Origin of the sequence: Mannheimia bovis (assembly GCF_014541205.1) — a bacterium.
Classification (GTDB): Bacteria; Pseudomonadota; Gammaproteobacteria; order Enterobacterales; family Pasteurellaceae; genus Mannheimia; species Mannheimia bovis.
The window spans coordinates 515,967-745,097 of record NZ_CP061280.1 but is presented as its reverse complement, the minus strand read 5'-3'; the positions used below and the strand labels follow the sequence as shown (position 1 = coordinate 745,097).

Genomic DNA, 229,131 nt, shown 5'->3' with positions numbered 1-229,131 from the left:
TTCAGTTGGTTATCCAACACATATTCTACGCACGGATTACCTCGGCTCATCGCATTGCCGATCACCACTAAATCAGGTGCCGGTTGCAGTTGAGCAACATCGTAATTCGGGATAATTTGAATGCCGTGAGTTTCTAAAAAAGTACTCATTGGCGGGTAAACATTGGTGTCTGAACCTGTAACTTTGTAACCAAGTTCACGAGCAATCATCGCAACACCACCCATAAAAGTGCCGCAAATACCTAAAATGTGGATATGTTTTTTCATTTTCTTCGCATATTTAAAAGCAAACAAGCGGTCGCTTTTTACAAATTTTTTGCAAAAAAGAACCGCTTGTATAGTTAATCAATATTTTTCAATTCTTCTTCAGACAGTTGCTCTTGTTGATTTTGCTCAACATTGCCATCTTTTACTTTAAATTCTAAGTTTTGGAAGTAGGCTTCACGGAAGGTTACATACGGATCTTGTGCTTGCTCTAACAACGCATCTTGATCTAACAATTTAGAGCGAGTATCAATGCCTTGCACCACATATTTTGCCACCGACCAAGGCGTGCCAACATAAGTAAGTATGGAATAGCCGGTTTCTACCGCACTACCGATGCCTTGACGTGGTGTAGTTGCACCATAAGCAGGCAGCATCACATAAGAACCGGAAGGCACGCCGTGTGCCCCTAAACTTTCACCTAAACCACGTTGTCCGTTATTTAAACGTAAGCCGTCATCAAGGCTTGCCCAGTCAATTAAGCCACCTAAGCCAAAGATACTGTTGACCCAAAAACGAGTGAAATGTACCGCTGCTTTTTTACCTTCACCTTCCACCAAGCGGTTAATAAAACTCACCGGTTCGTCAAGGTTATTTGCTACATTGACTAAACCTGTTTTCACCGGGCTTGGTACATAATCTTTCCAACCTTTTGCGACAGGTTTCAGCACATAAGGGTCTAAATAATCGTAGTTTACCTTCCACATTACACGGTTGAAGCCCTCTAATGGGTCATCTCGCACGCCGGTTTCAGGGTTAATACTTGAAGAACAAGCGGTTAAAACCGCAACGCTGAGTACAACAAAAAGTTGTTTTAATGATGATAATTTCATAAATTTGCCTTTTGGGAAAAAATTTCACTAATTTTAACGGAGTTAATTCAAAATACAAAATAAAAAGCGGTTTTTCATTATAGAAATCCAGACGTCTAGATTGTTATATGCTTCGCTTTTGATTACAATACGAACAAATTATAAGGAGTATTAAATGGCAGACTGGAACGGCGAATATATCAGCCCCTATGCAGAACACGGCAAAAAAAGTGAACAAGTAAAGAAAGTAACGGTGTCAATTCCAATTAAAGTATTGGAAATTTTAACCAATGAACGTACACGCCGCCAAATCAAAAATCTTCGCCACGCAACTAATAGCGAATTATTATGCGAAGCATTTTTACACGCCTTTACAGGGCAACCTTTGCCGAATGATGAAGATTTAATGAAAGACAGAGCAGATGAGATCCCTGAAGCAGCGAAGCAGAAAATGCGTGAATTAGGGATTGATCCTGATGAATGGCAATATTAAAACCACCTCGCACATTAGCGAGGTTCTTTTTATGGAATTTGAGGAGAAATTATGTATCAACAATTAGCCAGAGAAGCTCGCTGGGCAATGTTGCTCACGCTGCTTTATATTTTAGGGTGGATTGGTTTTGCTTATTTTTCGCCACAAGGAAGGGGTATTTTCGGCTTTCCGATTTGGTTTGAACTTTCTTGTATTTTTTTACCTGTTATCTTCACACTAATCGCTGTGATTGTAGTTAAAAAAGTCTATAAAAATATCGATCTTGAGGTAAATAATGAATAATGAAATGATTTTACCGCTCATCGCCTATCTGCTTTTTGTATTTGGCGTGGCTTTTTATGCGTATCGTCAGCGTCGAGGTGGCAGTTTTATCTCCGAATATTATATCGGTGGTCGTTCAATGTCAGGCTTTGTGTTGGCAATGACAACTGCTGCAACTTACGTTGGGGCAAGCTCATTTATTGGTGGACCGGGTGCTGCTTATAAATACGGCTTAGGCTGGGTATTACTGGCGATGATTCAAGTACCGGCAGTATTATTTTCTTTAGGGGTATTAGGAAAAAAGTTTGCCTTGCTTGCCCGCAAACACAATAGTGTAACCATTAATGATATGTTGCTTGCCCGTTATCAAAATAAATTTGTGGTATGGATTGCAGGCTTCGCCTTGCTACTCTCCTTTTTTGCAATGATGGCTGTGCAATTTATTGGTGCAGGGCGTTTACTTGAAACAACACTCGGTATTCCTTATCAAACTGCGGTGATTATCTTTGCTATTACCGTTGGGCTTTATACCTTTATCGGCGGTTTTAGAGCGGTTGTTTTAACCGATACCATTCAAGGTTTAGTAATGATGGTAGGAACAACTATTCTACTCGGTGGGGTAATTTACGCTGCAGGGGGCGTAGAAAATGCGGTAAATACGCTTGAAGCAATTAATCCGCAACTGATCTCTCCTTACGGCATTGATGAACGCCCACTTGATCTCACTTTTATGGCTTCATTTTGGGTGTTGGTTTGCTTTGGCTTAGTCGGTTTACCACATATTGCAGTGAGAAGTATGGCATATAAAGATAGCCAAGCTCTGCATAAAGCGATGATTATTGGCACTATCGTCATTGCGATTTTGATGTTTGGTATGCACCTTTCTGGTGTGTTAGGTAGATCGGTTGTGCCTGATCTAAAAGTGCCGGATCAAGTGATCCCAACCTTAATGGTGCAAGTGCTTCCCCCAATGGTTGCAGGTATTTTCTTAGCTGCACCAATGGCAGCTATTATGTCATCAATTGATTCAATGCTGATCCAATCTTCATCAACCTTGATCAAAGATCTCTATTTAGCTATCAAACCAAATGCAATTAATAACGAGAAAAAAATTAAATTATTCTCCACCATTACTACTCTCACATTCACGGTGTTTTTAGTATTTGCCGCACTTAATCCACCTGATATGTTGATTTGGCTCAACTTACTCTCTTTAGGCGGTTTAGAAGCCACTTTCCTTTGGGTTATCGTATTAGGCCTCTATTGGGAAAAAGCAAATGCCACAGGGGCAATTTGCTCAATGTTGGCAGGGTTAAGTAGTTATATTGTGATGACAACATTTAAGATCTCTATCTTCAACTTCCACGCTATTGTGCCTTCTCTCATCATTGGGCTGATTGCATTTCTAGCCGGAAATCAACTCCATAAAAGAGACTAAATAAAATGGCATAGTAGACAAAAGTGTTGGTAAAAAGTGGGTTAAAACCTTATAGTACAAGGCTTTAACCCACTTTTTTGAATTATGAACAAAAAATTGTCCTTTCTGCCAAAAATCGACTATACATAAACATGGTAAGAAAAATAACACTCAACGTTACAAATGCACTTCTTGTAATAAAACTTTCAGCTTTAATAAAAAATTAGATCCAATATCCATTTGGATTGATTACACATCAGGAAAACAAACCTACAAACAACTTGCCGATAAATATCATTGTTCAGTCAGAACAATTCAAAGATATATTGAAAAATCCCCTAAAAATAAATTAAACCTTCCCCAAAATAAAAAATTAAATAGTGTGATGGATACGACATTCTTTCATCGTGATTTTGGTATTTTAGTTTTGATGGATAGTAATATTAAAAAAGTCATTGCACATTACACCGTTAAAACCGAGAAAGATATTTACTACAAAACTGCTTTAAATCGACTACGAGAGAAAGGCTATATAATTCAATCGGTTACTTGTGATGGTCGGCGTAGACTGTTAAAAGATGTTTTTGATACACCAACTCAAATGTGTCAATTTCATATGATTGCGATTGTGATGAGAAAGCTCAGAATAAAACATAAATCGGTTGCAGGAAAAGAATTAAAAATAATCGTAAAAACGCTAACAAAAAGCACGAAAAATACATTTTATAAAACATTACACTTATGGTATTTAAAACATCAGGATTTTTTAAATGAACGATCAGAATATCCGAATGAAAAAGGTTATTATCCTTATAAACATAGAGAAGTAAGGGGAGCTTATGCGAGCTTGAAACGCTATCAAGATTATTTATTTTCGTTTGAGAAACATCCACATCTCAATATAGACAAGACAACCAATAGAATAGAAAGTCTATTTAAGGAACTTAAACAGAAATTAAGTAATCATAATGGATTAACAAAAAAACATAAGATTATGTTTATAAAGGATTTTTTAAATAAAAAGAGTTGGTAATGATGAATAAAAATAATCAAAACCAACTCTTTTGTCTACTTGGCATAGAAAATGCAAAAAATCCCACACTTTTGTCTACTATGCCAATAAAATAGGCATAGTATTAAACTATGCCTATTTTTTGCAAAACTTTCTGTAAATTTAACCGCTTACTCTTTTACAGTATGTAATGGCTCTTCAATTACATTGTTAGCTGTGGCGATTTTCAATAAAATATAACCTAAAATCGCAGAAATTGCTGAACCAAGTAAAATCCCTAAACGAGCAAGAGATGTTACAGTTTCTCCTGCTGCACTTACATCAAATGCAAGGCTTGCAATAAACATTGACATTGTAAAACCAATACCACATAGCACCGCAATAGCGAAAATTTGTTTGAAATTCACACCCTGCGGCAAACTTGCTAAACGGAATAATACCGCTAAGTAACTAAAGCCGAACACGCCAACGGTTTTACCGATAATCAAACCTAACGCAATACCTAATGGTAATGGTGAAGTGAGTTGTTCCATACCCATTCCGGCTAATGAAACGCCTGCATTCGCAAAGGCGAAGAAAGGTAAAATCATAAATGAGCACCAAGGCATTAGAATATGTTCTAACTCCTCTGCCGGGCGTTCGCCATTTTTACCTTTTAGCGGTACGCAGAAACCGATAATTACCCCGGCTAACGTAGCGTGAACCCCTGATTTTAAGACCGATGTCCATAACACTAAGCCAACCACTAAATAGGCACACAGTGAACTCACTTTGAAACGATTAAGCAAAATCAGCCCTATAATCGCAATACCTGCAATGGTTAAGGCTTGCACACTGATTTCTTGTGAATAGAACAAAGCAATAACAATAATTGCCCCTAAGTCATCAATAATGGCTAATGCCAATAAAAAGACTTTTAGAGCTAAAGGCACACGTGCACCGAGTAATGCCACAATGCCGACAGCAAAAGCAATATCAGTTGCCATTGGAATCGCCCAGCCTGAGTGATATTGTGGATAATCTTTATTAATGAACCAGAAAACCAACGCCGGCACAACCATTCCACCAATTGCCGCTACCGCAGGAAATATTGCGTTTCTTAAACTCGACAACGAGCCTTCAAATAGTTCTCTTTTCACTTCTAAACCCACTAGCGTGAAGAAAACCGCCATTAATCCATCATTGATCCACAACAATAACGGCTTGGTTAAAGCAAAAGTACCAAACTGAAAACTGACATTGGTTTGTAAGAAGTCAAAATAAGTATCACTGAGCGATGAGTTAGCTAAGATGATTGCCGCAAACGCAAAAATCAGCAACAAAATTCCCCCAGCTGCTTCCGATTTTAAAAGTAAAAGTAATCTTCCCACTTAAATTCTCCTATTCATTGATTTATACATTTTCCATACAATTTATCTTTTACCAAAGATTTCCGTAAGATCAAATAGAAAATTTGATAAACTAGAGATATGTTACATTTCAGCAATCTGTTTGAATATAATTTCATCAAAAATGTTAGGGATTTGTTATGAGCAATGAATGGTTCTATTGGGCATCAATTTCTGCTGTTTTTGCCGCCCTCACGGCGATTTTCGCTAAAGTGGGTTTGCAAAATATGAATTCCGATTTTGCCACTTTTATTCGTACCATTGTTATCATCATTGCGTTAATTGCCTTTCTTACCTACACAGGCAAATGGCAGCCTGTGCAGCATATAACCGCTAAGAACTGGTTATTTCTTATTCTCTCAGGCATCGCAACAGGTATTTCTTGGCTGGCTTATTTTAAAGCTCTCCAGATGGGAAATGCCTCTCAAGTAGCACCTGTTGATAAATTCAGCCTTGTGCTGGTTACTCTTTTTGCGGTGATATTTCTTGGCGAACTCCCAAGCGGGCAAGAGTGGGCGGGCATTGGGCTGATTTCAGCAGGCGTGCTGTTGCTCGCATTTAAACGCTAACCTACAAGCGGTCATTTTTATGGAAAATTTTGCAAATCCAATCCCCTACATCGAAATTGCTTTTATTCATCGGCAAGCCGTTTTGCCGAATGATTTTGACTTTCCGTCAATGCCTGAAAATTTAAATAAAAAGCAAATTCAGAAATGGCAGAGCCGCCGTGCGGCTCATTTTTTACTTACCGAACTGTTTAAAAAATATGGTTTGGATTTGAGGTTGTTAGACCATATTCAACACACTAAAAGCGGCAGACCTTTTGTCAATTCAGAACAGATTGATTTTAATATCAGCCATTCGGGCGATTGGATAGCGGTCATTTTTTCGCATTTGTTTGCAAAATTGGCAGTAGGCATTGATATTGAACATCCTCAGAAAGAAAGGCGTTATGCTGCTCTTATTCGCCACTATGCAAATGTTGAGGAACAAGCGATGTTATTAGATGAACATTGCCCGTTGCTGAATAACCTTTCGCAACGTTTTTATCTCAGCTGGTGCTTGCGAGAGGCAATTTTAAAATCGCAAGGCGTGGGGATTGTGAAATTATCGGAAGTAAGGCATCTTCCGCTTGAAAAACGGATTTTTTCTGCTCATTGCCCGAAAGGCACATTGCATTTTGTCAGTGAATTGCCATTCTATTTAAGCTACTTCTATCAGCAACCGGAAAATATGCTATTATCTGAGCCTTTGTTATACCATTGGCACAATGGGCTGTTCCAGCCCGTTGAATGCCAGTCGCTTGTTTATGATGTTAATTAAGGACAATGAATGCCTAAAAAATCTTTAGAAGAACACCACTCCACGTTTGGCAAAATGGCGTCAGAAATTTTTCAATGGGTACTGAATGCCTCTTTACTTGTTGCCGGCATTTTGCTCTCTTATTCCCTTTTTGCGGAAGCCTATTCTCTGTATGAGTTATTACTGGGTAATAGCGAGAAATTCCAAGTGGTTGAGCATATTGTGATTTTCTTTCTCTATTTTGAGTTTCTCGCCTTAATTGTGAAATATTTTAAATCGAACTACCATTTTCCGTTGCGATATTTTCTGTATATCGGCATTACCGCAATGGTGAGATTGATTATTGTTGATCACTCAAATGCAATGCATACGCTACTTTTCTCACTTTCCATTTTAGTAATGATTATTGCATTGTATCTTGTACATAGCGATCGTTTACAAAGAAGCTAGGGGGCAGAATGAATCAATATCAATATGAAGATTTGCAGATTGTAAACAAAGAGACCGTTTACAAAGGGCATTTTGAACTCCAAAAAATCACTTTCCGCCACAAGCTCTTTTCCGGTGAAATGAGCGGCGATGTGGTGCGTGAATTACTCATTAAAGGCGAAGCAGCCGCACTTATTGCTTATGATCCCAAACTGGATAATGTAGTGTTGGTTGAACAAGTGCGTATTGGGGCTTATGACTCTTCCCAGAAAAAATCACCTTGGTTATTAGAATTAGTCGCTGGTATGGTTGATAAAGGCAATGAAGAACCCGCTGAAGTCGCTATTCGGGAAGCAAAAGAAGAAGCAGGCTTAGAAGTAAGCGAAGTACAACACGCCCTTAGCGTATGGGACAGCCCCGGCGGACAGCTTGAGCGTTTACATTTATTTCTTGGCTTGATTGATAGCAGTAAAGTCAAATCAGGCGAAGTTCACGGTTTATTAGAAGAAGAAAATGAGGATATTTTAGTCCACGTTGTCAGCCGTGAGCAGGCTTATCAATGGGTTGAGGAAGGTAAAATCGATAATGTGATTGCGGTTATTGGGTTGCAGTGGTTGCAGTTGAATTACAATAAATTTAAGCCCTAAATCTAAAAGAATACCCCCATTTTATAGAATATAACGAATGGGGGAAATAACTAAAAATATGCCATCACGCTGAGCCCAAACACATCGGCAATACTATGGGCGATCCAAAACGGAAATAGATTTTTCTCTTTTGAGCGGGAATAAAACAGGTAAATAATTAAACCAAGCCAAATTCCTAATCCTAAAGCGGTTTCTAATCCTTGATATGTGTGAAAACTAACCCGAATTATGAGCGAGTAAATAACCGCACATATCAAAAATTTAGGTCTAACTGCAAGACAAATACCGAGAAAAAAGATCTCTTCATAAAAACCATTCAATATAGCATACAAGACTGTTGAAAATTCAACGCCACTTAATACAGTTAAAAACGATACCGAATTTCCCGAAGCATAAAATCCGTAAATTCCGTAAATGAAGGCATAATAAAGATCCATTGCGAGTGATAGTAAGATAAATAACCCAACACCTTGTAAAACCGATTTTAAAGATGGCTCAATATGCCATTGGCTAAAGTTAAAATTCCGCCATTTTAAATAGCAAAATGCAGCTATTAATAATCCAAGTTGGGTTATAAATGCTTGATAATTTTGTGCATTCGAAAAAGTTAAATTCTCTTCTAACGTAACTGTTTCTTGACTTAGCAATAAATATTGTGAAAAAGAAGTATAAATTGCTAATCCGAAAAAGATGATGGTTAGAACAACGAGATCCAATATATTTAAGTACGCTCTTTTCATTTTCCCTCCTTTTTATCACCGTTCACTATTATGTAAATAACAAAAAAATTTGCAAATTTTTTTAAAATTTTTTGATTTTCCTCTTGAACCGTTAAATTTTGCCCCTATTTATGGTTTCGTCTGAACGGGAAATTATCCCGTTTCTTTTTGAAAATGAATTTATAACTAGAGGAATCATAAAATGGGTAAAATCATTGGTATTGACTTAGGTACAACGAACTCTTGTGTTGCAGTAATGGACGGCGACAAACCACGTGTAATTGAAAATGCAGAAGGTGCACGCACAACGCCATCAATCATCGCTTACACAGACAAAGAAACCTTAGTGGGTCAGCCGGCAAAACGCCAGGCGATCACTAACCCGAAAAATACATTATTTGCAATCAAACGTTTAATCGGTCGCCGTTTTACGGATGCAGAAGTGCAACGTGATATCGAAATTATGCCGTTTGAAATCAGTAAAGCAGATAATGGCGATGCGTGGGTAACGGTGAAAGGTGAAAAATTAGCACCACCACAAATCTCTGCTGAAATCTTGAAAAAAATGAAGAAAACTGCGGAAGATTTCTTAGGCGAGCCGGTAACTGAAGCAGTAATCACTGTACCTGCATACTTTAACGATGCTCAACGTCAAGCAACCAAAGATGCCGGTCGTATCGCAGGTTTAGATGTAAAACGTATCATCAACGAACCAACAGCGGCAGCCTTAGCTTACGGTTTAGATTCTAAGAAAGAGAACCAAACTATCGCGGTTTACGACTTAGGTGGTGGTACATTCGATATTTCAATCATCGAAATTGATAACTTTGACGGCGAGCAAACCTTTGAAGTGCGTGCAACCAACGGTGATACTCACTTAGGGGGTGAAGACTTTGATAACCGTGTTATCAACTACTTAGTAGAAGAGTTCCAAAAAGAGCAAGGCGTTGATTTACGCAACGACCCAATGGCTATGCAACGTGTGAAAGAAGCGGCTGAAAAAGCGAAAATCGAGCTTTCTTCTGCACAAGAAACAGAAGTAAATCTTCCATACATCACGGCAGATGCAACCGGTCCGAAACACTTAAACATCAAAGTAACCCGTGCAAAATTAGAAGCATTAGTGGAAGATTTAGTAAACCGTTCATTAGAGCCGTTAAAAACTGCATTAGCAGATGCAGGCTTATCGGTTAGCGAAATCAACGATGTAATCTTAGTGGGCGGTCAAACCCGTATGCCATTAGTACAGAAAAAAGTGGCAGACTTCTTCGGGAAAGAACCTCGTAAAGATGTGAACCCGGATGAAGCAGTAGCAATCGGTGCAGCAGTGCAAGGCGGTGTATTAAGCGGTTCTGTAACAGACGTATTGTTATTAGACGTTACCCCACTTTCATTAGGTATCGAAACAATGGGTGGTGTAATGACGACCTTAATTGAGAAAAACACGACGATCCCAACCAAAAAATCGCAAGTGTTCTCAACGGCGGAAGATAACCAATCTGCGGTAACGATCCACGTGTTACAAGGTGAACGTAAACGTGCAGCGGATAACAAATCTTTAGGTCAATTCAACCTTGAAGGTATTAACCCTGCTCCACGCGGTATGCCACAAATTGAAGTAACTTTCGATATTGATGCGAACGGTATCATTAACGTGTCTGCGAAAGATAAAAATACAGGTAAAGAGCAACAAATCAAAATCCAAGCATCTTCAGGCTTAAGCGATGAAGAAGTAGAACAAATGGTGCGTGATGCGGAAGCGAACGCTGAAGCAGACAAAAAATTTGAAGAGTTAGTTCAAACCCGTAACCAAGCAGACGGTATTGCTCACGCAACCCGTAAGCAAATTACAGAAGCAGGCGATGCGTTAAATGCAGACGACAAAGCGAAAATCGAAGCAGCTATTGCAGAGTTAGAAACTGCAGCAAAAGGCGAAGATAAAGCTGACATCGAAGCGAAAATTGAAGCATTAATCAAAGCCTCAGAACCGCTAATGCAAGCCGCTCAAGCAAAAGCCCAAGCCGGCGAGCAACCACAACAAGCTCAAAAAGATGATGGTGTGGTAGATGCGGAATTTGAAGAAGTGAAAGACAATAAATAATCTTTCCCAAACCTGTAGGGGCGAAACATCTTTCGCCCCTTTTGCATAATGTGAACGTAGGGGCAAATTGCAATTTGTCCCTACAACAAGCGGTCAAATTCTAAGGAAATTTTGCAAATGCTTAAGCTCTATCCCACAACCGAAAAAGTGCAAATTCCGCTTTATAAAATCTACAATCACAAAACAGGCGAAACCGTTATTGCAACGGAAACGGAAACTGAAAACGGTAACGAACCGATTTTGATGGAAGATTTTATTTGGTTTGAGAAAGTTCCAACCACTGAAGATCTACTTTCAGAAACGTGGGCAAGCATTGAAAACCGCTCCAAGCAAGGCTTGTTAAAACGAGCCTACACTGTGGATTTTGAAAAACATTTACCTGACGGCAAAGTCGAAATTTATATTGCGGTGAATCCGCATTGTTAATATAACTAGAGATCTGATCCCCCTCTTTAGAAAAGAGGGGAGTAAAACAAGCGGTCATTTTTTATAAAAATTTTGCAAAAATACGGAAAAACTATGGCGAAAAAAGATTATTACGAAGTCCTTGGGTTAGAAAAAGGGGCAAGTGAGAAAGACATCAAACGTGCTTATAAACGTTTGGCGGCAAAGCATCACCCTGACAAAAACCAAGGTAGTAAAGACTCGGAAGAAAAATTTAAAGAGATCACTGAAGCGTACGAAGTTTTAACCGACAACGAAAAACGTGCAATGTACGACCAATACGGACACGCTGCTTTTGAACAAGGCGGGGGCGGTTCAGGCGGATTTGGAGGCTTCGGTGGCGGTGGTTTTGGCGGCTTTGAAGACATCTTCAGTGAAATGTTTGGTGGAGGCTTCGGTGGCGGTGGTCGCCGTAGCCCTGTAGTACGTGGCGATGATTTACGTTACGACATCGAAATCACGCTGGAAGAAGCGGTAAAAGGTTGCAAGAAGGATATTCGCATTCAAACCTTAGCGGAATGTGATACTTGCCACGGCTCAGGTGCAGAGGCTGGCAGCAAAGTGGAAACTTGTTCTCACTGCCACGGTACAGGTCGGATTCGCCGTCAGCAAGGTTTTTTTGTAACGGAAGCAGTCTGTCCAAGTTGCCACGGCACCGGCAAACGTATTGAAAAACCGTGTCGCTCTTGCCACGGTGATGGTCGTGTACAAAAAGCGAAAAATCTCTCCGTTACTATTCCGGCAGGGGTGGATACCGGTAACCAACTTCGTTTATCCGGCGAAGGGGCAGCAGGCGAAAACGGAGCACCGGCAGGCGATTTATATGTGGTAATTCACGTTAAAGAACACGATATTTTTGAACGTGATGGTTCAAATTTATATTGTGAAGTGCCAATCAGCTTTACCCTTGCGGCGTTAGGTGGCGAAATTGAAGTGCCAACCCTAGACGGCAAACTCAAACTTAAAATTCCGGCAGAAACCCAAACAGGCAAACTGTTTCGTGTGAGAGGTAAAGGGGTGGCAAGTGCAAGAGGTGGCTACACCGGCGATTTAATTTGTAAAGTAGTGATTGAAACCCCTGTAAATCTGAATGAAGAACAAAAAGCCTTATTACGTCAATTTGAAGAAAGTTTAGATGGCAAAGGCAAGCACCGCCCGAAACACGAAGGTTTTTTTGACGGTGTGAAAAGGTTCTTTGATAATTTAGGGAAATAAACCAAAGAAAACAAAAGGGGCGAAAGCCCCTTTTACGTTTTCCGAAATATACCGTAGGGGCAAGTTTTAGTCCGCCTAATTTATCTCAATATTCGAGAATGTTACTCCCCTCCTACGAAAATCCATTTAAGAAAAATTTGCAAAATTTTCCTAAAAACAAACCGCTTGTGTAAAAAAACACAAAACCCCAACGGCTTTCACCATTGGGGTTTATTTCTTATTTATCCGTCAGATTATCTTTTTAAATCGTAACGGTCTGCATTCATTACTTTCACCCACGCTGCAACGAAGTCTTTCACGAATTTCTCGTGAGCATCGTCTTGTGCGTAAAGCTCTGCGTAAGCACGTAAGATTGAGTTAGAACCAAACACTAAATCAACACGGGTCGCAGTGAATTTGGTTTCACCTGATTTGCGATCTACGATGTTGTAGCTGTTACGACCTGTAGGCTCCCAACGGTTGCCCATATCCACTAAGTTGCGGAAGAAGTCTGTGCTTAACACGCCTACACGGTCAGTGAATACGCCGTGTTTGCTGCCGCCGTGGTTTGCACCTAATACGCGTAAACCACCGACTAACACAGTCATTTCAACTGCAGTTAAGCCCATTAATTGAGCACGGTCTAACAGTAACTCTTCCGGAGTTGGCTCGTAGTGCGCTTCTTGGAAGTTACGGAAACCATCGTGGATAGGTTTTAAGTACTCGAAGCTTTCTACATCAGTCATCTCTTGTACTGAGTCACCACGACCTGCTGCGAATGGAACAGTGATGTTCACGCCTGCTGCTTTCGCTGCTTGTTCAACTGCCGCAGAACCACCTAATACGATTAAGTCTGCGATAGACACGTTAGTTTCAGCAGATAATTTTTCGTAAACGGCTAATACTTTCGCTAAACGCTCAGGTTCGTTACCGATCCAATCTTTTTGTGGAGCAAGACGGATTCGCGCACCGTTTGCACCACCACGGTAGTCTGATTGACGGAATGTACGTGCAGAGTCCCAAGCGGTTGCGATTAACTCTTGTAAACTTAAGCCGCTTGCTAAGATTTTCGCTTTTAAGCCTTCGATTTCTGCTTCAGTTGGTACATATTTCGGAGCAGGAATCGGATCTTGCCAGATTAAATCTTCTTCAGGAACTAATGGACCGAAGTAGCGAGATTTTGGTCCCATATCACGGTGGGTTAATTTAAACCACGCACGTGCAAATGCGTCATCAAATGCTGCTTGGTCGTTTAAGAATTTCTCAGAAATTTTACGATAGTCTGGATCTTTGATTAACGCCATATCCGCATCATTCATCGTGATTTTGCGTTTGATAGTTGGATCATTCTGGTCTGCTGGCATATCTTCAGGATCCATTTCAGATGGTTCCCACTGTTTTGCACCAGCTGGAGAACGAACGCTCACGAATTTGTCTTCGTATTTGAATAATAATTTGAAGAACTCATTATCCCAACGGTCTGGGTGAGTTGTCCAAGCACCTTCTAAACCAGAAGTTACTTTACCAGGATTTGCTTGAACCCAACCTAAACCTTGATCTGCTAAACCTGCTGCTTCAGGTTCTGCACCTAATTTCGACGCATCACCATTGCCGTGGTGTTTGCCGATAGTATGACCACCAGCAGTTAATGCAACCACTTCTTCATCATTCATACCCATTGCTTTGAAGGTGATTTTCATATCACGTGCAGTTTTTAATGGATCTTGCTCACCATCAACACCTTCTGGGTTTACATAGATTAATCCCATCATTACGGCTGCCAGTGGGTTTTCTAATTCACGATCACCAGACCAACGGCTACCTTTTGAACCGGTTTTCGCTAACCATTCAGTTTCACTTCCCCAGTAAACATCTTTTTCCGGATGCCAAATATCTTCACGACCGAATGCGAAACCGAAGGTTTTTAAACCTGCTGCTTCATAGCCCATAGTACCCGCTAATACGATTAAGTCAGCCCAAGAAATTTTATTACCATATTTTAATTTGATTGGTTGTAATAAACGACGAGCTTTATCTAAATTCGCATTATCCGGCCAGCTATTTAATGGAGCAAAACGGATATTCCCCGTATTTGCACCACCACGACCGTCAGCAACACGGTAAGAACCTGCTGCGTGCCAAGATAAACGTCCCATTAAACCACCGTAGTAACCGTGGTCTGCCGGCCACCATTCTTGGCTGTTACGCAATAACGCTGCGATGTCTTTTTTCAACGCATCAACATCTAATTTTTTTAACTCTTCTGCATAGTTGAAATTTTCACCTAATGGGTTCACTTTTTTGTCGTGTTGGTGAAGAATGTCTAAATTTAAAGTTTTTGGCCACCAAGCCATAGGACCTTGTTGATCGGAAGTTACACTGCCGTGAAACGGGCAGCCAGCTGTTTGCATTTCTTTCATTGTTGGTTCCTTCAAAAAATAAGTTAAGGTATTAAAAACAATAGGTATGAACTATTTCAATGGGAATTATATGGGGATTTCAAGTTTGAAAAAAGCTATTAATATTTATTAATTTAATTGTCAATAACAATTAAATACCACGAAGTAAACTTTACAAGCGGTTAAAATAAATAAACGCCATACAAAGTATGGCGTTAAGGCATCTAAAAATAAAACGAGTTTGAATTATTTAACTACCGTAATTTCCCATAATGCATCGCCAATTTGCTGATAATCGGTTACTTCATAGCCTTCTTCTTCTGCCCAGTTTGGAATAGCTTCTGTAGCTTGAGTACAGTCAAACTCAATCGTTAAACTATCCCCCTTATTTAATTTTGCCATTGCTGCTTTAGCTTCAACCAACGGAAATGGACAAACAAGTCCTGAAGCCGGTAAACGAACATTCATTATAATACTCCTTAAAAATTAACTTTTTAAACGTTGCGGACGAATAATTGTAAAATATGCACCAACCGATGTACCTAAAATCATAATAGGTAATGAAATCCAACCTTGCCACGAGAAAAATGCGGTTTCAACTAAGCCGTTGCCGATCGAGCAACCACCGGCAAGACTTGCCCCAATTCCCATTAATGCACCACCACCGGCACTACGAAGCATTGTGGTTGCATCTGGCACTCTAAAACGAAATTCATTGGATAATTTTGCAGCAACAAAAGAACCAATTAAAATTCCCAATACTAAAAACACACCCCAGTTAATAAATTTATCATCACCAAATACAAAATATTGAATAACATTTGCACTCGGAGAAGTAATGCCTAAGCCAAAATTTCTACCTGCTGCATTACTTAGAGGCCACGCTAACAGTGCAATAAGACCAACTAATACCGCTGTTACAAACGGATGCCAACGTTTTTCAAATAGAATATGGGCTAAACCTGTTTTTCGTGGTTTTAATGCAATGGTTTTTCCTCTTGGTTTTCTTAAATGGCGAATAGCCAGTGTTAAAGTAACTACAGTTAAAATAAACACTAAAATCCAAGGTGAAATGCCAAATGTTTCGTAAATAGTGCGTTGTTCAATCACTTTACTTTTTAATTCTTGATTGAACGGGGCTAATACACCTGTTCGCATTGAAGCTGAGAATAGTGCATACATAATTAACGCTACCCAACTACCAATTAAACCTTCACCGGCACGATACCAAGTTCCTGTTGCACAACCACCTGCATAGATGATACCAACACCGAATAAGAATGCTCCGATAATCACAGCAAGTAGCGGTAAATTCTCTGCGGGAGAGTCAAAAGAACCCGCTTCATATAACAACCAAATGCCGATAGATTGAACAGTAATCGCAATTAAAAGAGCCACAAACATACGGCTACTTTTAGTTACATAAAGATCACGAAACGCTCCCGTAATACAGAAACGTCCACGCTGCATTACAAAACCGAGTAGGAAACCACATAACAATCCTGTTAATAACATAAAAAATACCTCACTAAAATAAATAGAGAGGTATTAAAGTATAAAGCCGCCTAGATGGCTAATAATCTTTAGTGAAATAATATGCTATTCCGTTATATTAAATATGAGGAATAAAGTCATCTTTACCGCCAAGTTTATTAAAGGCTACTCGTCTTGGATCAACTGCTTTTGCCTTTTTAATCATCGGTTCAACGGTTGAGCCTTGCACTAGAATTGAGAAAGTAACTACGGCATAGGTCATTAACAAAATCAAATCTCGTACATCAATATTTCCTTCTGAGCTAGCGATTACGGCAGAACCCGTTGGTACAGCAAGTGCCATTGCTAATGCCAAGCCGCCACGTAAACCACCCCACGTCATAATCTTGAGCGTATAAGGGTTATAAGTGCGGAAGCGTTTTAACACTTGGTACGGAATCCATAAACTGATGTAGCGGGAAAGTAAACAAATTGGAATTGCCGCAATCATCAACACGCCACCAATAAAGGTAAAATCAACCAATAAGGTGCTTAATCCAATAAGAAGGAACAAGAGATAGTTAAGTGAATGGTCAATCATCTCCCAAAAGTGATCTAGGTATTTCTGGCTCTGTTCGGAAAAGCCTGAGCGGCGTGTCCAGTTTCCAATCATAATCCCTGCCACAACCATTGTTAATGCTCCTGAAACGTGTAGGTAATTAGCAATCACAAAGCCAACAGTTGGAATGGTAAGTGTGATTAAAATCTCAAGGCTTCCGTCATCAGTGGCAGAAATAAATTTATGAGCAATAAAACCCGTTAATAACCCAAATAAAATGCCCCCAACAGCTTCTTGTAAAAATAGCCCTACTACACCACCCAATGTAGGCTCTTGCCCCCCAAATGCTACGGCAAAAATGGTGGTAAAAATCACTAAACCGATACCGTCATTGAATAAAGATTCCCCTTCAACGTGCATAGAAAGACGTTTTGGAGCTTTGAGACTTTTAATAATTGCAAGCACAGCAATAGGGTCGGTTGGAGAAATAAGCGAGCCAAATAATAAACAGTAAACAAATCCAATATCTAATCCGCATATTCTTGCTACCGCATAAATTAAACCGCCTATTAAAAAGGTAGAAATCAAGGTAGAAATTAAGGCATAAACGGCAATCTCTCGGCGTTGCTCTTTCATTAAGGGGAGCTTAATACCCAATGACCCTGCGAAAAGTAAGAAACCTAACATACCGTTTAATAAGAAGCTTTTGAAATCAAGTTGTTCGAAAATGGAAATGGCAAGTTGATCAACATTAAACCAGCCAAGAGAACCGAAGGTAAGAATAAGGAGAGAACCGATAAGAGCAGAAGCTGTGATTGCAATGGTTGTTTGAATATTTTCATTCAATTTTCTTGTAAAAAACGAAATAAACATTGCAAGCCCAAATAGCAAGCAGATATAAGAGTAAAGCTGCATAAAATTTACCTATAAATATGAAAATTGGCGTTAGTGTAAACCTTCTCCGATTGAATATCTATATAAAAAATAAGCAGAATTTACTTTTATTCAATTCTGCCTATTTTGAGTTATGCCTTAACGAGCAACCTTTCTAAAATTTGGTAATAAATCTCACCACATTTGGCTAAATCTTCTACACTCACACATTCATTCACTTTATGAATAGTCGCATTGAGCGGACCAAACTCTACTACTTCTGTTCCCATTAAAGCGATGAATCTGCCGTCTGAAGTCCCACCACCAGTATCTAAACGAGGCGTAATTTTTGTTACATTTTCGACCGCTTGTACAGTGGCTTCCACTAATTTTCCGTTACCGGCAAGGAAAGGCTTTCCTGATAAATTCCAATTAATACGATATTTCAAACCGTGTTTTTCTAACATTTCCGCCACTTGGGCTTTAATGATTTCATCGGTTACTTCGGTGCAATAACGTAGATTAAACTGTATATAAAGCTCGCCCGGAATCACATTATTGCTACCTGTACCCGCTTTAATGTTTGCCACCTGTAAGCTGGTTGGTGGGAAAAATTCGTTGCCGTTATCCCATTGATAAGTAGTCAATTCGGTTAAAAAGCCCAATGACGTATGCACCGGGTTTTCCGCTAAGTGTGGATAGGCAACGTGCCCTTGAATGCCTTCAATATATAAATCAGCGGTAATTGAGCCACGTCTGCCGTTTTTAATAACATCGCCCAGCACCTTACCACTTGAAGGTTCGCCCACTACGCAATAATGCACCGCTTCATTACGATCCATCAAGGTTTCCACCACTTTTACCGTGCCGTCTTTTGCTGCGGCTTCCTCATCAGAGGTGATCAGCAACGCTACTTTGCCTTTATGATTTGGGTTATTTCTCACAAAGGTTTCTGCGGCAACTACCAATGCTGCGAGCGAGCCTTTCATATCCGCAGCTCCTCGCCCATAAAGCATTCCATCTATAATTTCAGCAGAAAATGGCGGATATTGCCATTGGCTTTCTTCGCCGACAGGCACAACATCGGTATGTCCTGCAAAGGCAACGCAGGGTTCATCTTTGCCATTTTCTGTGCCGTATGTTGCCCACATATTTAGCGTGTCGCCAAACGGCAGCCATTCGATTTGGAAGCCGACTTTTGCCAAGCGTTCTGCAATTTCCTGTTGGCAACCTTTGTCTTGCGGGCTGATGGAATCACGGCGGATAAGGTTTTGGGCAAGGGAGATAATTTCGTTTTTCATAAGATTACAAGCGGTGATTTTTGGTTATTTTTTTGCAATATTGAGTTTACGTTCGATCTAGTCCCCCTCTTTAGCAAAGAGGGGAGTAAATCTCAGGTTAATTAAAGGCTAAACGCAGCCACATACTCTTTTTCATTAAACCCGAGCAGAGCAATATCATTTTGAATCACAATCGGGCGTTTAATTAATGTAGGTTGTTCGATTAAAACTTCTAATGCCGTTTCACGATTCAGATTATTTTTGGTTTCATCATCTAAATTTCGCCAAGTGGTACTGCGTTTATTTACCAAATTTTCCCAACCGAATTTAGTTTCCATTTCGACCAACCAATCTGTATTTAAACCATCTACACGGTAGTCGTGTAGTTGAGGTTGTTGATTGTTTTCTTCCAGCCACTTTAAGGTTTTTTTCACGGTATCGCAATTTTTAATGCCATAAACTAAGGTTGTCATTTTTACTCCTAAAATTAATTATCTGAGTCAATCGTTGCGTGCCAAATTTTCAGCATATCAGCGGTTTCTGCTACATCGTGAACGCGTAAAATTTTTGCCCCGTTTTGAACGGCAATCAATGCAGCCGTAACAGACCCGACAACACGTTGCTCTACAGGTTTATCTAATACCGCCCCGATCATTGATTTACGAGAAAGCCCGGCAAGCACAGGAAAACCTGAATCCACAAAGGCTTTAAAATGTTTCAATAATTGATAATTATGCTTAACTGTTTTACCAAAGCCAAATCCGGGGTCTAAAATAATATGTTCCTTCGGAATGCCGGCATTGATACACGCAAAAATTCGCTGATTTAAAAAATCCGCTACTTCTTCCAATACATCATCATATTCCGGCTTTTGCTGCATTGTTTGCGGATTACCCTGCATATGCATTAAACAGACCGGCAAGCCAAGCTCAGCTGCTGTTTCTAATGCATTTGGCTCCGTTAAAGCTCGGATATCATTAATTATATCCATACCCACTTTTGCCGCCTGCTTGAATACTTCCGCTTTAGAACTATCTACCGAAATTAAGCAATCAAAACGGTTATGAATGGCTTCTACCACAGGCACAACACGCTCAAGCTCTTCTTCCAGCGTTACAATCGCTGCATTCGGGCGAGTAGATTCTCCTCCCACATCAATGATGCTTGCTCCTTCATTAAGCATTTTCTCAACTTGGAATAAAGCTTTATCAAGGGAGAAAAACTTCCCTGAATCCGAGAAGGAATCAGGCGTGAAGTTTAAAATCCCCATAATTTGTGGCTTAGTTAAATCTAACAAGCGGTCATTTTTTTGAAAATTTTTGAAATGGATTTGCATCTACTTTTCAGCTCTTAATTTTGCCAATACGCCTTTTAAAGTTTTATCTAGCGGTGCGGTAATCACCATCTCTTCACCACTTTTCGGGTGTTCAAAACGGATAGAATAAGCGTGTAGAAATAAACGGTGTAACCCGGCTTCTTTCATTTTGCTGTCGAAATCGCTATCGCCATATTTATCATCCAACGCAATCGGGTGTCCTACATATTGAGTATGCACACGGATTTGGTGGGTTCTGCCTGTAACTGGCGATGCTTTCACCAAAGTTGCATTCGCATAGCGTTCTTCAATGCTAAAACGAGTTTCTGAAGGTTTGCCCTCTTCACTCACACGCACAATTCGCTCGCCGCTTGCCAGCTCGTTTTTCAGCAACGGGGCTTTAATCACTTTAGTGTGAGCTTGCCACTGACCTCGCACTAATGCCAAGTAATCTTTTTGCACCACTTTTTCCCGTAACTGTTCGTGTAGACTACGCAACGCCGAGCGTTTTTTGGCTACCAACAAAATGCCCGAAGTATCACGGTCAATTCGGTGCACCAGTTCTAGAAAACGAGCTTGTGGACGCAACGCTCTTAACGCTTCAATCACACCAAAGCTCAAGCCACTTCCGCCGTGTACCGCAATGCCTGAGGGCTTGTTGATCACCAACATCACTTCATCTTCATACAGAATTTGATCTTCCAATTCCGCTACTTTATTCAGTTTGGTAGAAATAGGGGCTTCGTTTTTCTCGGCTACACGCACCGGCGGTACACGTACCACATCATCGGCTTGTAATTTGTAGTCGGGCTTAGTTCGTCCTTTATTTACCCGTACTTCACCTTTACGCACAATACGGTAAATCAAACTTTTCGGCACACCTTTAAGTTTGGCTAATAAAAAATTATCTAAACGCTGCCCGGCTTCATCTTCGCTGATAGAAAAAAACTGAACGCCGGCACTAATTACTTTTTCTGTTGTCATTATGTTGTCTTTTAGGGAAAATACTGCCCTGAATTTTAGCACAAAACCGCCAACCTTTGCAGATTGGCAAAACTTTTCATTTTAATTTAAGGAACCAAAATGACCGATAAAGCACAACCGGCAGCCAATATTGATGTCGTAGCAGAAACCGAAAAAGTGATCGACAAAGTGAGTAGTATGAACTTTGAGACGATACTCAATGAATGGATTATCCCTTACGGTACTAAGATTTTACTTGCCATTGCGATTTTTGTCGTCGGTAAATTCTTAGCTCGTATCATTAGTAATTTATTAGGCAAAGCGGCATTAAAATCAACCAAAGATGAAATGCTACAAAGCTTTATTTCCTCTATTAGCTATTTCTTATTGCTCTTAATTGTCGTGATTGCCTCGCTTTCACAAATCGGCATTAATACCAGTTCATTAGTCGCATTAATCGGTGCGGCTGGCTTAGCCATTGGCTTATCACTGCAAAATTCATTACAAAACTTCGCAGCTGGCGTAATGTTGCTTATTTTCAAACCATTCCGTAAGGGCGATTTAATCGAAACAAGCGGAATGACGGGAGTAGTTGAGCAAATGGGTTTATTGGTTTTAGAACTTCGTACCGGCGATAACAAAACCGTGTTATTACCAAACGGCAAAGTATTCTCAGACAGTATTGTGAACTATTCAAACAACCCAACCCGCCGTATTGATTTTACCTTTGATATTTCTTACGATTCTAATATCAAAGAAGCCAAAGAGATTATTGAGCGTATTTTAGAAACGAATGAATATGTTCTAAAAGAGCCGAAACCTGTTGTTGCTGTAGGTGCTTTAGCGGCAAATAGTGTACAACTGGTTGTTCGTCCTTGGGTTCAAACGCCAAACTATTGGTCTGCTTATTGGGAAATTACCGAGCAAATCAAATTAGCATTTGATAATGCAGGTGTGGAAATCCCTTATAATCAAATGGAATTACATATTAAAAACAACTTGTTAGATAATAAAGAACAAGAGAAGTATTAAACAAGCGGTCTTTTTTCAATAAAATTTTGCAAATTGAAAGCGAAGGTTTATACTTTAGCTAAATGACTTAAGAACAGGAGCATATTATGCGTATTGATACCTCTGAGCTTTGCGATCTTTATTCTGACCAAGTGGATGTTGTTGAACCGATTTTTTCAAGCTTCGGTGGAGCATCATCATTTTTCGGTAAAATTACCACCGTTAAATGTTTTGAAAGCAATGGTTTAATTGCCGAAGTATTAGAAGAAGAAGGTGAAGGGCGTGTATTATTAGTTGATGGTGGCGGTGCAGTTCGCCGTGCATTAATTGATGCGGAGCTAGCTCAACTGGCAGTGGATAACGGCTGGGAAGGAATTATCGTTTATGGTGCTGTTCGTCAGTTAGATATTTTAGAAAGATTAGATATCGGCATTCACGCACTCGCTCCAATTCCTGTGGGAGCAGATAATACCGATATTGGCGAAGTGGATACGCCGGTTAATTTTGGTGGTGTAACTTTCTTCCCTGAAGATTATGTATATGCTGATTTAACTGGTATTATTCTTTCGCAAGAATTGTTGGATTTAAACGAAATTAGCGAATAATTTGCAAAAAATTCACAAAAACCGACCGCTTGGTCGGTTTTTTTATTAAGGAAATCGTTAGAAGTTTAAATAAAAATCTTGCGTGAGTTGTTTAAATTCAGATGTATAGCGATTATTCAGATCGTAAATCACCAGTTCTTTTTGTTCGCACACTTTACTTTGCAAACAGAAGCTCACAATACTTCGCTTCGGCTCTTTACCTACTTTAGTAAAAATCGACCACTGCTCAATACAATACAAACCGATATTGGGACTTTGTGAAATGAGTTTTTCTGCCGCTTCTGTGGGTAAAATCATTGTAATTCTACCACTTTGGGCTAACCAGCTTTTTGCTTGTTTTAACCAATCAAAATGGCTGGCAGCATTTACCGAACGAGCTAGATCTCGTGCTTCAGTTCTCGTTGCTAAAGAATCTTCAAAATAAGGGGGATTGCTGACAATTAAGTCAAATTTCTGCTCAAACTGTTGCTGCATTACATCACCTTGTAAAACCGTAATACGATTTGACCACGCAGAATTTTCAGCATTTTTGACCGCTTGTTGGTAAGCATTTGGCTCAAGTTCTAGTGCTGTAATTTTACAATTGTTGTTTGTGCGTTGAGCAAGCATTACTGCAATCAAGCCAGAACCTGTGCCTAAATCTAAGATTTGCTGAACATTTTTGATGTGAGCAATTGCCCCAAGCAAAATGCCATCAGTATTGACCTTCATCGCACATTTATCGTGCTGAATAAAAAACTGTTTAAATTGAAAACCGTTCGACATCACTTTATTTCAACAATAAAAAACCCCGATAGGTATTATCGGGGTTAATTCGGATGATTGCAAATTAGTTACAAGAACAGCCTTTTGCATAGTTGGTGCAGTCTGCACAAGCAGCAGTGAACATCCACACTAATTTTTCTTGCTCTTTGATGTAATCGCTCATTTGAGAAGCAGTACCTTCATCGTTTGCTTCGTTTGCAATCGCAAGAATATCACGTTGCTGACCTAAAAGGGTTTTGAAACCGTCTAATGTACCATATAAACACTCTTGAGCCGCTGATACACCGATGTGTTCTTTGATTTGTGATTGCGTTAAGTATTGGCTGAAACCGTTGTTTGGTGTATGCCCTAAAGTTAGGATACGCTCTGCGATTTCATCAATTTTAGCAACTAAATCATCATAAATTTCTTCAAATTTTGCGTGTAATTCAAAGAAGTTTACCCCACGCACATTCCAGTGGTAACCACGCACATTGGTATAAAACACTTGATAAGTGGCTAATAAACCGTTTAATTCATCTGCTAATTTTTTTGCGACTTCTCTATCTAAACCGATATTTGACATTGCCATAATATGCTCCTGTTATTAATAATTAATTGTTCAAATTAAACTGCATATCGCCTATTTAATTTAGGGCTATATTACTACTCAAATAGCAAAGTGGCAAATGGTTATAATATATACTTATCATAGCCATAACCTATCATAAACCACAAGTTGAATGATAATGGCTATCAAATTTATTTTTATTCTTTCGGTGCAACTTCTTCAATTGGGATAGATTGCTTACCTTCTGCCTCTTCAGCTTTTGGGGTTGGATTATTTTCTTTCTTCAGTGAAAGAGCGTCCCACACACTTGGTTTAGCCGCAACCACGGTGCCTGTGCTGGTACAATAACGCTGTCCTTTATCACGCCAAACAGGAATTTGTCTGCCGCTGTCGCAATTCCAACTACCGTAGCTGTTGATCCCTACCCATTGCATCGTATCGAGTTTTGGTAATTTGTACGCCTGCGGTAACGCACGTTCCAAATATTGCTTATAAACATATAACGCACCGCTTGAACCCGTTAGATTGGTATCCGTATTGTTATCTTTACCCAGCCATACAGTAGTAACGTGTTCACCATCAACTCCTACAAACCAAGTATCCCTTGCATTATTCGTTGTCCCTGTTTTACCTGCTAATTTTAACTTTGCAAAGTCATTTTGCAAACTACGAGCAGTACCGCGTTCTACCACTTGTTGCATTGCATACATCGTTTGCACCGCAGCTTCCGGTGGGAGTACTTGCTCGCTCGCTTTACTATTATCACGTTGATAGAACATCTCGCCATTATGAGAAATAATTGCCTCAATCGTCGTTAATGGTGTTTTTAACCCTTCATTTGCAATCACTTGGTAAGAACGTGTTACATCATAAGGTGAAATCGAGTAAGAACCTAATAATGTTGATGGATATGGCGGAATTTCTGCATTATTCCACCCCATCTCTTTTTGCTTAGCAATCACTTTCTTCAAGCCCACTTTCATACCGATATTAACTGTTGGAATATTCAGTGAGCGAACGAGAGCATCCATAAACATTACCGAGCCACTAAAGCTGCGATCATAGTTACGAGGTGTCCAATAGGTTGAGCCAACTTTAATCGAAATCTGTTTATTCTGAATCGGTGTATTTAAGCGGAACAGTTCAGGTTGAGCCAACGCAATTGCATAAATAGACGGTTTAACCAAAGAACCAATCTGACGTTTTGACTGAATAGCACGGTTAAAACCGGCAAATTGGGTTAAACGGTCACCCACAATCGCACGCACTTTACCTGTGCGGTATTCTGCCACCACAATAGCAGATTGCAGATCGGTGATTTTTTTATCTTTGCTCTCTAAATCTTCTAAGCCAATAATAACTGCTTGTTCTGCTGAACGCTGCTGTTTACGGTCTAGGGTTGTAAAAATTTTCGTACCGGAAAGTTGGGCTGATTTCACCTCGCCCAATTCATTTTTCAAATCAAGCGTTAATGCCTGCATAAAGGCAGGTTGCTCACGATAAATTGTGCCCTTTTCACGCACATTTAACGGGCGAGTGCTTAAAAGCTCATAAAGTTCTTGGTTAATGACTTGGTGTTCAAGTAATAAACGCAGTACTACATTGCGACGTTCTGTTGCACCCTGTGGATTTCGCCACGGATTATACAGTGATGGACCTTTTACCATACCTACTAACAAAGCAATTTGGTCAAGGCTGATCTCTTGAATAGGGCGACCAAAATAGAATTGACTTGCCAATGCAAAGCCGTGAATTTGATAGCTACCGTTCTGCCCTAAATAAATTTCATTCAGATAGGTTTCTAAAATGCGGTTTTTATCGTAGCGGAAGTCTAAAATCACTGACATCAAGGCTTCATTGATTTTACGCACGAGCGATCTTTCATTAGTTAAAAACAAGTTTTTAACTAACTGTTGCGTTAGAGTACTTCCACCTTGAACGGTTCTGCCTGCTTGATAGTTAGTAATTAATGCACGAGCAATCCCCATTGTGCTAATGCCATCGTGCTGATAAAAGCGACGATCTTCAGTTAAAATCAGCGATTCAATCAATAAACGAGGGTATTCTTGTAGCTTTAATGCTTGGCGTTCTTCATCACTATCCGAATGCAACATCGCAAGTAATTTCGGATCGAGGCGGAACTCTTCAATTAATTTCGCCTGCACCAGATCTTCAATATAAGTTAATTTATCTTCTTTGAAGGTTAAACGCAGGACACGTTGAGCTTCCGGCGTTTCGGGGAAGCGAAAAGCACGGCGTAGCAACACTAAACGATTTTCTTCAATTTTGAAATCACCCGGTGTGGCAACCTGTGAAACTTGACGATAGCCGTTATCTAACAATGCCTGTTTAGTCTGCTCAAGCGTTAAATTATCTTCAATTTTAATACTTTCAATACGAGCATAAACCTCAGCAGGCAACTCCCATACTTGCCCATCCATTTTGCTGCGGATTTTGCCATCTAAGTAAATACCGTAAAAGGCAACACTACAAGCCCCAATCAATCCGAGTTTGAATAGAGTAGTAAGAATGTAGCTTCTTTTTTTCGGTTTACGCTCGGGCTCTTCTTGATTATGCTCGTTTAGATCAACGTCTGACATAAAATTAACTTAAAATTAGAAAAGGCAAGCGGTCAGATTTTGCAAAAAATTTACAAAAAACAACCGCTTGTATTAGCATAAATTACGGATTACGGCGGAATTTGCTGAAGTCCGGCTCACGTTTTTCATTAAACGCATTACGTCCTTCTTGACCTTCTTCCGTCATATAGAACAACATTGTGGCATTGCCTGCTAACTCTTGTAAGCCTGCTTGACCATCACAGTCTGCATTTAACGCCGCTTTCAAGCAACGTAAAGCAATCGGGCTGTTTTGTAACATTTCACGACACCAACGTACGGTCTCTTTCTCTAAATCAGCATAAGGCACAACGGTGTTTACTAAGCCCATATCTAATGCTTCTTGAGCATTGTATTGACGGCATAAGAACCAAATTTCACGGGCTTTTTTCTGACCAACAAGGCGAGCCATATAACTTGCTCCCCAACCACCATCAAATGAGCCCACTTTAGGACCTGTTTGACCGAATTTTGCATTATCTGCGGCAATCGTTAAATCACATAGCATATGCAGAACGTGTCCGCCACCAATCGCATAACCGGCAACCATTGCTACCACCGGTTTCGGACAGGTACGAATATCACGTTGGAAATCCAACACGTTTAAGTGATGAACGCCGCTCTCATCTTTATAACCGCCGTAGTCGCCACGCACTTTTTGGTCGCCACCCGCACAGAATGCATATTCGCCTTCACCGGTTAATACGATAACTCCGATTTTTTCATCAAAACGAGCATCAGAAAATGCTTCGATCATCTCTTTTACCGTGTGCGGACGAAAAGCGTTACGTACTTCCGGGCGATTGATGGTAATTTTTGCGATACCGTCTGCCGATTTGTGGTAGCGAATATCGGTATAACCTTCGCTGCAGTCCACCCATTCAACCGGTGCATATAAAAATTCTTCGCTTGGATATAACATTGCTTAATTCCTTTAAAAATAGTCAAAAAATTGTTGTGATTATAACGGAATCAATAGAAAAAGAAAATTTGTCTAAGATCCTTATTTTTTGTGATCCCCCTCACAATTTCACACATTCCCCATTGCCGTATTTTATAACTGAATTAATGTATTAGAATTTCTGCATATCTGACATTGAGGTTGTTATGTCATTACCCAATTATTACCAAGATCCAAGTGTGTTAAACATTAATCGCATTCCGCACCACGCCTATTTTATTCCGTTTAAAAAAGGGCAAACGCCTAACCAATTAGAGCGAGAGAAATCACATCAATTTAGGTTACTCAATGGCAAGTGGGATTTTAATTTTTATGAAAGCCTTCACGATCTCCCCGATGATTTCCTAAACATAGCCTTTTCTCACAAAATACCTGTTCCGTCTAACTGGCAAACGCAGGGTTTTGATGCTCACCAATACACCAACATCAACTACCCAATTCCGTTCGATCCGCCTTATGTGCCTCACGATAATCCGTGTGGCGTTTATCGGTGTGAAATCGAATTTGAACCAAAAGCAGATAAGCGTTATTTGCTCAACTTCGAGGGTGTGGATTCTTGCTTGTTTGTATATCTGAACGGCGAATTTGTCGGCTACGGGCAAATTAGCCACAGTACAAATGAATTTGAGATTACCCAACACTTGAAACAAGGTAAAAATAGCCTTGTGGTCGTGGTGCTGAAATGGTGCGATGGCAGCTATTTGGAAGATCAAGACAAATTCAGAATGTCGGGGATTTTCCGAGATGTCTATATTTTGGAACGTGAGCAAAATTATCTACAAGATTTCTTTATTCAATATCAGCTTAGTGAAGATTTAAGCCAAGCCCATTTAAGCGTAGAAACCCAATTTGCCAATCAGCCTGAAGAAGTGCATTTTCAACTTTTTGATCCGCAAGGCAATCTAGTTTTAGATCAAACAAGCGGTGATTTTTCTGCAGAAATTTGCAATTTAACGTTATGGAATGCGGAAGAGCCAAAACTCTATACATTGCAATTGAGCTATCAAACCGAAATCATCGAGCAGAAAATCGGCTTCCGCCAAATTCAAGTAAAAAACGGCGTACTGTTATTTAACAACAAGCCAATAAAATTCAAAGGCGTGAACCGCCACGATTCCGATCCGAAAACCGGCTATGCCATTAGCCATGAGCAAGCCTTAATTGATTTGCGTTTGATGAAAGAACATAACATAAACGCAATCCGCACTGCCCACTACCCTAACTCACCGTGGTTCACCGAATTGTGCGATCAGCTTGGTTTTTATGTGATTGCAGAAAGCGATATTGAATCACACGGCTCAAGTGCGGTTTATATTGAAAGCCCTGAAAACAGTATTTTCCTAAACGTACCAACCCCAAATAGACAGGAAGAAATCCGCCAACAAGCGATCGATAATTTCTGTTATTTTGCACGAGATCCTAATTTTAAGAACGCTATTTTAGATCGCAATATTGCCAATGTGGAACGAGATAAAAACCGCACTTCGGTCATCATCTGGTCTTTGGGTAACGAATCGGGTTTTGGTGAAAATTTTGAAGCAGCTGCCCGTTGGGTGAAAGAGCGAGATCCAAGCCGTTTAACCCATTATGAAGGCTCGATTTACCAACATTCCGCTCATCAAAACGATCTCTCTAACTTAGATTTATACAGCGAAATGTACCCAAGCACCGAACGGCTTGATGAATATTTTGCCGATCCGAACAATTGCAAGCCGTTTATTCTATGCGAATACTCACACGCAATGGGTAACTCTTGTGGCGATATGGAAGATTATTGGCAGACTTTCCAACAATATGCAGGTTCTTGCGGCGGCTTTGTATGGGAATGGTGTGACCACGCTCCTCTGCTACCAAATTCTGATAAATACGGCTACGGCGGCGACTTCGGTGAAACCCTGCACGACAGCAATTTCTGTATGGACGGTTTGGTTTCGCAACACCGCATTCCACACAGCAATTTGCTGGAAGTGAAAAATGTGAACCGCCCTGTACGTGCCGAGCTGAAAGAAGGTAAAGTTTGGCTGAAAAACTATTTAGATTTTACTAATCTTGCTGATTACCTTACTGTGCATTATCGCTTTAGTGAAAATGGCGAAACCGTGCAGCAAGGGCAACTTTTGGTAAATTGTGAGCCAAATCAGACCGCTTGTTTGCCGTTGGAATTGCCTACTCCGAGCGAAAAATTGCAGCTTTTAACCCTCGATTATTATGTGAATGAAAGCACATCGCTGCTTACCAAAGATCACCATTTGGGCTTTGATCAACTCGCTTTCACCGAAAAAATGGTAAAACCTGAGCTTCCTGTACGATCACAAGCGGTCATTTTTATCCAAAATTTTGCCAATGAATGGCAGATTGTAAATGGTGAATATCGCTACTGCTTCAACAAACTCAAAGGCATTTTCACTGCAATCGAGAAAAACGGCGTACCGATTATTGAACAGCCACTTGATTTCAACATCTGGCGAGCTCCAACCGATAACGATCGCTTAATCCGAGAGTTTTGGCAAAAAGCAGGCTACGATAAATGCTACACTCGTGCTTACCATACCGAACTTACGCAAGATGATAACGGTGTTACCATTGTGGCAAAATGCGGCATTGTAGCAACAGCTCAAAACCGAATTTTAACGTTGGAAGTGGTTTATCATATTTCGCTGACAGGTGAAATAACGATAAAAATCAAAGCCAAACGCCCAACCCATTTACCGTTTTTACCACGTTTCGGGCTGCGTTTCTTCCTGAATAAAACCAATAATCAAGTGGAATATTTTGGCTATGGCGAACGAGAAAGTTATATTGATAAACACCATTTAGCAAAGCTCGGCACTTATCGAACCAATGCAGCGGAAAACCATACAGACTACCTCAAACCACAGGAAAATGGCAGCCATTTTGGCACGCATTATGTGAAAGCAAAAGATCTCACGATCATTTCTGAACAGCCGTTTAGCTTTAACCTTTCGCCTTATACACAAGAGGAATTAACGGCAAAAAACCATAGTTATGATTTACAAGAGAGCGGTTCAACAATATTGTGCGTTGATTGTAAAATGAGCGGCATCGGTTCAAATTCCTGCGGTCCGAGCTTGAAAGAGCAATATCGGTTAAACGAAGAAAATGTTGACTGGAAAGTGAAAATAATATTGTAATCATAAGGGCGAATTGAAATTCGCCCTTACCTTTTAGAATAACAATATGCTTTATTGCAAAGCCTTTACTGCTTTTTTATAAACGTCTGACTGTTCCAATAAAATGCGAGCCGATTCACGCAATTTATCAATATCTTTTTCCGGCAAATAAAAAGAAGTAGGAATATTTAATACCTCTTTTTTCAATTGCCCATCAGGCAGTTCTTTTAAGCCTAAATTGACAAAAAACATCTCAATTTTAGTTTGCTGTTCGTTGGCATATTTATTCCAACTATCGCTAAATTGGCTATAGCGTTGAAGGTTAATTTGCGTGGTGCTATCAATAGGAACATTGACAATCGTATTCACCACATCTTTCAAGCCGGGTACATTGGCGGATTTATCAATTTCACTTGATACTTCATTTTGGGCATTCACGTTAATGACTATAACATTCTTAACACCCAGTTCTCCGGCACGTTTATACATATCTTCAATGCCGACTAAATCCGAAATATCCAATATCGCAGCCAAACCTAAGTTATCCGTTAGTCCGCCATCTACTAAATGGATAAATGGGCGTTCTTGGCTATCTTGATAAAAGCTCAGTGTATGTTCCGTTTCTTCAATCTGTTTGGTTTTTAAGCCATTAACCTCTTTTTCTTGCTCAATAAAGGCTTTCGGCAAGCTGAAATGACAATTTCCACCATTGTTATTCAATGTAAGTGGAGCAAAAATCAACGGCACAGAACTTGAAGCCGCCACGGCTCGAGCAATTTCCAAATCATTTAGATTAAGGCAAAGCCCATCAAAGGTTTCTTGAGTGAACGTAAGCTGTTGCCCGATATTCATATCTGTTGCACTGATTACTGCAAACGGTCCTTTGCGGTTTCTCACTAAATCGCCAAATTTTTTTCCTTTGTAAAGAGCTAAATTAAAGCGTTCTTGCAGTAAATCCCCTCGTCCAAATTGCGGTGAGCTTAAGCGAGGCAAATTAGAGACCGAAAACACTTCTGTAAGAATATCTTTTTGGAAATTCGATTTTAAAAAGTTATTCGCAAATTTAGGGATAATCGCTTTTCCCTCCAAGGCAAAATAAGTGGCTAACACCGAACCGCCCGACACACCAAAGGTCATATCAATATTATCTAATAACGTATTCCCCTTCTCTGTGCCTCTCATTTTTGCTTTTTGCAATTCCTCCAATACGCCATAACCCAGTGTGGCAGCCCGAGTGCCTCCGCCCGAAAACATTACAATAATAATGTTGCCGTCTTTAGCACTTTCTTTTAATACGCTCTTTTGGCGGTATCCGCTATCAAGATTAACTTGTTTAATTGTCTCAACGGGTTTATAAGTCACCAAGCTACAGGCAGATAATGTTGTTACTACAGCTAATATTGAAACAAATTTTATTTTCTTTAAAACAGACATAAGAACCTCTACATTAATGAGGACAGATTATAATGATTTTCCCGTACAAGCGGTTAAAAATAGCATAAAATTTGCAAGATTATTTATTATGAGTAAAGAGTAACTTTCACTATATAGGCTTTATTCTATAAACAGAAAGGGATAAAATAAGCAAAAATTTAGTTACTCTTTTAAGGAATGTATACAATGGCAAAACAAATCGCAGTATTAATCGGCAGCGGCAGCAAAACTTCATTTAGCAAATTAACCGTTAGCCACTTACAAAAAATGGCACCGGCAAGTATTCAATTAAACATTGTTGAAATTGCAGACTTACCACTTTATGACCGTGATTTAGACGAAAACAGCCCTACACAATACACCCGTGTGCGTGAAGCAGTGGCAAAAGCAGACGGTGTTTTATTCGTAACCCCTGAACACAATGCAGGCATTTCAGCAATGTTGAAAAATGCTATTGATGTGGTTTCTCGCCCAATGGGTGAAAGCAAATGGCTTGGCAAACCGGCAGGTATTGTAACTGTGGGAGCAAGTGCAGGCGGCGGTGTGCGTGTAGCAGATCAACTCCGTGCTATCACTTCTGGTGCATTCGTGAATATGCCTACTCTACCATTTGCATTAAATGTAGGTAACCTATTCGGTGGTGTATTTGCAGAAGATGGTGAAATTGCAAATGATGCGTTAAAAGGCTCAATGCAAAACTTCATTAATGCTTATGCTGATTTTGTAGAGAAATTTTAATTTTTCAAAATGATAAAGCCGTTTATCCCAACAGATAAACGGCTTTTTTATTCAATCACCACTATTTCATTTCTATTTGATGACATTTTGCAAAATATCTCTTAGCCAACGATGAACAATATCTTGCTCAGTCCGTTCGTGCCACGCCATCATCATCGTAAAGCCTTCAACTTCAATAGGCGGCATTTGCAAATGCACATTGGGTAAGGTTTTGGCTAAATGTTCAGGCAGCACAGCTACTAAATCTGAACCTTGTAACAGTTGTGGTAAAAGTGAAATATGATTTACCGAAACCATTACTTTGCGTTGTTTACCTAATTTTTGTAAGGCAATATCTGTTGCTCCGCTAAATTCACCACCGTTATAAGAAAGCATTGCAAACGGCAGTTCACAAAATTGTTCTAAGGTTAGTTTTTTATTGACTAAAGAGTGCGTATGGCTCATCGCACAAACATAACGCTCTTCATACAACACGGTTCTTGGCATATCCGCACTTAAATGCTGCTGACTAACCAATGCCAAATCAATTTTATTCTGCTCAAACAGCGTTTTGATATTCTGCCCTTGCACAGGCAATAGTGCCACCCGTACATTCGGAGCAAGGCGACGAAGGCGTAAAATCAGTGGCAGAGCAATAATTTGCTGCACATAATCCATTGCGGCAATACGGAGTGTCATCGTCAGTTTTTCCGGTTCTAACTTTGGTGGTTGCAACATCGTATTAATTTCTTGCAAAATTTTACGAGCAGTCTGCCCCAGTTGCAATGCTCGCTCAGTCGGCTGCATTCCGTGCTGCACTCGCACGAATAATTGGTCATTAAAACTCTCTCTTAACCGATTTAAAATTCCGCTCATTGCAGGTTGCGTAACCGAAAGCCGCTTCGCCGCTCGACTTACATTACATTCGTCTAACAATACGACAAAGGCTTTTAGTAAGTTTAAATCAAGGGTTCTAATATCGCTCATTGTTATACCTTAAATGAAATCAGAAAAATTAGAATGATAATAGCACTTTCAACTATCAGGAAAAACACAAGCGGTCAAAATGCGGTGGAAATTTGCAAAATTTTGGGGGATTTTGACCGCTTATCAATTCCCTTTTCCTGTCCATAATAAAATATGGCAAAAATGAAATCATTATTGCTGGCAAATAAATCCTTTATCTGCTCTTTTCTTCCTATAAAAATGTTATAATTCTTGAAATAATTTCAATTATAAAAATATGGTATTACAATGAGCCAATCTTTATTAGACCTACTTAAATCCCATAGTCCGGCACTATTTGATGCGGACGGCAATTTCAAATTTAATGAGTTTCAAACCGCCTTAACCCAAGCGGATATTTCTTTCTCCCAAGAGACCTATCGCCTTGACTGGCGAGGCAAATCCTATGCCAAAGCCCTTGTATATGACGAAAACCGTACGCTTTTGTCCGCCAATCACGCCCACAACGCCAAACATTCCGACAGTCAAAATATCCTAATTCAAGGCGATAATTTAGCTGTTTTAAAGCATTTGCGTGAAGCCTACCGCAAACAAATCAAAATGATATATATTGACCCGCCTTATAATACAGGTTCGGACGGTTTTGTTTATCAAGATGACCGCAAATATACGCCCGCCGAAATTGCAAAAATCACAGGCGAAAGCGAGGAAGTCGCCGAATATATTCACGGATTTATCAATGCTCGTGCGTCCAGTCATAGTGCGTGGCTCACCTTTATGTACCCACGCCTAAAACTTGCCAGAGAGTTATTAAAAGACGATGGCGTGATTTTTATTTCTATTGATGATAATGAACAAGCCCAATTAAAATTACTTTGTGATGAAATTTTTGGGGAGGGGAATTTTGTTGCTTGCTTGCCAACCGTTATGAATTTAAAAGGCAATAACGATGAATTTGCTTTTGCAGGTACGCACGAATACACCTTGGTTTATTGCAAAGATAAAACAAGCACAACTTTTAATCAATTAAGTATTGATGAAGATGATTTAGAAGATTGGCAAGAAGATGAGCAAGGTTTCTATAAGCAAGGGGCAAATCTAAAAGCAACTGGCACAAATGCCCCAAGAGAAAAAAGACCTAATCTATTTTTCCCAATCTTTATTGATGATAATAATACTATTTTTGTTACTGATGATAATAATCCACCAACAGATTTTGCGGGTGAATTGATAACTTTATACCCAATTACCAACAATCAAGAAATGTCTTGGCGTTGGAGTAAAGAGAAGTTTAAAAATAGCATTAACGATATTATCATTTCAAGGAATGGCAGTATTGGCATTTATAAAAAACAAAGACCCGCATTGGGGGATTTGCCCTCCAAAAAACCAAAAACCATTTTTTATAAACCAGAGTACAGTAGTGGCAATGGGACAACTCAATTAAAACAGTTATTTGATGAAAAAGTATTTCCAAACCCAAAACCTTTGGATTTACTGATGGACTTTATTCAGCTTGGCACAAACAATAATGACTTAGTTTTGGATTTCTTTGCAGGTTCAGGCACAACCGCCCACTCCGTAATGCAATTAAATAGCGAGGATAATGGCAATCGCAAATTTATTTGTGTGCAATTAGACGAACCTGTCAAAGATAAATCCGAAGCCCAAAAAGCAGGGTTTAATACCATTTTTGAGATCACCAAAGCCCGTATTGAAAAAAGCATTGAAAAAATTAAAACCGAAAATCCAGATTTTACAGGCGATTTAGGCTATAAAGAATATCGCATTGTCCCTGTGCCTGATAATTTTGGCACATTGGCAGAAAGCCCTGCACACGGCTTACAGTTATTAGAAAATCTGCAATTAAGCAATACAGATTGCCAAAATATTCTTACCACTTGGTGTGTACAAGACGGTATGCCTTTGCACCAGACACCAGAGCAGGTGGATTTGGGCGGTTATATGGCGTATCGTTATGACACGGTGCTATATTTGCTTGATACAGGTTTTGATACTTCGCATTTGGCGATGATTTTACGCCGTTTGGACGATACCATCGATGAATTTAATATTGATAAAATCGTCATTTTAGAACCGCACTTTGACAGTAAAGCCAAGCGAGAATTAAGTGAGGCGATAGGTCAATACAAACCCAGAAAAGGCAATAAATTGTATTTGATTCAACGAAATCGTGCAGATAAGGGGTAAAAAATGGCTGGATTTAATTTTGAAAATGATCTACCACATCAATTATCCGCCGTAGAAGACATTTTGCAAATGTTTGAATACGCTAAGATTTCTTATGCTCAAAATTTTGAAACACGATTAAAAAGCAATCCTGTTTTAGAATTAAACGAATCGCAGAAAAAACGCAATCTAGCAGAAATTCAAACTCGCCCAAGTTTTGCCAAAGCATTAAATAAAACAGGCAATACCTTATCCAATATTTTTGATATTGCGATGGAAACGGGTACAGGCAAAACTTATACCTACACAAGGGCAATGTTTTCTTTAAATCAATCTTTTGGGGTTAATAAATTTATTGTACTTGTGCCAACGGTTGCGATTAAAGCGGGCACAAAAAACTTTTTGGAAAGTGCGTCCGCCAGAAGTCGTTTTTTTGATGATTTTGGCAAACGCATTGAGCTTTATGAAGTAAATGCCAAAAAAGGCAATAAAAAAGACAAGCAACAAGTTCCAGAAAATTTAATCAATTTTATCAATGCCACCGATGAAAAAACCATTCATATTTTATTGATTAATATGGGTATGTTAAATTCGGAGACGATGAACATTGCCATTGACCAAGATTTATTCCAAGAGGCTCACGGCTCATCGTTTGATGCGTTATCGGCGGTTAAGCCTTTTTTGATTATTGATGAACCGCACCGTGTCAAAGCCAGTGGTAAAACTTGGCAAAATGTTTTAAAACTGAATGCTCAATATATTTTAAGATTTGGGGCAACTTTTGATGGTTTTGAAAATCTGATTCATACGCTAACTTCACTTGATGCTTTTGAACAAAATTTGGTAAAAGGAGTGCGTGCTTTTATTACCGAATTTGACGGTGTTGATGATATGCTCATCAAATTTATTGGACAAACCGACAGTAAAAGTGAAGCGGTTTTTGAAATTACTCACAGTCATAAAAAGACCCCAAAACGCTTAGAAATTAGCAAAAATGGTTCATTAGGCGTTATTCATAGCGAAATGTCGCATTTATTATTAAATGAATTTAATAGCAGTATGGCGGTGCTTTCTAATGGGCTGACATTACAAAAAGGGGAGATTATCTCGCCTTATTCGTTTAATCAATCTTTGCAAGAACAAATGCTCTATCAAGCGGTGATTCGTCATTTTGATATTGAACGCACCTTATTAACCAGAACGCCACGCATTAAACCGCTTTCGCTGATTTTTATTGATGATATTGCAGGTTATCGTGATGAACAAGGATTGCCCGATAGCTTAAAATCTCGTTTTGAGGCAATGGTGATCAATGAAGCCGAAAAAAGATTGGCAAATGAAAGCAATGAATTTTATAAAGCCTATTTGCAAAAAACTTTGGCAGATATTAGTCAAACGCACGGCGGTTATTTTAGCGATGACAACAATAATAAAGACGAACATATAGAAAAACAAATCAATGAAATTTTATATGAAAAAGAAAAACTCCTTGATTTGGATAATCCACGCCGTTTTATTTTTTCAAAATGGACATTGCGTGAGGGTTGGGATAATCCTAATGTGTTTGTCATTTGTAAATTGCGGTCAAGCGGTTCTGAAACCAGTAAACTTCAAGAAGTGGGGCGTGGACTTCGTTTGCCTGTCAATGAATTTATGCACCGTGAAAAAAGCGAGCAGTTTTATTTAAATTATTTTGTGGATTTTAGTGAAAAAGATTTTGTGTCAGATTTAATTCGGGACATCCGTGAAAAATCAGGCGAAAAAGTGATTATTCCAAAAAAATTAGAAGATGAATTGCTTGCCAAAATTTTACTCGCTTATCCCAATGAAACCAAACGCAAAATCATTAACCATTTGGCAGATGATGGCATTATTGATGACGATTTAAATTTATTGGAAAACGGCTGGCAAAAATTACAACTTGCCTATCCCAAAGCCTTTGAATTTGAAAGTTCGTTGAACAATAAAATTCAAACAGGTATCGGTAAAAAAGAAACCGTATTGATTAGAAAAGATAAATATCACGCTTTAAAAACGCTGTGGGAAACTCTAAACCGCCGAGTGGTGTTAAATTATCAAATTGACAATGAACACACTTTTTATGGGTTATTAAAACAATTTTTTGCCAACAATGTCATAGGTAAATTGGACACAAGCTATGCCACAATGCAAGCACAAGAATTGCAGGTGCAGTCTGATGATATTCAGGTGAAATATGGCGGACGAGAAAAGCTGATAGAAAATACAGGCTATGTACTTAGCTATGGCGAATTTGCCAATGAATTGGCGATGAGCTTGAATGTGAGCCTAAAAAGTTTACATCAAGTGTTAGCGGAATTAAATTGGACGGATAACACACATCAAACTCGCTATAATATTAGACATATTCATACTTTGTTTAGAAAATGGTTATTGCAACATTTTTTGGCAACCCAAACCATTGGCTATACCGAAGTTAATAGCCAAGTTCACCCAACGGCATTTACCGATGATAAAGGAAATGTTAAAGATAGTATTTCATCATCGGATATTGGGCGTGTAGGCGAAACGGATATGGTGGCGGATAATTATTTGTTTGAAACGCTGTTTTATGATTCGCCTCTTGAAAAAGAAAATATCCTGCTTAATTTGGATTATGTTACCGTCTTTACCAAAATACCCAAAAATACCATTGCCATTCCTGTGGCAGGGGGCGGAATATATTCGCCTGATTTTGCTTATGTGTTGCACCATAAAGATGGCACACAAACTTTAAATCTCGTGGTAGAAACCAAAGATGCTTATGAATTTGATTTACGCACCGATGAAAAAGAAAAAATCAAATATGCACAAATTTTATTTGATAAATTAAGTGCAGATACAGGCATTAAAGTTGAATTTAAAACGCAATTTAAAGGCAAGCATATTGAGCGGATTTTAGATGAATTAAGAAGGTCTGAATAATAAACCCTCCCTGCTATTCAAATGATAGTGGAATAACAAGCGGTCAAAATCTGCCTGAAATTTGCAAAATTTTGGGAAATTCTGACCGCTTGTTTGCTTTTATATATTATCCTTCCTTATATCTCCATATAAGAATAATCAATTTGAAACGATATTCCCCTTTACTTATCATTCTGTCAGTTTTTTCATAGGAATCCCAAAATGGCTAAATTTAGAAAATTATTCACCCCTTTTAAAATCAAAAATCTTGAACTGAAAAACCGTGTGGTGATGCCACCGATGTGTCAATATTCCGCCACTGACGGCGTGCCGAACGATTGGCATTTTGTGCATTACACCAGCCGTGCGATTGGTGGGGTTGGTTTGATTATTGTTGAGATGACCAATATTGCCCCGAACGGGCGTATCACGCCGAACTGCTTGGGTTTGTGGAACGATGAGCAACAAGCAGAATTTAAACGCCTTGTTGATAGCGTTCACGCTCAGGGTACAAAAATCGGTATTCAAATCGCCCACGCAGGGCGTAAAGCTCAAGACGAACCAAATGCGGTTGCACCTTCAGCCATTCATTATGGTGAATTAGATTATGCAGGGCAAAACCTGATTACCCCACGTGAATTAACCACAGAAGAAGTCAAAGAGCTGGTAGTCGCATTCCAAAATTCAGTAAAACGTGCCGTAGCAGCAGGATTTGATACGATTGAACTTCACGCCGCACACGGCTATTTAATCCACCAATTCTACTCGCCAAAATCAAATAAACGCACAGATGAATACGGCAAAGATCCAATGCTATTCGGTGAACAAGTTATTCAAGCAGCGAAAGCGGTAATGCCGGCGGAGATGCCGTTAATCGTGCGAATTTCAGCACAAGAGTACGGTAAAGACGGCTTTGATAGCGATTATGGTGTCGAAGTGGCAAAACGTTTTGCCTCAGCTGGGGCGGACGTGCTTGATGTGAGTGGCGGTGGCGACGGTGTGCTTCACGCAGGCAACCACCCGGAATTTTACGCAGGCTATCAAGTTTACCTTGCAGAAAAAGTCAAAAAAGCGACCGCTTTACCTGTGATTGCGGTGGGAATGTTGGACAATCCGTCCGTTGCCGACCACGTTTTAGGCTTAGAAAATGCCGACTTAATCGCCGTTGGGCGTGCATTATTGCGTGATCCGAATTGGGTGCTGAACGCTCAATATCAGCAAAATCAATTTGACGGCAGTCCAATGCAATTTGTACCACGCCAATATCAACGTGGCTTTATGTAAACTAATTTTTATCGGAGAAACAAAATGAATTTTTTAAACAAAGATGACGTGTTAAACGCCTTCCACTACCGTGCTTCAACCCGTTCTTACGATGGTAATAAAAAAATCCCGGCTGAAGATATGAACTATATTTTAGAACTGGGTCGTTTAAGCCCAAGCTTGGTTGGTTCTGAACCGTGGCAGTTTATCGTGTTACAAAATCCAGAACTCCGCCAAGCAATCAAGCCATATTGCTGGGGCATTCCAACGATGGAAACTTCAAGCCATATCGTGGTAATTTTAGCCAAGAAAAATGCTCGCTTTGATAGCCAATATTTTGCTGAAATTATGGATAGACGTGGTTTAGAAGGCGAGGCTCGTGAAAAAGCAATGGCGGTGTATAAAAAATTCCAAGAACAAGATATTGGTATTTTAGACAACGAACGCAGCCTGTTCGACTGGGCAAGTAAACAAACTTACATCGCACTAGGTAATATGATGACCGGGGCGGCAATGATTGGCGTAGATTCTTGCCCAATCGAAGGTTTTGCTTATAAAGAAGTAAACCAAATTTTGGCTGACGCAGGCTTATTCGACCCGAACGAGTGGGGCATTTCAGTGATGTGCACCTTTGGCTATCAAGATAAAGAAATCCGCCAAAAATCCCGCAAAACCTTTGAGCAAGTTATGCAATTTGTAGAATAATTAAAAAATCAGACCGCTTGTAACAAACAAGCGGTCTATTTTGTTTAATATTTTGCAATTCAGATTTATCAGCGAACATATTGAATTTCATTCAAGAACATTACATTCACTTTAAGTTTAACGGAGAAAACCTATGACTTACCCTGTAAAATCCTATGCTGCATTTAGTGCAACAACTGACCTTGAGCCTCACTCTTTTGAACGCCGTGAATTGCGTGAAGATGATGTGTTAATTGATATTCTATATTGTGGTGTATGCCATTCCGACTTACACACAGCTCGTAATGACTGGGGATTTACTCACACCTATCCTATCGTTCCCGGACACGAAATTATTGGTCGAGTAACCAAAGTGGGGAGCAAAGCAAATAAATTCCAAATCGGTGATTTAGTGGGCGTGGGTTGTATGGTCGATTCGTGCCGTACTTGCTCGCCTTGTCAGCACGGCTTAGAGCAATACTGTGAACACGGACATATCGGTACTTATGGCTCAAATGACCGCTTTGATGGTTCACTTACACAAGGTGGTTACAGTACAGGCGTGGTAGTGAGCGAAGATTTTGTGTTAAAAGTGTCTGAAAAACTTGATACCAAAGCGGTTGCTCCACTACTTTGTGCGGGCATTACCACTTACTCACCACTGTGCCACTGGAATGTGCAAAAAGGCTCGAAAGTCGGTGTTATTGGCTTAGGTGGTCTTGGACATATGGCGGTAAAATTAGCGGCTGCAATGGGAGCGGAAGTTACTCTGTTCACTCGTTCGGCAGGAAAATCTGATGATGCGTTCCGCTTAGGAGCAAGCCGTGTTGTGCTTTCAACCGATGAAGCTCAAATGCAAGAAGTGACTAATACTTTTGATGTGATTATTGATACCGTGCCATACACTCACGACTTAAAGCCTTATATTCCAACGCTAGCATTAGATGGCACATTGGTTCTAGTCGGCTTGGTCGGTGAGCTAGAACAAACAATCAACACCGTACCGATGATTATGGGCAGACGCTCAATTGCGGCTTCTGTCATCGGTGGTATTAAAGAAACTCAAGAAATGCTGGATTTCTGTGCGGAGCACAACATCGTACCAGATGTGGAAATGATTGATATGCAAAATATCAACAATGCTTATGAACGTATGTTGAAATCAGATGTGAAATATCGTTTTGTAATTGATATGGCAAGTTTAAAGGCTTAAATTGAGCTGATACCAACAACCGATTGAGTGTTAAGCTCAATCGGTTTTCTTTTGGAAAAAGGTAACGATTTTAAAAAAACGCTTAAATTTATGCTATGGATATTAGCTTGCTTAGTGCTAATTGCAACCTACCAATTCTGCTTCGCAAAATACTCTGCCAGAAAATCCACCAAAGCACGTACCGTTAGCGGTAAATGATGACGAGTTGGGTAGAGAGCATATAGAGGATAAATCGGCAATTGCCAGTCGGTCAGCAAAGGTTGCAAACGCCCTTGTTTGAGTTGCTCTGTCAGCATATAGTTTGGGAGCATTGCAATTCCGCCGTCTGCCATAATGGCATTAAGTAACGCATTCGTATCATTAACGCAGAAAGGACTTACTAGCTCTAAAATCGTTTCTTGTCCATCTCGATAAAACTTCCAGCTCTTACGGTTTACATTAGCGTGAGCAAGATAGCGGTGATGAACCAAATCTTCGGGTTTATTTGGCACACCATATTGAGCAAGATAAGTAGGTGTAGCAACCAGTCGTGAATGAATAGTGCCTAATTTTCGAGCGACTAAACCTGCATCCGGGTTATCGGTAAAGCGTAGAGCAAGATCGATACGTTCATCAAATAAATCTACTTTCTGATCTGAAAGCTGTAATTGCACCGACACTTTTGGATGCTTTTGCATAAAAGCTTGTAACGCAGTAACCAGGTGCGAGCCACCAAACGAAATTGCGGCAGAAATACGCAATGTTCCACTCAATTCCCCCGAACGAGCAAGGAAATCTTGCTCTATATTCTCTGTTAAGTTTGCAATTTTTTGGCAATATTCAACCGCTTGTTCCCCTGCTTCAGTAAGCGAAACTTTGCGTGTGGTACGTTGTAACAAACGAGCATTGAACCACTCTTCCAACATCGCCACTGCACGACTTACCATCGGTTTAGATAAATCTAATTTTTCAGCAGTGGCAGTAAAACTGCCGGTTTCGACAATGGTTAAAAAGATATTAATTGCTTGAATTCTGTCCATACTTACTCTTTCTTTTTCAAAAAATGAAATAATTTTATTCAAAAACTGCTATTTATCCAAATTATTATTTCATTAAAATATATTTCGTCAATTCAACTTAACATAGGAATACAAAATGAAAAAAATCGCAGTCATTGGTGCAACAGGTTATGTGGGTTCAGCTGTCGTCAAAGAATTAGCCGACAGAGGTCATCAAGTCATCGCCTTTGCCCGTAACGTAGAAAACGTGGCGAAAGCCGACAACGTGCAAGCGGTCGCTTTTGACGTAGAAAATGCAAATTTTGCTAAGCAACTAAAAGGCGTTGATGCAGTAATCAGTGCCTTTAACCCGGGCTGGGCAAACCCAAATATCGGGGCTGATTTCACACGAGGGGCGAATGCGATTGTAGAAGCGGCAAAATCTGCTGAAGTACAGTATTTATTAGTGGTTGGCGGTGCCGGTAGTCTCTATGTCGCTCCAAATCTTCAAGTAATTGATACACCGAATTTCCCGAAAGAGATCTATGACGGTGCGAATGCTGCTCGCCATTTATTAAACGACTTGCGTGATCGCCGAGATGTGAACTGGGCGTTCATCTCCCCACCAGCCAGTTTAGGAGCTGATGGCGGATTTAGCGAAGAACGCTTAGGTTCGTACCGTTTAGGTAGCGAAGAATTGCTAATGAATGGTGATATTCCAGCTGGCATTTCAGTTGCTGATTTAGCCATTGCGATTGCTGACGATGTAGAACAACAAGCACATCTGTTTAAACGCTTTACCGTAGCAGCAAAATAAAATTCTCCATCTTAGTTAAGGCTGCTTTTGCAGCCTTATATGTCATTACTAACTTAATCTAGGGCAAAGATAGTATTGGTTAGTATTTACGCAGTAACAACACCCCATTTTCATTTCATACAAACTATCTAATAAGGCATTTTCGGCTACTTCTGCTGCGGTATATTTGCCAAATTTCTCCCCGTTTTTTAACATCAGAATATAATCAGATTGATTGATTGCTAATGCTGGGTCGTGGAGAATAGCGATAATCGTTAAACCTTGCTGTTTTAGCTTTTGTAGCAGAGCAAAAAGTTGATATTGATGATGAATATCTAAATGGTTGGTGGGTTCATCAAGTAAAAGCCACTTTCCACTCAAATCAGCATTCGGCTCAGGAACGAGTTGAGCCAATACCCTTGCAATCTGGGCTCTATGTTGCTCTCCGCCAGAGAGCTGAGTACTGCTTCTTGCTCGCAAGTCAGTTAAAGACATAGCCTCTATTGCCCAAGCGGTTATTTTTTCATTAAATTTTGCAAATTCACTATGGCGATACGGCTCTCGCCCTAACCTCACGAGTTCTTCTACATTAAGTGGGAAAGCTATTTGGCTTTGCTGGCTCAGCATTGCACGTTTTTGTGCTAATAAAGCACCACTTAAATGTTGTAGACTGTTATTTTGATAAAAAACCGCCCTGTTAGAGCTTGCATTACAACCACTTAAGGCTTTCAGTAAGGTAGTTTTTCCTGCTCCATTTGGACCAATTATGGTAGTAAATTTGCCTTGTTTAAAAGAGACATCTTGAATATGCAACAACCGTTTTTGTTGATGGTAAACCGTTAAATCTTGGCAAGTTAATAAGTTTGTCATTATAGATTTTTCCCACTTTTCCATACCATTACTGCAAGGAATGGTGCACCGAATAAGGCAGTAAAAATACCAATAGGAATTTCTGCCGGTGCAGCTATTGTTCTTGCCAGAGTATCTGCAATCATTAATAAAATAGCACCAACAATTAAGCTGTTTACTAACAAATAGCGATGATTACTTCCCCCGATTAATCGCATTAAATGCGGAATAACCAGCCCAACAAAGCCGATAGCTCCAACACAGGCAACGCTCGCTCCTGTTAGTAATGCTACATAAAAGACAAGGCGGCGTTTTACTTTCGCAATCTCAAAACCAATATATTGGGCATCTTCTTCGCCTAATGTTAGGGCATTTAATGCTCTATGCTCTCGCCAAATTAGAGGGCTACAAATAACGACAATAACTGCCATCATCGCTACCATCTGCCAATTCATTCCTGCTAAAGATCCCATACTCCAAAATGTTAAAGAGCGAAGTTGATTGTCATCGGCAATATAAATCAGTATGCCTGTCAAAGCTCCTGTAAATGCTGCTAATGCAATACCAATCAATAACATAATCGCAATGTGTAATTGCCCATTCCGCTGAGAGAGCAGATAAAGCATAAAAGTGACCAACCAGCCACCTAAAAATGCTGCAATAGGTAGAGCGTAGATAGTGATAGATTGAGGCATTAGCGGCTGAATAATGACAATATATAAAGCAGCAGCGAGTGCTGCACCAGATGACACACCAATAATACCGGGATCAACTAATGGATTTCGGAATAAGCCTTGCATCGTCGCACCGCTTATGGCAAGAGCAGCCCCTATTAATAATGCTCCAAGTAAACGAGGCAGCCGAATTTGCCACAAAATATAAGCAGCACTTTCACAGTCTGAAGAACTGCAATACCAAGCAGATAGAGGCAACGAGGTTGCCCCTAGATGGCTACAAATAATGAGACTGATAATAAGCGTGAAAATAAAGATTAAATGTAGTTTCAAAGCTGATCCCATTATTTTAAACAAGGTTGAATAGCACTTAAAATTTGATGAGCATAATGAGCGGTGTGAGGCCCAAAGCCTAACGCATCTAAAATGTTAATGGTAAAAATACACCCTTTTTTGCCCGCTTGTGTATTGAGCAACTGTTCATATTGAGTATGTGTTTGTGGTAATTTTGCAATAGTTGCGGCTTCCTTTGCTTGATTGCGAGAGGCAAGCAGAATAATATCTGCTTTACTGGCTGCTAAGGATTCTCTTGATAATGGTTTATTCCCTTGTGCATCAAAGCTATTATTCAGTTTTAATAAGCTCAAAAAATGTTCGCCAGCACTATCCTTTCCTAAACCAAATACACCTTGTGTTGGGGTATCGATTAATACTAACGCATTTATATCTGCTGAATGTTGGTTACGCAGAGCAATCAATTTTTGCTCATCTGCCAAAATTTTTTCTGTTAATAATTTTGCCTCTGTCTCTGCTCCAATCGTTTTAGCGATTTGAGCAATATCATCACGAATGCCTTCTAAACTTTGTTTATTTTCTAAGTAAAGCAATGCAATACCACTCGCTTTTATTTGATCAATCACGGCTTGAGGGCCCGCATCAGGTGCAAGAATAATTAAATCAGGTTTTAATGAAAGAATACCTTCAGCAGAAAGCTGGCGACGATAACCGATTTTAGGCTTTTTCTCCATCTCTGCTTCGGGTTTAATCGAGGTGGTATCAACACCCACTAAATTATCCCCTCTACCTAATTCCGCTACAATTTCAGAAGCATAACCTGCCGTAGAAACAATTTTTTCAGCCGCTTGTGCATTGCTCAAAGCCAAAGTCATTGTAATTAATGACAAAAGAAAAGATTTCATTTTCATAACTCCATTGATTTTTATTTTTTATTAAATGATAATAATTCTTGTTTTGTTTTTCAACAAAAATGATATGATATTAACACTTTTATAACATTTAAAATCACTTAAGGAGCTATCAAATATGCATATCAAGCGAACCACATTAGCGATAGTTATTACTACTGCTATTTCCCAACTTTCACTTGCCCAAGAAACAGCCGTAAACTCTGTTGAACTAGAGACAATTGAAGTTAATGAACAACACAAAAATCTGCTCAAACAGCAAATTATAAATAGCAATCAAGACTTAGTACGTTATAGTACCGATATGGGTGTACCTCAAACAGGTCGCTTTGGTTCGCAAGGATTTAATATTCGTGGTGTTGAGAATAATCAAGTTACTATCACCGTTGATGGTATCTCATCAGCAGCATCAAATAACTATGCTACATTTAGTCGCTATAGTTATTACAACAAATCTCGCCCTGAAATTGATACTGAATTAATGGGTAATGTGTCTATTGAAAAAGGCTCAAGCACATCAGCAGTTAACGGTGCATTAGGAGGAGCGGTCAATTACACCACTAAAACAGTTGATGATATTTTAATGAAAGATCGTAAAGCTGGCGGAATGCTAAAGTATGGCTATAACGGTCAAAATAAAGAGCATATTAAAACGGCATCTATAGCTGCAGACGGACAATATGCAGATGCACTTTTTGTCTATAGCCACCGTCAGGGTAATGAAGTGCAAACCACCTCAAATGGGCCTAATATTATGGGAACCGGGCGTGGATTACCAAATCCTTACAAAAATAACCAATACAGTTACTTAGCCAAAATGGGTCTAAAATGGAATGATGAAAATCGCCTTGAACTGAAAGCCTTAAAACAACGCCGTAAAATGGTCGGTCAGGAACTTTCCTACTCAGAAACAACATTGCGTGATTTCACTGATGTGCAAGAAATAGACACCTATGGTGTTACCTATTTATATACGCCAAAAGCAACTATTTTTGAGAATATTAAGTTCTCTGTAACTAAACAAGACACCGAAATTTCGGGTAGAAATGATCAAATTAATACAACAAGAGGCGTAAAAACAGATAATACCAAGCGTGCCTTTCATACCAACACGGTTGAAGGCAGGTTAGCAAGCACCTTCAAGCCAGCCCATCTAGGGAGTACAGAACATAGATTTTCAACTGAATTAGGCTATGGAGTATCTGATTTCCGTTTTGATATGAAAACCTATACAGCAGGTATTACGCCAACCGATCAAAATATGCAGTCGCCAGCAAAAACAAAAAACTTCCATATTTTATTGGGAGATTCAATCCTGTTAAATCAGCGATTATCAAGCCATATTAATGCAAGATATGAAAGAACAGCTTTAAGTTCTGATGATAATAGAGTTTCAAATAAACAGTTTAATAATTGGGCTGGCGATATTGGTTTAAATTATCAACTCTCCCCTGTATGGCAGGTTGGCTATAAGATCAGTCGTGGCTTTAGAACACCGACTGCAAGTGAAATGTTCTTTAACCGTGAGGTTCAAGGGCGTGGTATGAGCCAAATTTTCCTAGCAAATACCAACTTGAAACCAGAAACCAGCTTAGGTAATCAAATTTCACTGGTAGGTAATGGTTCATTAGGCAATTTGAGCGTAACGGCTTACCACACCCATTATAGAAATCTGATTGATCTTGCAACTGTTGGGAGAAATATTTACCAATCGCAAAATGTCCACCGAGCCAAAATCAAAGGTGTTGATATTAACGGAACTTTAGACTTAAATGCTGCGTGGAATGCGATCCCACAAGGCTTTGAGCTGAATGGCGGAATTGGCTATGCTAAAGGGAAACGTGATGATGGCTCTGATTTACTGACTGTTCAACCCCTAAAAGCCTTATTTGGTATAGGTTATCGAGCTTCAAACAATGACTGGGCAGTTCACCTAAACGGCACATATACACAAGGTAAAAAGGCTAAAGATGCACAACAATATGCGATTTTAGCCAATACTGGTTATTTAAGCTACGATAGCTCGCTGACTACTTACCCATACTTAAGTAATTCTGCAACCGTATTTGATTTGGTTGCACACAAAAAATTTGGGGAAAGAGCAATTGTTAAAGTAGGCGTTTATAACCTCTTTAATAAAAAATATTGGACTTGGGATAACCTAAGAACTATTGGTGTTACGAGCCCAGGAGTTGCAAATAGCATAACAGGTGAGGGGTTAAATCGTTATCTCGCCCCTGAACGTTATGCGATGGCTTCAGTAGAATTTAAATTTTAACAATTAAAGGGGCTTTGCCCCTTTTTAAGCTATTTTGTCTAATTCATCATATAGAACAAAAAACAACCAATAAAATCCCTGCCTATTCACAGCTCTATGAAATAAATATAACTATTTGATTTTATTTTATATTTTCAAAATATCGAATAGTTTTTTTAAGTTATTCACGCCTATTTTGAAAAACTATCACATCTTTATCCACAAATGGTGGGGATAACTCAATACGCTTTAGCAAGTAAAAATTTCTCGGTTTACTCATTTTAAAATTTAACCTTATTTTGATGAGAAAAAAATCAACAACTTGATCTTTATCCAGATCATTGCTTAAGAAAAAGATCGTATTTTCAGATCTGATTAACTACTCTATTTTACAACGTTCAGCGTAGTTATCCTCAGCTTATACCCTTGAAATTCAATAGTTATCCACAAAGTTATTCACAAGCGGTCGGATTTAATGGATTTTTTGCAAATCAACTCAAAGTATGAAACAATTCCCGTATTCTAAATTTATTCATTAGGTGGTCGAGTGATCGATTTCGATGGCTACCGCCCAAATGTTGGAATCGTTATCTGTAACAAGCACGGACAAGTTCTGTGGGCAAAACGGTTTGGTCAAAACTCTTGGCAATTTCCGCAAGGCGGCATTAACGAGGGGGAAAACATTGAAACAGCAATGTACCGTGAGCTTTATGAAGAAGTCGGCTTAACGAAGAAAGATGTGCGATTACTTTGGGCGTCTAAATATTGGCTGAAATATAAGCTGCCAAAACGCTTGGTACGCAATGAAGGTTCCGGTCCTGTGTGTATTGGGCAGAAACAGCGCTGGTTTTTATTGCAACTTATTAGTGATGAAAGTCTAATTAATCTAAAAACGACGAAAAATCCGGAATTTGACGGCTGGCGATGGGTAAGCTTTTGGTATCCTGTTCGTCAGGTCGTTTCTTTTAAACGAGATGTTTATCGTAAAGCAATGAAAGAATTTGCACAGGTTCTGCAAAATAATATGCAAAAAAATGCTGAAGATAGACCGCTTGAAAAATCTCGTACCGAGCGTGATGAAAAATTTTCTCACGCGACTAGAAAATCCTTTCAGGACTCCGCCAAACCTTATAAACAGGAAAATCGCAAGCCGTATCGGAGTTGGCATCAACATAACCAAAAAGGAAAATAATAATGACTATTTTGTTAAGCTGTCTATTTTTAGGGGTATTTGTTGGCTTTTTAGCAGGATTATTCGGTATTGGGGGCGGTTTAATCATCGTCCCGAGCTTGGTTTTTTTACTACCAATGGCAGGCGTGCCGCCTGAATATATAATGTCTACCGCGTTAGGTACGTCGTTCTCAACCATTATTATTACTGCATTTTCGTCTGCTCAACGCCATCATAAGTTGGGAAATGTTGATATACAAACCAGTAAATCTTTTATTCCGGCATTAATGATCTCGGTATTTCTATCCGGCTTGGTGGTAAGTAAGCTCGATCCGCAAATTATGTCTAAAATCTTTGCGGTAATGGTGTTATATCTTGCAGGAAAAATGCTTTTCACCTTAAAAAGAGCACCGAAAAATAAACCGCTTACCTTACAAACCACATTAGTAGGGGGAAGTGTGATTGGAACACTGTCTAGTATGGCAGGAATCGCAGGCGGAGCATTTATTGTACCGTTTTTAAACGATCGTGGTTTAGATATTAAACGAGCCATTGGGACATCTTCATTTTGTGGGGCATTTTTAGGTTTATCCGGCACAATCAGCTTTATTGTGAGCGGTTGGGGCTTAGAAGGAATGCCGGATTATTCTCTGGGTTATGTCTATCTGCCAGCCCTACTCGGTATTACCGCCACTTCGTTTTTTACCTCAAAAATGGGAGCAAGTGCCGCGAACGCATTACCTGTTCCGATGCTAAAAAAAGCCTTTGCAATGTTGCTTGTAGCAATTGCCATCAATATGTTTTTAAAATAAGGAAGCTATGAACGAACAATTTATTCAATTTCCACAAATCAGCCCTATCGTCTTTGAAATTGGTCCGATTGCCCTACGTTGGTATGGCTTAATGTATTTAGCAGGATTCGCCTTTGCTTACTGGCTAGGAATGAAAAGAGCCAAAAATTCTAACGGCGTGTGGACAACCGAACAAGTTGATAACTTAATCTACACCGGTTTCTGGGGTGTTGTTTTAGGCGGACGCATTGGCGATGTGTTCTTCTACAATTTCGACCGTTTTTTACAAGATCCACTCTACCTTTTCCGCATTTGGGAAGGGGGAATGTCGTTCCACGGTGGCTTAATTGGAGTGATTGTTGCAATGATTTGGGTATCCCACCGCCAAAAACGCAGTTTCTGGCAAACGGCTGATTTTATCGCACCGCTCGTACCATTCGGACTAGGAATGGGGCGTATCGGCAATTTCATTAATGATGAACTTTGGGGACGTGTAACCGATGTACCTTGGGCGGTATTATTCCCAAGCGGTGGCTATCTACCCCGCCACCCATCACAGCTCTACGAAGCCTTTTTAGAAGGTGTGGTGCTACTCTTTATCCTCAACTGGTTCATCAAAAAACCTCGTCCGACAGGCTCTGTTGCAGGCTTATTTTTAATTGGCTACGGCACGTTCCGCTTTATTGTGGAATATTTTCGAGAAATCGACCCTAACGTAAATACTACTGCTGATTTAATCACGCGTGGGCAATTGCTCTCTTTACCGATGATTATCGGCGGAATCTTGATTATGGCGTGGGCGTATAAAATAAACAAAGTGAAATAATAACAAGCGGTCGAAAATGGCAAAAAATTTGCATAAAACGACCGCTTGTGTTTTTTAAGGAGATACAATGAAAAAATATAAAGTCATCGGTTTCGATTTAGACGGAACTTTAATTAACACCCTACCCGATCTCACCTTAGTTGCCAATGCTATGTTTTTAGAGGCTGGCTTGCCCACTGTCACGCAACAAAAAGTGCTAACTTGGGTCGGCAAAGGGGCGGATATTTTCTTCCAAAACGCCATTAACCACACTGGCAAAATCTTTGATGCCGAGCAGTTGGTGAAAATGCGAGCCAGCTTTGACAAATACTACGCCACCTATGTTTGCGAAGAGAGCGAGCTTTATCCGAATGTGAAAGAAACATTGGAAACCTTAAAAGCCAAAGGCTATCCGCTGGTGGTGATTACCAACAAGCCAACCAAATTAGTTGAGCCGGTGCTGTCTGCATTCGGTATTTATCATCTGTTTGATGAAACCTTAGGCGGGCAATCCCTCCCTAAAATCAAACCGCACCCGGATCCAATGTTCTTTATCTGTGAAAAATTTGGCATTACCCCACAAGAACTCTTATTCGTGGGCGATTCGGAAAACGATATTATCGCCTCAAAAGCCGCCGGCTGTGATGTTGTGGGATTAACCTATGGCTACAACTACAATATCCCGATTGAACAATCCAACCCGACTTTTGTGACTAGCGAATTTAAAGACGTGTTGAAAATTGTAGGCGAATAGGGCGACAAGCGGTATAATTTCCACAATTTTTTGCAATTAAAACGAGAAAATAAAATGACCAAACCTATTGTATTTAGTGGCGTGCAGCCCTCTGGTGAATTGACGATTGGCAACTACTTAGGGGCGTTACGCAACTGGGTAAAAATGCAAGATGATTATGACTGTGTGTATTGTATTGTCGATCAACACGCTATTACCGTGCGTCAAGATCCCGAAGCGTTACGCAAATCTATCCTTGATGTGTTAGCCCTTTATTTAGCTTGTGGTATCGATCCGAACAAAAGCACGATCTTCATTCAATCTCACGTGCCGGAACACGCACAGCTGGCGTGGATCTTAAACTGCTACACCTATTTTGGCGAAATGAGCCGAATGACACAATTTAAAGATAAATCTGCCCGCTATGAAGAAAACGTAAACGTGGGCTTATTTACTTACCCGGTGCTAATGGCAGCGGATATTTTGCTATACCAAGCGAACCAAGTACCGGTGGGCGATGACCAAAAACAGCACTTAGAAATCACCCGTGATATTGCTAACCGTTTCAATGCGTTATATGGAAAGAAAGATGCTGAAGGCAATGTGATTGAGCCGGTTTTTGCCGTGCCGGAAGTCTTTATTGCGAAATCAGGGGCGAGAGTGATGTCACTACTTGAGCCGACGAAAAAGATGTCAAAATCAGATGATAACCGTAATAACGTAATCGGCTTGTTAGAAGATCCGAAAGCAGTCGCGAAGAAAATCAAGCGTGCAATGACTGACGGCGATGAACCACCTGTAGTACGTTATGACGTGCAAAATAAAGCGGGCGTGTCTAACTTATTGGATATTCTCTCTGCGATTACCGGCAAAACTATCGCTGAATTAGAAGCTGAATTTGAAGGTAAAATGTACGGACATCTCAAAACCGAAGTGGCGGATAAAGTCTCTGAGTTATTAACCGACTTACAAGAACGCTATCACCACTACCGCCAAGACGAAGCCTTGCTTGAAAAAATCTACCGTGAAGGTGCTGATAAAGCACGATCGAGAGCGAAATCAACGTTAGATAAGGTTTACGAATTAGTCGGCTTTGTACGTTACTAATTGATTTGAAACTGCAAATAAAAATGCTCTTGAATTATCAAGAGCATTTTTTTGCAAAAAATCAGTGAAAATTATTCACAATCCTTGTTAGGATTGTTCACAGCTTCGCTGCCGTAGGCTTTGCCAACGTTCAAAAAGCGATGCTTTTGTAACCCGCTGGTCATCTTATTTGCGTGCGTTATAAACTTTCATCGCTTCTGGTACAAGGCGAGCCAGATTTGCTTGGCGATCCGCATTTGATGGGTGGGTTGAGAAAATTGATAAACCTGAATCGCCGTTTGCTTTACTCATTTTAATCCACACGTTTGGTGCTGCTGACGGGTTATAACCTGATTCTGCCATCAACATTAAACCGACTTCATCTGCTTCATTTTCTTGGCTACGAGAGAATGGCTTGGTGGCAATTAAGTCAACACCTGTGCTTAATAAACCTTCTGTGCTTATACCTGTTGAAGCAGTTACTGCAATATCTGCTATCGCACCTACAATGCCACTAATCATTGTTACTGTACGATCCGATTTTCCGTGCTCTTTTAAGGCGTGAGCCATCTCGTGTCCCATCACTACCGCAATTTCATCATTAGATAAATCAAGTCTTTCCACTAAGCCTGTGTAAAATGCCATTTTACCGCCCGGCATTGCCCACGCATTCAGTTCATCCGATTTTAAAACTGTGATTTCCCAATGAAAAGGCGTACCTGTTGCATTTGATTTTTCTGCATAAGGCTTCATCTTATGGAAAACCGCGTGAACACGTTTTGCGGTAGGAGATGTAGTATCAATCGCATTTTGCTGGTGGGCTTGTGATTTTACTTGAGCATAACTTTGTGCTGCTTCTTGGTTAATACTTTCTGTTGTGGCACAAGAAACCACTGCAGTAGCTAAAAAAACTGAAAGACCTAATTTTTTAATAAAATTCATATTGATTTCCCACAAAAAATGCCAAACAAATCTGTTTGGCATTCAGATCAAAATTATTTTTTAGCACGCTCGAAAGATTCTAAGATTTCTTGGCGAGCTTCGTTTACATCGCCCCAACCTTCAACTTTCACCCACTTGCCTGCTTCTAACGCTTTATAGCTTTCGAAGAAGTGTTGGATTTGAGCTTTTAATAATGCCGGTAAATCACCTACATCTTTAATGTGATCGTACTCTTTACTTAATTTAGTGTGTGGAACGGCAACTACCTTCGCATCACCACCTGCTTCATCGGTCATTTTTAATACACCAACCGGGCGGCAACGAATCACTGAACCCGGCTGTAATGGGTATGGCGTTGGTACTAATACATCTACCGGGTCACCATCAGATGATAAAGTATTATTTACATAACCGTAGTTTGCCGGATAGAACATTGCAGTTGCCATAAAGCGATCCACAAATAATGCACCGGTTTCTTTGTCCACTTCGTATTTGATTGGATCTGAATTTGCCGGAATTTCAATTACAACATAAATATCATCTGGTAATTCTTTACCAGCTGGAACTAATTCTAAGCCCATTTTGTTTTCCTTCTAAAATTGATGGTTAAATAAACGGCGTGATTATAGCTTATTTTCAGAAAAAGATAAAAGCCCGTTTGTATTTTGTATCAAACTGTTTAATTTTCCGTAAAATTGCTTATAAACCACACACTCAACATTTTTTAGAGAAAAAAAACTTGCCAAACTTTCAAAAATCCGTATGATATGCCCTCGTTACGCAAGATTATGGGTCATTAGCTCAGTCGGTAGAGCAGCGGACTTTTAATCCGTTGGTCGAAGGTTCGAATCCTTCATGACCCACCATTATCTTATAATACTTCCTTGAGGGTCATTAGCTCAGTCGGTAGAGCAGCGGACTTTTAATCCGTTGGTCGAAGGTTCGAATCCTTCATGACCCACCATTATCTTATAATACCTCCTTGAGGGTCATTAGCTCAGTCGGTAGAGCAGCGGACTTTTAATCCGTTGGTCGAAGGTTCGAATCCTTCATGACCCACCATTTATTCAAATCACATTTGCAAATTTTTCTGAAAAACCGACCGCTTTATAGTAAAATTTAACTCGTTTTCCCTAATTTCATTCAATTTCGATGTTAAAAAAAATCCTTATTGCATTAGGTTTAGTCGGTATTATCGCCCTTGGTGGAGTATTTTACGGCTACCAAAAACTTAACAATTTAGCAGAGCATAAAATCACGGCTCAGCCAGACCAACTTTTCGTACTGGAACGAGGCGTTTCAAGCACAAAATTAGCCACATTATTAGAAGAACAAGGCATTGTTACGCACAATGATGCGGATCTACTCCCCTATTTGATGCGACTGCACCCTGAATTAAGTAAATTCAAAGCCGGGGCTTATTCCTTAAATGGTTTAACAACAGTAAAAGATTTACTCGCTCATTTAAGTTCAGGGAAAGAAGTGCAATTAAATGTGCAGTTTATTGAAGGCAGAACATTCAAGGTTTGGCGTGAACAACTTAGCCAAGCGAAATATTTACAACAGACGCTAAAAGATAAATCAGAAAAAGAAATCGCTGAATTACTAGGTATTCCACACGAAAAAATGGAAGGTTGGATTGCTCCGGATACTTACAGCTACACGCCAAATTCCACGGATTTAGCCTTGCTAAAACGTGCTTACCAAAAGCAGAAAACAGCATTAGAGCAAGCTTGGCAAAATAAATCGGAAAATCTACCGCTTGCTAATCCGTATGAGATGTTAATTCTTGCATCTATTGTGGAAAAAGAAACCGGCGTTGCAGGCGAACGCCCTCAAGTTGCTTCAGTGTTCATTAACCGTCTACGTATTAAAATGCGTCTGCAAACCGATCCAACCGTGATTTATGGAATGGGTGATCGCTACGATGGCAATATCCGCCGTAAAGATTTAGAAGAAGTAACGCCATATAACACTTATCAAATCGATGGTTTACCACCAACGCCAATTGCGATGCCAAGCGAGGCGTCTATCAAGGCAGTAGCAAATCCTGACGATACACCGTATTTATACTTTGTAGCCGATGGCACAGGCGGACACAAATTCAGTCGCACTCTGAGCGAGCATAATAAAGCAGTACAAGAGTGGATTCAAATTGAACGTAAACGCAAAAATAATCAAAGTAACGAACAGAAAAAATAGTGAGAAATCTATGCGTGGAAAATTTATTGTGATTGAAGGCTTAGAAGGTGCAGGTAAAACAACTGCTCACCAAGTAATTTTAAAAGAGTTAGAGCAAGCAGGCATTAGTAATATCGTGATGACCCGTGAACCGGGTGGTACTCCTCTTGCCGAAAAACTCCGTCATTTAATTAAGCACGAAACCGAAGAGCCTGTAACCGATAAAGCAGAATTATTAATGCTCTATGCTGCCCGTGTTCAACTGGTGGAAAATGTGATTAAACCGGCACTTGCTGAAGGTAAATGGGTGCTGGGCGACAGGCACGATATGTCTTCCCAAGCCTATCAAGGCGGAGGACGTAAGCTGGATCGCAAATTACTCGAAACATTAAAAGAATCCGTTCTTGGTACATTTGAACCTGATTTAACGATTTATCTCGACCTTGATCCTGTTATCGGTTTAGAGCGAGCCAGAGGCAGAGGCGAATTAGACAGAATTGAACAACAAAGTTTAGATTTTTTCTATCGCACCCGTGAGCGTTATTTAGAACTCACGCAAAATAATGATAAAGCAGTCATTATCAATGCAGAACAATCAATTGAACAAGTTACCGCAGATATTCAACACGCAATTAGAAATTGGCTGAAATAATGTACATTTGGCTTGAAAGCACTTACCAACAAATAATCGCTTCATTTTTAAATGGATACGGACACCACGCCCTGCTGTTTAAAACCGATGTCGGGCTAGGCACAGATACTTTAATCAAAAAAGTGGCTGAGTGGTTACTTTGCACCGAAAAAACAAGCAATGAGCCTTGCTCCCAATGCAAAAGTTGCCAACTTATACAAAGCAAAAATCATCCCGACTTCCATATCTTAGAACCTATTGAGGGAAAAGATATCGGTATCGACCAGGTGCGAGAGTTAATCGCTAACCTACAAAATTTCGCTCAACAAGGTGGTAATACCGTTGTCTATATTCGAGGAGTAGATCGCTTAACCGAAGCCAGCAGCAATGCTCTACTCAAAACCCTTGAAGAACCACGTGAGAATGTCTATTTCTTGCTGGAAGCCCCGTTGCAATCTACCGTGTTAGCGACCATTCAAAGCCGCAGCCAAACGTGGGTACTTTATGCTCCACAAACTACGGAAGCAATGCAATGGTTGCAAACGGAATTTCCTGCAACCTCAATGCACGAGCTAGAAACCGCTCTCCGCCTTTGTCGCTCTCGCCCACTTATTTGCAAAACTTTTCTGGAAAATGACCGCTTGCAACAACGAAAAGCGTTCCTACAAACCTTCTGGCGTTTCTATAAAAGCCGAGATGTTGTGCCACTCTTCCAAGCCTTCGACAAAGAAAAAGAAGATGTTTTGCAACAACTCGAATGGCTCGAAAGTTTCTTCAACGATGCTCTTAAAGCCAAAATGAACATTACGCAAGGTTGGCTTAACCCAGATCTCCAAAACGGCATTATCCCATTTAGCCAACAGCTCACCACTCACGGCTTAATGCAAGGACACCAAATCCTCCAACAAACCCAACGGGACTTAGTAGAAGTGAATGCCGTTAATCAGGAATTGATGCTCTTGGACTGCTTGACGAAACTGGTTTTAATTTTTGAATAGAACAATAAAAGGAACAAATGAAAGACTTATTTATTATTGACTCACACTGCCATTTAGACTCTTTAGACTACGAAACCCGACATAAAAATATTGATGAAGTGATTGAAAATGCAAAAGCTCGCGGCGTTCATCATTTTCTTTCTGTTTGTACAACCGTTGGGCGTTTTGAAGCAATGAAAAACCTAACCGCTCATCGCAATGATGTATCGCTTTCTTGTGGTGTTCACCCATTAAATGTAGAAGATGAGCCTTTTGATTACGACAAATTGTTTGAATTTGCCCAAGATCCAAAAGTAGTTGCTATTGGCGAAACAGGGTTGGATTATCACTACACGCCGGAAACCAAAGCATTACAGCAATCCCTTTTTGTTCAACAAATTGATATTGCAAATAAACTGAATAAACCATTAATTATCCATTCTCGTTCAGCACGCCAAGATACTATGGATATGCTAGAACAAAACAAGGCAGAAAAATGTGGAGGTGTTTTGCACTGCTTTACCGAAGATTGGGCAATGGCAAAGCGAGCTTTAGATATCGGCTTTTATATTTCAATCTCAGGAATTATCACGTTTCGCAATGCAGAAGAATTACGAGATGTGGTCAGAAAAGTGCCATTGGATCGTTTATTAGTGGAAACAGATTCGCCTTATCTAGCTCCTATCCCTTATCGAGGAAAGCCGAATCAGCCCGCTTATGTGCGAGAAACCTGTGAGTATGTTGCAACATTAAAAGGGGTTTCAACAGAAGAATTTGCTCGCATTACAACTGAAAATGTGCAAAACTTATTTAAAATTCAATTATAAGGAACAGAATATGAGAACTATGCTCAAATATTTTCTAATTTTAGTCTCACTTGCCTTTTTTATTGTATTAGGTGGAGCTGTTAATTACGCAATGCCAAGCTATGAAGAAACATTAGTAACAGGAATGGAAGTTCGCAGAATGGATAAAGACGGCGTTATCAGCAAATCAAACCCTGCTGATGGTCAAGTACGTGATGTTTACTTCCTCTTTACCGAAGAACCTGAAACCAAGAAAGTGATGGTGTATCGTAACGAAGATACCGGCTGGGGGCTCCCACCCTATTTCAAATTCGGATCTGCGGATATTCAAGCCAAAGCTCAGGCTTACGCAAACGAAAAACAACGCGTTCAAATCAAATATTACGGCTGGCGTATCAACTGGTTAAATGAATTTAGAAACATTGTTTCCATTAAACCGCTTGCTGAAGCAGAAACCGTTAGCAAACCGATTTTCAGCTATGTCCTTTACGCTGTATTAGCATTCCTATTCTTCTTATCGGTACAGCTGATTCGCGGTATTTTTAAAGATTAAATTCAATAAATTCCTTTGACAAACGGTTCGATTTTGTAAAAAATTGAACCGTTTTCTTTTTCATACAAATACTCAATGACTTACTACTTTATTGCCGATCTTCATTTAAACGAAAATCAACCTGAAATTACCCAACACTTTTTGCAATTTATGCAGCAAAAAGCACCGCTTGCACAAGCGGTTTATATTTTAGGAGATCTCTTCGACTTTTGGATTGGTGATGATGAAGAATCCGAGTTAATTTCTACCGTAAAAGCAGCCATTAAAACCCTTACTACAAGCGGTGTAAAATGCTATTTTATTTGCGGAAACCGTGATTTCTTGATAGGAAAATGCTTCAGCCAACAAACAGGAATGGAAATTCTGCCGGATTATGAAGTAGTCGATCTATTTGGCAAACAAACCCTACTCTGCCATGGCGACACACTTTGCATTGACGATCACACATACCAAGCATTCCGTAAGAAAGTCCATCAGAAATGGCGACAAGCCTTATTCCTATGCCTACCACTTACTTGGCGTATTCGGATTGCAGAGAAAATCCGTACTAAAAGCCGACAAGAAAAACAGCATAAATCAGCTAATATTATGGATGTTAACCCTCAATTTACATCGGAAACCGTGGCAAGATTTAACGCTACCCAACTTATCCACGGACATACCCATCGCCAAGCTATTCACAAAGAGACTGACTTCACCCGCATAGTTTTAGGGGATTGGAAAACTGATTATGCTTCAATTTTAGAAGTAAGCGAACAAGGAGCAAAATTTATATGATAGATGTAATTATCCCTTGCTACAACGCTGAAAACACATTGGTTAGAGCGGTACAAAGTGCGATAAATCAGCCGGAATCAAACCTGATTTGGTTAATTGATGATGTCTCAACCGATGGTACCCTAGCACTTGCCCAACACTTGCAAGCTCAAGTACCCCATAAAATCCGTGTAGAACAAATGCCTAAAAACGGTGGTGCAGCTAAGGCCCGTAACTGGGGGGCATTACAGGTTGCAGAAAAAATTTTTAAGTTCAAACCGGAAACTGCACTTGTACGTTTAGCATTAAAACCGATTGATCTACCAGATCGATACGGCTTACATCCCAATTTTGAGCTGGCTTGGCAGACTATGCAAATGACAGGTGCAGGAAATAACGTATTCCGCCGTTCATTTTTTCTTGCTTGCGGTGGTTTTCCACAACATCAGCTTTTTCGTGAGTTAGGCGGAGAAGACGGAGCATTAGGCATAGCAACCACTCAAATCAGTTCCGTTGCAACAACATTTAATGATGTCGGTGTATTGCACTACTGCCGAGCTGGCGTACACGCAGAAAAGTTATTAAATGCAATTTTATTTAATGAAAAAGATCCTAATACTACCGAAGAAAAAATCAAACAAGCGAACCTAATTACCGAAAATATTGTTAATAATGTTAGAGCTCTACAGGATTGTCTTAATAGTAAAGAAATTGGTATTACGCCTTATACACTTGAATGGATTTAAAGAAGTAAGCTATAAATTTTCCTAAAAATAACTGCTTGCCTGTCTTAGCCTAAATAATAAAGAGTCATCCTCCTCCACTTTTGCATATCGCCAGAAGCTGATGAACAACACATTCTTTTCCTGCTCTTTAAAATAAGGCATAGTAGACAAAAGTGTTGGTAAAAAGTGGGTTAAAACCTTATAGTACAAGGCTTTAACCCACTTTTTTGAATTATGAACAAAAAATTGTCCTTTCTGCCAAAAATCGACTATACATAAACATGGTAAGAAAAATAACACTCAACGTTACAAATGCACTTCTTGTAATAAAACTTTCAGCTTTAATAAAAAATTAGATCCAATATCCATTTGGATTGATTACACATCAGGAAAACAAACCTACAAACAACTTGCCGATAAATATCATTGTTCAGTCAGAACAATTCAAAGATATATTGAAAAATCCCCTAAAAATAAATTAAACCTTCCCCAAAATAAAAAATTAAATAGTGTGATGGATACGACATTCTTTCATCGTGATTTTGGTATTTTAGTTTTGATGGATAGTAATATTAAAAAAGTCATTGCACATTACACCGTTAAAACCGAGAAAGATATTTACTACAAAACTGCTTTAAATCGACTACGAGAGAAAGGCTATATAATTCAATCGGTTACTTGTGATGGTCGGCGTAGACTGTTAAAAGATGTTTTTGATACACCAACTCAAATGTGTCAATTTCATATGATTGCGATTGTGATGAGAAAGCTCAGAATAAAACATAAATCGGTTGCAGGAAAAGAATTAAAAATAATCGTAAAAACGCTAACAAAAAGCACGAAAAATACATTTTATAAAACATTACACTTATGGTATTTAAAACATCAGGATTTTTTAAATGAACGATCAGAATATCCGAATGAAAAAGGTTATTATCCTTATAAACATAGAGAAGTAAGGGGAGCTTATGCGAGCTTGAAACGCTATCAAGATTATTTATTTTCGTTTGAGAAACATCCACATCTCAATATAGACAAGACAACCAATAGAATAGCAAGTCTATTTAAGGAACTTAAACAGAAATTAAGTAATCATAATGGATTAACAAAAAAACATAAGGTTATGTTTATAAAGGATTTTTTAAATAAAAAGAGTTGGTAATGATGAATAAAAATAATCAAAACCAACACTTTTGTCTACTTGGCATAGAAAATGCAAAAATCCCACACTTTTGCCTACTATGCCAATAAGAAGAAAATTTACAAATATTGAATCAAAAAACCGACTCAAATGAGTCGGCTTATAAATAATGGCAGGGGCGGAGAGGCTCGAACTCCCAACACCCGGTTTTGGAGACCGGTGCTCTACCAATTGAACTACGCCCCTGTTGATATTTTTTCTTTTTACACTTATAGGGGCGAATGATTATTCGCCCCTACAGGGTTAAATACTTGGCGGAACGGACGGGACTCGAACCCGCGACCCCCTGCGTGACAGGCAGGTATTCTAACCAGCTGAACTACCGCTCCACTAAATTCCTAGATTGATGATGCCCTACTCTCACATAGCGAAACACTACACTACCATCGGCGTTACTGCGTTTTACTTCTGAGTTCGGGATGGTGTCAGGTAGAACCACAGCACTATGGTCATCAATCAAATTCTTTCTATTTCCTGAATGCTCTCAATCAAAAATATTCAGGAAATAATACCCGATGATGCTCTACTCTCACATGGCGAAACACCACACTACCATCGACGTTACTGCGTTTTACTTCTGAGTTCGGAATGGTGTCAGGTAGAACCACAGCACTATGGTCATCGGGATAATTCAGTTAAAATCTAAAAACAAGCTGCTACTTTGAGTATTCTTCTCTTTGTTTGTCTTTTCTTCATTCGTCTTTTTTGTTTAGTCTTTACTTTACTTCGCCTTGTGTCTTCTTGTTTCTCTATAAAAACACTTGAGCGTTGTATAGTTAAGCCTCTCGGGCAATTAGTATGGGTTAGCTCAACGTCTCGCAACGCTTACACACCCCACCTATCTACGTCGTAGTCTCCAACAACCCTTACAGACTTATAGTCTGGGAGAACTCATCTCTTGGCAAGTTTCGTGCTTAGATGCTTTCAGCACTTATCTCTTCCGCACATAGCTACTCGGCAATGCGTCTGGCGACACAACCGAAACACCAGCGGTGCGTCCACTCCGGTCCTCTCGTACTAGGAGCAGCCCCAACCAATTCTCCAACGCCCACGGCAGATAGGGACCGAACTGTCTCACGACGTTCTAAACCCAGCTCGCGTACCACTTTAAATGGCGAACAGCCATACCCTTGGGACCTACTTCAGCCCCAGGATGTGATGAGCCGACATCGAGGTGCCAAACACCGCCGTCGATATGAACTCTTGGGCGGTATCAGCCTGTTATCCCCGGAGTACCTTTTATCCGTTGAGCGATGGCCCTTCCATTCAGAACCACCGGATCACTATGACCTGCTTTCGCACCTGCTCGACTTGTCTGTCTCGCAGTTAAGCTTGCTTCTACCATTGCACTAACCTGACGATGTCCGACCGTCATTAGCAAACCTTCGTGCTCCTCCGTTACTCTTTGGGAGGAGACCGCCCCAGTCAAACTACCCACCAGACACTGTCCGAGTACTCGTTCCGAGTACTTCGTTAGAACATCAAACGTTAAAGGGTGGTATTTCAAGGACGCCTCCACAATCACTGGCGTGACTGCTTCAAAGGCTCCCACCTATCCTACACATCAAAATTCAATGTTCAGTGTCAAGCTATAGTAAAGGTTCACGGGGTCTTTCCGTCTAGCCGCGGGTACACCGCATCTTCACGGCGATTTCAATTTCACTGAGTCTCGGGTGGAGACAGCCTGGCCATCATTATGCCATTCGTGCAGGTCGGAACTTACCCGACAAGGAATTTCGCTACCTTAGGACCGTTATAGTTACGGCCGCCGTTTACTGGGGCTTCGATCAGGAGCTTCTCTTTCGATAACACCATCAATTAACCTTCCAGCACCGGGCAGGCATCACACCCTATACGTCCACTTTCGTGTTTGCAGAGTGCTGTGTTTTTAATAAACAGTTGCAGCCAGCTGGTATCTTCGACCGGTTCAACCTTCATCCGCAAGGGACTACAATCTACGCCGGCGCACCTTCTCCCGAAGTTACGGTGCTATTTTGCCTAGTTCCTTCACCCGAGTTCTCTCAAGCGCCTGAGTATTCTCTACCTGACCACCTGTGTCGGTTTATAGTACGGTTTAGATAAACCTGAAGCTTAGTGGCTTTTCCTGGAAGCGTGGTATCGGTTACTTCAGCACCGTAGTGCCTCGTCATCATCTCTCGGTGTTAAGAATGTCCGGATTTGCCTAAACATTCCACCTACCAACTTAAACAGGGATATCCAACACCCTGATAACCTAACCTTCTCCGTCCCCACATCGCAGTTTATCCAAGTACGGGAATATTAACCCGTTTCCCATCGACTACGCTTTTCAGCCTCGCCTTAGGGGCCGACTCACCCTGCCCCGATTAACGTTGGACAGGAACCCTTGGTCTTCCGGCGAACGAGTTTTTCACTCGTTTTGTCGTTACTTATGTCAGCATTCGCACTTCTGATACGTCCACCGGACTTCTCAATCCAGCTTCTTCCGCTTACAGAACGCTCCCCTACCCAACAGTGTTACCACTGATGCCGCAGCTTCGGTGACTAGTTTTAGCCCCGTTACATCTTCCGCGCAGGCCGACTCGACTAGTGAGCTATTACGCTTTCTTTAAATGATGGCTGCTTCTAAGCCAACATCCTAGCTGTCTAAGCCTTCCCACTTCGTTTCCCACTTAACTAGTACTTTGGGACCTTAGCTGGCGGTCTGGGTTGTTTCCCTCTCCACGATGGACGTTAGCACCCACCGTGTGTCTCCTGAGTATCACTCTTCGGTATTCGCAGTTTGCATCGGGTTGGTAATCCGGGATGGACCCCTAGCCGAAACAGTGCTCTACCCCCGAAGGTGTCCGCTCAAGGCTCTACCTAAATAGATTTCGGGGAGAACCAGCTATCTCCCGGTTTGATTGGCCTTTCACCCCCAGCCACAAGTCATCCGCTAATTTTTCAACATTAGTCGGTTCGGTCCTCCAATTAGTGTTACCCAATCTTCAACCTGCCCATGGCTAGATCACCGGGTTTCGGGTCTATACCTTGCAACTACACGCCCAGTTAAGACTCGGTTTCCCTTCGGCTCCCTTATTCAGTTAACCTTGCTACAAAATATAAGTCGCTGACCCATTATACAAAAGGTACGCAGTCACAGAATTAATCTGCTCCCACTGCTTGTACGCACAAGGTTTCAGGTTCTATTTCACTCCCCTCGCCGGGGTTCTTTTCGCCTTTCCTTCACAGTACTGGTTCACTATCGGTCAATCAGGAGTATTTAGCCTTGGAGGATGGTCCCCCCATCTTCAAACAGGATATCACGTGTCCCGCCCTACTTGTTGTTAGCCTAGTACCACAATAAATACTTCGGATACGGGATTATCACCCTCTACGATTGAGCTTCCCAGCTCATTCTCCTGTATTTACTGCTATCACTAACTGGCTCTTTCGCGTTCGCTCGCCGCTACTAACGAAATCTCGGTTGATTTCTTTTCCTCGGGGTACTTAGATGTTTCAGTTCTCCCGGTTTGCCTCATTATCCTATGTATTCAGATAATGATAGTAGATTCTTCATCTACTGGGTTTCCCCATTCGGATATCTTGGATTAAACGCTTCTTATCAACTCATCCAAGCTTTTCGCAGATTAGCACGTCCTTCTTCGCCTCTGATTGCCAAGGCATCCACCTTGTGCGCTTAGTCACTTAACTATACAACCTCAAATGTTTTCTGTTATTTCAATCCAGAGAAAGAAAAAACAAAACACTTAAAGTTAGTTTTTAAACTAAACACTTAGCTGCTTTTGTTCAGCTAAGATTTTTGAACTACTCAGACTTTCTTTCGAAAATCTCTCAGTTTTTCAGCTTGTTTCTAAATTTTTAAAGAACATTAAGACAATAAAAATCATCTTTAAATGGCGTCCCCACGGGGATTCGAACCCCGGTTACCGCCGTGAAAGGGCGATGTCCTAGGCCTCTAGACGATGGGGACAACATTTAAAGATGCTTTCCACTTTTCCATTTTGGGTTAAACATTTTAGCGACATTTGCAAAATCTTGCAAGATTTTAACCGCTTGAATGTCTAAATCTCATTCATCTTGTCCTACTGCTTTATCAAACAATCTGTGTGAACACTTGCTGTCGTTTCTGCTCCACTTCGCTCTCGCTTAGCTTCGCCCTTGATTTTTGGTAAGGAGGTGATCCAACCGCAGGTTCCCCTACGGTTACCTTGTTACGACTTCACCCCAGTCATGAATCATACCGTGGTAAACGCCCCCCCGAAGGTTAAGCTATCTACTTCTGGTACAACCCACTCCCATGGTGTGACGGGCGGTGTGTACAAGGCCCGGGAACGTATTCACCGCAACATTCTGATTTGCGATTACTAGCGATTCCGACTTCATGGAGTCGAGTTGCAGACTCCAATCCGGACTTAGACGTACTTTGTGAGATTCGCTCACCATCGCTGGGTCGCTGCCCTCTGTATACGCCATTGTAGCACGTGTGTAGCCCTACTCGTAAGGGCCATGATGACTTGACGTCATCCCCACCTTCCTCCGGTTTATCACCGGCAGTCTCCTTTGAGTTCCCGACCTAATCGCTGGCAACAAAGGATAAGGGTTGCGCTCGTTGCGGGACTTAACCCAACATTTCACAACACGAGCTGACGACAGCCATGCAGCACCTGTCTCTAAGTTCCCGAAGGCACAAACTCATCTCTGAGTTCTTCTTAGGATGTCAAGAGTAGGTAAGGTTCTTCGCGTTGCATCGAATTAAACCACATGCTCCACCGCTTGTGCGGGCCCCCGTCAATTCATTTGAGTTTTAACCTTGCGGCCGTACTCCCCAGGCGGTCGATTTATCACGTTAGCTACGGGCACCAAGCTCAAAGCCCAATCCCCAAATCGACAGCGTTTACGGCGTGGACTACCAGGGTATCTAATCCTGTTTGCTCCCCACGCTTTCGCACATGAGCGTCAGTACATTCCCAAGGGGCTGCCTTCGCCTTCGGTATTCCTCCACATCTCTACGCATTTCACCGCTACACGTGGAATTCTACCCCTCCCTAAAGTACTCTAGACTCCCAGTCTGAAATGCAATTCCCAGGTTAAGCCCGGGGCTTTCACATCCCACTTAAAAGTCCGCCTGCGTGCCCTTTACGCCCAGTTATTCCGATTAACGCTCGCACCCCCCGTATTACCGCGGCTGCTGGCACGGAGTTAGCCGGTGCTTCTTCTGTAGTTAACGTCAATTGATTGCTCTATTAAAACAATCACCTTCCTCGCTACCGAAAGAACTTTACAACCCGAAGGCCTTCTTCATTCACGCGGCATGGCTGCATCAGGGTTCCCCCCATTGTGCAATATTCCCCACTGCTGCCTCCCGTAGGAGTCTGGACCGTGTCTCAGTTCCAGTGTGGCTGGTCATCCTCTCAGACCAGCTAGAGATCGTCGGCTTGGTGAGCCTTTACCCCACCAACTACCTAATCTCACTTGGGCTCATCTTATGGCAGGTGGCCCGAAAGTCCCACCCTTTAGTCCTTAGACATTACGCGGTATTAGCTACCGTTTCCAGTAGTTATCCCCCTCCATAAGCCAGATTCCCAAGCATTACTCACCCGTCCGCCACTCGTCACCCAAGGAGCAAGCTCCTCTGTGCTACCGTTCGACTTGCATGTGTTAAGCCTGCCGCCAGCGTTCAATCTGAGCCATGATCAAACTCTTCAATTCAAAAAGTTTAATCGCTCAATATGTACTGACATAAAATCGCACTTTCAAACTTAGCTCAACTTAAAAAAGTTCAGTTAAAAGAAAGTAATGAATTTCTAGTTAAGCACCTATTAAGACTTCAAAATTAAAAAAATAGTTTTAAATCAAGTCTATCAACAAGTGCCCACACAGATTGTCTGATAAATTGTTAAAGAGCAAAATAAAAAGTGGTCGGCGAGATAGGATTTGAACCTACGACCCACTGGTCCCAAACCAGTTGCGCTACCAAGCTGCGCTACTCGCCGTCAGCTACTCTAATTAAAGAGTATATTTGAAATGGGGTGGCTAATGGGATTCGAACCCACGACAACTGGAATCACAATCCAGGGCTCTACCAACTGAGCTATAGCCACCATTTTGTTGATAGTGCTGCATTGACAACTGGCGCGCTCGACAAGATTCGAACTTGCGACCTTTGGCTCCGGAGGCCAACGCTCTATCCAACTGAGCTACGAACGCTTTGATTTACATCAATAAGTTAATGCGTCGCAACGGAGGCGTATATTATAGATTTCCAACTTCCTTGTCTAGCACTTTTTCAAAAAAATTAAAAAAAACATCTTGTTTGGCTTTATTTTATTCAAAACGTGTAATAAATAGCAAATATGCTGATTTTTAGAGCTGATTCGTTACATAATAATAAGCATATTTAAGCAAATTGAGTTGTCGTTGCCAACGTGTAGGCTGACGTAATAAGCGATACAACCACTCCAGTCCTAAATTTTGCCAGATTTTAGGTGCTCTTTTTGCCTTTCCGGTAAAAACATCGTAAGTTCCCCCTACCCCCATATAGAGAGCCTGCGGATATTCTTTATAGACTTTTTGAATAAATAGCTCTTGCTTTGGCGTTCCCATTGCAACACTGATAAATTTCGCTTCACTTTGCTTAATTTGGGTAATAAGAGAGTGTTCATCTTCGGCATTAAAATATCCGTGATGCGTGCCGACAATATTAACATTCCATTTTGCTAACTTAGCTTCAATTAACGTTAAATTCTCAGAAGTGCTACCTACTAAAAAAACAGGTATATTCAACTCCCCCGCTTTTTGCATTAGCACTTCCCATAAATCTGCTCCCGCAATTCGTTCTATTTCCATATTGGGATATTTCTTTTTTATTGATTGAACAATGCTAATCCCATCTGCGTAGTTAAATTCAGCGTTATCAATCACTCTGCGTAGCTGAGGATTTTTTTCCGCATTAATCACTTTTTCCGCATTAATGGCGATCAACCTTCCTTGTTGAATACCCTGCTCATTCATTAAAAAATTTGCAAAAATTTTCTGATTTTTAACCGCTTGTAACCTAATTCCACGAATAATGACGTTATCGAACATCTTGTTTCCTACCTATTAACTTCGCTAATAGCCAACAAGCGGCAAAAACAATCGTAAAAAAGAGGAAGCGAGAGACAAAAGCGTCCATTCCCTCTCGGACTAAAACAATCAAGTTGAACAAATTACCGAAACAATATGCCTGAATTAATGCGGAATTGACTGCTTTTCCATAGGTAAAAAAGTTATCTAACATTTTAATCAAAAACGCCACAACCGCCATTCCAATCGCGATCAACCCAAATCCACCCATAATATAGAAAGAACCTAATAATGTGGGCGAAATAGCTAAGCCTGAATGATTCCCCAAAATCACTTTAGTGAAATAATTTGCCGTGTTCCAAGCAATATCGGGGCGTTCTTGCCAAACAGATTGCGGAATATAAACATAGAAATCCCGTATAATCGGCATCAAACCTTGATATTCCACATCAGAAGATAATAAGAGAGCAAGATTTTCCCAAGGCGAAAAAGTATCGCGGCTTAAATATAAGAAAGTGTAAATGGTTTCACCGACAGAAAGATCTAATTTATAGCGAGCGAGAGCGAGGAAAAACATTGCGATTACACCACTTAACCCTAGCCAAACTACAGTGGATAGCGAAAGATACTTTTGCTGCAAACCAATCAGCAAGAAAAATGCCACCGCCAATGCTAAATTTGCCCTTGTACCACCTACAGCGAAATAAGTTAATAAGCCAAATAATCCGCCGATAATCAGCACAGTCCACCACGCTTTTTTGTTCCTACATAAGAAGAAGAAAATCAGCAGAGCCGGCAATAAAAAGTAGAAAAAACGTTTTAATGCTGAAAGTACCACCCAATCTTTAGCGAACAGCTGGCTATACTTTTCTAATTTAAAGAAGAGGAAACCGTTTAAATAAAGGAAGTAGAATAACGTTGAAATGGCAACTAACGCCAACATACAAGCGGTTATTTTTGCCTGAAAATTTGCAGATGTAGTCTGAAATGGCAGTGAGAAACGGCAGCAGTAAGAATAAACCACATAATAAATCAAATAGCCTGCTCCACTTGTTGCGAACACCAACCATTGATGTTCAATGTTTGGGAGTAAGTAATCAAAGCCTAATGCCATTGCGAGAGAAAGCGGGAAGCCTGCGTAAAAGGTAATAAAATAGATCAGACTGAACAGTAAATGGAAAGTAAAGCCCGATTTCTGATAAAGCCGATAAAGTACGGTTAAAAATAGCCCTACGGAAACGAGGTAAAATCCGCCAAGAAACAGTAAATTATTCATTATGTATCAATTCAGTTAATTGTGTTTGCCATAATTTCAGATAAGTTTGAGGAAAAAACGCAATGTTGTTTTTATTTATATCACCTAATTGTTGTTTGGCAGCTTGAATTTTTGAAAATGTCATATTCTTCGCCAACAGATAAGGCACTTGCTCAGCTTGCATATCCAAACCAAACAGATTATTCGGGTGTAGCACGCAGGGAATATTCTGTTGGATCAACAAACAAATCGTACCAATGCCTTGCTGGCGTTCAAAGTTAAAATAGCCGAGATCGCATTGTGAAAGCAATAAAAGATATTCGTCAAAATCCAATTTTTCTCGCAGAATTTGCAAATTTTCCGCTAAAAATAACCGCTTGCCCTCAGCTTCCACTTGCTGAATATAACCTTCATTATTTGCCGGATAGCCCATTGGCACAATAATTCGTACGTTGTTGCCCAAACGCTGCTGGATTTCCTTTAATGCTTGAATATGATTATTAGAAGGATCGCCTGAATTGCCTAATAAAATAGTTAATTGATCATTTTTAACTCTCTGCACGCTATGTCGATCCGGCAATTTCGTTGCGAAATAGATTAACCGATCTTGTTCCGATCTTGATCTTATACGTCGCCAGACATAATCCAGATCACCCCTTGTTGCCCAAATCTGCTTTAACTTACGTTGAGCAAACCGCCTAATTGGATAAAATAATCTAAATTTCCAAGAAGCAGAGACCTCATATAAATCTGCTCCCCAAATATGCCAGATAATATTTTCTGTTGATAATTTTCCTAACACAATAGCAAACCAGATCCACAGATTAAACTGACCGTGTAAGATAAAACAAGCGGTCGGATTTTGCTGATTTTTTGCAATGAGTGCTTGAGCAATTTGTTTTTGAGTAGAAAAAGTGGTTATCTCCAAATCAGGGAAATAGGTTTTAAGCATATCCTTACCCACTACATAAAAATAATAGGAAGAAGACGGCAACGTAGGTAGCAACTCTTGTTGAAAAAACGTTAAAACACGCTGATTATGATGCGGAATATCCGAGCCTAAAATATGATAAATCGGTTGCATAACTTTGTTTCCTCTAGCCAAAAAATCCTTTTGATTTTAGCAAAAATTGACAATACTGCTGAAATTTCTTTTGTATAAATGCGACTAAAAAACATCACATTTTCAGCTAAAAAAATGCTATGATGTGCGAGTTTTTTATTTATTAATTTCGCTACGAGGAATACTTATATTATGTCGAACGCAATCGCTAACGTATCTAAACTAATTCAAGACAATGACATCAAATTTGTCTTATTAAAATTTACTGATATTAAAGGTAAAGAGCACGGAGTTTCATTACCAGTCAGTTTGGTCATCAATGATCTTGAAGACTTATTTGAGGAAGGCAAAATGTTCGACGGCTCGTCCGTTGAGGGCTGGAAAGCGATTAATAAAGCCGATATGCTTTTAATGCCAATTGCCGAAACTGCTGTTGTTGATCCTTTCGCTCGCATTCCTACCCTCACTATCCGCTGTTCAATTTACGACCCTAACACAATGCAGTCTTATGACCGCGACCCTCGCTCTATCGCTCAACGTGCAGAAAACTATTTAAAATCTACCGGTATTGCCGACAGCGTGATGTTCGGACCTGAGCCGGAATTTTTCCTGTTTGACGATGTGCGTTTCAGCACCGAGATGAACAATGTCTCATACAAAATTGATGATGTTGAAGCCGCTTGGAATACCAACCGTAAATTTGAAGACGGTAACAATGGCTATCGCCCATTGAAAAAAGGCGGCTACTGTGCGATTGCCCCAATTGATACAGCTCACGATATTCGCTCAGAAATGTGCTTACTGATGGAAGAAATGGGCTTAGTGATCGAAGCTCACCACCACGAAGTGGCAACTGCGGGTCAAAATGAGATCGCAACCCGTTTTAATAGCTTAACGTTAAAAGCGGACGAAACCCAAATTTACAAATACATCGTGCAAAATGTAGCAGTTGAACACGGTAAAACAGCCTGCTTTATGCCAAAACCGTTCGCAGGCGATAACGGTTCGGGAATGCACTGTAATATGTCGTTAAGCAAAGACGGCAAAAACGTCTTTATGGGTGATAAATACGCAGGTTTATCTGAAACTGCCCTTTACTATATCGGTGGTATCATCAAACACGCTAAAGCATTAAATGCGTTCACCAACCCAACCACAAACTCATACAAACGTTTAGTGCCGGGCTTTGAAGCTCCAGTGTTATTAGCTTATTCAGCAAGTAACCGTTCAGCCTCTATCCGTATTCCGGCAGTAACCAGCCCGAAAGCCACTCGTGTGGAAGCTCGCTTCCCAGATCCAATGGCAAACCCATACTTATGTTTTGCTGCATTATTAATGGCGGGTTTAGACGGTGTGATCAACAAAATCCACCCGGGCGATGCAATGGATAAAAACCTTTACGACTTACCGCCGGAAGAGCTGAAAGATATTCCAACAGTTGCTTCATCATTAGAAGTTGCCCTTGATGCCTTAAGCAATGATTTTGAATTCTTAACTCAAGGTGGTGTGTTCACTAAAGAATTTATTGATGCTTACATCGGCATTCGCCGTAAAGAAGTTGAGCGTGTGAATATGACCCCACACCCTGTTGAGTTTGAACTTTACTACGCTTAATAAACAAACTTAGGGCAAAAACAAACGGCTGAAAATTTCAGCCGTTTTTTATTAAATTAAGCTAGACTTGCAACCATCACCGCCTTAATTGTGTGCATTCTGTTTTCCGCTTGTTCGAATGCTACATTAGCAGGCGATTCAAATACTTCTTCAGTTACTTCAATGCCATTGGCTAATGCAGGATATTTTTCAGCAATCTCTTTGCCAATTTTAGTTTCACTATTGTGAAACGCCGGCAAACAGTGCATAAATTTCACTTTCGGGTTGCCTGTCAATTTCATTAATTCAGGCGTTACTCGGTAAGGCATTAATAAATCAATACGCTCGCCCCAGCTGTCTAATGGTTCGCCCATTGAAACCCAAACATCAGTATGCACGAAATCAACATCTTTAACCGCTTTCTCAATATCTTCAGTCACAGTAATTCTTGCCCCTGATTCTTCAGCAAATTTTTGGCACATTTCAACTAAAGCATCTTCAGGCAATAAGGCTTTCGGAGCACAAATACGCACATCCATACCTAATTTTGCACCGATTAATAATAATGAGTTCCCCATATTGTTACGGGCATCACCAATATACACATAGCTAATTTGGCTTAATGGTTTCTCGCAGTTTTCTATCATCGTTAGAACGTCCGCCAACATTTGGGTTGGGTGGAATTCATCGGTTAAGCCGTTGAATACTGGCACACCTGCATAATCAGCTAACTCTTGTACTACCGATTGCTTAAAGCCTCGATATTGAATAGCATCATACATTCTGCCTAGTACTCGGGCAGTGTCTTTCATTGATTCTTTATGCCCAATTTGGGAGGAAGTTGGGTCAATATAAGTAACGTGAGCTCCCTGATCGTAAGCCGCCACTTCGAAAGCACAACGGGTACGAGTGGAGGTTTTTTCAAAAATTAACGCAATATTTTTGCCTTTTAGCTTCTGCTGTTCAGTGCCTGCATATTTTGCACGTTTTAAATCACGAGCCAAGTCTAATAAAAAGCGAATTTCACGCTCGGTGTGATTTACTAAACTTAATAAATGTCTGTTTTTTAAGTTAAATGCCATTTTGTTTCTCCCTGTAAACATTAAAATAAAATATGCAAAATTATTGCATAAAAATTCAATTAGTGGCAACCAAAATTTTACGGTAAATAAAATTCTCCTTTACCCACTAAAATTGCTTTACCGCCAACGAAGATAGTGTGTTTCTCATCAACACTTAAAGACAAACGGTTCGGTCTATCTATTTCATCACCTTGAGAAATAGTAACATTCAATGGTGTTAGCCCTTTTGCAATATGCCACCCGCCCAAATTTGCCGCAGCTGAGCCTGTTCCCGGATCTTCCACTACCGCACCTTGTGCAGTAAAAAACAAGCGGGCTTTTACTTTATCTCCCATTCTATGCCAAATATAGAGACTATCTTTAATGGCTCTATTACCTATAAATAAATTTGCATTTATTTTGCAATTTTCGACCGCTTGTGGGGAGGATAACTCAATCAACAACTGCTCTACGCCGGTGTTTACATAGCAAGGTTCACAAGCGATATCGCTAATCTCAAGTCCTAAAATATCGGCACATTCGGCACGGCTTAGAGGGGGACTTTCCAACTTTGCTCCATTTTTTAATGCAAAGATAACTTCATTATTTTGATATTGAATTTCCACTAAACCTGCTTTGGTTTCAAGAAGGTATTCATCAGGCAGATTGAGTTGCGAATATAAAACGAAAGCTGCACCAATGGTTGGGTGTCCTGCGAAAGGCATTTCATAATCAGGCGTAAAAATTTTGAGTTTTTTGACCGCTTGTAAATAGGTAGGAGATTGAATAAAAACAACTTCGGAAAGATTAAACTGACGGGCGATAAGCTGCATTTGGCTGTCATCTAATCCATCTGCTTCATAAAATACCGCAACTGGATTGCCACCAAAATGGCTTTGTGCGAAAACATTAATTAATGAGTAAAAGTAGCTTTTCATAACACCTTTTAAAATGAATAATTATTCATTTTAGTTAAATTTTTGTTCCGCAAATTTTATCAGAGCAACCGTTTGCCTTCAAGTGAGTTATCTATTAATTGCTTAGTAATCTATTTTTCTAAGCAAAGAAATTAAATTTTCATCAAACCACCTCTTTAGAGTTAGTAATTTTTGATTTATTTCAAAGTTTAAAAAAATAATTCGAGTATACTTATTTCCAGTGATTATTTTTAAATTGAGGTTCTTATGCTTTATGCAGAATTTTTGCTTTTATTAGCATTTTTATACGCTGGTAGCCGTTACGGTGGTATCGGTTTAGGGGTTGTGTCAGGTATTGGGTTATTCGTTGAAGTCTTCTTCTTAGGAATGCCACTTTCCGCTCCACCAATCAGTGTTATGTTAGTGATTTTAGCCGTGGTAACCTGTGCTTCCATTCTTGAAGCAGCTGGCGGTTTAAAATTTATGTTGCAGATTGCAGAACGCATTTTACGCAACAATCCTAAACGTATTACGTTCTTAGGTCCACTTGTTACCTATGTGATGACCTTGATGTTAGGTACAGGTCATTCCGTTTACTCCATTATGCCGATTATCGGCGATATCGCCTTAAAAAATAAAATTCGCCCGGAACGCCCAATGGCAGCAGCCTCTGTCGCCTCTCAATTAGGGATTACCGGTAGCCCGTTATCTGCAGCGGTTGCTTATTATTTAACTGAAATTACTAAATTACCGGGCTTTGAAGGCGTTACGCTTTTAAATGTGGTAGGGGTAACTATTACCGCAACTTTCTGCGGTGTCATTGCGATGTCTTTATATAGCTTACGTCGTGGTAAAGAGCTTGAGGACGATCCTGAATTCCAACGTCGTATGCAAGACCCGGAATTACGCAAACAAATTGAAGAAACCAGTGCAACTTCGTTAGATGAACAATTACCGGCAAGTGCGAAAAATTCGGTTTACTTATTCTTAGCAGCAATTGCAACTATTGTGGTGATTGCAATGTTCCCAAGCATTAAACCAACAGTTGCGGCAACAGGCAAAGTGGCGGGAATGGATCAAATCATTCAAATCGTAATGCTGACTTTCGGTGGTTTAATTTTAGTGCTTACCAAAACCGACCCGAAAAAAGTGCCAAACGGTATTGTATTTAAATCGGGTATGGTTGCTGCAATCGCTATTTTCGGTATTGCTTGGATGAGTGATACCTACTTTACGTACGCAATGCCGGCATTTAAAGCAGGTGTAATGGAAATGGTTCAAGCCCAACCTTGGACATTTGCTTTCGCACTCTTTGCGGTGTCTGTGGTGGTAAATAGCCAAGCGGTAACAGCGAAAATGTTACTACCGGTCGGTATTGCAATGGGCTTACCAGCTCCGTTATTAGTGGGTTTAATGCCGGCTACCTATGCCTACTTCTTTATTCCAAACTATCCGTCAGATATCGCAACAGTGAACTTTGACGTAACAGGTACAACCAAAATCGGTAAATACTACTTTAACCACAGCTTTATGGCTCCGGGTTTAGTAGGTGTAATTACGGCTTGTATTGTAGGTATTACAGTCGCAAATGTGTTAATCTAGTTACATACACATAAAACAAAACACAAGCGGTCAGATTTAGTAAATTTTTTACAAAATCTGACCGCTTGTATTATAAGCTAATGAGAATTACGCTTTACCAAATAATTTTGCATCTAGCGAATATTTTCCTGCCCCAATAAAAATAAAAGTTAAGAATAAAACTGAGTAAAGACCTGCTAATTCACCACCGTTTAATAATGGAAGTAAAACATTACCTTGTGCACCGTGAACAATGAAAAACGCATACGCCATCATACCTGAAAGCAAAAATGCAGTTTGACGAGTGAATAAGCCTAAAATAAATAAAATACCACCTGCAATTTCTAAAATCCCTGCTGCACCGTAAATTGAGAAAAGAGGTACACTACCGTTGCCATTTGTCATCGACATCGGAAATTCAAAGAATTTTGCCGTACCGTGTAGCAAAAACATATAGCCTGCTACAATACGGGTAATTAAAAGGGCAAGAGGTTGTAAGTTGTTTAAAGTTGAGTTCATAAGCTTTCCTTAAAAAATAAAAGTAACTAAACAATTGAGGGCGTATTTTAAAGGAAAACATTTATTTGATAATCCATCAATTTTAAAATATATTATTTCAAATAAAGAAATAATACTAAGCTCTTGCTAACACCCAAACTTGAATTTCTTCAACATTCCATTTCAATAATTCAGCACAAATTGCATTCAACGTTGAACCTGTTGTAAGCACATCATCAACAATCGCCACTCGCTTATACCCTCTGATAGGTTGATAGCTAAAAGCCCGTTTCAAATTTTTACGGCGTTCCGCAGCGGTAAGATCTCGTTGAGAGATGGTCTTCCTCTGCCTTATTAAACTTTGATTATCCAGCGGAATATTGAGCCATTTAGCTAACCAACGGCTTAATAATTCACTTTGATTAAAACCTCTCTGCCAATATCGCTGCCAAAATAACGGTACTGGCATAATCACTTCCGGCAATCTTAAACCTTGCTCTCGTTGAGCTTGCTTTATAGCTAAAAGTAATTGCCGAGCAAGAGCCTGATCAAGCCAATATTGTTGCTGAAATTTAAATCGATGAACCCAATGAGAAAGCGGCGGCTTGTATTCTCCTACTCTCACTAATTTATGCCACTTAGGCTCACTTCTTAAACAATATCCACAATAATTACGGTACTCGATCGAACTCATTCCACAATGAGTACAGTAGGGCTGCCTTTTCATTTGTTTTTGGCAAAAACTACAAAATCCGTGAATACCAATCGCCAATGATTTATCACAGTGAAAACAACGAAAGCCGAATATATTCATTTCTGCTCCTTTTATTTGCAGATTATCAAACTTAAGTCGCTTTTTTCGGACTATTTTTGTGATCTTTCTCGAAAAAAGAGTAAAATCTTACTATTGGCAACATAAAGGAAAAGCAGATGAACACACCTCAAAAACCAATTAAAATTGTTTTTTTCGATATTGATGAAACCTTGTATGTAAAGCATAAAGCCTACATTCCTACTTCTGTTACCGAGCAAGTTTTACCTCGCCTAAAAGCAAAAGGGATTATTCCTGCTATCGCCACAGGCAGAAATCACGGTTGTTTCCCTGCAGCCTTGAAACCCTATTTAAATCCCGAAACAGGTTTTGAATTATTCGTTACGATTAATGGGCAATATAATTTCTATAAAGATCAACTCATTAGCGATTATTCTCTCAGCCGTGAGCAAATCGATCGAATTATTCGCAAAGCTAATGAATTAGGCATTATTTATGCCTTCGTAACACCGATGACGATTGCGGTTTCTGAAACTAATCCTATCGTTCACGAAGCGGTTTTACCGATTACGCCGAATTATTTGATTGATCCGCACTACCACGAAAAAGAGCATATTGTGCAAATGCTGCTGTTTTATACCAAAGAGCAACAACAAGCGGTCGAAAATAGCGGAATTTTTGCAAATGATTTAAAAGAGGCTCGCTGGCACCCGAATGCGGTGGATATTCTAAGAAAAGAGAACTCAAAAGCCCGTGGTATTCAAGATGTGCTGACAAAATTTGGGATCGATATTGAAAGCTCAATGGCATTTGGCGATGGTATCAATGATTTGGAAATGTTACCGACGGTTGGATTTGGTGTCGCAATGGGAAATGGCGAACCTGAGCTAAAAGCAGTGGCTGATTTCATTACAAAACCGATTGAAGAAGATGGTATTTTATACGCATTAGAAACACTACACATTATTTAAATAAAAAGCGGTTGTAAATTTTTATGGATTTACAACCGCTTGTAATCAAACAATCACATCAATAAATATCAGAGCAGTTTTGCTCTAAATACACAATTGAAGATATGAAAAAACCTCGCTTAAAGCGAGGTTTTCTTATTTTCATTTTGAAATGATTAGTCAGCAATGATGCTTACATATTTACGGCTTTTCTCACCTTTCACTTCAAATTTAACTTTACCGTCTGCAGTTGCAAATAAAGTGTGGTCTTTACCCATACCTACATTTGAACCTGCGTGGAATTTAGTACCACGCTGACGAACGATAATGCTACCTGCTAATACAGATTCACCACCAAAACGTTTAACACCAAGGCGTTTAGCTTCAGAATCACGACCGTTACGAGTTGAACCACCAGCTTTTTTAGTTGCCATCTTCTAGATCTCCTCTGAAATTATGCTTGAATCCCAGTGATTTTCACTTCTGTGAACCACTGACGATGACCTTGTTGTTTACGGCTGTGTTTACGACGACGGAATTTAACGATTTTAACTTTCTCGCCACGACCTTGTGCTACAACTTCAGCCACTACTTTCGCACCAGCAACTACCGGTGCACCGATTTTAACATCTTCGCCATTAACGACCATTAAAACTGAATCGAATTCAACTTTCTCACCAGTTGCGATTTCAAGTTTTTCTAAACGAACTACTTGACCTTCGCTTACACGGTGTTGTTTGCCGCCACTTTGGAAAACTGCGTACATATTTACTCCGCTATGTGCCATCTGCTTTTGCGTTTAGGCACTTAATTAATTCATAAAAATAGGGTTGCAATTCTACGGAAAAACATTCAAAAGAGCAAGCAGGATTTTAATAAAATCTTTAAAATTTTGTTATCTCGCTTTTTAGACTAACTATTTTGATCTTTTTTCTGATCTCACAACCCCAAAGATCGTTATTTTAGTTCAACCGCATATTCTTCCAGTTTTGGCATTTCTTTGACTAAGCCTTGCGATTTTAAAAATTCTGCCATTCTAGTGTAACGATGAGCATCTAATGCTCTAGGGCGATGTGCAAGACGAGGTAAAGTATCAGCCCACGCACGGCGGTTTAATTCATTATTTAACTCTTGTGGTTTATAACTGACAAACTCTTCCCACGCAGTTTGTGGGTGATTGAGCGTGTAGATGGTAGCTTTCTCTAAAGCGGTCAAAAAAGCAGAAAATTTTGCATCTTGTGCTTTGTCTTTATGAGCAACTAAAATCAATTCATCATAAGCAGGTACACCGTGTTCTTCAGGGAAGAAGGCTTTCCCTTTTTGATGTTCTAATGCAAGTTGATTTAGCTCGAAATTACGAAAAGCCCCAATTACCGCATCAACTTGCCCCGAAAGTAATGATGGTGAGAGCGACCAGTTCACATTAATCAGCTCAACATCATTTTCTTTCAAATCAACCGAAGAGAGCATTGCTTTAAGTAACGCATCTTCAAATCCGCTAACGGAATAACCAATCTTCTTACCTTTCAGATCGGCAATGGTATTGATCTTGCCGTTATCCAGCACGACAAGACTATTCAGAGGAGTGGCAACCAATGTACCTATACGGCTTAGAGGCAAACCTTGTGCCACTTGTTGTTGAAGCTGCGGCTGATAATCCACCGCTAAATCTGCCTTACCTGCGGCAACTAATTTAGGTGGCATAGAAGGATCAGCTGGTTCAATAATTTCAACCTCCAAACCTTGTTCGGCAAAATAACCTTTTTGTTGTGCCACAATAATAGCAGCGTGATCAGGATTTACAAACCAATCTAACATTAAGCTGATTTTTTCTTTTGCCATTAGGCTATTTGCTGAAAGCAGTGCTGCAATAGCAAATAAAGTACGATGAAGTTTCATAAATGTCTCCTTTTTAGTTAGCTTAAATCCAGCCCCATTTGCCAAAATGCGGCTTCCATACGGCTGGCGGTATTGAAAATTTGTTGTAATTCAGCTTTTCGTGTTTCATTTAAAGGTTCATAGAGTTTAGTCAAATAATCAGCAAAGGCTTGGCTGTCTTGCTGAAACCCACTTGATGCGTAAGTATCAATCCAACTTTGATAAGGATTATTCGCTACAGAATAAGGAGCAATGCGGCGAGCAATTTCAGCATAGCCAATCGTACAAGGAGCAAGTGCGGTATAAAGCTCCGCTAATCCACCTTTCATTCCGCAATCTAAAACATAACGAGTGTAGGCAACACAAGCGGGAGATTCTTCCGTTGCAAAAAGCTCTTCCTCTTTAATGCCCCATTGCTTGCAATAATCAATATGTAATTGAATTTCGCTCAGTAGTCCTTCATTCATTTTTTGGGCGAAATGAATATCTTCAAACCGTTCAGCTTTGAAAATACCGATTGAAATTGCTCGGCTATATTGAAATAAAAAACGATAATCTTGCTTTAAATAGTGTTGAAAACAGTGTTTGGGTAACGTGCCATTAGCAAGTTGTTTCACAAAATCGTGATCAATATAATCAAGCCAATATTGCCCTGCTTTTTCGGTCAATGTTTGAACAATAGACATAAATTCTCCTTTTTATTAATGTAAATGTGCAGCCCAAGGTACAAGGCGTTTAAGTAATTTATCGGTAACAAAGTAGAGTAATAATGCAATCACAAGCAAAATAAAAAGAGCGGCAAACATCAAGTCTGTCTGCATACGAGCGTTAGCGTGGAGCATTAAGTAGCCTAAACCTTGTGATGAACCTACCCATTCCCCCACAATCGCCCCAATAGGTGCAACTGACACTGCAATACGTAAACCTGAAGCCAGTGATGGCAAAGCAGCAGGGAGCTGAACTTTAAATAACATTGCAATAGGTGAAATCTCTAAGGTTTTTGCCAAATCCAACCAAGTTTTTGGTGTATTGCGTAACCCATCAAAACAGGCAGCAGTTACAGGGAAGTAAATAATCAGCACCGTCATCACAATTTTGGAAGCAAGCCCATAACCAAACCACAACACGAGCAGAGGGGCAATGGCAAACACAGGAATAGCTTGAGAAATAACAAGTAAAGGCAATAAGAATTTAGACAACTGCTTATAGCGAGTCAGTAACAATGCTGAGCCTAACCCGAACAAAAAGCCGAGCAACAACCCTAATGCAATTTCCAATAACGTGATTTGAGCGTGAGTTGCAAGAAGCGGAGCATTTTCAATTAACTTTTGCCAAACCGTAAGCGGTGAAGGCAACATATAAGCAGGCATTCCACCAAAACTAACCGCCCCTTGCCAAAGAGCAAGCAAGCTAAATGCAATCACAAGCGGTCGAAAAAGTGAAATTTTTTGCAAAAAGGAACGCATTATTCTCCTCCGCCGGTTAATTCATTAAATAATTGTTGCTGTAATACCCATTGCCGGTGATTGTTAAGTTCTCGTGGTCTGCCGCCCTCTAGGGCAATAGTTAGAGCAATTTCAGCAGGTTGATGACGTAAAATGCGAATTTCATCGCTTACACGAATTGCTTCTTGCGGATCGTGCGTAATCAACAACACCGTTTTATCTCGCAAAAACTCAACGGCAAGGGCTTGTAATTGATGGCGAGTTACTGCATCAAGGGCGGAGAATGGCTCATCCATTAAAATGAGATTTGCCTCTTGCATTAACGTGCGAGCTAACGCCACTCGTTGCCGCTGACCGCCCGAAAGTTGATAACAACGCTTATGCAAATGCTCACCTAGCCCGACTTGCTCAAGCAGGCTTATCGCTTTTTCTTGACTTTCTGCTGATTTTTGACCACTTAAATGAGCCTGTAACTGAACGTTGTCAATCATTGATAACCACGGATAAAGCGAGTCGGTTTGAGCTAACCACGCAATACGAGTGTCGGGAGCAAAAGAGATTTCACCCGCTTGTATCGCCTCATTCTCTAACCCGGCAATAATGCGTAAAAGTGTTGATTTTCCAACACCACTTGCTCCTAACAGACTGGTCCAACTTCCTTTTTTAAGTTGAAAGTTAAAATGTTGAAATAGCACTTGCTCGCCAAATGTTAAGCAAAGATTGCGGATTTCAATGTGCATAATGCCTCCAAATCAACGATTTAGAGTACGGCTAAAAAAGGCGGAAAAAGATGAAAGAATAAAGATAGGGATTGAGTTTGGCATAATTAGTTTCCTACGGCAGTATTAACTGAATCAGGTTCACGGGTATTATCTCAGCTGCAAACAGCACCCCGACTAAAATTAGTTCAAGTCTAAGAAAATTTAGCCTGATATGCAAATACTTTCTAAAATTATTCTTTTTGAAGACAGGCTGATTTAGGGTAGAATGTGGAACAAGTTTTACCTCTTAAATGGAAACAAATGGCTACGCAATTAACTCTCGAACAAATCCAAGCCCTTGCAAATGAAGATATGCAAGCGGTAAACGCAGAAATTTTGGCTCAACTTAATTCGGAAGTCTTATTGATTAACCAACTTGGGCATTACATTATCGCAGGCGGTGGCAAACGCATTCGCCCGTTAATTTCGGTGCTTGCTGCCCGTGCGTTAGGTTATCAAGGTAAAAAACATATTACAGCGGCAGCCTTTATTGAGTTTGTACATACAGCAACATTATTACACGATGATGTGGTGGACGAATCAGACAAACGTCGTGGGCGAGATACTGCAAATGCGGTGTTTGGCAATGCAGCAAGCGTGTTAGTGGGCGATTATATCTACACTCGTTCTTTTCAAATGATGACGGATTTAGACTCGCTTCGTGTGTTAAAAGTAATGTCTTCAGCAACCAATGCGTTGGCAGAAGGTGAAGTTCAGCAATTAATGAATGTGAACGACCCAAACACCACAGAAGCAAACTATATGCGTGTGATTTACAACAAAACCGCACGTTTGTTTGAAGCTGCGACTCAATGTGTGGCAATTGCCGCACAAGCAAGCGAAGAAATCGAAAACGGCTTAAAAGAGTACGGTTGTTATTTAGGCACGGCATTCCAACTTGTTGATGATATTTTAGACTACTCCGCCCAAAGCGAGAGTTTAGGTAAAAACGTGGGCGATGACTTTGTGGAAGGCAAACCAACGCTTCCGCTCTTACACGCAATGCACGCAGCGGAAAAAGCAAGCAAAACCGCTCAAGTGGAGCTGATCCGCAATGCAATTGAAAACGGTGGTGAATTGGAGCAAATTCCAGACGTTTTAGCCATTATGACGGAACACAAATCTCTCGACTACGCAATGCAAAAAGCCCGAGAGGAAGCCCAAAAAGCGGTTGATGCGTTAGCCGTATTGCCTGAGAGCGAATATAAACAAGCATTGATTTCATTGGCATATTTGTCGGTGGATAGATCCTATTAATTTGCAAAAAATCAGATAAATTTAACCACTTGTAGGGGCGGGTTCTGTGCCTGCCCTAATATTTACGATAATTTATGGGTGGCACAGAACCCGCTCCTACGAAAAATGACAGAACAAAACCAACAACCCCAAGAACACATTGAAAGCGTGCGTGCTAGACGCAGAGCTCAAAATCAAAAAAAAGACCCAAACGCCCCGTTTGTGCGTGAGAAATTAACTCTTCCGAACGGACACAATAAGTTGCTGTTGCACTCTTGCTGTGCCCCGTGTTCGGGCGAAGTGATGGAAGCAATTCACGCCTCCGGCATTGAATTTACGATCTATTTCTATAACCCGAACATCCACCCACTCAAAGAGTATCTAATCCGCAAGGAAGAAAATATTCGTTTTGCTGAAAAGTGGAATATCCCGTTTATTGATTTGGATGATGACTACGAAAACGACCGCAAAGAGTGGTTTAAAAAAGCCAAAGGGATGGAATGGGAACCCGAGCGTGGCATCCGCTGCACAATGTGTTTTGATATGCGTTTTGAAAAAGCGGCAGAATACGCCCACAACAACGGCTTCCCGGTCTTTACCAGTTGCTTAGGTATTTCTCGCTGGAAAGATATGAACCAAATCAACGACTGCGGACACCGTGCGGCAGCGAAATTTGATGATGTGGTTTACTGGGATTACAACTGGCGAAAAGGCGGCGGCTCACAGCGAATGATCGAAATCAGCAAACGAGAACGCTTCTATCAGCAGGAATATTGCGGTTGCGTTTATTCCCTGCGTGATAGCAACAAATGGCGATTAGAAACTGGGCGTGAGCGAATTGAGATCGGCAAGCTTTATTACTCGCCGGATTAATTTAAACGTAGGGGCGAATGGCAATTCGCCCTTACAAGCGATCAGATTTCACCAAAAATTTGCAAGATTACATCGTAGGGGCACATTGCAATTTGCCCCTACAGGTTACAATTTATAAAGAGGAATAAAAAATGTCAAAATTCGCTATGGTTTTCCCAGGTCAAGGCTCACAAGCAGTTGGAATGCTTGCTGATCTTGCTCCACAATTCGCAATCGTTGAAAAGACCTTCGCTGAAGCCAGTGAAGTGCTAGGCTACGATTTATGGGATTTAGTTCAAAATGGTACTGCCGAAGAGCTAGGGCAAACTCAACGCACTCAACCTGCTTTATTAGCCGCATCGGTGGCGATTTTCCGTGTATGGCAAGAAAAATACCCTGAATTAAAACCGTCTGTAATGGCAGGTCATAGCTTGGGAGAATACTCTGCCCTAGTTTGTGCCGGCGTGTTAAACTTCCAAGATGCCATCAAATTAGTTGAATTACGTGGTAACGCAATGCAAGAAGCCGTGCCGGCAGGCAGCGGGGCAATGTATGCGATTATCGGTTTAGACAATGAAGCGATTATTAAGGCGTGCGAACAAGCCACAACTGAAACAGGTGAAATTGTTTCAGCGGTAAACTTTAACTCGCCGGGTCAAGTGGTGATTGCCGGTACAAAAGCGGCAGCAGAAAAAGCAGGTGAATTATGCAAAGCTGCAGGAGCAAAACGTGCGTTACCATTAGCAGTGAGCGTGCCTTCACACTGTGCGTTAATGAAACCAGCGGCGGAAAAATTAGCCGCAGCATTGCAAAATATCACGCTAAATCAACCGCTTGTACCTGTTATTAACAACGTGGATGTGGCAGTTGAAAGCGATGCAGATACCATCCGCAACGCACTTGTTCGTCAGCTTTATAGCCCCGTGCGTTGGACAGAAACTGTTGAAAAAATGGCACAAGATGGCATCACAACGCTTTATGAAATCGGTCCAAACAAAGTATTAACCGGTTTAACAAGCCGTATTGTGAAAGAGTTATCAGCACAAGCGGTAAACGATGTTGCCAGCCTTGAGGCAGTTCAAGCCTAATTTAAATGAGCGATAAAATGAGCAAAGAAACTTTATTTATGCTGTTCAGCGTATTGATTGCCTTAGTCATAGTGCCTGCCAGCTATATGTTTAGTAATGTCGATCCGCTTGAAAGTAGTTCCATATTTAAACAATTTGGTATGCTTTCGGTTGCCGCTGCTTGCTCATTTTTAGCTTACTTTTTGGCTATTAATCCGAAAATTCGCCGAGCTTTTATCGGCGGGGCAGCACTTACTACCGCGGTTATTCAAGCGTGGGCTATTTATGGCGTGCTATTAAGCAAAGGTGATCCAAAAGGTGCGGTCGTTTTATTTCAAATTTATTTATTAAGTAGTTTAGGATTATTGGTAGTCTCAACAATATGGGCGTTTGCTCGCCCACGTTGGATTTATCCGCAGCAAGGTTCAGCCGTTAAATACGCTTTATTTGGTGGCTCAACTACAGTAATAAACTACTTTATTGTTCTTTTTATTTTTTATATTTTCACGCTTTAATCGTCTTTTATAGGAGAATGTATGAGCAAAATCGCATTAGTTACAGGTGCAACTCGTGGTATCGGCAAAGCAATTGCTGAAGAATTGGTGGCAAAAGGTTACACAGTAGTTGGCACGGCGACCTCTGAAAAAGGTGCGGAGTCTATTTCTGCTTACTTAGGCGAAAATGGTAAAGGTTTAGTACTAAACGTGGCAGATGCAGAATCTATTGATTCTGTGTTAAAACAGATTAAAGAAACCTTTGGTGATGTGGATGTGTTAGTGAATAACGCTGGCATCACCCGTGATGGTTTATTAATGCGTATGAAAGATGATGATTGGTTCGACATCATTCAAACTAACCTTACATCAGTTTATCGTTTGTCTAAAGCTGTTTTACGCCCAATGATGAAAAAAGGCGGACGTATTATTAGCATTGGCTCAGTAGTAGGTTCAATGGGTAACCCGGGTCAAACAAACTATTGTGCCGCCAAAGCAGGTTTAGTCGGTTTTTCTAAATCCCTCGCAAAAGAAGTAGCAAGTCGTGGCATTACAGTAAACGTGGTTGCTCCGGGCTTTATTGCAACCGATATGACCGATGAACTAAACGAAGATCAACGCAATGCAATCTTAAGCCAAATTCCGGCTGGCGAACTTGGCTCTCCACAAGATATTGCAAAAGCAGTAGCATTCTTAGCCTCAGATGATGCACGTTATATCAACGGTGAAACCATTCACGTGAATGGTGGGTTATATATGAGTTAATATTTCCTTTCTATTTTGTTAAAAGTCGGCAATTTGCCGACTTTTCTTCTCTAAAAACGCATTTTTCCACAATATCAAGCGGTCTTTTTTTGCAAGAAGTTTGCAAATATGGCAAAATCCCCCCTTATTTTTTAATGTCTTTCCTTTTAATTTTAAGTAGTAATTATTATGACTAAAAATACCTTCATCGTGGGCTTTATGCTCTTTGCGATTTTCTTTGGGGCGGGTAACTTAATTTTTCCGCCAAAACTCGGTTTAGATAGTGGCGTTGATTTTCTACCTTCTATTATTGGCTTCGTACTTACCGGTGTTGGTTTGCCACTGCTCGGAATTGCCGTGAGCGGTTATTATCAAGGTGGTTACAAAGAAGCGTTGAGCAAAAATGTTCACCCTTACTTTTCTCTACTGTTTTTAATGGCAATTTATTTAACTATCGGACCATTCTTTGCAATTCCTCGTACAGGGGCAACGGCTTACCAAATGGCGGTTGTACCCTTTATTGGCGAAAATAGCACAGTTTCTTTATTGATATTTACACTCGTTTATTACTTGATTGCGGTATGGTTCAGCTTAAACCCATCAACGGTAGTAGATAGAATCGGGGCAATTTTAACCCCTGTATTGTTAGTTGCGATTTTAGCATTAGTTGTTAAAGCGGTTATCTTATTAGGCGGAAATGAATTGCCTGTAGCAGCAACTAAAGCTGATCCTGAAACCCCTCTCTTTACAGGTATTGTTGAAGGTTATTTAACAATGGATGCTCTAGCCTCAATTACTTTTTCTGTGATTGTGATTAGTGCAATTAAGGCGAAAGGTATCGGCGGTAAGGACTTAATCAAGCAGACTTCAATGGCTGGGGTAATTGCAGCTATTGCATTAGCAGCAATTTACATTTCTCTTGCGTGGATTGGTAATCACTATCCGATTAGTGCAGAAACTCTCGCAGAGCTGAATGCAAAAGGTCAAAACATCGGTACATTTATTCTTAATAGTGTCGCAACTGATACCTTCGGTGAGTTTGGTCGTACGCTACTGGGCGTAATTGTAACTCTTGCCTGTTTAACCACTTCAATTGGGTTAATCGTAACCACAAGCGAATATTTCAATGAAGTATTCCCGAAAATTTCCTATAAAGTGTATGTATTGATTTTTACGCTTATTAGCTTTGGCATTGCTAATCAAGGCTTAGATTTTGTTATCTCAAAATCAGTGCCGGTGTTGTTAGTGCTATATCCGATTGCGATGACGGTTATCTTCCTAATGTTTATTAACATCTTTATTAGACTGCCATTACTGGCTCAACGCTTACCATTAGCACTGGTTACTATTGTGTCCATTTTATCCGTTGCCGGTGTGGAAGTGATAAACGCTCTGCCGTTGAAATCTATTTCAATGGAGTGGATTCCGTTTGCAATTGCAGGTACAGTAATTGGTTATCTATTTGGTAAAAAAGCCTAATTAACAACATTTAGGGTGCGTTTATAAACGCACCTTTTTACTATAAGGAGTAAAAATGCCTGAATTACCCGAAGTTGAAACCAGCGTGCGAGGCATCGAGCCTTATTTAAAAGGACAAACAATTAAGCAAATAATGGTCCGCCAACCTAAACTACGCTGGGCAGTGAGCGATGAGCTTTCCGCAATGCAAAATGCAAAAATCGAAGCAGTAGAAAGACGGGCGAAATATCTGATTATTCGAACCGACAAAGGTGATATTTTAGTCCACTTGGGAATGTCCGGCTCACTTGGCATTTTGCAAGAAAACCAACAAAAAGAAATTGGCAAGCACGACCACGTCGATCTTATTACCCAAAACGGCACTGTTTTACGCTATAACGATCCTCGCAAATTCGGCTGCTGGCTATGGGCAGAAAAGGCTGAAAATCACGAACTACTACGTAAACTTGGACCTGAACCGCTTTCAGACGATTTCACACCCGATTATTTATTTGCAAAAAGTCGTAAAAAAACGACCGCTTGTAAAACCTTTATTATGACAAATGAAGTAGTTGTGGGCGTTGGAAATATCTATGCGTGCGAAAGTTTATTTATGGCTGCTATTCACCCTGAGCTTGCAGCACAAAATCTGACTAAAAAGCAATGCGAGCGTTTAGTGAAAACCATCAAAGAAGTACTAACTAAAGCCATTATTCAAGGCGGCACAACGCTCAAAGATTTTATCCAACCTGACGGTAAACCTGGCTATTTTGCTCAAGTGCTGCAAGTATATGGCAGAAAAGGGAAAGCCTGTAATGATTGTGGAAAACCCATTGAAACCAAAGTGATTGGGCAACGTAACACTTACTTCTGTCCGAAATGTCAGAAATTGCCTAAATAACCAAAAAGAGAGCAAAAGCTCTCTTTTTTCTTACCTAAACCTGCAACCAAAACGTAACAGGTCCGTCATTTTGTAAGCTAACTTGCATATCTGCGGCAAACTGCCCTGTCTGGGTATGAATTTTTGCCGCTGCTTGCTGATGAAAATAGTCGTATAAACGCTCAGCATCAATTGGAGCAGCTCCCTTTGAAAAACTTGGGCGTAAACCTTTGTTCGTATCTGCCGCAAGGGTGAACTGCGAAACCACGAGCAGGCTACCGCCAGCTTGCTGAACATTCAAATTCATTTTGTCTTGCTCATCAGAAAACACTCGGTAATTCAGCACTTTTTCTAATAGTTTATCGGCTTTAGCTTCATCGTCATCTTTTTCAACGCCAAGCAGAACCAATAAACCGTGCTGAATTTCGCCAACGGTTTGATTTTCTACTTCCACTTTCGCCCATTTAACTCGCTGAATCAATCCGATCATCTCTTTCTTTACCCTCTTCAATTTCTTTTAATATTGCGGAGAACTGACCGCCCAATAATACAACTTGCCAGCTTAACTGAATCCACACTAACATAATCGGTAACACTGCCAAGGCTCCGTAAATCGCTTGGTAAGATGGAAAAGCCGTGATATACCAAATAAAGGCTTGTTTACCCAAGGTAAAGAATACTGCTGCCAGTAATGCCCCAATGGCTGCGTGCTTAAATTTTACCTTTGTGATCGGGATAAATTTATACACCAAGGTAAACAGCAACCAAATCAAGAAAAACGGCATTAATTCTAATAAATGCTGCCCTAACGACAACGCCCCGGAACCACTAAAAATCGCTAATGACATCACATAAGTGCTGATCGCAATACTAGCTCCTGCCAACAAAGGTCCAAAGATTAAAATTAAAAAATAGAGCAAGAAAGAGAACCACATCGGTCTATTCTTATTGTTATGCCAAATAGTATTAAGAGCTTCATCAATGCTTTTAATCAGCATCAGTGCAACCACAAATAAACCGATAATACTGACGAGCCCCATTTTTTTTGCATTCGCCACAAACAGCTCAAGATATTCTGATACGGTATCACTTGCACTTGGGGCGAAGTTGTCGTAAATAAACGCCTTTAACATTTCACTGGCTTCATAAAACAGAGGGAAAAGCGTAAAAATGGAAAACAGCACGATAATTGACGGCACAATGGCAAGCATTGTGCTGTAAGTCAGATAACCTGCTGAAATCGCAATTTTATTTTCCGAATAACGCTTCGCAAACAATTTAAAAAATTCAAAAATCTGCTTCAGCATTCTAGCTCCTCACCAAATAATCGCTTTCGCACACCCATTTGTAGGTGGTGAGAGCCTCCAAGCCCATCGGGCCTCGGGCGTGTAATTTTTGCGTGCTAACCGCCACTTCCGCTCCTAAACCGAACTCGCCACCATCGGTAAAGCGAGTGCTAGAGTTAATGTAAACCGCTGCCGCATCAACCTGCTGCACAAATTGGCGAGCGGTTTGGTAATCGGAGGTTAAAATTCCCTCTGAATGTTGCGAGCCGTATTGGCTGATATGTTCTACCGCTTGTTGTAAATTATCCACCACGACAAGGTTTAGATCGAGGGAACCCCATTCTCTAGTAAGTTCTTCCTCTACAAGCGGTTCAATTCCGTCTGTTTTTTGCAAATCGTTGGTATGTAAAGTCACTTTTAATGCTTTCATTCTTTCTGCAAGTTTTGGCAAAAATTCGACCGCTACCGCTTTATCTACCAACAAGGTTTCAAGGGTATTACAAGTGCTTGGACGCTGGGTTTTCGCATTCGCAATCACCTCAAGCGATCTTTCCTGATCAGCCGTTTTGTCCACAAATAAATGGCATACACCAATGCCGCCCACAATCACCGGAATAGTCGAATTTTCTTTACAGAATTGATGCAAGCCCGCACCGCCACGAGGGATCACCATATCAATGTAACGATCAAGTTTTAGCAATTCCAATAATAAGGCACGATCAGGATCGGTCACTGCTTGCACCGCTAATTTCGGCAAACCGGCTTTTTCCAGAGCGGCTTGCACCACGTCCACCAGCACCGCATTGGTAAATTTGGTTTCCTTACCGCCACGTAAAATCACCGCATTGCCCGTTTTCAAGCAGAGCGAAGCGACATCAATAGTTACGTTCGGGCGAGCTTCATAAATGGTTAAAATCACACCCAGCGGCACACGCTGGCGTTCGATTTTCAAACCGCTGTCTAGCACACCGCCATCAATTATTTGCCCGACCGGATCGGCGAGTTTCGCCACATTTCGCACGTCGTTCGCAATGCCTTTTAAGCGGCTTTCGTTTAATAACAAGCGGTCAATAATCGCCGCTGAAATCCCTTGCGACTGGGCAAACTCAATATCTTTCGCATTCGCTGCCAAAATTTCCGCCGCACGTTGTTCAAGGCTATCGGCAATTGTTAGCAAGGCTTGATTTTTTTGACGATTTCCAAATTGTGCCAGCTCAAAACTGGCTTGTTTTGCTTGTTGAGCAAGGTCGATCATTTGCATAAATTTTTTCTCGTTTTTGTAAAATAAGTGTTAATCTACCATTTTCTTTTCTGAGAAGAAATATGCAAAAGGGAAGAAAATTGGATAGAATGGGGTTAATTTTTAGAAACCACCAAGGCAGAAAATGACAACCACCACTCCAAATCAACTTATCCATATCCTCCCCCCTCAACTGGCGAACCAAATTGCAGCTGGTGAGGTAGTGGAACGCCCTGCGTCCGTGGTGAAAGAGTTGGTGGAAAACAGCCTTGATGCCGGGGCGGACAACATTCAAATTGATATTGAGAAAGGTGGCTCACAACTGATCCGCATTCGAGATAACGGCTGCGGCATCAGCAAGCAAGATCTGCCGTTGGCACTCGCTCGCCACGCCACGAGCAAAATCAGCAGTTTGGAAGATTTGGAAGCCATTTTAAGCCTAGGCTTTAGGGGCGAGGCATTGGCGAGTATCAGCTCGGTTTCCCGTCTAACCCTCACCTCTCGCACCGCAGAGCAAAGTGAAGCGTGGCAGGCTTACGCACAAGGGCGAGAAATGGCAGTGGAAATTCAACCGGCTTCGCACCCTATCGGCACAACAATTGAAGTCGCTAATCTGTTTTTCAACACACCGGCACGCCGTAAATTTTTACGCACCGATAAAACCGAGTTCGCCCATATTGACGAAGTTATCCGACGCATCGCCCTGGCTAAACCGAACGTGAGTTTTACCTTAAGCCACAATGGCAAAATCGTACGCCAATATCGCAAAGTTGCCGATCAATCCGTAGAGCAAAAACAGAAACGGGTAGCAGCGATTTGCGGCGAGGAATTTATCCAAAACGCCAATTATATTGACTGGCAACACGGCGATTTGCACTTACACGGCTGGGTTGGCTCACCGATGCTTGCTCGTCCACAAAACGATCTTTGCTATAGCTATGTAAACGGGCGAATGATGCGAGACAAAACCATCAATCACGCAATCCGCCAAGCCTATGGAGAGAGCATTGCAACAGGAAACTACCCAGCGTTTGTGATTTTCTTAGATTTAGATCCTACAATGGTGGATGTAAACGTCCACCCGGCTAAACACGAAGTGCGTTTCCATCAAGGAAGGCTGGTACACGATTTTATTTTGCAAGGTGTCAGCAATAGTCTACAACAAGCACAGCCCACACTTGAACTACGGAACGAACTCAATGAACCAATGCCGGCTTATGCGAAAGACACTAACCGCCAAGCCGCTGGGCAAAATGTATTTACACAGCCCAAAGAGCCAATACAAGCGGGCGAATTTTCACAACAAAATGCAAATCGCTCTACTCACTCGCCTTTTACGCCGAAATTTGAGCGAAGTAGTAGTTCTCAATCAGCTCAAAAATGGTATAACGAACTCCTGAGTGGTTCAGATATTCGAGCAGAAAAAGTAGAAAGAACCGCTATTCAAATGCCAACATTTGAACCAAAAGTGGAAACAAAACCCGAACCTGTTTTGCAAAAAATGGAGCAAATTACACCGCTTGCAACCAACCATTCTCAAGCTTTAGCTATTGTGAAAAACCAAGCGGTATTAATGAAAGAAGGGGACGATTTTTACTTAATTCCACTAGCAAAACTTGCCGAGCTAAAATTTACTTATCAACTCAGTAAAGGGCAAGCTCAAGCCTTGCTCATTCCTCTTAACCTCACTTTAGATGAACCACAAACGGAACGCTGGCAACAATATAGGGAAGGATTATCAGAACTTGGCTTTTCGATTACCGAAAAACATTGGCAGGAGCAAACAAGGCTAACGCTTCTTTCCGTACCTCAAGCAGTAAGAGAGCAAAATCTGCAACAGCTACTCTTTGCATTATTCAACCAAACACAAGCGGTCAATTTAGCCGAATTTTTTGCAAAAAAATGTGAAATGCCAACCGCTTGCACTTTAAGTGAAGTGATTGCTCTGCTCTCAGAAATTGAACTTTATGCTAATGGGAAGAAAGAGGTTGAAAAAATCCGAACATATATTGATTTTTCTAGCTATTTATAAAAATGATAAAACTAAATAAACCCCTCGCCCTTTTTTTAATGGGTCCGACTGCCTCAGGCAAAACAGATTTAGCCATCGCTCTCAGACAGGAATTACCGGTTGAGGTAATTAGTGTGGACTCCGCCTTGATTTACAAGGGAATGGACATCGGTACGGCGAAGCCAAGTAAAACTGAATTGGAACTGGCTCCGCATCGCTTAATTGATATTTTAGACCCGGCGGAAAGTTATTCGGCGATGAACTTTCACGCCGATGCGTTGCGTGAAATGGCGGAGATTACCGCACAGGGCAAAATTCCGCTCTTGGTGGGTGGCACAATGCTTTACTACAAAGCCTTGTTGGAAGGGCTTTCACCGTTGCCGTCTGCTGCTCCAACTATTCGTGCCGAAATTGAAGCAAGAGCAGAGCAACACGGTTGGGCGGTTCTGCACCAAGAATTAGTAAAAATCGACCCTGTTGCTGGAACAAGGATTAATCCAAATGATAGCCAACGTATTAACCGTGCGTTAGAAGTGTTTTACATTACAGGTAAAACAATGACAGAACTTACTGCCCAACAAGGCGAAACGTTGCCGTATAACATTCTGCAATTTGCAATTGCACCACAAGACAGAGCTGTACTTCATCAACGCATTGAACAACGTTTTCATAAAATGATCGATCTGGGCTTTGAAGAGGAGGTCAAGCGGTTATTTTTGCGTGAAGATTTGCATATCAATTTACCGTCAATTCGCTGTGTGGGTTATCGCCAAATGTGGGAATATTTACAAGGCGATATTTCACTTGATGAAGCGATCTTCAAAGGGATTTGTGCTACCCGCCAACTAGCAAAACGACAAATTACCTGGCTTCGTAGCTGGCAAGGCGAACTGACCTGGCTAGATAGTCTAGATCCGACCAGCTCCAAAGAAAAAATGGTTGAAAAGATCGATCATTATTTAAATAATTGTGATAATATCTAAATGCCTTTGGCACTTATAACATAATTTGCTGTCCTAATATCAACACAAAACAATAAAAAGGAAAAATAAAATGGCAAAAGGTCAATCTTTACAAGATCCATATTTGAATGCACTTCGCCGTGAGCGTATTCCGGTTTCAATTTATTTAGTGAACGGCATTAAATTACAAGGTCAGATCGAATCATTCGACCAATTCGTGATCTTGTTAAAAAACACGGTGAGCCAAATGGTGTATAAACACGCTATTTCAACGGTTGTTCCTGCTCGTGCGTTATCGCATAACAACAATAACAACCAAAACCAGCACGCTCAAGCTGCAACAGAATCTACTGAATAACGGAATAATCAACATTATCAATCAAAAAATGTTAAATGAATCATTGCCAAACTCAGAAGAAGATGCTGGGTTTGGCTTTGCTTTATCTGAAGCAAGCCAAATTTCAGAAATCAACGAAGCTGCCGAAGACGGCAGAGATAAAGCTATTCTTGTGCATCTCTATCTTGGACAATATAAAGATGTCGAAAATCTGCTTGAATTTCAAACATTGGCAGAATCTGCGGGGGTTGAAGTACTGGCAACTCTAACTACAACTCGCCCAGCCCCCCATATCAAATATTATGTCGGACAAGGTAAAGCAGAAGAAATTGCTGAAGCGGTAGAACAACTTGAGGCAACCGTTGTGCTCGTAAATCATCAACTTAGCCCGGCTCAAACACGGAATTTGCAATCCTTATGCAACTGTCGTGTGGTGGATAGAACAGGCTTGATCCTCGATATTTTCGCCCAGCGTGCAAGATCACACGAGGGGAAACTACAGGTAGAACTGGCACAGCTTCGCCATTTATCAACCCGCTTAGTTCGCCGTGTAACCAATCAAGATCAGCAAAAAGGGGGAGCTGTTGGCTTACGAGGTCCGGGTGAAACTCAGCTGGAAACAGATCGCCGTTTGATCAAAGTGCGAATTCAGCAACTTTTAAGCCGTTTGGAAAAAGTCAGCAAGCAACGAAATCAAAATCGGAAAACACGTCAAAAAGCGGATATTCCAACTGTCTCCCTTGTTGGCTATACCAATGCAGGCAAATCTACCTTGTTTAATGCCATCACCCAAGCGGGTGTTTATGCGGCAGATCAACTATTTGCGACACTTGATCCGACGTTACGTCGCATTCAGGTGCAAGATGTTGGCACAACAATTCTTGCCGATACGGTAGGTTTTATTCGCTTTCTGCCACACGATTTGGTTTCTGCGTTCAAATCGACCTTACAAGAAACCACCGAAGCAACATTACTCTTGCACGTTATTGATGGTTCAGACGATCGCAAAAATGAAAATATTGATGCGGTAAATCAAGTGCTTGATGAAATTGGTGCACTGGAAATTCCAACACTTTTAGTCTTTAATAAAATAGATAAACTAGAGGGAGTCGAGCCACATATCGAACGTAATGATGATGGTATAGCTATTGCGATTTATCTTTCCGCACAAGAAAATCAAGGAATTGAGCTCTTATTCCAAGCAATACAAGAAAGGCTACGAAGTCATTTAGTGCGTGAAACGCTACTCCTCCCTGTTACTGCAGGGGCAATTTATGCCCAGTTTAAAGCTGAAAATTGCATTAAAACAGAACATTTCAACGATTTTGGTGAGCGTATTATTTCTATTGAAGTAAACGAAGTGCAATGGAATAAATGGTTGAAGCAGTTTCCTGAAATAAGCGAATACGTAGAACTTGCTAAATGGGCATAAAAATGAATAAGAGGCATTAAATGCCTCTTTTACCCTTTCAAGCGGTCAAATTTGTCAATTAATTTACAATTATTGTTGCAATACCAATCACCACTGTAAATATGCCTAACCAGATAAGTTGTAATTTTACACTTTTACGATTCACTTCTTGGTTGTGTAATCTACGTTGTTCGAGCTTCTTACGGTAAATTTCTAAATCCGCTTCTTTAAACGAGAAGCCACAATGTGGGCAACTTTCTACACTGTCACTAATCCGTTTTCTGCACTCCGGGCAGCGATGTAATGCCATAATTCTCCCCTTACAAGAATTGTGAATAATTTATTGCGAAAATTTTTCAATACAGATACGGTAATAATTTTGGTTATCTCGATTAAAAAAGATAAAGCTATCATTATCTTGTAACTTTTCACCCATAATATACCCGTTATCGCTATTGGTTGAGAGAATATAATATTTTTGGCTATCAATTTCTATATAATCGTAAGTTGTACGTAATCCTGCCCGAACATAGCCGATATGCAGAGAAAGCAAGCTAAAATAGAGAAAAATAAACAGATTGAAGAACCAAAAGTTTTCTCTTAATACCATTTTTCTGAAATCGAGGTCGAAAGCGGTATTGTTCCACCTATTCTGAAAAAAGAAAACGCTAAGGCACGTTATCAGAATGTAAATAATAGGAATATAAATCGGCACGAACCCAACAAAGAGATAAAAACTGAGCATAACCGGTGCGGCAAATACCGAAACAAGCACTATTACCCTTAGCCAGCCAAGATATTGGAAATAACTCAACTTAAATACTTTGTATAATAAATAATAACCAAGTGCGTAGCATAAAAATAAGACTACAGAAGTACCGAACACATAGGCAAGGCTTCTTGCCATACTGGCATTACCTATTTCAACGTGCCACCAAGGGTAGCCGTGAAAAAGTGCTTGCCCCCAGCCATAACAATAAGCGGTAGCGAAGCTGGTAATAGTAAAAAATGCAAGAGAAAATGAAGAATTGATAATTTTATTGATGTGTCTATAAAGCATAATCAGTTATACACCCCTCATTTAAGTTTACCTATTTTAGGGGGTAAAATGATAATATTTATTCTCTTTAAAGTGAATATTTAATTGCCTTCATTACTTAAACAATGTCTTTTTAGATTAAAAATACTTCATTTACTATACATTTATTTAGACAGCTTCATCATCAGTTTCACCCGTACGAGTACGAATGACTTGTTCAATATTCGCAACATAAATTTTGCCGTCGCCTACTTGCCCTGAATAAGAGGCATTTAAAATTGCATCAATCACCGCATCAGTTTGATAATCTGAAACTAATACTTCAACTTTAATTTTAAGACGAAAATCAATAGTATTAATTTGCGAAAGCTCTTCTTCGCTATGTCCATATTGCCGACCAAAGCCTTTTACCTCCGTTATAGTCATACCTTGAATGCCGATTTCTGAAAGAGCATCTCGCACTTGGTCTAACCTTGAGGGTTGGATAATGGTTGTGATGAGTTTCATTTGTTCTCCTCTTTTATTCGCTTACAGTAAGTATAAAAAGCTATATCTATGTGTGCAAGAAATATCATTTGATAACACTAAAACCATATTACAAGCGGTTGTTTTTTCAAAATTTTTTACACTTTTTTTGAAAAATGCGGCATAGAACACATTTTTCATTTTCGCTTACTGGTAAAATTTAGTGAGTTAAAATTTATGAAAATTTGAATAGGCACATAAGAATGAGCGAACAGTTTGAGTTGCCGAAAAATGGCACAGTTCGGTTATTGCAGATAACCGATCCGCATTTGTTTTCTCACACAGAGGAAACTCTGCTCAATGTTAAAACAGTCAAAAGTTTCTCAGCTGTCATTGAGCAGATACAAAAACAAATTGAGCAAACGCAACAAGGTTTTGATTTAGTTCTTTCAACGGGGGATTTAATTCAAGATCATAATATTGCCGGATATCACTATTTTGCCCAACTGACCGAGCCATTAAAAACACCGGTTGTATGGCTAGAGGGTAATCACGATGTTCAACCGAATATGGCTGAAATTTTAGGTGAGTATTCGCATATTTTACCGCAGAAGCAGATTTTAATCGGCGAGAAATGGCAACTTCTTCTATTAAATACACAAGTTGCCGGTATGCCTTATGGTGAACTTTGTTACCACCAACTAAAGTGGCTAGAAGAAAAATTAAATGAATACTCGGAACGTTTTACGTTAATCGCATTGCATCATAATATTCTGCCAACAAATTCTGCTTGGCTTGATCAGCACAGTCTAAAAAATAGTGATGAATTAGCAAAAATTTTACAGCCGTTTGATAATATCAAAGGGATTGTACACGGACATATCCATCAACAGGTAGATGATGTTTGGAATGGTATTCCTATTTACGCTACACCTTCGACTTGCATTCAATTCAAGCCGAATTGCGATCAATTTACCTTAGATTTGTTGCCTCAAGGCTGGCGAGAAATTATACTCCACGAAAATGGTGTGATAGAAACTACCGTCAAGCGGTTAAATTGCAATGATTTTTTACCAAATCTGAATGCTCTTGGTTACTAAAATAACCCATAGCCAGTTCAAAATAAAAGCCCTCAATTCTTATTTGAGGGCTATTTTTTTAGATGTTATTTTTTCTCTTCTGATTTTTTGATTAAATCATCTGGAATAAAGTTTTTCTGAATCGCTTCCATATGCGGAAGATTATGTGCAATACCTTTGTGACAGTCGATACAAGTTTTACCTTGTTCTTGAGCCAATGTGTGCATTTGCTGTGCCACTGTTTTTTGTTGGGTAAAGTCCATATCCTCGAAGTTGTGACAATTACGGCACTCTTGTGAGTCGTTAGCTTTCATACGCTCCCATTCACGGATTGCCATTTCACCACGGTGAGCTTCAAACTTCTCTTTAGTATCCACTTTACCGGTGTAGTGAGCATATACTTCTTTAGCCGCAATAATTTTACGTTGCCATTTCGGGAAGAACTCGTGCGGAACGTGGCAGTCTGAACAGATTGCTTTCACACCGCTACGGTTTGAGTAGTGAGCTGATGCACGATACTCCGGCACTACATCATTCATATGGCAGCTTGAGCAGAACTCTTCGGTATTGGTATAAGCAAGACCTGCGTTGAAACCACTCCACGCAAAAATACCACCTAATGCTGAAATTAGAATTACCGCACCAATCGCCATTTTACTTGGGCTACGAAGCCACTTACAAAATTTTCCTAACATATTTTACTCCTTACTTGTTTTCCACATATCCACGTACAGATTCAAATTTATTTTGAATAATCGGATTTACATCTGTTTGTTGCACGTGGCATTGCAAGCAGAAATAACGTCGAGGTGATTCATTCTCATATACTTTACCATTACGATCCATAAAATGGCTTGCAGGTAAACGTGTTGCACCTGTTGTTTTTGACGGCTCGATTGCGTGACAACCTAAACAGTGGTTTACATTTTTGCTCACTTGTAAGCCACGAATGCTATGTGGCACGAGAGGCGGTTGAAACGGGAAAGTTGTCGGAATATTGCCGGTATCTTTCTTCGGATTATGGAATCCAGGGGCAATACTTTCCGTTGTAGCATCAATACCACCGGAAAGTTTTGGTGCTTCTGCCGCTGCAAAACCGGTTAATGCAGCTAAAATTAAGGCAAGATATTTTCTCATTTGAGGTTCACTCCATTAGAATTCTTGTTTTTAAAGTAAAAACCAAGATAAAAATTTAAATATTTTTCACATCAATGCTGCCTTGAAAACGGGTTCCAAAGGCAAAGACATTTTCCGCACACACATCAATGCAACGTCCGCAAGTAATACAATCTTTCGATAAAATAACAGTACTTTCTTCAGGTTTTCCGTGTAGCGGCACTCGAAGCACTTGTGGCTCAGGGCAAACGTTGTAGCAATCCATACAGTTATCACAACGGTTACGATCAACCACCTTAACCTTTATCAGGCTTTTTGCTCCAATTAACGCATAAGTTGCACCAATCGGGCAGAGATGCCCACACCAGCCGTGTTCAGCCACTAAAAGATCGAATAAGAACACAACTAACACAAGCCATAGCGTTGCACCCAGTCCGAAAACAAAAACACGACCTAAAGCAGCAACAGGATTAATCCATTCCCATAATAGTGTGCCGGAAATCGCACTACCAACTAAAATCACCGCTAAAATCACATAACGCAAATTGCGGGAAATTTTGGCAGTTTGGCGAATGCCTAATTTTCGTCTTAACCAAGCAGCGGCATCAGTCACGATATTCATCGGGCAAACCCAGCTACAAAATAACTTGCTCCCGACAATCGCATAGAATGCAACAATAACTAACGCCCCGACTAGTACCGTCCATTCCGGGCGATAGCCTGTGGCTAATACTTCAGCTGCCATTAACGGATCAGTCATCGGCACGGTATCAAGCAATAAACTGCCGCTATAGTTGCCTTTTAAAATCCACACATTCCAAAGCGGACCGCTGATAAACATTAAAATAATGCTAAGCTGACTTAAACGTCTCAGAATTAAAAAGCGGTATGCGTGCCACCAACCTAATTTCTGACGTGCTTCTAAACCTGCATTTTTAGGAGAATTAGCTGACATTATTTCACCCCCTTCAAATTCAAGTCTAAATCAGGGAAATGTTCCGGTGCTTCAACAGTTGTGGAGCTTGGTACATAATCTTGAGTTGCACGACTTGGTGTTGACACTTTCACATCAGGTTTCACCTGCATATGTTGATATACAGGCTCGTGGTGACCTTCCGGCATTCTTGCCTCATAGGCTGGGCGTAAGCCATCCGGATGCACATCTTCAATTAATGATTTACCTGCGTTTTGTTTTTCTTTCCAGCCTAAACGGTAGTGACGACCAAGTAAGCCTTTCGCTAAATCCATTGGCAATACTTTGATTGCAGCCTCTTCCAATACGCAAGCCTGCTCACATTTTCCGCAACCTGTACAGGCATCAGAATTGACCGTTGGAATCAGTTTTGCGTGAATCACAGTACGGTCGTTATGAATTTCTTCGAGCGTGATCGCTTTATCAATTAAAGGGCAAACTCGATAGCACACATCACAACGCAAGCCTTGCCAGTTAAGGCAGGTTTCGTGGTCTAATAAGACCGCCAAGCCCATTCGAGCATCATCAATGTCTTTTAGCTCTTCACTTAACGCCCCGGTCGGACACGCGTTCATACACGGAATATCCACGCACATTTCGCAAGGTTTATCACGTGCGATGAAATAAGGTGTACCGGCTTCCAGAGGGGAAATTAGTGAAGCTAAGTGCAACATATCGTACGGACAAGCTTGTACGCACTGCCCGCAACGGGTACAAGCACTTAAAAAGTCTTGCTCCGGCAAAGCACCGGGTGGGCGTAATGCCACACCTTGGCGTGCTAAACTTTGTTTCTGCTGTAGCCCTAAAATCATGCCTACACCACAAACACCGGCAGTGGTGCGAGTCACATTTTTTAAGAACTGACGGCGATTTGGATCCATTTTCATTGAGGGTTCCTCTTATCTAAGCGGTTATTTTTTCCAATTTTTTTGCAAAAATTTAGTGAAATTTAACCGCTTGTTGCATCACCCTCTCCCCATCAAGGAGGGAGAGCGATCAATTAAGCCTTAACCACTTTAACCGCACATTTTTTGAAGTCGGTTTCAAATGAAATTGGATCTGTTGCGTCTAACGTCACTTTATTAATTAACTGTGCCGCATCGAAGAAGGTTGAGTAAATTAAACCTTCCGGACACTTGTTACGTCCACGAGTATCTAAGTTCGATACATACTCCCCACGGCGTGAAATCACTTTCACTTTGTCACCGTGACGTAAACCGCGTTTTTTCGCATCGTTCGGGTGCATCCAAACCAAGTTGGTTGGGAATGCTTTGTGTAACTCAGGAACACGACGGGTCATTGTACCTGTGTGCCAGTGTTCTAGAACACGGCCGGTACAGAACCATAAATCGTATTCTTCATCCGGTGCTTCCGCAGGTGGTTCATAAGGCACGCCTAAAATCACGGCTTTCTTATCTGGGTTGCCGTAGAATGAGAAACCTTCGCCCGGTTGAACATACGGGTCGTAACCTTCGCGGTAACGCCATAAGGTTTCTTTGTATTCGCCTGTTTTCTCATCTTTCACTACCGGCCAACGTAAACCGCGTAATTTATGGTAAGTGTCGAAATCCGCTAAGTCGTGTGCGTGACCACGGCCGAACTCTGCATATTCTTCAAATAAACCTTTTTGAATGTAGTAACCGAAGTGCTCTGCTTCATCATTCATATAGCCCGGAATATTAGTCGGTACTTGGTAGCTGTCCACTTTACCGTTGGTGTAAAGGATTTCATATAACGTTTTACCACGTAATTCCGGGGCTTTAGCCAATAACTCTTCCGGCCATACTTCTTCTACTTTGAAGTATTTGGAGAATTCTACTAATTGCCATGTATCTGAGCGAGCATTCGCAGGTCCTTTAACCATTTGACGCCAGAATTGTGTGCGGCGTTCAGCATTACCGTAGCCACCCTCTTTCTCTACCCACATACAGGTTGGAAGAATTAAGTCTGCAGCTACCGCTGATACTGATGGATATGGGTCAGATACCACAATAAAGTTTTCAGGATTACGCCAGCCCGGGAAGATCTCTTCGTTAATATTCGGACCACCTTGCATATTGTTGGTACACATTTGCCATAAGAAATTGAGCTTACCGTCTTTTAATGCACGGCTTTGTGCTGTAGCGTGGAAGCCCGGCACATCAGGAATCGCACCGGCAGGTAATTTCCATGCTTTTTCTACGATCTCACGGTGTTTCGGATTAGTTACCACCATATCTGCCGGTAAACGGTGAATGAAGGTACCCACTTCACGTGCCGTACCACAAGCGGACGGCTGACCGGTTAATGAGAACGGTCCATTACCTTCTTGTGAAATCTTACCGGTTAATAAGTGTACGTTGTACATCATATGGTTCACCCATACACCACGTGTATGTTGGTTAAAGCCCATTGTCCAGAACGATACTAATTTTTGATCCGGATCTGCGTACATTTTCGCTAACGTTTCTAACTGCTCTTTCGGCACGCCTGAAATGCGGTGTGCTTCTTCTAATGTATAAGGTGCAACGATTTTCTTAAATTCTTCGAAGTCACTGTCATACATTTTGCCTGCAGTTTTCGCATTGGTATTTTGTTGTAATTTGTGCTCCGGACGTAAACCGTAACCGATATTAGTTTCACCACGTTTGAATTTGGTGTGTTTGTTTACGAAATCCCAGTTCACTTTATCGTTTTGGATAATGTAGTTAGCGATATAGTTTAAGATCGCTAAATCTGAGTGAGGTTTGAAGATAATCGGAGTATCTGCCAATTCAAACGAACGGTGTTCGTAAGTAGACATTACCACCACACGCACTTTGTCATTCGATAAACGGCGGTCAGAAATACGCGACCATAAAATCGGGTGCATTTCCGCCATATTTGAGCCCCAAAGTACAAAAGCATCGGTTTTTTCGATGTCGTTATAGCAACCCATCGGCTCATCCATACCGAAAGTACGCATAAAGGCAACTGCGGCAGACGCCATACAGTGACGTGCATTCGGGTCGATAGTATTTGAGCGGAAACCGCCTTTCCAAAGTTTAACTTTTGCGTAACCCTCAAAAATGGTTGTTTGACCTGATGAGAACATACCTACTGCATTCGGACCTTTAGCTTTAATAATGGCTTTGATTTTCTCTGCCATAATAGTAAAGGCTTGATCCCAAGAAACCGGCGTAAAATCACCGTTCTTATCAAATTTACCGTCTTTCATACGAAGCATCGGCTCTTGCATACGGTCTGCACCGTACATCATTTTCGATAAGAAATAACCTTTAATACAGTTTAAACCACGGTTTACTTCTGCATCCGGGTCGCCTTGTGTTGCCACCACTTTGCCATCTTTTGTACCCACAAGTACACTACAACCTGTACCGCAATAACGGCAAGGGGCTTTGTCCCAACGAATACCGCTATCATCAGCTTGAACGTTCTTCACAGGAATCACAATTCCTGCCGCAGCAGCTGCAGCCACCGCTGCATTTGCTTTCATAAAATCTCTACGATTGAGTTCCATAACACTGTCCCACGTTTGCTTCAAAAATAACTCTACTGTTCATCGATATAGTTTGAGATTAAGGAGACCACAATCACACCTTTAATATCTCTTACCTGATCGATACGATCTGAAAGAGCTAAATGCACATCACTTTCGATCGTTACGACTAATTTGCCTTCTTCCGGTTTTTCCCCGTGAATTTCGGTATAAGGAATTTTCAGGATCTCAGCCTTTACGTCTTCCAATTTTTCCGGCTTTGCTTGCACCACAAGGCTACAAACATACCAGTTTTCGTTTTCAGATAATTTTTCACTCATATTTATTTGCCTGTATTGTTACTGCGGCTGATTTTAATTGCACTTGTCGGGCAAACGCTCAAACAAGCCCCACAGCCGTTACAGCTTTCTAAATTTAATGTCATTTGAGCAATGCCACCTAAACTTGGGCGAAAACGGATTACTCGCATCTCACAACTGTCGCCACAACTTCGGCATTCTGTTCCCTGTTTCAATAAACAACTGTCTTGAATTTCAATTTTGTGGCTCCAAGCCTCTTCCGAAACGGCTCGGAAAACATCAGCTTCGCAAGATTGCACACATTTTTCACAGAACGTACATTCGCCTTTGCTAAAATCAACTTCCGGATAACCACCAGCCCCTTTCACAATAATGCTTGTTTCACAAGCCTGAATGCAGTTATCACAAGCGGTGCATTTTTCTAAAAAATTTGCTAAATTAGCCCAAGGCGGACGAATTGGCTCATACCCTTGCCGACTGACTTTTTCACTTTTTAGTGAATCTAAAAATTGCCCTCGTAAAAAGTTGCGGCGAGGAAGTGATTGATTAGGATTATTGGTCAAGAAAACACCATTTTTAATGCCATTATCATAGGCTAAATTATCCAATGTTCACCGATTATCGTTCATTCCTCAAACGGGGTATTTGCTCCAGTATTCGCCAAAACATTGATTTCCATCAAAGAAATTTTCATTAAGATCCTCTATTAGCCAAACAAAAGAAAAGATAAAAGGTAAGAAATAGTGAAACATCTCATTATCTACGCTCACCCCGCAAATCACAGTTTTAACCACGCCATTTTGGAAAAAGCGATTGAAGCATCACCAAATAATGTGGTGGTACGAGATCTATATCGGCTGAATTTTGACCCTGTTTTAACTTGGCAGGAATTTTCTCAAACCTTATCTCAGCAATATTCACCAGACATCTCAACAGAGCATCAATATTGGCGAGAGGCTGATGTCATCACACTGATTTACCCGCTTTGGTGGATGGGCTTTCCTGCTATTTTGAAAGGCTATCTAGATCGTGTACTAAGTTACGATTTTGCTTATCAAAATGGCGAAATTGAAAGTATCGGCTTGCTTACAAATAAAAAAATGCAACAATTTGTTACGCTTGGCAATCCGAATGAAAAATATGAAAGAAAAGGCTTTTTGGCTGCCTTTGAACACACTTTGGGGAAAGGGTTATTTGAGTTCTGCGGCATTAGTGAAGTACAAATGCACTATTTTGGTGATATTGGCTTGAAAGAAACCGATTATGCCGCCATCTTGCAAGAAGTGGAGCAATCTTGCAGGGAAATATTGAAATAAACTTGCAAAAAATAAGATAAAAATAACCGCTTGCAGGCTGATTTGAGGCTTACAAGCGGTCGAATTTCAAAGAAATTTTGCAAATTGTTTAATCAATCGGAGGAACGTAAGTCCCGTTCACAATTGAATCTTTAATGCGATCTGCCTCTGCCAACACCTGCCCTAACAACGCTTTCACGTTCTCGAGGGTGGCAATCGGGCTTAAGGTCGTCATTTTTAACGATTGATTATTGCCGACTTTGGTTACGCCAATATTCGCCTCACCACGAGCAAACAGCTCATCAGCCACGTTTTGGTTCAATGTATCCACAAATTCTGCCGGATAGCCTTTCGGCACAACACGGAATAAAACTGAAGCAAATTGTGCCGGCACAAGCATTTCCAAGCCTTCGGTTGCGGTGATGTAAGCCTCAACCTCTTTGGATAAATACACACCGTGGTCAATCATTGAGGCATAGAGTTCTTCGCCTAACGCCTCTACTGTAAACCACAATTTCAACGCATCAAAACGGCGGGTAGTTTGCAATGATTTCGCCACCAAGTTAGGCACACCGTGTTCTTCATCATATTCTGAGTTGAGGTAATCTGCTTTGTAATCAATAAAGCGATAGTTCGCTTGATCTTTTAACAAGAATGCCCCACAGGAAATCGATTGGAAGAAATGCTTGTGGAAATCGAGCGTGATTGAGTCTGTTAATTCGATGCCGTCTAAGAAATGACGGAAATCTTTCGATAATAATAACGCTCCGCCCCAAGCGGCATCAACGTGTAACCACGCTTGGTATTCATCGGCTAATTTGCGGATTGCTTTGAGATCGTCAATCGCACCAGCATCGGTTGTACCTGCAGTTGCTACGATACAGGCAACGATTTTACCATCAGCTTTCAAGTCTGCTAAGGTTTTGGCTAACGCCTCTAAGTCCATTTGAGCATTAGCATTTGACGGCACAGTGACTACCGATTGGAAGCCCATTCCCATCATCGCCATATTTTTTTGTACCGAGAAGTGGGCATTTTCCGAGCAAACTACTTTCACATTTTTCATTGCCTCAGCAGGAATACCATTCGCTTGCACCGACCACTCAGAGCCATCTTCGTTTTTCCAACGGTTCGCAATCGCCCAATCACGAGCCAACAACACGCCCATTAAATTCGACTGCGTACCACCTGAAGTAAACACTCCAGCAGTACCTTCGCCATAGCCGACTTTTTGGCGTAACCAGTCAATTAAATGCTCTTCCATAATCGACCCAGCCGGGCTTTGATCCCAAGAGTCCATTGATTGGTTAGTCGCATTAATCAACACTTCGGCAATTTGGCTGGTAACCATTGTCGGGCAATGTAAATGAGCCAAAGAGTGTGGGTGGTGAACCTTAAGGCTTGGGTTGAGAAAAATCTCCACTAAATGCTCAAGAGATTTTTGCACCCCCACGCCCTCTTTAGTAGGCTTGAAGCCGTCAATCAAGGCTCGCATTTGCTTGATTGAACCGCCGGTGTACATTTTTTCATTTTTTAACCAATTTGATACCGCTTGCACCGCATTGTTCATTGCGGTTTCATAATCTGCAATGGATTGTGGATCGCTACAAAATAGCGATTGTCTGTGTTTGGAAATATCTGTCATTTTTATTATCTCATTCAATGCTATATACAATTCAAGCGGTCAAAATTCGCAAATTTTTTGCAAAATATGACCGCTTGCATTATCAAAAATTAACCACGTACCGCTTTAACAGCTTCGGCTACAGATTGTTTGAAGCGTTTGATAAACTCTTCACATTCTGCTTGGGTAATATTTACCGCACAAAGCACACGCACAACATTACCACCACGTCCGCCACGTTCTAGTAATAGACGGTTTTTGAAACAGTATTTTTGAATCGCTACCGCTAAATCACAATCACGTGGATAAGCTCCTGTTGCATCTTTTGGCTGGCGTTCATCAACAATATCGATCCCCATCATTAAACCTTTGCCACGTACATTACCGATACAAGGGAATTCTTGGCTTAATTCACGTAAGGCTTGGGTTAAGTATTCGCCTCGCTCTTTCGCATTTTGAGCAAGGTTTTCTTCACGCATAATTTTTAACGATACATAACCGGTCGCCATCGCTAATTGGTTACCACGGAATGTTCCCGTGTGCCCTGCCGGCTGCCACGCATCAAACTCTTTTTTGATCGCTAATACCGCTAATGGCAAACTACCGCCAATCGCTTTTGACATCACCACGATATCCGGCTCAATGCCTGCGTGTTCAAAGGCGAACATTTTACCTGAACGGCAGAAACCGGCTTGAACTTCGTCCACAATCATTAAAATGCCGTGTTTTTTCGTTACTTCACGTACTTTTTGTAAGAAGCTAATTGGTGCTGGTACAACACCACCTTCACCTTGGATTGCCTCTAAAATTACGGCTGCCGGTTTTACCACACCACTTTCAACATCTTCGATGAAGTTTTCAAAATAGTGCTCAACTGCTTTTGCACCTGCTTCACCGCCAATACCAAACGGACAGCGGTATTCGTGCGGATACGGCATAAATTGTACGCCCGGCATTAAGCCTTGCACTGCATTTTTCGCACTTAAATTACCGGTTAAAGATAATGCACCGTGTGTCATACCGTGGAAACCACCAGAGAAAGCAATCACGTTGCCACGACCGGTGTAAGTTTTTGCTAATTTGATTGCCGCTTCGTTAGCATCAGCTCCTGTTGGACCGGTGAATTGCAGGATATATTGATCTTTCGGGAAAAATGAAAGTAATTCTTCCGTGAAAGCATCTTTTAATGGTGTAGTAATATCTAAAGAGTGTAAAGGTAAACCACTGTCTAAAACATCTTTAATCGCTTGGATTAATTTAGGGTGGTTATGCCCTAATGCAAGCGTTCCTGCACCTGCTAAAAAATCGAGGTATTCATTGCCTTCAACATCAGTTACCCAAACACCCTGTGCTTTTTGGTAAGCAAACGGCAATTTACGTGGGTAACTACGCACATTTGATTCCATTGCATCTTGGCGATCTAAAAAGTACTGATTTGAAGCCAGAACGGCTTGAATAGGAGTTTTAATTGTCATTGAAATAAACCTTCTAAAAGAGGTGAAAAAAATAAGTCGGGTGCCTTGCGGAGGAAGCCTAAGCTCTCGAATCCTGAAAGACTCGGTGCCTTGGGGCATTTGACTCGCTACTTATTAAAAAAAGCGTTTCAGCTTTTTTGTTTTTACCCTATATACCCGAAAGAAAGGATGGGATAGGTTGGAAACAGACTTAAAATGTAGGGCTACATTTAAGAGGCGTAATAATACCTTTTTTTTCTGAAAAGGGAAGGTATTTTTCTCTAAAAGTAAAAAACCCAGCATTCGCTGGGTTTTAAATCTTAAAGCAAAATTATTTGATTTTTGCTTCTTTGTAGATAACGTGTTTACGCACAACTGGATCAAATTTTTTGATTTCCATTTTCTCAGGCATATTACGTTTGTTTTTATCTGTTGTGTAGAAATGACCTGTTTCTGCTGTAGAAACTAAACGGATTTTCTCACGAGCACCTTTAGCTGCCATTTGTTAGCTCCTTAGATTTTTTCGCCACGAGCACGGATCTCAGCTAATACTGCATCAATGCCTTTTTTATCAATAATACGCATACCTTTCGCTGTTAAGCGTAAAGTTACGAAACGGTTTTCGCTCTCAACCCAGAAACGGTGAGTGTGAAGGTTTGGTAAGAAACGACGTTTAGTCGCGTTCATTGCGTGTGAGCGGTTGTTACCAACTGCTGGACGCTTGCCGGTTACTTGGCAAACTCTTGACATTTGAATTTCTCCAATAATTTTAAGCTTAAAAATGGTTCGGGCTATCTCACAAAAGGCGTTGCTCAACCAACCCCTCCGATTTTGATTGCCTCGTCAGGCATTAACCCAACCACAGTCTATGTAATAAAGACTGCGGATTATACAGTCTTCATTTGTTATATTCAAGCAGAATTTATATGCGTATCTTTTTACTATATTCAGAAAAAATGTTCAAGTTCGAACAAAACAAGCGGTAATTTTCTAACAAAATTTTGCAAAAATTTAATGGGTTTGAATATCTAACTTTTCTTCCTCAAATGAAAAATAGTCTCCTTTCCCTACAATAATATGATCCACAAAACGAATATCGACCAGCTCACACGCCATTTTTATCTTTTTGGTTAAACTTCTATCCGACTCGCTAGGTAAACAAGAACCAGAAGGGTGATTATGTGCCACAATAATTGCCGCTGCATTATATTTCAAAGCTCTTTTAATAATTTCTCGCGGGTGAACCGCTGTTTGGTTTATCGTACCAAAAAACATCTTTTCTTTATAAATCAAACGATTTTGATTATCCAAAAACAATACCATAAACACTTCACGCTCTTCTTCCTCCAATTCCGTTTGAAAATACATTATTGCCATATAAGGGGCTTGAATCATCTCACTAAATTCCATTTGTTGAGCCAAATAGCGTTTAGTCATTTCTTTGGAGGCTTGTAGCTGAATATATTTCGTTTTACCTAATCCATAAATTTTACAAAATTCATCAATATCGGCATTGAGTAATTGACGCAATGAACCAAACACCATTAATACGCTTTCTGCCAATGTCATTACAGGGACATCTTTTGTACCTGTCCGTAAGAAAATTGCTAATAATTCCGCATCTGTTAAAGCTGCTGCCCCGTGAGTTAATAATTTCTCACGCGGCATTATCGTTGGCTTTTGAGAATCTTCATCAAAAAAATCGTTCATTTTTTCCTCCATCAATTTCGTTAAGCATAAAAGAGCCAACCTTTGCAGACAAAAGGATTTATTCAATTTTTCGAGCCAGATCGCAAAAATAGTTTTGTTGTGAGCAATTACTTATTCCGTTAAAATAGGCAAAAAATCCAAGTCAAAGGAAATTAGGATGTTACAAAATAAAAAAATTTTAGTGGGCATTACAGGCGGAATTGCCGCTTACAAAACCATTGAATTTATCCGCCACTTAAAAAAGGCAAATGCGGAAGTACGAGTAGTCTTAACTCCTGCCGCAGAGGCTTTTGTAACGCCTTTAACCTTACAGGCAATTTCAGGCAATGCCGTTTCTACTTCCCTACTCGACCCTCAAGCCGAGCTGGCAATGGGGCATATTGAATTAGCGAAATGGGCGGATTTAGTGGTAATTGCCCCTGCAAGTGCTGATTTTATCGCTCGGCTGCGAGTGGGAATGGGAAATGATTTGCTCTCCACCATTTGCCTTGCGACTGCAAGCCCTATACTGCTTGCTCCTGCAATGAATCAACAAATGTATAAACAACTGGCGGTACAAGAGAATATCACTACGCTCATCTTTCGTGGGATGCAATTTATCGGTCCTAACAGTGGCTTCCAAGCCTGTGGTGATGTAGGAGCCGGGCGTATGTCTGAACCCGAAGAAATCTACCAAGCCGTGCTGGCTCACTTCGCTAAAAATCAAGATTTACAAGGTTTGAATGTAACTATTACCGCAGGTCCGACTCGCGAAGCTATCGACCCTGTACGTTATATCAGCAATCATAGCTCCGGCAAAATGGGCTACTCCATAGCCAAAGCCTTTGCCGAACGTGGGGCGAACGTAACGCTGATTAGTGGACCGGTGAATTTACCGACACCCGATAATGTTGAACGCATTGATGTGCAATCCGCTTTAGAAATGGAGCAGCAAGCGGTCAAATTTGCTCAAAAATCTGCAATTTTCATCGGCTGTGCGGCGGTGGCAGATTATCGAATGGCGGAAGTTTCCAACCAAAAAATCAAGAAAACCGATGACAGTGATGAACTCACACTCAAACTAGTCAAAAACCCCGATATTATCGCTAATGTCGCCAATCTTGCAGAAAATCGCCCCTTTGTGGTTGGTTTTGCAGCAGAAACACAAAATGTGGCGGAATATGCCAAATCCAAACTCGAACGCAAAAATCTTGATATGATTTGTGCCAACGATGTCTCGGGTGGACAGGTGTTCGGGCAGGATCAAAACTCGCTTCATTTGTTCTGGAAAAACGGAGAGAAAAAATTACCGCTAGCGGATAAAAATAAGCTGGCGGAAAATTTAGTACACGAAATAGTAGAACGTTATCACGAAAAATCTAAATGAAGCTAAAAATAACTGTAGATCATAAAGGCGAAGGAGCATTCCCGCTTTTTAAACAAGGAAGTAAAATACATCTTGGGAAAGAATGCGACCGTTATCCCAACTGGTTTAGTTGCGAAATTGCCGGTTACACTACCTATGTGCCTCGTCATTTTGTTGCACAAGGTAAATTGCTTTGCGATTACAACCCAACGGAATTAGCCGTAAAAAAGGACGAAATCGTTAATCTGATAGAACTCTGTTACGGCTGGGCAATAGTAGAGCGAGATAAAGACGTTGGCTGGTTGCCCTGTGATATTTTAATATCAAACATATAGCTGTTTATCAATAATCAGAAAAAATAACCGCTTATAAAAGCCAGGAGTGAGAATGTTAGCTTCCAACCACTACATTCAAGAGATCAAACAGATTTTAAGCCAAGCTCGCCAAAAGGCGTACCAAGCGGTCAATTCCGCAATGGTTGAAGCCTATTGGAAAATCGGTGAGCAAATTGTACAAGAAGAACAAAACGGGCAGAGCCGTGCGGAGTATGGCAAGGAGATCATTAAAAATCTCTCGGCAGAATTAACAGCGGAATTTGGTAAAGGATTTACCGAACGCAACCTACGCAATTTCCGCCAATTTTATATTGAATTTACCGATCTCAACATTTGGAAATCAGTGATTTCCAAATTGACTTGGACACATTTCCAACGGGTCTTAAAAGTCAGCAATCCACAGGCTCGTCACTACTATTTAACCGAATCGGCGGAGAATGGTTGGTCGGTTCGTACACTCGATCGGAATATCTCCACGCTCTACTACGACCGCCTGTTGGCAAGCCAAGACAAAGGCTTGGTTGAGCAGGAGATGAAAGAAAAAACGGCAACCTTGCAGGCGGCAGATTTCATCAAAAGCCCGACCGTGTTGGAATTTCTGAATTTGCCGACTTCAATGGCATATAGTGAAGCAGAGTTGGAAAAAGCGTTAATTGATAATTTACAGCAATTTATGTTGGAACTCGGCAAAGGTTTTGCTTTCGTAGCACGCCAGCAACATATTCGCACTGAACTGTCGGATTTTTTCGTGGATTTGGTGTTTTACAATTACATCTTAAAATGTTTTGTGATTGTGGAACTGAAAACCGATAAACTGACTCATCAAGACATCGGGCAATTGGATATGTATGTGCGAATGTATGACGATTTGCACCGCCAGCCAAGCGATAACCCAACCATCGGTTTGCTGCTCTGCACTGAAAATGACAGCGTGGTGGCGAAATACTCGGTGTTGAACCAAAATCCGCAACTGTTTGCCAGCAAATATGTGCATTATTTACCAAGCGAGGCGGAATTGGTGGCGGAAATAGAACAGCAAAAATATATTTTTGAACAGCAACACACCAGCGATTAAGTGGTAAAAAATCGTTGAAATCGACCGCTTGCAAGCGGTCAAAAAAGATAAAAAATTTACAAAAGGACAAACAATGAAACAGATCGATTTAAAAATTTTAGACAGCCGTATCGGCACGGAATTTCCTTTGCCAACCTATGCGACAGAAGGCTCGGCAGGCTTGGATTTACGAGCGTTAATTAATGAACCGCTTACGGTTAAAGCAGGCGAAACGGTTTTGATCCCAACAGGAATTTCAATTTATATTGCCGATCCAAACTTAGCTGCGGTGATCTTACCCAGATCGGGCTTAGGGCATAAAAACGGGATCGTGTTAGGCAACTTAGTCGGCTTGATTGATAGCGACTATCAAGGTCCGCTAATGGTTTCACTTTGGAACAGAAGCCAAGACGATTTTACCGTGAATATTGGCGACCGTATCGCTCAGCTTGTTTTCGTCCCAGTAGTTCAGGCAAATTTCAACATCGTGCAAGATTTTGAGCAAACTGAACGTGGTGAAGGTGGTTTCGGGCACTCTGGCAAGCAGTAAGTAGCAGGGTGAGCAATGATGGAACCTAAAATTAAAATGCCGAAAAAATCGGTAGTGGAACGTCGCCAGCAGGTACTGGAAGTGTTAATCGGTTTGTTAAATTCTGAAGATGGTATGCAGCGTGTTACAACCGAGCGTTTAGCTGCGGCGGTGGGCGTATCGGAAGGAGCGTTGTATCGCTATTTTCCAAGCAAAACAAAAATGTTTGAAGCACTTATCGAGAAAATCGAGCAAACGCTAACCAGCTACATTCACGCCAATAAACGCCAAGATAGCAGTGCAAATTCAGTACGTGCCATTCTTTACACTATTTTGGAATTTGCTCGTAAAAATCCTGGCGTAACCCGTATTCTGACAGGGCACGCCTTAATGTTTGAAGATGATATTCTGAAAGTTCGTGTCGCCAAATTCTTTGATAATTTGGAATTACAATTTTCCAATATCTTGCAACTCAGCAAGCTGCGTGAACGTAAATCCTTTGAAGATGAAAGAGCGTTGGCAGGTTATTTGGTAAATTTCTGCGAAGGGCAATTTTTACGTCTGGTTCGCTCAAATTTCAGCTATAACCAGCATCAACATTTTGAAAAACAGTGGGCATTTATCAAGCCTTTATTTGATTAATTATGATTATACCTTGGCAAGACTTAGAAGAATCCACATTGCATAATGTGCTGGATTCTTTCATTTTACGAGAAGGCACAGACTACGGTGAAATCGAGCTTTCTTTGGAAGAAAAAAGAGCACGCTTACTCGCCCAACTAAAGGCAGATAAAGTAGTCATCGTTTGGTCTGAATTGCACGAAAGCCTTGATATTAAAGACAAAAAATCTTTCTTAGGCTAATAGTTAATTTCGTGCTAGAATCTCGAAAATTTAACCTAGTATAAAGAGTTATAGGAAATACTATGCAAGATATGACGCTCTCAACAGCACCACTTGAAAATGTAACACCTCCGCCCTCGATTCACGATCCTGCGGTTGAGTGGTTTTTAACGCATTGTCATATCCATCGTTACCCTGCAAAATATACACTAATCCACGCAGGAGAAGATGCTCAATCACTTTTTTATATTGTTAATGGTTCGGTATCGGTTTACATTAAAGATGATGAAACCAAAGAGATGCTTTTAACCAATTTAGGTACGGGTGAATTTGTAGGTGAATTAAGTCTGTTTGAAGAAAAAGTGCAACAACGCACCGCTTATGTTCGAACTAAAGGAGCGTGCGAAATTGCGGAAATTTCCTATAAAAAATTCAAACAACTTGTGCATTTAAACCCTGATATTTTGATGTATTTATCGGCACAAATGGCTCGCCGTTTACGCCAAACTTCACGCCAAGTGGGAAATCTTGCCTTTTTAGATGTGGCAGGACGTATTGCTCAAACATTACTCAACTTAGCCAAAATGCCTGATGCAATGACTCACCCACAAGGTATGCAGATCAAAATTACCCGCCAAGAAATCGGGCAAATGGTCGGTTGCTCGCGTGAAACTGTTGGACGCATTATGAAAATGCTGGAAGACGAAGGTTTAATTTCTGCACACGGCAAAACCATTGTCGTATTCGGAGCAAGGTAATACTAAATGTAGAGGTGGGTTCTGTGCCTGCCTCAAATTTCAATTGCAAAATTTGATAAAAATATTACCGCTTGTAATTCCCACTTCTTAACGTAACCTAATAATGATGAAACACAGTTTAAGCTCTTTTCACACGTTCCACTTGCCTGCAAACGCCACGCAAATTATTGAATTTACCAGCGTTGAACAACTACTCACAGAATGGCAAAAAGCTTTTAATGCGCAAATGCCGATTTTAATTCTAGGGCAAGGTTCTAACGTCTTGTTTTTAGAAGATTTTGACGGTGTAGTCTTAGTTAATAAACTAAAAGGGATTGAACACCGTGAAGATGAACAATTCCACTACTTGCACGTTCAAGGTGGGGAAAATTGGCACGAATTAGTGAAGTGGACATTAGCACGTAACATTGCAGGCATTGAAAATCTTGCGTTAATTCCCGGTGTGGTAGGCTCTGCCCCAATTCAAAACATCGGAGCTTATGGCGTAGAGTTTGAGCAAGTATGTGATTTTGTCGAAGTGATAAATTTATGTACAGGCGAACGCTTTACGCTTTCAAAAGAAGAATGCGGTTTTGGCTACCGTGAAAGTGTATTTAAACACCAATATCGTGATGAATTTGCGATTATTTCCGTTGGTTTAAAATTTGCTAAAGCGTGGCAACCGGTACTGACTTACGGCTCGCTTACTCAATTTGATCCGCAAACCGTTACGCCCCAACAAATTTTTGATGAAGTTTGTGCCGTTCGCTCCTCAAAACTACCGAACCCGGATGAATTTGGTAACGCAGGCAGTTTCTTTAAAAACCCGATTATTTCACCTGAGCAATTTGCAGATGTACAAGCAAAATTCCCAACTATTCCAAGCTATCTACAGCCCGATGGCTCAATCAAACTAGCTGCAGGTTGGTTAATTGACCAAGCAGGCTTAAAAGGCTTACAAATTGGCGGTGCAGCGGTGCATACTCAGCAAGCCTTAGTCTTAATCAACAAAGGAAATGCCACAGGAAAAGACGTTGCGGAATTGGCAAAAACTGTTCGCCAACGTGTGCGTGAAAAATTTGGGGTGGAAATCCAGCCTGAAGTACGTTTTATTGGCAAAAATGGCGAAGTGGATAGCGAGCAAATCACTCGCTAAGAGAGGTAAGAATGAAGCTCAACCAAGCCCAAATTCAAGAAGCACTACTCTGTGGACAAGCCATTGTATTTGATGAAATTGGTTCAACCAACGAGTATTTACTCACTCATCATCAAACATTAGAAAATGGCTCAATCTGCCTTGCCGAAAAACAGACTGCCGGGCGTGGTAGACGTGGGCGAACGTGGTATTCTCCGGAAAGCGAAAATCTCTATTTTTCCATTTTATGGCATTATCCAAATGAAGAAGCAGCAAATCTGCCATCACTTAGCCTTGTAGTAGCGTTAATTATTGCCGAAAGCCTCTGTGCACAAAATGTGGATGATATTCAAATCAAATGGCCAAATGATATTTACTATAAAGGTAAAAAAATGGGTGGTATTTTGCTGGAAAGCCAAGCCACTCGCAATAGCTTAAATTTAGTGATTGGCATTGGTTTAAATTTGGGTATGACAAAAGTGGACGAAACCATTGTTACCCAAGCGTGGGCGGATTTATCGCAATATCATTTCGACCGCAACAAACTAGTCTGCCATTTAGCCTTTGAGTTGCAAAAAAATCTCAAAATTTACCCGCTTGTCGGCTTCTCTCACTACGCTGAACGCTGGCAAAAATTCGATATTTTCTACAATAAACCGGTGAAATTAGTAACAGAAACCAGCGAAATTCACGGCACCTCACTCGGCATTAACGAACAAGGCGAGTTAATCCTCCGACAAGGCGAAACCATTCAATATTTCGGTATTGGAGAAATGTCGCTTCGGGCAGATTAGCTTCTTACAAGCGGTTAAATTTTCCATATTTTTTGCAAAAAATAGGAGAAATATGACCGCTTGCAGTCTCTATTTTTATATCTTTTCGTTATAACAACACACCTTTTGTTCTTTACTCTCAATATAAGAAAAGGTACTCTTTGTCGGTTAGCTCTAAGATAACGGAGAAAAATATGAAATTTTCAACTTTAACGAAAGTAAGTGCAGGCGTATTTGCAGCTTTAGCATTAGCCGCTTGTGATGATAAAAGCGAAAACAAAGCAACTACGACTGTAGCAGCAAAACCAGCTGTAGAGAAAACTTTTGTAAACTGTGTGAGCCGCTCGCCAACTGGCTTTAGCCCTATTTTAATGATGGACGGTTTATCTTATAACGCCAGCTCGCAACAAATTTATAACCGCTTAGTAGAATTTGTGCCGGGCACAACGGATATTGAACCTGCATTAGCAGAAAGCTGGGAAATCAGCGAAGATGGTTTAACTTACACCTTCAAATTACGTCAAGGTGTGAAATTCCATTCAAATAAAGATTTCATCCCAAGCCGTGAGTTCAACGCAGATGATGTGGTGTTCTCATTTAACCGCCAGCTAGACAAAAATCACCCATATCACACGGTTTCTAAAGGAACTTATCCGTACTTCAATGCGATGAAATTCCCAACGTTATTAAAATCGGTAGAGAAAGTGGACGACAGCACGGTGCGTATTACCTTAACCAAACGTGATGCCTCGTTCTTATCGAGTCTTGGTATGGATTTCACTTCGATTTATTCTGCGGAATATGCGGATAAAATGATGAAAGCCGGCACGCCTGAAGCAGTAGATACCACACCAATCGGCACAGGTCCGTTTGTATTTAGTGGCTATGTATTAGACCAAGCAAGCCGTTATGTGGCAAACAAAGAGTATTGGAAAGGCAAGCCGGATATCGACCGCTTGATTTTTGAGATTGTGCCGGACGCAACCGCTCGTTATGCGAAATTACAGGCTGGTCAATGTGATTTAATGGACTTCCCGAATGCTACCGACATTGAGAAAATGAAAACCGATCCAAAGGTGAATTTATTATCTCAACCGGGTTTAAACATTGCTTATGTGGCGTTCAACACCGAAAAAGCTCCGTTTGATAACGTGAAAGTTCGCCAAGCATTGAATTTAGCGGTAGATAAAAAAGCAATTATTGATGTGGTTTATCAAGGCAATGGTTTTGCGGCAAAAAACCCTCTTCCGCCAACGATCTGGGGATATAACGACAGCTTACCTGAGTCTGAATACAACATCGAAAAAGCGAAACAATTATTAGCGGAAGCGGGCTTCCCGAACGGTTTTGAAACCGATTTATGGGTGCAGCCTGTTGTCCGTGCTTCTAACCCGAACCCACGCCGTATGTCAGAAATTATTCAAGCGGACTGGGCGAAAATCGGTGTGAAAGCAAATTTAGTAACCTACGAATGGGGTGATTACATCAAACGTACCAAAGCAGGTGAATTAACTGCGGGGACTTACGGTTGGTCTGGCGATAATGGCGATCCGGATAACTTCTTATCTCCACTGTTCGGCACGCCAAATGTGGGCAACAGCAACTACGCACGCTTCAGCAATCCAGAGTTAGATGCGTTATTGGAAAAAGCATTAGGCTCATCTGATAAAGCAGAACGTACTAAGTTATACGAACAGGCTCAAGTGATTTTAAGAGAGCAAGCACCTTGGATTAACGTAGCTCACTCCATTAACTTTGCCCCAACCAGCAAACGTGTTGAAGGCTACAAACAAAGCCCATTCGGATATACTTACTTATATCCTGTGAAGATTGTAGATTAATGAAATCAGAGATAAACAAAAGCCACCGAAAGGTGGCTTTTTTCTACTTAGTAGTCTTTAATGTCAAATTCTCGTTGTAGCTTTTCAATGCGTTCAACTTGTTCGAAATCATTGAACTTCGCTACATCTTCTGCTTTGGTTTTTGTGCCGACAGCTTGGCTAACGAACACTAAACCTTGCTGTTCTATCACCGCCTTTTGATAAAATGCCACAATATCTGCTTTGGTAAGCCCTTTCGTTAGCTCAATAACCTGTTGCAAGCGGTCAAATTTTGCATTATTTCTGCTAAAGTCTGAACCGAATTCTGCAAACTCTTCTGCTAAAGATTCAGGCTTATATTGCAGTTTTTCAACCAAGCTATTGCGATATTTTACAAATTCATCATCAGATAAATTCTGTAAACGCTCGAAGCTTTCTTTAAAGAAACGCTTGTTATGTTCTAAAATCCCTGCCGGCGTAGTATTCGGACTTTGCACCATAAACTGAATGCCTGAGGTTTTACCAACAGCCGTATGAGTTGCATACACCACATAACCAAGTTGTTTGTCGGTACGCAAATCATCGAAATACCAGCGAGACACAATATCCCTAATCAATCTTGCTCTTACTACACCCTCTAACTCTGCATAGCCATTTGGCAAGAATGCCATTAACAATGCGTTGTCTTCATTCGGTACGTTTTTAATGAAATTGATCTTACGATTGCTTTCATTAATATCAAGATACTGCCCTGTTGCATTTGCAGATTTTTGATTTTTTATGACCGCTTGTACTTCGTTTGAAAGTGCAGAAACCTGATCATTCGACAAATTCCCAACGGAAAGTAACTTAAAGCCTGTCGCATCATTTAAAATACGCTGACGTAATTTTTGCACATCATCAAGCGTGATTTGGTCGATCATCTCACGTTGTTTCGCTATCTCAAAATACGGATAGCTTGCAAAAGAGGTTAATGCCGCATTCGCTTGATTAAGGCTATTTTCTTTCTCGCTACGATCTAAAACTTGGTGTAAACGTTGTTTAGCCTGAGCTAATACGTCTTCATCAAGCTCAAAAGTGCTGAATTGTTTGATACTGTCTAAAATCAACTTACTTAGATTTTGTGTATAACCTTCTGCACTCGCCACCAGACCATTGGCTGCCGGGGCTAAACTTAAATTCATTCCTGCTGTGGAAGATTGAAAATCCAGCTTCGTTTGTGCCAAGTTATTCATATAACCCAAAATTGATGCCGCAATCGCGGTTTTTAAATCGTCCTGTCTTGGGAGAATGTTATATGTCATACTGATTTTCGCTTTCGGATCGGTAGCAAAATTCACACTCGGCATCGCATAAATCAGCTCGCCTTGTTTTTCAGCTAATAATTTTGGCTTAGTCAGCCCTTTTTCTACCTCATTTAACGAGAAATCTGTGGTGAAATAAGGATTTAACTCAGGTAAATTGAGCGGTGGATTCTGGCTGAAATCAAACCATTTTTGCTTTTGTCCGTTTGTGATTTTTGCCACAGAATAGCCAGCCTCAAAATGTGGCGTTTTCTTATCCGTTACGGCATTATCGCTCACGAGTATAATGCGAGCATTGTCGATATTCATTTCCGCCAATTTCGCTTTAATTGCCTCATTATCCATCGTTTCCGCCACATAAGGTTGGTCGATAACGTGTTCTAACGGAAAATAAAGCATTTGGTCGGTAATGAACTCCACAAAGTCCATATTTTTCTCAACTTGTAGATGTTGAAAATCTTGCTTCAGGCTCTCTTTTACCTCATTGAAATAGCTTTCTTGAATGCCCTCTTGCTTGATTTTTTCAATTTGTTGGAACACGAGAGAAATCACTTTATCTTGCTCAGCCAAGCCTTTGTCAGTTAGCTCAATATAAATATCGAATGAGCTACGATCACGCCCAATGTTTGCGGTATTTACCGCTTCAATGCCACCATCAGATAAGCCTTGCTTGATTAAATAATCTGACAATGTGCCATCGGTACTATTATTCAGTACATAAGCGATATACTCGCCGGTTTTGTGCTTAAAGTGCATTTCATCATTTGGGAAATCAAAGCCAATCACAAGCATTTTAGTGGATTTCACCGGCTTATATTGAATGAAAACGGATTTATCTTCCGCTCGGTAACGTGGTTCAGCCGTTTGAGGCACACTTAGATTTTTGTTTTCCATTTTGCCTAACGTATTTACTGCCAATTTCGCCATCTGCTCAATCGACTGATTTGAATAAAGCACCACTTTAAACAAATTCGCCGAATAACGCTCTTTGTAGAATTTCTCCAGCTCGGTTTGTAATTTGCTATCCGGCTTATCAGATAATGTATCTTTGTTTCCAACCGCAAATTTTGTGGCAGGGTGAGCCGGGTTTGCAGTGGCTAAATTCACACTGTGTAATAAATGTCCATCGTGGGATTTCGCTCGCACCATCTCGGCATTCACCGCATTCACCTCTTTTTTCGCATTCGTTTCCAGCAATAATGGGAAGGCAAGCGTATCCGCCAAACGAGTAACCGCCTCACTAAACGCCTCATTATTCACTTGTAAATAATAAGCGGTGCGATGAGGGGCGGTAGACGCATTATTCATTCCGCCATTTTGGGTTAAAAAGCCGTCTAAACTGTTGGTTTCAGGGTAGTTTTTTGAGCCCATCAAAATCATATGCTCAAGATAGTGAGCTAACCCTTGCTGAGAAACCGGGTCATCCATTGAGCCAATCGGAATAATGGCGGACATTAGCGATTTATTCGCTTGGCTATCTGAAATAAGTAGTACCTCCATACCATTATTCAGTTTGATACCTTGATAAATCGCCTTATCATTCGGGCTTTTATTAATGCTTTGCTTAATTAACTCAAAGCCTTGCTGGCTATGGGATTGCATTTGACTAGCGGTCGTTTTTTCCGCATTTTTTGCAACATCTGCAAAGGCTGGATAAGTCATTACATTAGCAGCAAAAGCGGCTGCCAGTAATTTAGTTAGAATAGATAATTTCATACATCTCCTTTTGAAATTAAATCGGTTGTCTTTCATTGACAGTAAAATGAGGGAAAAATTCTATTTGCAAATTTATCAACAAAAACAACCGCTTGTATTTAGTTATTTATCACGACTTTCTCATTCATCAACCCAAACCAACTTACAGTACGTTGATAAATGTTATCTGTATCTATCTCTGTTGTTTGTGAAAGAACACGGTTGATATAACTGCCTTCGCGATCTTCTGCAAGGAGAGAAAGAGCCTGTTCGCTGTTTTCACTGCCTTTTTTGAGATACTCTTCAATTCCTTGATAAATCACCAGCTGAGCTTGCGATAAGCCTGCCAAGTAATCCTTCACATAAACAGTTAATTGAGCTAAAGCATCTTCCGGTAAAAGTGTTTCAAAACTCAGCTGCCCTGTTTGCTCGCCTTCACGATAATAAAACTTCACGGTTTTTTGAGGGAAATAAGCACAAAGTAATAAATGATAAATCCAGATTTCAATCTTATCTTTATCTCGTAATCCGCCCACTCGCCACAGCACCATTTCATTACTATATAAATTTGGCATATTGCCGTTAAGTTGGAGCACTTTCTCATCAATGGCAATGCTGTGGTTTAGCGTTAAAATTGTGCTTTCTCTTGCTAAATAGTCCGCTAAAGTCGCTCGCATATCACTGATTTTACCGATTAAATCTTGCTTGGTTGTTGTGGCAAAATTAGATGCCGGTAAGTTGCCTTTAAGCTGTTCTTGCTCAAAAAATTGCTCTTGCTGTTCAGGTTTAACGCTTAATAATTCATTTAAGATAGCGTAATTATCCAGCCCAGACATCGTAAAAATTTCGCTTTCATCAATCGTATCATCGTAAGTGTTAAAAGAGATACCTAGTACATTAACGAAGAAAAATTTAATCGGGTTCTGCACAAAGCGAATGAGGTTTTCGATCTCAATATCAGTTACCATTTCCGTACTTAAGGGCTCACTCAAGAAATTTTGTACGGAATTGTTTGAGTTGATAATCCACTCTGCGTTGTAGGCATAATCTCTTGGGTGAGTGAAGTTCTTTTTGCTAAACACTGTAAGCGGTTGTTTTCTTACTAAGATTTGCTCAACTTCCGCTCCGAACATTGATTTAAATTCAGGTGTTAAGTAATCGCTAATGGTATCAAGCAGCTGAGAAACCAAAATAGAAGGCAACATCTCTTTGCCGTCTTTTTGCGATTGCCCGATGTAACTGATGTAAAACACATTTTGTGCAGAAAGCAAGGCTTCCAAAAAGAGATAGCGATCATCATCTCGTTTCGCACGGTCGCCTTTTTGTGGAGCGTATTGCATTAAATCAAAACTATTGATCTGTTGCTGACGAGGAAAATCTGCCTCATTCATTCCTAACAAACAAACCACCTTAAACGGAATGGCTCGCATTGGTAAAAGTGTGGCGAAATTGACCCGCCCAACCAAGAAATTGAGCTGCTGGGTATGTTGATTTAATTGTTGGTTAAATAACAACGCTAAAATCTCAATGTGGAGATCTTCAGCAAAATCTGTTGCGGAAATTAATGCTAAAATTTCATCGTTTACCGTATTGAGTAACAAAATAGAGGCGGCATTTTCAGCATTTTCTTGATATAAATCTGTAATCAGCATTTTTACCGCTAAATGCCATTGCTCTAAAGATTGTGGCGACTGAATCAGCTTTACCCATTCCAATAAAGCTGAAATAAACGACGCCAATCGCCCAACCAGCTCTGCATTTAAGCCGTAGCTATCACCAAATGCTAATGTGTTTTCCCAAATGCCGTGAGCCTCTTTTAAGCTTGAGCCAAGCAGTAAACGATTTAAACCGTTTTCCCACGAGTTGTAGTTCTGCCAATGAGGTTGTTGAATATCAATGCCTGAACGTACGCCTGCATTTTTCGCCCATACTCGTAACGTGTGAATATCTTCCGCACTAAAGGAGAAACGGGATTGAATTGCCCCAACCTCCAATAAATCAAATAGATCTTCGGCATTAAATTGGTTCTCTTTCATCGCAAGTAGCTGTAAAAAGCTATTGATGATGGGATCAATTTTGGTAAACGCCTGATCCGATAACGAAAACGGAATATAGCGTGGATCTCGACTCCCCTTATAGCGAGAAAACACCGCATCAATATAAGGAGCGTATTTATTAATATCCGGCGACATCACAATGATGTCTTTTGGCAGTAAGGTTTTGTCTTTCTCAAATAAATTCAGTAGTTGGTTATGTAGAACTTCTACTTCACGCATTGGGCTATGGCAGGCGTGAATTTGAATAGAGTGATCATTGGCTAAATTCTCAATAGTGGCGTTATTCGCAGAGCTAAAAATCTGCTTTTTGAGCTTGTTGAGGTTACTGTTTTCTTCAGGTTCGAGGAATACATCAATAGTATTTGGCTCAAATTCCATCAGCTGTGCTAAGAAATCACGCCCCTGTTTTCCCCAAAGGGCAAGTAGTTTATTGCTCTGCTCTGCTAACAAATTTTCCAGATCTTCAGGCGAAATTTTATGTGTTAAGGCGAGCTTTTGCCATACTTTGTCTTCTACGCTATCGCCCCAATATTTTTCGCTTGGGTTGAAAAAAAAGATGTGAATATCGCAATGCTCACTTAATTTTTTAAACACCGCTAACTGCAACGGCGAGAACGCAGAAATACCAAAAATAAAAATACGCTTTGGCAGTTTTGCTTTTTCCGCTTCGGTGAGATTATCTAGCTTTTCAAAATAATTTTGTTGCAAATACGCACGATGCGAGGTGGTGAATACCCGATCATCTGCCCCGGCTTGCAGATCTTGAATAATCTTCAACCATAATTGGCTTTGCCATTTAATATCGTTTGAAATCAAATTCAGATCGACATTCTTTGCAGAAATTGCAATTTTTAGTTCATTTTCGACCGCTTGTAAGTTTCCCTCTTCCCAGTGCACCAACCAATGTGGGCGATAAACTAAGTATTGGTCGAACAATTCGGCAATTTTGGCAGAAAGTTGATAGAGTTTAAGTTGATACTGCTCCTCGTTTGGCTGATTTGCCAAATACCGCTGAAGGGGCTTAAATTCACCTTGATTTAAGCAATCCGGGAGCAAACGCATAATCCGCCAAGTCATTGAATGGCGTTCAAAAATATTCTCTTTCGGTAATTCAGGAAACAGTACACGATACTGCTGCCACAAAAAAGTGGTTGGATAAAGAAAATTGCAGTTGCCCATAATGCCGTTTAATTCTGCAATCTGCATTTGCAACCATTGTGCCATTCCTTGACTTTGGATCAAAACCGTTTCCGGTTCAAATGGATCTTCAAGCGGATTAACTTGCTGAACTTTCACCAGCATTTCAGCCAGTGAAGAAATTTGGTTGGATTGGTAAAGTGTAAACATAATAACGCCTCGCTAATGAATTATTGTCCAACAAAGCGAGGGGGGATTCAATCATTATTCAGCTCAATTTTCCCAAGTGGAAAACGGATACTGAGCTTATTCCCTGAGCATTGAATGTCATAACGAATATGATTTTGCTCTATTTGCCGTTCGCAATCTAAACCTGCCAACTGTAATGCAATCTGATTTTCTAATATCACCGCTGCCTGCTGTTGCTGGAAATGAGTATTCACTCGCCTATTTTGCTCAGATTGCCAATAACTAAAACTCAGCATTACAATTGCCAATAAAGCTACCGCCACTAAAAGTGAAATAGTACTTTCCGCCTTATATTTATTCATCAATTGCCCCTATGGTATTTTCGGAATGAGGTAAATATTGCCAGTAGGAATATTTCGCTTCAAGCTGGGCGATAACCTCTTTCTTAAAGGTTAAATTGCGTTCTTCTCTTGCGTTATCAAAAGAGGAATACAAAGAACCATACATTTTTTTGCCTGTAATATCAAAGAGATAATCAGTAATCACAATACCATAAAAATCCTGTGGGAGATTTTCATTAATCTCATTTTGAGCAATAACAATTTTCGGATTTTCTTCACTACTAGAAGGCAATTCTGATAAGCTGCGAATGGTATAAATCTCTTGTGCCGGTACATTCGATAAATCTAAATAATCTGAAAGTTGCACAAATGGAATATATTTCTCTTTAGTCGGTTTTTTATCTCTAAACAAGCTGTTAAATTGGCATTCAAATTGATATTGCAAGAAATTTAATTTCTGAGGTGAGAAATCAGATTGAATAATCATATCTTTTTTTAATTTTTGGCAAAGTTTATTTTTATCTTCTTTGTATAAAGCGAGAAAGTGATATTTATCTGCAAGATATTTTTCACTATAAAACTGAGTAATATTCTGCTGACTAATCCATTTCTCTTTTGTTAAAAATAATATAGCCAAAATAGAGGAGATTAGTATTAATGAAACTAATAATGCACTGGCATTTTCCTGAACTTTCATTTTTACCTCTAATAGTTTAGTAGAAAAATATAACTTTTTGCAGAGTAAATCAGATTACGTTCTTTTACCGATTCTAATTCTATTTCCACTTCAAGTAATATATCCTGCTTCTTCCAATTAAAATTTAATTTATTTACTTTAACGCTATTTATTTCAGTAAACTTACTCCAAGCACCATTACAACTCTCTAATAATTTTAAGCAACTCTCTTGCACACAATCATCTAATTTCTGTGAGAATGTATAAATTTCATTATTCTCTAACTTAAAAGCAAATATCTCTTTTAATATATCACGGGTATTGTTCAGATCTCCCAACTTACAAGCGGTCGTTTTTGTTCTGCGTTTTCCCAAACAGCCGTCTTGGTTTACATCATAAAAACTCATTATGCAATGCTTATTCGGTATATTCACACTTTTTCCATTGAGCTGAAATAAATCAAAATTACTATCTCCTCGCTTGCTACCTTGATAGCCAATATGTTGAAAATGTTGCTGAAAGTAGTTTATTATCTGGTGAGCATCTGCTTGCAGAGCTAATAACTCCCGTTGTTTGATTTGAGAACGATAAAAATCGGTATAACTAGAAGCAAAAACCAATAAGACAAAAGCACCAAGTGCGGTGGTAATTAAAATCTCAAGCAAACTAAATGCCGATAAATTAATCTTTACAGGTACTACGTTTATTTTTGGCAGCCACATAAACCCGTCCTAATTGCTCAAGTTGTAAAATATCGCTCTCTGTATTCAAATGAAGCTTAATACATTTAGATTCTAACTGACCACTTGCTCCATCAATATTAATAAACGCATTCGGATATAAACTTTTATTTATTAACATAATATTTCGATTATTCGGATGATAAATATGATACTCTTCCACAGAAGAACAACTATTTTTAGTTAAACAATCGCAAATAACTTGCTTAGTATTATTTATTGGTTTTATTGCTGCCACTATACACCACCGATTATTCCGCTGAGAGATAGTTAATGTATAATTTCGTTTACTATAACGAGCTTTAGTTTGAATTTGATAAATAAAAGATTGGATATTTTCAATTTCACTATTGAGTGCAACTCTATCTTGAAAAATAAAAAGAATAGGAGAGATAAAATAAATAGCAATCACCATAATCGCTATAGCCGTTAGCATTTCAATTAATGTTATTGCTTTATACATAAAAACACCCTCTTTAACAGAGGGCATCTTATAATTTAAGAGGATTTTGTAAATGAAAAAAATTTAATTTTTCGACACAGATCGCAAAATTAGTTTCTACTAGAAAGAGGCTGTATCTTGGAATAAGCCAACTTTTAAATCGGTTGCGGTGTAGATTACACGTCCATCAACCTCTACTTCACCATCAGCCACACCCATCACTAATTTACGGTTTACCACACGCTTCATATGAATACGGTAAGTTACTTTTTTTGCTGTTGGTAAAATCTGACCGGTAAATTTTACTTCTCCTACGCCTAATGCACGCCCTTTGCCTTCACCACCAATCCAGCCAAGATAGAACCCAACCAACTGCCACATTGCATCTAAACCTAAGCAACCAGGCATAACAGGATCATTAATAAAATGGCAATCAAAAAACCATAGATCAGGCTTAATATCAAATTCTGCCTCAATATAACCTTTTTCAAAATTACCTTTTTCTTGATTCATTTCAATGATGCGATCCATCATCAACATAGGCGGAGCAGGTAGTTGAGGACCTTTTTCGCCGAACAATTCGCCTTTGCCAGAAAGTAAGAGTTCTTCGTAAGTGTAGCTTGGTTTAATGATTGGTGTACAAGTGTTCATTATTTTTAAAATCCTGTAAATAGAAAAAAGCCTGTTATATCAAGACCTGATAAACTAGGTGGATAGTAACAGACTTTTAATTCAGTGAACAGTTGTACGCTAACTTGTCGGATCAGTCAAACCTCAATTTTTTGCAAATTTTTCTAAAAAATGAACCGCTTGTATCCTCATTATCACGCTCTTCCAACTGCTGATGGATAAGCGAGAACAGTGATGTTTGCTGAGCTTCTGGCAATTTCTCATCATCATAGAAATTGCGGCTGAATAAAATTGCAATCGCATCAAAGACACTTTCAACCGCCCAAATTTTAAATTTATCTTGGGCTACCGCTTCCACAACTTCAGCTTTCAAGCTCAAATGGCTCAAACAAGCCGCAGGAATTATCACACCTTGCTTACCTGTTAAGCCACGAGCCATACAAATATTAAAAAAGCCTTCAATTTTTTGATTCACACCACCAACACTGAGCACATTTCCGAACTGGTCTATTGCCCCCGTTACTGCAATAGATTGTGGCAGAGCCACTTTAGATAACGCACTCACTAACACGTTAAAAATAGCTAAGGAAGAGCTATCTCCATCAATTTCGCCATAAGACTGCTCAAAAGCAATAGAGGCAGAAAATGGTAATTGGGTTGGCAATTCCAATAAATTAGCCAAGCAGGATTGAGCAATAATAATCCCTTTGGAATGAATATTTCCGCCTAACTCTACCTTGCGTTCAATGTCGTGAATTTCGCCATCACCGTATTGCACATTACAACTTATACGCAAAGGTTCGCCGAAGCTATGTGGCACACCTTCAAAATCAATGACTGATAAACCGTTTATTTGCCCAATTTCTTCACCTTCTGTTTCAATATAGAGTTGATTACTGAGGATATCTTCTACGGTATATTCATTCAGAATAGAAGATTGTTGCTCCAAATAATCAAAATAGCTTTTTACTTCATTAATTTCTACTGTATCCGCATAGAAATTCTGAATACCTAACAAATGTTTTCTTAATAATGTAGGGGAAATAGAAATTAAATCTCGGCTCTCGCTTTCTCGAATATAAGCCTGTAAAAATTGATTAAGAGCAGCAGGTGTTAATCTTTTATTAATTATATTTTCTGCATAAGTCTGAATATAATTCGCCCATTCCTCTACATTATTATTTAAGGATAAATATGATTTAATTTCAGTATATTGTGCTACTTGATATAAGCTGTCATCATAAGCAGAAAGGGTTGAAATATCTTCTCTTTCGCCAATCAAAACTAACTTAAATGAGGATTTTTCTTTGGCTAGGAAATGCGGTAGATCATTAATAGAATGAGGTTCATATTCTCCAAATAATAATGCCTGCTTTAATTTATCCCATTGCGTAATATCCAATAATAATGAATTAATATTTACAATTAAAACACCATTATTAGCTTCTTGAATTGCTCCTGTTACATATTCTGTTTTCTGTTCTCTTTCTAAAAACATATAATAACCAAACAAATTATTTTTATTAAAATCCATTTTGGTTACTATAGAAATACTTGAATTATCTTTTTTTAAATAATCCGTCAGCTCATTAATAAATTCAGGAAAAAGCTCAGATTTAAGCACTAGCAAAGATCCAAACTTCGCTTGCATAAATTGATCTAGAGCTTGTTTTGCTTTAGGTTGGAAATCTAAAAAATTGACTTTCTTATCTAAATCAGAGAAAGGGTATTCCACAGTTAATGCCGGGCTATTAAGTAGAAAAATGGTCACAGATATGCCTCTTTATCGAAAATTTGGTTTATTATACAGAATTCCGCTATACTTGCTAAATATAGCTTATCTTTTTCAATATTATTTACGATTATGCGATACCAAAAACTCATTACGCAAGAAACTACTTGGAAATGGAAATATCTTCTCAAAAAGCATCGGGAAGGGGAAAACATTACTAAACACGAAGAACAAAGTTTAGTTGATTTAAAGGTTCAATTTCTTTCCACCTTACAAGAATCCCCAGAAGAAGTAGAAAAATGGATTAAGTCAGAAATGACAGCTGAGCAACGAAAAAAAATGCGTCAGTCTATTCGAGCAAAGCGAAAACGCTTTTTTAATGCTGAAAAACAAACAACTAAGAAAAAATCTATTGATTTAGAATACGCCAGTTGGTTAAGACTCTCTAAATATGCAAAAAGCCAAAACCTCACATTATCAGAAGCTATTATTAAATTAACTGATGAAGTTGAAAACAAACAGCTTTATTTAGAGCAAGTCGCAAAAATGAAATCAAGTTTAAAAGATTTATTAAAGTAAAAAAGGAAAATGCCCGCTAACAAGCGGGCATTTTTTTATTCAATTTTACAATTGAAGAAACTATTACATAGTTACTTCTTTTGAACCTTGAACTTGGATTTCAACACGACGATCCGGTGCTAAACAAGCGATTAACGCTTTACGACCTTTAACTGCATCACAAGTATTACCAGTTACCGGGTTTGCTTTACCGTAACCTACAGCTGTTACGTTAGCCGGGTTAGTACCTTTAGAAACAATGTAGTTAGCTACTGTTTCAGCACGACGTTGTGAAAGTTTTAAGTTAAAGTCTTCTTTACCGATACGGTCTGTGTAACCATTAACTTGTACTGCTGGGTTAGCTAAGCCTAAGTTGCTGATTTCTGTGTGAGCTGCATCTAAAGCTGTTGCTGCTGCCGGTTTTAAGCTTGATTTACCGAAATCAAATAAAACATCTGAGCTGAATGCAAAGTTTTTAGTTACTACTTCCGGAGCTGCAACTGGTGCTGCACCTTGACCAAAACGGTATGTTAAACCAGCAGATACTGAGTGAATCTCAGGGCTATATTGTGAGTTAATCCAACCTAGGTTCGCTTTTTGACGAGCTTTATCTAAGTTACCCGCAGCCTGTAAATATTGGTATTCAACACGAGCTGCTAATTCTGGAGTAATTGCGTACTCTAGACCAGCACCTAATAATAATGAAGTTTTTAAGTTGTGAGCACGTTGTTTTTCATAACCGTTGTAACCTTTGTAATCGTTACGAACTAATGCAGCACCAACTTTACCATAAACATCTAAGTTAGGAGCAACTACGAAGCTTGGTTTTAAGCTTAAGTGAGTACCGTGAGAAACGTGTTTAACTGCTTTCTCTTCACCTTCGTTACCACGAGCACGACCAAAGTAGTCATAACCTAATTCTACTGCTAAACCAGCATTGTTTTGGTTTAAGATTTGGTAACCACCGAATACACCGTAAGTTACAGAGTTACGGTTGATACCGAATTTACCATTGTGCCCATTGTTTTTGTGGTCAAATTGAGTTAAACCGTCGTGGAATGATGCCCAACCAGCTTTAGCACCTGCATAGAAAGTGTTAGCTTGTGGAGCTGCTTGAGCTACTGCCGCAGCAGATAATACTGCTAATGCAACTAATGTTTTTTTCATTTTGATGATCCTCTTAAATATTGTCATCGATTAAAATAAACTCTTAATACTCTTATAAAGTATTAAAACTTTAACTTTATGCTTCAACAATCAAGAAGCAAGAGAGCTAATGTCAGAGATATTATACAACAAAAAATACCCTAAAAAAGTACTTTTTGTATAAAAATTATCATCTGAGTAACATTCTTGTTCTAATTTAGTTTGAGCAAGAATATTTTTATTATCTTTCTTCGTTTTTGAAAAATCAATTATTTTTTCCTAATAAAATGTATAGAATTGTATAGATGTGATTACTTTTCAACCAAAAAGCCATTTTCTGAATGCTATCTAGTCAAATTATCATCCATTCCCAATTATCTGAAATCTTGTTAAGATAACTAAAACTCTACTATTTATAACTTCATAAAACCAAACACAACTATGATACCTAGACTTTCTGAAGTACCCCAATTAAATGCCACAACACAGGCGTATTTAGATGAGCTAGTCCGCCAGCATTTTAGTGGCGATATTGCCTCAAGCTATGCCGATCGTTTATCGCTTGCAACCGATAACAGTGTTTATCAGCAAATTCCGCAAGCAATTCTGTTTCCAAAATCGGTATCTGATGTAGTGATCCTGACCAAACTTGCCCAAAAAGCGGAATACCAACACTTAACCTTTACCCCTCGTGGCGGCGGTACCGGCACGAACGGGCAATCGCTGAATAATAATATTATTGTGGATCTCTCCCGCCATATGAACCACATTTTAGAACTCAATGTGGAAGAACGCTGGGTGCGTGTGCAAGCCGGCGTGGTAAAAGATCAACTCAACCAATTTTTAAAACCTCACGGCTTATTCTTTTCGCCGGAGCTTTCCACCAGTAACCGTGCAACACTAGGTGGAATGATTAATACAGATGCCTCCGGTCAAGGTTCACTACAATATGGGAAAACTTCTGCACATATCCTTGAGATCAAATCGGTCTTAATTAACGGCGAAATTTTAGAAACACAAGCGGTCAAATCTGAGGATTTTTTTGCAAATTTAGAAAAGTTAAATCTTTCCACTTTAGGCAAAACCCTGCACAGCGAAATTTTCACCCGTTGCAAAGCCTTACGCCCAACCGTATTAAGTGAATTGCCACAACTTAACCGCTTTATTACCGGCTACGATCTGAAAAACGTTTTTAACGATGATGAAAGTGAATTTAACCTCACTCGCATCCTGACAGGCTCTGAAGGCTCTCTTGCTTTTATTTGCGAAGCAAAACTGAATTTACTCCCAATTCCAAAACATCGCACCTTAATTAATATTAAATATAACTCCTTTGATGCTGCCCTCCGCTCCGCCCCTTTTATGTTAGAGGCAAAAGCATTGTCGGTGGAAACGGTGGATTCCAAAGTGCTGAATCTTGCCAAGCAAGATATTGTGTGGCACTCGGTATCGGATCTCTTAACCGAAGATCCGAACAACCCGATTCTCGGTATTAATATTGTCGAATATGCCTCTAATGACCAAGCTCAGATTAAGGAACAAGTTCGAGCATTGTGCGAAAGCCTCGATCAAAAAATTGTAAATAACGAGGCAGGAATTATCGGCTATCAACTCACAAGCGATGTCAATTCCATCGAAAAAATCTACGCAATGCGGAAAAAAGCGGTGGGCTTGCTTGGCAACGCCAAAGGTTGGGCAAAGCCGATTGCCTTTGTGGAAGATACCGCAGTGCCGCCGGAAAACTTAGCCGATTATATCGCTGAGTTCCGTGCATTATTAGATAGCCATAATTTACCTTATGGAATGTTCGGACACGTTGATGCCGGCGTACTACACGTTCGCCCGGCATTGGATTTATGCGACAAAACCCAAGTGGAAACCTTTAAACAAATTTCCGACCAAGTTGTCGAACTTACCGCTAAATACGGTGGCTTGATTTGGGGCGAACACGGCAAAGGAATGCGTTCTTATTATGGTGAGCGTTTCTTTGGCGAAACCTTGTGGCAAGAACTCCGCTACATCAAAACCTTATTCGACCCGCAAAATCGCCTGAACCCCGGCAAAATTTGTACGCCATTAGAGAGCGAGGCAACTCTCTACCCGATTGATTCCCAAATGCGAGCCGATTTTGACCGCCAAATTCCAATTCAAGTGCGTGAGGAATTTAAAGGTGCGATGAATTGTAACGGTAACGGCTTGTGCTTTAACTTTGATGTGCATAGCACAATGTGTCCCTCTATGAAAGTGTCGGGCAACCGCCTATATTCACCGAAAGGGCGAGCGACTTTAGTGCGGGAATGGTTGCGTTTATTAGCGGAGCAAAAAGTTGATCCAAATGATTTAATCTTCAACGCTAACAACAAAACCGCCTCGCTCACGGATTTTGTGGCGAAAGTGCGAAACTCGCTCAACAAAAAGAAAGAGTACGATTTTTCCCACGAAGTGAAAGCGGCAATGGATACCTGCCTTGCTTGTAAAGCTTGTGCCAGCCAGTGTCCGATAAAAATTGATGTGCCGACTTTCAGATCGCAATTTAATGAGCTTTACCACAGTCGCTATTTGCGTCCGCTGAAAGATTATGTGGTCTCCAATTTGGAATTTGTTGCCCCAATAATGGCGAAAAAACCGCAGTTTTTTAACTTTTTCAGCACATCAAAACTGGCGGAAACCGCTGCAAATAAAACATTGGGAATGACTTATTTGCCGGCATTGTCTGTACCAAATCTACAACATCAATTAGTGGAAATCGGCTATCAAGGCGAGAGTTTGGAAAGCCTTGAACAGCAGGCTACAAGCGGTCAATTTTCTGCAGAAAATCGCAAAATGCTATTTATTGTGCAAGATCCGTTTACCTCTTATTACGATGCTAAAGTGGTGGCGGATTTTGTCGCCCTCACGCAAAAACTTGGCTTTAAGCCGATTGTGCTGCCATTCAAGCCAAGCGGCAAAGCTCAACACGTTAAAGGCTTTTTGGCTAAATTTGCTAAAACAGCCAAAAACCAAGCGGATTTCCTAAACCGTGTGGCAAAACTTGGCGTGCCGATGGTATCGGTCGATCCAGCCTTAACCCTCATTTACCGCCAAGAGTATAACGAAATCCTCAAAAAGCAACGGGGCGATTTCAAAGTGCTATTAGCTCACGAGTGGTTGAAAGAGATGATGCAAGAAGGCGAGTTGGAAAATTGCAAAAAAACTGCGGATTCCGACCGCTTGCAATGGCATTTATTTGCTCACTGCACCGAATCGACCTCACTCCCCAACTCAATGAACGAGTGGAAAACTATTTTCGCCCATTTTGGCGAAACATTAGTGGCGGAAAATGTCGGCTGCTGCGGAATGGCAGGCACATTCGGGCACGAAACCAAACATTTAGCGATGTCAAAAGCGATTTATGAACAATCGTGGCAGAAAAAAATCAATGGCAAACCGCTCGAACGCTGCCTAGCGACAGGCTATTCTTGCCGTTCACAAGTGAAACGCTTTGAGCAACAGGGGATTAAGCACCCAGTTCAGGCGTTATTGGAAGTGATTTAAGGTTGAAATATCAGCAGAAAGGGCTTAGAATAAAAAGTGAGGCAGGTAGCTATCCTGCCTCTGTCTAGTACATATAGGTTATTTAGCTAATAACCCAGCTAGCAAATTAAGTACAGCTAATACTTTAATGCTAGCGGATGTTGCTATTAAGACTAGCAACGCAACCAGAAAGAAAACTTCTGATTTTTTCACATAAATCACCTCCTTAGTGCTATTTGACTAAGGCGACCAGACAAATGTGCTATTGGCGTAGCACACTGTCCGCCCATAGCACGGGAAGGATTATACAAAAAAGCTGTCTATTTAGACAGCTTTTTTATTAAACAGGAAATGATAATGACCATTTGGAAACAAACTGCAACGTGCGAACAATTAAATGCTCTTAGCCAAAAATCGGCAGTAGCACATTTAGGTATCGAATTTACGGCTATCGGTGAAGATTGGATTGAAGCACAGCTGATGGTGGATGAACGTACCCAACAGCCGTTTGGTGTGTTGCACGGTGGCGTTTCAGCCGCCTTGGCAGAAACGACTGCTAATGCGGGGGCGTTAATGGTGTGTGAAGCTCATCAAATTGCAGTCGGAATGGAATTGAATATTAGCCATTTAAAATCAATCCCTGCTGGAACAAAAGCGATGGCACGAGCCACGCCTCTGAAATTAGGGCGTGAAGTGCAGGTGTGGAATATTGATATTAAAGACGAGCAAGGCAACCTGTGTGCGGTGGCTCGTCTTTCCACCAAAACCTTAGATAAACGTTAATTTCTTATCCGCAACAAGCGGTCGGATTTTCAGAGAATTTTGCAAAACTTTGATTAAATCCGACCGCTTGTTTATAAAAGGCGTTTGGAAAACACGCCAACCTATTATAAAATACCTTTCTTTTTATCCATTACTAACAAGAGAACTTCAAAATGAATAATCGTGGCTTACTGCTAATGGGTTTGCTTCTTGTGTCTGTGCTTATTTTTACGCAATGGCAGCAAGATTTTAACCCTGAAATTCAAGCTCAAAAACAGGCTCAAGCGGCAGCTCAAACCCAACAACAGGCGGGTGATGTTCCAGCGGCTTCTAATGCTAATAATCCAATTGCAGACAGCATCACGCAAGGCAAAACCATTACGGTGGAAAGCGATGTGTTACGCCTAACCATTGATACCTTAGGTGGCGATGTGGTAGGTTCAGACTTATTGAAACACAATGCGGAATTAAACTCTAATACTCCATTCAAATTATTGCAGCAAGACGGTACTAAAACCTATGTGGCTCAAAGTGGCTTAGTAGGTAAAAATGGGATTGATACCAATGCTGGTCGTCCACAATATGCAGTAACGGCGGACAGTTTCAAATTAACTGATGATCAAAACGAACTTTCTGTACCACTAACATTTGAGAAAGATGGTGTAGTTTATACCAAAACTTTCACCTTAAAACGTGGTAGCTATGATGTTGGCGTAAATTTCAACATTAAAAATAACACCGCAGAAGCGATTGAAGTTCAACCTTACGGTCAGTTAAAACACTCCGTCATTGAAAGTTCTGGTAGTTTAACAATGCCAACTTATACAGGTGGTGCGTACTCTTCTTCAGAAACTAACTACAAAAAATACAGTTTCCAAGATATGGAAAAAGCGAACTTAAGTATTGATACCAAAGCAGGTTGGATCGCAGTATTACAACACTACTTCGTGTCTGCTTGGGTACCAAACCAAGATGCAGATAATAACCTTTATTCACGCACCAACAACGGTGTTGCAACCATTGGTTATCGTGGTCCATTAACAACCATTGCCCCAAATTCTGAAGCAAATTTAAGCAGTAAACTTTGGACGGGCTCTAAAGACCAAAAAGAGATGGAAGAAGCTGCAAACCACTTAGACTTAACCGTAGATTACGGTTGGGCGTGGTTTATTGCTAAACCATTGTTCTGGTTATTAACCGCAATTCAAAAAATTGTCAGCAACTGGGGCTTAGCGATTATTGGTGTAACGATTGTGGTAAAAACCATTCTTTACCCATTAACCAAAGCACAATACACTTCAATGGCAAAAATGCGTATGTTACAACCACGTATTACAGAAATGCGTGAGCGTTTTGGCGACGACCGCCAACGTATGAGCCAAGAGATGATGAAGCTCTACAAAGAAGAAAAAGTAAACCCGATGGGTGGCTGTTTACCGATCCTAATCCAAATGCCGATTTTCATCGCGTTATATTGGACATTTATGGAAGCAGTAGAACTCCGCCACGCACCATTCTTCGGTTGGATTAAAGACTTATCGGCACAAGATCCGTACTACATTTTGCCTCTATTAATGGGTGCATCAATGTTCTTGTTGCAAAAAATGTCGCCAACACCGGTGGCTGACCCAATGCAACAAAAAGTAATGACCTTTATGCCGGTGATCTTTACCGTATTCTTCCTATGGTTCCCATCAGGCTTAGTACTTTACTGGCTAACCTCTAACTTAATTACCATTGCCCAACAGTGGTTAATTTACCGTAACTTAGAGAAAAAAGGCTTACATTCTCGTAAGAAATAATTTACTTATAACCACACCGTAGGGGCAAATTGCAATTTGCCCCTACATTATGGTTTCTTGGCAAAAAGCCCGTTGATTTCACTCAATGGGCTTTTTTATGCTCTACAAGCGGTAATATTACTTAATAATTTTGCAAATTATAGCACCGCTAAAGCTGCATCGTAATCCGGCTCTTGCTTGATTTCCGGCACTAATTCGCTGTGTAAGACTTTGTTGCTCTCATCTAAAATAATCACAGAACGAGAGGCTAAGCCAGCGAGTGGACCAGAGGTAATATCCACACCAAGTTTGTTATGTAATTCACGGTTACGGAACGTTGATAATACTTTCGCATTTTCAATGCCTTCTGCTCCACAGAAACGTGCTTGAGCAAAAGGTAAATCAGCTGAAATACATAATACAACCGTGTTATCTAAACTTGTTGCTTTTTCGTTAAACACACGCACAGACTTCGCACAAATACCTGTATCAATACTTGGGAAAATGTTTAACACTTTGCGTTTACCATCAAAATCAGACAGTGAAACGTCCTCTAAATCACTGTTTACCAGCGTAAAATCTGCAACCACATCGCCTTGTTGTGGAAATGCACCTGCAACCTCAATCGGGTTTCCTGCTAAAGTTACTTTACTCATTCTTTTCTCCTTATGAATAAACAAGCGGTCTAAATATACCGATTTTTTGCAAAATAGGAAACTATCAATTTAATTATGATAATCTTTAGAAACTAACCTGATTTTGCTATACTCATAGACATCTCATTTTTAAGGTTATCATTATTATGTTAAAAATTTTTCGTGTCTTTTTAGTTGCAATAGCGGCTATTTTAATTTCTCTTGTCGGTACACTTTATGCGTTAGTGCGTTTACGCCACCCGAGCAGTGTGGGCGTTGTGGCACGTTGGTTCGGCTTATTACATAAATTGATGGGCGTAAAACTGATTACTCGTAAAAAACCTGAAATCAACTACCCGGTTATCTACATCGGCAACCATCAGAATAACTATGATATGGCAACGATTTCTTCAATGGTAGCAGAAAACACCGTGAGTATCGGCAAAAAAAGCTTGATTTGGATTCCGTTTTTCGGCTTAGTTTATTGGGCGACCGGCAATATTTTTATTCATCGTGAAAAGCGTTCAAGTGCGATTGAAACAATGAATAAAGCAGGGCAAATCGTCAAAGAGCGTCAAGTATCTGTTTGGATGTTCCCTGAAGGTACTCGCAGTCGTGGACGTGGCTTACTGCCGTTTAAAACCGGAGCTTTCCATTTAGCAATTTCCGCAGGTGTGCCGATTGTGCCGGTTGTCTGTTCCAACTTACATAATAAAATTGATTTGAACCGTTGGGATAACGGCGTTGTGATTTGTGAAATGCTTGAGCCTATTGATACATCAGGTTACAGCCGTGAAAACGTGAAAGAACTAATGGAAAAATGCCACCAAATTATGCTCGCTAAATTTGAAGAGCTTAATCAAGAAGTTGAAGAACTAGAAAAAACGAAAAACGCCTAATATGAAAAAAGCGATAACCCGACGCCAATTTTTACAAGGTTCTGCCCTAGCGGGTGCATTAGCTACATTACCTCGCCCTGCATTAGCGGCTGATCGTCCTTCCCTTAATATTCCACCCCTTATGGACATTGGACGAGGTAAACCTGTTCGGCTTGATTTACGCCCTGCTCAAACCCAATTTGATAAAGGCAAACTGGTAGACGTTTGGGGTGTGAATGGACAGTATCTTGCCCCTACTGTGCGGGTAAAATCAGGAGATTTTGTTAAATTAACTTATCTCAATAATCTGCCACAAAAAATCTCAATGAATATTCAGGGGCTACAAGCCTCAAGCGATATGATCGGCTCGGTGCATCGTTCTCTCGACCCCAAAAGCAGTTGGTCGCCAATTGTTTCAGTTAATCAACCCGCTTGTACTTGTTGGTATCACGCCGATACGATGCTCAATTCAGCGTTCCAAATTTATCGAGGCTTGGTTGGCTTATGGCTGATTGAAGATCAACATAGCAAAAATACCACTTTACCGAATAAATATGGCATAAATGATATTCCGCTGATTTTGCAAGACCAACTTCTCAATAAAGAAGGCGTACAAGTTTTAGATAAAAACACGCCCCAATTTTTAGGCAAACGCCTGTTTGTAAACGGGCAAGAATCGCCTTATTTCAATGTTCCACGTGGCTGGGTGAGATTACGTGTTCTCAATGCTTCTCTCTCTCGTGCTTATGAATTAAGGCTAGATAATGATCGACCACTTCAGTTGATTGCGACAGGCGTGGGAATGTTAGCCGAGCCTGTGGAGATGGGTGTTATACATCTCGCTCCGAGTGAGCGAGTGGAAGTGCTAATTGATTTAAGCGATGGCAAAACAGTTTCACTGATAAGCGGTCAAAAAAGAGATATTTTTTACAAAATCGGGCAAGTTTTCTCAAGCGACGATGAATTAACCGATAATGTGATTTTAGAACTCAGACCTGAAGGAATGGCGGCGGTACTAAATACAAAACCCAACTCACCCGCTTTTTCACTAGATGAATTTAATTTGAAAATCAGCCAAGAACGCCGATTTATGCTTCGTCCGTCTGATTACTTAATCAATCAAAAACGATTTGACCCAAAACGAATTGATTTTACCGCTCAAAAAGGCAGTGTTGAGCGTTGGTATTTACACAGTACACAAGCGGTCGGATTTACCCTGCAAGGTGCAAAATTTATTATTGAGACTCAAAACCGTAAACCATCCCCAATTAAGCAACTTGCTTGGCGAGATACGGTTTGGTTAGAGGCTGAACAAGAGGTAACTCTTTTAGTTCGCTTTGACAATACCGCTTCTGAGCAATTGCCTTTTACCTTTGGCGTGAGCGATTTTATGTTGCGTGATAGAGGTACGATGGGTCAATTTAATGTAATTGAAAATGGACAATAACCCCTTGATAAGCGATAATGCCTAACAATTTTGCCCATAAAAAGGAAAAAATAATGAGCCAAGAATTTTTAGATTTTGAAATGCCGATTGCCGAACTTGAGGCTAAAATTGAGTCTTTAAGAGCGGTAAGTCTGCAAGATAACATTGACCTTGATGATGAAATCAAGCGTTTACAAAAGAAAAGCGAAGAATTAACCAAAAAAACCTTTGCCAATTTAGATGCGTGGCAAATTTCCCGTATGGCACGCCACCCAAACCGCCCATACACATTAGACTATATTGAGCATATCTTCACTGAGTTTGATGAATTGGCAGGCGATCGTGCATTCGCTGATGATAAAGCCATTGTCGGCGGAATTGCTCGTCTTGATGGTCGCCCGGTGATGATTATCGGTCATCAGAAAGGTCGTACGGTAAAAGAGAAGGTAAAACGCAATTTTGGTATGCCTGCACCGGAAGGTTATCGTAAAGCTTTACGCTTAATGGAAATGGCAGAGCGTTTTAATATGCCGATTATCACCTTTATCGACACACCGGGAGCTTATCCGGGTATTGGTGCAGAAGAGCGTGGTCAGTCAGAAGCAATCGCTCGTAACCTGCGTGAAATGTCTCAGCTTTCAGTACCTGTCATCTGTACCGTAATTGGTGAAGGTGGTTCAGGCGGTGCATTAGCCATCGGCGTGGGCGATAAGGTCAATATGTTGCAATATTCAACCTACTCGGTAATCTCTCCTGAAGGCTGTGCATCAATCCTGTGGAAAAGTGCCGATAAAGCCTCCACTGCGGCAGAAGTAATGGGATTAACCGCCCCACGCTTAAAAGAGTTGGAGTTAATCGACAATATCATTCCTGAGCCGTTAGGCGGTGCACATCGCAATGTTGAAGAAATCGCACAAAATCTTAAACAACGTATTATGGAAGATTTAGCGGAATTAGATCAACTCAGCAAAGATGATTTATTAGAACGCCGTTATCAACGCTTAATGAACTACGGCTACGTTTAATTCATTTTTAATGAGCACAAGCGGTAAGATTTTGTAAAAATTTGCAAAATCTTGCCGTTTTGCATTAAGGGAATAAAAAGATAAAAGTGATTTGAAAATGGTGCCGACTACCGGAATCGAACTGGTGACCTACTGATTACAAGTCAGTTGCTCTACCTACTGAGCTAAGTCGGCATATAGACAGGTTTTAACGAGGGAGAATTATAGCGATTTCTTTCCCTACTTCAACCCTCAAACAATTCAAATGACTAAAAATAGCACACATTGAGCTTTTAAAGGAGCAAGCGAATGAAAAACATACTCTCCATTCAATCCCACGTTGTCTATGGCTACGCAGGTAACAAAGCGGCAACTTTTCCAATGCAACTTTTAGGGGTTGATGTATGGGCATTAAACACAGTGCAATTTTCTAACCACACTCAATATGGAAAGTGGGGCGGAATGGTAATGCCAAAAGAACAGATTGGTAGTATTGTAGACGGCATTCACAATATCGGCGAACTTCATCGTTGCGATGCTGTTTTATCCGGTTACACCGGCTCTGCCGAACAAGTTAAAGAGATTATCAATGCATTCCACAAAGTCAAAGTGGAAAACCCGAATGCAATTTATGTGTGCGATCCTGTAATGGGGCACCCCGATAAAGGCTGTATTGTGGCAGAGGGGGTAAAAGAAGGCTTAATCAATCTAGCGATGGCACAAGCTGATATCATCACACCAAATTTAGTGGAATTGCGAGAGCTAACAGGCTTAACCGTAGAAAACTTTGAGCAAGCCTTAGAAGCCGTAAAAGTCATTTTAACTAAAGGTCCGAAAAAAGTGCTCGTAAAACATTTAAGCCGTGTAGGTAAAGATAACAACAAATTCGAAATGTTGTTTGCTAACCAAGAGGGCATTTGGCACATCAGCCGTCCGCTTTACGAATTTGCCAAAGAACCCGTTGGCGTGGGCGATTTAACTGCCGGATTATTTGTAGCGAACTTATTAAATGGGAAATCTGATCTGGAAGCCTTTGAGCATACTGCCAATGCAGTAAATGAAGTGATGGAGCAAACCTCAAAATCAGGGCTTTATGAGCTACAAATTATTGCCTCACGAGATTTAATCATTAATCCACAATGTAATTATAAAGCTGTAAAAATTGCTTAATTAAAATTGTAAAATATTAATAGAAATCGACCGCTTGTAAATATCCCTTACTACAAGCGGTCTTTTTTCATCTATATTTTGCAAATTAAGCTTTATCCTATTCTCCCTTGAAGCAATAAAAAAGAGGCATATCTTTCGATATACCTCTCTTTCGCTTTGTTCGCTTATCTCAAATATAAACTTGCGTTTAATTATTTGATGATTTTCGCAACAACACCTGCACCTACTGTACGACCACCTTCACGGATAGCGAAGCGTAAACCTTCGTCCATCGCGATTGGGTGAATTAAGCTTACAGTCATTTTGATGTTATCGCCAGGCATTACCATTTCTACACCTTCCGGTAACTCGATAGTACCAGTTACGTCAGTTGTACGGAAGTAGAACTGTGGACGGTAGCCTTTGAAGAATGGAGTGTGACGACCACCTTCTTCTTTTGATAATACGTAAACTTCTGATTCGAAGTCTGTGTGTGGAGTGATTGAACCCGGTTTCGCTAATACTTGACCACGCTCGATTTCTTCACGTTTAGTACCACGTAATAATGCACCAACGTTCTCACCCGCACGACCTTCGTCTAATAATTTACGGAACATCTCAACACCGGTTACTGTTGTTTTTGTGGTATCTTTGATACCTACGATTTCAACTTCATCACCAGTACGGATGATACCACGCTCAACACGACCTGTTACTACTGTACCACGACCTGAAATTGAGAATACGTCTTCGATTGGTAATAAGAATGGTTTATCAATCGCACGCTCAGGCTCTGGAATGTAAGTGTCTAAGTGGTTTGCTAATTCAAGGATTTTTTCTTCCCATTCTGCAACGCCGTTTAATGCTTGTAATGCAGAACCACGTACGATTGGAGTGTCATCGCCCGGGAAGTCGTATTGAGATAGAAGTTCACGTACTTCCATTTCAACTAATTCTAATAACTCTTCGTCATCTACCATATCGCATTTGTTTAAGAATACGATGATGTATGGAACACCTACTTGGCGACCTAATAAGATGTGCTCACGAGTTTGTGGCATTGGACCATCTGTTGCTGCTACTACTAAGATAGCACCGTCCATTTGTGCCGCACCGGTAATCATGTTTTTAACATAGTCCGCGTGTCCCGGGCAGTCAACGTGTGCGTAGTGACGAGTTGCTGTATCGTACTCAACGTGTGAAGTGTTGATAGTGATACCACGTGCTTTCTCTTCTGGTGCGTTATCGATTTGGTCAAATGCACGAGCTGCACCACCGAAGTGTTTCGCTAATACAGTGGTGATTGCTGCTGTTAAAGTTGTTTTACCATGGTCAACGTGGCCGATTGTACCCACGTTTACGTGCGGTTTTGTACGTTCAAATTTTTCTTTAGACATTTTCTAAAAGCCTCTTAAACAAAAACGGTTACAATGGAACAAAAGAACCCATTAACCATAATGTAGAAATTAATACTAATTGAAACTTATAGGAAAGAGTGAAGTTAGAAGAAGTGGTGCTGATAGGCGGATTTGAACCGCCGACCTCACCCTTACCAAGGGTGCGCTCTACCAACTGAGCTATATCAGCGCTTGGAGCGGGCAGCGGGAATCGAACCCGCATCATTAGCTTGGAAGGCTAAGGTAATAGCCATTATACGATGCCCGCTGTTCTAAATTCGTCTGTCCTGCACGATTCAAAAATCAGAAATGGTGGAGGGAGAAGGATTCGAACCTTCGAAGGCTGAGCCAACAGATTTACAGTCTGCCCCCTTTGGCCGCTCGGGAACCCCTCCACGATATTTTGAATACTTATTTACTCTTTAGCGATAATGGTGCCGACTACCGGAATCGAACTGGTGACCTACTGATTACAAGTCAGTTGCTCTACCTACTGAGCTAAGTCGGCGTTGCTATGTCGTAAGCAAGTGATGTGCATTATAGGGAAATTTTAACGTCGTGCAAGTATTTTTTTTAAAAATATTAAAAAAATCAATCTTTCGACTTTTAAATATACAAAATGGCTATTTTTTGTAAAAAACAGGCGATTTTATGTCAATATATACGGCAAAAGCAGCTCATATATTGTATAGTTACGCCCTTAATTTGAGTATTAAACTGATTTATTCATCATCAAAAAATTGAGATTTTGGCTATGAGCCTTGAAAAAAACACAAAAATTACTCCTTTTCTCACTTTTGATCGCCAACAATGGGCAGATTTACGCAAATCCGTGCCATTAAAGCTCACCGAGCAAGATTTAAAACCATTATTAGGCTTTAATGAAGATCTTTCTTTAGAAGAAGTACGTACTATTTACCTTCCGCTTGCTCGTTTAATTCAATACTATATAGAAGAAAATCTAAAACGTCAGACCGTTTTACATCGTTTTCTTGGCATTGAAACACCGAAAGTACCTTATATTATTAGTATTGCAGGTAGTGTTTCGGTTGGCAAAAGCACCTCTGCCCGTATTTTGCAAGCTCTACTCTCACATTATCCTAAAGAGAGAAAAGTCGATTTAATTACTACTGATGGTTTTTTATATCCGCTTGCAACGCTTACTGAAAAGAACTTACTCAAGAAAAAAGGGTTTCCGGAATCTTATGATATTCACAGTCTCATTCGTTTTGTGTCTGACATTAAATCAGGCGAGCGTAATGTGAAAGCCCCAATCTATTCCCACTTAACTTATGACATTATTCCTGATCAGTTTAATGTAGTGGATCAACCCGATATTGTAATTTTAGAAGGGCTAAACGTATTACAAAGCGGAATGAACTACCCTTCTAGTCCACATAATGTATTTGTATCTGATTTTGTCGATTTCTCAATTTATGTCGATGCAGAAGAAGCACTCCTAAAGAAATGGTATATCAACCGTTTCTTAAAATTTCGTCGCAGTGCCTTTGCTGATCCGAACTCTTACTTCCACCATTATTCACGCTTATCGGAGCAAGAAGCAATTGATACTGCCTCAACCATCTGGGAAGAGATTAATGGTTTAAATTTACGCCAAAATATTTTACCAAGCCGTGAACGTGCTAACCTCATTTTAATAAAAGGGCGAGACCACGCCATTGAAACAGTAAAACTACGCAAATAATTCAACTTTTCCAACCGCTTGTAGTACCCTAAAATCCGTTGAATACAACTCAACGGATTTTTTATTTAAATCAATGCTTATTCGGCTATTTTTTGGTAAGCTAACAACTTTGAGAGTGATTGATATTAGGCATAAACAATGAACAAAAAATTTCTACTTCCTTTAATTCTCTTTTTAGCATTATCTGTGGCATTTTTGGTTCAACTTGCTCGCAACTCGCAAGGCGATGATCCGAAAAAATTAGAATCTGCCCTCATCGGTAAAACCATTCCTAATTTCAGTCTAGAATCTTTGCTAGATGAAAAAGAGCAAATTAATCAAGATGTGGTTAAAACAGGCAAGCCTCGCCTATTAAATGTGTGGGCAACTTGGTGTCCCACTTGTTACGCTGAACACGAATATTTAACTATTTTAGCAAAGCAAGGCGTGGAAATTGTCGGCATTGATTATAAAGACGAACGCCCGAAAGCAATTAAATTCTTAGCCGCTTACGGCAACCCATATAAAGCGGTTATTTTTGATCCTAAAGGTTCACTCGGCTTAGATTTAGGCGTTTATGGTGCACCGGAAACCTTTATTATTGATGGCAATGGCGTAATCAAATACCGCCACGCTGGCGATGTAAACGACCAAGTGTGGAATAACGTACTGAAACCGATTTATGACAAATTAAAAGAGTGATGAAAACAATGAAAAAGTTTAGCTTATTCTTTATTTTTGCAAGCTCTGTGGCTATTTCTGCCCCTGTTGAGCTTCACGAATTTGATAATCCAAAGCAAGAATCGGATTACCGTGCGTTAATCCAAGAACTACGCTGTCCACAATGTCAAAACAACAATATTGCGGACTCGAACGCCACTATTTCGACCGATATGCGGGCAAAAACCTTAGAATTACTCAAAGAAGGCAAAAGCAAAGATGAAGTGGTGGATTATATGATTGAACGCTACGGCAATTTTGTTACCTACAATCCGCCAATGACACCTGCGACTATTATGCTTTGGGCTCTGCCATTAATTTTAATTGCATTAGGTCTTGGTATTGTATTACGCCGCAAAAAAGCGAAGCCGCAAGCGGTCAATTCTTCGCAAAATTTTGCAAGACTGCCCCAACAATTAAACCAAGATGAGCAAGAGCGTCTTAACCAAATTTTAAATAAGGACAACAAATGAGCTTTTGGATAGCAATTCTCTTTATTACTTTAATAGTTTGTATTGTGGCGTTTTATCCTTTGCTTAAAAAGAATAAGCAAATTGATGCCACTAAACGTGATAGCTTAAATAAAGCCTTCTATTTTGACCGCTTAAAAGAAGTGGAAAACGAAGCAAATGAAGGCGTTATTGACGATCCTGAGCAAACAAAATTAGAGCTACAACAAAATTTATTAGACGACATTCCTGAAACCGCTCAGCCCGTACAAGGTGAAAAATTAAAGCTCGGCAAGGCGTGGTTTGTTTCATTGATTTTGTTTGTAGGCGGCATTAGTTTTGCGATTTATAGCAATGTCGGTTCGTGGCTTTCGAACTCAATGCTAGACACTACCCATCAAAAATTAGACTATTTTTACGAACGCTTGAAATCAGAAGATAAAAATCCGCTTTCAACCGAAGAGATGAACCAATTTGCAATGGCATTACGCGTTGATTTGCAGAAAAATCCAAACGATGATCAGAAATGGTATATGCTCGGGCAAATCGGTATGGCGTTAGATGACGGTCAATTAGCTCACGATGCGTTTAGCAAAGCCGCTCAGCTAAAACCTGATAATTTAGCTTACAAATTAAGCCACGCTCAGCTTCTACTTTTCTCTGAGGCACAGGAAGATAAAACACAAGGCGAAGCGTTGTTAAAAGAAATTATCCGTCAAGATCACACCAATTTTGATGCATTAAGCCTACTTGCTTTCCACTCGTTTGAAAAAGAAGATTTCAAAATGGCAGCGATGACGTGGGGAATGATGTTAAAGCTCTTGCCAGATGAAGATCCTCGTAAAGTTACGGTTGAGCGTAGTTTTAATATGGCATTATCAAATTTAAGTGAACAAGATAAACAAGAGTTACAATTGCAAAAAGGCGAGAAAAAATGACCGCTTGTAAATCTCCAAGTAAAGAAAAATTGAAAATAGGTTTAGTGTCTGTTTCTGACAGAGCCTCACAAGGGGTTTACCAAGATCAAGGTATTCCCGAATTGAAGGCTTGGCTAAAAACTGTATTATGCAATGATTTTGAGGTAGAAAGCCGCTTGATTGCCGATGAGCAACCACTCATTGAGCAAACTTTGATTGATTTGGTGGATAACCACGCTTGCCATTTGGTTTTAACCACTGGCGGAACAGGTCCGGCAAAACGTGATGTTACCCCTGATGCTACGCTTGCCGTTGCTCATCGAGAAATGCCGGGCTTTGGCGAACAGATGCGACAAGTAAGCCTTCACTTCGTGCCAACCGCCATTCTCTCTCGCCAAGTGGGTGTCATCCGCCACGAGAGTTTAATTCTCAACTTACCCGGACAACCGAAAGCAATTAAAGAAACGCTTGAAGGGGTAAAAGATGAAAACGGCAAAGTGTTAGTCAAAGGCATTTTCAGTGCCGTACCGTATTGCCTACAACTTTTAAGTGAAATTTATGTCGAAACCAATCCGCAAGTGTGCGAAAGTTTCCGTCCAAAATCAGCTCGTAGAGAAAAATAGGAATAACGATGAAAAAAATTGAAGCAATCATCAAACCTTTTAAATTAGATGACGTACGTGAAGCCTTAACAGACGTGGGCATTAGCGGTATGAGCATTACTGAAATCAAAGGCTTCGGCAGACAAAAAGGACATACCGAGCTTTATCGTGGAGCGGAATACGCCATTGATTTTCTGCCAAAAGTAAAAGTTGAAATTGTGATTCCTGATGAGCTGGAAGAACAGTGCATTGAAGCGATTATGGAAACCGCTCAAACCGGCAAAATCGGTGATGGCAAGATTTTTGTCTATGATGTTGGACGTGTTATTCGTATTCGTACAGGCGAAGAAAACGAAGAGGCAATTTAATTTTGCAAAAAATTTTGTAAAATAGACCGCTTGCAGGGCGTATAACATACGCTCCAAAATTAAATGGGCGTACGATGTACGCCCCTACATTTGGAATATGGAATGAAAACCGGACTTAAATTTCTTTGGATTAGCTTAGTTACTATCATCATCGACCTTTGGTCAAAATATATCGTTGTACAACATTTTGAATTTGGCGAAAGTATTAATATCTTGCCTATTTTTAACTTAACTTATGCACGCAATTATGGTGCAGCTTTTAGTTTTCTCGCTGATCATTCCGGCTGGCAAAAATATTTCTTCTTAGGGCTGGCAATTGTGATTTCCCTCGCCTTAGTTGTGGCATTATGGAAAAATCAAGCGGTCAAAAAATTAGAAAATTCTGCGTATGCCTTAATTATCGGCGGTGCAATTGGTAATGCGATTGACCGTGCTTATAACGGCTATGTAGTGGATTTTCTTCATTTTTATTGGGATATTTACCATTATCCCGTCTTTAATGTGGCTGATATTGCCATCTGTGTGGGAGCAGGCTTACTGATTTTAGAAGCCTTTATAACGAAAAAAGAAAAGACAAAGTAAGAGTGATTAGATGAAAGTTTTATTAGCAAACCCTCGTGGTTTCTGTGCCGGTGTAGATAGAGCCATTTCCATTGTAGAACTCGCATTGGAAATTCACGGTGCACCGATTTATGTTCGCCACGAAGTGGTTCACAATAAATTTGTGGTGGATGGCTTAAAAGCAAAAGGGGCGATCTTCGTTGAAGAGTTGGACGAAGTGCCTGATGATGCCATCGTCATCTTCTCTGCTCATGGGGTTTCTCAAGCGGTCCGCCAAGAAGCCAAACGCCGTAATTTAAAAGTGTTTGATGCAACTTGTCCGCTGGTAACCAAAGTCCATATGCAGGTTGCTCGAGCCAGTAAAAAAGGCACAAAAGCCATTCTCATCGGGCACGAAGGACACCCGGAAGTCATCGGCACAATGGGGCAATATAGCAATGAAGAAGGTGGCATTTATTTGGTGGAATCGGTAGAAGATATTGCGGAGCTGCCGGTATCCAACAACGATGAGCTTACCTTTATGACGCAAACAACGCTTTCTATTGATGACACAATTGGTGTGATTGATGCGTTAAAAGAGAAATACCCTGCGATTCAAGGTCCTCGCAAAAACGATATTTGTTACGCTACTACCAACCGCCAACACGCAGTGCGTGAATTAGCGGAGCAATCGCAGCTAGTGCTTGTAGTTGGCTCGAAGAATTCATCTAACTCAAACCGTTTAGCAGAACTCGCTTCTCGAATGGGCGTGATGTCAAAACTGATTGACGGTCCGCAAGATATTGATCCGAAATGGCTTGAAGGAGTTGAAACTATCGGCATTACTGCCGGTGCTTCTGCTCCTGAAGTATTAGTGCAATCTGTTATCTCACACTTAAAAACATTAGGTGTAACAGAAGTAGAAACCCTTGCTGGCAATGAAGAAGATGTTGTCTTTGAAGTGCCGAAAGAACTCCGCATTCACGAGGTAAAATAATGACAGAAATTAACCGCTTTAAACTTGAATGGGAATGCCGTCGTGGTATGCGTGAGCTCGATAAAATGATTATGCCGTTTTATAAAAATCATTTTGACGATCTCAGCGAAATCCAACAACAGGCATTTGTTCAAATGCTAAGCTATACCGATCCTGAACTCTTCCGCTGGGTAATGTTGCAAGAAAAAGCCCCTAACCAAGCGATTTCAGATCTGATTGAGCTAATGCGTTCAAAAATCGAACGCTAAATCGCAAATCGCCTGAATTTGCAAAAAATCAGGGAAATTTGACCGCTTTTTGCATTAAATCATTGATTTATTCGCCATTTTTGTTTAATGTATGCCGATTTTCTTTTCCCTAATTTCAAACAATGAGGCATATTATGGCAGATAGTTTTAGCGTTACACGCCGTTTTTTCGATGATAAAAATTACCCTCGTGGCTTTTCTCGTCACGGTGATTACACTATTCGTGAATCACAAACTTTAGAGCAGTTCGGTCAAGCGTGCTTGGCTTTAGAAACAGGCGAACGTAAACCTAAAACCGCAGAAGAAAAACGCTTTGTTGCTGTAATGAAAGGTGAAGAAATTGCACAAAGCGATATCGAAAAAGCGTGGTTAAAATACCGTACACTGACCAGCAAAACTAAACGTATTTATACGCTTTCAGGTAATGCAGGCAGCGATGCTGGCGATGATTTCAGTGCGGCTGAATAATCTTAAATTTATGCTATAAAACCACGAAGCAATTCGTGGTTTGTTTTTTCATTTTCTGTTTGTGGTAAAAAATGACACTTCCGATTGAACAATATTCCGATCTTCTTGCAAAAAAAACCGAAAATTTGACCGCTTTACTCAAGCCTTTTAATGCTCCTGAATTAGAAGTGTTTGCCTCCAAGCCCAGCCATTTCCGTATGCGTGCGGAATTTCGGGTTTGGCACGAAGAAGGTTCTCTTTACCATATTATGTTCAACCCGGAAACAAAAGAACGTTATCGTGTAGATAGCTTTCCGATTGCAAGCAAGCTCATCAACCAAATGATGCAGGCGTTACTGGCTGAAATCAAAGGCAATGAAACCCTCACTCGCAAACTGTTCCAAGTGGATTATTTAAGTACACTAAGCGGTGAAATCGCTGTATCAATGCTTTATCACAAAACACTCAATGATGAATGGATTGCACAAGCCAAAGCCTTAAAAAGTCGTTTGGAGCAACAAGGTTTTAAGGTGCAAATCATTGGGCGAGCGAACAAACAAAAAATTGCCTTAGATTTTGATTATGTAGAAGAAATATTGCCGATTGATGGCAAGAACTACATTTATCGCCAAGTGGAAAACAGTTTCACTCAGCCGAATGCAGAAATGAATATCAAAATGCTAGAATGGGCGAGACGTTGTACCCAAAATAGTGAGGGCGATTTACTTGAGCTTTACTGCGGTAACGGCAACTTCTCTATTGCATTAGCGGAAAATTTCCGCAAGGTTTTAGCGACTGAAATTTCAAAATCATCGGTGCAATCTGCACAATATAATATTGAGCAAAACGGCATTGATAATCTGCAAATTATCCGAATGTCGGCAGAAGAATTTACCCAAGCGATGAATGGCGTGCGGGAATTTTATCGCTTAAAAGGGATTGATTTAAAAAGCTACGATTGCAATACGATTTTTGTCGATCCACCAAGAGCCGGACTGGATCAAGATACGCTTAATATGGTGCAGGCTTACGATCGCATTCTCTATATTTCGTGTAATCCAAATACGTTAGCGGATAATTTACAGCAATTATGCCAAACCCACCGTATTGAAAAAGCGGCATTGTTCGATCAGTTCCCTTACACCCACCATATCGAAAGTGGTGTTTGGTTGATAAAAAAATAATTTATGCTGAAAAAAAGAACGAACAAGCAGAATTTAATATTTATTGCTTGACGATGATTGCAATAATCTCTATTATTGCAAGCGTTTTCAACGGAGGAATGGCAGAGCGGTTGAATGCACCGGTCTTGAAAACCGGCGAGGGTTAACGCCCTCCGTGAGTTCGAATCTCACTTCCTCCGCCATCAAATTTAAGTCTGCTGATATTTATCAGCAGATTTTCTCTTTTAAGAGAACAAAAATTTAACATCAGACTTTCAACCCGGAGGAATGGCAGAGCGGTTGAATGCACCGGTCTTGAAAACCGGCGAGGGTTAACGCCCTCCGTGAGTTCGAATCTCACTTCCTCCGCCATATTTAACCTGTTGATTATTCAACAGGTTTTTTTATTTCTTTTTACAAAAAATCTGAAAAAAGAAACCGCTTGCTATCATAGAAATAGTTTGAAATCATTTTTGGCTTCCTTTAGTATAATTGCGATTTATTCTCAAAAACCAAATTACCATAAATTACAATGAAATTACTGTATATTATCTGCGGTTTTATCTGCATCGGGCTTGGGGCTATTGGTGCAGTTTTACCAGGGTTGCCTACTACTCCCTTTTTACTATTAGCCTTATTCTGTTTTACCAAAGGCTCGGAAAAAATACACTTGTGGTTTATTCAAACCAAGCTGTATAAAAAATATTTGCAGGAATATGATGAGAAGCGGGCAATGACGATGAAACAAAAAATTACGATTTTAGCAATTTCCTTTCCGTTTACGCTATTTGCCTTTTTAACCTTACCACATATTGGTGGAAAAATTGCTGTTGCGGTATTAGTTGTTATTCAATATTGGTATTTCTTCTGTAAAATAAAAACCCTTGAGCCGAAAAAGGCTTAATCCTCTTTCTTTCTTCTCGCCCTTGGGTGTGCCGAATCATAAATTTTGGCAAGATGTTGGAAATCCAAATGGGTGTAAATCTGCGTAGTCGAAAGGCTACTGTGCCCTAATAATTCCTGTACTGCCCGTAAATCGCCGCTCGCTTCTAACATATGAGTAGCAAACGAATGGCGTAATTTATGTGGATGCAAATGGCTTTCTAAGCCTTGTCGTTCGCCCCATTTCTGCATTGCTAACTGAATAGAGCGGTGCGACAAACGCCCCCCTCGCTTATTCAAAAATACGGCATTATCTTGTGGCTTAAATTGTGAGCGAACCGCAAGCCAACGGTTAAGTGCATTTAACGCCTCAGAACCTATCGGCACAATTCTCTCTTTGCTACCTTTACCCTGTACCCGAACCTCTTTCGCCGATAAATCCATATCGCCCAAATCCAGCCCCTGTAGCTCAGATAATCGTAAGCCGGAACTGTACATCAGCTCCATCATTGCAAGATCACGCAAATCACTTGGCTCATCGCTTTCAATTGCAAGTAGCTGCCCGACCTGCTCGGCATCAATATTTTTCGGTAAATGCTTACCCACTTTCGGCGATTTCACGCCCAAAGTCGGGTTCGCACTCATTCGCCCCACGTTAATTAAATAGACAAACCACTGCCGCAATGCTACCAACCGCAAACCGATACTTTTCGCACTCAGCCCCTGTTTATGGCTTTGGCTCAGCATCCAACGCACCGAGCTACTGTCCACCTCTTCCCAACGCTCAATACCTGCCTGCGAAAACAACTCACTCACCGCTGCTAACTGACGTTGATAATTGCTCAACGTATGTGGGCTGACCTGCTTTTCAATTTGCAGAAAATCCCAATAAGGCTGAGTTTGTTGGAAAAGGGGGTTATTGGTTTGCATAGGCTGGTTTACAAGCGGTAGGATTTTAACGAAATTTTGCAAATGGGCAGATAATCTGCCCATTCAGTGTATTTATCAGTAATTAAGCCAAACCTAATCGACCGATACGCACGCCGACATTACCAAGTGCAACAGGGCTTAAATACTCGCCTAAAAACTCAAATAATTCATCAATATCGGTAAAACTACGATGAATTTTCACATCATCTTCCACCTTGCGAGTAAATTCATATTGCACACTTTCCTCGTTAATATGAGCCTCAAGCGTAATATAAACGGTTTCAAAATAATGGCTAATGGAACCCTCAAAGCCCGGATCGCTCACTCGCACATTCCAATGGTTACTAAATAAAACTTCGGTTTTTACTGACATTGTGTTTTCCTTATTTTTATAAAATCTTACTGCATTTTAATCAAGCTAGGCAGAATTTACTAGCTTTGATTACGGAACATATTTATTCGACACCTCAAATAACCATTCCGCCAAATCATCAGGAATCGGCTTCACATCATTCGTTGAAAGTTGAGAAATGAGAGAAGTAACATCTTTTTCACACTCTTGATATTCCAACACTTGTCCGGTTTTCGCATTACGAACCACCAACTCAACGTGGGTAAAACCAGTGGTTGCTTGGGTCTCTTCAAACAGATACCATTTACCGTTATGTGGAACCATAAGCTGTGTGCCATTGGCGTATTGGTGCAAATAGGCTTTATCAACATCTTGCTGATATTCCACCTCGCCCTGCCGCATAAAATTCAATATAGGACCTTTTGAGGCAATCAAACTCAAATGCTGCTGTTTATTCGTAGTGCATTCAAATAAGGTAATAAGCGTCTCATTTGCCGAACTGAAAGAACTAAACCCAAGTAAAGCGAACGAAATCAAATAACGTTTCATCGTAAATTTCCTTATAAAAAAGACCGCTTGTAAGCCCTATTTTTATCGATACAGCTTCATAAAATCATCCAACACTGTTTTGGCATCAGCTTTCTCTTTCTGAAAAAGTTGCTCCGCTTCTTCTTTGGTTTTAGCCAGTTTTTTCAGCCAGTAGTCTGCTTTTTCAAATTCCTGCTGTTCGGTATAAATTTTCCACAGCAAAACCTGTTCCCATTCATTATATTTAGCCGATTTTTTCAATAAAGGGATGACTTTCGGGTTAGATTTAGCAAACTCCAGATCTTGGGTAATCACATAATAGAAATGAATTTGCGAACCGGCGTGTCCACGTTCGGCAAGGGGGAACCAAATTTCCGCGGCTTGTTTTAAATTATTTTTCTGCAAGGCTTTTGCGGCACGGGCAAAGCCGTCTTCAATCGGGTCGAACGCAATGGCCTGTGCAGAGAAAAAGAATGTGAGCAAGAACAGTAATTTTTTCATCTTTTTTCCTTTTGCAAATTTTGATACAAAATAGACCGCTTGCAAGCGGTCTATTTTCAGGAAAATTTTACAAATTATTGTAATAGCGAAATATCCGCCACTTGCAGGAACAAGCCTTGTAGTGTGCTTAAAATCGCTAAGCGGTTTTGGCGCAGTTTTTGATCTTCGGCATTCACCATTACGCCATCAAAGAATGCATCCACAGGCTGACGTAAGTTCGCCAGTTTATCAAGCACCGCCGTGTAGTCGCCGTTAGCAATCAGCGGTTGAACTTCGGTTCTTAACGCTAACACGCTTTCCGCCAACGCTTTTTCTGCCGGCTCAACGCAAGCGGTCAAATCGATTTCGCCAATTGCAATATCCGCTTTCGCTAAAATGTTGCTCACACGTTTGTTTGCTGCGGCGAGAGCTTCGGCACTGTCTAATTCACGGAAGTGCGACACCGCACGCACACGGGCATCGAAGTCTGCCGGTTTGGTTGGACGGCGAGCAAGCACAGATTGGATTACGTCCACCGCAATGCCTTCGCTCTCATACCACGCACGGAAACGGCCGAGCATAAAATCAACCACGTCATCGACCACGTTTTTGTTGGTCAGCTTATCGCCGAACAGAACAGCAGATTTTGCCACGATTTCGGTTAAATCAAGCGGTAAATTTTTCTCTACGATAATCCGTAACGAACCTAATGCCGCACGGCGTAGGGCGAACGGGTCGGCGCTGCCTTTTGGTGCTTGTCCGATACCGAAAATCCCCGTGAGCGTGTCGAATTTATCAGCCAACGCCACCGAGCAAGCCACTAGGCTGTTCGGCAAGTTATCGCCCGCAAAACGTGGCATATATTGCTCGTTCAATGCCACTGCCACTTCTTCATCTTCGCCGTCGTGACGGGCGTAGTGCATACCCATTACGCCTTGGGTGTCGGTAAATTCAAACACCATATTGGTCATCAAATCGCATTTTGACAGCAAGCCGGCACGTTTCGCTTTGGTTTGATCCGCACCGATTTGTGCCGCAATTTCGCCTGCTAATGCTTCAATGCGAGCGGTTTTATCACGCAATGTGCCGAGCTGTTGTTGGAACAACACGGTTTCAAGGCGTGGCAGTTGGTCTTCCAACTTCTGTTTTAAATCGGTTTTGAAGAAGAATTCCGCATCGGTCAAACGTGGGCGAACCACTTTTTCGTTACCCTCGATGATTTTGCTTGGATCGTCCGGATTGATGTTCGACACAAAAATAAAGTGCGGTAGCAATTTGCCGTCTTTTGAATAGATCGGGAAGTATTTTTGGTCGCCTTTCATCGTATAAACCAAGGCTTCCGCAGGCACAGCTAAGAAACGCTCTTCAAATTTGGCGGTAAGTACGTTTGGATACTCAACAAGTGAGGTGACTTCATCAAGCAAGTCTTCTTCAATATCCGCCACGCCGCCCAAAGCGGTCGCTTTTTCTTGGGATTTTGCAAGGATCAACGCTTTACGCTCATTGAAATCCGCCACCACAGAACCACGATCTTTCAGCAGTTGTGGGTATTGATCAGCGTTCTCAATGGTAAATTCACGCTCACCTAAGAAACGGTGACCACGAATGGTACGACCGCTCGCCACACCTAAAATTTCGCCCTCAATCAGTTCCGCACCGAATAAAAGGGTAACAGTATGCACAGGACGCACGAACTGCTCGCTCTTATCGCCCCAACGCATTGTTTTAGGAATTGGCAGGTTCGCCAGTGATTTAGCGATAATATCAACTAGCAGATTTTTGGTCGGCTGACCTTCAATCACCGCACGATGCACCAGCCATTCGCCTTTGTCGGTTGCAATACGCTCGGCTTGTTCAACAGTGATTCCACAGCCTTTCGCCCAGCCTTCTGCCGCCTTAGTCGGTTTTCCTTCGGTATCAAACGCTGCTGACACCGCCGGGCCACGCTTCTCGATTTCTTTGCTCGGTTGAGCGTCCGCCAAACCCAGCACTTTCACCGCAAGACGGCGAGGGGCTGCAAACCATTCGACTTTCTCGAAAGCAAGCCCGGCTTGGTTCAGCTCTTGTTCAACATTCTCCGCAAATGCGGTCGCTAATTTTTTGAGTGCCTTCGGTGGCAGCTCTTCTGTGCCGATCTCGGCAAGGAAGTTTTGTGTTGTCATTTTGTTCTCTTAACTATTTAAATACTCTATAAATTTTATCCGAATAATCCTTATTCTGTCTGAAATTTTATTCTCTAATGATACTATCACGAGTAGCGATATAATCTTTTTCAGTCACATTTGGACTAGTAAAAGCAATATATGAAGCATATGTAATTATTAAACTTAAAACCCCACAAATAAAAATTGCGATGTCTAGGATATGCTTATCTTGGCTATTTAGTAGCGTATATATAACCGCTAAAATTAATAAAATAAACGGTATTGCGATAAGAGATATTATTCTTCTCATAACATTTTGCCGTTTTTGCCTTCTTTCTTGTTTAAAACGCTCTGCTATATCTAATCCATAATCTAAAAGTTCTTCATCGGAACAATCAATAAATTTCTTTGAGTTTTTTCCCGTATTCTGTAAATTTATATTACCTTGTATTATATTACCACTAATAATTGGAGAGTGACTTCCATTTGTTTTATTATTGAATGTAGTCATATTCTTATTCCTTTGCTAATGAAAATAACCATTTTTCTTTTTTATCTTTAGTCTAATTTACTTCTCACTCCACTTTTACTGCTGACAATCCCCCTAGTTCCTCTTTGATAAAGAGGGGAGGGGGAGATTTGGCAGACTATATTTCAGAAGAAAATACCCTATTTTCGTCTACTGATTGAATATAATAAGGCTGCATTTTGCAAAATTTCCGCTAAATTTCACCGCTTGTTAGCCCAAAATCCCTTCCAGCTCGGTTAAATCCAACACCACTTTGTCGCCTTCCAACAGCAACGCCGGAATACCGATGTAACCGTTGGCTTTGGCGTTATCGAATGCGGGGTGGCGGTCACGCAGGCGTAAAAACGGTTTTAGGGTTGAGCCGCCTTTGGTGATGTCGCATTCGTCAAATTCCACGCCCAAACGTTCTAATTCTGCTACAAAGGGGTCGGTGTCAGGGCACCAGTGGGCGAAGTATAAAATTGGTTTCATCGCAAATCCCTATCGTAGGGGCGAATTGCAATTCGCCCCTATATTTATCACACAAATTATTTTTTACAACCCGGGAACCCCAACGCCTCGCGGCTGGCATAGTACGCTTCCGCCACGCCTTTGGTTAAGGCACGGATGCGTAAGATGTAGCGTTGGCGTTCGGTCACTGAAATCGCTTTGCGTGCGTCTAACAAGTTAAAGCTGTGAGCTGCTTTTAAAATGCGTTCGTAAGCCGGCAGTGGTAACGGTTTTTCTAAACCGAGCAAGTATTGGGCTTCTTTTTCGTACTGTTCGAAACATTGGAAAAGGAAATCTACATCGGCGTATTCAAAGTTGTAGGTGGATTGCTCCACTTCGTTTTGGTGGAATACGTCGCCGTAGGTGGTTTTGCCCAGTTCGCCGTCAGACCAAACAAGATCATACACGCTATCCACACCTTGAATGTACATTGCCAAACGTTCTAATCCATAGGTAATTTCGCCCGTAACCGGTTTACATTCTAAGCCGCCGACTTGTTGGAAGTAGGTAAATTGGGTAACTTCCATCCCATTCAACCACACTTCCCAGCCTAAACCCCACGCACCCAGTGTTGGGTTTTCCCAGTTGTCTTCCACGAAACGGATATCGTTTTGGGTTGGGTCGAAGCCAAGCATTTTCAGGCTCTCAAGGTAAAGTTCTTGAATGTTGTCCGGCGACGGTTTGATCACGACTTGGAATTGGTAGTAGTGTTGCAGGCGGTTAGGGTTTTCGCCGTAGCGACCGTCTGTCGGGCGGCGGGACGGCTGCACATAGGCAAACGCCATCGGCTCAGGACCTAAGGCACGCAAACAGGTCATCGGGTGCGAAGTACCTGCCCCCACTTCCATATCGAAAGGTTGAACCACAGTACAACCTTTGCTTGCCCAGTAATCTTGCAGGGCTAAAATCATTCCTTGGAAAGTTTTTACATTAAATTTTTCGCTCATTACTATTTACTCTTTAATTTGAAAAACGGTAGAAAAATGCTGGTTATTATAGCCTGTAAGCGGTCATTTTTTGGGATTTTTTTGCAAAAATTTTATAAAAGCGGTTTTATGATGTAAATCAACACTTTTTTGCTCAATTTGTGTAAGATATAACCTAGTTTTCTCGTCTGATTTAAGTGTGGGGTTTATGATGAAATCATTATCGAAAATCGTTCTCTACCTATTGGGGTTACTCACGCCAATACTCTCTTTTGCCAGCCCAACAAGTTACACCACTGAAATTATCCCCTTATTTGCCGATAAAAATTTAACGCAAAAAATCGGTCAGTTAGAAGCAGGAGCTGAAATTAAGCTAGTGCAAACAACGGCAAAAGCCTCCGAAATTGAGCTAAATTTATGGCGAAAAACTAAAGGCTTCGGGCGAATTTGGTATCACGATTTTGCTAAAAATATTACCGATGCTGTCTTTGAAAAATCTTTTATCAGCAATAACCCACCATTAGATATTTTGGCAGATAAAGAAGATCCGAACACAGGCTTAATCTGGCAGAGGGTAAAAATGAAAGTATGGGTGGAAAATTCAGAATTTACCCAAGATTTAACTGATTTCTGGGCAAACGCACAAAATACTTATAAAACGGAGTGTAGTGTTTGCCACAAACAGCGTGATACCAAAATGCACGATGCAAACGAATGGATTGCTGTATTTAACGGTATGGTTGGCTTTACTGATATGGATGAAGCCACACAGAAACAAGTGCTTCGCTATCTTCAAATGAATGCTTCTGATGCCAATTCCACAAAATAGAGAGGAAAGATTATGCTACATTCTCGCCGTCAGTTTTTAAAAAATATGTCGATTATGGCTAGTGCATTTGCAATGCCGAATTTTCTTGTTCCTCGTGAAGCCAAAGCCAATAGTACGCCAACAAGTGAGTGGAAAATCACAGGTTGCCAATGGGGTGCGGTGCGTGCCAAAGTGGAAAATGGACGATTAACTGAAATCAAGCCTTTTGAGTATGATAAACACCCATCTGAAATGATTAACGGCATTACAGATCTACTTTATAGCGAAGCTCGTGTGCGTTATCCAATGGTACGTGTGGATTGGCTTAAAAACCGCCAAAACAGCAATCGTACACAGCGTGGCGATAATCGCTTTGTGCGTGTGAGCTGGAAAGAAGCATTAGATTTATTCTATGAAGAGCTGGAACGTATTCAAAAAGATTATGGACCTTGGGCGTTGCATACGGCGAATGTGGGTTGGCGTTCTTCCGGGCAGTTCCACAGTTGCGGAAATCATATGATTAGAGCCATTGCAATGCACGGTTCAAGTGTTAGTGCGGTAGGTGATTACTCCACCGGTGCAGGGCAAACCATTCTGCCTTATGTACTAGGCAGTACAGAGGTTTACTCGCAAGGGACATCTTGGGAGATTATCTTAAAAGAGACGGAAAATCTGATTTTCTGGGCAAGCGACCCAGTGAAAAATTTACAAGTGGGTTGGAACTGCGAAACCCACGAAGCCTATGGATATTTAGAGCAACTCAAACAAAAAGTGGCGGAGAAAAAAATCAATGTGATTTCTATTGATCCGGTTAAAAGCAAAACTCAAAATTTCTTAGGTTGCGAGCAACTTTATGTTAATCCACAGGCAGATATGCCGTTTATGCTGGCAATTGCTCACACTTTATATAAAGAAAATTTATACGATAAAGCCTTTCTTGATGTCTACACTTTAGGCTTTGAAAAATTTGTGCCTTATTTGTTGGGCGAAACGGAAGATAAAATCGAAAAAACACCTGAATGGGCTGCTCCAATTTGCGGCATTTCTGCGGATAAAATCCGTGAATTTGCCCGTATGCTGGCAGGAAAACGTACACAACTGATTTTCGGCTGGGCAATTCAACGCCAACAACACGGCGAGCAGCCTTATTGGATGGGAGCAGTACTGGCAGCAATGTTAGGACAAATCGGCTTGCCGGGCGGTGGAATTAGTTATGCTCATCACTATAGCTCGATTGGTGTTTCCAGCTCCGGTGCAGCAACGCCCGGTTCTTTCCCGTCTAACCTAGATGAAGATCAAAAACCAAAATACGGCAATAAAAACTATAACGGTTACAGTGAGGTTATTCCTGTTGCCCGTGCCACAGACTCTTTACTACACGCAGGTGAAACCATTGATTACAATGGCAAAAAAATTGTTTACGCCCCTTATAAAATGGCAATTTTCACAGGTTGCAACCAATGGAGCAGACAATCTGATCTCAACAAAATGAAAAAGGCATTCCAACAACTCGAAACGGTGGTTACTATCAACTACAGTTGGACGGCAACTTGCCGCTTTGCCGATATTGTGTTGCCTGCTTGTACGCCATTTGAGCGAAACGACATTGATACCTACGGCTCATACAGCAATAGAGGTATTATTGCGATGCAAAAACTGGTTGAGCCAATGTATGAATCTCGCTCTGATTTTGAGATTTTCAAAGATTTATGCAGCCGTTATGGCGAAGGAAAAGCGGAGGAATATTGCCAAAACCTTGATGAAAAAGGCTGGCTAAACCGCTTATATACCGAATGTCGCCGAGCTAATCGAGGCAAATTTGAAATGCCAAAAACCTTTGATGAATTTTGGCAAGCGGGCTTTGTGCTATTCCCTGAAGGTAAAGCTTGGGTTCGGCATCAAGATTTCCGAGAAGATCCTGAACTGCACGCATTAGGAACTCCATCGGGCTTTATCGAAATTTACAGTACCAAAATTGCCAAATATGGCTATGATGACTGCAAAGGACACCCAATGTGGTTCGAAAAAGCAGAACGCTCACACGGCGGACCGAAATCGGATCAATATCCTTTCTGGTTACAATCGTGCCACCCCGACAAACGTTTGCATTCACAGCTTTGTGAATCAAAAAGTTTACGTGAAACTTACAGCGTACAGGGCAGAGAACCATTTTATATGAATCCGCAAGATGCAGAAAAATTAGGCATTAAAGACGGTGATTTAGTGCGGGTTTTTAATGAGCGAGGACAAGTTTTGGTGGGAGCGGTACTGTCAGACAACTTCCCCACCGGCGTGGTTCGATTACAAGAAGGGGCTTGGTATTCCCCTGTTGATGAAACCATCGGTGCATTAGACACCTACGGCAGCCCAAACACACTCACGCTGGATATTGGCTCATCTAAACTCTCTCAAGCAACTTGTGTAAGCACCTGCCTAGTGAATGTAGAAAAATGGCAAGGCGAAGCCCCAGCACCGAACAGTTTTAGCGGAGCAATTGAGGTCGAGCGTTTATGATGCCATTAGCAAAAGAAGAAAAATTGCTACTGCTACAATGGCTGCGTAATCTGCTTGCCCGAGAGCTCTCACACGAGCAATTGCACGCCTTACAAGCGGTCGAATTTCAACAATTTTTTGCATTTTTGGCTGAACTGGGATTTGCCTCTCACAGTAAAGCCTTAGCGGAGGAAATTCAAAAGCTCGGCTTATTTGAAAATCCACGTTTAGAATTAGCTGCTGATTTCGCCCAATGCTTTTTGCTTGAAGGTAGATCCTCAGCTCTACCCTATGCTTCTGCTTATTTAACTGATCCTACTCTCTCCGAAAATTTAGCGAAAATGGATCACTATTTAGATCGCTTCAAACTCCAACTCAACCGAGAAATCAACGAACCTAGCGATCATCTTGTGGTGTATTTGGAAGTTTTGATCCAACTTATTGAGCAAAACAAGCACCAAGAAGCGAGTGATTTCATCAAAAATCAACTGCTGACTTGGCTACCGCAGCTGGCAGAAAAAACGGAAAAGACGAACATCACAACAAGGTTTTACCCGATTTTGGTTCGTTTTTTGTTAGCGGTTTTAAGATAACAAAATTCCCTCAAAGCTTATCTCTGAGGGAATTTTGTTACTGTATTTGATCGAAGTAATCAAACAAACGCCCTGAATTTTCTTTGGTGCGTTTTTCGATTTTTTCGACTTCTTTTTGTGCCGCTTCACGGTTTACAGGCTTACCTACTTGGATAATTCCGCTCATATTCATTGTGCGGTGTGGCGGGCAATAGTAAACATAGACACCCTCGTGGGTAAGCGTAAGAGTAAATTTTTCATCTTCTTTAGAGAGAAATTTTTCCGCCCCTTCCGGAATCGCACGGCTTTCCACCCAATGCCCTTTATCGGTTGGGATAAAAGTTATTGTATCGCCCACTTCTGCTTTCAAATAACCCGGTTCAAATACCATACCGCCTTCTGCATTGTTATCGAGCATTCTGATTTCGTGATGAGCAGCCAATGTTGAAACCGAAAAAAACGCAAGCGATAAAAATGCCAACTGCCCTAACTTAGTTTGCTTAACCATATATCTCTCCTATGTTTTCAAACAAGCCTGTCTAGCACTTTAATCCAGCCGAAAAGTATTTGCAAATTTTTCCTCAAATATAACCGCTTGCATAAAAAAATAAGGGGCAAATTCCTTTGCCCCTGTACTTCTTCAATCAATATAAATTATTTTTTCTTCGCGTATTTGAGTGAGTCAATCGCAACAGCTAAGATGATGATGCCACCTTTGATAATGTATTGCCAGTAAGGGTTTACCCCTATGTAGGTTAAGCCGTAGTTGATAACAGTGAAAATAAGCACCCCGGTTACTACGCCGATGATTGTACCCACACCGCCTGCAAATGATACGCCACCTACTACGCAAGCTGCGATTGCATCCATTTCATACATAAAGCCTAAGTTGTTGGTTGCACTACCGATACGACCTGCTTCCAACATACCACCGAATGCATAGAAGATACCGGAAATCATATAAATACCCATTAAGTTAAGCGGTACGTTTACGCCTGAAACGCGTGCGGCTTCCGGGTTTCCACCAATCGCAAATACGTTTTTACCGAATCGGGTTTTATTCCATAACGTCCACATAATAATAGTAGCAATTACGGCATAAATAGTGATGTAGGAGAGTCTAAAGTCGCCAAAGCGGAAGAAACCTTGTGCAAAACTTGAGAAGTCATCGCTAAAACCAGCAATTGGCGATGAGCCTACGGCATCGTAGTAAAGCGAGTTAATCCCATAAACAATAATCATCGTCCCCATTGTGGCAATAAACGGTGTTACGTTGAGATAAGCTACCACAAAACCATTAAATAAGCCGATAAGTCCACCAATCACACAAACCGTTAAAACTACAACAGGAATTGGAATTTCGGATAAGTTCGGGAAAACTTTGTTCATATTTTCCATTGATTGTAACAAGGTGGCTGAGATTACCGCCGCTAAGCCAACTTGGCGACCGGCGGATAAGTCTGTACCCTGTGTTACAATCAAGCCTGCAACACCTAGTGCAATGATAAGACGCACAGAAGATTGCGATAAAATGTTACTGAAGTTACGCAAGCTCAAGAAACTTGGGTCTTGCACAATAATCACAATAAGTAAGATCAATAATACAAAGTAAATCGCATTTTGTTTAAAAAAATCGAGTGTTCTATTTTGTTGTAAAGCAGACATACTTCACTCCTTGTCTATAAATATTTTGCTGCGAGTTGCAAGATTTCTTCTTGCGAGGTGTTGGCAGTTTCAACAATGCCCGCCACTTTACCGTTACTCATCACTAAAATTCGGTCTGTTACCCCTAGTAATTCAGGCATTTCTGACGAGATCATAATAATCCCTTTATCTTTATTGGCTAACTCTAAAATCAGCTGATAAATTTCAAATTTTGCCCCGATATCAATACCGCGGGTTGGTTCATCAAGCATCAGAATTTCAGGTTGGGTTAAGAGCCAACGCCCGATAATCACTTTTTGTTGGTTACCGCCGGAAAGTGAGCCAATATGCGTTTGATGCGATGGGGTTTTTACATTCATCGAATCAATTACCCATTGGGTGTCGCTTTTCATTTTTTTATTGCTCAGCAAACCAAATTTTCCTAGATAAGACTTCATATTTGAAATCAATGAGTTAAACTCAATACTTAGGTTTGCATAAATCCCCGTTGAGCGACGTTCTTCTGTTACGAGAGCAAAGCCGTTATTAATGGCATCAAAGGCATTGCGGTTATTAATTTCTTTGCCGTTTAAGGTAATTTTACCGCTTGCTTTATCTCGCACACCGAAAATAGTTTCAACAATATCAGTCCGTTTTGCCCCAACTAAACCTGCGATACCTAAAATTTCCCCTCTGCGTAAGCTGAAGCTAACATCTTGGATAGAAGGTTGATTTTTTGCCGTTAAGTTCTCTACTTCAAGAATTACTTCTTTTGGTAGATTGGTTTTTTCCGGGAAACGTTGAGTTAGCTCACGTCCTACCATCATTGAAACCACTTGATCCATTGAGGTATCTTTAATCGCAACAGTGTTTACCCATTTACCGTCTCGCAAAATGGTAATTTCATCACAAATTTTAAAAATTTCGTCCATTTTGTGAGAAATATAGATAATGCCACAGCCTCTGTCTTTCAGTTTTTGGATAATTTTAAATAAGTGTTCTACTTCTTTTTCTGAAAGCGATGAGGTTGGCTCGTCCATAATCACAATTTTGGCATCATAAGAGAATGCTTTAGCAATCTCGATCATCTGCATTTGTGAAACAGATAATTTTGCTACTTTATCACGCGGATCAACATCAATATCTAATTCATCAAAAATCGCTTTAGTATCGCGATACATTTTATCGTGATCCACAAAAGGACCTTTTAACGGATAACGTCCTAGCCATAGGTTATCCATTACGGTTACTTGTTTTACCAGGTTCAACTCTTGGTGAACCATTGAAATCCCGTTTTCTAAAGCCTCTTTTGAGGTTTTAAAATTCACCGGTTTACCGAGAAAAAGAATCTCGCCTTCATCTTTGGCATAGATCCCAAAGAGACATTTTAGCAAGGTTGATTTCCCTGCCCCATTTTCACCCATTAAGGCGTGAACACTATGGGATTTTACCGTTAAGTTAGCTCGGTCTAACGCTTTCACACCCGGAAACGACTTGCTAAAGTTCGTCATTGTGAGTAGTACTTCGCCTGTCATATCTCACCCTGTTATATCGAAAACTCGAAAAAAAGGCACGAGTATCATCACTCGTGCCATAAAGTGCTAATTATTTTAAAAATTCGGATAAGTTGTCTTTATCAACACCAACGTAAGGAATACGCACTACGCGGTTTTCCAATTTCCATTGTGTACCTGCAACTGCATCTTTACCATCTGCTAAGTTTGCAGAAAGTTGAACAACCGCTTTACCTTGGTTTACGCCGTCATTTAATACTGTACCTGCAATTTCACCTTTGCTGATTAATTGAAGTACTTCAGGTAACGCATCAACACCGAAGATTGGTAATTTCTTACCGTGTGCTTTGGTTGCTTCTAATGCACCTAACGCCATACCATCATTGTTAGAGATGATCACTTCAATGTCTTTCGCTTTACCGCTTGATAACCACGCATCTACTTTATCTTTCGCTTGAGCTGCGTCCCATAACGCCGCATCCATAAAGATTTGCTCACTTTCAATGCCTTTTTCTTTTAAGCCCTCAACAACATATTTGGTACGAGCTTCCGCATCCGGATGCCCCGGTTCGCCTTTTAATAACGCAAATTGGATTTTACCGTCTTTGTTTAAGTCTAACGCTGGGTTTGCTTTCCACTGTTTGGCAATCAAATCACCTTGGATTAAGCCAGATTCTTTCGGATCTGTACCCACATAGTATGCTTTCGGATAGCTATCAATTGCCGCTGCACCCGGGTCTTTGTTAAAGAACACAACAGGTACATCTTCGCCTTTCGCTTTTTGGATAATAGTTTTATACGCTGATGGGTCAACTAAGTTGATTGCTAATGCTTTAACGCCTTTAGAAAGCAATACATCAACTTGGTCGTTTTGAATAGATTGGGTGTTTTGCGAGTCGTTCATTAATAACTGAACTTTTTGAGCTTGACCTTCTTTTTCAATCTCTTTACGCATTAATGCCATAAAGTTATCGTCATATTTATAAATAGTTACACCAATACGATTTTCAGCTTGTGCTGTACTGATAGTCGCACCTAATGCTACTGCCATTGCCACTGCACTTAATACTGCTTTCTTCATAGAAATCACCTCTTTTGATATGTTTATCCTGACATATTCATTGCTTACCATAAGCAACTTGGTGAGAAGAATAACCCATTTTTGTAAAACAATCCGTGATCATTCTCACAGAATTAAGACAAAGTGGAGGATTTTTTAATTCTATGGCAGCGTTTTGAATATTTACTCTATCAAGAGATAGTAAATTTTTACGAAAAAATGACCGCTTGCAATGTTGTTTGTAGATTACAAGCGGTCGCTTTTATTAAAATTTTTGCAATTATTTTAAAAACTGCTCCAAATTTTCTTTATTTACGCCAATATGTGGAATATAAATGGTTTTAGATGGGCTATTTTCCCACTCTGTGCCCTGTGTAGCCGGCTTACCTTGTGCTAAATTCGCGGCAAGTTGTACCACGACTTTTCCTTGTTCGACACTATCGTTTAACACCGTACCGCTCATCTGCCCTGATTTAATTAAAGCTAGAGCTTCCGGCAGGGCATCAATACCGAAGAGAGGCAGTTTTTTCTCGTGAGCATTTAACGCATCTAATGCCCCTATTGCCATTTCATCATTATTTGAAATGACTACTTCAATCTCATTGGCACGTTTTGCGACTAACCACTCGTTCATTTTATTGCGAGCAATGGCGGAACGCCACATTGCTGTGTCGCTATAAACTTCTTCTGTTGCAATGCCTTGACGATTAAGCTCATCAATAACGGCTTGAGAACGCAAAGTACTCACTTCGCTCAATTCGCCTTTTAGCAATACAAACTGCAATTTTCCATCTCTATTTAAATCAAAGTGAGGGTTAGCTCTCCACGCTTTTGCAATGAGTTGTCCTTGTATTTCGCCTGCTTCTTGCGGGTTACTACTGACAAAATAAGCCTTTTCATAACTTTCCATTGCCTGTTTACTCGGATCTCGATTAAAAAATACAATCGGTACATTATTCGCTTTCGCTTTTTCCACAATGGTTTTTGATTCGTTAGGGTGGACAATATTTACCGCCAATACATTCACTTTATGATTGAGTAAAACTTCGACTTGATTTAATTGCTTCACTTGTGAATTTTGAGCATCGTTCATAAACCATTTCAGATGACGGAAATTTTCTATCTCCTTATTCATCGCTTTACGCATCAACATCATAAAGTTGTCATCATATTTATAAATCGTAACGCCAACTCTAGGTTCAGATTGAGCATAGCTCATATTCACCCCGAGCATTACAGCACATACAAAAGCATTTAATAGACTACGTTTCATAGAATGTCCCTCTTGCTATGTTAATACGTTAGTTAAAGCATAACGAATTTAACTAAGAGAAACCGTGATCAGCTTCACAGATTAAAAAAGATTTTCATTGGTTTGATTTAATAAAAGCGGTCATTTTTCCTCCAAAATTTGCAAAACCTTTAGGGCTGAACAAGCCTAAGTGAGTAAAATTCTATCTAAATCAAATTCTAGGCGATTGAAGATTGCACCTGCTCTTATTTAGTTTTAAAGTAGCGATATTATTTATCAATTATGAGGATTAGCCAATGAAAAACGATAAACCCATTGAATGTGAAGGCTGCAACACCTTTGACGTCGGCTCAATTTTAGATAACAGCGAAACGGTTGCAAACATTAAACGCACTTATGAAACAGAAGCTGAAGCTCAAGCTGCACTGGAAAGATTTACTCAAAAAGCTCACGATGTTGAATCCGAACCTTGTGAAATTGAGAGTGAAATCTACCCGGTACAAGGTGGTTTTGAACTTAATGCAAATTTTAAGTTTAGTTGCCAAGCTGAAGTGGTTATCTTCCAATTAGGTACAAGAAATTAATAGCAAGGCTGGTTTAAACCAGCCTTACCTCTCTTAAAAGCACTTCACTCCACTTCAAAAGTAAAAATAATGTAAAAAAATTGAGATATATGTCATATTTTTAAAAAATTGTTGTTTACTTTTCTAAAAAATCAGGCAAATTATGAACAATTTTTGCAAACACTAACTATTTGGAGTGAATTATGTTAAAACCATTCAAGAAACTTGCTGCAGCATTAGCAGTAACCGCTGCATTTTCTGTATCAGCTTTTGCTAACGATCCAATCGTCATCAAATTCTCACACGTTGTAGCAAATGAAACCCCGAAAGGTCAGGGTGCGTTAATGTTCCAAAAATTAGTGGACGAGCGTTTGAACGGCAAAGTGAAAGTGGAAGTCTATCCAAACTCATCACTTTATGCAGACGGTAAAGAGATGGAAGCATTATTGTTAAATAACGTACAAATGCTTGCTCCATCACTGGCAAAATTTGATAAATATACACCAAAAATTCAAATTTTCGATTTACCGTTCTTGTTTGATGACATCAAAGCGGTTGAACGTTTTGAGCAATCTGAAGCAGGTCAATCATTGTTAAAATCAATGGAAGACAAAGGTATTACAGGTTTATCTTACTGGAACAACGATTTAAAACAACTTTCTGCGAACAAAGAGTTACGTGAGCCGAAAGATGCTCGTGGTTTGAAATTCCGTGTACAGGCTTCAGAAGTGTTAGATGCACAGTTCAAAGCATTAAAAGCTGTACCGCGTAAAATGGCATTCGGCGAGATGTATCAAGGTTTACAAACAGGCGTTGTAAACGGTGCGGAAAACCCGTATTCAAACATCTACTCACAAAAAATTCACGAAGTACAAAAATTCATTACTGAATCTAATCACGGCTTATTATCTTATATGGTTATCGTGAACACCGAATTCTGGAACAAAATTCCTGAAGATGTGCGTGTTGAGCTAACCAAAATCTTAGATGAAGTATCGGTTGAAGTGAACAAACAATCTCATGATCTCAACCAAAGCGATAAGAAGAAAATTGTAGATTCAGGTGCTTCACAAATCATCACTTTAACTAATGAGCAACGTGAAAAATGGCGTGAAGCTATGCGTCCTGTGTGGAAACAGTTTGAAGAAGCTATCGGTGCAGACTTAATCAAAGCGGCTGAAGCATCCAACAAACAGTAATTCCAATAATTATTCAATTATCAGGGCGGACATAACAGTGTCCGCCCAAAACGATCTACATTTTGCAAAAAATTAAATAAATCTGACCGCTTGTTGGCACGCAATTAGCCCTCTCGGTTTTCTATTTTAGGATTATCCTATTTTCGGAGTAAAAAATGTCTTCTTTAAAATGGTTCTGGGAGCGTTTTGAGGAGTGTTTTATCGCTATTTTGTTGATGGTAATGACGCTTGTTACCTTCGCTTATGTGATGTTTAACAACCTTTATAACGTTTTTTTTGATTTAGCCGAAGCTGTACCATTTACTGCAGGTTTTGCCGAACCACTCGGCGAGTGGATTATGGAAGCCGCTCAAGAAATGACTTGGAGTGTGGCTTTGACTAAGGCTTGCTTTGGTTGGTTGATTTTCTTTGGTGCATCTTATGGGGTGCGTACCGCAGGGCATATCGGTGTTGATGTGTTAGTAAAAAAACTATCACGACACGGGCAAAAAATTGTAGGTATTATCGCTATTGGTGCTTGTTTAGCCTATGCGATTTTAATTGGTTCAGCCAGTTATGAGTGGATTTCAGCAATGTATGTTGCTGACATTGGTGCAGAAGATTTACACCAATTCCACCTTAAACAGTGGCACGTAGGTTTAATTATGCCTGTTGGTTTTGCCTTAATCGGTATCCGTTTTATTGAAATTTTAGTGCGTATTTTACAAGGCAAACAAGTTGGTCTTGGCTTAGCAGATGAAAGTGAAGACGCAATGAAACTCGCACAAGGAGAAGAATAATGACAATTTTAGTGCTATTTAGCTTGTTATTTATCTTAATGTTTCTTGGTGTACCCATTGCGATCTCACTCGGTTTGGCGGGTGCAGTTACCATTATGTTCTTCAGCCAAGATTCCGTAAGTTCATTAGCAATCAAACTGTTTGAAACCTCAGAACATTATACACTGCTTGCAATCCCGTTCTTCTTGCTTGCCGGTGCATTTATGACCACAGGCGGGGTAGCAAAACGCCTAATTGACTTTGCAAATGCAACCGTAGGTCATATTCGTGGTGGTTTAGCTATTGCGGCGGTACTTTCTTGTATGCTATTTGCGGCTCTTTCAGGCTCAAGCCCTGCAACAGTGGCGGCAGTAGGCTCAATTGCAATTGCCGGAATGGTGCGTTCAGGCTACCCGGTAGGCTTTGGTACAGGGATTATCTGTAACGCAGGTACGCTTGGTATCTTAATTCCGCCATCAGTCGTAATGGTTGTGTATGCAGCTTCAACCGAAACTTCCGTAGGTAAATTATTTATGGCAGGGGTTGTACCGGGTCTGATGCTTGGTGTGGCATTAATGATTGCTATCTATATTGTTGCTCGCATTAAAAACCTACCTGCCCAGCCTCGTGCGACAGTAAAAGAGTGGTTTACCGCCGCCCGTAAAGCGATTTGGGGCTTACTGTTGATGGTGATTATTTTAGGCGGTATTTACAGTGGCATCTTTACCCCAACCGAAGCGGCAGCGGTCGCAGCAGTTTATTCGTGGTTTGTTGCGGTATTTATCTATAAAGATGTAAAACTGCGTGATTGCCCGAAAGTATTGCTAGAATCTGCAAAATTAAGCGTAATGTTGATGTTTATCATCGCCAATGCGATGTTATTCGCTCACGTTCTGACTACCGAGCAAATTCCACAGTTAATTACCGCCACTGTAGTGGAATGGAACTTACAACCGTGGACATTCTTATTGGTCGTAAATATTGTGCTATTAATTGCAGGTGCATTTATGGAGCCTTCTGCGATTATCTTAATTCTTGCACCAATTTTATTCCCAATTGCAGTACAACTCGGTATTGACCCAATCCACCTTGGTATCATTATGGTGGTAAATATGGAAATTGGCTTGATTACACCACCAATCGGCTTGAACTTGTTCGTTGCCTCTGCGGTATCGAAAATGCCTCTTGCAGATGTAGTCAGAGCGGCAATGCCGTGGTTATTACTATTACTGACATTCCTAATCTTAATTACCTACATTCCGGCAATTTCATTAGCGTTGCCGAATTGGATTGGAATTAATTAATACAAGCGGTCGTTTTTTGTAAATTTTTTACAAATTCTTTTACCGCCCAATGCTATTAATCGGCATTGGGCGGTAATTTTATTAAAAATTCACTATTTTGCTAAAAACTTACCAAAATAATTTAACTTTTTGCTACAATTTGGGCTATTTATCGAATTTATTAATAAGTAGAGAAGAATATGAGTGTAAGTTCTTTTAACCGCACTTGGGCAAAAGTGATTTTAAGTGCGTTAATGCGTTATGGCGTAAAGCATTTTTGTATCGCACCGGGTTCTCGTTCCACCCCATTAACCCTTGAAGCGGTGCAACTTCAACAAACCCAATATGCAGAGTGCCACACCCACTTTGATGAGCGAGGTTTGGGCTTTTATGCGTTAGGGGTTGCTAAAGCAACCAATAGCCCTGTTGCGGTAATTGTTACCTCAGGCACAGCGGTTGCTAATCTTTATCCTTCAGTGATTGAGGCAAGCCTTACTCATCAAAAACTGATTATTCTTTCTGCTGATCGCCCAACTGAATTGATTGGTTGTGGAGCAAACCAAGCAATTGCTCAACAAGGCATTTTTGCTAATTATCCTGTTGCGAGCGTAAACTTACCAAAAGCAAATGAGGCTTATAATGCGAGTTGGCTGGTTTCAACTATTGAACAGGCTTGCACAACTCAAGCTCAACAAGGCGGTGTATTGCACATTAATGCCCCTTTTGAAGAGCCACTTTATGAGTCTGATATTAACGAAATTCTCAATACACCGTGGTTACGCCCAATTCAAGGTTGGTTGAATAATTCACAAACCAAATGGATTGACCAACAAACCATTCAAAGTGAAGTGTCGATGCACGAAAATTGGGATTACTGGCGAACCAAACGTGGCGTAATTGTGGTCGGTAAATTACCACCAGAACAAGGCACAGGCTTAAAAAACTGGGCTGAAACAATGGGCTGGTGTTTATTAAGCGATGTACAATCTTGCATTGAAGCAAGCCTACCGTTTGCGGACATTTGGCTTTCAAATGAAACGGTGAAACAACGCTTATTACAAGCGGATATCGTTATCCAATTCGGTACGCAAATTGTAAGTAAGCGTGTAAATGAGTTCTTAAAAGCTTATCAAGGTGAATTTTGGTTGGTTGATGAATCGCAAGATTACATTAATCCGAATGCACATCATCAAACCCGTTTTGTGGCGAAAGCTCATCACTTCTTGCGTGTTCATCCGCCACTTCGCCAAAAGCCGTGGTTACTTGAGCCGTTAGCTCTTTCGCAATTCTGTGCAACCTTTATTGAGCAGCAAGTAGGTGGAAGTTTAAGTGAGGCATCACTTGCACACAATATTCAAGATGTTTTAGCAATTAATGGCAACTTATTCATCGGTAATAGTTTATTTGTTCGTTTAGTTGATGCGTTATGCAAATTACCTGAAGGCTACCCTGTTTATACTAATCGAGGAGCAAGTGGCATCGATGGTTTAATTGCGACAATGGCAGGTATTGCGAAAGGTAGCGACCGCCCAACCGTAGGCGTGGTGGGCGATATTTCTGCTCTGCACGACTTAAACTCTATCGCCTTATTAACTAAAATTACCCAACCGACCATTTTATTCGTGGTGAATAACAGTGGTGGTGCATTGTTTGATATGTTGCCTGTTGATAGTAAAGCGAAAGATCAATACTACCGCCTCGCTCATAACTTTGAATTTGCTCAAGTCGCAACAATGTTCGGGCTTGAGTATATCCGCCCGTTTACTTGGGCAGATTTGAAAACCAAACTCAAACACGCCTATGCTCGTAAAGGTGTTACCATTGTGGAAATCAAAGTAAACGAACACGACGGCAGCAATATGTACAAATCATTGCTGAAACAAATTTCACAGGCAGAAATTGCCTAGTTACAACGATAGCACCAGCCTATGCTGGTGCTTTTATTTATAGATTTAATCAATGCTCTCATATCAATGGCACGCTAAACAAGGTACTCCTGTTGTTTTCTTACACGGGCTACTCGGCTCACAACAAGACTGGCAAAGCGTTCTTCAACATTTGCAACATTTTCCCAAAATTCGACCGCTTACTATCGACCTTCCATTTCACGGACACAGTGAACACATTACCTGTACCGATTTTGCTGAACTACGAATGCAACTCCATACCACTTTAGAAAAGGTAATTGACTCACAGCCATTCTATTTAGTGGGTTACTCGCTAGGTGGGCGGACTGCTCTTGATTATGTACTGAATATCCATAATCCCAATCTACTGGCTACGATATTAGAAGGGGCGAATATCGGGCTTGCATCAACAACTGAACGCCAAGCACGCCTGCAAAATGATTGCCAATGGGCGAACCGTTTTCGCCACGAACCAATTGAAAAGGTGCTGGAAGATTGGTATCAACAACCTGTATTTGCCGATTTAAGCAATATGGAAAGAGAACGTTATATTGATAGTAGAAAGCATAATCAAGGAGAGCAAATTGCTCAAATGCTTGAAGCCACCAGCCTTGCCAAACAGCCTAATTATGCAGAACAATTAAAACAAACGAATAAAAACATTCTCTTTTTCATCGGGGAAAAGGATAACAAATTCCGCCAGATGGCAGAGCAACACCAACTGCCTGTGCAGATTATTTCAAACACAGGGCATAATGCACATAGGGGGAATTCGGAGGATTTTGTGAAGAAATTGCTTGCGTTCATCTCCACTCAACAAATCTAACTCTCCCCCTGCAATCGTTGCAACAACCTATCCATTGCCCGATAACCTAAGGCTTCGGCTAAATGAATTTGCTTAATCTCCTTCTCTCCGGCTAAATCTGCAATAGTGCGAGCAACCTTTAAAATGCGGTGGTAAGCCCGAACTGACAAACCTAATTTGGTTAAGGCATTCTCCAGAAATAACGCATCTTGTGCGGATAGGTTACAATCTCGCTCAATTTCTCGTGTGGTAAGTTGTGCGTTAATTTTGCCTGCTCGTTCAAATTGCATTTTTCGGGCAAAAAACACCCGCTTGCGAACTTGTTCTGTGGTTTCACCCCGATTTTCCGAGCTACTTTGTAATGCCCCTTGCGGTAAAAGCGGCACTTCAATAGAGAGATCAAATCGGTCTAAAAACGGACCTGACAAACGATTTAAATATCGCATTACTTGCTGGGGTGAAGTGCGATTATGCGTGCCTTGATAATGCCCTGTCGGGCTTGGGTTCATTGCTGCAATTAACTGAAAACGGGCAGGAAATTGCACTTTGGCATTCGCTCTGGAAATAATAATTTCGCCTGCCTCTAATGGCTGGCGGAGTGCGTCTAACACTTTTCGCTCAAATTCAGGTAGTTCGTCTAAGAAAAGCACGCCGTTATGGGCTAAGGAAATTTCACCTGGTTTTGGGATTGAGCCACCGCCAACTAACGCCACCATTGACGCACTATGATGGGGAGAACGAAATGGGCGTTGTTTCCAGTTCTGAAAATTCAGTTCATTCTGTACAAGGCTGGTTACGGAGGCAGTTTCGATTGCTTCTTCATCAGACATTTCAGGCAATAAGTCAGCCAAACGGCTGGCAAGCATTGTTTTCCCTGTGCCGGGCGGACCAAGAAAAAGCAAATTGTGTTGCCCTGCTGCGGCAATGGTTAAGGCTCGCTTCGCGTGCTGTTGCCCAATAATATCAGTAAGATCTCGGCTGACAAGCGGTCGATTTTCGGCTGAATTTTGCAAAACTTGTTGGCAAATAGGCAGTTTGTCTCGCTTATTTAGCATATTCACCACATCAAGCAACGACTTCGCAAAATAAGTTGTGGCATTTGAAACCAAAGCCGCTTCATTCGCATTTTGCTGAGCCAATATCATTTGGCGTTTCGATTTTTCGGCTGAAATCACGGCAGGAATTGCTCCGTGCACACCTCGCAAATGCCCTGTGAGTGCCAACTCGCCTAAAAATTCAAACTGCTTTAATAAATCCGCATCAATCTGCCCTGAAGCAGCTAAAATGCCTATGGCAATCGGTAAGTCAAATCGCCCACCTTCTTTGGGTAAATCAGCCGGAGCAAGGTTAATCGTAATCCGTTGGGGTGGATAGATAAAATTAGCGTTAATTAACGCACTTCGTACACGATCGCCAGCCTCTTTCACGGTAGCTTCCGGCAAGCCGACAATAGTTAGTCTTGGCTGACCGTTGCTGATATGAACTTCAATCGTAACTAATGGAGCTTCCACACCAATGGAGGCTCGGCTGTAAACTATGGCTAATGTCATTATGTTGAGAAATAAGAAATCAATGACGAGAGAATAGAAGGAAAGAGAAAAAGAGGGTAGAACAAATATTCAAATTTTCGAGCGAGATCGCAAAAATAGTTTATGGGAGGTCAAAACCTCCCATAAAATAACCTTATTTCACAATCTCAACCGGTCCGTGATCATCACAATGATCACCGTGCTGATGATGTAAACGACCATCTACAATATAGTCAATATGATCGCCGTGTGGTACAGCTTCGTGTCCACAACCTTCGCCGTGAACGTGGTCGCCACAACAATGAACAGCATTGCATTCTGCCGGGTTGGTTTCATTTACTTCTAAAACGTGTTCATCATAGTGATCGCCGTGTTTATGGTGTAAATGCCCATCGTGTAAATAGTCGATATGGTCGTTGTGTTTAATTGCAGTATGACCACAACCTTCACCGTGTTCGTGCTCGTGGTTTGCGTGAGTTTTGCAAGACATAAAATGCTCCTTTGAATAAACGAATAAATCGGTTTTATCCTAATCTGAAATGCAATACAATTCAAGGCGTTTCAGCGGTATATGGGCTTATTTAATGAGGAAAGAAAATGAATACTGAATTAGATATGATTGTTGTTGGTGGTGGTATGATTGGGGCAGCAACTGCATTGGGATTAGCCAAACAAGGATTTAAATTAGCCGTGCTGGAGAAAAATCCGCTCCCGACTTTTGAGGCTAATTCCGCTTACGATCTACGCATTTCTGCCATCAGTATGGGGTCAATTCAGTTATTGGAAAAATTAGGCGTGTGGGAGCAAATTGTCTCAATGAGAACTTGCCCTTATACCCAACTTGAAACCTGGGAAATAGAGGGCTTTAACACCGTATTTTCCGCCGCTGAATTAGGGCTGGCAAAACTGGGCGATATGGTAGAAAACAACCTAATCCAAATTGCGTTATGGGAGCAGTTAAAACAATTTCCAAATTGTGTGCAAGCGGTCGGATTTGAGCAAATTTTTGCAAAAAGAGAGGAAAACCGCTGGAAAATTCAAGTCGATAGCCAAACTTTTTCTGCCCCAATCATCATTGCCGCAGACGGGGCAAATTCTCAAGCCCGCCAATGGGCTGGTATTGGCTTAACCAGCTGGCAATATCGACAACATTGTTTGCTGGCAACAATTAAGACAGAGAAAATCGCTCCATCAGCCACTTGGCAACAATTTTATGCAACAGGTCCTCGTGCTTTTTTACCCCTTTCAGGCAACAGCGGCTGCATTGTTTGGTACGATTCACCACAACGCATTGCGGAGCTAAAAAATCTTCCTACAGAAAAACTAACAGTTGCCATTGAGCAACATTTCCCTGCTCGTTTAACAGAAGAATTAGGCAAGATTAACGTGCAGGCGTCAGGTGCATTTCCGCTGACTCGCCAGCACGCTCAACATTATGTAAAAAATGGCGTGGTGTTAGTAGGTGATGCAGCTCACACCATTAATCCGCTCGCAGGGCAAGGCGTAAATTTAGGCTTTAAAGATGTAAAAGCACTACTTGAAGTGGTGGAACAAGCGGTCAAAAAAGGTGAAAATTTTGCGAGTGAGGAAGTATTAAAACGTTACGAGCAAAAACGTAAGCCGGATAATTTATTAATGCAAACGGGTATGGACGTCTTTTATAAAACCTTCAAAACCGAACTTCTACCACTAAAAATTGTGCGTAATTTAGGGTTGGTGATTGCCGAAAAAGCAGCACCACTAAAAAAACAGGCATTGAAATATGCGATAGGGATATAAAAAAGAGAGAGCATCTTTGCTCTCTCTTCTTTCTTCAACATTTACATCGCTACAATCACACATTCCGCTACACTACGAGCGTTTGACTGTGCTCTTGAAGTAGCAGCTCTGTCTCCAATTGGACCTACAAAAACACGATTCCAATCTGCACTGCTGGCAATTCGAGCATTAAATCCTGCCATTGCAAGACGTGCTTGCATATTTTCTGCTTGAGCTTTATTTTTAAACGCCCCGCATTGTAAGCCAAATTTACCTGCTTGATTTGCTGCTTTATCTGCTGGCGTTGCTGCACTTGCCACAATTTTAGCCTGTTGCTCTTTTTTCGCTTTTTCTTCTGCTAACTTAGCTTGCTGTTTTTTTAGCTCATCTTGCTTACGTTTCTCTTCGGCTTTCTGCTTAGCTAAGGCTTCCTCTTCCGCTTTTTTCGCTGCCAACTCTTCTTCTGTTAATGGCATTTCTTCAGTTGTTGCTACTGTCTCTGTAGTTGAATTTTGCGGTGCTTGCTCTGCTAAACGGGTTTCTTCCTGTTTGCGTCTTTCTTCAATTTGTTGCTTTTGCTGAGCAGTTAATTGTGCTAAACGTTCTTGTGAAGTCTGACTGTTATCGGTAATCACAGTACGAGTTTCTAAATCACGAATATAACTCCAACTTTCTTCTGGTCGGCTTGGCAATTGACTTTTCGGCTGTTGTTGAACAGGTGGTGTTGCATTCGTTACAGTTGGAGCCGGTGCATTTGCTTTTAAAAGCCATAAAGCAATCCCACAACCTAAAATCAAACCAATAATCAGAATTAAGACCTTTTTTAATGCACTTTCTTTTTGTGTTTTTTTACTTTTTTTCTCGTTCGAACGAGCAACATAATCACGTTGTGGCACAATCACCGCCTTCCATAAATGAAAAAATAAACTAATTTGTAAATTTTACTGTAAAAGTCACCGCTTGCCTATCTTATATACCGTTTTCTGTATTTAAAGTTTTGTAAAAATAGCAAAAAGATACTTATTACTCACTTTTTCGATGGGAAAGATAAATATCAAAACGATGATTTTTTGTCGTGTGAGAAAAATCCGGTTTTTGATCCGCTAAAAAAGGGGCATAATCGGGGCGTTTTACCACTACCCGTTTTTTCGCCAACGCCTTTGCCGGCAGGAAAAAATCATCGGAATCTAAATCCGCCCCGACTAAATGCTGAAACACCCGCATCTCTTTTTTCACTAATGCACTTTTTTGTTTGTGCGGATACATCGGATCTAAATAGACCACATCTGCCTTATGAATAGTTGGATCTAGCTGCGATATGTTACGAACATCCGCCAAAATCATTCGTTCTTGCATAAAATCGCCGATTTCCGGATCTTGATAGGCTCGATTCAATCCATCTTCCAATAAGGCGGCAACTATCGGATTTCGTTCAACCAACAACACCTTGCAGCCCACAGCAGTCAATACGAACGCATCTCGCCCTAAACCTGCGGTGGCATCAATCACTGTGGGTAAATAGTCGCCTTTAATACCGACAGCTTTAGCAACCGCCTCACCTCTTCCACCACCAAATTTACGGCGATGAGCCATAGTGCCGTCCACAAAATTCACCACTATCGCCCCGAGTTTAGGCTCGTCTAACTTGCGTAATTCCAAACGCTCCGCAGTTAAAACAAGGGCTAATGGGCTATCGGCTTGATGAACAAGCTGCCATTTGTCGCAAATTTGTTGGAATTTTTCGTGATTATCGGTTTCGTTAATTAATTGGATCATTTTAATAATTCATCAAAATGGGCAAGTAAACATTCTTTGCCCGCAACATCTTCGCCTTGCCAAGCGGATTTTAACATTTCATCGGTGAATAATTTTTCATAGTCTGCTGAAATCGGGCGGTAGCTGATGTGCCAAGGCTCGAATCCTACTCGGCAATGTGTACCGTCAAAAGGGAAATAAAAGCCAAACTTTTCCGCATTGATATGCAACCAAGTTGTCAATTCGGCAAAATAACCACTAGCTAAATATTCCCAAGGTTCAAGCAATAATGGCGTGTTTTCCGGTAATAAATCCGGGTCAAAAATATCAATTTCTGTTCCCCAATGATGGCGGCTTGAACCGGGTACGGCAGACCAACGTAGCATTGCTTTACATTTTTCCAAATCAGAGAGCTTGCTCATCTCAATGGCTGTACCATTATCATCGTGCACTTTACGCTCGCCGTTGAACTTTGCATTCCAGATTAGCTTTTGTCGCTCAAAATCACGGAATGTGCTGGCAGGCTGTAGATTAAAGCCCGCAGCCTTTGCCGCTTGCTGTAATGCTAAAAATGCCTCAACCACTTCGGGCTGAAGAGCGTGTTTATCCGAAAGTGGATTAGGCAAAGTAACCAAATGCTCACGCGTTTTTCCGGTTAGAATTTTGGTAAAATTTTCCACAAAAATGACCGCTTGTATTGAAAATAAAGCAAATTATAAACGAAATTCGTATTATCTGCTGGTTATTTGATGTGAAATCACGCGTTGAATATGAATCATCAAATAGAGTTGTTCATCTTCATTAAGTGATTTTTGATAATGCGTGGTTAAATATTTGTTGATCTTTTCCACACATTGATAGGCTTTCGGGTAAGCAATCTTGGTTTGTTGATAGAGAAAATCATCACCTGATGTAGGTGTAGAATTAACAAAAAATCGCTGTGCGAAATGCTGTAAATGGGTTAAAAAACGAGCGTAATCATAGCTTTGTTCATTAAGTTTTAAATTGAAATGGTAACCGACTATATTCAAAATATCTTTAATAACTTGAGTAGCTCGGTAGGTATCTGTCATTGTTGAGCCATCAGTGCGGGCATTAAAAATGTGTAATGCAATAAACCCTGCTTCATCTTCTGTCATTTTAACATTAAAGCATTTTTCAATCTGTTCTAAAGCATATAAGCCAATGGCAAATTCCTGTTTATATAGACGTTGAATTTCAAACAGTAAATCATTTGGAATAGCTCGTTGTTGTTTTGCTCGTTCAACGGCGTGAAAAATATGATCCGGTAAACTGACAAAAATACTATTCGAAAGTGTTGTGCCTAACTGCTGATGAGCTACATTCACAATATGGTTCACAAGTTGGAAATATTCTTGGGGGATTTCATTTAAAATTTCGGTTAAGCGTGTAGCAAAGAGGCTTTTATTTAAACTAAACGTTTTTTCTATAAGATCTTCATTAACTAAATCGCCGACTTTTTTACTAAAAGCAACGCCTTTACCCAATATAACCATTTCTGCCTGAAATTCGTTTTCAGCTTGAATAGCATTATTATTGAAGATTTTAGTTATTTTCAGCATAGAAAAACCTCATACAAGCGGCTGTAGAAATTTTACGAAAAACAACCGCTTGTATTAATTATAAATTAACCAAGATCTGCTCCATTCGTAGCGATCACTTTTTGATACCAGAAGAAGGAATCTTTGCGGATACGCTGACGGGATCCATTGCCATCATCATCAATATCCACATAAATAAAGCCATAACGTTTTGACATTTCAGAGGTAGACATACTGACTAAGTCAATCGCTCCCCATTCTAAGTAACCCCATAACTCCACACCGTCAGTAATGGCTTCTTGCATTTGTTCAATATGAGCTTTGAGGTAGTTAATACGGTAGCTATCGTGGATTTTTCCGTTTTCAACTTTATCATAAGCACCTAAGCCATTTTCAACGATAAATAAGGGTTTTTGATAGCGGTCATACATTTCATTGAGGGTTAAACGCAAACCGATAGGATCGATTTGCCACCCCCAATCAGAGGCTTGTAAATAAGGATTTTTCACGCCTTCAATTAGGTTACCGCCTACTTTTTCTGCTTTATCATCGTGCTGAGTTACGCATACCGACATATAGTAACTAAACGAAATAAAATCAACAGGATATTGCTTCAAAATCGCATCATCTCCCGCTTCTTTTTGAATATTTACATTATTTTCTGCCCAGTGGCGTAGCATATATTTCGGATATTCACCACGTACGTGAACATCGGTATAGAACAGATTCTGTTGATTACCCCATTGTGCCAGACGTTGATCTATCGGATCTGCGGTTAACGCATAGTGCAACATTCGTGCAAGCATACACCCCATCTTCCCATCAGGAATGATCTCGTGTAATGCTTTAGTTGCAAGTGAGCTTGCAATAAATTGATGGTGCAATGCTTGATATTTTGCATTTTCGTGTTCACTTTCTGGAATACGGTCTAATACCACACCAGCTCCTGTATATGGGCTGTGCATTGTTACCATATTAATTTCATTAAATGTAAGCCAATATTTCACTTTGTCTTTATAGCGTTTAAACACAGTTTCAGCGTATCGAACAAAATGTCCGATTGTTTCACGAGCTAAGAAGCCGTTATATTTTTGCACAAGCCCCAGAGGAATTTCATAATGGCAGAGCGTAACCATTGGTTGAATGCCGTGTTTAAGCAATTCATCAAATACACGATCATAGAATGCTAAACCATCTTCGTTAGGCTGTTCATAATACCCATTTGGGAAAATTCTAGCCCAATGAATAGAAATGCGGAACATTTTCAAACCCATTTCAGCCAGCAATGCAATATCTTCTTTATAGGTATGATAAAAATCAATGCCGTCTCGTTTTGGGAAACGAGCTTGAAACTTGCCTGACAGAATATCTTCAATACGTTGTGATGAAATTTCAATGGAAGCACTATTTGCTCCTCGCTCGTGTTTTGGCACATATGCGACCATATCCGCACTAGATAAACCTTTTCCACCTTTATCAAAACCGCCTTCAATCTGATTAGCAGCAGTTGCTCCACCCCATAAAAAATCTGCCGGGAAGGGTTTTAAATTACTCATATATTGCTCCTATTGGTAAAATTTTCTGGTTTTTTAACCGCTTGTACTAAGCGTTATGCTCAACAACTTTTATTAATTGTTCCCCGTGCCGAATTTGACTATTGCTTGAGGCGATAACATCTAAATAATCATCACTATTAGCGATAATAATCGGCGTCATCAACGAGTAACCGGCTGCTGAAATTTTCTCTATATCAAAACGGCTTAATAACTGCCCTGCCTCAATATGATCATTTTCTTTCACGAATACCTCAAAATATTCGCCACCTAGTCTTACGGTATCAATACCAATATGAATTAAAATTTCCATTCCTTCATCAGACACAATATTGATAGCGTGTTTGGTCGCAAATACGGAACTTACTGTTCCCTTCACAGGCGAACGCAGTTCACCAATACTCGGCAAAATAGCGACACCTTTACCTAACGCCTCAGAAGCAAACATTGGATCTAAAATGGTACTGAGTTTATGGACTTCTCCTGCAAGCGGACTGATTAAACTAAATTTTTGCAATTCAACATTTGTAAATTTCTCTGTTTTTTCGACCGCTTGCTCTTGAGTTTCTGGATCTTTATAGCCAAACAGATAAGTCAGCACAAAACCGATGACAAAAGCACTCAGCATACCCAGTACATACGCCCATATATTACTGCCCTCACCAATAATTGCAGGAAAACCTAACAAGCCACCAAAACTAAACGTAAAGGCTTTTGCTCCTCCAACAGCAATAATTGCACCGCCAACCGCTCCTGCAATACACCCAAAAATAAATGGCTTTTTAAAACGTAAGTTTACACCGTAGATAATTGGTTCAGTAATACCAAATAAACCACCAATAGATGCAGAGCCTGCTATACTTTTTAAGGCTGCTTGGCGAGTTTTAAAGAATACCCCTATTACTGCTCCAGTCTGCCCTAAAACGGTTGCTCCACCGATAATCGGTAGAATAATGTCTTGCCCCGCAGCAAGGTTATTTAGAATAACCGGTGTAATGCTCCAATGGATACCAAAAATGACCATAACCTGCCAAATCGCTCCTAATACTAAACCTGTTAGTAAGGCACTGCTCTCATAAAGCCAATTAATACCTGCAACTAATGTATCGCCAAGCCCGACACCAAATGGTCCAATAATTAACAACGTAATCGGTACAACAACGAGCAAAGTAAAAAATGGTGCTAAGAAATTGCGGATCGATTCGTGGAAGATATTTTCAAACCAACGCAACACATAAGATTGCACAAACACCGCAATTAAGATCGGCATCACGCTATAAATATAATTCATCTGTAGCAAGCTAAACCCTAGAAAATCCATTGCTTTACCGTCGCTGGTAGATGCAATCATTGTTGGGTGAAGCAACATTGCAGCAATGGCTACTGCCAGATAAGGATTAGTTGAGAGTTTATTCGCAGCCGTGAATGCCAGCACTATTGGTAGGAAATAGAAAAAACCATCACCAATCGCATTGAATACGGTATGTGTACCTGTTTGCGGTGTAAGTACACCACTTAATACCAAAATTGAGACTAGTCCCTTAAACAACCCAGTGGCAACTAACACCCCCATTAATGGGCTAAACGAGCCTGAAATAAAATCTATCACTTGATTGAGTAATGAAGGTTTCTCTACATCAGCTTCATTACTACTCTCAATCTTCGCTATTTTCATTATTTCTGTATAAACTTTCGGCACATTATTGCCAATTACAATTTGGAATTGTCCGCCACTTTCAACGACACTAATCACGCCTGCTGTTTGGTTCAGCGTGTCTTTATCAGCTTTCAGAGCATTTTTCAGTACAAAACGTAAACGGGTTGCACAATGCGTTAACGAGTGGATATTTTGCTCGCTACCAACTAATTGGAGAATACTTTGGGCGAGTTTGCTGAAATCTTTAGCCATAATCGTTTCCTCTTACTTTTCAAATTTTGAGGCAATAAAAAAAGCCTAAGCAAGATAAAATATTAGAATCAATACTTTATCTTGCTTAGGCTTGCCGAATTAACGTAACACCCTAAGTGTTTTTTTAACTCTTGCAAATCTAACGGAAAAAATGACCGCTTGCAAATAGAAATATTCATTTTTGTGATCTTATTCACATTTTAAAACCCGTCTTTTTTGTTTATTTCGTTTTTTTCTTGTGGAAATAAACCCCTTTCTATGTTAAAAAGTGTGCCGAATTCCCTTTAAATTTTTTAACTTATTAAGGAACACAACAATGTCTTTACAAGCAATTATTGAAGCTGCATTTGAACGCCGTGCGGATATTACCCCTAAAACAGTAGATGCAGAAACCAAAGCTGCTATCGAACAAGTTATCGAAGGCTTAGATAACGGTTCTTTACGTGTCGCTGAAAAAGTAGATGGCGAATGGGTGGTAAATCAGTGGGTGAAAAAAGCGGTATTACTTTCATTCCGTATCGCAGACAACCAAATCATTGATGGTGCAGAAACCAAATTCTACGATAAAGTGCCAACCAAATACGGTAACTACACTGAAGAGCAATTCAAAGCAGACGGCATTCGTGCTGTGCCGGGTGCAGTGGTGCGTAAAGGTTCACACATTGAGAAAAACGTGGTGTTAATGCCATCTTTCGTAAACATCGGTGCATACGTTGGCGAAGGTACAATGGTGGATACTTGGGTAACAGTGGGTTCTTGTGCACAAATCGGTAAAAACGTGCACTTATCAGGTGGCGTGGGCATCGGCGGCGTGTTAGAGCCGTTACAAGCAAACCCAACGATCATCGGCGATAACTGCTTCGTGGGTGCACGTTCTGAAATCGTGGAAGGTGTAATTGTGGAAGATAACTGCGTGATTTCAATGGGCGTATTTATCGGTCAATCTACCAAAATCTACGACCGTGAAACCGGCGAAGTGCATTACGGTCGCGTACCGGCAGGCTCAGTAGTGGTTTCAGGCTCACTTCCATCGAAAGACGGTTCACATAACTTATACTGTGCAGTTATCGTGAAAAAAGTAGATGAGAAAACACTTAGCAAAGTGGGTTTAAACGACTTACTACGCTCTATCGAAGAGTAATCATTTTTCCCTCACTTTGCAAAAGTGAGGGATTTTTTTACCGCTTGTAAGGAAATATATGGCAATAATCGTCCGAAAAATGGCGGAACAAGATACCGATCAAGTTTTCCCTCTAATGCAAAAACTGGCTGAGTTTGAGCATTATATCGATTCATTTGCAATTACACCTGAGGTTGTAGTTGAATCTGGCTTTCGAAAAAATCCGCCTGATTTCTACTGTTTAGTGGCAGAAAATGAAGGCAAGATTGTAGGAATATTAGTCTATTACTTCCTGCCTTATACCGCTCAAAATCGTCCTGCTATTTATATGAAAGAGTTGTATGTTGATGAAACGGCTCGTAATCAAAAAGTGGGCGAAGCATTAATGGAAGCCTTAAAAGCGGAGGCAAAAGCACATCGCTGCACAATAATCAAATGGACAGTTGCCCCTTGGAACGAGGGAAGTATTCGTTTCTATCAACGTTTAGGAGCAACCGAAAATCGTGAATGGTTAAACTACGAATTAAGTGTGGAGTAGGTAATGAAAAAAATCTTACTATTAAACGGTCCAAACCTGAATATGCTTGGCAAGCGTGAGCCTGAAATTTACGGTTCACAAACGTTAGCGGATATTGAAAACCATCTGAAAACTTTAGCCTCATCGCAAGGGGTAGAACTAGATTGCTTCCAAGCAAATGGCGAAGAACCAATCATCAACCGTATTCATCAAGCTTTTCAAAACACCGATTTTATTATTATTAACCCCGGAGCGTTCACTCACACCAGTGTGGCAATTCGTGATGCGTTACTCTCAGTTTCCATTCCGTTTATTGAAGTACATCTTTCTAATGTACATAGTCGCGAACCTTTCCGCCATCACTCCTATCTAAGTGATATAGCAAAAGGCGTTATTTGTGGCTTGGGTATAAAAGGCTATGAATATGCGTTGGATTTTGCAATACAATTCTTAAAACATCACTAAATTACCCAATATTGATAATATAAAGGCACTTTAATGGATAAATTCTCTATTATCTCGTTATCCCTTATTCATCTGGGACTATTTTTTTATTTTGCGATGATTTTTATTATTACGCGAGAAGTAATGATAAGAAAATTTGTGGATAACAATATCCTAAAAGCACCACAAAATAATGAAGCTATCAAAAGAATGAGAAACCTTGGCTTACGTTTTGATTTAAAAATTATTGCATTATTTTTAGCAATACCTTTTTTAATCTCCGCTCTTTGCTCATTTTTCATTTCAGCTCAACCTATTCTTCTAGGTTATGCCGGGTATGTATTGATTATCGGTTTCTTAGTTGTACTTACCGTTATTTGTAATATCTATTATTTTAAAACCTACAATAATTATTATGATGTTTTTATTTTTGGTTTAGTAGAAGAAGATACTCAGGCTGTATTAAAAAATATTCTTGATGATTACCCTGTTTTCGCTATCACTATAATGAGCCTTACGCTAAGCCTAATACCTGCCTATGTGATATATCAGCTGAAAACAACATATTGGGAAGCAAATAACTGGGTAGAAATAGCTCTATTTATAACTATCTTTGTGGCTATGTTTTTTGCAATGAGAGGTACCATAAATTCTAAACCCTTAGGGCGGATTCACGCTCAGATCTCATCATTAACTATTCTAAATAAAATGGTACCTAATGGCATTTTAGCAATTCGTTGGGCATTTCAGGATAGAAAACGTAACGTGAGTTTTAATGCTGTAAATAAATCGGAGGGTGAGCGATTAATCCATGAGGCATTGGGCGAAAAAACTCTCTATTCCCAAACCCCTAGAAACGAATGGCTGGAAAATCATAAACCGAATGTAGTATTAGCAATAATGGAAAGCTTTGGAATAAATGGGCTTATCACTGATAACAAAGAGAGTAATGATTTACTCGGTTCTCTAAGACCTTATTTTGACACAGAATTTATTTTTAAACGGTTTTTATCGTCCTCTGACGGCACAATGAGTTCTTTAGCATCCATTTATTTTCATAGCCCGATACAAGAAGTAACTCAATCTGTTGCTCAAAATTTTAAGCTAAAAACAACACCATTTCTTGTCTATAAAAAGCAAGGATATAAAACGATTTTTATCTCTGCCGGTAATATGATGTGGCGAAACCTTGCAAATTACTTACCTCTTCAAGGTGTCGATGAATTATATGACCAAAATGATTTGATGGATCGATACCCTGAAGCCAAACAGACTCTTTCTTATTGGGGAGTGGCTGATGAATTTGCTTTTAAATTAGCCAATGATTTACTGGAAGAGGCAAAAGAGCCAATCTTTATTAATATTTTGACAATTACCAACCATCCGCCATATAAAGCACCGAATACCTATGTACCGAATAAAGTAAAGCCGCAAGTATTGGAAAATAAATTTGGTGAAAATGAAAATGAACGCCGTAACATTCTAGAAAGTTTCCAATATGCTTGCCATACTTTGGGTAACTTTATCACGGACGTAAAAGCTGGTAGCAAAAAAGACAACACCATTATTGCCGCAACGGGCGATCACCATATTAGAGGAATGAAACATAAATTTCCGGAAGAGATATTTATGTCGCATTCAGTTCCTTTTATTTTGAGCGTACCGACAACTATCAAAGCTCAGTTCAGTATTGACTATTCTCCAACAAAATTAGGATCGCATAAAGATATTATGCCTACCCTTTACCATTTAAGCCTTTCTAATGCGGAATACTTAAACTGCGGAGGGGCAAATTTATTGTCTCAAACTACAGAAGGCTATTTCGCTTACCATCCTCATGTTTGGGCAGATAAATCAGGTGTCGTTGATTTAACTACAGCAGAATTTATCAAATATGAATGGAATGAAGAAAATAACTTTTTCATAAAAGATGTGACGTTAAATCATAATGAACATAACCGAATTCGTGCTTATCAAAATCTCATTAATTGGCAAATTAATTATTTGATCAAAGGATATAGTGAAGAAATACAGTCATAAAAGCTCACAATCCAACTGGTACGATGAATGCAAAAATAGCCAATTTTCGCCAAAATTAGAAGATTTTATTCGCAAAATTAGCGAAATTCGGGTATTCTACGCCTAGATTTTTTTAGCTCTGCATTCTCATTTTATAAATGCAGAGTTCTATTTTTTAATTAATCACATACGGAATCTTATTATGGATATTCGCAAAATCAAAAAACTTATCGAATTAGTTGAAGAATCTGGCATTACTGAATTAGAAGTGTCTGAAGAAGAAGGTACAGTGCGTATTAGCCGTGCCGCACCAGCAGCCGTTGTTGCCCCTACAGTTCAATATGCTGCCGCACCTGTTGCTGCACCTGCTCCTACAGTAGCTCCACAAGCTGTCGCACCAGCCACATTCCCTTCTAATGCCGCGACAGAGCAAGTAAGTGGACACGCTGTACGTTCTCCGATGGTTGGTACGTTCTATCGTAGCCCAAGCCCAGATGCAAAAGCATTTGTGGAAGTAGGTCAAACCGTGAAAATCGGCGATGCACTCTGTATTGTTGAAGCAATGAAAATGATGAATCGCATTGAATCAGATAAAGCAGGTGTAGTTAAAGAAATTTTAGTTAATGATGGCGAGCCGGTTGAGTTCGACCAAAAATTGTTCATCATCGAATAATCTATGTTTGCCCTTATTTTCTAATAGGGGCATCTTTCCAACCAATTCACTTCAAGGGAATCTCCCAATGTTAGAAAAAGTTGTTATTGCAAACCGTGGCGAAATTGCCTTACGCATTTTACGAGCCTGTAAAGAACTAGGCATTAAAACGGTTGCCGTTCACTCAACAGCAGACCGTGAATTAAAGCACGTGCTATTAGCAGATGAGACTATCTGTATTGGTCCTGCACCTTCTGTTAAAAGTTATTTAAATATCCCAATGATTATTGCCGCAGCAGAAGTAACAAATGCAGATGCAATTCACCCGGGTTACGGTTTCTTATCAGAAAATGCTAACTTTGCAGAACAAGTTGAAAAATCAGGTTTTGTGTTTATCGGTCCAACAGCTGACGTAATCCGTTTAATGGGCGATAAAGTATCTGCAATTAATGCGATGAAAAAAGCAGGCGTGCCTTGCGTACCGGGTTCTGATGGTCCAATTGGTACTGATCCGAAGAAAAACAGAGAAATTGCCAGTCGCATTGGCTACCCTGTTATCATCAAAGCCTCCGGCGGTGGCGGCGGTCGTGGTATGCGTGTTGTTCATCACGAGAAAGATTTAGAAGAATCTATCGCTATGACCAAAGCGGAAGCAAAAGCAGCATTCAATAACGATATGGTTTATATGGAGAAATATTTAGAAAATCCACGCCATATTGAAATCCAAGTATTAGCAGACACTCACGGCAATGCTGTTTATTTAGCGGAACGTGATTGCTCAATGCAACGCCGCCACCAAAAAGTGGTAGAAGAAGCACCTGCACCGGGTATTACTGAAGAGTTGCGTAAATTCATTGGTGAACGTTGTGCAAATGCTTGTCGTGAAATCGGCTATCGTGGTGCAGGTACATTCGAGTTCTTATATGAAAACGGCGAGTTCTATTTCATTGAAATGAACACACGTTTACAGGTAGAACACCCTGTTACAGAGATGATCACAGGCGTGGACTTAGTGAAAGAGCAACTGCGTGTTGCAGCCGGTTTACCACTTTCTATTAAACAAGAAGATATTAAAGTGAAAGGACACGCTATTGAGTGTCGTATCAATGCGGAAGATCCTCAGACTTTCTTACCGTCTCCGGGCAAAATTACACGCTTACACGCACCGGGTGGTTTGGGCGTACGTTGGGATTCTCACATTTATTCAGGCTATAGCGTACCACCGCATTATGATTCAATGATTGGTAAGCTAATCACTTTTGCAGAAGATCGTGATATTGCTATTCGCCGTATGGAAAATGCGTTATCTGAAACTATTGTTGATGGAATTAAAACCAATATTCCACTGCACACACAAATTCTTTCTGATACCGAATTCCGCAAAGGTGGCACAAATATCCACTATTTAGAGAAAAAACTCGGTCTTAAATAACCCTCAAAGGCGAACAATGTTCGCCTTTTTCATTATTTTCTTACCCAAAATGTGAATGATTTCGCTAAATCATAAAAAATTTCACGTTTTCTGCGATTTCTCAGGTAGAATATTAAACAAACTAAAGCAACACAATCGCAAGGAGCATTTATGAACATTCCATTCTGCTTACCTGAAAACATTAGCCCTGATACATTTTTGCGTGAATATTGGCAAAAACGCCCTCTTTTAATTCGTAATGGCTTACCTCAAATTGTAGATTTATTTGAGCCGGAAGATATTATGGAATTAGCCTTAGAAGAGGAAGTTACTGCACGCCTTATTCAATGCAAAGGGGATAAATGGTCTGTAAAAGCAAGCCCGATTGTAGAAGAAGATCTACAGAATCTGCCGGAGCAATGGTCTGTGATGGTGCAAAATCTTGAACAGTGGTCGCCAGAACTGGGAGAATTATGGCAAGCCTTCAGCTTTATCCCACAATGGCAACGTGATGATATTATGGTGTCCTGCTCGCCATTAGGTGGCACTGTAGGAAAACATTATGATGAATACGATGTTTTCCTCGTTCAAGGCTATGGACAACGCCGTTGGCAGCTTGGCAAATGGTGCGATCCAAGCACAGAATTTAAACCAAATCAGCCTATCCGTATTTTTGATGATATGGGTGAATTAGTATTGGACGAAGTAATGAACCCTGGTGATGTGCTTTATGTGCCGTCCAGAATGGCTCATTACGGCGTATCAGAAAGCGATCAAGGCTTAACCTTCTCGTTTGGTTTACGTTATCCGAATGCAACGGATTTATTAGAAAACCTCTGTAAAACTATTGAGCAGCAAGCAGATACGATTAATTCATCGGAATTTTATATCCCATTCCGTTTAAATCCGAATGAGCAACCTAGTGCATTACTTGATCCGAAAACAGTTAAAACCTTTAAACATTATTTAATCGATCTACTACAAAATTCCGATCAATTTGACGATCTGCTTACTCATAGTGTTGCAACAGCCGTAAGCTCACGCCGCTATGAATTGTTACAAACAGATAATGAATATTATCCGGATGAAGTGCAAGAAGTGTTAGAAGCAGGTGGTTGGTTACAACAAGATACAAATGTAAAAATTCTTTATACTGAAAGCCCTCAACGTGTTTATGTGAATGGTGAATGGATTGATGAGCTAAATGAAGCAGAGATCGCATTACTTATTCGTATCGCAAATGGCGATTCAATTTCGTGGAATAAGCTCGCCTCCAAAGTGCAAGATCAAGCTGAACTGGAGCTCATTCTAGACACCATCTGCGATTGGTTAGACAGCGGTTGGATTATTTTATCTGAAGCAGAGTAACAGCTAAAATCTTACAAGCGGTTAAATTTGCAAAAAAATTTGTAAATTGAACCGCTTATTCATTTGAATAAGGAATAAAAATGCAAATTGAACAATATCAGCAATGGGTTCGACAATTCTATCAACAACAAGGGTGGTATGAACGCAACCCTTTTATGCGAATGACTTATCTGACAGAAGAAATCGGCGAGGTTGCCTGTGCAGTAAGAGCCATTGAAATCGGGCGTGAGCGACCTGATGAAAGCGAAGCCTCCCACCAACAGAAACGGGAAAATTTGATCGAAGAGCTAGGCGATGTAATGGATAATCTATTTGTACTTGCCGATAAATACGGCATCTCAATGACAGAAGTGGTTGAACGTCATCAAGCAAAATTTGAGAAACGTTATTTGCAAAAGAATGTGGAAAAATGACCGCTTGTCATCATCAAAAACAAAAGCCTTGAGTTTCCTCAAGGCTTTTGTGCATTTCACACTGCGTTGTAGCAAATTAGTCGCCAAGACGCTCTTTGATACGTGCAGATTTACCAGAACGCTCACGTAAGTAGTAAAGTTTAGCTTTACGTACCGCACCTTTACGTTTAACAGCAATGCTATCAATTACCGGTGAGTGAGTTTGGAATGTACGCTCAACGCCTACGCCGTTTGAAACTTTACGTAGTGTGAATGCAGAGTGCAAGCCACGGTTACGAATTGCAATAACCACGCCTTCGAACGCTTGCAAACGTTTTTTACTACCTTCTACTACCCATACCTTAACTTCTAATGTATCACCTGGACGGAAGCTAGGTAAATTTTGTTTTAACTGTTCTTGTTCAAGTTGTTTGATGATGTTACTCATTTTAAAAACCTTCTATAATCCTAGAATTAACTGATTTTGTGTTGTTTTTTAATTTGATTCAACAACACTCTCTGTTCGTCAGTCAGAGCTAGGCTATCCAATAGCTCAGGGCGTCTTAACCACGTTCGTTCAAGCGATTGTTGTAACCGCCATTTGCGAATTTGCTCGTGGTGTCCCGACATCAGCACTTCTGGGACAGGCATACCGTCTAACACTTCAGGGCGGGTGTAATGTGGGCAATCTAATAAACCTTCTGCGAAAGAATCTTCTAACGCCGAAGCCTGTTTGCCTAATACACCGGGAACAAACCTTGCAACAGCATCAATTAATGTCATTGCAGGCAGTTCTCCCCCTGTCAGTACGTAATCTCCGATTGACCATTCCTCATCAACTTCAGTTTGAATCAATCTCTCATCAACCCCTTCATATCGTCCACAGATTAAAATCAGTTTCTGATTTGAAGCTAACGTTTGCACGCCGGCTTGATCAAGTTTACGACCTTGCGGTGAAAGGTAAATTACTTTAGCCTCTACACCGTCTGCTGCTCTGGCTGCCTCTTTAGCTGCGTGAATTGCATCACGTAAAGGCTGAACCATCATTAACATTCCCGGACCACCACCGTAAGGGCGATCATCCACGGTTTTATGTTTATCTAATGTGAAATCGCGAGGATTCCAACATTCTATTTGCAGCAGATTTTGTTTAACTGCACGTCCTGTTACCCCAAAATCGGTGATTGCTTTAAACATTTCAGGGAATAGTGAAATGATACCAATCCACATCATTAATGCCTCAAATGCTTTTAAAAGCTAACCGCATACCTGAGGTTAGAAACCAGCATCCCACTCCACCGTAATGGTTTTGGTGGCGAGATCTACTCTTTTAACTACTTGTTCGTATAAGAACGGAATTAATCGTTCTTGTTTACCAAAAGCATCTTTGCTGTTTGCACGCACCACTAACACATCGTTTGAGCCTGTTTCCATCATTTCAGTAACAGTTCCCATTGTGTAGCCTTCCAAGTTTACTACTGTACAACCGATTAAATCGTGCCAATAGTAATCCCCCTCTTCCAATTCAGGAAACACAGATAAATCCACACCAATTTCGGCATTAGTTAATAACTGTGCAGCTTCACGGTCTTCTGTACCCTTTAATTTCACAATCAAATCATTGCTGTGATAACGCCAAGCTTCGAGCTCGACTGGCTGCCATTGCCCTTTGATTTTTAAGAACCACGGCTGATAGTCGAAAATACTTTCAGATTGTTCTGTTGATGAATAGAGGCGTAACCAGCCACGGATCCCATAGGTTGAACCTAATTTCCCGACAACTTCAATTTTTTGCTCGCTCATACTCACCTACTTATTTAATTTTGGCTTAACAATTAAGCTGCTTTGCGAGCTTCTTTAACTAAAGAAGCAACACGGTCTGATAAATCAGCACCTTTAGCAACCCAAGCATCTACTTTAGCCACATCTAAACGTAAACGTTCAGCTTGACCTGCTGCTAATGGGTTGAAGAAACCGATACGCTCGATAAAGCGACCATCACGAGGTGAACGGCTGTCCGCTACCACGATTTGGTAAAATGGGCGTTTTTTAGCTCCGCCACGAGTTAAACGAATGGTTACCATAACCTTTCCTCTAAATGTTGATAGTAAAAAATAAACCCTCGTTCGAGGTGAGGGTAACGAACTTGCTTCAAAACAGAAAACAAGCGGTCAAATTATACAGATTTTTTGCAAAAAAACAAGTTTAGATAAAATAAAACCCCGATATAACATCGGGGTTTTAAGTTCAAACTTAATTAGATTATTCCGCTGCTGCTTCTGCTGCAACTTCCGGACGATCTACTAACTCAATGTATGCCATTGGTGCATTATCGCCTGCACGGAAACCACATTTTAAGATGCGGGTGTAACCACCAGCACGATTTGCAAAACGTGGACCTAATTCATTGAATAATTTAGCAACTGTATCAACGTTGCGTGTACGGGCAAAAGCTAAACGGCGATTTGCAACGCTGTCTGCTTTAGCTAAAGTAATTAACGGCTCAACTACACGACGTAACTCTTTTGCTTTTGGTAAAGTTGTCTTGATGATTTCGTGTTCAACTAGAGAACTTGCCATATTGCGGAACATCGCTTGGCGATGGCTGCTGTTACGGTTTAATTGACGTCCACTCTTACGATGGCGCATAACCTATTCCTTCTTAGAAAATCTATACCTAACTAGTCTTCTGCAATGCTTGCAGGCGGCCAGTTTTCAAGGCGCATACCGAGTGATAAGCCACGTGAAGCAAGAACATCTTTAATCTCTGTAAGAGACTTTTTACCCAAATTAGGGGTTTTTAGTAATTCTACTTCTGTACGTTGTACTAAATCACCGATATAGTGAATTGTCTCTGCTTTCAAACAGTTAGCAGAACGAACTGTCAGCTCTAAGTCATCTACCGGACGAAGAAGAATCGGATCGAATTCCGGTTTTTCTTCTTTCACTTCAGGCTGACGAACATCACGCAAATCAACGAATGCAGCAAGTTGTTCTGCTAAAATCGTTGCAGCACGACGGATAGCTTCTTCTGGATCTAATGTACCATTAGTTTCCATCTCAATGACGAGTTTATCTAAGTCTGTACGTTGTTCAACACGAGCAGCTTCAACATTGTAAGCAATGCGATCTACCGGACTAAAACGTGCATCTACCAATAAACGACCAATTGGACGGTCATCGTTTTGAGTATGAAGACGTGCTGATGCAGGCACATAACCACGACCACGTTGCACACGAATACGCATACTAATTGATGCATTCTTATCTGTTAAATTACAGATAACGTGATCAGGATTTACGATTTCCACATCACCATCGTGTGTGATGTCGGCTGCAGTTACAGGGCCAATTCCAGATTTATTGAGTGTCAAAATAATATCATCTTTATTTTGCACTTTTACCGCTAGACCTTTGAGGTTTAATAATACCTCAAGAATATCTTCCTGAACGCCTTCTTTGCTGCTGTATTCGTGTAATACACCATCAATTTCAACTTCAGTAACTGCACAACCCGGCATAGATGAAAGTAAAATGCGGCGAAGTGCATTGCCTAATGTATGGCCAAAACCACGTTCTAACGGCTCTAATGTCACTTTAGCTCGAGTTGAACTAATTTGTTCAATATTCACTAAGTGCGGCTTTAAAAATTCTGTCACAGAACCCTGCATTTTTTCCTCTCTTTGCGGTTAAGCTAACTATTATTTAGAGTAAAGCTCAACAATCAGATGTTCATTAATATCTGCTGATAGATCTGAACGCTCTGGACGACGTTTAAATACGCCTTCCATTTTAGTTGCATCAACTTCTAACCAAGTTGGTTTCTCACGTTGAGTTGCTAACTCTAATGATGCCTTAATACGTGCTTGTTTTTTCGATTTTTCACGAACAGCAACAACATCATCAACAGAAACCTGGAATGAAGGAATGTTTACTACACGACCGTTTACTACGATTGATTTGTGGCTAACAAGCTGACGTGCTTCTGCACGAGTTGCAGCAAAACCCATACGATAAACTACGTTATCTAAACGACCTTCTAATAATACTAATAAGTTTTCACCGGTATTACCTTTTAAGCGGTTTGCTTCAGTATAATAGTTACGGAATTGACGCTCTAAGATACCATAGATACGGCGAACTTTTTGTTTTTCACGTAACTGACTACCGTAGTCAGATAAACGTGGCTTGCGAGCACCGTGTTGACCAGGAGCCACATCAAGTCTATTTCTACATTTTGATTCAATCGCACGAACGCCCGATTTTAAGAATAAATCAGTACTTTCACGACGGCTTAGCTTGAGCTTAGGACCCAAATATCTTGCCATTTTCTTTCTCCAATGATTCTAACGTCAATTATACGCGACGTTTTTTCGGTGGACGACAACCGTTATGAGGAATCGGAGTCACATCAGTAATGTTCGTGATACGGAAACCCGCAGCATTTAATGCACGGATTGTTGATTCACGACCTGGACCCGGACCTTTAACCATAACTTCCAAATTCTTTAAACCAAACTCTTTAACCATTTCCGCACAACGCTCTGCAGCAACTTGAGCAGCGAATGGAGTTGATTTACGAGAACCACGGAAACCTGAACCACCAGCAGTTGCCCAAGCAAGAGCATTACCTTGACGGTCAGTAATAGTAACGATTGTGTTATTGAAAGATGCGTGGATATGAGCGACGCCATCTGCAATCTGTTTTTTAACGCGCTTACGTGCGCGAACTGGTGTTTTAGCCATTATTTATCTACTCCGACTATTTTTTGATCGGTTTGCGTGGACCTTTACGGGTACGCGCATTAGTCTTAGTACGTTGACCACGTACCGGTAAACTACGACGATGACGTAAACCACGGTAGCAACCTAAGTCTAAAAGACGTTTGATGCTTAAAGTTACTTCACGACGTAAATCACCTTCGACAGTAAATTTACCAACTTCTTCACGCAGTTTTTCAATCTGCTCTTCAGACAATTCTCTGATCTTTACATCTTCAGCAATACCCGTTGCAGCACAGATGGCTTTAGCACGAGTTTTACCGATACCGTAAATTGCAGTTAATGCGATTACAGTGTGTTTTTGATCAGGAATGTTAATGCCTGCAATACGGGCCACTATGCACTCCTATTATTTAAGTTTATTGATATACTGATCTTGAAAAGCCCGTTTCAGGATACTCAAACAGTATATCAGGACGAATGAGCTGAGCAGTATAACTGCTCAGCGGGTTCTTTGCAAGAAATATGCGTAAAATTAACCTTGACGTTGTTTGTGTTTAGGATCGCTACAAATTACACGAACCACACCTTCACGCTTGATAACTTTACAATTACGGCACATTCTTTTAACTGAAGCACGAACTTTCATTGCTTATCCTTTGTTAAGGGCTTATTGACCTAAGCCTTTTAAGTTAGCTTTCTTCAACACAGAATCATATTGTTGAGACATTAAATGACTCTGAACCTGTGCGATGAAATCCATAATAACAACCACTACAATCAGTAAAGAAGTCCCACCTAATTGGAATGGAACTTTCCACAATGATGTAATGATGTAAGGAACCAAACAAACAAAAGCAATATATAACGCACCGATTAAGGTTAAACGTGTCATTACTTTATCAATATAACGAGATGTTTGTTCGCCTGGTCGATAACCTGGTACAAACGCACCTGATTTCTTAAGATTATCCGCTGTATCACGAGGATTATATTGCATTCCTGTATAGAAGAACGCAAAGAAAATTACTGCCATTGTAAATAATACAACATACAATGGTTGTCCTGGCTGTAATAGCTGTGAAAGATTAAATAACCACTCAAAACCTTCGCTCTGTCCAAACCACTGCGTAATACTTGCAGGGAATAAAATAATACTGGAGGCAAAAATTGCCGGTATCACACCTGCCATATTAACTTTAAGTGGTAAGTGAGAAGATCTTGCAGGTGCCATCATTCTACCTTGCTGACGGCTTGCATAATTCACAACTATTCTTCTTTGTCCACGTTCAACAAAAACAACAAAATAAGTTACTGCAAATGCAATTATAGCTACCAGTAATAAAACAATGAAAGATAACTCACCTTGGCGAGCTTGTTCAATTGTTTGTCCAATAGTTCCTGGGAGATCCGCAACAATACCTGCAAAAATAATCAATGAAATACCGTTTCCGATACCACGCTCAGTGATTTGTTCACCTAGCCACATTAAGAACATTGTTCCTGTCACTAAGCTGATTACAGATGTTACGTAGAATAAGATACTTGGATTAGGAACTAATCCTTGCACCATATTCGGCAGGGCTAATGAAATACCAATAGACTGAATAAATGCTAATAGTAATGTACCATAGCGGGTATATTTACTAATTTTTCTGCGCCCAGATTCACCTTCTTTCTTTAATTCAGCTAGAGGTGGGTGAATAGCTGTCAATAATTGAATAATAATTGAAGCAGAAATATAGGGCATAATACCCAAAGCAAATATAGATGCTCGGCTTAAAGCACCACCAGAGAACATATTGAACATATCAATGATGGTGCCTTGCTGTTGTCGAATTAATTCAGATAATACAGAAGCATCAATGCCAGGAACAGGTATAAAAGAACCGATACGGAAAACGATTAACGCACCTAAAACAAATAACAATCTTGATTTAAGCTCGCCAGTCCCTTTTTGTGTACTACCTTGGTACCCTGGTTGCTTTGCCATCTATTATTCCTCGATAGAACCGCCAGCAGCTTCGATAGCAGCTTTAGCACCTTTAGTTACACGTAAGCCTTTAACTACAACTGCTTTATCAATTTCACCTGCTAAAATTACTTTAGCTGATAAAATATCTTTAGTAATAATATTAGCTGCTTTTAACGCTTCTAAAGTTACTTCGTTACCATCTACTTTAGCTAAGTCGTTTAAACGAATTTCAGCTACATGGAATGATTTTAGTGATGTAAAACCAAATTTTGGTAAACGACGGTATAAAGGCATTTGACCACCCTCGAAACCACGACGAACGCGTCCGCCTGAACGAGATTTTTGACCTTTATGACCACGACCACCAGTTTTACCTAAACCAGAACCAATACCGCGACCTAAACGTTTTCCACTGTGCTTAGCACCTTCAGCTGGAGAAAGAGAATTTAAACGCATTCTATTACTCCTCTACTTTAACCATATAAGATACTTGATTGATCATACCACGCACTGCTGGTGTATCTTCAAGTTCTACAGTATGACGAATATGACGAAGACCTAAGCCCTTTAACGTTGCTTTATGTTTCGGTAAACGAGCAATAGAGCTACGAGTTTGAGTTACTTTAATTTTTGCCATATCCAATTACCCCAAAATTTCTTCAACTGTTTTGCCACGTTTTGCAGCAACCATTTCAGGTGATTTCATGTTTTCAAGTGCATCAATTGTTGCACGTACAACATTAATTGGGTTGGTTGAACCGTACGCTTTAGAAAGAACGTTACGAACACCTGCAACTTCTAATACTGCACGCATTGCACCACCTGCGATGATACCAGTACCTTCGCTTGCCGGTTGCATAAATACGCGTGAACCAGTATGAGAACCTTTAACAGGATGTTGTAATGTACCTTCATTTAAAGCTACATTAATCATATTGCGACGAGCTTTCTCCATCGCTTTTTGGATTGCTGCTGGAACTTCACGTGCTTTACCGTAACCAAAACCAACACGACCATTACCATCGCCCACTACTGTTAAAGCAGTGAAACTCATGATACGACCACCTTTTACGGTTTTTGAAACACGGTTAACCGCGATTAGCTTTTCCTGCAGTTCACCAGCTTGTTTTTCGATGTTTGACATCTCAAATTCCTCTATTAGAACTGTAGACCAGCTTCACGAGCAGCATCTGCTAATGATTGCACACGACCGTGGTATTTGAAACCAGAACGATCAAAAGCAACCGCTTGAATACCTTTGGCAATTGCACGCTCAGCTACGATTTTACCCACTACTGCTGCGGCTTCTTTATTACCGGTATATTTAACTTGCTCTTTAATTACTTTTTCAACAGTTGAAGCTGCTGCTAGTACTTCTGAGCCATTAGGTGCAATTACCTGCGCATAGATATGGCGAGGTGTGCGATGCACAACTAAACGTGTTGCACCTTGCTCTCTCATCAAATGACGTGCACGGGTTGCACGACGGATACGAGCTATTTTCTTATCCATAGTGTTACCTTACTTTACTTTTTCTTCGCTTCTTTAGTACGTACAACCTCATCAGAGTAACGTACACCTTTACCTTTATAAGGCTCAGGTTTGCGGTATGCACGAATATCTGCTGCTACCTGACCAATTAACTGTTTGTCAGCACTTTTCAGAATAATTTCTGTTTGTGATGGACATTCACCAGTTACGCCAGCTGGCAACTCATGTTCTACAGGGTGTGAGAAACCTAAACTTAAAGCAACAGCATTGCCTTTCATTTGAGCTCTATAACCAACACCCACTAATTGCAATTTCTTAGTAAAGCCTTCAGTAACACCGATAACCATAGCATTAACAAGTGCACGAGCAGTACCCGCTTGTGCATCTGCATTAGCAACACCTTCACGAGGTGCAAAAGTTAATGCGTTATCTTCATTTTTTACTTCAACTGCATTGTGAATTTCGCGAGATAACTCGCCATTTTTACCTTTAACTGTTAATAGCTGACCGTTAAGTTTTACCTCAACACCGGCAGGAATATTAACAGGTGCTTTTGCAACACGAGACATTCTTCCTACCCCTTTATTATGCTACGTAACAGATAATTTCACCGCCGAGACCAGCTTGGCGAGCTGCACGGTCAGTCATTACACCTTTAGATGTAGAAACAACCGCAATACCTAAACCACCCATAACTTTTGGTAATTCGTCTTTACGTTTATAAATACGAAGACCTGGACGGCTTACACGTTGAATACTTTCTACAACCGGTTTGTTTTGGAAATATTTTAAAGTAATTTCCAGTTCAGGTTTTGCACCCTCAACAACTTTAACGCTTTCGATATAACCTTCTTCAGCTAAAACATTTGCAATAGCAACTTTTAACTTAGATGAAGGCATACTGATTGCAACTTTGTTCGCAGCTTGACCGTTACGAATACGGGTCAGCATATCTGCGATTGGATCTTGCATGCTCATGTATTTACTCCCATGATTCCAAATTAAAAGAGGTTATTACCAGCTAGCTTTCTTAAGACCCGGGATTTCGCCACGCATTGCAGCTTCACGGACTTTAATACGGCTTAAGCCAAACTTACGAAGTACACCGTGTGGACGACCAGTTTGACGGCAACGATTACGCTGACGAATTGGACTAGAATCACGAGGAAGTGTTTGTAATTTTAACACTGCATCCCAACGATCTTCGTCAGAAGAATTTACATCAGAAATAATCTTCTTTAATTCTTCACGTTTTGCGTAGAATTTATCAGCTAATTTAGCACGTTTTACATCACGTGCGATCATTGATTGTTTTGCCACGATAACCTACCTTATTTACGGAATGGGAAATTGAAAGCTGCTAATAAAGCTTGGCCTTCTTCATCACTTTTCGCTGTAGTGGTAATAGTGATATCTAAACCACGTACACGATCTACTTTATCGTAGTCGATTTCAGGGAAAATGATTTGTTCACGAACACCCATACTGTAATTACCACGACCATCGAATGATTTCGCGTTTAAACCGCGGAAGTCACGAATACGTGGAACAGCGATAGTAATCAATCTTTCAAAGAATTCCCACATACGTTCACCACGTAGGGTTACTTTGCAACCGATTGGATACCCTTGACGGATTTTAAAGCCTGCAACAGATTTGCGTGCTTTAGTAATTAAAGGTTTTTGACCGCTGATTGCTGTTAAATCCGCTACTGCGTTGTCTAACAGTTTTTTGTCGGTCAATGCTTCACCCACACCCATATTAAGGGTAATCTTTTCGATTCGTGGGACTTGCATGACAGATGAGTAGTTGAATTTCTCTTTTAATTCATTAACTACTGTATCTCTGTAGTAATCATGCAGTTTCGCCATCACATTACTCCAGTTAATTAAATAATTTCATTATTAGATTTGAAGAAACGTACTTTTTTGCCGTCTTCAATTCTAAAACCTACACGGTCAGCTTTATTTGTTGTTGGGTTAAAGATTGCAACGTTTGATGCATCAATCGCAGCTTCTTTTTTCACTAAACCACCAGCTTTACCTAATGCAGGAACCGGTTTTTCGTGTTTAGTGATGATATTGATCCCTTCAACAACCACTTTACCATTTGGTAACACAGAAGTTACCTTACCACGTTTGCCCTTGTCTTTACCAGCAAGAACAATTACTTCATCGTTTTGACGGATTTTAGCAGCCATTACATTCTCTCCTTACAGTACTTCTGGAGCTAAAGAGATGATTTTCATAAACTTCTCAGAACGAAGTTCACGAGTCACCGGTCCAAAAATACGAGTACCGATTGGTTGCTCTGTGTTATTGTTTAAAATTACACAAGCGTTGCCATCGAAACGAATAACTGCGCCATCTGGGCGACGAACACCCTTCTTGGTGCGCACAACAACTGCTTTTAACACATCACCTTTTTTAACTTTACCGCGTGGAATTGCTTCTTTCACAGTAACTTTGATGATATCGCCGATAGCAGCGTAACGACGGTGCGATCCACCTAGAACCTTGATACACATTACGCTACGAGCCCCTGAGTTATCAGCAACATCCAGCATAGTCTGTTCTTGGATCATATTAGTGCTCCGTTAAAATAAAAAAACACCCTTTCGGGACGAACCTGTTTACAGAATATAAACAGGATGCAAAATATACTACAAAATAGGGCTAGAGATCAAGTGGTTTTTGAGGATTGTTTAAGTTATCTTTCATCTCATTCAGATGAACTATTCCAACGATAAAAATACTAACGCCCAAAAACCTTGATGAATCGAAAATCCCTTCTTAAGTGAGAAAGCGGGTAAAACAAGCGGTCAAAAAAATTAAAAAATTTACCAATCAGCTGTTATAAGCCTCATTAGTAAATAATGACCAAGCTATCGTACTCATTCTTTAAATAAAAAGCCTCAACAAATTGCTGAGGCTTTTTATTTCTAAAATAGTTAATTAAGCAACAACTGCTTTCTCAACTACACGAACTAAAGTCCAAGATTTAGTTTTTGAAACAGGACGACATTCCTTAATTTCAACTACATCACCTAATTTAGCTTCGTTGTTTTCATCGTGTACGTGAAGTTTAGTAGTACGACGGATAAACTTACCATATAAAGGATGTTTAACTGTACGTTCGATAGCAACTACAAATGATTTGTCCATTTTGTCGCTAACCACTTTACCTTGTACTGTACGAATTTTATCAGTCATTATTCACCCGCCTTTTCGGTTAATACAGTTTTCACTTGTGCAATACTACGACGCACTTGTTTTAACTGGTGGGTTTGTTGAAGCTGACCGGTGGCTGCCTGCATACGCAGTTTGAATTGCTCACCTAAAAGGTTTACTAATTCGCCATTCAGCTCTTCAACACTTTTGTTACGTAGTTCTTGAGCTTTCATTACATCACCGTTTTAGTTACAAATGTGGTTTTGAACGGAAGTTTAGCTGCTGCTAATGCAAATGCATTACGTGCAACTTCTTCAGAAACACCATCCATTTCATAGAGAACTTTACCCGGTTGGATTAAGGCTACCCAGTACTCAACGTTACCTTTACCTTTACCCATACGGACTTCTAATGGTTTTTCTGTGATTGGTTTGTCTGGGAACACACGGATCCAGATTTTACCTTGACGTTTTACCGCACGGCTCATCGCACGACGAGCTGCTTCAATTTGACGTGCTGTTAAACGACCACGGCCAATCGCTTTTAAACCGAATGAACCGAAGCTCACTTCTGTACCACCCGCGATACCACGGTTACGGCCTTTGTGTACTTTACGGAATTTTGTGCGTTTTGGTTGTAACATTCAGCGATCTCCTTATTTACGACCTTTGCGAGCTGGCTTTTTAGGCTGTGCCGCTGGTTCTTTTTCAGATTCAATCACTGCAGCCATTCCACCAAGAATTTCACCTTTGAAGATCCACACTTTTACGCCGATTACGCCGTATGTAGTGTGTGCTTCAGCAGTGTTATAATCGATGTCTGCACGAAGTGTATGTAGAGGTACACGACCTTCACGATACCACTCTGAGCGAGCAATTTCTGCACCACCTAAACGACCGCTAACTTCAACTTTGATGCCTTTAGCACCTAATTTCATTGCGTTTTGAACCGCTTTTTTCATTGCGCGGCGGAACATAACACGACGTTCAAGTTGAGAAGCAATGCTATCTGCAACTAATTTTGCATCTAGCTCTGGTTTTTTCACTTCAGCGATGTTGATTTGAGCCGGAACACCAGCAATTTTCGCAACTGCGTTGCGTAATTTTTCAACATCTTCGCCTTTTTTACCGATAACGATACCAGGACGAGCTGTGTGAATAGTTACACGAATGCTTTTTGCAGGACGTTCAATAGTGATACGAGATACTGAAGCGTTCGCTAACTCTTTGTTTAAAAATTGACGTACTTTGAAATCGCCATCTAAATTATCAGCGAAATCTTGTGTATTCGCGAACCAAGTAGAGTTCCAAGGTTTAACAATACCTAGGCGAATACCATTAGGATGTACTTTCTGACCCATTTGTTATTCTCCACTTAATTAACGATCTGACACAACCACAGTGATGTGGCTTGTACGTTTTAAAATGCGATCTGCACGACCTTTTGCACGTGGCATTACACGTTTCATGCTAGGACCTTCATCAACGAAGATTTTAGCAACTTTAAGATCATCGACATCTGCACCGTCATTGTGCTCTGCGTTTGCAATAGCAGACTCTAATACTTTCTTAACTAAAGCAGCTGCTTTTTTGTTAGTGAAAGTTAAGATTTCTAATGCTTGCGCAACTTTTTTACCACGGATTAAATCAGCAACTAAGCGAGCTTTTTGGGCAGAAGTACGAGCGTAACGATGTTTAGCAATAGTTTCCATCTTTTACCTTTTACCTCTTATTTCTTAGCTTTCTTATCTGCGGCGTGACCGCGGTATGTACGAGTCGGGGCAAATTCACCTAATTTATGGCCGATCATTTCATCGGAAACATAAACAGGAACGTGCTGACGACCATTATGGACTGCGATGGTCAATCCAATCATTGATGGAATGATCATTGAACGACGGGACCAAGTTTTAATTGGTTTTTTATCCCCGCTTTCCACCGCCTTCTCTACCTTCTTCAACAAGTGTAGGTCAAGGAAAGGACCTTTCTTGAGGGAACGTGGCATTGGTGTTTACCTTTTAGTTAATGAATAAAATTATTTGCCACGACGACGTACGATGAATTTATCAGTACGTTTGTTGTGACGAGTTTTCTTACCTTTGGTTTGAACGCCCCAAGGTGTAACAGGGTGTTTACCGAAGTTACGACCTTCACCACCACCGTGTGGGTGGTCTACCGGGTTCATCGCAGTACCACGAACGGTTGGACGAATACCTCTCCAACGGTTTGCACCTGCTTTACCAAGAACACGAAGCATATGCTCTGAGTTACCTACTTCACCGATGGTTGCAGTACACTCAGCTAAAACTTTACGCATTTCGCCTGAACGAAGACGTAAAGTAACATAATTACCTTCACGAGCGATGATTTGCACGTAAGCACCTGCTGAACGAGCAATTTGACCACCTTTACCTGGTTTTAATTCAACATTGTGAACTGTAGAACCAACAGGGATATTACGCATTGGTAATGCATTACCTACTTTAATAGGCGCTGAAGCACCCGCTTGAATCGTATCACCAGCAGATAAACCTTTTGGTGCTAAGATATAACGGCGTTCACCATCTTTATAAAGTACTAATGCGATGTTTGCAGAACGGTTTGGATCGTACTCTAAACGCTCAACAACAGCCGGGATGTCTAATTTATTACGTTTGAAATCAATTAAACGGTAGTGTTGTTTGTGACCGCCACCGATGTGACGAGTTGTGATACGACCTAAATTGTTACGACCACCAGTTCTAGATTTAGTATCTAATAATGGTGCATAAGGTTTACCCTTATGTAATTCTGCATTAACAATTTTAACTACGTGACGACGACCAGCGGAGGTCGGCTTACATTTAACGATAGCCATTTTATTTTATTCCTCCGTTTATTACTCTGCCGCACCTTCAACGAAGTCAAGTGATTGACCTTCTTGAAGAGTTACATAAGCTTTTTTCCAGTCACTACGACGACCCATTTTAGCACCACGACGTTTAGTTTTACCTTTCACGATCACAGTACGAACTGAGTCCACTTTCACTTCAAATAGTTGCTCAACTGCATTTGCAATTTCAACTTTGTTAGCATCTAATGCTACTTTGAAAACGATTGTGTTGCCTTTTTCAGCATTATTCGTCGCTTTTTCAGAGATATGTGGTGCTTTTAACACATTTAGCAAACGTTCTTGTTGAATCATGCTAACATCTCCTCAATTTGTTTCACTGCATCTACAGTAACAACCACTTTATCGAAAGCGATCAAGCTAACAGGGTCGATACCTTGAACATCACGCACATCTACTTTGTATAAGTTACGTGCTGCTAAGAATAGATTTTCATCTAAGCTTGCAGTGATGATAAGAGCGTCAGTTAACGCCATATCTTTTAATTTTTGTGCTAATACTTTAGTTTTTGGTGCGTCAATTTCGAATTTTTCAACAACAACTAAACGCTCTTGACGAACTAATTCAGAAAGAATGCTTTTGATTGCACCACGGTACATTTTTTTGTTCACTTTTTGGCTGTGATCTTGTGGTTTCGCAGCGAAAGTGATACCACCTGAACGCCAGATTGGTGATTTGATATCACCTGAACGTGCACGACCTGTACCTTTTTGACGCCAAGGCTTTTTACCTGAACCAGACACTTCAGCACGAGTTTTTTGAGCACGGCTTCCTTGACGAGCACCTGCTGCGTAAGCAACAACTACTTGGTGGATTAACGCTTCATTGAACTCACGTCCGAAGGTAGTTTCAGAAACAGTTAGTGCGTTTGCACCTACAACTTGTAATTCCATCTCTATCTCCTAGACTTATGCTTTAACTGCCGGTTTCACGATAACATCACCATTAGTTGCACCTGGAACAGCACCTTTAACTAATAGTAATTTACGCTCAACATCTACACGAACAACTTCAAGTGATTGAACGGTTACACGCTCAGCACCTAAGTGTCCTGCCATTTTTTTACCTTTAAACACACGACCCGGAGTTTGGTTTTGACCAATAGAACCAAGTACACGATGTGATAAAGAGTTACCGTGTGTAGCATCTTGAGTACGGAAGTTCCAGCGTTTAACACCGCCTTGGAAACCTTTACCTTTTGATGTACCAGTAACATCGACTTTTTTAACATCTGTGAAGATGTCAACATTGATTTCTTGACCTAAAGTGAATTCTTCACCCTCAGTACGAAATTCCCATAAACCGCGACCAGCTTCAACACCTGCTTTCACGAAATGACCTGCTTCTGGTTTAGTTACACGACTCGCTTTTTTAGAGCCAGTAGTAACTTGAATTGCAGAATAGCCATCGTTTTCAAGGGTTTTAACTTGAGTAACACGGTTGGCTTCGATTTCGATAACGGTAACTGGAATAGACACGCCGTCTTCAGTGAAAACGCGGGTCATACCAACTTTACGACCGATTAAACCAATCATTGTAATAACCTCTTAAAATTCCCAATTAACCTAGACTAATCTGAACGTCAACGCCAGCAGCTAGATCTAAACGCATTAATGCATCAACAGTTTTTTCTGTTGGTTCAACAATATCAACTAAACGTTTGTGAGTACGGATTTCATATTGGTCACGTGCATCTTTGTTCACGTGTGGAGAAATCAATACAGTGAAACGTTCTTTACGAGTTGGTAAAGGAATTGGACCACGAACTTGTGCACCAGTACGTTTAGCTGTTTCTACGATCTCCGCAGTAGATTGATCGATCAAGCGATGATCAAAAGCTTTTAAGCGGATACGGATTCTTTGGTTCTGCATTAGACCAGAGCTCCAATTAAAAAATTTAGCTAATAAAAAACCAAACTACCACTTAATAAATAAAATTAAGGGAGCTCAGTTAAACCTATATAGTTCCAAGATTAGGAACATTGTTTGCATTACAAAATCTGTAATGCCATTTGATAAATGATTACATCAAACGTCTTTAGCTACCTAAAGCTGAAATATCATACTCTTTTCATTATGATTATGCAAGTAATTTTTACTTTTTGTATTTTTATTATTCGCAAACAAAATTTTCCAAGATACCGAACGCCCACATCACTCCATTTGAAGAAAATCAAATAAACCGCATTTTCTGATTTTTTTATTCAAACTTTTCGAGCCACTTCACAAATCTAAAAAATCCTTGTTGAAATTTAATTCATAACAGTATTTATTGTTAATAAACACAATAATTACATAAACTTACATCGGAGTACAAATATGCAAACAGTCAATGAAATTAGGCAAGAAATCTCCCCTTTATTTGAGCCTATTCTTGGAGAATTTAGGGTAAAAACATACTTCTCTTATCATGCAATTTTCAAGAATAACTTGATGATTGCATTGTATCAAAATGGAGTAACTTACTTGCGTATTTCTCAAAAATATATGTCATATATAAGCAGCTACTCTGGAACATATAATCTATCTGATAATAAAATAGGTTTACAAAGCAGAAAGTTCTATTTTATTCCAAATAATATCTTATCTGACAAATCTCAACTTAGCATACTCATTCACTCCACCTTAGAAGAACTACAATCCGAAAAGGAAAAAATAGACAATAAGCGTTCAACTCAAATTCGTAATTTGCCTAATATGAATCTAAAGTTAGAAAGAATGTTGAAAAAAGTGGGTATATATTCAATACAAGACTTTGCTGAAGTTGGCTATATTTCGGCATTTATTAAACTGGTTATGCAAGGTTTTGATGCTACTGAAGATTTACTATTTAAATTAAATGGAGCATTAAACCATCAATATATCTACACATTTACAGAAAAGCAAAAACGAGAATTAATGCAAGAAGCGAATGAAGCCCTATATGCCTGTGGCTTACGAAAAAGATTTAACACTAATCATTTAATAATGTGATCCACATCATAAAATAGTAAAAAAACCAATGCGGAATTGCTTTTGTTAGTTCCTTTCTTTTTCCTTTCTATGCTAGTATTTGCCATACCTCTAAATAACTAGAGCTTATTGATTTTAACTTTTTAAAAATTAGGAGTAAACAATGACATTCCGTATCGAAAAAGACACAATGGGCGAAGTACAAGTCCCTGCTGATAAATATTGGGCAGCTCAAACTGAACGTTCTCGCAATAATTTCAAAATTGGCGAAGAAGGTTCTATGCCTGCCGAAATCATTGAAGCCTTTGGTTATCTAAAAAAAGCGGCAGCTTATGCGAACCACGATCTAGGCGTACTAGCGGTCGAAAAACGTGATTTAATTGCAAATGCCTGTGATGAGATTTTAGCAAACAAATTAGACGATCAATTCCCACTGGTAATCTGGCAAACAGGCTCAGGTACACAATCTAATATGAACGTGAATGAAGTCGTAGCAAACCGTGCTCACGTTATGAACGGTGGCAAACTAGGCGAAAAATCGATTATTCACCCGAATGATGATGTAAACAAATCCCAATCTTCTAACGACACCTACCCAACCGCAATGCACATTGCAGCATATAAAAAAGTAGTTGAACACACTCTCCCTTGCGTAAAACGTTTACAAAAAACGTTAGCAGAAAAAGCGGAAGCCTTTAAAGATGTAGTAAAAATCGGTCGTACACACTTAATGGATGCCACCCCACTTACACTCGGTCAAGAGTTCTCTGCTTATGCGGCTCAATTAACCTTTGGCATTAAAGCATTAGAAAATACCTTGCCACACCTTCGTGAACTTGCATTGGGCGGCACGGCGGTAGGTACCGGTTTAAATACACCGAAAGGCTATGATGTTCTTGTTGCTGAATATATTGCGAAGTTTACAGGTTTACCATTCGTAACCGCACAAAACAAATTTGAAGCCCTAGCTACCCATGATGCGATTGTAGAAACGCACGGTGCGTTAAAACAGCTTGCAGTTTCACTCTATAAAATCGCTAACGATGTTCGCTTACTGGCTTCAGGTCCACGTTCAGGTATCGGTGAAATCTTAATTCCTGAAAACGAGCCGGGCTCATCTATTATGCCGGGTAAAGTGAACCCAACCCAATGTGAAGCAATGACAATGGTTTGTGCCCAAGTGTTAGGTAACGATGTAACCATCTCATTCGCAGGCACACAAGGTCATTTCCAATTGAATGTGTACAAACCTGTAATGGCGTATAACTTCTTACAATCTGCCCAATTATTAGGCGATGCGTGCGTATCGTTTGACGAGCACTGTGCAGTGGGCATTGAGCCGAACTATCCTCGTATTAAACAACAGCTCGACCAATCATTAATGCTCGTTACTGCATTAAATACTCATATCGGCTATGAAAATGCAGCGAAAATTGCCAAAACCGCCCACAAAAACGGCACAACCTTAAAAGAGGAAGCGATTAACTTAGGTTTAGTTACCGCTGAACAATTCGATGAATGGGTTCGACCGGAAGATATGGTTGGCAGTTTAAAATAAACTGAAAATACTATAACGTTATTTACACCTCAATCTATTAAGATTGGGGTGTAATTTTTTATAGATAGGGCGATTATTTTGTTTTAGAATGAAGTATCTTTTTTAAATGGAAAAAGCAATGAAAAAACTACTTTTAATCACTTTAGTGGCGACTTTAGGCTTGAGTGCCTGTGGTGTAAAAGGTCCTCTTTACTTCCCTGAGTCAGCACCTAAACACGAACAAAAATAATAGTTGCAAGCGGTTACTTTTTACTTAAATTTTGCAAAAAATCGCTGAAAAATGACCGTTTGTACTCTCTTTTTCTTTAAAAATCCTCAAACACAACGGAATTTCAATGAACCACTTTGAATATAAAAACAACCAGCTTTTTGCCGAGGATGTCGCAATTAGCGATATTATCCAACAACACGGCACACCTGCTTATATTTACTCTCGAGCTACACTTGAACGCCATTGGCACGCTTTCAACAATGCCTTTGGCTCGCACCCACATTTAGTTTGCTTTGCGGTAAAATCAAACTCAAACATTGCTTTACTTAACGTGATGGCAAGATTAGGCTCGGGCTTTGATATTGTCTCGCAAGGCGAACTTGAGCGTGTGCTTGCCGCTGGTGGCGACCCTGCAAAAGTGGTTTTCTCCGGTGTGGCAAAATCTCATACCGAAATTAAACGTGCATTAGAAGTCGGTATTCGTTGCTTTAATATTGAATCTATTTCAGAACTTCACCGCATTAACGAAGTGGCTGATCAATTAGGCAAAATAGCCCCAATTTCCCTGCGTGTAAATCCTGATGTTGATGCCCACACCCACCCTTATATCTCAACGGGGCTAAAAGAAAACAAATTTGGTGTAAGCGTAACCCAGGCTCGTGAAGTTTATCGTTTAGCAAAAACTTTACCGAATGTAAAAATTACGGGTATGGATTGCCATATCGGTTCACAATTAACTGAATTACAACCGTTCTTAGATGCAACCGATCGTCTAATAATCCTAATGGAGCAACTTCGTAAAGATGGTATTGAGCTACATCACTTAGACTTAGGCGGTGGCTTAGGTGTGCCTTATAACGACGAAGAGCCTCCACACCCAACCGAATACGCTAAAGCGTTATTAGAAAAACTCAAAGGCTACGAAAACCTAGAAATTATCATTGAGCCGGGGCGTGCTATTACTGCCAATGCAGGTATTTTAGTCACTAAAGTAGAATATCTGAAACAGAATGAAGATCGTAACTTTGCTATTGTAGATACAGGTATGAACGATATGATTCGTCCTGCTCTTTATGAAGCCTATATGCAAATTACCGAAGTGGATAAAACCCTTAATCGCCAAACCGCTATTTATGACGTAGTAGGTCCAATCTGCGAAACCTCCGATTTCTTAGGCAAACAGAGAGAACTTGCAATTGCAGAAGGCGATTTAATCGCAATGCGTTCTGCCGGTGCTTACGGTGCAGCAATGTCTTCCACCTATAACTCTCGCCCGCAAGCGGCAGAAATTATGGTAGATGGCAATCAAGCCCACCTCATTAAAGCCCGTGCGAGTTTTGCCGATTTATGGCGTTTGGAAAAATTACTCCCTTAATTCAGAGGAAACAAAAATGAAATTATATGGTTTAGTTGGTGCTTGTTCATTCGTGCCACACGTTGCATTAGAATGGGTGAAATTGCACGCCAATCAAGATTACGAATTTCAAGCGGTTAGCCGTGAATTTATCAAATCGCCTGAATATTTAGCTCTCAACCCACGTGGTGCTGTGCCACTATTGGTTGATGGCGATTTAGTGCTTTCACAAAACCAAGCGATTGTGCACTATTTAGATGAAATTTATCCCGATGCAAAACTTTTTGGCAGTAAAACTGCTCGTGATAAAGCAAAAGCGGCTCGCTGGTTAGCTTATTTTAATGCTGATGTACATAAATCATTCGTGCCTCTTTTCCGTCTACCAAGCTATGCCGAAGGCAATGAGGAATTAATTAAAACCATTCGCCAACAAGCTGCAGAACAAGTTCTGGAGCAACTTACGGTGGCAAATGAACATTTAGAGAGCCACATTTTCTTTGGCGAGAGCATTTCGGTTGCGGATGTTTACCTCTACATTATGTTGAATTGGTGTCGCCGTTTAGGCTTAGATTTCTCTCATCTTCCACAACTTTCTGCCTTTATGCAGCGTGTTGAAGCAGATAAGGGTGTGGATAACGTGCGTGAGCAAGAAGGCTTAAAAGGCTAATTCTCGAATTACCATTTAAGACGGTAGATTTTGTGTTAAAATCTACCGTCTTTCATTTTTAGGAATCACAATGTTAAACAAGGTTTCAGATAGCTTGCTTGCACCAAGCGGGCTTGAATTATCTCACTTAAGCCAAGTGCTTGATCACTTTTCAGGACGTGATATCGATTACGCCGATCTCTATTTCCAGCTCAGCCAAGACGAAAGCTGGAGTTTGGAAGATAGTATTATTAAAGAAGGCGGATTTTATATCGATAGAGGTTTTGGCGTGCGTGCCGTTTCAGGCGAAAAAACAGGCTTTGCCTATGCAGATCAAATCACGCTCAAACAATTAGAACAATGTGCTGCTGCAGCTCGCTCTATCAGCCAAACAAGCGGTCAATTATTGGTAAAAAATTTCAAAAAAACGACCGCTTGCTCACGCTATGCGGCAATCAATCCGCTAGAAACCATTAGCCAAGAGAAAAAAGTAGAATTACTCCATTTGATTGATAAAACCGCACGTTTGGAAGATCCTCGTGTTATCCAAGTGAATGCTAATCTCTCTGCTGTTTATGAAGAAATGTTAGTGGCTGCCACAGACGGCACATTAGCCTCAGATATTCGCCCGTTAGTGCGTTTATCTATTTCTGTACTTGTGGAACAAAACGGCAAGCGTGAACGTGGTTCAGCTGGAGCTGGTGGACGTTTCGGATTAACGTGGTTTTTAGAGCCAAACGAAACCGGCTTTAGCCGTGCTGAATATCTCGCTAAAGAGGCAGTAAGACAAGCACTGGTAAACCTCACTGCTATTCCAGCTCCGGCAGGTACAATGCCCATTGTACTTGGTGCTGGCTGGCCTGGCATTTTATTACACGAAGCAGTCGGGCACGGATTAGAGGGAGATTTCAACCGAAAAGAAAGTTCTCTCTTTACAGGAAGAATTGGCGAACTGGTTACCTCTCCACTTTGTACTATTATTGATGATGGTACTGTGCCAAATATGCGTGGCTCAATTACCATTGATGATGAAGGTGTGCCTTCACAACGCAATGTGTTAATTGAAAACGGGATCCTCAAAGGTTATATGCAAGATAAACTGAACGCTCGATTAATGGGCGTAGAACCAACAGGCAACGGCAGACGAGAATCTTATGCACACTTACCGATGCCACGAATGACCAATACTTACTTAACCGAAGGCAACCACGAATTTGAAGAAATGATTGAATCGGTTGAATACGGCTTATATGCCCCGCACTTCAGTGGTGGACAAGTAGATATTACCTCCGGCAAATTTGTGTTCTCTACCGCAGAAGCCTACTTAATCGAAAAAGGTAAAATCACTAAACCGGTAACCGGAGCAACTCTTATCGGCAGCGGTATTGAAGCGATGCAACAGATTTCAATGGTAGGTCGTAAAATGGAACTCGATCCAGGTATTGGCACTTGTGGTAAAGAAGGGCAATCTGTGCCGGTAGGTGTGGGGCAACCAACAGTGAAGTTAGATAAGATTACGGTAGGCGGACGTGGATAGCCTTCGTCCAATTTACAAAATTTAGAGAAAATATTACCGCTTGTAAGCGATAAAAGGAAAAACAAAATGGCTTGGGTACAAATTCGTTTAAATAGTACAGACAAACAGGCTGAAGAAATCAGCGATTTTTTAACAGAGATTGGGGCAGTATCCGTTACCTTTATGGATAGCCAAGATACGCCTATCTTTGAGCCTCTCCCAGGCGAAACACGTCTATGGGGTAACACCGATGTGGTTGGTTTATTTGATGCAGAAACCGATATGAAAGCTGTGGTGGAGGCATTGCTTATCAGCACATTGGTTACGCCTGATTTCAGCCATAAAATCGAACAAATTGAAGATAAAGATTGGGAACGTGAATGGATGGATAATTTCCATCCAATGAAATTTGGCAAACGTCTATGGATTTGTCCAAGCTGGCGTGAAGTGCCTGATCCGAATGCAGTTAATGTGATGCTCGACCCAGGTTTAGCATTTGGAACAGGTACACACCCAACTACTTCCCTCTGCTTACAATGGTTAGATAGCTTAGACTTAGAAGGCAAAACCGTGATTGATTTTGGATGCGGTTCCGGTATTTTAGCGATTGCTGCATTAAAACTCGGTGCGAAACAAGCAATCGGGATTGATATCGACCCACAAGCAATTTTAGCCAGTCAAAACAATGCTAAAGCAAATGGAGTGTCGGAACGTTTACAACTATTCTTAGCAAAAGATCAACCACAAGAGTTACAAGCTGATGTTGTAGTTGCAAATATTCTTGCAGGACCATTAAAAGAGCTTGCACCAAATATTATAACCCTTGTAAAACCAAATGGTGATTTAGGCTTATCAGGTATTCTTGCAACTCAAGCTGAAAGTGTATGTGGTGCTTATAGATCTTCATTCCATCTTGACCCTGTAGTGGAAAATGAAGAATGGTGCCGAATCACAGGTCAAAAAATCTAATATAAATAAAGCCCTGTTATCAAAATAATAGGGCTTTTAATATCCTACGGTAACTAGCATTTTATAGATATAAGACCAAATACCTATCTATGCAAGTACAAGCGGTATAAATAAGAAGAAAATTTACAAATATTGAGGCATAGTAGACAAAAGTGTTGGTAAAAAGTGGGTTAAAGCCTTGTACTATAAGGTTTTAACCCACTTTTTACCAACACTTTTGTCTACTATGCCTAAAATAATAAAAACCCCTAAGTATCTCTACTTAGGGGCTCTTCTCTCTATCTATCTTCTCTTATGTATTCGGTAAAACCCGATGATGCTCTACTCTCACATGGCGAAACACCACACTACCATCGACGTTACTGCGTTTTACTTCTGAGTTCGGAATGGTGTCAGGTAGAACCACAGCACTATGGTCATCGGGATAATTCAGTTAAAATCTAAAAACAAGCTGCTACTTTGAGTATTCTTCTCTTTGTTTGTCTTTTCTTCATTCGTCTTTTTTGTTTAGTCTTTACTTTACTTCGCCTTGTGTCTTCTTGTTTCTCTATAAAAACACTTGAGCGTTGTATAGTTAAGCCTCTCGGGCAATTAGTATGGGTTAGCTCAACGTCTCGCAACGCTTACACACCCCACCTATCTACGTCGTAGTCTCCAACAACCCTTACAGACTTATAGTCTGGGAGAACTCATCTCTTGGCAAGTTTCGTGCTTAGATGCTTTCAGCACTTATCTCTTCCGCACATAGCTACTCGGCAATGCGTCTGGCGACACAACCGAAACACCAGCGGTGCGTCCACTCCGGTCCTCTCGTACTAGGAGCAGCCCCAACCAATTCTCCAACGCCCACGGCAGATAGGGACCGAACTGTCTCACGACGTTCTAAACCCAGCTCGCGTACCACTTTAAATGGCGAACAGCCATACCCTTGGGACCTACTTCAGCCCCAGGATGTGATGAGCCGACATCGAGGTGCCAAACACCGCCGTCGATATGAACTCTTGGGCGGTATCAGCCTGTTATCCCCGGAGTACCTTTTATCCGTTGAGCGATGGCCCTTCCATTCAGAACCACCGGATCACTATGACCTGCTTTCGCACCTGCTCGACTTGTCTGTCTCGCAGTTAAGCTTGCTTCTACCATTGCACTAACCTGACGATGTCCGACCGTCATTAGCAAACCTTCGTGCTCCTCCGTTACTCTTTGGGAGGAGACCGCCCCAGTCAAACTACCCACCAGACACTGTCCGAGTACTCGTTCCGAGTACTTCGTTAGAACATCAAACGTTAAAGGGTGGTATTTCAAGGACGCCTCCACAATCACTGGCGTGACTGCTTCAAAGGCTCCCACCTATCCTACACATCAAAATTCAATGTTCAGTGTCAAGCTATAGTAAAGGTTCACGGGGTCTTTCCGTCTAGCCGCGGGTACACCGCATCTTCACGGCGATTTCAATTTCACTGAGTCTCGGGTGGAGACAGCCTGGCCATCATTATGCCATTCGTGCAGGTCGGAACTTACCCGACAAGGAATTTCGCTACCTTAGGACCGTTATAGTTACGGCCGCCGTTTACTGGGGCTTCGATCAGGAGCTTCTCTTTCGATAACACCATCAATTAACCTTCCAGCACCGGGCAGGCATCACACCCTATACGTCCACTTTCGTGTTTGCAGAGTGCTGTGTTTTTAATAAACAGTTGCAGCCAGCTGGTATCTTCGACCGGTTCAACCTTCATCCGCAAGGGACTACAATCTACGCCGGCGCACCTTCTCCCGAAGTTACGGTGCTATTTTGCCTAGTTCCTTCACCCGAGTTCTCTCAAGCGCCTGAGTATTCTCTACCTGACCACCTGTGTCGGTTTATAGTACGGTTTAGATAAACCTGAAGCTTAGTGGCTTTTCCTGGAAGCGTGGTATCGGTTACTTCAGCACCGTAGTGCCTCGTCATCATCTCTCGGTGTTAAGAATGTCCGGATTTGCCTAAACATTCCACCTACCAACTTAAACAGGGATATCCAACACCCTGATAACCTAACCTTCTCCGTCCCCACATCGCAGTTTATCCAAGTACGGGAATATTAACCCGTTTCCCATCGACTACGCTTTTCAGCCTCGCCTTAGGGGCCGACTCACCCTGCCCCGATTAACGTTGGACAGGAACCCTTGGTCTTCCGGCGAACGAGTTTTTCACTCGTTTTGTCGTTACTTATGTCAGCATTCGCACTTCTGATACGTCCACCGGACTTCTCAATCCAGCTTCTTCCGCTTACAGAACGCTCCCCTACCCAACAGTGTTACCACTGATGCCGCAGCTTCGGTGACTAGTTTTAGCCCCGTTACATCTTCCGCGCAGGCCGACTCGACTAGTGAGCTATTACGCTTTCTTTAAATGATGGCTGCTTCTAAGCCAACATCCTAGCTGTCTAAGCCTTCCCACTTCGTTTCCCACTTAACTAGTACTTTGGGACCTTAGCTGGCGGTCTGGGTTGTTTCCCTCTCCACGATGGACGTTAGCACCCACCGTGTGTCTCCTGAGTATCACTCTTCGGTATTCGCAGTTTGCATCGGGTTGGTAATCCGGGATGGACCCCTAGCCGAAACAGTGCTCTACCCCCGAAGGTGTCCGCTCAAGGCTCTACCTAAATAGATTTCGGGGAGAACCAGCTATCTCCCGGTTTGATTGGCCTTTCACCCCCAGCCACAAGTCATCCGCTAATTTTTCAACATTAGTCGGTTCGGTCCTCCAATTAGTGTTACCCAATCTTCAACCTGCCCATGGCTAGATCACCGGGTTTCGGGTCTATACCTTGCAACTACACGCCCAGTTAAGACTCGGTTTCCCTTCGGCTCCCTTATTCAGTTAACCTTGCTACAAAATATAAGTCGCTGACCCATTATACAAAAGGTACGCAGTCACAGAATTAATCTGCTCCCACTGCTTGTACGCACAAGGTTTCAGGTTCTATTTCACTCCCCTCGCCGGGGTTCTTTTCGCCTTTCCTTCACAGTACTGGTTCACTATCGGTCAATCAGGAGTATTTAGCCTTGGAGGATGGTCCCCCCATCTTCAAACAGGATATCACGTGTCCCGCCCTACTTGTTGTTAGCCTAGTACCACAATAAATACTTCGGATACGGGATTATCACCCTCTACGATTGAGCTTCCCAGCTCATTCTCCTGTATTTACTGCTATCACTAACTGGCTCTTTCGCGTTCGCTCGCCGCTACTAACGAAATCTCGGTTGATTTCTTTTCCTCGGGGTACTTAGATGTTTCAGTTCTCCCGGTTTGCCTCATTATCCTATGTATTCAGATAATGATAGTAGATTCTTCATCTACTGGGTTTCCCCATTCGGATATCTTGGATTAAACGCTTCTTATCAACTCATCCAAGCTTTTCGCAGATTAGCACGTCCTTCTTCGCCTCTGATTGCCAAGGCATCCACCTTGTGCGCTTAGTCACTTAACTATACAACCTCAAATGTTTTCTGTTATTTCAATCCAGAGAAAGAAAAAACAAAACACTTAAAGTTAGTTTTTAAACTAAACACTTAGCTGCTTTTGTTCAGCTAAGATTTTTGAACTACTCAGACTTTCTTTCGAAAATCTCTCAGTTTTTCAGCTTGTTTCTAAATTTTTAAAGAACATTAAGACAATAAAAATCATCTTTAAATGGCGTCCCCACGGGGATTCGAACCCCGGTTACCGCCGTGAAAGGGCGATGTCCTAGGCCTCTAGACGATGGGGACAACATTTAAAGATGCTTTCCACTTTTCCATTTTGGGTTAAACATTTTAGCGACATTTGCAAAATCTTGCAAGATTTTAACCGCTTGAATGTCTAAATCTCATTCATCTTGTCCTACTGCTTTATCAAACAATCTGTGTGAACACTTGCTGTCGTTTCTGCTCCACTTCGCTCTCGCTTAGCTTCGCCCTTGATTTTTGGTAAGGAGGTGATCCAACCGCAGGTTCCCCTACGGTTACCTTGTTACGACTTCACCCCAGTCATGAATCATACCGTGGTAAACGCCCCCCCGAAGGTTAAGCTATCTACTTCTGGTACAACCCACTCCCATGGTGTGACGGGCGGTGTGTACAAGGCCCGGGAACGTATTCACCGCAACATTCTGATTTGCGATTACTAGCGATTCCGACTTCATGGAGTCGAGTTGCAGACTCCAATCCGGACTTAGACGTACTTTGTGAGATTCGCTCACCATCGCTGGGTCGCTGCCCTCTGTATACGCCATTGTAGCACGTGTGTAGCCCTACTCGTAAGGGCCATGATGACTTGACGTCATCCCCACCTTCCTCCGGTTTATCACCGGCAGTCTCCTTTGAGTTCCCGACCTAATCGCTGGCAACAAAGGATAAGGGTTGCGCTCGTTGCGGGACTTAACCCAACATTTCACAACACGAGCTGACGACAGCCATGCAGCACCTGTCTCTAAGTTCCCGAAGGCACAAACTCATCTCTGAGTTCTTCTTAGGATGTCAAGAGTAGGTAAGGTTCTTCGCGTTGCATCGAATTAAACCACATGCTCCACCGCTTGTGCGGGCCCCCGTCAATTCATTTGAGTTTTAACCTTGCGGCCGTACTCCCCAGGCGGTCGATTTATCACGTTAGCTACGGGCACCAAGCTCAAAGCCCAATCCCCAAATCGACAGCGTTTACGGCGTGGACTACCAGGGTATCTAATCCTGTTTGCTCCCCACGCTTTCGCACATGAGCGTCAGTACATTCCCAAGGGGCTGCCTTCGCCTTCGGTATTCCTCCACATCTCTACGCATTTCACCGCTACACGTGGAATTCTACCCCTCCCTAAAGTACTCTAGACTCCCAGTCTGAAATGCAATTCCCAGGTTAAGCCCGGGGCTTTCACATCCCACTTAAAAGCCCGCCTGCGTGCCCTTTACGCCCAGTTATTCCGATTAACGCTCGCACCCCCCGTATTACCGCGGCTGCTGGCACGGAGTTAGCCGGTGCTTCTTCTGTAGTTAACGTCAATTGATTGCTCTATTAAAACAATCACCTTCCTCGCTACCGAAAGAACTTTACAACCCGAAGGCCTTCTTCATTCACGCGGCATGGCTGCATCAGGGTTCCCCCCATTGTGCAATATTCCCCACTGCTGCCTCCCGTAGGAGTCTGGACCGTGTCTCAGTTCCAGTGTGGCTGGTCATCCTCTCAGACCAGCTAGAGATCGTCGGCTTGGTGAGCCTTTACCCCACCAACTACCTAATCTCACTTGGGCTCATCTTATGGCAGGTGGCCCGAAAGTCCCACCCTTTAGTCCTTAGACATTACGCGGTATTAGCTACCGTTTCCAGTAGTTATCCCCCTCCATAAGCCAGATTCCCAAGCATTACTCACCCGTCCGCCACTCGTCACCCAAGGAGCAAGCTCCTCTGTGCTACCGTTCGACTTGCATGTGTTAAGCCTGCCGCCAGCGTTCAATCTGAGCCATGATCAAACTCTTCAATTCAAAAAGTTTAATCGCTCAATATGTACTGACATAAAATCGCACTTTCAAACTTAGCTCAACTTAAAAAAGTTCAGTTAAAAGAAAGTAATGAATTTCTAGTTAAGCACCTATTAAGACTTCAAAATTAAAAAAATAGTTTTAAATCAAGTCTATCAACAAGTGCCCACACAGATTGTCTGATAAATTGTTAAAGAGCAAAAAAGAACGACGCACTGAATATTAACTTAACTGTTCACAACAGTGCGTCGTTGTGTGCGGTGCATTATAGAGAAATATTAAATCTACGCAAGTGTTTTTTGCAAAAAATTTTTAAAAAAGATCTTTTTTGAAGATATTTAATACAAAACGATCGTTTTATCAGCAAGATTTCTGATATCTGCAAATTTCTTTGTAAATTTTACCGCTTGTAGAAAGATAAAAAGACCATCTCTATACAAGATGGTCTTTCTTAACTTAAATCTGTACTACAGCAATGATCACTAGAATTGTGTATAGGATAGATAATCCATAGAAAATCACATTACCCGCCGGTGTATGTACTTTCAGATCGTGTAAGCCGTGATGGATACGGTGCATACCTGCCCACATTGGGAAAATCGCTAATACCATAATGGTAAGTTTTCCGATCCAACTCTGTGCAAAAGCAATAATGTTGTCAGGCGAAACTAATCCAAATGGTAGTAATAAACCGATAATAAAAATGACTACAGGGAAAAATAATGCACTAACCATACCGCCTGCACTGAAGAGTAACCAAACAGGTGGCTCATTTGAACGTTTTGGGTTTTGATCTAAACTCATTTTATTCCCCTTCTTAAATATATACTAAGATTAATGCAATTAAGCTAATTACACCTGTTGCAGCCCAAAGAATGTTTCTTCCTACATAAGCAGGTAAATGCTTACCTTTTACGATTATAGGCATTACTACGGGTGTCATTACATAGAGTGTTGCTGCGTGATAAAGCATTGCTGCAAGTGAGATAATGTTTAGTACAACTACAAATGGATTTTGTAAGAAGTCTACAAAGTCGGTTGCAAATGTGCCTTTACTTAAAGCAACTGCACCATAAAATAGTACGATACAGAACCAAACCGTTGGAAGACAGGTCGCTTCACGCACCATATACATTTTGTAGAAATCAAGTTTTTTCCACCAGCTTGCTTTCATTCCTCTAACATAAGGTCTACGTTTTGTCGCTGACATTTCTTCCTCCTATCTCGGTTTAATCATTGAGATAACATAATCTTTCGCACTTTCAAGCTTACCTTGGTTCACTGCTGAAGCAGGACCAACGTGTTTCGGGCAAACTTCTGAGCAGTAACCCACGAAAGTACAACTCCACACCCCATTTTTGCTGCTGAGCAATTTCATTCGTTCTGCACGTCCGTTATCACGGTTATCAAGGTTATAACGATGAGCTAATGTAATTGCCGCAGGACCGATGAACTCAGGGTTTAAGCCGAATTGCGGGCAAGCTGCGTAGCATAAGCCACAGTTAATACACATTGAGAATTGGCGATATTTCTCTAACTGTGCCGGCGTTTGTTTAGTACGCTGTCCTTCTGGTGCTTTGTTATCAATAATATATGGCTTGATAGCTTCGATACTATCAATGAAATGGCTTAAATCTACCACTAAATCACGCTCAATCGGGAAGTTAGCAAGCGGTTCAATTCGCATAAAGCCACTGTAATCACGTAAAAATGTTTTACACGCTAATTTTGGTTTACCGTTTACCATCATACCGCAAGATCCGCAGATCGCCATACGGCAAGACCAGCGATATGAAAGCTCCGGTTCTAGTTCATCTTTAATAAATCCAAGTGCATCTAATAGTGAAGTTTGGCTGTCATAAGGCACTTCATATCTATCTAAATGTGGCTCGCTATCTGATTCTGGGTTGTAGCGTAGCACCTCGATGGTCATTTTTTCTAAATTTGCCATTTTACTGCTCCTTCTCTATTGTTGTGCTTGAGCTTCTGCTGCTTTTCTTGCTTTTTCTTGTGCTTCTGCTTCTGCACCGTACACACGTTTTTGTGGTTGTGATTTAGTAATTTTCACATCACTGTATTTAATAGTTGGTGTACCATCTGCATTATAGAAAGCCTGTGTATGTTTCAAGTAATTCACATCATCACGTTCAACATAGTCTAAACGTTGGTGTGCACCACGAGACTCTTTACGTTCCACCGCAGAACAAGCAATAGATTGGGCAACATCTAAGATAAAGCCTAACTCAATTTTGTAAAGTAAATCAGTGTTGAATACACTTGATTTATCTTTCACGCTGATATTTTTATAACGCTCTTTCAACTCTTGGATTTTATTCACGGTAGCTTCCATACTCTCTTGTGTACGGTAGATACCACAACCTTCTTCCATTGAATCGCCCATTTCATTACGAATTTGCGACCACGATTCATTACCCTCTTGGTTCGCCAACGAGTGTAAACGAGCCACAATATCTTTTGCTTGAGCATCAATTTGTGGTTGGTTACGAGCTGTTACCTCTAAAGCACGACGGGCAGCATTTTCACCCGCTACTTTACCAAACACCACTAATTCTGCGAGGGAGTTAGACCCTAAACGGTTCGCCCCGTGTAAGCCTGATGATGCACACTCACCCACTGCAAATAAGCCTTTAATTGAGGTTTCTGCATTCATATCTACTTCAATACCACCCATTGTATAGTGAACAACAGGACGAACTGGAATTGGAGCTTTCGCAGGATCAACGCCTTCATAAGCTTTCGCTAATTCGCAAATAAACGGTAAACGTTCAAGTAAATATTTCTCACCTAAATGACGTAAATCTAAGTGAACTACATCAACACCTTTTGCAGTTTTTAAGGTATTGCCTTTACGCCACTCTTGCCAGAACGCTTGAGAAACTTTATCACGCGGACCTAATTCCATATATTTATTTTCAGGTTTACCGATTGGTGTTTCCGGTCCTAAACCATAATCTTGTAAATAGCGGTAGCCATCTTTATTCACTAAGATACCACCCTCACCGCGGCAGCCTTCAGTCATCAAAATACCGGTATTCGGCAAGCCAGTTGGGTGATATTGAACGAACTCCATATCACGTAAAGCCACACCGTGACGATATGCCATTGATAAACCGTCGCCGGTTACAATACCGCCGTTAGTGTTGAAACGATAAGTACGGCAACCACCACCTGTTGCAATCACAACTGCGTTTGCATTGATTTGCACTAAAGTGCCTTCCATCATATTCATCGCCACACAACCGCGAGCTTCGCCGTTGTCGGTTAAAATATCTAGCACAAAATGCTCATCAAAGCGGACGATGTTTGGATATTTAATCGAAGTTTGGAATAAAGTGTGTAAGATGTGGAAACCGGTTTTATCGGCTGCGAACCAAGTACGCTCAATTTTCATTCCACCAAAACGACGAACGTTAACCTCACCATCTTCACGACGACTCCACGGACATCCCCAACGCTCCAACTGTGTCATTTCAATCGGCGAATGCTCCACAAAATACTCCACAATATCTTGCTCACATAACCAGTCTCCACCGCCCACTGTATCGTTAAAATGATTATCGTAAGAATCGGTATCTTTAATTACCGCTGCTGAGCCACCTTCTGCTGCCACTGTATGGCTACGCATTGGATAAACTTTTGAAATTAAAGCAATTTTCAGATTTGGATTTGCTTCAGCCGCAGCAATAGCAGCACGCAAGCCACCACCACCGGCACCGATAATCGCCACATCAAAATTAACACTTTGCATAATGCACTCCGAAAGTTAAATAAACTTATTCATAAAAGTAATGCTATTGTGCCACTATTTAATCAATCAGATAAGCCGTTTTTACAATTTAGTAACATAAAAAGTGTGATTTTGTGATCTACCTCAAAAAAGGTAATGAAGCATAACAAAGGTATTGAGAATGGCTCTTAATTGGAGAGCGATAAAAAGAAAATTTCTAATATTTAAAATGAGAAAATATAATTTGTTGCAGAAAAGTTAAAAAAACACACTTTATTTTTTCTTGCTCAGTAGCTAGGGTGATGCGTTTTTTTAGGCTAAAATAGCGATACATTTTCAAGCGGTCATTTTTTATGAATAATTTACAACTCGATAACATTGATTGGCAACCTACCGCCTCAATCCCTCATCTCATTCAACGTGCTAAAATTATTGCTGAATTGCGTAAATTCTTTACCGATCGTGGCATTTTAGAAGTAGAAACCCCAATTTTAAGTGAATTCTCGGTTACTGACGTACATCTTTCTACGTTCAGCACACAATTTTTATCGCCGTTTAGCAGCGAGGCGAAAACACTCCATTTGATGACAAGCCCTGAATACCATATGAAGCGTTTGCTTGCAGCAGGCAGCGGTCCGATTTTTCAAATTTGCAAAGTGTTCCGTAATGAAGAAGCAGGCAAACGCCACAATCCTGAATTTACAATGTTGGAATGGTATCGTCCGCATTTTGATATGTATCGTTTAATCAATGAAGTGGACGATTTACTACAACAGATTTTAGATTGCGAACCGGCGGAATCTTTTAGCTACCAGTTTGTCTTCCAAACCCACGTTGGGCTAGATCCGCTTTCTGCCACTAAAGCACAATTAGTTGAAAAAGCGAGAAAGCACGGTTTGCAATGTGAAGATGACGAAAATCGTGAAACCTTGTTACAATTTTTATTCAGTGAAGTAGTAGAGCCGAATATCGGGCAAGATCGTCCAACGGCGGTTTATCACTTTCCTTCTACTCAAGCCGCATTAGCACAAATAAGCTCTGAAGATCATCGTGTTGCCGAACGTTTTGAATTTTATTACAAAGGTTTAGAACTCTGTAACGGCTTTCACGAATTAGATGATGCAAACGAGCAAATCCATCGCTTTGAGCAAGACAATTTACAACGAGAAAAAATGGGACTTGAACCACAACAGCTAGACGTGCGTTTCCTAGCGGCTCTCAAAGCAGGTTTTCCAAACTGTTCGGGTGTCGCACTGGGAGTAGATAGGCTCTTAATGCTTGCGATGAATGCAAAGAAAATTGAAGAGGTCATTTCGTTCGGTATCGAAAAAGCCTAGTTTTTTATGGCATTTTGTTATTTGCAATTTGCAAAAAAATCAACAAATATGACCGCTTGTAACCTCTCTTTTAGGAAAGCAAAATGAATATTTCAGGCAAATTACAAGGTTGGCACTATGCTCTACTATGTTATTTAACGTGGGGAACATTTCCGATCTATTGGTATCCGATTAATCAATCGGGAATGCCTGCTGAGCAGATTTTGGCTCAGCGTGTGGTATGGTCTGCCGTGTTTGCCATTATTCTATTGCTGATTTTCCAACAGGGGCGAGCAGTAATCAA

Annotated in this window: 229 protein-coding genes, 17 tRNA genes, 7 rRNA genes, 2 pseudogenes and 1 riboswitch (2 of these 256 running past the window's edge); of the genes and pseudogenes, 113 read left to right on the top strand and 142 right to left on the bottom strand. The window is 40.6% G+C overall.

Annotation, left to right across the window (positions count from 1 at the left end; translation table 11 throughout):
• Both mpl and ICJ55_RS03865 read right to left on the bottom strand, forming a co-directional pair.
• Window positions 1–266: the start of a UDP-N-acetylmuramate:L-alanyl-gamma-D-glutamyl-meso-diaminopimelate ligase gene (gene mpl / locus ICJ55_RS03870; RefSeq protein WP_188157386.1), read on the bottom strand. The gene continues 1,099 nt to the left of window position 1, outside the view; 266 of the gene's 1,365 nt are visible here — the first part of the coding sequence; the start codon lies at window positions 264–266; its stop codon lies beyond the left edge, outside the window.
• Between the two features lie 74 nt (window positions 267–340).
• Entirely contained in the window at window positions 341–1,096 is a 756-nt protein-coding gene (locus ICJ55_RS03865; protein WP_188157385.1) for an MlaA family lipoprotein, read from the bottom strand.
• 154 nt (window positions 1,097–1,250) lie between these two features.
• Between ICJ55_RS03865 and metJ the strand changes: the two genes are divergently transcribed.
• The 4 genes and pseudogenes from metJ to ICJ55_RS03845 form a co-directional block, all read left to right on the top strand.
• Window positions 1,251–1,568, top strand: a complete 318-nt coding sequence (gene metJ / locus ICJ55_RS03860; protein WP_126301616.1) for a met regulon transcriptional regulator MetJ — start codon at window positions 1,251–1,253, stop codon at window positions 1,566–1,568.
• A gap of 51 nt (window positions 1,569–1,619) precedes the next feature.
• Window positions 1,620–1,850, top strand: coding sequence for a YhdT family protein (locus ICJ55_RS03855; RefSeq protein WP_188157384.1), 231 nt, complete (start codon window positions 1,620–1,622; stop codon window positions 1,848–1,850).
• Window positions 1,843–3,267, top strand: coding sequence for a sodium/pantothenate symporter (gene panF, locus ICJ55_RS03850; protein ID WP_188157383.1), 1,425 nt, complete (start codon window positions 1,843–1,845; stop codon window positions 3,265–3,267). Before ICJ55_RS03855 ends, panF begins: the two co-directional genes overlap by 8 nt.
• Before the next feature lie 106 nt (window positions 3,268–3,373).
• Window positions 3,374–4,279: pseudogene (locus tag ICJ55_RS03845) on the top strand (IS256 family transposase, variant Zn-binding type); the annotation flags it as partial.
• A gap of 149 nt (window positions 4,280–4,428) precedes the next feature.
• On the opposite strand, the gene nhaA reads toward ICJ55_RS03845, so the two are convergent.
• Window positions 4,429–5,628, bottom strand: a complete 1,200-nt coding sequence (gene nhaA, locus ICJ55_RS03840) for a Na+/H+ antiporter NhaA (RefSeq protein WP_188157382.1) — start codon at window positions 5,626–5,628, stop codon at window positions 4,429–4,431.
• Window positions 5,629–5,786: 158 nt separating this feature from the next.
• On the opposite strand from nhaA, the gene ICJ55_RS03835 reads away from it, so the two are divergent.
• Genes ICJ55_RS03835 through nudF form a run of 4 tightly spaced genes read left to right on the top strand, consistent with a single transcriptional unit; the run spans window position 5,787 to window position 8,024 of the window.
• Window positions 5,787–6,215, top strand: coding sequence for an EamA family transporter (locus ICJ55_RS03835; RefSeq protein ID WP_188157381.1), 429 nt, complete (start codon window positions 5,787–5,789; stop codon window positions 6,213–6,215).
• Window positions 6,216–6,234: 19 nt separating this feature from the next.
• Window positions 6,235–6,969 carry a 4'-phosphopantetheinyl transferase family protein gene (locus tag ICJ55_RS03830; protein ID WP_188157380.1) on the top strand — a complete coding sequence of 245 codons (735 nt, stop codon included), beginning with the start codon at window positions 6,235–6,237 and terminating at the stop codon, window positions 6,967–6,969.
• A gap of 9 nt (window positions 6,970–6,978) precedes the next feature.
• Entirely contained in the window at window positions 6,979–7,398 is a 420-nt protein-coding gene (gene psiE, locus ICJ55_RS03825) for a phosphate-starvation-inducible protein PsiE (protein WP_176672039.1), read from the top strand.
• A gap of 8 nt (window positions 7,399–7,406) precedes the next feature.
• Entirely contained in the window at window positions 7,407–8,024 is a 618-nt protein-coding gene (gene nudF, locus ICJ55_RS03820; protein ID WP_188157379.1) for an ADP-ribose diphosphatase, read from the top strand.
• A 50-nt stretch (window positions 8,025–8,074) separates the two neighbouring features.
• Here the strand turns inward: nudF and ICJ55_RS03815 are convergent, their stop codons facing one another.
• A complete protein-coding gene (locus tag ICJ55_RS03815) occupies window positions 8,075–8,764 on the bottom strand; it encodes a CPBP family glutamic-type intramembrane protease (protein WP_188157378.1) in 690 nt (229 codons plus the stop codon).
• Window positions 8,765–8,945: 181 nt separating this feature from the next.
• On the opposite strand from ICJ55_RS03815, the gene dnaK reads away from it, so the two are divergent.
• The 3 genes from dnaK to dnaJ all read left to right on the top strand — a co-directional run bounded on the left by dnaK (window position 8,946) and on the right by dnaJ (window position 12,503).
• Window positions 8,946–10,844: a molecular chaperone DnaK gene (dnaK, locus tag ICJ55_RS03810; protein ID WP_188157377.1), complete on the top strand. Its 1,899-nt coding sequence runs from the start codon at window positions 8,946–8,948 to the stop codon at window positions 10,842–10,844.
• 117 nt (window positions 10,845–10,961) lie between these two features.
• Window positions 10,962–11,270, top strand: coding sequence for a hypothetical protein (locus ICJ55_RS03805; protein ID WP_188157376.1), 309 nt, complete (start codon window positions 10,962–10,964; stop codon window positions 11,268–11,270).
• Between the two features lie 93 nt (window positions 11,271–11,363).
• Entirely contained in the window at window positions 11,364–12,503 is a 1,140-nt protein-coding gene (gene dnaJ / locus ICJ55_RS03800; protein ID WP_188157375.1) for a molecular chaperone DnaJ, read from the top strand.
• A 233-nt stretch (window positions 12,504–12,736) separates the two neighbouring features.
• On the opposite strand, the gene katG is transcribed toward dnaJ, so the two are convergent.
• The 8 genes from katG to rluC form a co-directional block, all read right to left on the bottom strand.
• Window positions 12,737–14,902 (bottom strand): catalase/peroxidase HPI, encoded by a 2,166-nt coding sequence (gene katG / locus ICJ55_RS03795; RefSeq protein ID WP_188157374.1) that lies wholly within the window; start codon window positions 14,900–14,902, stop codon window positions 12,737–12,739.
• A gap of 225 nt (window positions 14,903–15,127) precedes the next feature.
• Window positions 15,128–15,349, bottom strand: a complete 222-nt coding sequence (locus ICJ55_RS03790; protein WP_025235204.1) for a sulfurtransferase TusA family protein — start codon at window positions 15,347–15,349, stop codon at window positions 15,128–15,130.
• Between the two features lie 18 nt (window positions 15,350–15,367).
• Window positions 15,368–16,396 carry a YeeE/YedE family protein gene (locus ICJ55_RS03785; RefSeq protein ID WP_188157373.1) on the bottom strand — a complete coding sequence of 343 codons (1,029 nt, stop codon included), beginning with the start codon at window positions 16,394–16,396 and terminating at the stop codon, window positions 15,368–15,370.
• A 97-nt stretch (window positions 16,397–16,493) separates the two neighbouring features.
• Window positions 16,494–17,828, bottom strand: a complete 1,335-nt coding sequence (locus tag ICJ55_RS03780; RefSeq protein ID WP_025235202.1) for a cation:proton antiporter — start codon at window positions 17,826–17,828, stop codon at window positions 16,494–16,496.
• A gap of 110 nt (window positions 17,829–17,938) precedes the next feature.
• Window positions 17,939–19,087: a succinyl-diaminopimelate desuccinylase gene (dapE, locus tag ICJ55_RS03775; protein ID WP_188157372.1), complete on the bottom strand. Its 1,149-nt coding sequence runs from the start codon at window positions 19,085–19,087 to the stop codon at window positions 17,939–17,941.
• A gap of 101 nt (window positions 19,088–19,188) precedes the next feature.
• Window positions 19,189–19,539 (bottom strand): ArsC family reductase, encoded by a 351-nt coding sequence (locus ICJ55_RS03770; RefSeq protein WP_188157371.1) that lies wholly within the window; start codon window positions 19,537–19,539, stop codon window positions 19,189–19,191.
• 14 nt (window positions 19,540–19,553) lie between these two features.
• Entirely contained in the window at window positions 19,554–20,402 is an 849-nt protein-coding gene (folP, locus tag ICJ55_RS03765; RefSeq protein ID WP_188157370.1) for a dihydropteroate synthase, read from the bottom strand.
• A complete protein-coding gene (rluC, locus tag ICJ55_RS03760) occupies window positions 20,403–21,365 on the bottom strand; it encodes a 23S rRNA pseudouridine(955/2504/2580) synthase RluC (RefSeq protein ID WP_188157369.1) in 963 nt (320 codons plus the stop codon).
• A gap of 99 nt (window positions 21,366–21,464) precedes the next feature.
• Between rluC and ICJ55_RS03755 the strand changes: the two genes are divergently transcribed.
• Window positions 21,465–22,376: a mechanosensitive ion channel family protein gene (locus ICJ55_RS03755; RefSeq protein ID WP_188157368.1), complete on the top strand. Its 912-nt coding sequence runs from the start codon at window positions 21,465–21,467 to the stop codon at window positions 22,374–22,376.
• An 86-nt stretch (window positions 22,377–22,462) separates the two neighbouring features.
• Window positions 22,463–22,960, top strand: coding sequence for a ribonuclease E activity regulator RraA (gene rraA, locus ICJ55_RS03750; RefSeq protein WP_025235196.1), 498 nt, complete (start codon window positions 22,463–22,465; stop codon window positions 22,958–22,960).
• A 57-nt stretch (window positions 22,961–23,017) separates the two neighbouring features.
• Here the strand turns inward: rraA and ICJ55_RS03745 are convergent, their stop codons facing one another.
• From ICJ55_RS03745 to menB, 4 genes are all read right to left on the bottom strand, one after another.
• Window positions 23,018–23,725: a tRNA1(Val) (adenine(37)-N6)-methyltransferase gene (locus ICJ55_RS03745; RefSeq protein ID WP_188157367.1), complete on the bottom strand. Its 708-nt coding sequence runs from the start codon at window positions 23,723–23,725 to the stop codon at window positions 23,018–23,020.
• 64 nt (window positions 23,726–23,789) lie between these two features.
• Complete coding sequence (locus ICJ55_RS03740; protein ID WP_188157366.1) at window positions 23,790–24,296, bottom strand: Dps family protein; 507 nt, start codon at window positions 24,294–24,296, stop codon at window positions 23,790–23,792.
• A gap of 176 nt (window positions 24,297–24,472) precedes the next feature.
• Window positions 24,473–26,875, bottom strand: a complete 2,403-nt coding sequence (mrcB, locus tag ICJ55_RS03735; RefSeq protein WP_188157365.1) for a penicillin-binding protein 1B — start codon at window positions 26,873–26,875, stop codon at window positions 24,473–24,475.
• Between the two features lie 82 nt (window positions 26,876–26,957).
• Window positions 26,958–27,815 carry a 1,4-dihydroxy-2-naphthoyl-CoA synthase gene (menB, locus tag ICJ55_RS03730; RefSeq protein WP_188157364.1) on the bottom strand — a complete coding sequence of 286 codons (858 nt, stop codon included), beginning with the start codon at window positions 27,813–27,815 and terminating at the stop codon, window positions 26,958–26,960.
• A 185-nt stretch (window positions 27,816–28,000) separates the two neighbouring features.
• On the opposite strand from menB, the gene ICJ55_RS03725 reads away from it, so the two are divergent.
• Window positions 28,001–31,006, top strand: a complete 3,006-nt coding sequence (locus ICJ55_RS03725) for a glycoside hydrolase family 2 TIM barrel-domain containing protein (RefSeq protein WP_188157363.1) — start codon at window positions 28,001–28,003, stop codon at window positions 31,004–31,006.
• 51 nt (window positions 31,007–31,057) lie between these two features.
• On the opposite strand, the gene ICJ55_RS03720 is transcribed toward ICJ55_RS03725, so the two are convergent.
• Window positions 31,058–32,419, bottom strand: a complete 1,362-nt coding sequence (locus ICJ55_RS03720; RefSeq protein ID WP_188157362.1) for a patatin-like phospholipase family protein — start codon at window positions 32,417–32,419, stop codon at window positions 31,058–31,060.
• Window positions 32,420–32,605: 186 nt separating this feature from the next.
• On the opposite strand from ICJ55_RS03720, the gene ICJ55_RS03715 reads away from it, so the two are divergent.
• Complete coding sequence (locus ICJ55_RS03715; protein ID WP_188157361.1) at window positions 32,606–33,157, top strand: NADPH-dependent FMN reductase; 552 nt, start codon at window positions 32,606–32,608, stop codon at window positions 33,155–33,157.
• 72 nt (window positions 33,158–33,229) lie between these two features.
• Here the strand turns inward: ICJ55_RS03715 and ICJ55_RS03710 are convergent, their stop codons facing one another.
• Complete coding sequence (locus ICJ55_RS03710) at window positions 33,230–34,123, bottom strand: LysR family transcriptional regulator (protein ID WP_188157360.1); 894 nt, start codon at window positions 34,121–34,123, stop codon at window positions 33,230–33,232.
• Window positions 34,124–34,390: 267 nt separating this feature from the next.
• Here ICJ55_RS03710 and ICJ55_RS03705 point away from each other — a divergent pair, with 267 nt between their 5' ends.
• From ICJ55_RS03705 to ICJ55_RS03685, 5 genes are all read left to right on the top strand, one after another.
• Complete coding sequence (locus ICJ55_RS03705) at window positions 34,391–36,313, top strand: site-specific DNA-methyltransferase (RefSeq protein WP_188157359.1); 1,923 nt, start codon at window positions 34,391–34,393, stop codon at window positions 36,311–36,313.
• Window positions 36,314–36,316: 3 nt separating this feature from the next.
• Window positions 36,317–39,235, top strand: coding sequence for a type III restriction-modification system endonuclease (locus ICJ55_RS03700; protein ID WP_188157358.1), 2,919 nt, complete (start codon window positions 36,317–36,319; stop codon window positions 39,233–39,235).
• Window positions 39,236–39,436: 201 nt separating this feature from the next.
• Window positions 39,437–40,498, top strand: coding sequence for an NADH:flavin oxidoreductase/NADH oxidase (locus tag ICJ55_RS03695; protein WP_188157357.1), 1,062 nt, complete (start codon window positions 39,437–39,439; stop codon window positions 40,496–40,498).
• A 24-nt stretch (window positions 40,499–40,522) separates the two neighbouring features.
• Complete coding sequence (locus ICJ55_RS03690) at window positions 40,523–41,182, top strand: NAD(P)H-dependent oxidoreductase (protein WP_188157356.1); 660 nt, start codon at window positions 40,523–40,525, stop codon at window positions 41,180–41,182.
• Between the two features lie 133 nt (window positions 41,183–41,315).
• The gene (locus ICJ55_RS03685) at window positions 41,316–42,374 is read left to right on the top strand and encodes an NAD(P)-dependent alcohol dehydrogenase (protein ID WP_188157355.1); all 1,059 of its coding nucleotides are present in this window, start codon (window positions 41,316–41,318) and stop codon (window positions 42,372–42,374) included.
• A 128-nt stretch (window positions 42,375–42,502) separates the two neighbouring features.
• On the opposite strand, the gene ICJ55_RS03680 is transcribed toward ICJ55_RS03685, so the two are convergent.
• Window positions 42,503–43,393, bottom strand: coding sequence for a LysR family transcriptional regulator (locus ICJ55_RS03680; protein WP_025235181.1), 891 nt, complete (start codon window positions 43,391–43,393; stop codon window positions 42,503–42,505).
• A 115-nt stretch (window positions 43,394–43,508) separates the two neighbouring features.
• On the opposite strand from ICJ55_RS03680, the gene ICJ55_RS03675 reads away from it, so the two are divergent.
• A complete protein-coding gene (locus tag ICJ55_RS03675) occupies window positions 43,509–44,168 on the top strand; it encodes an NAD(P)-dependent oxidoreductase (protein ID WP_188157354.1) in 660 nt (219 codons plus the stop codon).
• Window positions 44,169–44,216: 48 nt separating this feature from the next.
• Here the strand turns inward: ICJ55_RS03675 and ICJ55_RS03670 are convergent, their stop codons facing one another.
• Genes ICJ55_RS03670 through ICJ55_RS03660 form a run of 3 tightly spaced genes read right to left on the bottom strand, consistent with a single transcriptional unit; the run spans window position 44,217 to window position 46,869 of the window.
• Window positions 44,217–45,017 (bottom strand): ABC transporter ATP-binding protein, encoded by an 801-nt coding sequence (locus ICJ55_RS03670; RefSeq protein ID WP_188157353.1) that lies wholly within the window; start codon window positions 45,015–45,017, stop codon window positions 44,217–44,219.
• The gene (locus ICJ55_RS03665; protein WP_188157352.1) at window positions 45,017–46,003 is read right to left on the bottom strand and encodes a FecCD family ABC transporter permease; all 987 of its coding nucleotides are present in this window, start codon (window positions 46,001–46,003) and stop codon (window positions 45,017–45,019) included. Before ICJ55_RS03665 ends, ICJ55_RS03670 begins: the two co-directional genes overlap by 1 nt.
• 11 nt (window positions 46,004–46,014) lie before the next feature.
• A complete protein-coding gene (locus ICJ55_RS03660) occupies window positions 46,015–46,869 on the bottom strand; it encodes a heme/hemin ABC transporter substrate-binding protein (protein ID WP_188157351.1) in 855 nt (284 codons plus the stop codon).
• A 124-nt stretch (window positions 46,870–46,993) separates the two neighbouring features.
• Between ICJ55_RS03660 and ICJ55_RS03655 the strand changes: the two genes are divergently transcribed.
• The 6 genes from ICJ55_RS03655 (at window position 46,994) to trpS (ending at window position 53,739) form a co-directional block, all read left to right on the top strand.
• Entirely contained in the window at window positions 46,994–49,153 is a 2,160-nt protein-coding gene (locus ICJ55_RS03655; RefSeq protein ID WP_188157350.1) for a TonB-dependent hemoglobin/transferrin/lactoferrin family receptor, read from the top strand.
• A 526-nt stretch (window positions 49,154–49,679) separates the two neighbouring features.
• Window positions 49,680–50,324, top strand: a complete 645-nt coding sequence (rppH, locus tag ICJ55_RS03650) for an RNA pyrophosphohydrolase (RefSeq protein WP_188157349.1) — start codon at window positions 49,680–49,682, stop codon at window positions 50,322–50,324.
• A gap of 2 nt (window positions 50,325–50,326) precedes the next feature.
• Window positions 50,327–51,115: a sulfite exporter TauE/SafE family protein gene (locus tag ICJ55_RS03645; RefSeq protein WP_188157348.1), complete on the top strand. Its 789-nt coding sequence runs from the start codon at window positions 50,327–50,329 to the stop codon at window positions 51,113–51,115.
• A 7-nt stretch (window positions 51,116–51,122) separates the two neighbouring features.
• Window positions 51,123–51,920 carry a prolipoprotein diacylglyceryl transferase gene (lgt, locus tag ICJ55_RS03640; protein WP_188157347.1) on the top strand — a complete coding sequence of 266 codons (798 nt, stop codon included), beginning with the start codon at window positions 51,123–51,125 and terminating at the stop codon, window positions 51,918–51,920.
• A gap of 67 nt (window positions 51,921–51,987) precedes the next feature.
• The gene (locus ICJ55_RS03635) at window positions 51,988–52,653 is read left to right on the top strand and encodes a phosphoglycolate phosphatase (RefSeq protein WP_188157346.1); all 666 of its coding nucleotides are present in this window, start codon (window positions 51,988–51,990) and stop codon (window positions 52,651–52,653) included.
• A 54-nt stretch (window positions 52,654–52,707) separates the two neighbouring features.
• Window positions 52,708–53,739, top strand: coding sequence for a tryptophan--tRNA ligase (trpS, locus tag ICJ55_RS03630; RefSeq protein ID WP_188157345.1), 1,032 nt, complete (start codon window positions 52,708–52,710; stop codon window positions 53,737–53,739).
• 165 nt (window positions 53,740–53,904) lie between these two features.
• On the opposite strand, the gene ICJ55_RS03625 is transcribed toward trpS, so the two are convergent.
• Window positions 53,905–54,660 carry a M48 family metallopeptidase gene (locus tag ICJ55_RS03625; protein ID WP_188157344.1) on the bottom strand — a complete coding sequence of 252 codons (756 nt, stop codon included), beginning with the start codon at window positions 54,658–54,660 and terminating at the stop codon, window positions 53,905–53,907.
• Window positions 54,661–54,713: 53 nt separating this feature from the next.
• Window positions 54,714–55,241, bottom strand: a complete 528-nt coding sequence (gene ppa, locus ICJ55_RS03620) for an inorganic diphosphatase (protein ID WP_006248512.1) — start codon at window positions 55,239–55,241, stop codon at window positions 54,714–54,716.
• A 209-nt stretch (window positions 55,242–55,450) separates the two neighbouring features.
• Here ppa and ICJ55_RS03615 point away from each other — a divergent pair.
• The 11 genes and pseudogenes from ICJ55_RS03615 to ICJ55_RS03565 all read left to right on the top strand — a co-directional run.
• A tRNA-Lys gene (locus ICJ55_RS03615) sits at window positions 55,451–55,526 on the top strand.
• Window positions 55,527–55,548: 22 nt separating this feature from the next.
• Window positions 55,549–55,624: transfer RNA gene (locus tag ICJ55_RS03610), tRNA-Lys, on the top strand.
• Window positions 55,625–55,646: 22 nt separating this feature from the next.
• A tRNA-Lys gene (locus ICJ55_RS03605) sits at window positions 55,647–55,722 on the top strand.
• 90 nt (window positions 55,723–55,812) lie between these two features.
• Window positions 55,813–56,862 carry an endolytic transglycosylase MltG gene (mltG, locus tag ICJ55_RS03600; protein WP_188157343.1) on the top strand — a complete coding sequence of 350 codons (1,050 nt, stop codon included), beginning with the start codon at window positions 55,813–55,815 and terminating at the stop codon, window positions 56,860–56,862.
• A gap of 10 nt (window positions 56,863–56,872) precedes the next feature.
• The gene (gene tmk / locus ICJ55_RS03595) at window positions 56,873–57,493 is read left to right on the top strand and encodes a dTMP kinase (protein WP_188157342.1); all 621 of its coding nucleotides are present in this window, start codon (window positions 56,873–56,875) and stop codon (window positions 57,491–57,493) included.
• The gene (locus tag ICJ55_RS03590) at window positions 57,493–58,470 is read left to right on the top strand and encodes a DNA polymerase III subunit delta' (protein WP_188157341.1); all 978 of its coding nucleotides are present in this window, start codon (window positions 57,493–57,495) and stop codon (window positions 58,468–58,470) included. Before tmk ends, ICJ55_RS03590 begins: the two co-directional genes overlap by 1 nt.
• Window positions 58,471–58,487: 17 nt before the next feature.
• A complete protein-coding gene (locus tag ICJ55_RS03585) occupies window positions 58,488–59,276 on the top strand; it encodes a TatD family hydrolase (RefSeq protein ID WP_188157340.1) in 789 nt (262 codons plus the stop codon).
• 10 nt (window positions 59,277–59,286) lie between these two features.
• The gene (locus ICJ55_RS03580) at window positions 59,287–59,808 is read left to right on the top strand and encodes a DUF1523 family protein (RefSeq protein ID WP_188157339.1); all 522 of its coding nucleotides are present in this window, start codon (window positions 59,287–59,289) and stop codon (window positions 59,806–59,808) included.
• Window positions 59,809–59,883: 75 nt separating this feature from the next.
• Window positions 59,884–60,585, top strand: coding sequence for a UDP-2,3-diacylglucosamine diphosphatase (gene lpxH / locus ICJ55_RS03575; RefSeq protein WP_188157338.1), 702 nt, complete (start codon window positions 59,884–59,886; stop codon window positions 60,583–60,585).
• Complete coding sequence (locus tag ICJ55_RS03570) at window positions 60,582–61,310, top strand: glycosyltransferase family 2 protein (RefSeq protein WP_188157337.1); 729 nt, start codon at window positions 60,582–60,584, stop codon at window positions 61,308–61,310. The genes lpxH and ICJ55_RS03570 overlap by 4 nt, the downstream gene beginning before the upstream one ends.
• Before the next feature lie 235 nt (window positions 61,311–61,545).
• Window positions 61,546–62,451: pseudogene (locus ICJ55_RS03565) on the top strand (IS256 family transposase, variant Zn-binding type); the annotation flags it as partial.
• Between the two features lie 149 nt (window positions 62,452–62,600).
• Here the strand turns inward: ICJ55_RS03565 and ICJ55_RS03560 are convergent.
• From ICJ55_RS03560 to ICJ55_RS03500, 13 genes are all read right to left on the bottom strand, one after another.
• Window positions 62,601–62,676, bottom strand: a tRNA-Trp gene (locus tag ICJ55_RS03560).
• A 66-nt stretch (window positions 62,677–62,742) separates the two neighbouring features.
• Window positions 62,743–62,819, bottom strand: a tRNA-Asp gene (locus tag ICJ55_RS03555).
• Between the two features lie 12 nt (window positions 62,820–62,831).
• Window positions 62,832–62,947, bottom strand: a 5S ribosomal RNA gene (gene rrf, locus ICJ55_RS03550).
• A 53-nt stretch (window positions 62,948–63,000) separates the two neighbouring features.
• Window positions 63,001–63,116: ribosomal RNA gene (rrf, locus tag ICJ55_RS03545) — 5S ribosomal RNA — on the bottom strand.
• A gap of 146 nt (window positions 63,117–63,262) precedes the next feature.
• Window positions 63,263–66,162, bottom strand: a 23S ribosomal RNA gene (locus ICJ55_RS03540).
• Window positions 66,163–66,366: 204 nt separating this feature from the next.
• Window positions 66,367–66,442 (bottom strand) — tRNA-Glu (locus tag ICJ55_RS03535).
• Between the two features lie 199 nt (window positions 66,443–66,641).
• Window positions 66,642–68,181 (bottom strand): 16S ribosomal RNA (locus ICJ55_RS03530).
• The 16S, 23S and 5S rRNA genes sit together here with 6 tRNA genes alongside, the layout of an rRNA operon.
• 207 nt (window positions 68,182–68,388) lie before the next feature.
• Window positions 68,389–68,465, bottom strand: a tRNA-Pro gene (locus ICJ55_RS03525).
• A 32-nt stretch (window positions 68,466–68,497) separates the two neighbouring features.
• Window positions 68,498–68,573, bottom strand: a tRNA-His gene (locus ICJ55_RS03520).
• A 29-nt stretch (window positions 68,574–68,602) separates the two neighbouring features.
• Window positions 68,603–68,679, bottom strand: a tRNA-Arg gene (locus tag ICJ55_RS03515).
• A 156-nt stretch (window positions 68,680–68,835) separates the two neighbouring features.
• Window positions 68,836–69,558: a lipopolysaccharide N-acetylmannosaminouronosyltransferase gene (gene wecG / locus ICJ55_RS03510; RefSeq protein ID WP_188157336.1), complete on the bottom strand. Its 723-nt coding sequence runs from the start codon at window positions 69,556–69,558 to the stop codon at window positions 68,836–68,838.
• On the bottom strand, window positions 69,548–70,813 hold the full coding sequence (locus tag ICJ55_RS03505) for a WzyE family oligosaccharide polymerase (RefSeq protein ID WP_188157335.1): 1,266 nt from the start codon (window positions 70,811–70,813) through the stop codon (window positions 69,548–69,550). Before ICJ55_RS03505 ends, wecG begins: the two co-directional genes overlap by 11 nt.
• Window positions 70,806–71,876, bottom strand: coding sequence for a TDP-N-acetylfucosamine:lipid II N-acetylfucosaminyltransferase family protein (locus ICJ55_RS03500; RefSeq protein ID WP_188157334.1), 1,071 nt, complete (start codon window positions 71,874–71,876; stop codon window positions 70,806–70,808). The genes ICJ55_RS03505 and ICJ55_RS03500 overlap by 8 nt, the downstream gene beginning before the upstream one ends.
• Window positions 71,877–72,047: 171 nt before the next feature.
• On the opposite strand from ICJ55_RS03500, the gene glnA reads away from it, so the two are divergent.
• Window positions 72,048–73,469 (top strand): type I glutamate--ammonia ligase, encoded by a 1,422-nt coding sequence (gene glnA, locus ICJ55_RS03495; RefSeq protein ID WP_188157333.1) that lies wholly within the window; start codon window positions 72,048–72,050, stop codon window positions 73,467–73,469.
• A 56-nt stretch (window positions 73,470–73,525) separates the two neighbouring features.
• On the opposite strand, the gene ICJ55_RS03490 is transcribed toward glnA, so the two are convergent.
• Window positions 73,526–74,530 (bottom strand): ornithine carbamoyltransferase, encoded by a 1,005-nt coding sequence (locus ICJ55_RS03490; protein WP_188157332.1) that lies wholly within the window; start codon window positions 74,528–74,530, stop codon window positions 73,526–73,528.
• Window positions 74,531–74,607: 77 nt separating this feature from the next.
• Window positions 74,608–75,447 (bottom strand): PhzF family phenazine biosynthesis protein, encoded by an 840-nt coding sequence (locus ICJ55_RS03485; RefSeq protein WP_188157331.1) that lies wholly within the window; start codon window positions 75,445–75,447, stop codon window positions 74,608–74,610.
• Between the two features lie 246 nt (window positions 75,448–75,693).
• Here ICJ55_RS03485 and ICJ55_RS03480 point away from each other — a divergent pair, with 246 nt between their 5' ends.
• On the top strand, window positions 75,694–77,028 hold the full coding sequence (locus ICJ55_RS03480) for an anaerobic C4-dicarboxylate transporter (protein ID WP_188157330.1): 1,335 nt from the start codon (window positions 75,694–75,696) through the stop codon (window positions 77,026–77,028).
• A gap of 87 nt (window positions 77,029–77,115) precedes the next feature.
• Here ICJ55_RS03480 and ICJ55_RS03475 read toward each other — a convergent pair whose 3' ends face one another.
• Both ICJ55_RS03475 and ICJ55_RS03470 read right to left on the bottom strand, forming a co-directional pair.
• Window positions 77,116–77,526 (bottom strand): DoxX family protein, encoded by a 411-nt coding sequence (locus ICJ55_RS03475; RefSeq protein WP_188157329.1) that lies wholly within the window; start codon window positions 77,524–77,526, stop codon window positions 77,116–77,118.
• A gap of 115 nt (window positions 77,527–77,641) precedes the next feature.
• A complete protein-coding gene (locus ICJ55_RS03470; RefSeq protein ID WP_188157328.1) occupies window positions 77,642–78,319 on the bottom strand; it encodes a phosphoribosyltransferase family protein in 678 nt (225 codons plus the stop codon).
• Window positions 78,320–78,435: 116 nt separating this feature from the next.
• Between ICJ55_RS03470 and ICJ55_RS03465 the strand changes: the two genes are divergently transcribed.
• Window positions 78,436–79,248, top strand: coding sequence for a Cof-type HAD-IIB family hydrolase (locus ICJ55_RS03465; protein WP_188157327.1), 813 nt, complete (start codon window positions 78,436–78,438; stop codon window positions 79,246–79,248).
• Window positions 79,249–79,403: 155 nt separating this feature from the next.
• Here ICJ55_RS03465 and rpmA read toward each other — a convergent pair whose 3' ends face one another.
• The 6 genes from rpmA to ICJ55_RS03435 all read right to left on the bottom strand — a co-directional run bounded on the left by rpmA (window position 79,404) and on the right by ICJ55_RS03435 (window position 83,290).
• Window positions 79,404–79,661, bottom strand: coding sequence for a 50S ribosomal protein L27 (gene rpmA, locus ICJ55_RS03460; RefSeq protein ID WP_006249511.1), 258 nt, complete (start codon window positions 79,659–79,661; stop codon window positions 79,404–79,406).
• 20 nt (window positions 79,662–79,681) lie between these two features.
• Window positions 79,682–79,993 carry a 50S ribosomal protein L21 gene (gene rplU, locus ICJ55_RS03455; protein ID WP_025218095.1) on the bottom strand — a complete coding sequence of 104 codons (312 nt, stop codon included), beginning with the start codon at window positions 79,991–79,993 and terminating at the stop codon, window positions 79,682–79,684.
• A 191-nt stretch (window positions 79,994–80,184) separates the two neighbouring features.
• Window positions 80,185–81,126 carry an ABC transporter substrate-binding protein gene (locus ICJ55_RS03450; RefSeq protein WP_188157326.1) on the bottom strand — a complete coding sequence of 314 codons (942 nt, stop codon included), beginning with the start codon at window positions 81,124–81,126 and terminating at the stop codon, window positions 80,185–80,187.
• A gap of 17 nt (window positions 81,127–81,143) precedes the next feature.
• The gene (tenA, locus tag ICJ55_RS03445) at window positions 81,144–81,791 is read right to left on the bottom strand and encodes a thiaminase II (protein WP_188157325.1); all 648 of its coding nucleotides are present in this window, start codon (window positions 81,789–81,791) and stop codon (window positions 81,144–81,146) included.
• 15 nt (window positions 81,792–81,806) lie between these two features.
• On the bottom strand, window positions 81,807–82,571 hold the full coding sequence (locus ICJ55_RS03440) for an ABC transporter permease (RefSeq protein WP_188157324.1): 765 nt from the start codon (window positions 82,569–82,571) through the stop codon (window positions 81,807–81,809).
• A complete protein-coding gene (locus ICJ55_RS03435) occupies window positions 82,571–83,290 on the bottom strand; it encodes an ABC transporter ATP-binding protein (RefSeq protein WP_188157323.1) in 720 nt (239 codons plus the stop codon). Before ICJ55_RS03435 ends, ICJ55_RS03440 begins: the two co-directional genes overlap by 1 nt.
• A gap of 74 nt (window positions 83,291–83,364) precedes the next feature.
• Window positions 83,365–83,455, bottom strand: a riboswitch (TPP riboswitch).
• Between the two features lie 117 nt (window positions 83,456–83,572).
• On the opposite strand from ICJ55_RS03435, the gene ispB reads away from it, so the two are divergent.
• The 7 genes from ispB (at window position 83,573) to mutM (ending at window position 90,063) form a co-directional block, all read left to right on the top strand.
• Window positions 83,573–84,568: an octaprenyl diphosphate synthase gene (gene ispB / locus ICJ55_RS03430; RefSeq protein WP_188157322.1), complete on the top strand. Its 996-nt coding sequence runs from the start codon at window positions 83,573–83,575 to the stop codon at window positions 84,566–84,568.
• 105 nt (window positions 84,569–84,673) lie between these two features.
• Window positions 84,674–85,420 carry an epoxyqueuosine reductase QueH gene (locus ICJ55_RS03425; protein WP_188157321.1) on the top strand — a complete coding sequence of 249 codons (747 nt, stop codon included), beginning with the start codon at window positions 84,674–84,676 and terminating at the stop codon, window positions 85,418–85,420.
• 131 nt (window positions 85,421–85,551) lie between these two features.
• Window positions 85,552–86,487, top strand: a complete 936-nt coding sequence (fabD, locus tag ICJ55_RS03420; RefSeq protein WP_188157320.1) for an ACP S-malonyltransferase — start codon at window positions 85,552–85,554, stop codon at window positions 86,485–86,487.
• Between the two features lie 17 nt (window positions 86,488–86,504).
• On the top strand, window positions 86,505–86,981 hold the full coding sequence (locus ICJ55_RS03415; protein ID WP_188157319.1) for a hypothetical protein: 477 nt from the start codon (window positions 86,505–86,507) through the stop codon (window positions 86,979–86,981).
• A 21-nt stretch (window positions 86,982–87,002) separates the two neighbouring features.
• On the top strand, window positions 87,003–87,725 hold the full coding sequence (gene fabG, locus ICJ55_RS03410; RefSeq protein WP_188157318.1) for a 3-oxoacyl-ACP reductase FabG: 723 nt from the start codon (window positions 87,003–87,005) through the stop codon (window positions 87,723–87,725).
• Window positions 87,726–87,893: 168 nt separating this feature from the next.
• On the top strand, window positions 87,894–89,183 hold the full coding sequence (brnQ, locus tag ICJ55_RS03405; protein WP_188157317.1) for a branched-chain amino acid transport system II carrier protein: 1,290 nt from the start codon (window positions 87,894–87,896) through the stop codon (window positions 89,181–89,183).
• A 55-nt stretch (window positions 89,184–89,238) separates the two neighbouring features.
• The gene (gene mutM, locus ICJ55_RS03400) at window positions 89,239–90,063 is read left to right on the top strand and encodes a bifunctional DNA-formamidopyrimidine glycosylase/DNA-(apurinic or apyrimidinic site) lyase (RefSeq protein ID WP_188157316.1); all 825 of its coding nucleotides are present in this window, start codon (window positions 89,239–89,241) and stop codon (window positions 90,061–90,063) included.
• A 34-nt stretch (window positions 90,064–90,097) separates the two neighbouring features.
• Here mutM and dtd read toward each other — a convergent pair whose 3' ends face one another.
• The 3 genes from dtd to proA are packed head-to-tail and all read right to left on the bottom strand — an operon-like array spanning window position 90,098 to window position 92,589.
• Window positions 90,098–90,532, bottom strand: a complete 435-nt coding sequence (dtd, locus tag ICJ55_RS03395) for a D-aminoacyl-tRNA deacylase (RefSeq protein WP_188157315.1) — start codon at window positions 90,530–90,532, stop codon at window positions 90,098–90,100.
• Window positions 90,507–91,349: a virulence factor BrkB family protein gene (locus tag ICJ55_RS03390; RefSeq protein WP_188157314.1), complete on the bottom strand. Its 843-nt coding sequence runs from the start codon at window positions 91,347–91,349 to the stop codon at window positions 90,507–90,509. Before ICJ55_RS03390 ends, dtd begins: the two co-directional genes overlap by 26 nt.
• A gap of 1 nt (window position 91,350) precedes the next feature.
• Entirely contained in the window at window positions 91,351–92,589 is a 1,239-nt protein-coding gene (proA, locus tag ICJ55_RS03385; RefSeq protein ID WP_188157313.1) for a glutamate-5-semialdehyde dehydrogenase, read from the bottom strand.
• Window positions 92,590–92,713: 124 nt separating this feature from the next.
• On the opposite strand from proA, the gene mutL reads away from it, so the two are divergent.
• The 4 genes from mutL (at window position 92,714) to hflX (ending at window position 97,310) form a co-directional block, all read left to right on the top strand.
• Entirely contained in the window at window positions 92,714–94,600 is a 1,887-nt protein-coding gene (gene mutL, locus ICJ55_RS03380; RefSeq protein WP_188157312.1) for a DNA mismatch repair endonuclease MutL, read from the top strand.
• Between the two features lie 2 nt (window positions 94,601–94,602).
• Window positions 94,603–95,562, top strand: a complete 960-nt coding sequence (gene miaA, locus ICJ55_RS03375; protein ID WP_188157311.1) for a tRNA (adenosine(37)-N6)-dimethylallyltransferase MiaA — start codon at window positions 94,603–94,605, stop codon at window positions 95,560–95,562.
• 70 nt (window positions 95,563–95,632) lie between these two features.
• A complete protein-coding gene (gene hfq, locus ICJ55_RS03370; protein ID WP_188157310.1) occupies window positions 95,633–95,899 on the top strand; it encodes an RNA chaperone Hfq in 267 nt (88 codons plus the stop codon).
• 28 nt (window positions 95,900–95,927) lie between these two features.
• The gene (gene hflX, locus ICJ55_RS03365; protein ID WP_188157309.1) at window positions 95,928–97,310 is read left to right on the top strand and encodes a ribosome rescue GTPase HflX; all 1,383 of its coding nucleotides are present in this window, start codon (window positions 95,928–95,930) and stop codon (window positions 97,308–97,310) included.
• A 58-nt stretch (window positions 97,311–97,368) separates the two neighbouring features.
• Here the strand turns inward: hflX and ICJ55_RS03360 are convergent, their stop codons facing one another.
• From ICJ55_RS03360 to ICJ55_RS03350, 3 genes are all read right to left on the bottom strand, one after another.
• The gene (locus tag ICJ55_RS03360) at window positions 97,369–97,599 is read right to left on the bottom strand and encodes a zinc ribbon domain-containing protein (protein ID WP_188157308.1); all 231 of its coding nucleotides are present in this window, start codon (window positions 97,597–97,599) and stop codon (window positions 97,369–97,371) included.
• Window positions 97,600–97,629: 30 nt separating this feature from the next.
• Entirely contained in the window at window positions 97,630–98,349 is a 720-nt protein-coding gene (locus ICJ55_RS03355) for a hypothetical protein (RefSeq protein ID WP_188157307.1), read from the bottom strand.
• A gap of 147 nt (window positions 98,350–98,496) precedes the next feature.
• Window positions 98,497–98,835 carry a P-II family nitrogen regulator gene (locus ICJ55_RS03350; RefSeq protein ID WP_188157306.1) on the bottom strand — a complete coding sequence of 113 codons (339 nt, stop codon included), beginning with the start codon at window positions 98,833–98,835 and terminating at the stop codon, window positions 98,497–98,499.
• Window positions 98,836–99,056: 221 nt separating this feature from the next.
• On the opposite strand from ICJ55_RS03350, the gene cpdA reads away from it, so the two are divergent.
• The gene (cpdA, locus tag ICJ55_RS03345; RefSeq protein WP_188157305.1) at window positions 99,057–99,893 is read left to right on the top strand and encodes a 3',5'-cyclic-AMP phosphodiesterase; all 837 of its coding nucleotides are present in this window, start codon (window positions 99,057–99,059) and stop codon (window positions 99,891–99,893) included.
• 65 nt (window positions 99,894–99,958) lie between these two features.
• On the opposite strand, the gene ICJ55_RS03340 is transcribed toward cpdA, so the two are convergent.
• The 7 genes from ICJ55_RS03340 to napF form a co-directional block, all read right to left on the bottom strand.
• Window positions 99,959–100,567: a NapC/NirT family cytochrome c gene (locus tag ICJ55_RS03340; RefSeq protein ID WP_188157304.1), complete on the bottom strand. Its 609-nt coding sequence runs from the start codon at window positions 100,565–100,567 to the stop codon at window positions 99,959–99,961.
• 10 nt (window positions 100,568–100,577) lie between these two features.
• A complete protein-coding gene (locus ICJ55_RS03335; protein WP_188157303.1) occupies window positions 100,578–101,009 on the bottom strand; it encodes a nitrate reductase cytochrome c-type subunit in 432 nt (143 codons plus the stop codon).
• A gap of 55 nt (window positions 101,010–101,064) precedes the next feature.
• Window positions 101,065–101,943: a quinol dehydrogenase ferredoxin subunit NapH gene (gene napH / locus ICJ55_RS03330; RefSeq protein WP_188157302.1), complete on the bottom strand. Its 879-nt coding sequence runs from the start codon at window positions 101,941–101,943 to the stop codon at window positions 101,065–101,067.
• On the bottom strand, window positions 101,943–102,848 hold the full coding sequence (gene napG / locus ICJ55_RS03325; RefSeq protein WP_188157301.1) for a ferredoxin-type protein NapG: 906 nt from the start codon (window positions 102,846–102,848) through the stop codon (window positions 101,943–101,945). Before napG ends, napH begins: the two co-directional genes overlap by 1 nt.
• 113 nt (window positions 102,849–102,961) lie before the next feature.
• A complete protein-coding gene (gene napA / locus ICJ55_RS03320) occupies window positions 102,962–105,460 on the bottom strand; it encodes a nitrate reductase catalytic subunit NapA (protein ID WP_188157300.1) in 2,499 nt (832 codons plus the stop codon).
• A 32-nt stretch (window positions 105,461–105,492) separates the two neighbouring features.
• Window positions 105,493–105,759 (bottom strand): chaperone NapD, encoded by a 267-nt coding sequence (locus tag ICJ55_RS03315; protein ID WP_188157299.1) that lies wholly within the window; start codon window positions 105,757–105,759, stop codon window positions 105,493–105,495.
• A gap of 2 nt (window positions 105,760–105,761) precedes the next feature.
• On the bottom strand, window positions 105,762–106,301 hold the full coding sequence (gene napF / locus ICJ55_RS03310; protein ID WP_188157675.1) for a ferredoxin-type protein NapF: 540 nt from the start codon (window positions 106,299–106,301) through the stop codon (window positions 105,762–105,764).
• A gap of 180 nt (window positions 106,302–106,481) precedes the next feature.
• Here napF and ICJ55_RS03305 point away from each other — a divergent pair, with 180 nt between their 5' ends.
• The gene (locus ICJ55_RS03305) at window positions 106,482–107,054 is read left to right on the top strand and encodes an NAD(P)H-dependent oxidoreductase (RefSeq protein WP_188157298.1); all 573 of its coding nucleotides are present in this window, start codon (window positions 106,482–106,484) and stop codon (window positions 107,052–107,054) included.
• An 88-nt stretch (window positions 107,055–107,142) separates the two neighbouring features.
• Here the strand turns inward: ICJ55_RS03305 and ddc are convergent, their stop codons facing one another.
• The 5 genes from ddc to radC form a co-directional block, all read right to left on the bottom strand.
• Window positions 107,143–108,678, bottom strand: coding sequence for an L-2,4-diaminobutyrate decarboxylase (ddc, locus tag ICJ55_RS03300; RefSeq protein WP_188157297.1), 1,536 nt, complete (start codon window positions 108,676–108,678; stop codon window positions 107,143–107,145).
• Between the two features lie 89 nt (window positions 108,679–108,767).
• Window positions 108,768–110,132, bottom strand: coding sequence for a diaminobutyrate--2-oxoglutarate transaminase (locus tag ICJ55_RS03295; protein ID WP_188157296.1), 1,365 nt, complete (start codon window positions 110,130–110,132; stop codon window positions 108,768–108,770).
• Between the two features lie 310 nt (window positions 110,133–110,442).
• Window positions 110,443–110,613: a 50S ribosomal protein L33 gene (rpmG, locus tag ICJ55_RS03290; protein WP_005613503.1), complete on the bottom strand. Its 171-nt coding sequence runs from the start codon at window positions 110,611–110,613 to the stop codon at window positions 110,443–110,445.
• Between the two features lie 11 nt (window positions 110,614–110,624).
• Window positions 110,625–110,861, bottom strand: a complete 237-nt coding sequence (rpmB, locus tag ICJ55_RS03285) for a 50S ribosomal protein L28 (RefSeq protein ID WP_006251446.1) — start codon at window positions 110,859–110,861, stop codon at window positions 110,625–110,627.
• A 261-nt stretch (window positions 110,862–111,122) separates the two neighbouring features.
• A complete protein-coding gene (gene radC, locus ICJ55_RS03280; RefSeq protein WP_244141787.1) occupies window positions 111,123–111,821 on the bottom strand; it encodes a RadC family protein in 699 nt (232 codons plus the stop codon).
• A gap of 157 nt (window positions 111,822–111,978) precedes the next feature.
• Between radC and coaBC the strand changes: the two genes are divergently transcribed.
• The 10 genes from coaBC (at window position 111,979) to ICJ55_RS03230 (ending at window position 120,412) form a co-directional block, all read left to right on the top strand.
• Window positions 111,979–113,187 (top strand): bifunctional phosphopantothenoylcysteine decarboxylase/phosphopantothenate--cysteine ligase CoaBC, encoded by a 1,209-nt coding sequence (gene coaBC / locus ICJ55_RS03275; RefSeq protein ID WP_188157294.1) that lies wholly within the window; start codon window positions 111,979–111,981, stop codon window positions 113,185–113,187.
• Window positions 113,184–113,501, top strand: coding sequence for an SH3 domain-containing protein (locus ICJ55_RS03270; RefSeq protein ID WP_025236829.1), 318 nt, complete (start codon window positions 113,184–113,186; stop codon window positions 113,499–113,501). The genes coaBC and ICJ55_RS03270 overlap by 4 nt, the downstream gene beginning before the upstream one ends.
• A gap of 52 nt (window positions 113,502–113,553) precedes the next feature.
• Entirely contained in the window at window positions 113,554–114,576 is a 1,023-nt protein-coding gene (locus ICJ55_RS03265) for a PDDEXK nuclease domain-containing protein (RefSeq protein ID WP_038644049.1), read from the top strand.
• Between the two features lie 73 nt (window positions 114,577–114,649).
• Entirely contained in the window at window positions 114,650–115,105 is a 456-nt protein-coding gene (dut, locus tag ICJ55_RS03260) for a dUTP diphosphatase (protein WP_188157293.1), read from the top strand.
• A gap of 15 nt (window positions 115,106–115,120) precedes the next feature.
• Window positions 115,121–115,726, top strand: a complete 606-nt coding sequence (gene slmA / locus ICJ55_RS03255) for a nucleoid occlusion factor SlmA (protein ID WP_188157292.1) — start codon at window positions 115,121–115,123, stop codon at window positions 115,724–115,726.
• Between the two features lie 2 nt (window positions 115,727–115,728).
• Window positions 115,729–115,947, top strand: a complete 219-nt coding sequence (locus tag ICJ55_RS03250; protein ID WP_025236833.1) for a YheU family protein — start codon at window positions 115,729–115,731, stop codon at window positions 115,945–115,947.
• A 62-nt stretch (window positions 115,948–116,009) separates the two neighbouring features.
• Window positions 116,010–116,684 carry a cAMP-activated global transcriptional regulator CRP gene (gene crp / locus ICJ55_RS03245; protein WP_025236834.1) on the top strand — a complete coding sequence of 225 codons (675 nt, stop codon included), beginning with the start codon at window positions 116,010–116,012 and terminating at the stop codon, window positions 116,682–116,684.
• A gap of 103 nt (window positions 116,685–116,787) precedes the next feature.
• On the top strand, window positions 116,788–117,819 hold the full coding sequence (gene murB / locus ICJ55_RS03240; protein ID WP_188157291.1) for a UDP-N-acetylmuramate dehydrogenase: 1,032 nt from the start codon (window positions 116,788–116,790) through the stop codon (window positions 117,817–117,819).
• An 11-nt stretch (window positions 117,820–117,830) separates the two neighbouring features.
• Window positions 117,831–118,592, top strand: a complete 762-nt coding sequence (locus ICJ55_RS03235) for a biotin--[acetyl-CoA-carboxylase] ligase (protein ID WP_025236836.1) — start codon at window positions 117,831–117,833, stop codon at window positions 118,590–118,592.
• Window positions 118,593–118,765: 173 nt separating this feature from the next.
• The gene (locus ICJ55_RS03230) at window positions 118,766–120,412 is read left to right on the top strand and encodes an ABC transporter substrate-binding protein (protein ID WP_188157290.1); all 1,647 of its coding nucleotides are present in this window, start codon (window positions 118,766–118,768) and stop codon (window positions 120,410–120,412) included.
• Window positions 120,413–120,459: 47 nt separating this feature from the next.
• Here the strand turns inward: ICJ55_RS03230 and ptrA are convergent, their stop codons facing one another.
• From ptrA to ICJ55_RS03190, 8 genes are all read right to left on the bottom strand, one after another.
• Window positions 120,460–123,411 carry a pitrilysin gene (gene ptrA / locus ICJ55_RS03225; protein ID WP_188157289.1) on the bottom strand — a complete coding sequence of 984 codons (2,952 nt, stop codon included), beginning with the start codon at window positions 123,409–123,411 and terminating at the stop codon, window positions 120,460–120,462.
• Window positions 123,412–123,509: 98 nt separating this feature from the next.
• Window positions 123,510–126,794, bottom strand: coding sequence for an exodeoxyribonuclease V subunit gamma (gene recC, locus ICJ55_RS03220; protein WP_188157288.1), 3,285 nt, complete (start codon window positions 126,792–126,794; stop codon window positions 123,510–123,512).
• A gap of 47 nt (window positions 126,795–126,841) precedes the next feature.
• Window positions 126,842–127,135: a DUF5374 domain-containing protein gene (locus tag ICJ55_RS03215; RefSeq protein ID WP_188157287.1), complete on the bottom strand. Its 294-nt coding sequence runs from the start codon at window positions 127,133–127,135 to the stop codon at window positions 126,842–126,844.
• Entirely contained in the window at window positions 127,128–127,811 is a 684-nt protein-coding gene (locus ICJ55_RS03210; protein WP_188157286.1) for a DUF2572 family protein, read from the bottom strand. Before ICJ55_RS03210 ends, ICJ55_RS03215 begins: the two co-directional genes overlap by 8 nt.
• A gap of 8 nt (window positions 127,812–127,819) precedes the next feature.
• The gene (locus tag ICJ55_RS03205; RefSeq protein ID WP_244141786.1) at window positions 127,820–128,512 is read right to left on the bottom strand and encodes a PulJ/GspJ family protein; all 693 of its coding nucleotides are present in this window, start codon (window positions 128,510–128,512) and stop codon (window positions 127,820–127,822) included.
• Window positions 128,472–128,993 (bottom strand): pilus assembly FimT family protein, encoded by a 522-nt coding sequence (locus ICJ55_RS03200; protein ID WP_188157285.1) that lies wholly within the window; start codon window positions 128,991–128,993, stop codon window positions 128,472–128,474. The genes ICJ55_RS03205 and ICJ55_RS03200 overlap by 41 nt, the downstream gene beginning before the upstream one ends.
• A gap of 99 nt (window positions 128,994–129,092) precedes the next feature.
• A complete protein-coding gene (fabA, locus tag ICJ55_RS03195; protein ID WP_188157284.1) occupies window positions 129,093–129,623 on the bottom strand; it encodes a bifunctional 3-hydroxydecanoyl-ACP dehydratase/trans-2-decenoyl-ACP isomerase in 531 nt (176 codons plus the stop codon).
• 112 nt (window positions 129,624–129,735) lie between these two features.
• Window positions 129,736–131,373 (bottom strand): AAA family ATPase, encoded by a 1,638-nt coding sequence (locus ICJ55_RS03190; protein ID WP_188157283.1) that lies wholly within the window; start codon window positions 131,371–131,373, stop codon window positions 129,736–129,738.
• Between the two features lie 93 nt (window positions 131,374–131,466).
• On the opposite strand from ICJ55_RS03190, the gene matP reads away from it, so the two are divergent.
• On the top strand, window positions 131,467–131,913 hold the full coding sequence (gene matP, locus ICJ55_RS03185; RefSeq protein WP_188157282.1) for a macrodomain Ter protein MatP: 447 nt from the start codon (window positions 131,467–131,469) through the stop codon (window positions 131,911–131,913).
• A gap of 63 nt (window positions 131,914–131,976) precedes the next feature.
• On the opposite strand, the gene ompA is transcribed toward matP, so the two are convergent.
• Entirely contained in the window at window positions 131,977–133,059 is a 1,083-nt protein-coding gene (gene ompA / locus ICJ55_RS03180; RefSeq protein WP_188157281.1) for a porin OmpA, read from the bottom strand.
• Window positions 133,060–133,479: 420 nt separating this feature from the next.
• Between ompA and ydiJ the strand changes: the two genes are divergently transcribed.
• The 3 genes from ydiJ (at window position 133,480) to yidC (ending at window position 139,115) form a co-directional block, all read left to right on the top strand.
• On the top strand, window positions 133,480–136,572 hold the full coding sequence (gene ydiJ, locus ICJ55_RS03175) for a D-2-hydroxyglutarate dehydrogenase YdiJ (protein ID WP_188157280.1): 3,093 nt from the start codon (window positions 133,480–133,482) through the stop codon (window positions 136,570–136,572).
• Window positions 136,573–136,908: 336 nt separating this feature from the next.
• On the top strand, window positions 136,909–137,334 hold the full coding sequence (locus tag ICJ55_RS03170; protein WP_188157279.1) for a hotdog fold thioesterase: 426 nt from the start codon (window positions 136,909–136,911) through the stop codon (window positions 137,332–137,334).
• A 152-nt stretch (window positions 137,335–137,486) separates the two neighbouring features.
• A complete protein-coding gene (gene yidC / locus ICJ55_RS03165; protein ID WP_188157278.1) occupies window positions 137,487–139,115 on the top strand; it encodes a membrane protein insertase YidC in 1,629 nt (542 codons plus the stop codon).
• 137 nt (window positions 139,116–139,252) lie between these two features.
• Here yidC and tpx read toward each other — a convergent pair whose 3' ends face one another.
• The gene (gene tpx, locus ICJ55_RS03160; protein ID WP_025236851.1) at window positions 139,253–139,750 is read right to left on the bottom strand and encodes a thiol peroxidase; all 498 of its coding nucleotides are present in this window, start codon (window positions 139,748–139,750) and stop codon (window positions 139,253–139,255) included.
• Window positions 139,751–139,896: 146 nt separating this feature from the next.
• Here tpx and ICJ55_RS03155 point away from each other — a divergent pair, with 146 nt between their 5' ends.
• The 3 genes from ICJ55_RS03155 to accA are packed head-to-tail and all read left to right on the top strand — an operon-like array spanning window position 139,897 to window position 143,058.
• The gene (locus tag ICJ55_RS03155) at window positions 139,897–140,628 is read left to right on the top strand and encodes a 1-acylglycerol-3-phosphate O-acyltransferase (RefSeq protein WP_188157277.1); all 732 of its coding nucleotides are present in this window, start codon (window positions 139,897–139,899) and stop codon (window positions 140,626–140,628) included.
• A gap of 1 nt (window position 140,629) precedes the next feature.
• Window positions 140,630–142,054 carry a multicopper oxidase domain-containing protein gene (locus ICJ55_RS03150; protein WP_188157276.1) on the top strand — a complete coding sequence of 475 codons (1,425 nt, stop codon included), beginning with the start codon at window positions 140,630–140,632 and terminating at the stop codon, window positions 142,052–142,054.
• A 53-nt stretch (window positions 142,055–142,107) separates the two neighbouring features.
• Window positions 142,108–143,058 (top strand): acetyl-CoA carboxylase carboxyl transferase subunit alpha, encoded by a 951-nt coding sequence (gene accA / locus ICJ55_RS03145; protein WP_188157275.1) that lies wholly within the window; start codon window positions 142,108–142,110, stop codon window positions 143,056–143,058.
• A 98-nt stretch (window positions 143,059–143,156) separates the two neighbouring features.
• Here the strand turns inward: accA and ICJ55_RS03140 are convergent.
• Window positions 143,157–143,232: transfer RNA gene (locus tag ICJ55_RS03140), tRNA-Thr, on the bottom strand.
• 114 nt (window positions 143,233–143,346) lie between these two features.
• Between ICJ55_RS03140 and pdxY the strand changes: the two genes are divergently transcribed.
• On the top strand, window positions 143,347–144,207 hold the full coding sequence (gene pdxY / locus ICJ55_RS03135; protein WP_188157274.1) for a pyridoxal kinase PdxY: 861 nt from the start codon (window positions 143,347–143,349) through the stop codon (window positions 144,205–144,207).
• Window positions 144,208–144,398: 191 nt separating this feature from the next.
• Here pdxY and tuf read toward each other — a convergent pair whose 3' ends face one another.
• The 5 genes from tuf to ICJ55_RS03110 form a co-directional block, all read right to left on the bottom strand.
• Complete coding sequence (tuf, locus tag ICJ55_RS03130) at window positions 144,399–145,583, bottom strand: elongation factor Tu (protein ID WP_027073920.1); 1,185 nt, start codon at window positions 145,581–145,583, stop codon at window positions 144,399–144,401.
• Window positions 145,584–145,697: 114 nt separating this feature from the next.
• Window positions 145,698–145,773 (bottom strand) — tRNA-Thr (locus tag ICJ55_RS03125).
• A 3-nt stretch (window positions 145,774–145,776) separates the two neighbouring features.
• Window positions 145,777–145,851 (bottom strand) — tRNA-Gly (locus ICJ55_RS03120).
• Between the two features lie 42 nt (window positions 145,852–145,893).
• A tRNA-Tyr gene (locus ICJ55_RS03115) sits at window positions 145,894–145,978 on the bottom strand.
• Between the two features lie 37 nt (window positions 145,979–146,015).
• Window positions 146,016–146,091: transfer RNA gene (locus tag ICJ55_RS03110), tRNA-Thr, on the bottom strand.
• 246 nt (window positions 146,092–146,337) lie between these two features.
• Between ICJ55_RS03110 and coaA the strand changes: the two genes are divergently transcribed.
• The 14 genes from coaA (at window position 146,338) to ICJ55_RS03040 (ending at window position 154,621) form a co-directional block, all read left to right on the top strand.
• Complete coding sequence (gene coaA, locus ICJ55_RS03105) at window positions 146,338–147,288, top strand: type I pantothenate kinase (RefSeq protein WP_188157273.1); 951 nt, start codon at window positions 146,338–146,340, stop codon at window positions 147,286–147,288.
• A gap of 138 nt (window positions 147,289–147,426) precedes the next feature.
• The gene (locus ICJ55_RS03100; protein WP_188157272.1) at window positions 147,427–147,969 is read left to right on the top strand and encodes a DsbE family thiol:disulfide interchange protein; all 543 of its coding nucleotides are present in this window, start codon (window positions 147,427–147,429) and stop codon (window positions 147,967–147,969) included.
• A gap of 8 nt (window positions 147,970–147,977) precedes the next feature.
• The gene (locus ICJ55_RS03095; protein WP_188157673.1) at window positions 147,978–148,460 is read left to right on the top strand and encodes a cytochrome c-type biogenesis protein; all 483 of its coding nucleotides are present in this window, start codon (window positions 147,978–147,980) and stop codon (window positions 148,458–148,460) included.
• Window positions 148,457–149,374 carry a c-type cytochrome biogenesis protein CcmI gene (ccmI, locus tag ICJ55_RS03090; protein ID WP_188157271.1) on the top strand — a complete coding sequence of 306 codons (918 nt, stop codon included), beginning with the start codon at window positions 148,457–148,459 and terminating at the stop codon, window positions 149,372–149,374. Before ICJ55_RS03095 ends, ccmI begins: the two co-directional genes overlap by 4 nt.
• A complete protein-coding gene (mog, locus tag ICJ55_RS03085; RefSeq protein ID WP_188157270.1) occupies window positions 149,371–149,976 on the top strand; it encodes a molybdopterin adenylyltransferase in 606 nt (201 codons plus the stop codon). The genes ccmI and mog overlap by 4 nt, the downstream gene beginning before the upstream one ends.
• Before the next feature lie 8 nt (window positions 149,977–149,984).
• The gene (gene glnB, locus ICJ55_RS03080; protein ID WP_025236863.1) at window positions 149,985–150,323 is read left to right on the top strand and encodes a nitrogen regulatory protein P-II; all 339 of its coding nucleotides are present in this window, start codon (window positions 149,985–149,987) and stop codon (window positions 150,321–150,323) included.
• A gap of 102 nt (window positions 150,324–150,425) precedes the next feature.
• A complete protein-coding gene (gene lspA / locus ICJ55_RS03075; protein WP_038644054.1) occupies window positions 150,426–150,905 on the top strand; it encodes a signal peptidase II in 480 nt (159 codons plus the stop codon).
• Between the two features lie 10 nt (window positions 150,906–150,915).
• On the top strand, window positions 150,916–151,860 hold the full coding sequence (ispH, locus tag ICJ55_RS03070) for a 4-hydroxy-3-methylbut-2-enyl diphosphate reductase (protein ID WP_188157269.1): 945 nt from the start codon (window positions 150,916–150,918) through the stop codon (window positions 151,858–151,860).
• Window positions 151,860–152,108, top strand: coding sequence for an FAD assembly factor SdhE (locus ICJ55_RS03065; RefSeq protein ID WP_188157268.1), 249 nt, complete (start codon window positions 151,860–151,862; stop codon window positions 152,106–152,108). The genes ispH and ICJ55_RS03065 overlap by 1 nt, the downstream gene beginning before the upstream one ends.
• A gap of 134 nt (window positions 152,109–152,242) precedes the next feature.
• Window positions 152,243–152,575: a MaoP family protein gene (locus tag ICJ55_RS03060; protein WP_025236866.1), complete on the top strand. Its 333-nt coding sequence runs from the start codon at window positions 152,243–152,245 to the stop codon at window positions 152,573–152,575.
• Between the two features lie 71 nt (window positions 152,576–152,646).
• Entirely contained in the window at window positions 152,647–153,738 is a 1,092-nt protein-coding gene (trmA, locus tag ICJ55_RS03055; RefSeq protein WP_188157267.1) for a tRNA (uridine(54)-C5)-methyltransferase TrmA, read from the top strand.
• Between the two features lie 92 nt (window positions 153,739–153,830).
• Window positions 153,831–153,920, top strand: a tRNA-Ser gene (locus ICJ55_RS03050).
• Window positions 153,921–153,999: 79 nt separating this feature from the next.
• A tRNA-Ser gene (locus ICJ55_RS03045) sits at window positions 154,000–154,089 on the top strand.
• A gap of 160 nt (window positions 154,090–154,249) precedes the next feature.
• Window positions 154,250–154,621, top strand: a complete 372-nt coding sequence (locus tag ICJ55_RS03040) for a YbaN family protein (protein WP_188157266.1) — start codon at window positions 154,250–154,252, stop codon at window positions 154,619–154,621.
• Here ICJ55_RS03040 and xerC read toward each other — a convergent pair.
• From xerC to glyQ, 8 genes are all read right to left on the bottom strand, one after another.
• A complete protein-coding gene (gene xerC / locus ICJ55_RS03035) occupies window positions 154,618–155,529 on the bottom strand; it encodes a tyrosine recombinase XerC (protein ID WP_188157265.1) in 912 nt (303 codons plus the stop codon). The two genes, ICJ55_RS03040 and xerC, sit on opposite strands and share 4 nt — an antisense overlap.
• An 82-nt stretch (window positions 155,530–155,611) precedes the next feature.
• Entirely contained in the window at window positions 155,612–155,902 is a 291-nt protein-coding gene (locus ICJ55_RS03030) for a DUF5377 family protein (protein ID WP_188157264.1), read from the bottom strand.
• A 69-nt stretch (window positions 155,903–155,971) separates the two neighbouring features.
• Window positions 155,972–156,430, bottom strand: a complete 459-nt coding sequence (locus tag ICJ55_RS03025) for a hypothetical protein (protein WP_188157263.1) — start codon at window positions 156,428–156,430, stop codon at window positions 155,972–155,974.
• 42 nt (window positions 156,431–156,472) lie between these two features.
• A complete protein-coding gene (locus tag ICJ55_RS03020; RefSeq protein ID WP_188157262.1) occupies window positions 156,473–156,910 on the bottom strand; it encodes a hypothetical protein in 438 nt (145 codons plus the stop codon).
• Window positions 156,911–156,984: 74 nt separating this feature from the next.
• Entirely contained in the window at window positions 156,985–159,051 is a 2,067-nt protein-coding gene (glyS, locus tag ICJ55_RS03015; protein WP_188157261.1) for a glycine--tRNA ligase subunit beta, read from the bottom strand.
• 67 nt (window positions 159,052–159,118) lie between these two features.
• The gene (locus ICJ55_RS03010; protein ID WP_188157260.1) at window positions 159,119–159,544 is read right to left on the bottom strand and encodes a hypothetical protein; all 426 of its coding nucleotides are present in this window, start codon (window positions 159,542–159,544) and stop codon (window positions 159,119–159,121) included.
• Window positions 159,545–159,772: 228 nt separating this feature from the next.
• The gene (locus tag ICJ55_RS03005) at window positions 159,773–160,033 is read right to left on the bottom strand and encodes a hypothetical protein (protein WP_188157259.1); all 261 of its coding nucleotides are present in this window, start codon (window positions 160,031–160,033) and stop codon (window positions 159,773–159,775) included.
• A 56-nt stretch (window positions 160,034–160,089) separates the two neighbouring features.
• Window positions 160,090–160,998 carry a glycine--tRNA ligase subunit alpha gene (glyQ, locus tag ICJ55_RS03000; RefSeq protein ID WP_025236878.1) on the bottom strand — a complete coding sequence of 303 codons (909 nt, stop codon included), beginning with the start codon at window positions 160,996–160,998 and terminating at the stop codon, window positions 160,090–160,092.
• A 190-nt stretch (window positions 160,999–161,188) separates the two neighbouring features.
• Between glyQ and ICJ55_RS02995 the strand changes: the two genes are divergently transcribed.
• Genes ICJ55_RS02995 through torD form a run of 3 tightly spaced genes read left to right on the top strand, consistent with a single transcriptional unit; the run spans window position 161,189 to window position 164,871 of the window.
• The gene (locus ICJ55_RS02995) at window positions 161,189–161,806 is read left to right on the top strand and encodes a pentahemic C cytochrome (protein WP_188157672.1); all 618 of its coding nucleotides are present in this window, start codon (window positions 161,189–161,191) and stop codon (window positions 161,804–161,806) included.
• A gap of 12 nt (window positions 161,807–161,818) precedes the next feature.
• Window positions 161,819–164,299: a trimethylamine-N-oxide reductase TorA gene (gene torA, locus ICJ55_RS02990; protein ID WP_188157258.1), complete on the top strand. Its 2,481-nt coding sequence runs from the start codon at window positions 161,819–161,821 to the stop codon at window positions 164,297–164,299.
• Entirely contained in the window at window positions 164,296–164,871 is a 576-nt protein-coding gene (gene torD / locus ICJ55_RS02985; protein WP_188157257.1) for a molecular chaperone TorD, read from the top strand. The genes torA and torD overlap by 4 nt, the downstream gene beginning before the upstream one ends.
• Before the next feature lie 37 nt (window positions 164,872–164,908).
• Here torD and ICJ55_RS02980 read toward each other — a convergent pair whose 3' ends face one another.
• The 5 genes from ICJ55_RS02980 to mglB (ICJ55_RS02960) form a co-directional block, all read right to left on the bottom strand.
• Complete coding sequence (locus tag ICJ55_RS02980) at window positions 164,909–165,358, bottom strand: pseudoazurin (RefSeq protein WP_188157256.1); 450 nt, start codon at window positions 165,356–165,358, stop codon at window positions 164,909–164,911.
• Window positions 165,359–165,504: 146 nt separating this feature from the next.
• Window positions 165,505–166,515 (bottom strand): galactose/methyl galactoside ABC transporter permease MglC, encoded by a 1,011-nt coding sequence (gene mglC / locus ICJ55_RS02975; protein ID WP_178218806.1) that lies wholly within the window; start codon window positions 166,513–166,515, stop codon window positions 165,505–165,507.
• Between the two features lie 14 nt (window positions 166,516–166,529).
• Window positions 166,530–168,029: a galactose/methyl galactoside ABC transporter ATP-binding protein MglA gene (mglA, locus tag ICJ55_RS02970; RefSeq protein WP_188157255.1), complete on the bottom strand. Its 1,500-nt coding sequence runs from the start codon at window positions 168,027–168,029 to the stop codon at window positions 166,530–166,532.
• 70 nt (window positions 168,030–168,099) lie between these two features.
• Complete coding sequence (mglB, locus tag ICJ55_RS02965; protein ID WP_025236884.1) at window positions 168,100–169,089, bottom strand: galactose/glucose ABC transporter substrate-binding protein MglB; 990 nt, start codon at window positions 169,087–169,089, stop codon at window positions 168,100–168,102.
• A 259-nt stretch (window positions 169,090–169,348) separates the two neighbouring features.
• Complete coding sequence (mglB, locus tag ICJ55_RS02960; protein WP_188157254.1) at window positions 169,349–170,341, bottom strand: galactose/glucose ABC transporter substrate-binding protein MglB; 993 nt, start codon at window positions 170,339–170,341, stop codon at window positions 169,349–169,351.
• Between the two features lie 275 nt (window positions 170,342–170,616).
• Here mglB (ICJ55_RS02960) and ICJ55_RS02955 point away from each other — a divergent pair, with 275 nt between their 5' ends.
• The 6 genes from ICJ55_RS02955 (at window position 170,617) to menH (ending at window position 176,856) form a co-directional block, all read left to right on the top strand.
• On the top strand, window positions 170,617–170,904 hold the full coding sequence (locus tag ICJ55_RS02955; protein WP_025236886.1) for a YfcZ/YiiS family protein: 288 nt from the start codon (window positions 170,617–170,619) through the stop codon (window positions 170,902–170,904).
• Window positions 170,905–171,086: 182 nt separating this feature from the next.
• Complete coding sequence (locus ICJ55_RS02950) at window positions 171,087–172,082, top strand: TRAP transporter substrate-binding protein (RefSeq protein ID WP_188157253.1); 996 nt, start codon at window positions 171,087–171,089, stop codon at window positions 172,080–172,082.
• A gap of 155 nt (window positions 172,083–172,237) precedes the next feature.
• The gene (locus ICJ55_RS02945) at window positions 172,238–172,861 is read left to right on the top strand and encodes a TRAP transporter small permease (RefSeq protein ID WP_176672005.1); all 624 of its coding nucleotides are present in this window, start codon (window positions 172,238–172,240) and stop codon (window positions 172,859–172,861) included.
• Window positions 172,861–174,144: a C4-dicarboxylate TRAP transporter large permease protein DctM gene (gene dctM, locus ICJ55_RS02940; protein WP_188157252.1), complete on the top strand. Its 1,284-nt coding sequence runs from the start codon at window positions 172,861–172,863 to the stop codon at window positions 174,142–174,144. Before ICJ55_RS02945 ends, dctM begins: the two co-directional genes overlap by 1 nt.
• 179 nt (window positions 174,145–174,323) lie before the next feature.
• Complete coding sequence (gene menD, locus ICJ55_RS02935) at window positions 174,324–176,030, top strand: 2-succinyl-5-enolpyruvyl-6-hydroxy-3-cyclohexene-1-carboxylic-acid synthase (protein WP_188157251.1); 1,707 nt, start codon at window positions 174,324–174,326, stop codon at window positions 176,028–176,030.
• 52 nt (window positions 176,031–176,082) lie between these two features.
• On the top strand, window positions 176,083–176,856 hold the full coding sequence (gene menH / locus ICJ55_RS02930) for a 2-succinyl-6-hydroxy-2,4-cyclohexadiene-1-carboxylate synthase (protein ID WP_188157250.1): 774 nt from the start codon (window positions 176,083–176,085) through the stop codon (window positions 176,854–176,856).
• On the opposite strand, the gene ICJ55_RS02925 is transcribed toward menH, so the two are convergent.
• Window positions 176,853–178,385 carry a YifB family Mg chelatase-like AAA ATPase gene (locus tag ICJ55_RS02925; protein WP_188157249.1) on the bottom strand — a complete coding sequence of 511 codons (1,533 nt, stop codon included), beginning with the start codon at window positions 178,383–178,385 and terminating at the stop codon, window positions 176,853–176,855. The two genes, menH and ICJ55_RS02925, sit on opposite strands and share 4 nt — an antisense overlap.
• Before the next feature lie 133 nt (window positions 178,386–178,518).
• Window positions 178,519–178,854, bottom strand: a complete 336-nt coding sequence (locus ICJ55_RS02920) for a hypothetical protein (protein WP_188157248.1) — start codon at window positions 178,852–178,854, stop codon at window positions 178,519–178,521.
• Between the two features lie 107 nt (window positions 178,855–178,961).
• On the opposite strand from ICJ55_RS02920, the gene ICJ55_RS02915 reads away from it, so the two are divergent.
• Window positions 178,962–180,143 carry an FAD-dependent oxidoreductase gene (locus tag ICJ55_RS02915; protein ID WP_188157247.1) on the top strand — a complete coding sequence of 394 codons (1,182 nt, stop codon included), beginning with the start codon at window positions 178,962–178,964 and terminating at the stop codon, window positions 180,141–180,143.
• A 41-nt stretch (window positions 180,144–180,184) separates the two neighbouring features.
• Here the strand turns inward: ICJ55_RS02915 and ftsN are convergent, their stop codons facing one another.
• The 6 genes from ftsN to ICJ55_RS02885 all read right to left on the bottom strand — a co-directional run bounded on the left by ftsN (window position 180,185) and on the right by ICJ55_RS02885 (window position 186,901).
• A complete protein-coding gene (ftsN, locus tag ICJ55_RS02910; RefSeq protein WP_188157246.1) occupies window positions 180,185–181,018 on the bottom strand; it encodes a cell division protein FtsN in 834 nt (277 codons plus the stop codon).
• A gap of 127 nt (window positions 181,019–181,145) precedes the next feature.
• Window positions 181,146–181,898: a class I SAM-dependent methyltransferase gene (locus tag ICJ55_RS02905; RefSeq protein WP_188157245.1), complete on the bottom strand. Its 753-nt coding sequence runs from the start codon at window positions 181,896–181,898 to the stop codon at window positions 181,146–181,148.
• On the bottom strand, window positions 181,895–182,557 hold the full coding sequence (locus ICJ55_RS02900; protein WP_188157244.1) for a M15 family metallopeptidase: 663 nt from the start codon (window positions 182,555–182,557) through the stop codon (window positions 181,895–181,897). The genes ICJ55_RS02905 and ICJ55_RS02900 overlap by 4 nt, the downstream gene beginning before the upstream one ends.
• A gap of 51 nt (window positions 182,558–182,608) precedes the next feature.
• A complete protein-coding gene (gene licT, locus ICJ55_RS02895; protein WP_188157243.1) occupies window positions 182,609–183,460 on the bottom strand; it encodes a BglG family transcription antiterminator LicT in 852 nt (283 codons plus the stop codon).
• A 65-nt stretch (window positions 183,461–183,525) separates the two neighbouring features.
• Window positions 183,526–184,995: a glycoside hydrolase family 1 protein gene (locus ICJ55_RS02890; protein ID WP_188157242.1), complete on the bottom strand. Its 1,470-nt coding sequence runs from the start codon at window positions 184,993–184,995 to the stop codon at window positions 183,526–183,528.
• A gap of 46 nt (window positions 184,996–185,041) precedes the next feature.
• Complete coding sequence (locus ICJ55_RS02885) at window positions 185,042–186,901, bottom strand: beta-glucoside-specific PTS transporter subunit IIABC (RefSeq protein ID WP_188157241.1); 1,860 nt, start codon at window positions 186,899–186,901, stop codon at window positions 185,042–185,044.
• 316 nt (window positions 186,902–187,217) lie between these two features.
• Here ICJ55_RS02885 and dapD point away from each other — a divergent pair, with 316 nt between their 5' ends.
• From dapD to ICJ55_RS02845, 8 genes are all read left to right on the top strand, one after another.
• Window positions 187,218–188,042: a 2,3,4,5-tetrahydropyridine-2,6-dicarboxylate N-succinyltransferase gene (dapD, locus tag ICJ55_RS02880; RefSeq protein WP_188157240.1), complete on the top strand. Its 825-nt coding sequence runs from the start codon at window positions 187,218–187,220 to the stop codon at window positions 188,040–188,042.
• Between the two features lie 58 nt (window positions 188,043–188,100).
• Window positions 188,101–188,559, top strand: coding sequence for a GNAT family N-acetyltransferase (locus ICJ55_RS02875; RefSeq protein WP_188157239.1), 459 nt, complete (start codon window positions 188,101–188,103; stop codon window positions 188,557–188,559).
• Window positions 188,560–188,562: 3 nt separating this feature from the next.
• Window positions 188,563–189,003, top strand: coding sequence for a type II 3-dehydroquinate dehydratase (gene aroQ / locus ICJ55_RS02870; protein ID WP_025236899.1), 441 nt, complete (start codon window positions 188,563–188,565; stop codon window positions 189,001–189,003).
• A gap of 33 nt (window positions 189,004–189,036) precedes the next feature.
• The gene (locus ICJ55_RS02865; RefSeq protein ID WP_188157238.1) at window positions 189,037–191,022 is read left to right on the top strand and encodes an LTA synthase family protein; all 1,986 of its coding nucleotides are present in this window, start codon (window positions 189,037–189,039) and stop codon (window positions 191,020–191,022) included.
• Between the two features lie 181 nt (window positions 191,023–191,203).
• Window positions 191,204–191,674, top strand: coding sequence for an acetyl-CoA carboxylase biotin carboxyl carrier protein (gene accB, locus ICJ55_RS02860; RefSeq protein WP_188157237.1), 471 nt, complete (start codon window positions 191,204–191,206; stop codon window positions 191,672–191,674).
• Window positions 191,675–191,741: 67 nt separating this feature from the next.
• Window positions 191,742–193,085 carry an acetyl-CoA carboxylase biotin carboxylase subunit gene (gene accC / locus ICJ55_RS02855; protein WP_188157236.1) on the top strand — a complete coding sequence of 448 codons (1,344 nt, stop codon included), beginning with the start codon at window positions 191,742–191,744 and terminating at the stop codon, window positions 193,083–193,085.
• A gap of 150 nt (window positions 193,086–193,235) precedes the next feature.
• Window positions 193,236–194,432 carry a ribosomal protein uL16 3-hydroxylase gene (locus tag ICJ55_RS02850; RefSeq protein ID WP_188157235.1) on the top strand — a complete coding sequence of 399 codons (1,197 nt, stop codon included), beginning with the start codon at window positions 193,236–193,238 and terminating at the stop codon, window positions 194,430–194,432.
• 80 nt (window positions 194,433–194,512) lie between these two features.
• Window positions 194,513–194,845 (top strand): MazG nucleotide pyrophosphohydrolase domain-containing protein, encoded by a 333-nt coding sequence (locus ICJ55_RS02845; protein ID WP_188157234.1) that lies wholly within the window; start codon window positions 194,513–194,515, stop codon window positions 194,843–194,845.
• Between the two features lie 76 nt (window positions 194,846–194,921).
• Here the strand turns inward: ICJ55_RS02845 and rplS are convergent, their stop codons facing one another.
• The 32 genes from rplS to rpsJ all read right to left on the bottom strand — a co-directional run bounded on the left by rplS (window position 194,922) and on the right by rpsJ (window position 210,943).
• A complete protein-coding gene (rplS, locus tag ICJ55_RS02840; protein ID WP_025236905.1) occupies window positions 194,922–195,272 on the bottom strand; it encodes a 50S ribosomal protein L19 in 351 nt (116 codons plus the stop codon).
• Between the two features lie 26 nt (window positions 195,273–195,298).
• Window positions 195,299–196,054, bottom strand: a complete 756-nt coding sequence (trmD, locus tag ICJ55_RS02835) for a tRNA (guanosine(37)-N1)-methyltransferase TrmD (protein ID WP_188157671.1) — start codon at window positions 196,052–196,054, stop codon at window positions 195,299–195,301.
• Between the two features lie 45 nt (window positions 196,055–196,099).
• On the bottom strand, window positions 196,100–196,627 hold the full coding sequence (gene rimM / locus ICJ55_RS02830; protein WP_025236907.1) for a ribosome maturation factor RimM: 528 nt from the start codon (window positions 196,625–196,627) through the stop codon (window positions 196,100–196,102).
• Window positions 196,628–196,659: 32 nt separating this feature from the next.
• Window positions 196,660–196,908 carry a 30S ribosomal protein S16 gene (rpsP, locus tag ICJ55_RS02825; protein WP_005599334.1) on the bottom strand — a complete coding sequence of 83 codons (249 nt, stop codon included), beginning with the start codon at window positions 196,906–196,908 and terminating at the stop codon, window positions 196,660–196,662.
• Window positions 196,909–197,086: 178 nt separating this feature from the next.
• A complete protein-coding gene (gene rplQ, locus ICJ55_RS02820) occupies window positions 197,087–197,473 on the bottom strand; it encodes a 50S ribosomal protein L17 (protein ID WP_027073865.1) in 387 nt (128 codons plus the stop codon).
• A 32-nt stretch (window positions 197,474–197,505) separates the two neighbouring features.
• A complete protein-coding gene (locus ICJ55_RS02815) occupies window positions 197,506–198,495 on the bottom strand; it encodes a DNA-directed RNA polymerase subunit alpha (protein ID WP_025236909.1) in 990 nt (329 codons plus the stop codon).
• A 30-nt stretch (window positions 198,496–198,525) separates the two neighbouring features.
• Complete coding sequence (gene rpsD, locus ICJ55_RS02810; protein ID WP_188157233.1) at window positions 198,526–199,152, bottom strand: 30S ribosomal protein S4; 627 nt, start codon at window positions 199,150–199,152, stop codon at window positions 198,526–198,528.
• Between the two features lie 28 nt (window positions 199,153–199,180).
• A complete protein-coding gene (gene rpsK / locus ICJ55_RS02805) occupies window positions 199,181–199,570 on the bottom strand; it encodes a 30S ribosomal protein S11 (protein WP_005705959.1) in 390 nt (129 codons plus the stop codon).
• A gap of 16 nt (window positions 199,571–199,586) precedes the next feature.
• Window positions 199,587–199,943 carry a 30S ribosomal protein S13 gene (rpsM, locus tag ICJ55_RS02800; protein WP_005599322.1) on the bottom strand — a complete coding sequence of 119 codons (357 nt, stop codon included), beginning with the start codon at window positions 199,941–199,943 and terminating at the stop codon, window positions 199,587–199,589.
• 138 nt (window positions 199,944–200,081) lie between these two features.
• On the bottom strand, window positions 200,082–200,195 hold the full coding sequence (rpmJ, locus tag ICJ55_RS02795) for a 50S ribosomal protein L36 (protein ID WP_006250018.1): 114 nt from the start codon (window positions 200,193–200,195) through the stop codon (window positions 200,082–200,084).
• Between the two features lie 21 nt (window positions 200,196–200,216).
• The gene (secY, locus tag ICJ55_RS02790) at window positions 200,217–201,539 is read right to left on the bottom strand and encodes a preprotein translocase subunit SecY (protein WP_188157232.1); all 1,323 of its coding nucleotides are present in this window, start codon (window positions 201,537–201,539) and stop codon (window positions 200,217–200,219) included.
• Window positions 201,540–201,542: 3 nt separating this feature from the next.
• Window positions 201,543–201,977: a 50S ribosomal protein L15 gene (gene rplO / locus ICJ55_RS02785; protein ID WP_188157231.1), complete on the bottom strand. Its 435-nt coding sequence runs from the start codon at window positions 201,975–201,977 to the stop codon at window positions 201,543–201,545.
• 4 nt (window positions 201,978–201,981) lie between these two features.
• On the bottom strand, window positions 201,982–202,158 hold the full coding sequence (gene rpmD, locus ICJ55_RS02780; RefSeq protein ID WP_006250021.1) for a 50S ribosomal protein L30: 177 nt from the start codon (window positions 202,156–202,158) through the stop codon (window positions 201,982–201,984).
• A 6-nt stretch (window positions 202,159–202,164) separates the two neighbouring features.
• Window positions 202,165–202,665: a 30S ribosomal protein S5 gene (gene rpsE, locus ICJ55_RS02775; protein ID WP_005705945.1), complete on the bottom strand. Its 501-nt coding sequence runs from the start codon at window positions 202,663–202,665 to the stop codon at window positions 202,165–202,167.
• 14 nt (window positions 202,666–202,679) lie between these two features.
• Complete coding sequence (rplR, locus tag ICJ55_RS02770) at window positions 202,680–203,033, bottom strand: 50S ribosomal protein L18 (protein ID WP_025236912.1); 354 nt, start codon at window positions 203,031–203,033, stop codon at window positions 202,680–202,682.
• A gap of 14 nt (window positions 203,034–203,047) precedes the next feature.
• Window positions 203,048–203,581, bottom strand: a complete 534-nt coding sequence (rplF, locus tag ICJ55_RS02765; RefSeq protein WP_025236913.1) for a 50S ribosomal protein L6 — start codon at window positions 203,579–203,581, stop codon at window positions 203,048–203,050.
• 16 nt (window positions 203,582–203,597) lie between these two features.
• Window positions 203,598–203,990, bottom strand: coding sequence for a 30S ribosomal protein S8 (gene rpsH, locus ICJ55_RS02760; protein WP_025216416.1), 393 nt, complete (start codon window positions 203,988–203,990; stop codon window positions 203,598–203,600).
• 36 nt (window positions 203,991–204,026) lie between these two features.
• Window positions 204,027–204,332 (bottom strand): 30S ribosomal protein S14, encoded by a 306-nt coding sequence (gene rpsN / locus ICJ55_RS02755; protein WP_188157230.1) that lies wholly within the window; start codon window positions 204,330–204,332, stop codon window positions 204,027–204,029.
• Between the two features lie 11 nt (window positions 204,333–204,343).
• Window positions 204,344–204,883, bottom strand: coding sequence for a 50S ribosomal protein L5 (gene rplE / locus ICJ55_RS02750; RefSeq protein WP_027073859.1), 540 nt, complete (start codon window positions 204,881–204,883; stop codon window positions 204,344–204,346).
• Window positions 204,884–204,900: 17 nt separating this feature from the next.
• Window positions 204,901–205,212, bottom strand: a complete 312-nt coding sequence (rplX, locus tag ICJ55_RS02745; protein WP_188157229.1) for a 50S ribosomal protein L24 — start codon at window positions 205,210–205,212, stop codon at window positions 204,901–204,903.
• A gap of 12 nt (window positions 205,213–205,224) precedes the next feature.
• The gene (rplN, locus tag ICJ55_RS02740) at window positions 205,225–205,596 is read right to left on the bottom strand and encodes a 50S ribosomal protein L14 (protein WP_005711998.1); all 372 of its coding nucleotides are present in this window, start codon (window positions 205,594–205,596) and stop codon (window positions 205,225–205,227) included.
• A 370-nt stretch (window positions 205,597–205,966) separates the two neighbouring features.
• Entirely contained in the window at window positions 205,967–206,224 is a 258-nt protein-coding gene (gene rpsQ, locus ICJ55_RS02735) for a 30S ribosomal protein S17 (RefSeq protein WP_025236916.1), read from the bottom strand.
• Window positions 206,224–206,415 (bottom strand): 50S ribosomal protein L29, encoded by a 192-nt coding sequence (gene rpmC, locus ICJ55_RS02730; protein ID WP_005711179.1) that lies wholly within the window; start codon window positions 206,413–206,415, stop codon window positions 206,224–206,226. Before rpmC ends, rpsQ begins: the two co-directional genes overlap by 1 nt.
• Window positions 206,415–206,825 carry a 50S ribosomal protein L16 gene (rplP, locus tag ICJ55_RS02725; protein WP_006249357.1) on the bottom strand — a complete coding sequence of 137 codons (411 nt, stop codon included), beginning with the start codon at window positions 206,823–206,825 and terminating at the stop codon, window positions 206,415–206,417. Before rplP ends, rpmC begins: the two co-directional genes overlap by 1 nt.
• Before the next feature lie 12 nt (window positions 206,826–206,837).
• A complete protein-coding gene (rpsC, locus tag ICJ55_RS02720) occupies window positions 206,838–207,542 on the bottom strand; it encodes a 30S ribosomal protein S3 (RefSeq protein ID WP_188157228.1) in 705 nt (234 codons plus the stop codon).
• Window positions 207,543–207,560: 18 nt separating this feature from the next.
• A complete protein-coding gene (gene rplV, locus ICJ55_RS02715) occupies window positions 207,561–207,893 on the bottom strand; it encodes a 50S ribosomal protein L22 (RefSeq protein ID WP_005599292.1) in 333 nt (110 codons plus the stop codon).
• A gap of 17 nt (window positions 207,894–207,910) precedes the next feature.
• Complete coding sequence (gene rpsS / locus ICJ55_RS02710; protein WP_005539416.1) at window positions 207,911–208,186, bottom strand: 30S ribosomal protein S19; 276 nt, start codon at window positions 208,184–208,186, stop codon at window positions 207,911–207,913.
• Between the two features lie 30 nt (window positions 208,187–208,216).
• The gene (gene rplB / locus ICJ55_RS02705) at window positions 208,217–209,038 is read right to left on the bottom strand and encodes a 50S ribosomal protein L2 (protein ID WP_188157227.1); all 822 of its coding nucleotides are present in this window, start codon (window positions 209,036–209,038) and stop codon (window positions 208,217–208,219) included.
• A gap of 21 nt (window positions 209,039–209,059) precedes the next feature.
• A complete protein-coding gene (rplW, locus tag ICJ55_RS02700) occupies window positions 209,060–209,365 on the bottom strand; it encodes a 50S ribosomal protein L23 (protein WP_027073854.1) in 306 nt (101 codons plus the stop codon).
• Window positions 209,362–209,964 (bottom strand): 50S ribosomal protein L4, encoded by a 603-nt coding sequence (gene rplD / locus ICJ55_RS02695; protein ID WP_188157226.1) that lies wholly within the window; start codon window positions 209,962–209,964, stop codon window positions 209,362–209,364. Before rplD ends, rplW begins: the two co-directional genes overlap by 4 nt.
• Before the next feature lie 15 nt (window positions 209,965–209,979).
• Window positions 209,980–210,606, bottom strand: coding sequence for a 50S ribosomal protein L3 (rplC, locus tag ICJ55_RS02690; protein WP_025218243.1), 627 nt, complete (start codon window positions 210,604–210,606; stop codon window positions 209,980–209,982).
• A gap of 25 nt (window positions 210,607–210,631) precedes the next feature.
• A complete protein-coding gene (gene rpsJ / locus ICJ55_RS02685; protein WP_001181005.1) occupies window positions 210,632–210,943 on the bottom strand; it encodes a 30S ribosomal protein S10 in 312 nt (103 codons plus the stop codon).
• A 447-nt stretch (window positions 210,944–211,390) separates the two neighbouring features.
• On the opposite strand from rpsJ, the gene ICJ55_RS02680 reads away from it, so the two are divergent.
• The 7 genes from ICJ55_RS02680 (at window position 211,391) to prmA (ending at window position 218,277) form a co-directional block, all read left to right on the top strand.
• Complete coding sequence (locus ICJ55_RS02680; RefSeq protein ID WP_188157225.1) at window positions 211,391–212,044, top strand: TfoX/Sxy family DNA transformation protein; 654 nt, start codon at window positions 211,391–211,393, stop codon at window positions 212,042–212,044.
• Window positions 212,045–212,186: 142 nt separating this feature from the next.
• Window positions 212,187–213,581, top strand: coding sequence for a class II fumarate hydratase (fumC, locus tag ICJ55_RS02675; protein WP_188157224.1), 1,395 nt, complete (start codon window positions 212,187–212,189; stop codon window positions 213,579–213,581).
• 118 nt (window positions 213,582–213,699) lie between these two features.
• Window positions 213,700–213,810, top strand: coding sequence for an LPS translocon maturation chaperone LptM (gene lptM / locus ICJ55_RS02670; protein ID WP_188157223.1), 111 nt, complete (start codon window positions 213,700–213,702; stop codon window positions 213,808–213,810).
• Between the two features lie 106 nt (window positions 213,811–213,916).
• Entirely contained in the window at window positions 213,917–215,167 is a 1,251-nt protein-coding gene (gene lysA, locus ICJ55_RS02665; RefSeq protein WP_188157222.1) for a diaminopimelate decarboxylase, read from the top strand.
• Window positions 215,168–215,183: 16 nt separating this feature from the next.
• On the top strand, window positions 215,184–215,813 hold the full coding sequence (locus ICJ55_RS02660) for a glutathione S-transferase family protein (RefSeq protein ID WP_188157221.1): 630 nt from the start codon (window positions 215,184–215,186) through the stop codon (window positions 215,811–215,813).
• A 70-nt stretch (window positions 215,814–215,883) separates the two neighbouring features.
• Window positions 215,884–217,329, top strand: a complete 1,446-nt coding sequence (tldD, locus tag ICJ55_RS02655; RefSeq protein ID WP_188157220.1) for a metalloprotease TldD — start codon at window positions 215,884–215,886, stop codon at window positions 217,327–217,329.
• 66 nt (window positions 217,330–217,395) lie between these two features.
• Window positions 217,396–218,277 carry a 50S ribosomal protein L11 methyltransferase gene (gene prmA, locus ICJ55_RS02650; RefSeq protein WP_188157219.1) on the top strand — a complete coding sequence of 294 codons (882 nt, stop codon included), beginning with the start codon at window positions 217,396–217,398 and terminating at the stop codon, window positions 218,275–218,277.
• A 308-nt stretch (window positions 218,278–218,585) separates the two neighbouring features.
• On the opposite strand, the gene rrf (ICJ55_RS02645) is transcribed toward prmA, so the two are convergent.
• The 8 genes from rrf (ICJ55_RS02645) to frdA all read right to left on the bottom strand — a co-directional run bounded on the left by rrf (ICJ55_RS02645) (window position 218,586) and on the right by frdA (window position 227,532).
• Window positions 218,586–218,701: ribosomal RNA gene (rrf, locus tag ICJ55_RS02645) — 5S ribosomal RNA — on the bottom strand.
• A 146-nt stretch (window positions 218,702–218,847) separates the two neighbouring features.
• Window positions 218,848–221,747 (bottom strand): 23S ribosomal RNA (locus tag ICJ55_RS02640).
• Between the two features lie 204 nt (window positions 221,748–221,951).
• Window positions 221,952–222,027: transfer RNA gene (locus ICJ55_RS02635), tRNA-Glu, on the bottom strand.
• 199 nt (window positions 222,028–222,226) lie between these two features.
• Window positions 222,227–223,766, bottom strand: a 16S ribosomal RNA gene (locus tag ICJ55_RS02630).
• A gap of 453 nt (window positions 223,767–224,219) precedes the next feature.
• Entirely contained in the window at window positions 224,220–224,567 is a 348-nt protein-coding gene (gene frdD / locus ICJ55_RS02625; RefSeq protein ID WP_188157218.1) for a fumarate reductase subunit FrdD, read from the bottom strand.
• A 13-nt stretch (window positions 224,568–224,580) separates the two neighbouring features.
• Window positions 224,581–224,973, bottom strand: a complete 393-nt coding sequence (frdC, locus tag ICJ55_RS02620; protein WP_188157217.1) for a fumarate reductase subunit FrdC — start codon at window positions 224,971–224,973, stop codon at window positions 224,581–224,583.
• A 9-nt stretch (window positions 224,974–224,982) separates the two neighbouring features.
• The gene (locus ICJ55_RS02615; protein ID WP_188157216.1) at window positions 224,983–225,714 is read right to left on the bottom strand and encodes a succinate dehydrogenase/fumarate reductase iron-sulfur subunit; all 732 of its coding nucleotides are present in this window, start codon (window positions 225,712–225,714) and stop codon (window positions 224,983–224,985) included.
• Between the two features lie 15 nt (window positions 225,715–225,729).
• The gene (gene frdA, locus ICJ55_RS02610; RefSeq protein WP_188157215.1) at window positions 225,730–227,532 is read right to left on the bottom strand and encodes a fumarate reductase (quinol) flavoprotein subunit; all 1,803 of its coding nucleotides are present in this window, start codon (window positions 227,530–227,532) and stop codon (window positions 225,730–225,732) included.
• Window positions 227,533–227,864: 332 nt separating this feature from the next.
• Here frdA and epmA point away from each other — a divergent pair, with 332 nt between their 5' ends.
• Complete coding sequence (gene epmA, locus ICJ55_RS02605) at window positions 227,865–228,848, top strand: elongation factor P--(R)-beta-lysine ligase (protein ID WP_188157214.1); 984 nt, start codon at window positions 227,865–227,867, stop codon at window positions 228,846–228,848.
• A gap of 83 nt (window positions 228,849–228,931) precedes the next feature.
• Window positions 228,932–229,131, top strand: the start of a protein-coding gene (gene rarD, locus ICJ55_RS02600; protein ID WP_188157213.1) for an EamA family transporter RarD. It continues 703 nt past the right edge of the window; only the first 200 of its 903 coding nucleotides appear in the window; its start codon is at window positions 228,932–228,934; its stop codon lies beyond the right edge, outside the window.

What these genes read in the sequence shown, in the direction of transcription:
- rplF (WP_025236913.1), bottom strand. Translation starts at nt 203,581, where the DNA reads ATGTCTCGTGTTGCAAAAGCACCTGTTAATATTCCTGCCGGTGTTGAG.
- ICJ55_RS02945 (WP_176672005.1), top strand. Translation starts at nt 172,238, where the DNA reads ATGTCTTCTTTAAAATGGTTCTGGGAGCGTTTTGAGGAGTGTTTTATC.
- tenA (WP_188157325.1), bottom strand. Translation starts at nt 81,791, where the DNA reads ATGTCTATTGTTCAAACATTGACCGAAAAAGCAGGGCAATATTGGCTT.
- hflX (WP_188157309.1), top strand. Translation starts at nt 95,928, where the DNA reads ATGTTAAATGAATCATTGCCAAACTCAGAAGAAGATGCTGGGTTTGGC.
- ICJ55_RS03720 (WP_188157362.1), bottom strand. Translation starts at nt 32,419, where the DNA reads ATGTCTGTTTTAAAGAAAATAAAATTTGTTTCAATATTAGCTGTAGTA.
- fabG (WP_188157318.1), top strand. Translation starts at nt 87,003, where the DNA reads ATGAGCAAAATCGCATTAGTTACAGGTGCAACTCGTGGTATCGGCAAA.
- rplN (WP_005711998.1), bottom strand. Translation starts at nt 205,596, where the DNA reads ATGATCCAAGAACAGACTATGCTGGATGTTGCTGATAACTCAGGGGCT.
- dtd (WP_188157315.1), bottom strand. Translation starts at nt 90,532, where the DNA reads ATGATCGGATTGATTCAGCGAGTTAAATGGGCGAAAGTGGAAGTAGAA.
- mltG (WP_188157343.1), top strand. Translation starts at nt 55,813, where the DNA reads ATGTTAAAAAAAATCCTTATTGCATTAGGTTTAGTCGGTATTATCGCC.
- ICJ55_RS02660 (WP_188157221.1), top strand. Translation starts at nt 215,184, where the DNA reads ATGAAATTATATGGTTTAGTTGGTGCTTGTTCATTCGTGCCACACGTT.
- accA (WP_188157275.1), top strand. Translation starts at nt 142,108, where the DNA reads ATGAGCCAAGAATTTTTAGATTTTGAAATGCCGATTGCCGAACTTGAG.
- ppa (WP_006248512.1), bottom strand. Translation starts at nt 55,241, where the DNA reads ATGGGCTTAGAATTAGTTCCAGCTGGTAAAGAATTACCAGATGATATT.
- rpsJ (WP_001181005.1), bottom strand. Translation starts at nt 210,943, where the DNA reads ATGCAGAACCAAAGAATCCGTATCCGCTTAAAAGCTTTTGATCATCGC.
- rplP (WP_006249357.1), bottom strand. Translation starts at nt 206,825, where the DNA reads ATGTTACAACCAAAACGCACAAAATTCCGTAAAGTACACAAAGGCCGT.
- ICJ55_RS03770 (WP_188157371.1), bottom strand. Translation starts at nt 19,539, where the DNA reads ATGACAACCTTAGTTTATGGCATTAAAAATTGCGATACCGTGAAAAAA.
- frdD (WP_188157218.1), bottom strand. Translation starts at nt 224,567, where the DNA reads ATGAGTTTAGATCAAAACCCAAAACGTTCAAATGAGCCACCTGTTTGG.
- rplS (WP_025236905.1), bottom strand. Translation starts at nt 195,272, where the DNA reads ATGAGTAACATCATCAAACAACTTGAACAAGAACAGTTAAAACAAAAT.
- ICJ55_RS03435 (WP_188157323.1), bottom strand. Translation starts at nt 83,290, where the DNA reads ATGCACATTGAAATCCGCAATCTTTGCTTAACATTTGGCGAGCAAGTG.
- ICJ55_RS03505 (WP_188157335.1), bottom strand. Translation starts at nt 70,813, where the DNA reads ATGAATAATTTACTGTTTCTTGGCGGATTTTACCTCGTTTCCGTAGGG.
- mglA (WP_188157255.1), bottom strand. Translation starts at nt 168,029, where the DNA reads ATGACAGGCGAAGTACTACTCACAATGACGAACTTTAGCAAGTCGTTT.
- ispH (WP_188157269.1), top strand. Translation starts at nt 150,916, where the DNA reads ATGAAAGTTTTATTAGCAAACCCTCGTGGTTTCTGTGCCGGTGTAGAT.
- rpsE (WP_005705945.1), bottom strand. Translation starts at nt 202,665, where the DNA reads ATGTCAAACATCGAAAAACAAGCTGGTGAACTGCAGGAAAAGCTAATC.
- ICJ55_RS03740 (WP_188157366.1), bottom strand. Translation starts at nt 24,296, where the DNA reads ATGGCAATGTCAAATATCGGTTTAGATAGAGAAGTCGCAAAAAAATTA.
- ICJ55_RS03210 (WP_188157286.1), bottom strand. Translation starts at nt 127,811, where the DNA reads ATGAAAGTTCAGGAAAATGCCAGTGCATTATTAGTTTCATTAATACTA.
- ICJ55_RS02815 (WP_025236909.1), bottom strand. Translation starts at nt 198,495, where the DNA reads ATGCAGGGTTCTGTGACAGAATTTTTAAAGCCGCACTTAGTGAATATT.
- menH (WP_188157250.1), top strand. Translation starts at nt 176,083, where the DNA reads ATGCTCTCATATCAATGGCACGCTAAACAAGGTACTCCTGTTGTTTTC.
- ICJ55_RS02920 (WP_188157248.1), bottom strand. Translation starts at nt 178,854, where the DNA reads ATGTCTTGCAAAACTCACGCAAACCACGAGCACGAACACGGTGAAGGT.
- trmA (WP_188157267.1), top strand. Translation starts at nt 152,647, where the DNA reads ATGACACTTCCGATTGAACAATATTCCGATCTTCTTGCAAAAAAAACC.
- ICJ55_RS03780 (WP_025235202.1), bottom strand. Translation starts at nt 17,828, where the DNA reads ATGCAGCTTTACTCTTATATCTGCTTGCTATTTGGGCTTGCAATGTTT.
- ICJ55_RS03270 (WP_025236829.1), top strand. Translation starts at nt 113,184, where the DNA reads ATGAAGCTAAAAATAACTGTAGATCATAAAGGCGAAGGAGCATTCCCG.
- ICJ55_RS03335 (WP_188157303.1), bottom strand. Translation starts at nt 101,009, where the DNA reads ATGAGAAAATATCTTGCCTTAATTTTAGCTGCATTAACCGGTTTTGCA.
- mutL (WP_188157312.1), top strand. Translation starts at nt 92,714, where the DNA reads ATGACAACCACCACTCCAAATCAACTTATCCATATCCTCCCCCCTCAA.
- ICJ55_RS03695 (WP_188157357.1), top strand. Translation starts at nt 39,437, where the DNA reads ATGGCTAAATTTAGAAAATTATTCACCCCTTTTAAAATCAAAAATCTT.
- ydiJ (WP_188157280.1), top strand. Translation starts at nt 133,480, where the DNA reads ATGATACCTAGACTTTCTGAAGTACCCCAATTAAATGCCACAACACAG.
- ICJ55_RS03390 (WP_188157314.1), bottom strand. Translation starts at nt 91,349, where the DNA reads ATGCTGAAGCAGATTTTTGAATTTTTTAAATTGTTTGCGAAGCGTTAT.
- ICJ55_RS03215 (WP_188157287.1), bottom strand. Translation starts at nt 127,135, where the DNA reads ATGAATAAATATAAGGCGGAAAGTACTATTTCACTTTTAGTGGCGGTA.
- menB (WP_188157364.1), bottom strand. Translation starts at nt 27,815, where the DNA reads ATGTTATATCCAAGCGAAGAATTTTTATATGCACCGGTTGAATGGGTG.
- rpmB (WP_006251446.1), bottom strand. Translation starts at nt 110,861, where the DNA reads ATGTCAAGAGTTTGCCAAGTAACCGGCAAGCGTCCAGCAGTTGGTAAC.
- ICJ55_RS03855 (WP_188157384.1), top strand. Translation starts at nt 1,620, where the DNA reads ATGTATCAACAATTAGCCAGAGAAGCTCGCTGGGCAATGTTGCTCACG.
- ICJ55_RS03865 (WP_188157385.1), bottom strand. Translation starts at nt 1,096, where the DNA reads ATGAAATTATCATCATTAAAACAACTTTTTGTTGTACTCAGCGTTGCG.
- frdA (WP_188157215.1), bottom strand. Translation starts at nt 227,532, where the DNA reads ATGCAAAGTGTTAATTTTGATGTGGCGATTATCGGTGCCGGTGGTGGT.
- ICJ55_RS03010 (WP_188157260.1), bottom strand. Translation starts at nt 159,544, where the DNA reads ATGACTACATTCAATAATAAAACAAATGGAAGTCACTCTCCAATTATT.
- ICJ55_RS03485 (WP_188157331.1), bottom strand. Translation starts at nt 75,447, where the DNA reads ATGAAAAGCTACTTTTACTCATTAATTAATGTTTTCGCACAAAGCCAT.
- ICJ55_RS02995 (WP_188157672.1), top strand. Translation starts at nt 161,189, where the DNA reads ATGAAATCATTATCGAAAATCGTTCTCTACCTATTGGGGTTACTCACG.
- ptrA (WP_188157289.1), bottom strand. Translation starts at nt 123,411, where the DNA reads ATGAAATTATCTATTCTAACTAAATTACTGGCAGCCGCTTTTGCTGCT.
- ICJ55_RS03350 (WP_188157306.1), bottom strand. Translation starts at nt 98,835, where the DNA reads ATGAAACTCATCACAACCATTATCCAACCCTCAAGGTTAGACCAAGTG.
- rraA (WP_025235196.1), top strand. Translation starts at nt 22,463, where the DNA reads ATGCGTATTGATACCTCTGAGCTTTGCGATCTTTATTCTGACCAAGTG.
- rimM (WP_025236907.1), bottom strand. Translation starts at nt 196,627, where the DNA reads ATGAGCGAGCAAAAAATTGAAGTTGTCGGGAAATTAGGTTCAACCTAT.
- rpsC (WP_188157228.1), bottom strand. Translation starts at nt 207,542, where the DNA reads ATGGGTCAGAAAGTACATCCTAATGGTATTCGCCTAGGTATTGTTAAA.
- rpmC (WP_005711179.1), bottom strand. Translation starts at nt 206,415, where the DNA reads ATGAAAGCTCAAGAACTACGTAACAAAAGTGTTGAAGAGCTGAATGGC.
- ICJ55_RS03470 (WP_188157328.1), bottom strand. Translation starts at nt 78,319, where the DNA reads ATGAATATATTCGGCTTTCGTTGTTTTCACTGTGATAAATCATTGGCG.
- rpmA (WP_006249511.1), bottom strand. Translation starts at nt 79,661, where the DNA reads ATGGCAACTAAAAAAGCTGGTGGTTCAACTCGTAACGGTCGTGATTCT.
- ICJ55_RS03835 (WP_188157381.1), top strand. Translation starts at nt 5,787, where the DNA reads ATGAGCAATGAATGGTTCTATTGGGCATCAATTTCTGCTGTTTTTGCC.
- ICJ55_RS03415 (WP_188157319.1), top strand. Translation starts at nt 86,505, where the DNA reads ATGAGCAAAGAAACTTTATTTATGCTGTTCAGCGTATTGATTGCCTTA.
- torD (WP_188157257.1), top strand. Translation starts at nt 164,296, where the DNA reads ATGATGCCATTAGCAAAAGAAGAAAAATTGCTACTGCTACAATGGCTG.
- lgt (WP_188157347.1), top strand. Translation starts at nt 51,123, where the DNA reads ATGAACGAACAATTTATTCAATTTCCACAAATCAGCCCTATCGTCTTT.
- rplE (WP_027073859.1), bottom strand. Translation starts at nt 204,883, where the DNA reads ATGGCGAAACTGCATGATTACTACAGAGATACAGTAGTTAATGAATTA.
- tpx (WP_025236851.1), bottom strand. Translation starts at nt 139,750, where the DNA reads ATGAGTAAAGTAACTTTAGCAGGAAACCCGATTGAGGTTGCAGGTGCA.
- ICJ55_RS03830 (WP_188157380.1), top strand. Translation starts at nt 6,235, where the DNA reads ATGGAAAATTTTGCAAATCCAATCCCCTACATCGAAATTGCTTTTATT.
- ICJ55_RS02955 (WP_025236886.1), top strand. Translation starts at nt 170,617, where the DNA reads ATGAAAAACGATAAACCCATTGAATGTGAAGGCTGCAACACCTTTGAC.
- fabD (WP_188157320.1), top strand. Translation starts at nt 85,552, where the DNA reads ATGTCAAAATTCGCTATGGTTTTCCCAGGTCAAGGCTCACAAGCAGTT.
- ICJ55_RS03645 (WP_188157348.1), top strand. Translation starts at nt 50,327, where the DNA reads ATGACTATTTTGTTAAGCTGTCTATTTTTAGGGGTATTTGTTGGCTTT.
- ICJ55_RS03785 (WP_188157373.1), bottom strand. Translation starts at nt 16,396, where the DNA reads ATGTTATTAACAGGATTGTTATGTGGTTTCCTACTCGGTTTTGTAATG.
- tmk (WP_188157342.1), top strand. Translation starts at nt 56,873, where the DNA reads ATGCGTGGAAAATTTATTGTGATTGAAGGCTTAGAAGGTGCAGGTAAA.
- miaA (WP_188157311.1), top strand. Translation starts at nt 94,603, where the DNA reads ATGATAAAACTAAATAAACCCCTCGCCCTTTTTTTAATGGGTCCGACT.
- ICJ55_RS03450 (WP_188157326.1), bottom strand. Translation starts at nt 81,126, where the DNA reads ATGAAACTTCATCGTACTTTATTTGCTATTGCAGCACTGCTTTCAGCA.
- metJ (WP_126301616.1), top strand. Translation starts at nt 1,251, where the DNA reads ATGGCAGACTGGAACGGCGAATATATCAGCCCCTATGCAGAACACGGC.
- rpsQ (WP_025236916.1), bottom strand. Translation starts at nt 206,224, where the DNA reads ATGACTGATAAAATTCGTACAGTACAAGGTAAAGTGGTTAGCGACAAA.
- coaA (WP_188157273.1), top strand. Translation starts at nt 146,338, where the DNA reads ATGAGCCTTGAAAAAAACACAAAAATTACTCCTTTTCTCACTTTTGAT.
- fumC (WP_188157224.1), top strand. Translation starts at nt 212,187, where the DNA reads ATGACATTCCGTATCGAAAAAGACACAATGGGCGAAGTACAAGTCCCT.
- rpsH (WP_025216416.1), bottom strand. Translation starts at nt 203,990, where the DNA reads ATGAGCATGCAAGATCCAATCGCAGATATGCTGACCCGTATTCGTAAC.
- mog (WP_188157270.1), top strand. Translation starts at nt 149,371, where the DNA reads ATGACCGCTTGTAAATCTCCAAGTAAAGAAAAATTGAAAATAGGTTTA.
- mutM (WP_188157316.1), top strand. Translation starts at nt 89,239, where the DNA reads ATGCCTGAATTACCCGAAGTTGAAACCAGCGTGCGAGGCATCGAGCCT.
- rpsK (WP_005705959.1), bottom strand. Translation starts at nt 199,570, where the DNA reads ATGGCTAAAACACCAGTTCGCGCACGTAAGCGCGTTAAAAAACAGATT.
- xerC (WP_188157265.1), bottom strand. Translation starts at nt 155,529, where the DNA reads ATGCAAACCAATAACCCCCTTTTCCAACAAACTCAGCCTTATTGGGAT.
- ICJ55_RS03040 (WP_188157266.1), top strand. Translation starts at nt 154,250, where the DNA reads ATGAAATTACTGTATATTATCTGCGGTTTTATCTGCATCGGGCTTGGG.
- radC (WP_244141787.1), bottom strand. Translation starts at nt 111,821, where the DNA reads ATGAACGATTTTTTTGATGAAGATTCTCAAAAGCCAACGATAATGCCG.
- ICJ55_RS03655 (WP_188157350.1), top strand. Translation starts at nt 46,994, where the DNA reads ATGCATATCAAGCGAACCACATTAGCGATAGTTATTACTACTGCTATT.
- ICJ55_RS03235 (WP_025236836.1), top strand. Translation starts at nt 117,831, where the DNA reads ATGAAGCTCAACCAAGCCCAAATTCAAGAAGCACTACTCTGTGGACAA.
- ICJ55_RS03360 (WP_188157308.1), bottom strand. Translation starts at nt 97,599, where the DNA reads ATGGCATTACATCGCTGCCCGGAGTGCAGAAAACGGATTAGTGACAGT.
- ICJ55_RS03670 (WP_188157353.1), bottom strand. Translation starts at nt 45,017, where the DNA reads ATGACAAACTTATTAACTTGCCAAGATTTAACGGTTTACCATCAACAA.
- glyQ (WP_025236878.1), bottom strand. Translation starts at nt 160,998, where the DNA reads ATGAGCGAAAAATTTAATGTAAAAACTTTCCAAGGAATGATTTTAGCC.
- rpmJ (WP_006250018.1), bottom strand. Translation starts at nt 200,195, where the DNA reads ATGAAAGTTCGTGCTTCAGTTAAAAGAATGTGCCGTAATTGTAAAGTT.
- lptM (WP_188157223.1), top strand. Translation starts at nt 213,700, where the DNA reads ATGAAAAAACTACTTTTAATCACTTTAGTGGCGACTTTAGGCTTGAGT.
- recC (WP_188157288.1), bottom strand. Translation starts at nt 126,794, where the DNA reads ATGTTTACACTTTACCAATCCAACCAAATTTCTTCACTGGCTGAAATG.
- rpmG (WP_005613503.1), bottom strand. Translation starts at nt 110,613, where the DNA reads ATGGCAGCTAAAGGTGCTCGTGAGAAAATCCGTTTAGTTTCTACAGCA.
- ICJ55_RS03745 (WP_188157367.1), bottom strand. Translation starts at nt 23,725, where the DNA reads ATGTCGAACGGTTTTCAATTTAAACAGTTTTTTATTCAGCACGATAAA.
- ICJ55_RS03715 (WP_188157361.1), top strand. Translation starts at nt 32,606, where the DNA reads ATGGCAAAACAAATCGCAGTATTAATCGGCAGCGGCAGCAAAACTTCA.
- matP (WP_188157282.1), top strand. Translation starts at nt 131,467, where the DNA reads ATGCGATACCAAAAACTCATTACGCAAGAAACTACTTGGAAATGGAAA.
- glnA (WP_188157333.1), top strand. Translation starts at nt 72,048, where the DNA reads ATGTCGAACGCAATCGCTAACGTATCTAAACTAATTCAAGACAATGAC.
- rplU (WP_025218095.1), bottom strand. Translation starts at nt 79,993, where the DNA reads ATGTACGCAGTTTTCCAAAGTGGCGGCAAACAACACCGTGTAAGCGAA.
- dapD (WP_188157240.1), top strand. Translation starts at nt 187,218, where the DNA reads ATGTCTTTACAAGCAATTATTGAAGCTGCATTTGAACGCCGTGCGGAT.
- ICJ55_RS03265 (WP_038644049.1), top strand. Translation starts at nt 113,554, where the DNA reads ATGTTAGCTTCCAACCACTACATTCAAGAGATCAAACAGATTTTAAGC.
- ICJ55_RS03590 (WP_188157341.1), top strand. Translation starts at nt 57,493, where the DNA reads ATGTACATTTGGCTTGAAAGCACTTACCAACAAATAATCGCTTCATTT.
- ICJ55_RS03580 (WP_188157339.1), top strand. Translation starts at nt 59,287, where the DNA reads ATGAGAACTATGCTCAAATATTTTCTAATTTTAGTCTCACTTGCCTTT.
- ICJ55_RS03340 (WP_188157304.1), bottom strand. Translation starts at nt 100,567, where the DNA reads ATGTTAGGAAAATTTTGTAAGTGGCTTCGTAGCCCAAGTAAAATGGCG.
- accB (WP_188157237.1), top strand. Translation starts at nt 191,204, where the DNA reads ATGGATATTCGCAAAATCAAAAAACTTATCGAATTAGTTGAAGAATCT.
- ICJ55_RS03710 (WP_188157360.1), bottom strand. Translation starts at nt 34,123, where the DNA reads ATGAGCGATATTAGAACCCTTGATTTAAACTTACTAAAAGCCTTTGTC.
- rplR (WP_025236912.1), bottom strand. Translation starts at nt 203,033, where the DNA reads ATGGATAAGAAAATAGCTCGTATCCGTCGTGCAACCCGTGCACGTCAT.
- ICJ55_RS03315 (WP_188157299.1), bottom strand. Translation starts at nt 105,759, where the DNA reads ATGAGTGAAAAATTATCTGAAAACGAAAACTGGTATGTTTGTAGCCTT.
- licT (WP_188157243.1), bottom strand. Translation starts at nt 183,460, where the DNA reads ATGCTGAAAATAACTAAAATCTTCAATAATAATGCTATTCAAGCTGAA.
- ICJ55_RS03660 (WP_188157351.1), bottom strand. Translation starts at nt 46,869, where the DNA reads ATGAAATCTTTTCTTTTGTCATTAATTACAATGACTTTGGCTTTGAGC.
- ddc (WP_188157297.1), bottom strand. Translation starts at nt 108,678, where the DNA reads ATGACAGATATTTCCAAACACAGACAATCGCTATTTTGTAGCGATCCA.
- mglB (WP_188157254.1), bottom strand. Translation starts at nt 170,341, where the DNA reads ATGAAACGTAGTCTATTAAATGCTTTTGTATGTGCTGTAATGCTCGGG.
- ICJ55_RS03790 (WP_025235204.1), bottom strand. Translation starts at nt 15,349, where the DNA reads ATGAATGTTCGTTTACCGGCTTCAGGACTTGTTTGTCCATTTCCGTTG.
- murB (WP_188157291.1), top strand. Translation starts at nt 116,788, where the DNA reads ATGATGAAACACAGTTTAAGCTCTTTTCACACGTTCCACTTGCCTGCA.
- ICJ55_RS03025 (WP_188157263.1), bottom strand. Translation starts at nt 156,430, where the DNA reads ATGAAACGTTATTTGATTTCGTTCGCTTTACTTGGGTTTAGTTCTTTC.
- ICJ55_RS03685 (WP_188157355.1), top strand. Translation starts at nt 41,316, where the DNA reads ATGACTTACCCTGTAAAATCCTATGCTGCATTTAGTGCAACAACTGAC.
- ICJ55_RS03480 (WP_188157330.1), top strand. Translation starts at nt 75,694, where the DNA reads ATGCTTTATGCAGAATTTTTGCTTTTATTAGCATTTTTATACGCTGGT.
- ICJ55_RS03205 (WP_244141786.1), bottom strand. Translation starts at nt 128,512, where the DNA reads ATGTGGCTGCCAAAAATAAACGTAGTACCTGTAAAGATTAATTTATCG.
- brnQ (WP_188157317.1), top strand. Translation starts at nt 87,894, where the DNA reads ATGACTAAAAATACCTTCATCGTGGGCTTTATGCTCTTTGCGATTTTC.
- ICJ55_RS03815 (WP_188157378.1), bottom strand. Translation starts at nt 8,764, where the DNA reads ATGAAAAGAGCGTACTTAAATATATTGGATCTCGTTGTTCTAACCATC.
- psiE (WP_176672039.1), top strand. Translation starts at nt 6,979, where the DNA reads ATGCCTAAAAAATCTTTAGAAGAACACCACTCCACGTTTGGCAAAATG.
- rplO (WP_188157231.1), bottom strand. Translation starts at nt 201,977, where the DNA reads ATGCGTTTAAATTCTCTTTCTCCAGCTGAAGGTGCTAAGCACAGTGGA.
- rpmD (WP_006250021.1), bottom strand. Translation starts at nt 202,158, where the DNA reads ATGGCAAAAATTAAAGTAACTCAAACTCGTAGCTCTATTGCTCGTTTA.
- katG (WP_188157374.1), bottom strand. Translation starts at nt 14,902, where the DNA reads ATGAAAGAAATGCAAACAGCTGGCTGCCCGTTTCACGGCAGTGTAACT.
- yidC (WP_188157278.1), top strand. Translation starts at nt 137,487, where the DNA reads ATGAATAATCGTGGCTTACTGCTAATGGGTTTGCTTCTTGTGTCTGTG.
- ccmI (WP_188157271.1), top strand. Translation starts at nt 148,457, where the DNA reads ATGAGCTTTTGGATAGCAATTCTCTTTATTACTTTAATAGTTTGTATT.
- dctM (WP_188157252.1), top strand. Translation starts at nt 172,861, where the DNA reads ATGACAATTTTAGTGCTATTTAGCTTGTTATTTATCTTAATGTTTCTT.
- trmD (WP_188157671.1), bottom strand. Translation starts at nt 196,054, where the DNA reads ATGTGGATTGGTATCATTTCACTATTCCCTGAAATGTTTAAAGCAATC.
- ICJ55_RS03705 (WP_188157359.1), top strand. Translation starts at nt 34,391, where the DNA reads ATGAGCCAATCTTTATTAGACCTACTTAAATCCCATAGTCCGGCACTA.
- ispB (WP_188157322.1), top strand. Translation starts at nt 83,573, where the DNA reads ATGGCTACGCAATTAACTCTCGAACAAATCCAAGCCCTTGCAAATGAA.
- tuf (WP_027073920.1), bottom strand. Translation starts at nt 145,583, where the DNA reads ATGTCTAAAGAAAAATTTGAACGTACAAAACCGCACGTAAACGTGGGT.
- prmA (WP_188157219.1), top strand. Translation starts at nt 217,396, where the DNA reads ATGGCTTGGGTACAAATTCGTTTAAATAGTACAGACAAACAGGCTGAA.
- crp (WP_025236834.1), top strand. Translation starts at nt 116,010, where the DNA reads ATGCAAGATATGACGCTCTCAACAGCACCACTTGAAAATGTAACACCT.
- ICJ55_RS03475 (WP_188157329.1), bottom strand. Translation starts at nt 77,526, where the DNA reads ATGAACTCAACTTTAAACAACTTACAACCTCTTGCCCTTTTAATTACC.
- ICJ55_RS03635 (WP_188157346.1), top strand. Translation starts at nt 51,988, where the DNA reads ATGAAAAAATATAAAGTCATCGGTTTCGATTTAGACGGAACTTTAATT.
- dnaK (WP_188157377.1), top strand. Translation starts at nt 8,946, where the DNA reads ATGGGTAAAATCATTGGTATTGACTTAGGTACAACGAACTCTTGTGTT.
- ICJ55_RS03625 (WP_188157344.1), bottom strand. Translation starts at nt 54,660, where the DNA reads ATGAATTTTATTAAAAAATTAGGTCTTTCAGTTTTTTTAGCTACTGCA.
- ICJ55_RS03230 (WP_188157290.1), top strand. Translation starts at nt 118,766, where the DNA reads ATGAAATTTTCAACTTTAACGAAAGTAAGTGCAGGCGTATTTGCAGCT.
- rplD (WP_188157226.1), bottom strand. Translation starts at nt 209,964, where the DNA reads ATGGAATTACAAGTTGTAGGTGCAAACGCACTAACTGTTTCTGAAACT.
- napG (WP_188157301.1), bottom strand. Translation starts at nt 102,848, where the DNA reads ATGAAAATGGATCCAAATCGCCGTCAGTTCTTAAAAAATGTGACTCGC.
- ICJ55_RS02980 (WP_188157256.1), bottom strand. Translation starts at nt 165,358, where the DNA reads ATGGTTAAGCAAACTAAGTTAGGGCAGTTGGCATTTTTATCGCTTGCG.
- ICJ55_RS02890 (WP_188157242.1), bottom strand. Translation starts at nt 184,995, where the DNA reads ATGAGTAATTTAAAACCCTTCCCGGCAGATTTTTTATGGGGTGGAGCA.
- ICJ55_RS02615 (WP_188157216.1), bottom strand. Translation starts at nt 225,714, where the DNA reads ATGGCAAATTTAGAAAAAATGACCATCGAGGTGCTACGCTACAACCCA.
- ICJ55_RS03170 (WP_188157279.1), top strand. Translation starts at nt 136,909, where the DNA reads ATGACCATTTGGAAACAAACTGCAACGTGCGAACAATTAAATGCTCTT.
- ICJ55_RS02845 (WP_188157234.1), top strand. Translation starts at nt 194,513, where the DNA reads ATGCAAATTGAACAATATCAGCAATGGGTTCGACAATTCTATCAACAA.
- aroQ (WP_025236899.1), top strand. Translation starts at nt 188,563, where the DNA reads ATGAAAAAAATCTTACTATTAAACGGTCCAAACCTGAATATGCTTGGC.
- menD (WP_188157251.1), top strand. Translation starts at nt 174,324, where the DNA reads ATGAGTGTAAGTTCTTTTAACCGCACTTGGGCAAAAGTGATTTTAAGT.
- ICJ55_RS02865 (WP_188157238.1), top strand. Translation starts at nt 189,037, where the DNA reads ATGGATAAATTCTCTATTATCTCGTTATCCCTTATTCATCTGGGACTA.
- ICJ55_RS03680 (WP_025235181.1), bottom strand. Translation starts at nt 43,393, where the DNA reads ATGGACAGAATTCAAGCAATTAATATCTTTTTAACCATTGTCGAAACC.
- ICJ55_RS03490 (WP_188157332.1), bottom strand. Translation starts at nt 74,530, where the DNA reads ATGGCATTTAACTTAAAAAACAGACATTTATTAAGTTTAGTAAATCAC.
- ICJ55_RS03425 (WP_188157321.1), top strand. Translation starts at nt 84,674, where the DNA reads ATGACAGAACAAAACCAACAACCCCAAGAACACATTGAAAGCGTGCGT.
- rplC (WP_025218243.1), bottom strand. Translation starts at nt 210,606, where the DNA reads ATGATTGGTTTAATCGGTCGTAAAGTTGGTATGACCCGCGTTTTCACT.
- folP (WP_188157370.1), bottom strand. Translation starts at nt 20,402, where the DNA reads ATGCAAATCCATTTCAAAAATTTTCAAAAAAATGACCGCTTGTTAGAT.
- frdC (WP_188157217.1), bottom strand. Translation starts at nt 224,973, where the DNA reads ATGTCAGCGACAAAACGTAGACCTTATGTTAGAGGAATGAAAGCAAGC.
- rplV (WP_005599292.1), bottom strand. Translation starts at nt 207,893, where the DNA reads ATGGAAACTATTGCTAAACATCGTTACGCTCGTACTTCTGCCCAAAAA.
- ICJ55_RS03150 (WP_188157276.1), top strand. Translation starts at nt 140,630, where the DNA reads ATGAAAAAAGCGATAACCCGACGCCAATTTTTACAAGGTTCTGCCCTA.
- ICJ55_RS03465 (WP_188157327.1), top strand. Translation starts at nt 78,436, where the DNA reads ATGAACACACCTCAAAAACCAATTAAAATTGTTTTTTTCGATATTGAT.
- glyS (WP_188157261.1), bottom strand. Translation starts at nt 159,051, where the DNA reads ATGACAACACAAAACTTCCTTGCCGAGATCGGCACAGAAGAGCTGCCA.
- ICJ55_RS03725 (WP_188157363.1), top strand. Translation starts at nt 28,001, where the DNA reads ATGTCATTACCCAATTATTACCAAGATCCAAGTGTGTTAAACATTAAT.
- nudF (WP_188157379.1), top strand. Translation starts at nt 7,407, where the DNA reads ATGAATCAATATCAATATGAAGATTTGCAGATTGTAAACAAAGAGACC.
- wecG (WP_188157336.1), bottom strand. Translation starts at nt 69,558, where the DNA reads ATGTTCGATAACGTCATTATTCGTGGAATTAGGTTACAAGCGGTTAAA.
- dut (WP_188157293.1), top strand. Translation starts at nt 114,650, where the DNA reads ATGAAACAGATCGATTTAAAAATTTTAGACAGCCGTATCGGCACGGAA.
- dapE (WP_188157372.1), bottom strand. Translation starts at nt 19,087, where the DNA reads ATGAAAAACGAAATTATCTCCCTTGCCCAAAACCTTATCCGCCGTGAT.
- lspA (WP_038644054.1), top strand. Translation starts at nt 150,426, where the DNA reads ATGAAAACCGGACTTAAATTTCTTTGGATTAGCTTAGTTACTATCATC.
- ICJ55_RS02875 (WP_188157239.1), top strand. Translation starts at nt 188,101, where the DNA reads ATGGCAATAATCGTCCGAAAAATGGCGGAACAAGATACCGATCAAGTT.
- panF (WP_188157383.1), top strand. Translation starts at nt 1,843, where the DNA reads ATGAATAATGAAATGATTTTACCGCTCATCGCCTATCTGCTTTTTGTA.
- dnaJ (WP_188157375.1), top strand. Translation starts at nt 11,364, where the DNA reads ATGGCGAAAAAAGATTATTACGAAGTCCTTGGGTTAGAAAAAGGGGCA.
- hfq (WP_188157310.1), top strand. Translation starts at nt 95,633, where the DNA reads ATGGCAAAAGGTCAATCTTTACAAGATCCATATTTGAATGCACTTCGC.
- ICJ55_RS03030 (WP_188157264.1), bottom strand. Translation starts at nt 155,902, where the DNA reads ATGTCAGTAAAAACCGAAGTTTTATTTAGTAACCATTGGAATGTGCGA.
- tldD (WP_188157220.1), top strand. Translation starts at nt 215,884, where the DNA reads ATGTTAAACAAGGTTTCAGATAGCTTGCTTGCACCAAGCGGGCTTGAA.
- ICJ55_RS03020 (WP_188157262.1), bottom strand. Translation starts at nt 156,910, where the DNA reads ATGAAAAAATTACTGTTCTTGCTCACATTCTTTTTCTCTGCACAGGCC.
- ICJ55_RS03095 (WP_188157673.1), top strand. Translation starts at nt 147,978, where the DNA reads ATGAAAAAGTTTAGCTTATTCTTTATTTTTGCAAGCTCTGTGGCTATT.
- ICJ55_RS03155 (WP_188157277.1), top strand. Translation starts at nt 139,897, where the DNA reads ATGTTAAAAATTTTTCGTGTCTTTTTAGTTGCAATAGCGGCTATTTTA.
- ompA (WP_188157281.1), bottom strand. Translation starts at nt 133,059, where the DNA reads ATGAAAAAAACATTAGTTGCATTAGCAGTATTATCTGCTGCGGCAGTA.
- mglB (WP_025236884.1), bottom strand. Translation starts at nt 169,089, where the DNA reads ATGAAGAAAGCAGTATTAAGTGCAGTGGCAATGGCAGTAGCATTAGGT.
- mglC (WP_178218806.1), bottom strand. Translation starts at nt 166,515, where the DNA reads ATGTCTGCTTTACAACAAAATAGAACACTCGATTTTTTTAAACAAAAT.
- ICJ55_RS03060 (WP_025236866.1), top strand. Translation starts at nt 152,243, where the DNA reads ATGGCAGATAGTTTTAGCGTTACACGCCGTTTTTTCGATGATAAAAAT.
- ICJ55_RS03570 (WP_188157337.1), top strand. Translation starts at nt 60,582, where the DNA reads ATGATAGATGTAATTATCCCTTGCTACAACGCTGAAAACACATTGGTT.
- ICJ55_RS03295 (WP_188157296.1), bottom strand. Translation starts at nt 110,132, where the DNA reads ATGACAATTAAAACTCCTATTCAAGCCGTTCTGGCTTCAAATCAGTAC.
- rluC (WP_188157369.1), bottom strand. Translation starts at nt 21,365, where the DNA reads ATGACAACAGAAAAAGTAATTAGTGCCGGCGTTCAGTTTTTTTCTATC.
- ICJ55_RS03755 (WP_188157368.1), top strand. Translation starts at nt 21,465, where the DNA reads ATGACCGATAAAGCACAACCGGCAGCCAATATTGATGTCGTAGCAGAA.
- epmA (WP_188157214.1), top strand. Translation starts at nt 227,865, where the DNA reads ATGAATAATTTACAACTCGATAACATTGATTGGCAACCTACCGCCTCA.
- ICJ55_RS03440 (WP_188157324.1), bottom strand. Translation starts at nt 82,571, where the DNA reads ATGCGTTCCTTTTTGCAAAAAATTTCACTTTTTCGACCGCTTGTGATT.
- glnB (WP_025236863.1), top strand. Translation starts at nt 149,985, where the DNA reads ATGAAAAAAATTGAAGCAATCATCAAACCTTTTAAATTAGATGACGTA.
- proA (WP_188157313.1), bottom strand. Translation starts at nt 92,589, where the DNA reads ATGCAAATGATCGACCTTGCTCAACAAGCAAAACAAGCCAGTTTTGAG.
- ICJ55_RS03675 (WP_188157354.1), top strand. Translation starts at nt 43,509, where the DNA reads ATGAAAAAAATCGCAGTCATTGGTGCAACAGGTTATGTGGGTTCAGCT.
- ICJ55_RS02850 (WP_188157235.1), top strand. Translation starts at nt 193,236, where the DNA reads ATGAACATTCCATTCTGCTTACCTGAAAACATTAGCCCTGATACATTT.
- torA (WP_188157258.1), top strand. Translation starts at nt 161,819, where the DNA reads ATGCTACATTCTCGCCGTCAGTTTTTAAAAAATATGTCGATTATGGCT.
- mrcB (WP_188157365.1), bottom strand. Translation starts at nt 26,875, where the DNA reads ATGTCAGACGTTGATCTAAACGAGCATAATCAAGAAGAGCCCGAGCGT.
- slmA (WP_188157292.1), top strand. Translation starts at nt 115,121, where the DNA reads ATGATGGAACCTAAAATTAAAATGCCGAAAAAATCGGTAGTGGAACGT.
- cpdA (WP_188157305.1), top strand. Translation starts at nt 99,057, where the DNA reads ATGAGCGAACAGTTTGAGTTGCCGAAAAATGGCACAGTTCGGTTATTG.
- rplX (WP_188157229.1), bottom strand. Translation starts at nt 205,212, where the DNA reads ATGGCTGCTAAAATCCGTCAAAACGATGAAGTAATTGTTCTTGCTGGT.
- rpsD (WP_188157233.1), bottom strand. Translation starts at nt 199,152, where the DNA reads ATGGCAAGATATTTGGGTCCTAAGCTCAAGCTAAGCCGTCGTGAAAGT.
- rpsS (WP_005539416.1), bottom strand. Translation starts at nt 208,186, where the DNA reads ATGCCACGTTCCCTCAAGAAAGGTCCTTTCCTTGACCTACACTTGTTG.
- ICJ55_RS02915 (WP_188157247.1), top strand. Translation starts at nt 178,962, where the DNA reads ATGAATACTGAATTAGATATGATTGTTGTTGGTGGTGGTATGATTGGG.
- accC (WP_188157236.1), top strand. Translation starts at nt 191,742, where the DNA reads ATGTTAGAAAAAGTTGTTATTGCAAACCGTGGCGAAATTGCCTTACGC.
- ICJ55_RS03355 (WP_188157307.1), bottom strand. Translation starts at nt 98,349, where the DNA reads ATGCTTTATAGACACATCAATAAAATTATCAATTCTTCATTTTCTCTT.
- ICJ55_RS02885 (WP_188157241.1), bottom strand. Translation starts at nt 186,901, where the DNA reads ATGGCTAAAGATTTCAGCAAACTCGCCCAAAGTATTCTCCAATTAGTT.
- ICJ55_RS02905 (WP_188157245.1), bottom strand. Translation starts at nt 181,898, where the DNA reads ATGATCCAATTAATTAACGAAACCGATAATCACGAAAAATTCCAACAA.
- napH (WP_188157302.1), bottom strand. Translation starts at nt 101,943, where the DNA reads ATGTCAGCTAATTCTCCTAAAAATGCAGGTTTAGAAGCACGTCAGAAA.
- ICJ55_RS03250 (WP_025236833.1), top strand. Translation starts at nt 115,729, where the DNA reads ATGATTATACCTTGGCAAGACTTAGAAGAATCCACATTGCATAATGTG.
- ICJ55_RS02950 (WP_188157253.1), top strand. Translation starts at nt 171,087, where the DNA reads ATGTTAAAACCATTCAAGAAACTTGCTGCAGCATTAGCAGTAACCGCT.
- ICJ55_RS03585 (WP_188157340.1), top strand. Translation starts at nt 58,488, where the DNA reads ATGAAAGACTTATTTATTATTGACTCACACTGCCATTTAGACTCTTTA.
- ICJ55_RS03805 (WP_188157376.1), top strand. Translation starts at nt 10,962, where the DNA reads ATGCTTAAGCTCTATCCCACAACCGAAAAAGTGCAAATTCCGCTTTAT.
- rpsP (WP_005599334.1), bottom strand. Translation starts at nt 196,908, where the DNA reads ATGGTAACCATTCGTTTAACTCGTGGCGGAGCTAAAAAACGCCCATTT.
- ICJ55_RS03700 (WP_188157358.1), top strand. Translation starts at nt 36,317, where the DNA reads ATGGCTGGATTTAATTTTGAAAATGATCTACCACATCAATTATCCGCC.
- napA (WP_188157300.1), bottom strand. Translation starts at nt 105,460, where the DNA reads ATGGAACTCAATCGTAGAGATTTTATGAAAGCAAATGCAGCGGTGGCT.
- ICJ55_RS03690 (WP_188157356.1), top strand. Translation starts at nt 40,523, where the DNA reads ATGAATTTTTTAAACAAAGATGACGTGTTAAACGCCTTCCACTACCGT.
- ICJ55_RS03005 (WP_188157259.1), bottom strand. Translation starts at nt 160,033, where the DNA reads ATGAAACCAATTTTATACTTCGCCCACTGGTGCCCTGACACCGACCCC.
- ICJ55_RS03100 (WP_188157272.1), top strand. Translation starts at nt 147,427, where the DNA reads ATGAACAAAAAATTTCTACTTCCTTTAATTCTCTTTTTAGCATTATCT.
- rplB (WP_188157227.1), bottom strand. Translation starts at nt 209,038, where the DNA reads ATGGCTATCGTTAAATGTAAGCCGACCTCCGCTGGTCGTCGTCACGTA.
- ICJ55_RS02925 (WP_188157249.1), bottom strand. Translation starts at nt 178,385, where the DNA reads ATGACATTAGCCATAGTTTACAGCCGAGCCTCCATTGGTGTGGAAGCT.
- secY (WP_188157232.1), bottom strand. Translation starts at nt 201,539, where the DNA reads ATGGCAAAGCAACCAGGGTACCAAGGTAGTACACAAAAAGGGACTGGC.
- ICJ55_RS03065 (WP_188157268.1), top strand. Translation starts at nt 151,860, where the DNA reads ATGACAGAAATTAACCGCTTTAAACTTGAATGGGAATGCCGTCGTGGT.
- lpxH (WP_188157338.1), top strand. Translation starts at nt 59,884, where the DNA reads ATGACTTACTACTTTATTGCCGATCTTCATTTAAACGAAAATCAACCT.
- coaBC (WP_188157294.1), top strand. Translation starts at nt 111,979, where the DNA reads ATGTTACAAAATAAAAAAATTTTAGTGGGCATTACAGGCGGAATTGCC.
- ICJ55_RS02680 (WP_188157225.1), top strand. Translation starts at nt 211,391, where the DNA reads ATGCAAACAGTCAATGAAATTAGGCAAGAAATCTCCCCTTTATTTGAG.
- fabA (WP_188157284.1), bottom strand. Translation starts at nt 129,623, where the DNA reads ATGAACACTTGTACACCAATCATTAAACCAAGCTACACTTACGAAGAA.
- pdxY (WP_188157274.1), top strand. Translation starts at nt 143,347, where the DNA reads ATGAAAAACATACTCTCCATTCAATCCCACGTTGTCTATGGCTACGCA.
- lysA (WP_188157222.1), top strand. Translation starts at nt 213,917, where the DNA reads ATGAACCACTTTGAATATAAAAACAACCAGCTTTTTGCCGAGGATGTC.
- ICJ55_RS03500 (WP_188157334.1), bottom strand. Translation starts at nt 71,876, where the DNA reads ATGCAACCGATTTATCATATTTTAGGCTCGGATATTCCGCATCATAAT.
- ICJ55_RS03200 (WP_188157285.1), bottom strand. Translation starts at nt 128,993, where the DNA reads ATGTATAAAGCAATAACATTAATTGAAATGCTAACGGCTATAGCGATT.
- rplW (WP_027073854.1), bottom strand. Translation starts at nt 209,365, where the DNA reads ATGATTCAACAAGAACGTTTGCTAAATGTGTTAAAAGCACCACATATC.
- rplQ (WP_027073865.1), bottom strand. Translation starts at nt 197,473, where the DNA reads ATGCGCCATCGTAAGAGTGGACGTCAATTAAACCGTAACAGCAGCCAT.
- trpS (WP_188157345.1), top strand. Translation starts at nt 52,708, where the DNA reads ATGACCAAACCTATTGTATTTAGTGGCGTGCAGCCCTCTGGTGAATTG.